This is a genomic window from Pseudonocardia sp. ICBG162 (assembly GCF_020496225.1).
GTDB classification, from domain to species: Bacteria; Actinomycetota; Actinomycetes; order Mycobacteriales; family Pseudonocardiaceae; genus Pseudonocardia; species Pseudonocardia alni.
Genome location: NZ_JAHLJD010000031.1, coordinates 1,530,018 through 1,743,544, shown reverse-complemented (window position 1 = coordinate 1,743,544; position 213,527 = coordinate 1,530,018). Strand labels below are relative to the sequence as shown.

The following is a 213,527-nucleotide window of genomic DNA, read 5'->3' as shown; positions in this document are numbered from 1 at the left end:
GGTCAGCGTGGCCTGCACGATCACCGGGCCGATCGCGTTGGGCAGCATGTGCCGCAGCACGACCGCCCGTCGCCTCACGCGAGCGCGGTGGCCGCGAGGACGTGGTCGGAGTCGCGCTGGGCGAGCATCGACCCGCGCAGCAGCCGCGCGAAGATCGGCACGTTCACCAGCGCGACGGCGATGATGACCGTCGTCTGGCTGGGCCGGGCGGCCAGCGCCGCGACCGAGATCGCGAGCAGCAGCGACGGGATCGACAGCAGCACGTCGGTGACGCGCATGAGGACGGTGTCGATCCAGCCGCCGAACGCGCCGGCGAGCACACCGATGACCAGGCCAGCCGCGAGCCCGAACACGGTCGCGAGCACGCCGACGAGCAGGGTCTGGCGCCGACGCCAGGATCATCCGGGAGAACTCGTCGCGGCCGTTCTGGTCGCTCCGAGCAGGAAGCCGGGCTGCGGCCCGGGGATCGAGCCGGGGCGCAGCTGGTCGAGCAGCTGCGGGAACGCCTGGGCCGGGTCGTGCGGGGCCAGCAGCGGCGCGAACACCGAGACCAGCACGAAACAGCCCGATGATCACCGCCCCGACGATCGCGGTGGGGCTGCGGCGCAGCCGGCGCAGCGCGTCCGCGGACAGGCTGCGGCCGGCGGTGTCGTCGATCCGGTCCTTCCGCCGCTGCGCCCAGGTGGTCGGTGCGCTCATCGCAGCCTCACCCTCGGGTCGATCACGGCGTAGGACAGGTCGACGAGCAGGTTGACCAGCACGTAGATCAGCGCGCCGAGCAGCACCACGGCCTGCAGCCGCGGGTAGTCGCGGCGCTCGATGCCCTCGGCGATCAGGGTGCCGATGCCGGGCCGGTTGAACACCTTCTCGGTCAGCACCGCGCCGGCGAGGAGCAGGCCGGTCTGCAGGCCGATCGTCGTGGAGACCGGCAGCAGCGCGTTGCGCAGGACGTGCCGGCCGCGGACGGTGCCCGGCGCGAGGCCCTTGGCGTTGGCGGTGCGGACGAAGTCGGACTCCAGCACGTCGAGCACCGACGCCCGGGTGATCCGCACGATGACGGCGAGCGGGATCGTCGCCAGCGTGACGGCCGGCAGCACGAGGTGCAGCAGCGAGTCCCAGCTGGCGTCGAACTCGCGGGTCAGCAGGCCGTCGAGGGTGGGGAAGCCGGTGACCGAGGTGGCGTCGATGCCGGTCGACTGCAGCCCGGACGGCGGGAACAGGCCGAGGTCGACGGCCAGGAACTGCTTGAGCACGTAGCCGAGGAAGAACACCGGTACGGCGACGCCGACCAGCGTCCCGACGATGGTCAGGTTGTCCCAGATCCCGCCGCGGTGGCGGGCGGCGAGGTAGCCGAGCGGGATCCCGAGGGCGACGGCGAGCAGCAGCGCCGACAGGGACAGCTCGATCGTCCCCGGCAGCGCCCGGCCGAGCTCGGTGATCACCGGGTCGCCGGTGACGAGGGAGGCGCCGAAGTCGCCGGTCAGCGCCCGGCCGAGGTAGTGCAGGTACTGGATCGGGATGGGCTGGTCCAGGCCCAGTGTCTTGTTCAGTGCCGCGATCGACTCCGGGGTCGCCTTGTCTCCGAGCAGCGCACCGGCCGGTCCGCCGGGCAGCGACCGCAGCCAGGCGAACAACAGGACGGACAGGATGAGCAGCGTCGGGACGACCTGGAGCAGGCGGCGCGCGACGAAGCGCAGCATGCGTGGATGTCCTCAGTGGTGGGAGGCGGGACACGCGACCGGGCGCCGCGGGATCTCCGCGGCGCCCGGGGCACGGTCAGTTCTTGCTGACGGAGACGAAGCGCTCGTCGGTCAGCGGCGACGGGATCACGCCCTGCACGTTCGGTCCGACGACGATCGCCGGGCCGGTGGTCAGGATCGGCACGGCCGGCAGGTACTTGGCCATGATGTCCTTGTTCGCCTGCTGGTACGCGGCGGCGTGACCGGCCGGGTCCGGGATGGCGTCGGCCTTGGCCAGCTCGGCGAACATCGCCGGGTCCTGCGCCCCGAACTCGGCCTTCTCCCGGCCGAAGAACGTGCCGACGAAGTTGCCGGCGTCGTTGTAGTCACCGGTCCAGCCGAGCATGTGCAGGTCGTGCTTGCCGGCCTTCTGGACGTCGTCCTTGTAGCCGCCGTTCCACGGCCGCGCGACCGGGTTGACCGTGATGCCGACGGCCTTCAGGTTCGCCGACATCGCCGAGAACAGGTCCGCCGGGTTCGGCATGTAGGGCCGGGTGATCTCGGTCGGGTAGTAGAAGTTCAGCGTCAGGTTCTGCGCGCCGGCCTCGGCGAGCAGCTGCTTGGCCTTCTCCGGGTCGTACGGGTACTGGGTGACGTCGTCGGCGTAGCCCGCGACGGTCGGCGGCACGAACTCCTTCGCGACGGCGGAGCCCTCCGGCATCTTGGTGCGGACCAGCGACTCGCGGTCGATCGCGTAGGCGAGCGCCTGGCGGACCCGCAGGTCCTTGAGCTTCGGGTTGTTCTTGGTGTTGATGCCCATGTAGAGCAGCGAGAACGGCTGGCGGATCAGCACCTGGTCGCCCTGGTCCTTCAGGGTCTGGTAGTCCGCCGGGGACGGGTAGTCGTAGCCGTCGATGGTGCCGGCGGCCAGCTCCTGCTTGCGGGCGTTCTCGTCCGGGATGATCTTGAAGATGAGCCGGTCGAGCTTGGCCTTCTCGCCCCAGTACTGGTCGTTGCGGACCAGGGTGATCGTGTTGTTCGCCTTGTCGAAGCTCTCGAACTTGAACGGCCCGGTGCCCGTCGGGTGCTCGTTCGCGTAGGCGGGGTAGGTGAAGGAGTCACCGCTCTGGGTGACGGCGTCGGCGTCGTACTGCTTGAGCGCCGCCGGGCTGGAGATCGAGAACGACGTGAGGCCGAAGGCGGCCGGGAACGCGCCCTTGAACTTGTTCAGCGCCAGGACGGCGGTGTTCGGGCTCTGCGCCGTGCAGGACTTGTAGAGCGGGGTACCCGAGGCGTCGCCCTCGTTCTTGGCGAAGCCCTCGAAGACGTCGCCGTAGTAGATCATCTGGCTCTGCGCCGCGGCGCCCTTCATGTTGAACCAGCGGTCGAAGTTCGCGCAGACCGCGGTCGCGTCGAGCGGCGTGCCGTCGTGGAACGTGACGCCCTCGCGGAGGGTGAACGTCCAGGTCTTGCCGTCCGGGGTGGACTTCCACTCGGTGGCCAGGCCGGGCTCGAGCTCGGTGGTCCCGGGCTTGTAGGTGATCAGCGTGTCGAACATCTGCCGGGCCGGGCGGAAGCTCTCGCCGTCGTCGTTGAAGATCGGGTCGAAGTTCTTCGGCGCACCCGCGGCGCCGAACACGAACGTCCCCCCGGCGGCGTCGCCACCCGCTCCGCGCTCCGAGCTCGCGCAGGCGGTCATGCCCACTGCGAGCACGCCCGCCATGACCGCCGTCATCCACCGTCTGCGCATTCCGGTCCCCTCGTCGGCAGAGGCGTCCACCCGATGTGTGCGTGAGGACACCTGATGACGGGGAAACCTATAGCGGTCCGTTACCAACCGGTAGACCCTTGCGTCACGATAGTGCTACGAACTGGTACGCACGTCCCGTTCGTCCGGGCCGTCGTCGACGGCCGACCGGTGCGCGTCCCGGTGGGCCGACACCGCGGCCCGCGAGGCGTCCTCGTCGAGCGCGGCGGCCCGGACCTCGTCGAAGACCTCGCGGTAGGTGCGCAGGTCGGCGGGCGACTCCAGGAACGACTCCCCCGCGTGCCCCTCGGTGTGGACGACGTCGGGGCCGAGCTCGTCGGGGACGGTCAGGATCGCGAAGCGGCCGGCGTGCGCCCGCTGCGGCCCGGCGCCGAACGGGAGCACGCGCAGCGTCACGTCGGGCAGGCCCGACAGCGTGAGCAGCCGGTCGAGCTGCTCGGCCATCACCGCGGGGCCGCCGGTCGCGCGGGTGAGTACGGCCTCGTCGACGACGGCGTCGAGCACCAGCGGCGGCGTCGCGGTGAGCGCCTCGTGGCGACGTCCGCGCAGCCGCACGAGCTGGTCGATCTCCCAGTCCGGGCGCCCCGGGAGCCGGGCACGCAGCGCGGCGTGCGCGTAGGCGGGCGTCTGGAGCAGCCCGTGCAGCACGGTCAGGTCGAACGCGGCGACGGCGGTCGCGTCGGACTCGGCGGCGGCGTAGCGCCCCGGCGACGGCAGGAAGTGCGGGTCGCTGCGCAGGCCCTCGGTGAACGGCTCCCACCAGCCGCGGGTGCGGCTCTCGGTGACCAGCCGCTCGAGCATCTCCGCCTCGACCCCGGCGACCCCGCCGTAGACCTCGACCAGCGCGGCGACGTCGGCCGGGCGCGGCACCCCCTTGCCGTTCTCCAGCCTGCTGATCTTCGACGTCGAGCAGCCCACGCCGCCCGCGGCGTCCTCCAGCTTCAGACCGGCGTTGACGCGCAGCCTGCGCAGCTCGGCACCCAGCCGTCGTCGCGCGCCGGTCGGCTCCTGCTCCACCTCGCGCCCCCTCCGTGGCCCCGCCGTGCAATCTACAGTTCTGTGCAATTCCCTGTGCCTGCAATTGCACGGAGGCGCATCGTCGTGCATCCTGGAGTCACCCGGACGTGACGGCAGACACACCGACCGTGGCGACCGGGGACCACGGACCGACCGCGACACACGAAGGGAGATTGACATGATCCGCAGGACGCAGGTGCCGCACACAGGCACGCACCACAGCGCCCGTACCGGGCGGTGGTCGCCGTGATCGCGCTGGTGGCGGTGGCCCTGGCGGGGCTGGCCACGCTGGTCGTCTCGGCGATCGTGATCGGGGTGACCGACCGGCGCCAGAGCGAGGCGTGGCGCAGGATCGCCGAGCAGCGACGCCGGGAGTGGGAGCGCAGGCAGCGCCAGCTCCACGGCCGGCCGCACCACGTGGACGCGTGGGGCGACGAGGATTCCGACTGACACCACTGTCGGGACCCACCAGGAAGGACGGCGCAGCGGCGGGGGGTTGCTGCGCCGGGTGGCCGGTCACGACCGGGGCGACGCGCCCGGGGCGGACCGGCCCGTTCTGTGTCCGGGGCCTAGATGTGATGCCCAGCCAGGTTGTTCAACCTGGTGATGGGTGTGGCCTTTCCGATTGCCGAGTGGGGCCTGTGGTGGTTGTAGTCGTGGACCCATGCTGGCAGAGCCGCGAGTCGGGCTGACTCGGAGTTGTAGAGCTTCTTGAAGGCCCAGCCCTCGGCCAGGGTCCTGTGGAAGCGCTCGATCTTCCCGTTCGTCTGCGGCCGGTAGGGCCGTGTCTTTTTCGGGGTGATGCCCAGCTCGGCACAGGTGTCGCGCCAGAGATGAGACTTGTAGCAGCCGCCGTTGTCGCTGAGCACGCGTTTGACCGTGACACCGCGGCAGGCGAACCAGGCGACCGCGTTACGCAGGACCGCGGCCGCGGTCTGCTTGGTCTCGTCCTCGTGTGCTTCGACATAGGCGACTCGAGAGTGATCGTCGATGACGGTGTGCAGGTAGCAGGTGCCCAGCAGAGGCTGGTGGTACCGACTCCTGGGCAGACCGGTTCGTGTCGAGGTCACCGCACGGTTCTTCTCGCCTTGTCGACGACCGACGTAGCGCCATCCGCCTCCGTCGGGGACCTTGCCGAGCTTCTTGACATCGACGTGGATCAAGTCGCCGGGCGCCTCGTGCTCGTAGCGGCGGATCGGCTCGCCAGTAGCCCGGTCGATGTGGGTGAGCCGGTTGATGCGACAGCGCACGAGCACGGCGTGCACGGTCGAGGACGCCATGTCGAGCCGGTCGCCGATCTCGACCGGTCCCAGGCGCTGCTTCCAGCGCAGGTGCACGATCTTGCGGACCACCGGCGCCGGCGTGCGGTTCGGCTGGTGACGGGGGGCCGAGGACCGGTCGTGCATCCCGGCCGGGCCTTCATCGCGGTAGCGCTGGGCCCACTTGTTCGCAGTCCGCCACGAGACGTCGTAGCGCTCGGCGGCGCGGGCCACAGACCAGCCTAGATCGACGACCAAGCGAGCGAGTCGGAGTCGGGCACGACAGGTGAGCGCGGCATTGGAGTGGGTAGCGTGGGACACGAAGGCCTCCTGGGTGCGGAGCGGTTCCTCGACAGCTCCACTCCACACCCGGGAGGCCTTCGCCCATCTACAGATCAGACCGTGTCGTCACACGATCTCGACCAACGTGCCTGGGCATCACACCTAGAGGGCCCGCCGGCCGGCGAGCGCGCGGCCGAGGGTCATCTCGTCGGCGAACTCCAGGTCGCCGCCCATCGGCAGGCCGGACGCGAGCCGCGTGACGCTCAGGCCCGGGAAGTCGCGCAGCAGCCGGACCAGGTAGGTCGCGGTCGCCTCGCCCTCGGTGTTGGGGTCGGTCGCGATGATGACCTCGGAGATCTCGGTCTCGTCGGTCGCCGGACCGGTGCCGCCGAGGCGGGCGAGCAGCTCGCGGATCCGCAGCGTGTCCGGGCCGATCCCGGCCAGCGGGTCGAGCGCGCCGCCGAGCACGTGGTAGCGCCCCTTGAACTCCCGGGTCCGCTCGACGGCCAGGACGTCCTTGGGCTCCTCGACCACGCACACCAGCGTCGGGTCGCGTCGCGCGTCGGAGCAGTAGCGGCAGCGGGTGTCCGACGCGACGTTGCCGCACACGTCGCAGAACGCGACGCCCTGCTTGAGCGTCTGCAGGACCTCCTGGAGCCGGTTGATGTCGGCCGGGTCCGCGGCGAGCAGGTGGAACGCGATGCGCTGGGCGCTCTTCGGACCGACCCCGGGCAGGCGTCCCAGCTCGTCGATCAGGTCCTGGACCGGTCCTTCGAACACCTCAGGCGCCCGGGAGGCCCAGGCCGCCCATGTCGAGACCGCCGGCGAGCGGACCCATCTTCTCCTGCTGCAGCTCCTGCGCACGGCGGACTGCGTCGGCGAGCGCGCCGGCGACGAGGTCCTGCAGGGTCTCGACGTCCTCCGGGTCCACGACCTTCGGGTCGATCCGCACCGAGCGCGGCTCCAGCCCCGCGGTGACGGTGACCTCGACCAGCCCGTTCCCGGCCTGGCCGGTGACCTCGGCGGTCGCGAGCTCGGCCTGGGCCTGCTGGAGCTGCTGCTGCATCTTCTGGGCCTGCTGCAGGATCATCTGCATGTCGGGCTGACCGGGTTGCACGCGTACCCCTCGCTGTCGGGTCCGGCTCGCGCGATCGGGGGCTTCCCCGGCGCGACCGGCGCGGACGTGTCCTTCTCCCAGGGTAGACGTGTCAGGCTGACCGACCGTGCGCGCCCTGATCCGTTCCGCCACAGCCGTCCCCCCGGCCGTCGTCGCGCTGCTGTGCGCCGGCTGCGGCGTAGCGGCACCGGCCCCGCCCTCGGTCGACGCGACCCCGGTGCCGGCCGCGACGACCCGCTCGCTGCCCACCACCCCGGCGCCGGTCCCCGCCCCCGTCGTGCTGCTCGACCCCGGGCACAACGGCGGCAACGCCGCGGACCCGGCCGCGGTGAACCGGCCGGTCCCCGACGGGCGCGGCGGGACCAAACCGTGCAACACGACCGGCACGTCCACGAACGCCGGCTACGCCGAGCACACCTTCACCTGGGACCTGGCCGGGCGGGTGCGGTCCCGGCTGGAGGCCGCCGGTGTGCGGGTGGTGCTCACCCGTCCCGACGACGACGGCGTCGGCCCCTGCGTCGACGCCCGCGGGGCGGCGGGCGGCCGGGCCGGTGCGGCGCTGGCCGTGTCGCTGCACGCGGACGGCGCGGCGGCCTCGGCCCGCGGGTTCCACGTCGCCTACGCCGAGCCCGCGGTGCACGGGACCGGACCGGCGTCACTGCGCCTGGCCACCGGGCTGCGGGACGCGCTGCGCTCGGCCGGGTTCGCCCCGGCCGGCTACATCGGCCGCGACGGGCTCGACGGCCGTGAGGACCTGGCCGGCCTGAACACCTCGACCGTGCCGACCGCGCTGGTGGAGGCGGGCAACATGCGCAACGCCGGCGACGCCGCCGTGCTCACCGACCCAGCCGGGCGGGACCGGATCGCGGCGGCGGTGGCCACGGCGGTGCTGGCGCAGCTGCGCCGCTGACCACCCGCGACCCGGCCACCCCGCCCGGGCCGGGAGTCAGCGCGGGTCGATCGCGCGTGCCCCCAGGTGCGAGGTGAGGATCTCCAGCGCGGCGGCCTCGGGGTCGCGACGGGCACCCGGTGACGCCGCCTCGGCCGCGGCCTCGGCGAGCATGTCCTCCTCCTCGGCGGCCTGGTTCCGTACCGGGGCGGGTCGTGCACCCGGACCGTCGCCCCCCTGCGGTCCGGCATCACGAGGGTCCGGCGGTGCGTCCTCCGGCGGCGGCTCCGGCGGCAGCGGGACGTCGGAGTCCCCCGCGGGACGGCGGGTGGGCCGCCCGCCCTGCTCGCGCTGCGGGGCGTCGCGCTGGGAGGGGCGCTGCGGCACCGCCCGCTGCGCGCGTTCCGGTGTGGCGGCGCGACGCGCGGTCGCGGCCTCCCCGGTGTCGCAGTGGACCCGCCACTGGACCCCGAGGACGGCGCGCAGCGCATCGGCGATCACGTCGGTGTTGCGCGCCTCGGACAGCCGGCGGGCCAGCGGCGGGGCGCCGATCGCGAGGACCAGGGTGTCGCCGTCGACCGCCCGGACGGTGGCGTTGACCAGCAGCGCCTCGGTGCTGCGGCTGCGCTGGCGGACGGCGGCGAGGATCTCCGGCCAGACCCGGCGGACCGCCGTCGCGTCCAGCGACGACGCCGACGACACCGGCTGCGCCGACTCCGGCGGTACGGCGTCGGCGGGGGCGCCGTCGCGGGGCGGGGCGGGGCGACGGGGTGCGGCCTCCTGCGCGGCGGGCTCCTCGGCCCCGCCCGCTCCCGGCCCGTCCGCCCGGCGACCGTCCGCCGGCCGGCCCTCTGCGGCCGGACCGTCCGCACCCGGGCCGTCTGCTCCCGGGCCGTGCGCCCGGGCCGGGCCGGCGGCCGCCTCGGAGGGCGCACCGGGGCCCGCGGTCGCCGGAGCGCGTTCCGCGGAACGCTCCGCGCCGGACTCCGCCTCCGTCGTCGCGCTCCCCTGTCCGCGTGGTCCGGTCGCCCCGTCGGCGTGGGGTGCCGGGGCGCCCGTCGGCCGGTTCCCGGCCTCCGCGGACGTGGGGCCACGCCCGGAGGCCTCACCGCCCCGGCCCTGGGCGTCGCCGCCCCGGTCCTGGGGGCCGCTGTGCCGGTCCGCGCCGGGAGCCGCGGGCGGGGCGGCTGCGGTGGCCGTGGCACGGCCGTCGTCGTCGCGTTCCGCGGAACGCGCCGCGCCCGCCTCCGGCCGGGTCCCCGCGGGCTTCGGGGCTGCGGGTGCCGGGGGTGCGGCGTCCGGTGCGGGCTCGGCGGGCCGCGACGGTGCCGGGGCGGGCACGGCCATCGGGGCCCCGGCCTCGCGTTCCGCGGAACGCGACGGTGCGCCGCCGGCCGGCTCCGAGCCGGCCGGGCGCTCGCTGGGCCGCACGAACCGCTTGGCGGCGCCGCCGTCGTCGGACGGGCCGGCGGGGTCGGGCGCGATCGCGTTGCGCCGCTCGATGCGCTCCAGACGTTCGAGCAGCCCGCCGTCGGAGGTCGTGGCCGCCGGGAGCAGCATCCGCGAGACCAGCAGCTCCAGCAGCAGCCGTGGGGCGGTCGCCCCGCGCATCTCGATCAGGCCCTGGTGCAGGATCTCGCCGTAGCGGGTGAGGGTGGCCGGTCCGAGCCGGGCGGCCTGGTCGGCCATCCGGGACAGCTCGTCCGCGGCGCCGTCGACCAGGCCCTGCTCCGCGGCGTCCGGCACGGCCTGCACGAGCATCAGGTCGCGGAAGCGCTGCAGCAGGTCCGAGGCGAAGCGGCGGGGGTCGTGCCCGGCCTCGACGAGCCGGTCCACCGCGCCGTAGACGGCCGCGCCGTCGGCCGCGGCGAGCGCGTCGACGGTGTCGTCGATCAGGCCGGAGTCGGTCACCCCGAGCAACGCGACCGCGCGCTCGTAGGTGACACCCTGCGGCCCGGCGCCGGCGAGCAGCTGGTCCAGCACCGACAGCGTGTCGCGGGCCGAGCCGCCCCCGGCCCGGATGACCAGCGGGAACACCGGCGGCGCGACGGTCACCTGCTCCTCGCCGCAGATCTTCTCCAGCAGCGCGCGCATCGTGCCGGGCGGGATCAGCCGGAACGGGTAGTGGTGGGTCCGCGACCGGATCGTCGGGAGCACCTTCTCCGGCTCCGTCGTCGCGAAGACGAAGACCAGGTGCTCCGGGGGCTCCTCGACGATCTTGAGCAGCGCGTTGAAGCCCTGGGTGGTGACCATGTGCGCCTCGTCGACGACGAACACGCGGTAGCGCGACTCGGCCGGCGCGTAGAACGCGCGGTCACGCAGCTCGCGCGCGTCCTCGACACCACCGTGGGACGCCGCGTCGAGCTCGACGACGTCGATGCTGCCCGACCCCTCGGGGGCGAGCGCGATGCACGAGTTGCAGACGCCGCACGGGTCCGGGGTCGGCCCCTGCTCGCAGTTCAGCGAGCGCGCCAGGATGCGGGCCGAGGACGTCTTGCCGCAGCCCCGCGGCCCCGAGAACAGGTACGCGTGGTTGATCCGCCCCGCGGTGAGGGCGGTGGCCAGGGGCTCGGTGACGTGCTCCTGCCCCACGACGTCGGCCAGCTTGGCCGGGCGGTACTTGCGGTACAGAGCCAGAGCCACGAGGGGAAGGCTACCCAGGGGGTCCGACACTTCGGGGACCCGCTCGGAGACAGAAGGGGACCCCGCGCACCCGCCAGAGCCTGTTGACCCTTGCTGCCTTCCGGCCCTGGGGGAGTTCACAGGATGGACGCTGCACGGGGTCCACGGACAGTGTGCCACGGACGGCGCCGTCGGGCGGCGAGGGGGCCGCGTCGGATCGCCGAGGGCGTCGCGTAACCTCTTTCGCGGAGGATTCGCCTAGTGGCCTAGGGCGCACGCTTGGAAAGCGTGTTGGGAGCAATCCCTCACGGGTTCAAATCCCGTATCCTCCGCCAGCAGGAAGGCGGAACGCCGGGCACACCCTCGCGGGTGGCCCGGCGTTCGGCGTTCAGTCTCATTTCCAGCCTCACCCGGCATCCGGCCGGCCCCGGATCAGGCCGCCCACACGCTGGGCGACGTCGCTGCGCACGACCCCGGTGATGTGCTGGTAGCGGGGGGCCATCGCGGTCGTCGACCAGCCCATCAGGCCCATGACCGCGCTCTCCGGGACGCCGAGGATCAGCAGCACCGTCGCGGCCATGTGGCGGGCGTCGCGCAGGCGATCGTCACGGCCCCCGGCGTCGCGCAGGAGCTCCTTCCCATGATGGTGGTCGGTGTTCGGGTTGAGCGGTTCGCCGCGTTCGTCGGTGAATACGTAGCCGGAGTCCTGCCAGAGCTGCGCGGCCGTGTCGCGCTCGCGGTCCTGCTCCTCGCAGTGGGACTCCAGGAGCGCGACCGGTTCGTCCGGGAGGCCGATGGCGCGGCGTCCGGCGCGCGACGTCGTCTCGTCGGTCTCCGGCCGGTCCGCGAGCCGCTTCGGGCGGTAGCCGGCGCACCGCGTCACCGCCGAGCAGGCCCGGGCTCCACAGGGTCGCCCCACACCTTGCTACCGATCTCATGATCCTGGACCCCGGTCGGACGCGAGCTGTGCAAGCCTGCTCACCGACGGGCTGTCCGATGATCACGACCCACCCTCGGCGACGACTCGACGTCGACGCTCCGCGCCTCGACCGTGGTGCACCACGCGGTCGGCATGCTGGCGAGTCACCAGCAGACCGGCTGCTGTCACGCGCTGGAACTCCTTCGCCGATACGCCCGGATCGTCCAGCGCAGCCTGGAGTACGCGGCGGACGACACCCATGACCGTCGGACCGCTCTGGACGCCATCACCGAGCGGGCAGGGCGAGGCAGGCAGAGTGGGGATCCCCGCTCGGCCGTGATCGTGCAGATGGTTCCCCGCGATGCGGCCTGACATGCTCCGGTCATGGGATTCCGCGATCAGCCCGCCTACATCATCAAGATGCGTGCCAAGCCGGGGAAGGGTGATCGGCTGTTCGAATTGGCGACAGCTGGGATGGAGAAGTCCGATTCGTCTGATCGATTCACCATTCTCCGCGAAGATGACGATCCGGACGTGCTGTGGAACGTCGAGGTGTTCCGTTCGGTCGAAGCCAAGGATGCCTACGAGCAGAGCCCCCTGGCCGACCAGCTACGCGATGAGATCATCGACCTGCTCGCCGAGCCGCCGATGCGCATTGCAGCGCACCCCTACTCGGCCCTCCCGAAACTTCCCGGCGACGCAGGCTGAACTGGCGCGGGAAGCCGCACCACAGACGACGCCGGGCGGTCACGCCGCTCTCCCCTGGGCTCGGTCGCAGTCTCATTCACGCTCGTTCACCGAGGTACGCGCAGGCTGGGTCGAGGGGGCCGGGCACCGGTACGAGAGGATGAAACTGCGACTGGACACGCCTCACCAGACTCGCAAAGCGTGTTGGGAGCAATCCCTCACGGGTTCGAATCCCGTATCCTCCGTCTGGAAGGCGGAACGCCGGGCACATCCTCGCGGGTGGCCCGGCGTTCGTCGTTCCCGGGCCTGCTCAGCGACCGGCCGCGCGCACCAGCCGCAGCTGTCCGACCTCCGCGACGTTCTTCGCCAGCTCGGTGTTCACCCAGGCCAGGGTGTGGCCGACCGTCATCTCCGGGTCCCCCTGCCACGGGAACGTGGCCTCCGCGGCGAGGTCGTCGTCGGACAGTCCGTCCAGGACGTCCGTCCATTCCTCACGCAGTGCGCGCATCCGGGCGACGGTCGACGTGGCGTCGCCCGGCCACACCACGTCGGTGCGGTCCCGCGGGGTCCGGCCACGGAGGTGGTCCAGCGTCACCGACCACCACCAGTCGATGTGCCAGGTGACCCACGCGATCGTCGGGACGGGGACCGGGTCGGGTTCGGAGTCCGCCCAGTCGGGCCGCCACGTCCCGTCACCGGACGGGTGCACCGTCCAGCAGACGTGCGCCGGTCGCCACAGGGTCTCGTCGTCGTCGAGCCGGTCGAGGTGGTACTCGAAAAGGGCCCACGTCAGGTCGAACTGCCACCGCAGGAGCGCGACACGGGATGCCGACATCGCCCGAGCCTGGCATCGCACGGTCCCGGCCGAAAGTACGACGCCCCGCAGGCGGAACCGGCCTCCGGGCCGATCCGCGGGCCCCGCACGGCCGCCACGCTGGACCGGTGCAGCGAACAGACGTGAGCGCTCCCACTGATCCGACGACCACCGCCCCCGACCGGGTCGACGCCCTCGACGCCCTCCGCGGGCTGGCCCTCTGCGGGATCCTGCTCGTCAACATGCCCGCGATCGCCCGGCTGCCGCCCGCCGCGGGTTCCTGGAGCGGCACCCTGCCGCAGTGGCTGGAGCTCACCGCGCACCAGCGCTTCTTCCCGCTGTTCTCGTTCCTGTTCGGGCTCGGCACCGCCCTGTTCCTGGACGGGGCCGCCCGCCGGACCACCCGGCCACGGCTCGTGCTGCTGCGCCGGCTGCTCGTGCTCGGTGTGCTCGGCGCCGCGCACCACCTCCTGCAGCCCGGTGAGGCGCTGCTCCCGTACGCGATCGTCGGCGTCGTCGTGCTCCTGCCGGCCTCCTGGCTGCCGCGGCCGGTGATCGCGCTCGGCGGAGCGGTCGCGACGGGGGTGGCGCTCGCGTTCACCAGCGGCGGGCTCCTCCTCGTACCCGGGCTGTTCCTGCTCGGCCTCGCCGCCGCCCGCTACGGCCTGCACCACCGGATGGCGGCGCCGAACCGGGCCGTGTGGGCGGCCGTGCTGGCCGGGTCCGTCGTCGTGGCGGTGCCGTTGCTCAGCATCCAGGTCGACACGATCGAGCACAGCGGGTTCGATCACGTGTCCTCGACCGCCGGGCTCGTCATGGCCGTCGGGTACGCGAGCGCGCTGGTCCTGCTGACGGCGTCCCGGGTCGGGCCGTGGGTGTCGTCCGTGCTCGCCCCGCTCGGGCGGCTCGCGCTGACGAACTACCTCACGGCGACGCTGCTGGTCGTGCTGCTGACCACGGCCCCGGCGTTCTCCGGCCCGGGCGGGTACCGCGCCCTGCTCCCGCTCGCCGCCGCGATCCTGGTGGTCCAGGTCGTCGTGAGCCGCTGGTGGCTGCGGCGCTTCCGGTACGGGCCGGTGGAGTGGCTGTGGCGCAGCATCTCCTGGTGGTCACCCGCACGGATGGTCTAGCCCGCCCCGCCGGCTACTGCGACGACCCCGTCACCGCCACCCCGACGCCGAGCCCGATCATCGCGAGCCCACCGGCACCGCCGACGGCGGCGATCCGCCGCGGCGACGACGCGAACCAGGCCCGGGCCGATCCGGCGGCGAGGGCCCACACGCTGTCGAGCACCAGACCGATGGCGACGAAGAACGCCCCCAGCAGCAGGATCTGCGTGACGACCGGCCCGCGGGCGTCGACGAACTGGGGCAGGAACGCGACGAAGAAGACGACGGACTTCGGGTTCAGCACGCCGACCACCAGCCCGTCGACGACTCTGCGGGCCGGACCCACCCGCCGGGCATCACCGGCCGAGCGCTGCATCGCGCGGACGACGTCGTGCCGGTGCCGGAACGCCGCGATCCCCAGGTACACCAGGTAGGCGGCACCCACCAGCTTCAGGACGGTGAACGCCGCGGCGGACTGTGCGACGAGGTGCCCGAGGCCCACCGCCACCGCGACCACCTGCAGGAAGACGCCGACGGCATTGCCGACGACCGTCGCCAGCGCGGCGGACCGGCCGGCCGCGAGCGCGCGGCCGACGGTGAACACGACGCTGGGTCCGGGGATGACGATGACGACGGCCGCGGCGGCGGCGAACGCGAGGAGTCGATGGTCCACGGCGGAAGCGTCCGCCGACCCGCCACCGGTGTCGAGCCCGTTCCCGATCAGCGTCGGGACGGTGCGGACCGCTCCCCACCGTCGACGACGCAGAACCGGTTGCCCTCGGGGTCCTGCATGATCACGTAGTCGGCGTCGGCCGGCCGGTTGCCCCAGGGGACCTCCTGCGCGCCGAGGGCGACCAGGCGCCGGACCTCGGCCTGCTGGTCGTCGGCGTAGAGGTCCAGGTGGATGCGCGGCGGCAGGACCCGCTCGGACGGGGCGACGTCGAGCGAGACGTTCGGGCCGGGGCGGCCGTCGCCCGGGCGGAGGAGCACGAAGTCGTCGTCCGCGGGGGTGCGCGCCTCGTAGCCGAGCGCCTCGGTCCAGAACCGGACCTGTCGTGCGAGGTCGGTGACGCGCAGGACGATCGAGCCGACGACCAGCATGCGACGACGGTAGCGGGATCGATGCGGCTCGAGCCTCAGCGCAGCCGGGAGATCAGCCGGAACACCAGCCACAGCAGCGCCGCTCCCCCGCAGACCAGGCCGATGCCGACCAGCACCGCTCCCAGGATCGGCCAGGTCAGGTCCGGACCGGGCGGGTCGGGGGCGCCGGGCGGGAGGTAGTACACGTACGGCTGGTCGTCCGGATCGGGCAGCACCCGGTCCAGCCAGGACGGCAGCAGCACCATCCCGCCGGTGAACAGGCACGACCCCGCGACGACGGCGAGCAGGCGCACCCGAGAAGGGTAGGCGGCGGTCCGACCGGTCACCATCACTCGACCCGGGCCCGGCGGTCCGCCATGCTGGTACCGGACCGCCCACCCGGCGGCTCCCCGGACGAGACGCGCCGTACCCGGAACGCCAAGACGACGCATCCCTTCCGGGAGGAGTTCGTCATGGCATGGATCTACCTCGTGGTCTCCGGTGTGCTGGAGACGGTGTGGGCCGCGGCGCTGTCGCAGAGCCGCGGGTTCAGCAGGCTCGGTCCGTCGCTGCTGTTCGCGGGCGCGCTCGCCCTGAGCATGAGCGGGCTGGCCCTGGCGTTGCGCGACCTGCCGGTCGGCACCGCGTACGCCGTGTGGGTCGGCATCGGCGCGGTCGGCACCGCGCTCTACGGCATGGCCGCCCTCGGCGAGCCGGCGACGACGGCGCGGCTGTTGTGCCTGCTCGCGATCGTCGCGGGTGTGGTGGGGCTGAAGGTCCTGCACTGAGTCCCGGTACGACGACGGGGCCGGCACCCCCGTGAGGAGCGCCGGCCCCGCCGTCTGGGAGCCCCTTACTCGAAGGGTCCGTCCTTCACCAGCCCGCCGGCCGGACCCTCGACGAAGCGCGGGTCAGGCTGCGGGATCTCGGTGTCGGTGCCGTTGACGCCGTCGGGCCGGTTGCTCGGCGAGAACGTGTCGGCGGCGTCGAGGAAGCTCGCCCCGAAGGTCCCGACGGTGGCTCCCACCGCGTCGAGGCCCTGGGTGGGGCTCTGTGTGCTGGGGTAGCCGTGACCCTCGTCGGTGTCGGCGGCGGCGATCCCGGCCAGCGGGAACGCCACGGCCGCGAGGGCGCCGACGGCGATCAGCGAGCGTCGCATCCGGTTCTTCATCGAATCCGTCCTTCGGTAGCGGGGAGCAGACCGTTCACACTAACGGCCCAGTGAGATGCGGCATACGGAGCACGCCGCACCCGGCTCACATGTTGTCGGCGCCGGCCTTGATGGCCTCGCGGATGCGGTTGTAGGTGCCGCACCGGCAGATGTTGCGGATCTCGTCCAGGGCCTCGTCGTCGATGGAGCGCCCCTCGGCCGCGCACCGCTTGACCAGGTCGATCGCCGCCATGATCTGGCCGGGCTGGCAGTAGCCGCACTGGGCGACGTCGTTGTCGATCCAGGCCTGCTGCATCGGGTGCAGCTCCTCGCCCTTCGCGATCCCCTCGATGGTGGTGATCTCGTCGGACTCGGAGATGGCGCCGACCGGCACCGAGCAGGGGTTGAACGCCTTGCCGTTGATGTGGCTGGTGCAGGCCTTGCAGACGTTGATCCCGCAGCCGTACTTCGGACCGGTCACCCCGAGCAGGTCGCGCAGGACCCAGAGCACCCGGACGTCGTCCTCGACGTCGACGGTGACCTTCTCGCCGTTGACCGTGAAGGTGTGGGAAGGCATGTCAGTCCTCTCAGCGGGCGACGTCGAGGCCGTTGGTCGGCGACGGCGGGATCGGCGGGACGGTCGGGTACGGCTCGAACGGCAGCGGCTCGTTGTGCAGGATCGGGAACTCGGTCGGGACCTTCCCGGTCGCGCGGGCGTAGGCGCAGGCGATCGCGCCGCAGGTCGCGGCCACGCCGAACTCGCCGGCTCCGCCGGGCTCGGGGGACTCGGAATCCTCGATGAGGACGATGTTCATCTCCGGCGGGGTGTTCCACTGCCGGGTGTAGAAGTAGTTGTCCCAGCTGGCCTCGATGAAGTGCCCGTCGTCGAGGTGCAGGCCCGACGTCAGCGTCATCGCGATGCCGTCGTTGATGCCGCCCATCATCTGGGCCTCGTAGCCACGCGGGTTGATGATCAAGCCGGCGTCGACGACGTAGGTCACCTTCGTGACGCGCGGACCGGTGCGCGCGGAACGGATCTTCCGGTCCACGGTCTCGGGGCGGCAGTCGAGCTCGACGACGGCGCAGGCGACGCCCTTGTACTCGACGTGCATCGCGATGCCCTGGGCGGTGCCCTTCGGCATCGACTTGCCCCAGTCCGCCTCCTGGGCGGCCCGGTCGACGACGTTCTTCCAGCGGGTCAGCTTGGTGTAGGCGGACCGGAACTCGTACGGGTCCTTGCCCATCTTCTCCGCGACCCGGTCCACCATCAGCTCCCGCGCAGTCGCCGTGTCGGGCGAGTAGATGTTGCGCATCGAGCTGGTGTTGAACCGCATGTCGACCTCGTTGAGCAGCGAGGTCGCGACGCCGACGTTGTACGGGTTGGTCTGGGTGAGCACGTAGAGGCTCTGCGAGACCGTGTAGTTGCCGCCCGGGGCCTTCTGCGCCGCCGCGGTGATCGCCTCGCCGAGACCGGGGTTGCCCTCGGTGGCCACGCTGGTGTGACGGATCTCGAAGCTCGTGACGGTGTCCCCGCTGACCTGGGCCCGCACCCGGCTGGTGGCCATCGGGTGCACCCGGCCCTGACGGGAGTCGTCGGCGCGGGTCCACATCAGCTTGACCGGCTTGCCCATCAGCTGGGAGACCTCGGCGGCCTCCTCCGCGGCGTCGAAGAAGAGCTTGCGGCCGAAGGAACCGCCGCCCTGGGTGACGTGGAAGGTGACGGCGTTCTGCGGGATGCCGAGCTTCTTCGCGATCTCGGCCTGGGCCGCGATCGGGTTCTTCGCCGGGCCCCAGATCTCGGCGGTGCCGCCGCGGACGTCGGCGATCGCGCAGTTGGTCTCCAGCGAGGAGTTGCTGCGGAAGTAGAACGTGAAGTCGCCCTCGATCGTCTCACCGGGGACCTGGGGGACGGCCAGCGGCAGCTCGCCCTGGCGCAGCTTCTCCAGGACCGAGCGGTCGTTCTCGCCCTCGACGGTGCCACCGTCCCAGGAGACGTCGAGCGCGTTCACGGCGTCGATCGCCTGGCCGAAGGTCTTCGCCCGCACCGCGACGCCGGTCGTCATCTCGACGACGTCGGTGACGCCCGGCATCCCACGGACCTCGTCGAGATTGTTGGCGCCCTGCGGGGCCGAGTTCAGGTTCGGGCCGCGGCAGATCACGGTCGGCAGGGCGTCGGGGATCTGCAGGTCGGTGGCGAACTGCTTCTTGCCGGTGACCATGGCGCGCGCATCGGACTTGGTCCGCGGCGTCCCGATGACGGTGAACTGCTCGCGGTCCTTCAGCACGACGTCGACGGCCTCGTTCGCCGCGCTCGACGCCAGCTCGGTGAGCTCGCCGAACGGCAGCTCCTCACCGTTGTTGCCGGTGATGAGGCCCTGGCGGCTGCGCAGCACGTTCACGTCCTGGCGCAGCTCGTTCGCCGCGGCGTCGAGCAGGCGCTTCTGCGCCAGCGCGGCGGCCACCCGGATCGGGGTGTAGGTGGAGAAGGTCGTGCTCGACCCGGCGGTGAGCTGGTTGAACACCAGCTCGGGGCGCGCGTCGGCCTGGGTGACGATGACCTGGTCGGGGTCCAGGTTCATCTCCTCGGCGATGATCATCTGCGTCGAGGTGATGATGCCCTGACCGTTGTCGGACCGGGGCAGGGCGAAGGAGACGGTGCCGTCGCGGTTGACCTCGATGCGGATGAGGTTCGCGGTCGGGCGCATGGAGTCGCGCAGCGCGTCGAGCAGGTCGTACAGCTCGGCGGGCAGTGGCGGCGACGGAACCGCGGCCGCGTTGGCCTGCGGGACTCCGGGGAACCAGGTCTGGCGCCCGATCTCGGCCGCGACGACCAGCGTGGGGGCGGCGACCAGGTAGCCGAGGAACCGCCGGCGGCTGACGTTCTTGCGGCCGTCGCCGGACGCCGGGCGCTCGGGGGCGGTGGCGCTGTGAGCGGGCATCGTTGTCCTCTCCGAATGTGCTGCGGTGCACGACCCGATGCGACGTCCGGTGCGGGGAGCGGGGGACGGCTGCGGGGCATTCGGGCGATCAACGACGTGCCTGATTCGACGGATACGCGTCGGTACGCGCGCTACGTGTCATGGGAAATCCGCTGCCGGACCGTCGGAGATACCTTGATTGGCAGGTCAACGAGTTGGCGCTCAGGGTCCCCTTACCCGCAGATGCGGATGACTCGCCGCCGCAAAGTCCGCAGGATGAGGTTGCTCTACTGGGAGGACACCACTCGTACGGGTGATCAGGTCGAGCCCGGCAGGCCCGGGACGGGTGCGCCACCGAGGGGAGTGCGCCCGCCGCCCGGACCCGTGCGGCGGGCGCTCGCCCTCACATCTTGTCGGCGCCGGCCTTGATCGCCTCGCGGATGCGGTTGTAGGTGCCGCACCGGCAGATGTTGCGGATCTCGTCCAGGGCCTCGTCGTCGATCGAGCGGCCCTCGGCCGAGCAGCGCTTCACCAGATCCACCGCGGCCATGATCTGGCCGGGCTGGCAGTACCCGCACTGGGCCACGTCGTTGTCGATCCAGGCCTGCTGCATCGGGTGCAGCTCCTCGCCCTTGGCCAGGCCCTCGATCGTCGTGATCTCGTCCGACTCCGACAGGGCACCCACCGGCACCGAGCACGGGTTGAACGCCTTGCCGTTGATGTGGCTCGTGCACGCCTTGCAGACGTTGATCCCGCAGCCGTACTTCGGACCGGTCACGCCCAGCAGGTCACGCAGGACCCAGAGCACCCGGACGTCGTCCTCGACGTCGACGGTGACCTTCTCGCCGTTGACCGTGAAGGTGTGGGAAGACATGTCGGGCTCCTCAGCGGGCGAAGTCGAGACCGTTGGTCGGCGACGGCGGGATCGGCGGGACGGTCGGGTACGGCTCGAACGGCAGCGGCTCGTGGTGCAGGATCGGGAAGTGGTCCGGCACCCGGCCGGTGGCCCGGGCGTAGGCGTTCGCGATGGCCCCGCAGGTCGGGGCGACGCCGAACTCACCGGCCCCGCCGGGCTCCGGCCGGCCGTTGTCGACCAGGTGGACCTGCAGGTCGAGCGGGGTGTTCCACTGCCGGGTGTAGAAGTAGTTGTCCCAGCTCGCCTCGACGAAGTGCCCGTCGACCAGGTGCAGGCCCGCGGTCAGCGTCATCGCGATCGCGTCGTTGATCCCGCCCATGATCTGGGCCTTGAAACCGAGCGGGTTGATGACCAGACCGCCGTCGACGGCGAAGACCGCCTTGGTCACGCGCGGACCGGTCCTCGCCTGGCGGACCTTCCGGTCCACGGTCTGCGGGCGGCAGTCGATCTCGACCAGGCAGGCGGCGAAGCCCTTGTACTCGACGTGGAACCCGATCCCCTGCGCGGTGCCGTCGGGCATCGACCGACCCCAGTCGCCCTCCTCCGCGACCCTGTCGAGCACGGCGCGCATGGCGTCGTTGCGGAGGAACTCGCGGCGGAACTCGTAGGAGTCCTTGCCCATCTTCTCGGCGATGCGGTCGACGATCAGGTCACGGGCGGTGCAGACGTCGGGCGAGTACACGTTGCGCATCGAGCCGGTGTTGAACCGCATGTCGACCTCGCTGAGCACCCGGGTCTGGGCACCGAAGTCGTACGGCGTGGCCTGGGTCAGCTCCCAGATCGACTCCGCGACCGAGAGCTGGCCGAGCGGGGCCTTCGCGGCGGCCGCGGTGACGGCGTCGCCGAAGCCGTGCCCGAAGTCGCAGGTGACGCCGGTGTGGCGCTGCTCGAAGCTGACGACGGACTCGCCGGAGACGACCGCCCGGATCCGGGAGGTGGCCATCGGGTGCACCCGGCCCTGGCGGGAGTCGTCGGCGCGCGACCAGATCAGCTTGACCGGCTTGCCGAGCTTCTGCGAGATCTCGGCGGCCTCCTTGGCCGCGTCGCCGAACAGCCGGCGGCCGAAGGAGCCGCCGCCCGGGACGATGTGGATGGTGACCGCGTTGACCGGCAGCCCGAGCTGCTCGGCGATGTCGTGCTGCACGGTGATCGGGATCTTCAGCGAGGTCCAGATCTCGCACCGGCCGTCCCGGACGTCGGCGATCGCGGTGTTGGTCTCCAGCGCCGAGCTGCTGCGGAAGTAGAAGGTGAAGTCGCCCTCGACGGTCTCCCCCGCCACCGACGGGACCGCCAGCGGCAGCTCGGCCGCCCGCACCTTCTGCAGCACCGACTCGTCGTTCTCGCCCTCGACGGTGCCGGCGTCCCACCGCACACGCAGCGCGTTCACGCCGTCGACGGCCTGGCCGTAGGTGTGCGCGCGCACGGCGACGCCGGTGGCGCACTCGACGACGTCGGTGACGCCCGGCATCGAGCGCACCTCGTCGGCGTTGGCGACCGACACCGGGGCGCAGTTCAGGTTCGGGCCGCGGCAGATCACCGTCGGCAGCGCGTCGGGGATCCTCAGGTCGGCGATGAACTGCTTGCGGCCGGTGACGATGTCGTGGGCCTGGGCGTTGCGCCGGTCGGTCCCGATGACCGTGAACTCCTCGCGCGGCTTGAGCACGACCTCGACCGAGCGGGTGGCGTCGACGGCCGCGGCCTCGGTGAGCTCGCCGAACGGGATGGCGCTGCCCCCGGCGCCGGTGATGAGCCCGGCGCGGCTGGTGAGGGTGTCCGCGTCCTGCTGGAGGAGGGCGGCGGCCGCGTCCAGCAGCCGGCCCTTGGCGATCGCCGCGGCGACCCGGATCGGGGTGTAGGTCGAGAACGTCGTGCTGGAGCCGCCGGTGAGCTGGTTGAACACCAGCTCCGGGCGCGAGTCGGCCAGGGTGACCGTCACCTGGTCCGGGTCGAGGTCCATCTCCTCGGCGATGATCATCGCGGTCGAGGTGATGATCCCCTGCCCGTTGTCCGACCGCGGCAGCTGGAACGACACCGTGCCGTCCCGGTTCACCTCCACCCGGATCAGGGCCGAGGTCGGCCGGGAGGTGTCCCGGATCGCGTCGAGCAGGTCGTAGGTGTCGGCGAGCTGGGGCGGCGACGGGATGGCCGCGGCCGAGGCCCCCGGCGGGGCGAACAGCTGCTGGCGGCCGACCTCGGCGGCGACGACGAGGGTGGGGGCCGCGACCAGGTAGCCGAGGAATCGGCGACGGCTGACGTCACGGCGTCCGGTGCGTGCACGAGTCGGGGCAGACATCGTTGTCCTCTCCTTCGCTCCGTGGCCCTGGGGAGCGGCCGACGGAGTCCGTTGGAGAGCGGAACGAGAGGGCGGCCGTCGTGATGCGCCCGCCGATGTGACGTACGGAACCCGGCGAGATCCGCACGACGTCGACGATCGGCAGGGACGTGTCCGCAGATGCGGGTCCGGTGTGTCTCACAGGTCCGAATCAGGAGGTTGCGTGCCGGATATTCCGTTCACCTGTTCGAGCGAGCATCACTACCAACTTCAGTGGGTGCGGCGGCCGGCGCGCAGCAGCTTCACGAAGGTCCAGGGCAGCACGACCAGCGCACCCAGGACACCGGCGATCCCGGCGACGATGATCGCCCAGTGCCCGGCGCCCGGCTCCGGGGTCGCCGCGAGGCCCGCGACCAGCACCAGCGCCGGGACGGCGACGATCCCCGGCCACACCAGCGTGCCGAGCCACTTCTCCCCGACCGTCCAGGAGCGCCCGGTCCACAGCATCACGACACCGGCGAGCCAGCCGACGACGGGCAGCACGAAGCCGCCGAGCATCAGCATCAGGACGGTGAGGACGGGGTACGCGTCCGGGTCGCCGGGGCGGGCGGGCTCCGGGGTGCCGTGGCCGTGCGGGGTGGTGGTCATCGTGGTCATCTCCAGCTCCTCGTATCGGGGTGTGCACCCACTGTCGCGCCGGAGGGGGGTCGGCCACATCGGAGCCGGGAATGATCCACGGCGTAGGACCACGGTCGGAGACGACCGGAGACCGCTCCGCCCGTCACCGGCCGCCCGGCCCACCCGGCGCGACGTCCCGCGGTGCGCCGTCGGCTACACGAGCCGGGCAGCGCCGGGGCCGGTGAGCGCCTCCCCGGGGACACGTCGTCCGCAGACCGCGGCGAGCAGGTACGCCGCCCGGCCGCGTACCTCGGCACCGTCGCCGCGTACCGGGCCGGTGTCGGTCGCGACCAGTCGCAACCCGTCGATCGTCGTCCCGAACGAGCGCAGGTGCTCCGGGCGCATCGAGGCCAGCACGGTCGTCGCACGTTCAGGGGAGACGTGCTCGAGGCCCCAGTGCGAGCGCGACGTCCAGGCCGTGGATCACGTCGTGTGAGAGCGCGCCGACCGGGCCACCACCGGGTGGTGACCACGGGTCCTCGACGTGCGCGTCGAGACAGGCCACCAGCTCGCCCGGGGTGAGTGCCGCCGCGTCGTCGCGCGCGGCGCGGTCGGCGAACCGGTCGAAGGACCCCCGCGCCCGCACCACACCGAGCAGCAACCGCGGGACCGACCAGCGGAACGGCATCGTCGTGTGGGCCAGGACGTCCCGCACCCGCCAGCCGGTGCAGAGCGACGGCACGTCCCACTCGTCGTCGGACAGGCCGGAGTAGAGGGTGACCTGGGCGCGGCGTTCGTCCGCCGCCATGGGGTGCACGGTTCGCATGCCGGTAGCGACCCGGCCCGGCCGCCGATCTCATCGGTGGGCCCCGGCGGCCCGGCTGCCACCGTCACCGCCACCGACGACAGAGGGCCGGACCCCCGACTCGGGGATCCGGCCCTCTGACCAGCGGTAGCGGTGGGATTTGAACCCACGGAGGCGTGAACCTCACGCGCTTTCGAGGCGCGCTCCTTCGGCCGCTCGGACACGCTACCGCCGACAAGGTTACAAGAGGCTCAGTCGCGGTCGGCGCACGGGGTCCGGCCGAAGAACTCGCGCAGCAGGGCGGCCGCCTCACCTGCGCGGACCCCGCCGACGACCTCGGGACGGTGCGCGAGCCGCCGGTCGCGCAGCACGTCCCACAGCGAGCCCGCGGCGCCGGTCTTGGGCTCCCACGCCCCGAACACGACGCGCTCGACCCGGGCCAGCCCGATCGCGCCGGCGCACATGGTGCACGGCTCGACGGTCACGGCGAGGGTCGTCCCGGTCAGCCGCCACTCCCCCACGACGGCCGCGGCGGCGCGCAGGGCGAGCACCTCGGCGTGCGCGGTCGGGTCACCGGTGGCCTCGCGGGCGTTGCAGGCCGCGGCGAGCTCGGTGCCGTCGGCGGCGAACACGACCGCACCGATCGGGATGTCCCCGGTCGCCGCGGCACCGCGCGCGACGTCGAGGGCACGGCCCAGCGCGAGCCGGTCGGCCGGGCGGAACAACTCAGGAGCCGACGAGCTCGTCCAGCTGGACGGCGAACCCGCAGCGGCGGGCGATGGTGTCCAGCTGCTCGTCGGGGTAGAGCTCGAGGTCGGAGACGAGGATCTCCAGCTCGTCGGCGGGCAGGCCGAGGTCGGCCAGGATGCCGAGGTCGCCCTCCGGCCAGGCGTCGTCGAGGGCGTCGTCGTCCGGGGGGAGCTCGACGCGGAGCAGGTCGAGCACGTCCGCGGCGATGTCGTAGTCCAGCGCGGCGACGGCGTCGGAGATCAGCAGCCGCACCCCGCCCGCGGACGGGCGGAGGAGGACGAAGAACTCGTCGTCGACGTCGAGGAGGCCGAGCACCGCACCGGTGGAGCGCTGCGCGCGCAACGCGGTGATCGCCGCGTCGAGGTCCACGAGCGCCTCGGAATCCAGCCGGACACAGCGCCAACGGCCCTCCTCCCGGATCGCGGCGACCGCGAATCCGGGCAGGGCGGCGCCACGGGTGTCCGGGGCTGCCTCGACGCTCTGTGTGGCCACGCGCCAACGGTACGTCGCTCCGGGCTTGTGAGTCACGCCACGACCAGGTACGCGTGGTCACACCGGGCCCGCGGGCGCCGGACGGGCTCCGGTCAGCGACGATCGGTCCATGCCCATCACGCCCGCCTCGGTCGCGGGGCTCCCCGGCGGCCTGCTCGAGGCCGCCCGCGTCCTGCAGCCGCGGACGGTCGCGCTGCGCCGGGAGCTGCACCGGGCACCGGAGCTCGGACTGCACCTGCCCCGCACCCGGGACGCGGTCCTGCGGGCCCTCGACGGGCTGCCGCTGCGGATCCGCACGGGCGGGTCCTGCACCTCGGTGACCGCCGTCCTCGACGGCGACCGTCCCGGGCCGACGGTGCTCCTGCGGGGCGACATGGACGCGCTGCCGCTGTCCGAGGACACCGGACTGGACTTCGCCTCGGGCACCGCCGGCGCCATGCACGCCTGCGGGCACGACACCCACACCGCCATGCTCGCCTCGGCCGCGCGGCTGCTCGCGGACCGGCGGGACCGGATCGCCGGCCGGGTGGTGTTCATGTTCCAGCCGGGCGAGGAGGGGTTCCACGGCGCCCGGCACATGATCGACGAGGGCGTGCTCGACGAGGACCCCGAGCTGGCCTACGCCCTGCACATCACCTCGACGGTGCCGACGGGGCAGCTCCACCACCGGCCGGGCCCGATCATGGCGGCCGCGGACGTGCTGCGGGTCCGGGTGACCGGCCGCGGCGGGCACGCCTCGGCCCCGCAGGACGCCTGCGACCCGGTCCCCGCCGCCGCGGCGATGGTCGGCGGCCTGCAGACCCTGCTGACCCGCCGGGTCGGGCCGCAGGAGTCCGCGGTCCTCACGGTGTCCCGCATCGAGGCGGGCACCACCGACAACGTCATCCCGGAGACCGCGGAGCTGACCGGGACCCTGCGGACGTTGTCACAGCCGGTGCGCACGCTGCTGCACCGGGCGGTCACCGAGCACTGCCGGCACACCGCGCTGGCCTACGGCTGCACGGCCGAGGCGGAGATCGTCCCGGGCTACCCCGTCACCCGCAACGACGACCGCGCGACCGCCGGGCTGGTGCGCGTCGCGGAGAAGGTGCTCGGCCGCGGCGCCTGCGTCGCCATGCCGGACCCGCTGATGGGCTCGGAGGACTTCTCCTACGTGCTGGACCGGGTGCCGGGCTCGCTGGCCTTCCTGGGGGCGCGGCCGCCGTCGGTCGACCCGGCCCTCGCCCCGCCGAACCACTCGAACCGGGTGGTGTTCGACGAGGCCGCGTTCCCGGCGGGGGTCGCCGTCCACGCGGGTCTGGCGCTGGCCGCGACCGGCTGAGCCCCGCCCGGTACGCGACGGCGCCGCACCCCGTTGCGGGATGCGGCGCCGGGAGCGCGGACGCTCAGACGGTCTCCTCGACCTGCACGGCCGGGGCCACGCGGCCGTAGCCCTTCCAGTTGCGCTGGGCGTAGGCGGCCAGCGCGGAGGTGACCGCCAGGCCCACCCCCGTGCTCGCGATGATCGACAGGAAAACGGCGCTCGACACAGCCATGACGGCTCCTCCTCACACGGGCACGCGCCGGGTCCGGTGACCGGGTCCGGATGACCCGGGCGGAGTCGCGACGCTTGCGAGTCCCACGGGCGCTACCTGCGCCCACCGACCACGGTCCCACGTCGGAAAAGCGCTGTCCCGCCTGCGGAAGTACCGAATCGGATGACTCCGCTCACAGACACGTCGGCGCCTCATCCGGCAATGGGAGCGACGTCTCGTTAACGTCGGAGAGAACTGTTCAACGAAACGGACAGAACGCCACGGATCGACAGTTTCCCGACGAAAGCTTCACCCGTGGCGTGCACTGTCGCCAGGGGGAACGCGTGGACGACACAGCAGAGGGGGCGGTCGACGGCGTCACCGTCACCGAGCCCGCGACCATGCGCCGCGCTGTTGCGGCGGCCGCGGTCGGCAACATCACCGAATGGTTCGACTTCGGTGTCTACGGTTATCTGGCCACGACCATCGAGGCCGAATTCTTCCCACCCGGGCCGCTGTCCCAGGTGGCGGTGTTCGCGACGTTCGCGATCGCCTTCTTCTTCCGTCCGCTGGGCGGCCTGTTCTTCGGCCCGCTGGGCGACCGCATCGGCCGGACCAAGGTCCTGTCGATCACGGTCATCCTGATGGCGCTGGGCACCTTCCTGATCGGGCTCATCCCGTCCTACGCCTCGATCGGGCTGGCCGCGCCGATCCTGCTCGTCGCCGCCCGCGTCCTGCAGGGCTTCTCCACCGGCGGTGAGTACGCCGGCGCCATGACCTTCATCGCCGAGTACGCCCCGGACCGTCGTCGCGGGTACCTCGGCAGCTTCCTGGAGCTCGGCACGTTCGTCGGCTACGCGCTCGGCGCCACCATCGCCTCGGTGCTGCCGCTGGTGCTCAGCCCGGAGAACATGTCGAGCTGGGGCTGGCGGATCCCGTTCTTCGTCGCGCTGCCGCTGGGCATCGTCGGGGTGTACCTGCGGGTCAAGCTGGAGGAGACCCCGGCCTTCCAGAACATGCTCTCGGAGTCCGAGGAGCGCGAGGGCACCCAGGTGAAGGACGGCCTCAAGCTGATCTTCACGAAGTACCTGCCGACCTTCATCATGGTCGGTGGCGTCGTCGTCGCCTAGAACGTCACGAACTACATGCTGACCAGCTACATGCCGACCTACCTGGAGACCACGGTCGACCAGCACGGCGGCACCGCGATCGACTCCAGCACGTCGTCGTGGCTGCAGATCGCCGTGCTGTGGCTGGCGGTGTTCGCCATCCCGCTGCTCGGACGGCTCTCCGACCGGATCGGGCGCAAGCCGATCATGTGGACCGGCGCGGCGGGCCTGATCGTGCTCGGCATCCCGATGATCCTGCTGATGCAGAACGGCTCGATCCCGTCGGTGTTCCTCGGGCTGCTGCTCATGGGCGTGCTGCTGATCTGCTTCTCCTCGACCGGCCCCTCGACGCTGCCCGCGCTGTTCCCGACCCAGATCCGCTACGGCGGGCTGTCGATCGCGTTCAACATCTTCGTCTCCGCGTTCGCCGGCACCGTGTCGCTGGTGATGTCGGCGCTCGTCCTCGCCACCGGGGACCTGCTGTGGCCGGGCTACTACCTAATCGCCGCCGGGGTGATCGGCGTCGTCACGCTGCTGTTCCTGCCCGAGACGGCGCGGCGTCCGCTGCGCGACGGGCAGCCGTCGGCGTCGTCGCCGGAGGAGGCCCGCGAGATCGCCAGGGAGATGGCCGCGCGCTGATCACCGGTTGTCGGAGTCGGGGAGCGACGGCACGCTGAGCGCGTGCTGCCGCTCCCCGATCTGCTGCGGGCCCTCGACTCCGGGGAGCTCTCGCCGTCCGAGCACGTCGACGACGTGCTGTCCCGGCTGGAGTCCGACACGACCAACTGCGTGGTCGCCCTCGACGCCGACCGGGCCCGCGAGCGGGCCGCCGAGCTGACCGCGCTGTCCGCGGCGGGACGACGGCTGGGGCCGCTGCACGGCGTCGCCGTCGGGATCAAGGACCTGGTCGACGTCACCGGGCTCCCGACCCGGTGCGGCTCGCGGCTGCTGGCCGACGCCGCTCCCGCGACCGCCGACGCACCGGTCGTGACGATGCTGCGGGCCGCGGGGGCCGTGGTCGTCGCGAAGCTCCACACCCACGAGTTCGCCTACGGCCCCACCGGCGACGTCGCCGCCACCGGCCCGGCCCGCAACCCGCACGACCCGGCCCGGATCACGGGCGGCTCGTCGTCCGGGTCCGCCGCGGCCGTCGCCGCCGGGCACCTCGCGCTGGCCGTCGGGACCGACACCGGGGCGAGCGTGCGGACCCCGGCCGCGCTGTGCGGCGTCGCCGGGCTGAAGCCGCGGCGCGGGGCCATCCCGGGTGAGCGGGTGTTCCCGCTGGCCGAGTCGTTCGACACGGTCGGGCTGCTGGCCGCCGACGCCGCCTCGCTCGCCGTCGCCCGGACCGCGCTCGGGGAGCCCGGCGCGTCGGCCGCGGCGGTGCTGCCCCGGATCGGCGTCGCCGACGACGACTGGTGGCGCCCGCACGACCCGGTGATCGCCGACGCCGTCCGGGCCGCGGCCGACGCGCTCACCGCGCTCGGCGCACCCGTCGCCGCCCAGGACACCCCCGGCGTCGCCGAGCTCGCCGCCACCTACCCGGTGATCACCGGCGCGGAGGCCTACGCGACCCACCGGCGCTGGTTCGCCGAGCGCCGCGACGAGTACCAGCCTGCGACGGCCGCCCGGCTCGCCCCGCACGCCGAGGCGCCGGCGCACCTCTACGTCGACGCCCGGCGCGAGCGCCGCCGGATCGGGCGCGCCCTGCTCGACCGGCTCGGGGCCTCCTGCGACGTGCTGCTCTGCCCCACCACCCGGCTGCGGGCCACCCCGATCGGCGCGACCGAGCACGACGGGGTGCCGGTGCTGCCGTCGATGCTGCAGCTGACCTCGCCGTTCAACCTGCTCGACCGGCCCGTCGTCGCGCTGCCGGTCCCGGTGCCGGGGCTGCCCGCGGGGGTGCAGCTGGTGGGGGTCACCGTCGGTGAGGACGTGCTGCTGGGGCTGGCGCGGGCGCTGGAGAGGGCGTTGCGGTGATCCTCCCGGTGGCGGTGGCGCGCGGGGTCGCCGCGGGCGAGGTCGACCGCGTGTACCGCCGCTGGGCGCGGTCCCGGGTGGCCGTGGGCTCGACGCTGCGCACCGCCGCCGGAGTGGTCGAGATCGTCACCGTCGACGAGGTGGACCCGGACCGCATCACCGACGACGACGCCCGCGCCGCGGGCGAGCCCTCCGCCGACCGGGTGCGCCGCGCGTTCCGCGGAACGCGGTCCGACCCGGTGTTCCGCATCGGGCTGCGCTTCGCCGGGGTCGACCCGCGGGAGTCGCTGCGGGACGCGACCGGGGACCTCGACGACGTCGTCGCGGCCCTGGACCGGATGGACCGCCGCTCGCGCCGGGGGCCCTGGACCCGGCCGACGCTGCGGCTGGTCGCCGAGCTGCCGGGGGTACGGGCCGCCGAGCTCGCGGAGCGGGCCGGGCGCGACACCCCGGCGTTCAAGCGCGACGTCCGCGCGCTCAAGGAGCTGGGCCTGACCGAGAGCCTGGAGGTCGGCTACCGGCTCTCCCCCCCCCCCCCCCGCGGGGCCGCGCTGCTCGCCGGACCGTGATCACCGGTTGTGGGGTCCGGGGTGCGCCGTCCGTGCCTCTGCGCTCCACAACCGGTGATCACTGGGTCGGGCGGTGCGACGAGCGGAGTCCGCGCGGGGCCGGGAACCGCGGTCTCTACCCTCGTGACGCATGCGAGCGGTGTGCGTGCTGGGGACCGGACTGATCGGCGGGTCGCTGCTGCGGGCCGCGGCCCGCGCCGGGCGTGAGGTGTGGGGCACCGCCGCGTCCGAGCCGACCGCGGCCGCCGCCGTCGCCGACGGGTTCGACGTCACCACCGACACCGACGCCGCGCTGGCCCGGGCCGCCGAGGCCGACGCGCTGGTCGTCGTGTGCGTCCCGCTGACCGCGCTGGAAGCGGTGCTGCGCCGCGTCGACGCGGTCGCCCCCACCTGCCGGCTCACCGACGCGGTCAGCGTGAAGGTGCCGGTCGCCGACGCGGTCGCCCAGTTCGCGCCCCGCACCCGGTTCGTCGGCGGGCACCCGATGGCCGGCACCGCCGAGTCCGGCTGGCCCGCCGGGTCCGCGGCCCTGTTCACCGACGCCGCCTGGGTGGTCGCCGCCGACGACGGTCTCGACGTCGAGGTGTGGCGCGACGTCGCCGAGCTGGCCTGGGACTGCGGGTCCCGGGTGGTGCCCGCGGCCGTCGACGAGCACGACGTCGCCGTCGCCCGGATCTCGCACCTGCCGCACCTGTTCGCCGCGGTGCTCGCCTCCGTCGGCGCCGGTGAGCAGGGCGACGACCTCGCCCTCGCCCTGTCGGCGAGCTCGTTCGCCGACGGCACCCGGGTCGCCGGGACCCGTCCCGAGCTGGTCCTGGCGATGTGCGAGGGCAACCGGGGCGCGCTGCTCGCCGCCGTCGACGACGCGCTGGGCAGGCTCGGCGCGATGCGCGGGGCGCTGGCCTCCACCGGTGGGCTGGCCGCGACCGTGCGCTCCGGGCACGAGGCGCGGATGCGGTGGGCCTCGACCCGCGAGCCGCTGGAGGTGCCGGTCGACCTCGGCGCGCCGGACGTGTTCGCCGAGCTGCGCGAGCTCGGCCGCCGCGGCGACGTCGTCGAGCCGGTGAAGCGCTAGAGCGTCACCCGGGACGCGATGCCCGGGTAGTCGAGGACGAAGCCGTCGTCGTCGACGGTCATGTCGGCGGCGAACGAGCCCGCGGCGAAGCCGACGACCGCGGGCGTGCCGGGCGACCCGGCCGTCACGGTGCGGTAGGTCTGCTCGGTGTTCTCGACGGTCAGCGTCGGGAGGTCGACGAACACCATCGGCAGCACGTGCTCGGCGGGCTCGCGGTGCAGGGCGAGGCGCCGGACCGGGAGCGCGTTGAACACCGGGCTGAAGGCGAGGTCCACGTCGCGGGCGCCGCCGAAGTGGCCGCGGCTGCCGCCGGAGCCGTCGTCGACCAGCCAGACGCCGTCGGTGCTGCGCGACAGCGTGAGCTGCTGCTCCCCCTCGGCGGTGGCGACGTCGACGGCGAGCCGCGACAGCGTCCCGTCGCCGGCGACGACGAGCCGGTAGGACGCGGTGAGCACCCCGCCCGCCCCGCCGCGGATGATCCGGCCGACGGCACGGAAGCCGCCGCCGTTGGTCGTGATGCGCGCCGACTCCATGCCCGCGGCGCCGTCGGTCTCGGGGTCGGACCGCCAGGTCAGCATGACCGCCACGCGCGTCACCTCCGGGTCGTCGATGTCGGGCACACCGAACCACATCGCCGCACGGACCACGCGAACGGGTGATGATCGGGCGTCCTCAGCGGGGCTCCCGGCGGACGTCGGCGGCGTCGACGTCGTCGCGGATCCCGCGGAAGACCGGCTGCCGCAGCCGGCCGGCCGCCGTCCACCCGAGGTGGGCGACCTCGGCGACGACCGTCGGGGAGCACCAGCGTGCGCCCGCGGCGTCGACCCGGGGCAGGACCTGCGCGAACGGCGACTCAGGTGCCCCGGTCAGCCGGGCGGTGAGCAGCTCCTGCACCGCCGCCCCGGCCAGCCCGGACCCGACCCGGCCGGCGAACTCCAGCCCGTCCGGCCCGGGGACACCGAGCAGCAGCGCCCCGATCCGCCCCGCACCACCGGACCTCTCGGGCTTCCAGCCGCCCACCACACACGACTGCGAGTGCCGGTGGGCGATCTTCACCCAGTCCGGGCTGCGCCGGCCCGGCCGGTACCGCGAGTCCTCCCGCTTGGCGACGACGCCCTCCAGCCCCCGCGACGCCGTCACCTCCAGCAGGGCGGCCCCGTCCGGGTAGAGCGGCGAGGTCTCGACGTGCGGGGTCGCGGACAGGTCGAGCCGTTCCAGGGTGGCCCGGCGCTCGGCCAGCGGGCGGTCGAGCAGCGGCACCCCGTAGAGGCGCAGCACGTCGAACACCATGAACGTGACCGGGCGGCCGCCCGCGGGGCCGTGGATCCGGTGGGCGAGCGCGGCGAAGCTGGGGACACCACCGTCGAGCAGCACCACCTCGCCGTCGAGGAGCACGTCGGGGGCCAGGTCCACCAGACCGGCGAGCTCGGGGAAGTTCGCGGTGACATCGCGGCCGGAACGGGTACGCAGGCGCAGTGCCGGGTCGCCACCGCCGTCGGTGACCTCGGCCAGCACGCGCATGCCGTCCCACTTGACCTCGAACGACCAGCCGGCCCCGGTCGGCAGGGGTCCGGGGGTGGCGAGCATGGGCTGCACACCGTCATGCTGTCACTCCGGACGGCACGCGAGGGGGGACCGCATGCGCGCGATCTGGAGCGGGGCCGTGTCCTTCGGGCTGGTCAGTGTGCCGATCAAGGTCTATTCGGCGACGTCCAACCACGACGTCCGGTTCCACCAGGTGCACGGTGAGGACGGCGGCCGCATCCGCTACAAGCGGACCTGCGAGGTGTGCGGCGAGGAGGTCACCTACGCCGACATCGTGAAGGGCTTTGAGACCCCTGACGGCGAGCTGATCACCCTCGACGACTCCGACCTCGCGTCGCTGCCCGTGAAGACGGGGCACGAGATCGACGTCATCGAGTTCGTGCCGAACGACCAGATCGACCCGATGCTGTTCGACAAGAGCTACTACCTGGAGCCGGAGACCAAGGCCGCCAAGCCCTACGCGCTGCTGCGCGAGGCGCTCGAGGAGACCGACCGCACCGCCGTGGTGAAGGTGGCGCTGCGCCAGCGCGAGACCCTCGCGCTGCTGCGGGTGCGCGGCAAGGCGATCGTGCTCCAGACCCTCATCTGGCAGGACGAGATCCGCGAGCCGGAGTTCGACATCCTCGACAACGAGGTCGACCTCAAGCCGCAGGAACTGAAGATGGCGTCGTCGCTGGTCGAGAGCATGGGCGCGGACTTCGACCCGTCGGAGTTCCACGACGAGTACCGCGACGCGATGGCCGACCTCATCGAGGAGAAGCGCTCCGACGGCGACGCCCGCCCGGCGCCCGCCGCGGAGGCCGCCGACGACGGCGGGGACTCGATGAGCGACCTGCTGTCGGCACTGCAGGCCAGTGTGGACGCGGCCCGGTCGACGAAGTCGGATGCCGGGTCGGGTTCCGGGTCGACGGAGAAGAAGGCCCCGGCCCGGCGGTCGTCCTCCCGGTCGAAGAAGACCGAGGAGCCGGAGAAGACCGGGGAGAAGGACACCGGGACCGACGACGCGAAGCCCGCGAAGCCGGCCACCACACGTCGGCGGTCGACGAAGAAGACCGCCTGACCGACGCCCCTCAGGGGCCGAAGCTGGACTCCGGCGGCGCCTGGTCGTTCTGCAGGGCGCCGAACAGCGCCTGGGCCCGGGTGCGGTCCCAACGCAGGTTCGACCCGCCCGCGCTGCCGCCGATCGGGACGGTCGTCTGCACGCCGTCGCCGCCGGAGACGCCCTTCATCCCCCAGGCCAGGCCGGCGAGGTTCCAGATGTGGTCGGAGTCGTCGACGGTGATGGTGCCGGTCACCGCGGACGCCAGCGGGACCATCCGGAACGGGTTGATCAGGGTGAGCGGGCTGGTGGCCTTGCCGAGCAGCGCGGAGAGGAACTCGCGCTGCCGCTTGACGCGGTCGAAGTCCGAGCCGGGCGTCGCGCGGGTGCGGACGTAGCCGAGCGCGGTCGTCCCGTCGAGCTCCTGGCAGCCGGCCTGGATGTCCAGCCCGGCCTTCGGGTCGTCGATGGCGCGGGGGACGCACATGTCCACCCCGCCGACGGCGTCGACGGCGCCGACGAACCCGCCGAAGCCGACCTCGACGTAGTGGTCGATGCGCAGGCCGGTGGCACCCTCGACGGTCTCGACGAGCAGCTCCGGGCCGCCGAACGCGAACGCCGCGTTGACCTTGTTGCTGCCCTTCCCGGGGATCGGGAGGTAGGAGTCACGGGGGATGGAGACGAGCACGCTGCCGGAGCTGCCGGTGTGCAGCAGCATGATCGTGTCGGTGCGCTGGCCCGCCGCGTCGCCGGTGGCGAGGCGTTCCTCGTCCTCGGCGGAGAGTCCCTCGCGGCTGTCCGAGCCCACGATCAGGTAGTTCGTCCCCGACGACGACGCCTGGGAGTCCGCGGGCAGCGCCTGCACCCGGGTCATGTTCTGGTCGAGGTAGACGCCGAACCCGACGAACGCGACCAGCAGTAGGATCAGCACGGCCTTCCAGCGCCCACGGGTGGCACGGCGGACGCGGCGCCAGTCCGGCATCGACGGGCCGCGGGTGACCCGGCCGTCGCGGGGGGCCTGCGACGCGGGATGCACCCCGGCGCCCGCTCCCCCGGCCCCGGCTCCGGCGGGACGCGGCATGACCGGGCCACGCGTCGGCGCGGCGGCCCGGGTCGGTGGCGGCGCCCCGGCGGCGCGGCCGGGCGGCGGCTTGCGCAGCGGTCCGCGGCCCCCGCGCGACGGCGGGGCCCCGGGCGGCTGCTGCGGCGGGGACGGCGGCGGGAGCGGACGGCCCCCGTGTCCGGGGAGCGGGTTGCGGGGCTGGTTCGTCCAGCCGGGACTGCCGGGCCGCGCGGGACGGCCGCCGCGCGGCGGCTCGCCCTGCGGCGGGCGCCCGCCCGCGGGGGGCGGGCCGCGGAAGTCTCCGGCCATGCCTGTGCCACCCTCCGATCGGCCCGGATCCTGGGCATTCGTGGCCGACGATACTGCGCGCCGTCGTCCCCGGGACGCCGGGCGAGAGGGTCACCCCGCCCACCTGCGGTGTTCCACCCGACCGGGTGCGCGGGGGATGATCGTCGACGATGGACCTCCCCCTGCACGAGGACGACCTGGACGCCGAGGGCGTGATCCGGGCGTCGGCGATCACCCCGCACCGCCCGGACATGCCGGCCGCGGCGGTGCTGTGCTGGTTCCCCGAGGTCGTCGAGGACGTCGGGACCCGCTCCGAGGCGGTGACCGTGCTGCGCAGCGAGCTCGGCCGCAGCCCGGTGTGGCGCACGACCGGGCCCGGCGGGACACCGGTCGCGGTACTGCACCCGGGCGTCGGCGCGCCGCTGGCGGCGATGTTCCTGGAGCACCTCGCGGCGCTGGGCGTCCGCACCGTCGTCGGGGTCGGCGGGGCCGGGGCGCTGCGACACGAGCTGACGCTGGGGCACGCCGTCGTCCTGGGCAGCGCGCTGCGCGACGAGGGCACCTCGTTCCACTACCAGCCGCCGTCGCGGACGATCGACGCCGACCCGGACGGCGTCGACGCGGTGGTCCGGGTGCTCGACGAGGCCGGGGTGCCGCATGTCGTCGGGCGGTGCTGGACCACCGACGCCGTGTTCCGGGAGACCCCGGCGCGGGTCGCGCGGCGCCGCGACGAGGGCTGCGCGGTGGTCGACATGGAGGCGTCCGCGCTGGTCGCGGCCGCGCGCCGGATCGGGGTCGGCTACGGCCAGGTGTTCCTCGCCGCGGACTCGCTCGCCGGGCCGGAGTGGGAGCACCGCGGCTGGACCAGCGCCCGCGAGGCCCGGGCGGGGCTGTTCGGCCTGGCGCTGGCCGCCGCCGAGACCTGGGACGCGGGTCGGGCGGGCACCGGGCCGGAGGCGCACCCGGCGGGCGGGACCGGCACGCCCTAGCGTCTGCGGGCATGCGCGTCCTCGTCACCGGCGGTGCCGGATTCATCGGGTCCCACGTCGCCGACCGCTTCGTCGCGGACGGCCACGAGGTCGTCCTGCTCGACGCGCTGCTGCCGCAGGCGCACGGCGGGGAGGCTCCGGAGCTGGACCACGAGCTGGTCCGCGGCGACGTGCGCGACGCCGACACCCTGTCCCGGCTCCTGCCGGGGGTGGACGCGGTCTGCCACCAGGCCGCGATGGTCGGGCACGGTGTCTCCCCCGCCGACGCCCCCGACTACGCCTCCCACAACGACCTGGGCACCGCGGTGCTGCTGGCGCAGATGCACGCCGCGAAGGTGGACCGGCTCGTGCTGGCCGGGTCGATGGTCGTCTACGGGGAGGGCCGCTACGACTGCGCCGACCACGGCGTCGTCCGGCCCGGGCCGCGTGCGCTCGACGACATCGAGGCCGGCCGCTACGAGCCCCGCTGCCCGGAGTGCGGCAAGGACCTGGAGTCCGGCCTCGTCCCGGAGTCCGCGCCGGTCGACCCGCGCAGCACCTACGCCGCCACCAAGCTCGCCCAGGAGCACCTCGCGAGCGCCTGGGCCCGCCAGACCGGCGGGACGGTGTGGTCGCTGCGCTACCACAACGTCTACGGCCCGCGGATGCCCCGCGACACCCCCTACGCGGGCGTCGCGTCGATCTTCCGGTCCTCGCTGGAGCGCGGTGAGGCGCCGCGGGTGATGGAGGACGGCCGGCAGCGCCGGGACTTCGTGCACGTCACCGACGTCGCCGCCGCCAACGCCGCCGCACTCGTCGCCGACCCGGAGCCGACCGGCTTCGGCGCCGCGAACGTCTGCTCCGGCGAGCCGCACACCATCGGCGACCTCGCCGCCGAGCTGGCCCGCGCGATGGACGGCCCCGAGCCCGTGATCGTCGGCGGTGCCCGGCCCGGCGACGTGCGCCACGTCGTCGCCGATCCGGCCTACGCCGCGGCCCGGCTGGGCTTCCGCGCCCGGACCACCTTCACCGACGGGGTGACGGCGTTCGCGACCGACCCACTCCGTTCACCGATCACCACGAACCGCTGAGGGGCGCCGTTCGAACCTCCTGCGGGACCCTCCCGCATTCGGCGGGCGGTGGCCCGGCGGAGAGGTGAAGATCGCGACGTGCACCCGGAGATCGTGCTGCCGTGCCTCGACGAGGCGGAGGCGCTGCCCTACGTCCTGAAGCGGATGCCCGACGACTGGCCGGTGATCGTCGTCGACAACGGGTCGACCGACGACACCGCGGCGGTCGCGCGCGGGCACGGGGCGCGGGTGGTCGTCGAACCGCGTCGCGGCTACGGCGCGGCCGTGCACGCCGGGCTGGAGGCGGCCACCGGTGAACTCGTGGCCTTCCTCGACGGCGACGGCTCCCTCGACGCCGACGTGCTGCCCGGCATGGCCGAGACCGTCGCGTCCGGCCGCGCCGACATCGCCGTCGGACGGCGCGTGCCGGACACGGTCGGGGTGTGGCCCTGGCACGCCCGTGCGGCGAACGCGGTGATCGCCGGGATGCTGCGGACCCGAGGGGTCCCGGTGCACGACATCGCCCCGATCCGGGTCGCACGCCGGCAGGCGCTGCTGGACCTGCGGGTCGAGGACCGGGCGTTCGGCTACCCGCTGGAGCTGCTGCTGCGGGCGGGCCGGGCGGGCTGGCGGTTCGACGAGATCCCGGTCGCCTACTCCCGGCGGGCCGGCGGGCGGTCCAAGGTCTCCGGCTCGGTCAAGGGCACCGTCCGGGCCGGGCGCGACATGATCCGGCTGCTGCGATGACCGGCCCCGTCACCACCGTCGTCCTCGCGAAGGCGCCCGAGCCGGGCCGGGTCAAGACGCGGCTGTGTCCGCCCGCGACGCCGGAGCTCGCCGCGGCGATCGCCTCGGCGGCGCTGCTCGACACCCTCGAGGCCGCCGCCGGGGTGGCCGGCGACACCGTCGTCGCGATGACCGGGGACCGGGCCGCCGCCGTCGGCGCGGCCGAGCTGGCCGCCGCGCTGGACGGGCTCGCCGTCGTCGCGCAGCGCGGGGAGGGACTGGCCGCGCGGATCGCCGCCGCGCACGCCGACGCCGCCGCGCTGCACCCGGGCCGCCCGACCCTGCAGGTCGGGATGGACACCCCGCAGGCCACGGCCGGGCTGCTGTCCCACTGTGCGGACCGGCTCGCCGAACCGGGTGTGGACGCCGTCCTCGGCCCCGCGACCGACGGCGGCTGGTGGGTGCTGGGCCTGCGCGACCCGCTCGCCGCCACCGCGCTGCACGGCGTGCCGATGTCGACCGCCGAGACCGGCGGCCGGACGCTGGACGCGCTGCGGGCCGCCGGCCTGCGGGTGGCCCTCGCCGAGCCGCTGACCGACGTCGACACGGCCGCGGAGGCCGTCGCCGTCGCCGCGCAGGTCCCGGGGAGCCGCTTCGCCCGCGCCGTCGCCGAGCTGAGGCTGCGATGTCCGGAGGTGTCGGCGTGACCGTGACCGCCGAGGGCTTCGACATGCCGCTGTCCGGCGCCCCCTCCCGCCTGCTCTGTGACGACGGCACCGAGATCGCGCTGGACGTCGACCGCTGGGCCGACGCCGCCGGTGGCTGCGACGACTGGCTGCTGCGCCACTGCACGGGCCCCACCCTCGATCTCGGCTGCGGACCCGGCCGGCTGCTCGTCGCGCTCGCCGCGCGCGGGATCGCCGCCCTCGGCGTCGACGGTTCCGCCGTCTCCCGGGTGCTGTGCCACCGCCGCAGCGTCGCGATGGTCCAGGCCGACCTGTTCGGCCCGCTGCCCGGCGAGGGCAGCTGGTCCCATGTGCTGCTCGCCGACGGCAACATCGGCATCGGCGGCGACCCGGTCGCCCTGCTCACCCGGGCCGTCCGGCTGCTCACCCACGGCGGGACGGTGCTGGTGGAGGCCGACCCGCGCCCCGAACACACGTGGCGCGGTACCGCCCGGGTGCTGTGCGGCAGCGGTGCGGGCGAGCCGATCCCGTGGGCCGCGCAGGGCGCGGTGCCGCTCGCCGTGACGGCCGGGCGGGCCGGTCTGCGGGTGACCGACGTGCACCTCGGCGCCCGGGTGTTCCTGGAGCTGACCGGGCCGTGAGGCGGGCGGTGCGGTGGCGCAGCCCGATCCGGGGCCCCTGGCTGACCTCGATGTTCGCGCTGCCGCTGCTCGTCGGGCTCCCCGTCGTGGCGTTCACCGGGCTGCTCGACCGGCTCGCCTACGGCCGGGGACAGGCCATCCCGGCCGCCGACGCCGTCGGCGGGCTGCAGCTGCCGTGGTGGGACTGGCCCGCGTCGCCGGCCTGGCTGTTCCGGCTCACCGAGGGTCTGCACGTCGGGCTCGGGATCGTGCTGGTGCCGCTGGTCCTGGCGAAGCTGTGGTCGGTCATCCCGAAGCTGTTCACCGCACCCGAACGCAACCCGGTGACGCTCCTGGAACGGCTGTCGCTGGTGCTGCTGGTCGGCTCGATCCTGTTCCTGATCGTCACCGGCCTGCTGAACGTCCAGTACGACTACGTCTTCGGCTTCTCGTTCTACGACGGCCACTACGCCGCGGCCTGGGTGTTCCTGGCCTCGTTCGCGCTGCACGTGGTCACGAAGCTCCCGACGATGGTCCGCTCGCTGCGGGGCCGCTCGCTGCGCACCGAGCTGGTCACGCCGCTCGCCGCCACCCGGCCCGAGCCGGCACACCCACTGGTCGCGCCGGACCCGGACCCCCCGACGATGTCGCGGCGCGGCGCGCTCGCCCTGGTCGGCGGCGGGATGCTGTTCGTCGCGGCGCTGACCGTCGGACAGTTCACCGACCGGCTCCGGTCGACGGCGCTGCTGCTGCCCCGGGGCCGGACGACGGCGCCCGACAGCACCGAGCGGGGCGGCCCGAACGACTTCCCGGTCAATCGCACGTTCGTCGCGTCCGGCATCGCCCCGGCCGCGGTCGGGAGCGCCTGGACGCTGACCCTGACCGGCGGCACGGCACCGGTGGTGCTCGACCGGGCGGCGCTGGCCGCGCTGCCGCAGCACACCGCGGAGCTGCCGATCGCCTGCGTCGAGGGCTGGTCGACCTCGCAGGTGTGGACGGGGGTGCGGCTGACCGACCTGGCCCGCGCCGCGGGCGTCACCGACCCGGAGACCGCGGAGGTGCGGTCGGTCGAGGTGGGGAGCCCGTTCGCCCGCGCGCTGCTCAACCGCGGCCAGACGCTGTCGCCGGACTCGCTGCTCGCGCTGCGGGTCAACGGCGCCGAGCTGTCACCCGACCACGGGTACCCGGCGCGGCTGATCGTCCCGGCGCTCCCCGGGGTGCACAACACCAAGTGGGTCGCGACGATCGGGTTCTCCCGTGCTGCTCCTCGGTAGCCGCCTGCTCGCCGCCCTCGGCTGCTTCGCGCTCGCCGGGTGGGCGGTGTACGCGATCGTCGGCGGGTCCCCGGACCTGGTCACGATGGCCTGGTGGTTCGCCGGCGCGGTCCTGCTGCACGACCTCGTGCTGTTCCCGCTCTACGCCGTCGGGGACCGGCTGCTGCTGCTCGCGCTGCCCCGCACCCGGGTTCCGCTGGTCAACCACGTGCGGATCCCGGTGCTCGGCTCCGGGCTCGCGCTGCTGATGTTCCTGCCCGGGATCATCCGGCAGGGCGCGCTGAGCACGCTGAACGCGACCGGGCTGGACCAGGAGCCGTACCGGATGCGGTGGGTGTGGCTGACCGTCGTGCTGTTCGCCGTCTCCGCGCTGGTCTGGACGGTGCGGACACTGCTCGCCCGCCGGGCAGTATCGGAGCCATGAGCGAACCCGTCTTCGACAAGCGCGACCAGCTCGACAAGGTCGCCGCCGGCCTGCTGGAGGGCGAGCGGATCATCGCCGTCTACGACGCGATCGGCGCCGGCACCGGCTTCCTCGGCCTCACCGACCTGCGGGCGGTCCTGCAGGACAACTCCTTCGTCGGCAAGCGCACCGCGATCACCTCGATCCCCTACGGCCGGATCTCCTCGGTCTCGTTCGTCGCCGACCGGAACCTGCTGGGCCGGTTCGCGAGCTCCAGCCAGATCGCGATCACCGTCGGGGCGGCCGTGCACGAGGTGGCCTTCCGCGGCGACGACAAGGCCCGCCACGCCCACGACGTGATCCTCTGGCACCTGACCCGGTCGTGACCGGCGCTCACGCGTCGCGCAGGGCCGCCAGGAACGCGAGCAGGTCGGCAGGGCCCTGAGAGGCGATGGCGTGGACCCGGCGCAGGTCGAGCTCGCCGTAGGCGTGGACCAGCAGGTTGCGGAACGCAGCGGCCCTGGCCAGCCGGTTTGCCAGTCCGGTCTCGACGACGCCGTGCCTCCCGAGCAGGCGGAACGCGTCACCGTAGGTGGGCGGGGAGCCCAGCCCCGATGTCACGCAGGCCGACACCGCCGTGTCGATGACGACCTGGATGGCCTGCCACAGGTGCAGGACGACGGCGTCGGTCGCGTCGGTCATCGGGGCCAGCCCGTCCGGGTCCGACGGCAGCCGGTCCCGCACACGATCGAGGTGCCGGCGGACTGTCGCCGCGCGCTCGGCGAGCAGTTCCGGCCGGATCGCCCCGCTCACCGCCCGAGCCCCGCGAGGACGTCCTGCTGCGCACGCCGGATCACGGGACCGGCGTCGCACCAGAAGCGGGTGGCCTCCAGCACGAAGTCGCGATACGCGTCGCCGGTCGTGTGCAGGGCGACGCCGTCACGGGCGGCCTCGTACCGGAGCAGCGCGGTGGCCCGGTCGAGGTCCACGAGGTCGACGGCGTCCGTACCCAGCGCCGACGCGACCGCGTCGAGCAGCGTGGCCGGGTCGGCGTCGCCGCGATAGCCCAGGTCCCAGTCCGACCCGGCATGCTCCTGACCGCGGCTGCGCGACCCGTGCAGGAGCAGGAGCGTCAGCCCCGGTACCCGGGCCGCCACCGCCCGGACGGCGTCGAGCCGGGCCGGGTCCTGTGTCTGCGGTCCGGTCACGGGTGCCACGGTAGCGGCCCCGGTCGTGACCGGGGGCACGCTCGGCGGCGGTCGCCCGGCCGGGTTGCGACACTGGGGTCATGAGCACCGGCCCCGTCCCGCCCGCCACCACTCCGGACTCCACCGACGTGCTCGTCGTCGGGGCGGGACCGGCCGGGTCGGCGGCGGCGGCGTGGGCGGCACGGCACGGGCTCGACGTCGTCCTCGCCGACTCCGCGACCTTCCCCCGGGACAAGGCCTGCGGTGACGGGCTGACCCCGCGCGCGATCGCCGAGCTGGGGCACCTGGGCCTCGGTGGCTGGGTCGACTCGCACGGCACCAACCAGGGACTGCGCGCGCACGGGTTCGGGCAGGTCCTGGAGCTGCCGTGGCCGGGCGGGTCGCTGCCGGCGCACGGCTCGGCGATCCCGCGCACCGAGCTCGACGCGGGCATCCGCCGTGTCGCCCTGGAGGCCGGCGCGACCCCGATGGAGGGCGCCAAGGCCGTCGACGTGACCTTCGCCGGGGGCCGGGTCGACGCCGTGCTGTTCGACGACGGCCGCTCCGTCCGGTGCCGCAGGCTCGTCGTCGCCGACGGGGCGCGCTCCACGCTCGGGCGGGTGCTGGGCCGGGAGTGGCACCAGGACACCGCCTACGGCGTCGCCGCCCGCGGCTACGTCACCTCCGGCCGGCACGACGACCCGTGGATCAGCTCGCACCTGGAGCTGCGCGGCGAGGCCGACGAGGTCCTGGCCGGGTACGGCTGGCTGTTCCCGCTGAACGACGGCCGGGTCAACATCGGCGTCGGCACCCTGGCCACCGACCGGCGCCCGGCCAACATCAAGCTGCGCGGCCTGATCGAGCACTACGCGAACGCCCGCCGCGCCGAGTGGGAGCTGGGCCCGAAGGTCGAGCTGGTGAGGTCCGCGCTGCTGCCGATGGGCGGCGCCGTCTCCGGGGTCGCGGGCCCGAACTGGGCGCTGATCGGCGACGCGGCGGGCTGCGTGAACCCGCTCAACGGCGAGGGCATCGACTACGGCCTGGAGACCGGCCGGCTGGTCGCGGAGCTGCTCGCGTCGGGCGCCGACCTGGACCGCGCCTGGCCCGCGACCCTGCGCTCGCACTACGGCCTGGCGTTCTCGATCGCCCGCAGGCTCGCCGGGCTGATCACGATCCCCCGGCTGCTGCCGCTGGCCGGGCCGGTCGGGATGCGGTCGCGGGCACTGATGACCGTCGCGCTGCGGGTGATGGGCAACCTCGTGACCGACGAGGACCGCGACCTCACCGCCCGTGCCTGGCGGGCCGCCGGGAAGCTGTCGGTCCGCCTCGACGACCGGCCCCCGTTCCCCGCCGCCGACCTGCGCACACCGGTCGCGGCGCGCTGAGGGCTCCGGGGCGGGAGGATCACCGGGTGGTGGCAGCGCGCCGTCCACCGGGGTGACCGGTTCCGGACGGTACGGTCGCCGCCAGGAGGTCCGCCACGACGGCGGACGGCCGGTGCGCGCGCCCGCGGCCCGGCTGCACCAGCAGACCGGGAGGGCCCGTGACCCGCGGCGACGATCCGGAGCGCACCCGCAGGGATGCGTCCGACCCGTGGCGGACGGGGAACCGCCGACAGCGGCCGCCGGGCGGTCCCGCGCCCGACCCGACCCGTCGCGTCGGCGGGGCCCGGCCCGCGCCGCGGCGCGCCGACGACGACCCGGCGACCCGCAGCAACGCGCCGGACGCCACCCGCCGGGTCGGCCCGCCCCCCGGCCCCGGCCGCCCGGGCCCCGGTGGGCCCGGTGCCCCCGCGGACGGCACCCGGCGCCTCGGGCCCGGCGAGGCCCCGACCCACCACCTCGGCGCCCCGCCGACCGCCGCCTACGGCGCGCCGCGCCCGTCGCGCCCGGACGCGACCCGGATGATGCCCGCACCCATCACCGAGCCCGAGCTGCTCGGCGGCCGGTACCGGCTGGAGGGGCTGCTCGGCCAGGGCGGGATGTCCGACGTGCACCGGGCCACCGACACCCGGCTCAACCGGCCGGTCGCCGTGAAGATCTTCGGTGCGGCCGACGACCCGAGCGCCGACCAGCGCTTCGAGCAGGAGGCGCAGGTCATGGCGAACCTGCGCCACCCGGGTCTGGTCGCGGTGCACGACTTCGCCGTCGAGGCCGACCGCGCCTACCTGGTCATGGAGCTCGTCGACGGGCCCACGCTCAAGGACGTCATCGCCCGCGAGGACCTGCCGCCCGAGGACATCCGACGGATCGGCACCGAGGTCGCCCAGACCCTGGCCTACGTCCACTCGCAGGGCGTCACGCACCGCGACGTCAAGCCGTCGAACATCCTCGTCGACTCCGACGGCCGGGCCCGGCTCGCCGACTTCGGCATCGCCGCCCTGCTCGGCGCCGACGGCCACACCGCGGCCGGCGAGATCATCGGGACGCCGGCGTACCTGTCGCCGGAGCAGGTCCAGGGCCGACCGGTCGGGCCGCCGACCGACGTGTACGCGCTCGGCCTCGTGCTGCTGGAGGCCTGGACCGGGCGGCAGGAGTACCAGGGCCAGGGGCTGCAGGGCCCCGCCGAGCGCGTGAACCGCGCCCCGGTGGTGCCCGCGGACGTGCCCGAGCCGGTGCGGACGGCGATCGCCCAGTCCACCGCGACCGACCCGCAGCGACGCCCGGACGCCCGCCGCGTCGCCGAGATCCTCTCCGAGCCGGCCGCCGTCGCTCCGCCGGTCGTCGCACCGGAGCCGGAGCCCGAGCCGCGTGACCTCGGCTCGTCGGGGATCGGGAAGTGGATCGCGATCGGCGCGCTCGTCGTCGCGCTGCTGGTGCTGCTGCTCGGGTTCCTGCTGTTCGGCAACGGCGACTCCGACACCCAGGCCCCGCCGACCACCGAGACCAGCGCACCGCCCACCACCGAGACGACGACCGAGGCCCCGACCAGCGAGAACGGCGGCGGCATCCAGCTGCCGAGCAACATCCCGGGTCTGCCGTCGGGTCTGCCCTCGCTCCCGTCGAACCTGCCGTCGCTGCCGAGCGAGCTGCCGTCGCTGCCGTCGAACCTGCCCGACCCCGGCCAGATCGGTCAGGACGCGCAGGGTTTCTGGGAGTCGATCCAGCGCTGGTGGTCCGGGATCACCGGCAACTGAGTGACCCGTCCGACCCGGTGCGGCGCGCGCCGGGCCGGACGGGGACCATCGGGGGTGACACGGGCGCGGTACGTGCCCGGTGACCACCTGCGGAGGGGTTCTCGGTGAGCGCGAGCACGGAGCAGGCGACGACCGACGCGGCCGGTGGTGCGCCGCCCGCACCGGCGGTGCCGGCGCGGCGCGACCGCCGTGGGCTCCTGACCGCGCTCACGGTCGCCCTGGTGCTGCTGTGCGCCGGCGTCGCGGTCGCCGTCTCGATCGGCGACGACGGCTTCTGGCGGCAGAGCGGGCTGCCGGTGCCCGAGCCGGGCCTGAAGGCCGCGACGGTCGTCGCGAAGGTCCTGGCCGTCGCCGCGACCGCGCTCGCCGCCGGGTCGCTGCTGGTCGGCGGCCTGGTCGCGGCGCCGCAGGGGTCCGGGACGGTCGACGTCCACGGCTACCGCGCGCTGCGCCGGGGCACCCTGACCGCCACCGTCGCCGGGGTGTCGGCGATCGCCGCGGGCTGGCTGTCGGTGGCCGACATGACCGGCAACTCCCCCGGCGTCCTGGCGTCGGTGGGCCCGTTCGGGTGGCTCGGCGCCGCCGCGACCATCGAGGAGCCGCTGGGCTGGGCGCTCGCCGGGGCGCTGCTGCTGCTCGTCGCCCTCGGGTCGGCGTTCTCGCTGAGCTGGAAGGCCGCCGCCGCGCTCGGGCTGGTCGCCGCGTGCGCGATGGCGGTGCCCGCAGCGGTCCACCCGGCCGCGACCGGGGCCGGGCACGACTGGAGCGGGGACGCGAACGTGCTGCGCGCCGTCGCCGGGACCGCCTGGCTCGGGCTGGTCGCCGCGCTGGTCGCGTTCCGCGCGCACGGCGGCGTGATCGAGGGACGGACGGCGGGCCGGGTCCGCGGGCTGCTCGCCGTCGGCGGGGTCGTGTACCTGACCGGTGAGATCATCTTCCAGCTGGTGGTGACCGACGCCGGGCCGCTCGGCGGGTCGGCCTACGTGCGGGTCGCCGTGGTCGTCGCGGTGCTGCTCGCAGCCCTGGTCCCGCTGACCGCGCTGCTGGTCCGCGGGCTCGTCGCCGCCCCGGCCGGGCCGGTGCCGGGCCGGCTGCTGCCGGTGGTCGCGGTGCTGGGGGCGGCGGTGGCGACGCTGGGCGTCGCGAGCATCCGGCTGGTGCCGCCGCGGTTCGTCGTCGCCGACGACTCGGCGCTGCAGACCCTGATCGGCTGGGACATCGTCCGGCCGTTCTCCGCGCTCGCGGTGCTGACCGACTGGCGCTGGAACCTGCTGTTCGGCACCGGTGCGCTGGTGCTGGCCGGGCTGTACCTGGTGGCCGTGCGCCGGCTCGCGGCCCGCGGGGTGGTGTGGCCGGTCGGGCGCACCGTCGCCTGGCTGCTGGGCTGCGCGACGCTGCTGCTGGCGACGTCGTCGGGGCTGGGCTTCTACTCCCCGTCCATGTTCAGCGTCCACATGATCAGCCACATGACGCTGAACATGCTCGCGCCGATCCTGCTGAGCCTCGGCGGCGCGGTCACGCTCGCGCTGCGGGTGCTACGCCCGGCGGGCCGCGGCAACCCGCCCGGCCCGCGCGAGTGGCTGCTCGCGGCGGTGCACTCGCGCGTCGCGAAGGTCATGACCCACCCGGCGTTCGCGGCGGTGCTGTTCGTCGGCTCGTTCTACGTCCTGTACTTCACCCCGCTGTTCGACGGGGCGCTGCGGTTCCACTGGACCCACCAGCTGATGAACCTGCACTTCGTGCTCGTCGGCTACCTGTTCTTCTGGCCGCTGATCGGCGTCGACGCCGCCCCGCACCGGCTGCCGCACCTGGGGCGGCTCGCGGTCATGCTCGCGACGATGCCGTTCCACGCGTTCTTCGGCGTCGCGGTGATGAGCTCCTCGACGGTGCTCGGGGAGAACTTCTACCGCCAGGTCGGGCTGCCGTGGCTGGACCTGCTCGACGACCAGCGCACCGGCGGCGGCATCGCCTGGGCGACGGGCGAGATCCCGATGCTGCTGGTGATGGTCACGCTGGTGGTGCAGTGGTCGCGCGACGACTCCCGGGAGGCGACCCGCAAGGACCGGCAGGCCGACCGGGACGACGACGCGGAGCTGAAGGCCTACAACGCGATGCTGGAGCAGATGCGGCGCGGCGGCTGAGCCTGCTCAGCCCGGCAGCGCGGTCCCGTCCGGCTCGGCGGCGTGCACCGTCACACCCTGCTCGCGCAGCCGCGCGGCCGCGCCTGCGGGCAGCCCGGCGTCGGTGACGACGGCGTCGAAGTCGGTGAGCCCGGCGACCCGGAAGGTGCTCACGGCGCCGTACTTGTCGGAGCCGGAGACCAGGTAGGAGCGCTCGGCCGACGCCATCGCGGCCCGCTTGACCGGCACCTTCGCCTCGACCGGTGTGGTGCTGCCGCGGGCGTCGTCCCAGGAGCTCGACGAGATCAGCGCGACGTCGATGTTCAGCTCGCGGACGGCCCGGGCGGTCAGCTCGCCGACGGTGGACCGGTTGCCGCGGTCGACCCGGCCCCCGACGTGGTACAGCTCCAGGCCGGGGTGGTCGCTGAGCAGCACGGCCGTCGTCAGGTCGTTGGTGACGACCGTCAGCCCGGTGTGCCCCCACAGCAGGGCCGCGACCTGCCCGATCGTCGTGCCCGCGTCGAGGTAGACGACCTGGTCGTCGCCGATCAGCCGGACCGCCTCGCGGGCGATGGCGCGCTTCTCCGCGGGCCGGACCGACACCTTGGCGCGGTAGGTCGGCTCGCTGTGCAGCTTCTCCACCGACCGGACGCCGCCGGGGACCGAGGAGACCCGGCCCTCGGCCTCCAGCGAGGCGATGTCCCGGCGCACCGTCATGTGCGAGACGCCCAGCAGCTCGACGAGCTCGCGGACGGACAGCACGCCCGCTCCGCGGAGCTCGGTGAGCAGCCGCTCGCGGCGCTGGTCGGGGATCACTGGACGGCCTCCGGACACCTGCGGTCGAACTCGCCGACGGACCTGCGGACGATAGCGCATGTGCCGCTGCGTGAAGAATATTGACTCTCGTGTGAGCTGCTGTGCTAGCGTCCGCCGCGCCGCCGGGCGGTCGTCGACAACGCCGTGCTGTCGCCACCGGCGTTCGAGGAGGTCGCATGCCCCCGTCCGGAGCACCACCGGTGCGCTACGCGCTGACCGGCGCACGGGGCGGCTTCGGCCGGACCCTGCTCGCCCAGACCCGGCACACCCCGCGGGTCGTCCCGGACGCGCTGTGCGACCTCGACGTCGACGGCACCGTCACGATGTGCCGCGAGCTCGGCTTCCGCGCCGACGAGCTGGCCGTGTGCCGCACCGCCGACGAGGTCGCCGCCCGCCCGGCGGGCACCGTCGCCGTCGTCCCGGACCTGGCGCTGCTGACCGGGGCCGGGCACGACGTCCTGGTCGAGGCCACCGGCAGCCCCGCCGCGGGGTACCGCGCCGCCGTCGACGCGCTGGAGCACGACCGGCACGTGGTGATGGTGTCCAAGGAGGTCGAGACGGTCGTCGGCACCGACCTCGCCCGGCGCGCCGCCGACCGCGGCCTCGGCTACGTGCCCGGCGCCGGGGACCAGCCGGCGAACCTCGTCGAGTGGTACGCCCGCACCCGCGAACTCGGCCTGGAGGTCGTCGCGGCCGGCAAGTCCGGCGAGTACGACCTGGTGCTCGACCCGTCGACCGGCCGGCTGCGCCACCTCGACCAGGAGATCGACGTCGCCGACCCGGAGCGGCTGCTCGCCCCGCCGGAGCCGGGCGGCGTCCGCGGCACGCTGGACGCGCGCGCCGACGCGGTCGCCACGATCCGGCGCAGCGCGGCCGCGGACCTGTGCGAGATGGCCGTCGTCGCCGACGCCACCGGGCTGGTCCCCGACGTCGAGACCCTGCACTACCCGGTGGCCCGCGTCGCCGAGCTCGCCGACGTCTACGCCCTCGCCGGGGACGGCGGCGTGACCGGGCGGCCGGGCGTGGTCGACGTGTTCACCGTGCTGCGCCGCCCGGACGAGGCGAGCTTCGCCGGCGGGGTGTTCGTCGTCGTGCGCACCCACGACCCGGTGACCTGGGAGACGCTGTCCGGCAAGGGCCACGTCGTGAGCCGCGACGGGCGCTACGCCTGCCTCTACCTGCCCTACCACCTCATGGGCGTCGAGACGCCGCTGTCGGTCCTCGCCGTCGCCGAGCGCGGCGCCGCCGCGGCACCCCCGGACCGCGGTCGCCACGTCGTGCTCGCCGGGCGCGCCCGGACCGGCCTCGCCGCCGGCCGCACCCTGGCCATGGGCGGGCACCACCACGACGTCGACGGCGTCGCCCCGGTGCTGTTCGCCGCGGCGGAGGCGCCCGACGACGTCGCACCCCTCTACCTGGCCGCGCACACCACGCTCGCCCGGGACGTACCGGCCGGTGCCCCGGTGCGGATCGGCGACCTCGCCGACCCCGACCCCCACCTGCTCGCGGCCTGGCGCACCGGCGCGACCGGCTGACCCCGCCCTCCCCTTCCCCGATCGGATACATCGTCGTGTCGGACATCTACGTCCTCAGCGCGTTCCTGCTCGCGCTCGTCGTCCTCGTCCTGTTCATCGCCCGCTTCAAGGTCCACCCCGTCGCGACGCTGTTCGTCGTGGTCGTCGCGCTCGGCCTCGCGCTGGGCATGGGCGGGACCGGGACGATCGACCTGGTCACCGAGGGCTTCGGCAACACCCTCGCCAGCGTCGGCCTGCTGGTCATCTTCGGCTGCGTGCTCGGGAAGATGCTCGAGCTCTCCGGCGCCGCCGAGGCCATCACCGAACGGTGCCTGCGGCTGTTCTCCGAGCGGAAGGTCCCCTGGGCCGTCGCGCTCGCGTCGTCGGTGGTGGGGATCCCGCTGATCGCGGACTCCGTCGTCGTCATGCTGATCCCGATCGTCTCGGCGCTCGCGGCCCGCACCGGGATCTCGATGATGAAGCTGGGCCCGATCCTCTACATCGGCGCCTACGTGATGACCTCGGTCGTGCCGCCCGGACCGGGCCCGCTGGCCTCCGCCGCGCTGCTCGGGGTCCCGACCGGCCAGGCGATCCTGCTCGGCCTCGCCGTCGGCGTGCCGGGCATCCTCGCCGCGACCCTCTACCTCACGACCATCCGCACCCACGTCGACCCGAAGCCCGAGTTCGTCGAGCACCTGGCCACCGGCGGGAGCGGACCCTCCGGCGACACCGCCGTGACCGAGCGGACCGCCGTCCGCGGGCCGTCGCTGCTCGCCTGCCTGACCCCGATCGTCGCGCCGATCGTGCTGATCAGCGGCGCCTCGCTGCTCGGGCCGCTGATGGCCGAGGACAACCCCGTGCGCGGGGCGCTGGAGTTCGTCGGCGAGCCCACGATGGCGCTGTTCCTGGCCTGCGTGCTGTCCCTGCCGCTGTTCCGCGGGCGCTGGCGGGACAAGGAGACCCTGACCGACCTGTTCGAGAGCGGCCTGCGGATCGCCGCGATGCCGCTCGCGCTGACCGGTGTCGGCGGGGCGCTGGCGGCCACGATCCGGGAGACCGGGGTGGCCGAGAGCGTGGCCGAGGGCGTCCAGCAGATCGGCATCTCGCCGATCATCATCCCGTTCCTCGTGGCGGCCGCGGTCTGCACCATCACCGGGTCGAACATCCTCGGTGTCATGACCGCCGCGGCGATCATGCAGCCGCTGGTGGACGTGCTCGGGCTCGCGCCGATCGCGATCTACCTGGCCTGCGCCACCGGCGCCCAGATCATGAAGCACGCCAACTCGTCGGGCTGGTGGGTCACCACCACGCTGTCCAACATGACCGTCGGCCAGGGGATCCGCTCGATCGGCGTCGCCTCGGTGATCTCCGGCGTGACCGGCTTCGCGGTGCTCAACGTCCTGATCGCCGTCGGTGTCGTGTGACGACCCCCGTACCGCCCCCCACCCCAGGAGGACGACCGTGACCACGATCGGCGCCATCGCCGACGACCTGACCGGCGCGACCGACCTCGCGATCGTGCTGACCGCCGCCGGGTTCCGCACCGCCGTCGTCCCCGGCGAGGCCGTGTCCGGTGGGCTGCCCCCCGCCGCCGACGGCACCGACGCGGTGGTCGTCGCCCTCAAGAGCCGGACCGCGCCGCCCGCCGAGGCCGTCGCGGGCTCGCTGGCCGCGCTGTCGGCGCTGCGCGCCCACGGCTGCGACCGGATCCTGTTCAAGTACTGCTCGACGTTCGACTCCACCCCCGGGGGCAACATCGGGCCGGTCGCCGACGCCCTGCTCGACGCGCTCGGCGCCCCGTGGACGGTGGTCGCGCCCGCGTTCCCCGCGAACGGGCGCACGGTCTACCGCGGCCACCTGTTCGTCGGTGACGACCCGCTCGACGAGTCGCCGATGCGCGACCACCCGCTGACCCCCATGCGTGACTCCAGCCTGCCCCGGCTGCTCGCCCCCCAGGTCCGCGGCGGCGCCGGGGCCGTGGGCCTGCTCCCGCTCCCCGCGGTGACGGCCGGGCCGGCCGCCCTGCGTGCAGCGCTGGACGGGCAGGCCGCCGCCGGGGCGCGGCACGTCGTCGTCGACGCCGTGTGCGACGCCGACCTGGTCACCCTGGTCGAGGCCACCGCCGACCTGCCGCTGCTCACCGGGGGCAGCGCCGTCGCCCAGGGGCTCGAAGGGCCGCACGCGGCCGCGGAGGCCGCGATCCCCGCCGCGGGCGACGGGCCCCGGGTGGTGCTGTCGGGCAGCGCCTCGCAGGCCACCCGGGCCCAGGTCCGGACCGGTGCCGCCGCGGGCCGCGGGATCCGGCTCGACCCCGCCGCGCTGCGCCGGGACCCGGCGGGCACCCACCGCGCCGTCGCCGAGGAGGCGCTGGCCTGCTCCCCCGCCGACGGCCCGGTCGTGGTCTACGCGACCGGCGACGACGGCGACCTGTCCGGTCCCGAGGCCGCGCCGTTGTTCGAGGAGGCGCTCGGCGCCGTCGCCCGGCTGCTGGTCGAGCGCGGGGTGCGGCGCCTGGTCGTGGCCGGGGGTGAGACCTCCGGGGCCGTCGTCGCGGCGCTCGGGGTCCGCGGGCTCGTGGTCGGGCCACGGCTCGACCCGGGCGTGGCCTGGGCCCGGGCCGAGCGCGGCCCCGGCGAGGAGCCGCTCGGGCTGGTCCTCAAGTCGGGCAACTTCGGCGGTGCGGACCTGTTCGTGCGGGCCTGGGACGCGGCGCCGGACGGGGCACGGTGACCGGGTCGCTTCCCGGGCACCTGCTCGCGGCCGCGGACCGCGTCTGCGCGGCCGGCCGGCAGGTCGTCGCGGCCGGGCTGAGCCCCGGCGCCTCGGGGAACCTGTCCGAGCGGGTCGGGGACCTGGTCGTCGTCACCCCGACCGGGCTCGGACTCGGGGAGCTGGAACCCGACCGGCTCGCCGTCGTCGACACCACCGGGGCGCCGGTGACCGGGGCGCGGCCGTCCAAGGAGGTCCCGCTGCACCTGGCGCTGTACCGCAGCGAGCCCGGGGTCGCGGCGGTGGTCCACCTGCACTCGCCGTACGCGGTCGCCGCGTCCTGCCTGCCCCCCTGGTCACCGGCCTCGGCGCTGCCGCCGGTCACCCCGTACTTCGTCATGCGGGTCGGCCGCACCCCGCTGGCGCCCTACGCCCCGCCGGGCTCCCAGGAGCTGGCCGCGAGCCTCGACGGGCTGCCCGGGCGGTTCACCGCCGCCCTGCTCGGCAACCACGGCTCGCTGACGGGTGGTGCCGACCTGGACCGCGCCGTCGACGCCGCCGTGGAGCTGGAGGAGGCCGCGCGGGTGACCGTGCTGCTGGGCGGGCGCGAGGCCCGGTGGCTCGACGACGGGCAGGCCCGCGAGCTGGCCGAGCGGTACGGCACGCACTGGGGCTGAGCGCCGCTCACCCCGTGCCGGCGGCCGTCGCCAGCCGGGCCAGGCCCTTCTGCAGGCCCCGCCGAGCAGCCGGTCCATCGGCACGATCCGGCCGACCAGCGCGGCCACCCCGGACTGCTCACCCGTCATCCGCCAGACGACCTCGGTCCCGGCACCGGCCGGGGCCAGCAGGAACGCGGAGGTGCTGGTCGAACGGAACGGCTTCTCGAAGCGCACGAGGACCTCGATGCGCTCCGGGGTGTCGGCGACGACCTCCATCGTGCCGCGGCCTGCCTTGCGGTTCCCCGACCAGGAGTAGCGGGCGCCGGTGCCACGCTCGGCGCCGTCGTAGCGGCGTTCCAGGGCCGGGTCGAGGTCCTCCCACGGCGACCAGGACCGCCAGGCGTGGAGGTCGGCGACCAGGTCGTGGATCCGGTCCGCGGGGGCGTCGACGACGGTCCGGCGCTCGACGACGTAGCTGCTCACACCCGCAAGGTAGTCCTGGACAGAACACGAGGGGAGCCCCGCCGGCGTCCCGGCGGGGCTCCCCCGTGCCCGGCGCGGTCGTGCGTGACCACCTCGGGCCGGGCACGGTCCGGGGGCGGTTCGGGGTCAGTTCATGGTGTTGCAGTCGACGTTCGCCGAGCTGTACTCGCTGTCGTCCAGGGAGGTCGAGGTCTTCGTGTCAACGACCTGACCGGTCGCCACGTCGGTGATGGTGCAGGTGATGGAGCCCGGACCGAAGCTGCTGGCGTTGACGTGGGCGAACCCGTACTCGCCACTCACCTCGACGGTCTTGCTCCACGGCAGCGTCTGGTAGTCCGACGACGAGCTGGTGGCGCTGTCCGTGCCGTAGCCGACCATCATCTTCTTCGCGTCACCGGTGATCTCGAGCCGGTAGCTCGCGGGCCCCACCGTGTACGGGGTGGACACGTCGGTCGGGGCGGCCTCCGTCCCGGAGGCCGTGACCGGCGCCGGCGGCGCCGAGAGCGCGCTCAGGTCCTCGGACAGCTGGTTCAGACCGGTGAACACGATCACCATGCCCCAGATCCCCAGGGCGAGCGCGATCGCCGAGAGCGCGGTGCCGACGATCGAGGTCTTCAGGTTGGTCGCGATGCTGCGACGCGCGCGGCCGAAGCCGACCAGACCGAGGATCACGCCGACCGAGCCGAGAGCGAACGCGATGAAGCCCGTGAACGGGACCAGGCCGAACAGCAGGCCGACGATGCCGAGGCAGAGCGCAGCGATGCCCAGGCCGTTCCGGGGCGCGGGGACGGGAACCGCGCCCCAGGAGTTCGACTGCGGGCCGGTGCCGGCCGAGGGGGTCCACTGCGGCAGGACGGCAGCCGGCGGAGCGCCGTACCACTGCTGCTGCGGCACGGGGCCGGACTGGTGCCACTGCGGGCCGGCGGGGTGGCCGGGCTGCGCGGACGGGGACGTGGGTGCGCCCTGCTGCGGGCGGTGCGAGGTGGTCACGACCAGCGTGTCGCTGGGCCGGACGGACTCATTTCGACTCGACCGTTCAGATACTCAATTCTGGCGAAAGGGTCAGCGCCGCGCGCTCCGGATCGAAGATCGTCTGCGTCGACCACGATCCGGATCCGGACGCTCGGTCTGCTCCGCCGGACGATCCGATGGGCCGACGACCGTTCCGTAGCGAAACCTGGGGGCATGACCGACACCCTCGTACCGACGACCCGCCCCGAACGCACCGCCTGGGGCGCGGTCGCCGTGATGGCGATGACGAGCTTCGTGCTCGTCCTCGCCGAGTTCCTCCCGCCCGGCCTGCTGACCCCGATGGCCGCCGCGCTCGGGATCACCGAGGGCCAGGCCGGGCAGGCCGTGTCGGCGACGGCGTTCGTCGGGCTCCTCGTCGCCCCCACGATCGGGGTGCTGCTGCCCCGGCTCGACCGCCGGGCCCTGCTGACCGCGCTCGCCGTGGCCGCCGCGGCGTCCAACCTGGCGGTCGCGGTGGCGCCGAACTTCGTCGTGCTGCTCCTGGCGCGGCTGCTCCTCGGGGCCGCGATCGGCGGGTTCTGGGCGATGTCGCTGGCCGTCGCGGCCCGGCTGAGCACGCCCGGGCGGCTCGGCCGCGCGGTGATGCTCGTGAACACCGGGACGACCGTCGCGACGGTGGCGGGGGTGCCGCTGGCCGTCCTGCTCGGGTCGGTGGCCGGGTGGCGGGCCGTGTTCGTCGGCGTCGCCGTGCTGTCCGCGGCCACCGCGGTCGCGATCCGGTCGGCGCTCCCGACCGTGGCCCCGGACGCCTCGGACGGTCTCCGTCCGCTGCTCGATACCCTGCGGGCGCCCGGCATCGGGCGCGGGCTCACCGGCCACGTGCTCACCGTCCTGGGGCACTTCGCCGCGTTCACCTACATCCGCCCGGCGCTCGGGACCGTCCCGGGTCTCGACGCCGGCGGGGTGGCCGTGCTGCTGGCGGTGTTCGGTGCGGGCGGCGTGGTGGGGAACGTCGTCGTCGGGCTGGTCGTCGACCGCCACCTGCGGGTCGTGCGCTTCGCGGTCCCGGCGACGCTCGCGGCCGGCGTCGCCGCGGTGGCCGCGTTCCCGGCGGTGCTGCCGGTGGTCGTCGCCGGCGTGGCCGTCTGGGGGCTGTCGTTCGGGGCGTGGCTGACGGTGGTCACGACCTGGATCGCCCGGGTCGCGCCGACCCGCATGGAGGCCGGGGGCGGCCTGCTCGTCGCCGGGTTCCAGCTCGCCATCACGATCGGGGCCGCCGCCGGCGGGCTCCTCGTGGACGGCCTCGGGGTGCGCGCGACCCTCGCCGGTGCGGCCGTCGCGGCCGCGGTCGGCGGTCTGACCTTCGGCTCCGCCCCGCAGGACCCGCCCTACGACGCGGGCGAGGACCGGACCGACGAGCGCCACCGGGACGGCGACATCCCGGACTCGCGGCGGAACGCCCGGGCGAACCCGAGCTCGGAGCGGTAGCCGACCCGGTGGGCGACCTCGGCGACCGTGGCGCTGCCGTCGGCCAGCAGCGCCCGGCCGGCGTCGACCCGGGTGGCGGCCAGGTAGTCCGCCGGGGTCCGGCCGACGACCTCGGCGAAGCGGGCCGCGAAGACCGCCCGCGACATGGTCGCCTCCCGGGCCATGTCGGCGACCGTCCAGGGGCGGGCCGGGTCGGTGTGGATGGCGTGCAGGGCACGGGCGATCCGGGGGTCGAGCGCCGAGGCGAGCCACCGGTCGGTACCGGCCGGCTGCTGCTCGACCCACATCCGCACCGCGGTCACGGCGATCGTGGTGGCGATCCGGCTGCAGATCACGGTGTCGCCGCTGCGGACCCGCCCGCCGACGGTGCTCCACCCGCACTCCATCCCGCGCACGAGCGTCGCCATGCCGGGCTCGGCGGGCCCGAACGCGCGGGCGACGAGTGCGGGCGGGAGCGTGCCGTCGTCGCGGGGGCGGGCCGGTGCCCCGGCGAACACGACGGCGGTGAGGTCCGCCCCGTCCTCGCCGCGGACCGTCAGGTCCCCCGGCCGCGGGACGAGGACGAGGTCCCCCGCCACGACGGTCGTCCAGCAGCCGGTCGTCGTGCGGACCGAGGCGCGGCCCTCGTGCAGGAAGACGAACCCGGCGGCGTCGCGGAGCACCGTGGCCGTCGCGCCGTCGGTCACCCGGGAGCGGCGGGACCGTTGCAGCTCCCACTCCATGCCGGCCAGCATCCGGTCGAGACGGGTGTCGATCGCATCGGGAAGGGGTGCGGTCACCCCTGGATCAGCCGCGGGACGGGCCGCCGTATTCCGGCGACCACGCCCGCCCGGTCAGGGGGTGTGGACCGCGGGCTCCACGTAGTCGGTCGACTCCTCGCCGACCGGGGTGCGCGTCCCGCCGAGGGTGCCGTCGGCCCAGCTCGCCGCCTTCCGCAGCCGCAGGCTGTTGGTGACCACCAGGAACGACGACAGCGCCATCGCGGCCCCGGCGAGCAGGGGGTTCAGCAGACCCGCCATCGCGATGGGGATCGCCGCGGTGTTGTAGCCGAACGCCCACCACAGGTTCCCGCGGATGGTGCCCATCGTGGCGCGGGCCAGCTCGACGGTCGCCGGGAGCACGCGCAGGTCGTCGCGTACGAGCACGACGTCGGCGGCCTCCAGGGCGACGTCGGTGCCCGAGCCGACGGCGATGCCCAGGTCGGCCGCGGCGAGGGCGGCGGCGTCGTTCACCCCGTCGCCGACCATGGCGACGGTGCGGCCCTGCGCCTGCAGCGCACGGACGTGGTCGACCTTGCCGTCGGGCAGCGCCCCGGCAACGACCTCGGTGATCCCGCAGGCCCGGGCGACGGCGTGCGCGGCGGCGGGCCGGTCACCGGTCAGCAGCACCGGGCGCAGCCCCATCGCGACGAGCTCGGCCACCGCGACCGGCGCGGACTCCTTCACCGGGTCGGCCAGCGCGACCAGCCCGGCGAGGGCGTCGTCGACGTGCACGGCGACGACGGTGTGCCCGGCTGCCTCCCACTCCGCGAGCCGCGGCGCGAGCGCGCCCGCGTCCTCCGGGGGGCGCCCGACGGAGACGGTGCGGCCGTCGACGGTGCCGCGGGCGCCGAGCCCGGGCAGCGCGACGAAGTCCTCCACCGCCGGGACGTCCGGTCCGGCGTGGGCACGGATCGCGGCGGCGATGGCGTGCTCGGACCCGCTCTCGACGGCGGCGGCGCGGGCCAGCACCTGCGCCGCGTCCGAACCCGGGAGGGCGGCGACCTCGACCACGGCCATCCGCCCGGTCGTCAGCGTGCCGGTCTTGTCGAGGACGACGGTGTCGGCGGCCCGGGTGGTCTCCAGCGCCCGGTGCCCCTTCACGAAGATGCCCAGCTCGGCGCCGCGGCCGGTCGCGACCATCAGCGCGGTCGGCGTCGCCAGCCCCAGCGCGCAGGGGCAGGCGATGATCACCACGGCGATCGCGGGCGCCAGCGCGCCGGCCCAGCCCGCGCCGGCCAGCAACCAGCCCCCGAGGGTGAGCAGCGCCAGCGCCAGCACCACCGGCACGAACACCGACGACACCCGGTCGACCAGCCGCTGCGTCGCGGACTTCTCGGTCTGCGCCCGCTCGACGGCCGCGATCATCCGCGCGAGCCGGGTGTCCGCGCCGACCTGCTCTGCGACGACGACCAGCCGCCCGCCCGAGGCGATCGTGCCGCCGGTGACGGCGTCGCCCGGCCCGACCTCGACCGGGACCGGTTCGCCGGTCATCGCACTCGTGTCGACGGCGGCCCGCCCGGTCTCGACGACGCCGTCGGCGGCGACCCGCTCGCCCGGCCGCACCAGGAAGCGGTCGCCGACCCGCAGCCGTCGCACGGGGACGCGGGACTCCGTCCCCCCGGACAGGACCGTGACCTCGTCGGTCTCCAGCGCGGCGAGCGAGCGCATGACACGCCCGGCGGTACGGCGGGCGCGGGCCTCGAAGTACCGCCCGGCCAGCACGAACGTCGTGACCCCGGCGGCGACCTCGAGGTAGAGCGGGCCGGACGGGTGCAGCACCGCGTCCCACCCGGTGAGGGTCTGCCGGGTGTCGAGGAACGCCATCTCGCCCAGCGACCAGGCCGACGCCGAGATCACGCCGAGCGAGACGAGGGTGTCCATCGACGTCGTCCCGTGGCGCAGGTTCAGCACGGCGGTGCGGTGGAACGGCCACGCCGCCCAGCCGACGACGGGCAGCGCCAGCGCGACGACCACCCACTGCCAGTACGGGAAGCGCAGCGACGGGACCAGCGACATCGCCAGCGACAGGTCGGCCAGCGGGATGAACAGGATGAGCGCGACGGCCATCCGGGTCCGCAGCCGCCGCAGCGCGGTGTCGTCGGAGGTGGCCTCGTCGCCGGTGTCGGTCGGGCGGATCTCGGTGGCGCCGTAGCCGGCCTTGCGGACCGTCTCGACCAGGGTCGCGACCGGGGTCGCCGACGGGTACCGGACCAGCGCGCGCTCGGTGGCGAGGTTGACGGTCGCGTCGACGCCGTCGAGCTTGCCGAGCTTGCGCTCGACCCGTCCGACGCAGGCCGCGCAGGTCATGCCGTCGATCTTGAGCTCGACCGTACGGACGTCCGTCTCCCCTACGGCCCGGTCCACGGCGCTGTCGGTACTCACGACCCCATGGTTCTACACGCGATCGAAGATCCGCCACCCGGGCCCCTGACCTGCGGCGGACCGGCGCCCCGCCGAACCGTTGCGGGGCGACAGGGCGTACAACTGGTCGTCGGGAGTGGGGGCACGCGGACGTCCGAGGAGGAACCCTGATGGCCACCGGGAAGCGGAAGGCGGCGGCGAAGAACCCGCTCACCGCGAGGAAGGGACCGTCGCAGTTCACGGTGATCGCGCTGATCGTCGTGGTGGCCTTCGCCGCGGTCGTCGGTGTCGGCGTCTACTGGAAGAACTCCGGCGGCGGGATCGCGGTACCGGCGAACGCGTCCGCGCAGGGCGTGACCGTCGGCAACGAGGCGGCCCCGAAGACGATCGACATCTACCTCGACTTCCAGTGCCCGATCTGCAAGCAGTTCGAGGCACAGTCCGGGCAGACGCTCGACCAGATCGTGTCCTCCGGCCAGGCGAAGATCGTCTACCACCCGATCGCCATCCTGGACCGGGCGTCGTCGACCCGGTACTCGACCCGTGCGGGCGCCGCGGCCGGATGCGCCGCCGCGGCCGGGGTGTTCCCACAGTTCGAGAAGGAGCTCTACGACAACCAGCCCGCCGAGGGCGGCGCCGGGCTCCCGAACGAGCAGCTGGTCGCGCTCGGGCAGAAGGCCGGCGCGGGCGGCGACTTCGCCCAGTGCGTCGACGACCAGCGCTACGCGCCGTGGGTCACCCAGATCACCCAGCAGTCGCTGCGCGACGGCGTGTCCGGCACCCCGACCGTGAAGGTCGACGGCACCCAGATCGACGCGACCCCGCAGGCCCTCCAGCAGGCGGTCGCCGCGGGCTGAGGCCCCGGTCCTCTGCGCCACCGGGGCGCCATACGGCTCAGTCCGTCGCGCCACCGGAGCGCCACGCGGCGACGGCCGCGGTCACCTCGTGGCCGCGGGCCCGGGTCAGGTCGCGGTCCCGGTACGGCGAGCGGACCCGGTACGCGACGGTCGCGGCGAGATCGTCCAGGTAGCCGCGTCCGCCCTCGTCGAGGGCGCGGCGCTCGTCGTCGTCGAGCTCCAGGAGCACCGAGCACCCGACCGGGCCGTGCGAGCAGTTCACGTCCAGGTAGGTCCCGGCGTCGTCGCGCAGCAGGAACCAGGCGTGCGGCTCGTGGTCGACGACCTGCATCACGGCACTCCCCTCGGGCCCGAGGCTGCTCCAGCGGCGCCCCAGCTCATCGGGCCGGGCCCGGACGGACCTGCCGGTCAGCCGGGACGTCGGAGCGGACAGTCCAGCCGGGGGCAGCTGCGGAGGACCAGTTGCCGTTCCTCCCAGTGGTCCCGGCGTTCGCGGGCGACCCGCTTCCACTGGCGCCGCTGGGTCTCGGTGTCCATCGACATGCCGATGAGCACGGAGAACCAGATGAGGGCGAGGACTCCGCCGACGAGGATCAGCGAGGTGGTCATGGTGTGCCACCTCCGCTCTGGTGCGGCGGGGTGGGGATCTCGGGACTGTGTGTGGTGCCGTCATGGTCGTGCATGGCGCACCCCCTTCAGCGGTGGTGACCGCTGTCCAGGATCTGGGAGCTGAGTATGCGGTGCGAACGCCCGCCTGCACCAGACTGAAAGCAATATCTACTCTGCAATTGCATCCGCGGTACGATCTCCTCGGCCGTCCGGACCAGCATGAGGAGATCGAGAATGACCGCGACGCACGGTCCGGTCGTCATTCGCCGACGTCTCGGCTGGGCTCTCAAGCAGCTGAGGGTGAGACGCCACAAGCAGCTGTCTGAGATCGCCAAGATCCTCGAGATCTCCCCGTCCAAGCTGTCTCGCATTGAGACCGGACAGGTCGAGCCCAAGTTTCGGGATGTTCGCGATCTGCTCGACATCTACGACGCCTCTGAGACAGACCGCAGGAGGCTGCTCGAATGGGCGGATGGCGCGAAGTCCCGAGGCTGGTGGCAGCCTCTGGGACCCGCCTCCTTCGGCGTCGACCTGGACATGCTCATCTCACTGGAGACCGAAGCACGAGCCAAGCGGATGTACTGCATCCCGGTCGCGGGCCTACTACAGACGGAGGACTACGCGCGGCAGCTGATCACCCAAGCGTACTCGGAGAAGGAACCTGCGGAGATCGACCGAATGGTCGAGATTCGCATGGGCCGCCAGCATGTGATCGATCTCCGCCGATCCGACGCTCCGCCGTTGGAGTTGCATGTCCTGATGGACGAGGTGGCGCTCTACCGCTGTTCCGATCCCGAGGTGATGCGCAATCAGGCAGCCGAGCTGATTCGGCGGGCCGATCAGGACAACGTCTGCCTTCAGGTGGTTCCGTTCAGCGCAGGATGGACCAACGCCACCAGCACCTTCTCGATCTTTGATCCTCGCGACCCCGACCTCGACTGGCCGGTCGTCAACGTCGAGGGGACCGGCAGTGACTCCTTTGTCGACGGACCACAATCCCTTGCGGGATACGAGAGCGTTTGGGAAGAACTGCTTGGCGTGGCACTGACACCCGACGCGAGCAGAGTGCTGATCGAAGCAGCACTGAACCGCTGAGTCGGGGCTGACCTCAGCCGCGAAGAGTCTCGAGGTCGAACTCACCGTTCTTGACGCCTGCGACGAAGGCTGTCCACTCGGCGTCGGTGAAGGTGACCGTCACATCCCGGTCGCCGGTCGCCCGGACGACAATGACGTCCGCAGGCGCCGCGACCTCCACACATTCGCCGCGTACACAGAAGGAACTGACCACGAAGTTGCTCTCGGACACCGTCGCCTCGTTCTGTCGGGGAGCGTCACCGGCGCCGGGGAACGCCGTGTTCAGCAAACGACAGGAGCGGGCGTCGGGAAACGGAAACGCACACTCACGGGTGAGCTGCCGACTGTCGCGGTGAGGAGACTAGCGGTCCGGCCAGGAGGAGTCCTCAGCCCTGGGTGGCGATCTCACTCGGCGTCGCCGCGACCCGGTTCTCCGCCCGCCGGATCAGCACGATCCCCCCGAGGATCAGCACCCCACCACCCACCTGGACCAGGGTCGGCACCTGCGCGATCAGCGCCCAGGCCGCCAGCACCCCGAACATCACCTCGGACAGTCCCACGAACGACGCGACGCGCGTGTCGAGCCGCCGGATGGCGATGATCCCCGTGAGGTACGGCAGCGCCGTCGCGAGCACGACGAGCATCCCCAGCAGCACCGGCCAGGGCACGTCGACGCCCGCCAGCCGGCCGCTGGACTCCCCCACCCGCCATGGCGTGATGCCGAGCAGACCGGTCACGGTGAGCGTGACCGCGCCGACGACCATCGCCCCGGAGATCATCAGCAACGGCGGGACGCCGCCCTCGTCGTCGCCGCCGGGCAGCAGGAAGTAGACGCAGACGCACACCGCCGCGCCGAGGCCCCACAGGATTCCCGTCAGGTCGACGCGCTGGGGCCCGAACGGGTCGACGACCAGCACGAGTCCGGCGAGCGAGACCAGGCAGCCGACGAGCGTCACCGCGGCCGGGGTGCGCCGGGTCCGCGCCCAGGTCCAGCCGACGAGCAGCACGGGCGCGAGGAACTCCAGCAGCAGCGCGACGCCCACCGACAGGTGCTGCAGCGCCTGGAAGAAGCACAGCTGGACACCGGCGACGGCGGCCAGGCCGTAGAGCAGGACCTTGCGGGCGTTCGGCGCGCTGAGCGGGTGCCGGCGCAGCATCACGACCGTGACCGGGAGCAGCAGGACGGCGGCGCCCGCGATGCGCAGCAGCGTCGTGAGCCCGGGCGACCAGCCCGCCTCCAGGAACGCCGCGCCGAGCGGTCCGGAGAAGCCGTACGCGGCGGCCGAGACCAGCGCCCACATCAGCCCGCGGACCATGTGATCCCGTGTCACGACCGAAGCACCCATAGACTCCTGACACTAGGAACCGACCATGTCAGGGGTCAACATGGAATTCGCCCATGACACCCAGGTGCTGCTCGCGGCGGCCGCGGCGCTGGTGAACACCCGTCGGGCCGAGCCGGACCCGCTCGACGACGTGCCGGGCTTCGCGGCGTGGCTGGCCGAGCAGCCGTACTCGGGGCGCCGCTCCGGCTCCGACGACGAGCGCCGGGCCGTCCGTGCGCTCCGCGAGCGGCTGGCCGGGCTGTGGCCCGCCCACGGCGACGACGACGGCCCCCACCGCGACGGCACCGTCACGCTGGTCAACGCGATCCTCGCCGAGACCGACGCGCGCCCGCACCTCGCGCGGCACGACGGCTGGGACTGGCACCTGCACGTCACGCCCCAGGACGCGCCGCTCGCGGACCGGATGGGCGCCGAGATCGCGATGTCGGTCGTCGACCTGGTGCGCGGCGACGACCTGTCCCGGCTGCGCCGCTGCGCCGCCGAGGACTGCGACGCCGTGCTGGTCGACCTGTCCCGCAACCGGTCCAAGCGGTTCTGCGACACCGGCAACTGCGCGAACCGCGCGCACGTCGCCGCCTACCGCGCCCGCCGCGCCACCCGGACGCCCTGACACCCCGTCCCCGCCGTGTCGATCAGTACCTGAGCGCGGTGCGCCCCGGTCGGGACCGCGCTCGGGTACTGATCGACGTCATCTGCCGGGCAGGTGCTCGGTGAGCAGGGCGTTGACCTCGTCGGGGCGCTCGTAGTTCAGCAGGTGCGCGGAGTCGGCGACCTCGGCGTAGCGGGCGCCGGGGATCGCGTCGGCGATCTCGCGCAGCGACGACGGCGGCGTCGCCGGGTCGTCCGCCCCCGCCACGACGAGCGCCGGCACCGACACCGCCCCCAGCTCGGCGCGGATGTCGAAGGCGCCGATGGCGGCGCAGCAGGCGGCGTAGCTCTCGTCGTCGGCGGCGCGCAGCATGTCCAGCAGCCGCTGCTCTCCGGCCGGGTCGCGCTGCGCCCAGGTCTCGACGTACCAGGTCCCGGGCCGGGAGCCGACCATCGCGGCCGTGCCGTCGGCCCGCACGGTCGCCGCGCGCTGCGGCCACGAGTCCGGGTTCGGGAAGCGCGCCGCCGTCGCCAGGACCGCGATGCTACGCACCCGCTCCCCGCCGTGCACGCCGAGCCACTGGCCGATCGCCCCGCCGATCGAGACGCCGACGTAGTGGAAGTCCCCGATTCCGGCGGCGTCGGCGGCGGCGAGCGCGCCGCGGCCGAGCTCGGAGATCGTGAGGTCACCGGTGACGGGGGCCGAGTCGCCGTGGCCGGGCAGGTCGAACCGGACGCAGCGGAAGCGGTCGGACAGGGCCGCCACCTGGGCGTCGAACAGGTGCAGGTCGGTCCCCAGCGACGGGCCGAACAGCACGGCCGGTGCGTCAGCCGGACCGTCCACGACGTGGTGCAGAGCGAGTGCCATGTGCCCATCCTGCACCGGCTGCGGATCGTGGCCCGGGTTCGTAGGGTCACCGGCGAGGACGTGCGCCACCGGAGCCGCTGGAGAGAGGACCGTCCATGGCCGAGCTCGAGACCTTCAGGATGCTGATCGGCGGGAAGCCGTCCGACGCGGCGTCCGGCCGCACCTTCGAGACGCAGAACCCGTTCACCGGAGCGCCGTGGGCGACCGTGCCGGACTGCGGCCCCGGCGACGTCGACACCGCCGTCGCCGCCGCCCGCACCGCGCTCGACGGCGAGTGGGGCGCGATGACCCCGTTCGCCCGCGCCGCCTGCCTGCGCCGGCTGGGCGACCTGATCACCGAGAACGCCGAGGCGCTGGCCCGGACCGAGGTCAACGACTCCGGGAAGCTGTACCGGGAGATGATCGGCCAGCTCAACGGGCTCGGCGGCTGGTACCACTACTACGCCGGGATCGCCCCGACGATCGAGGGCCGCCAGATCCCGGCGCCGAACCCGAACTACCTGGTCTACACGCGCAAGGAGCCGGTCGGCGTCGTCGCGGCGATCACGCCGTGGAACTCCCCGCTGCTGCTGATGACCTGGAAGGTCGCGCCCGCGCTGGCCGCGGGCTGCACGATCGTCGTGAAGCCGTCGGAGCACTCGCCCGCCTCGACGCTGAAGTGGGCCGAGCTGATCGAGAAGGCCGGGATCCCGGCCGGCGTGGTCAACGTCGTCACCACGAACGACCGGGACACCGCAGCACACCTGGCCGGGCACCCGGGCGTCGACAAGGTCGCGTTCACCGGCTCCACCGCGACCGGGCGGTCGATCGCGAAGGCCGCCGCGGAGAACCTGAACAAGGTCACCCTGGAGCTGGGCGGCAAGTCCCCGCAGGTCGTGTTCCCCGACGCCGACCTGGAGTCGGCCGCGAACGGGATCATCGCCGGCGTGTTCGCCGCGACCGGCCAGACCTGCATGGCGGGGTCGCGGCTGATCGTGCACGCCGACGTCCACGACGAGCTCGTCCGGCTCATCGCCGAGCGCGCGGCGACGATCACACTCGGCGACCCGAACGCCGAGGACACCGAGATGGGTCCGGTCGCGAACGGGCCGCAGTACGAGAAGGTCCTCGGCTACCTGGAGACGGCGAAGGCGGAGGGCAACACCGTCGCCTACGGCGGGGCCGCGGAGTCCGGGCTGGGCGGCTACTTCGTGCAGCCGACCGTGATCACCGGGGTGACGCCCGAGTCCACGGTCTACCGGGAGGAGGTGTTCGGCCCGGTGCTCGCGGCGCTCACCTTCACCGACGAGGACGAGGCCGTGAAGCTGGCCAACGACACCCCGTACGGCCTGGCCGGCGCGGTGTGGACGAAGGACGTGCACCGGGCGCACCGCGTCGCCGGACGGATCCGGGCCGGCACGGTGTGGATCAACGCCTACCGGGTGGTGGCGCCGAGCGTCCCGTTCGGCGGGTTCGGGCACTCCGGGCTCGGCCGGGAGAACGGCGTCGCGGCCGTCGAGGAGTACCTGGAGAACAAGTCGGTGTGGGTGGAGCTGTCCGGCGGCACCCGCGACCCGTTCACCCTCGGCTGACCCGGGACCCCCGGTCCGGGGACTCCTCCCAGCCCAGCCGCTCGGTCCAGCGCTCGCCGCGGTCGGCACGACGCGGGGCGGGCACGCGGGCGGCGGGGGTGTCGGTACGGGTCTCGGACGTGCTCATGGGGGCCTTCCGTCGGCGGTGTGCACCGCCGTGCCCGGGGTCGAGGTCCCGGGCACGGCGGTCCTCCGGCACCGCGGCCAGGACGCGCGGGTCCGGCGACGGGGAGCGTCGCCGGATCCGGCGGCACGTCGCGCGGCGCGGAAGTCGGGGAGCGACCACGGAACCGGTGCGGACCGCACGCTACGGACCGGTGGGGGCCGCTGTTCGCGAGCTGAGACCCCGACCGGTGGACGGACCCGCGAGCGCGACGGATGGGAATGCGTTCGGCCGTCCGGACCAGCCGAGCCCGTCGTTCGCGCGCAGGGTTCTCAGCGGTCGCCGAGCAGCCCGCTCTCGTGGGCGAAGGCGATCGCCCGGGCGCGGTCGCGCAGGCCGAGCTTGTCGAGCACCCGACCGAGGTGGGTCTTCACCGTCGTCTCGCCCAGGTGCAGGGCGGCGGCGACCTCGGCGTTCGACAGGCCCCGCCCGACCTCGCGCAGCACGTCGGTCTCCCGCGGGGTCAGCCGGGACAGCTCCTCGGCCCGGGCCGACGGGGCGGGGGCCTCGGCGTAGCGGGCGATCACCCGCGGCACGACGGCCGGGTCGAGCTGTCCCCCGCCGGCGGCGATCCGGCGTACCGCGTCGAGCAGCTGCTCCGGCGGGGAGGTCTTGAGCAGGAACCCGGCCACCCGCGCGCGCAGTGCCGCGTCGACGACGGCGTCGTCGTCGAAGGTGGTGAGCACCAGTACCCGGGCGGTCGAGCCGGCCGCGGCGAGCTCCGCGGCGGCGGCGAGCCCGCCCCCGCCGGGCATCCGGACGTCCATCAGCACGACGTCCGGGTCGAGGGCCCGCACCGCCCGGACCGCGGAGGCGGTGTCGTCGGCCTCCCCGACGACGTCGACGTCGGTCTCACCGTCGAGCAGCATCCGCAGGCCCGCGCGGACCAGCGCCTCGTCGTCGCAGAGCACGACCCGGATCACGGTGTCCCCCGTTCCAGCGGGAAGCGGGCGTGCACGGCGAACCCGCCGCCCGGGCGCGGCCCGGCCGCCAGCTCGCCGCCGAACAGCTCGACCCGCTCCCGCATCCCGACCAGCCCGTACCCGGCCCGGTCCGGTCCCGGGGCGCCGGTGCCGTCGTCGTGGACGGAGACGACGAGCGTGCCGTCGGAGTGGTCGACGACGACGTGCGCGGTCGCCGTCCCCGCGTGCCGGACGGTGTTGCTGAGTGCCTCCTGCACGATCCGGTACGCCGACCGGTCCAGGTCGTCGGGCAGGTCCCGCAGCCGCCCGCGGACGTCGACGACGACCGGGGTCCCGGCCGCCCGCACGTCGGCGGCGAGCTCCTCGAGCCGGGCCAGCGACGGCGCGGGCTCGGCCGCACCGGGCGTCTCCTCGCGCAGCAGCCCGACGACGCGGCGCAGCTCGTCGACCGACCGGCGGCCCAGCTGCTCCACCGACTCGAGCGCGGTGCGCTCGGCCGACCCGTCGGGCATCCGCCGGCGCACCACCCCGGCCTGCAGGGTCATCACCGACACGGTGTGGGCGACGGCGTCGTGCAGCTCCCGGGAGATCCGCACCCGTTCCTGGGCGACGGCGGCCTCGGCCAGCGCGTCGCGCTGCGCGGCGAGCTCGGCGGTCATCGCCCGCAGCTGCGCCGACCGCAGCTCCTCGCGCCGCAGCAGCACCCCCATCGCCGTGGCCGCGCCGAGGACGAACGGGTAGAACGCGATCTCCCAGGGCGAGCCGAGCCAGATGCCGACGTAGAGCCCGGCGGACCCGGCGGTGGCGGCGTAGACGCCCAGCGCGACCCGCCCGGTGCACCGGTAGCCGAGGTGGCCCAGCAGCAGCATCAGCGCGATCAGCTGTGCACCGCCCGCGCCGCCACCGAACAGCGGCGGCCACGCGAACGGCACCAGCATCAGCGGCGGCCCGGCGACCGGGACGCGGGCGGCCAGCAGGAACACCGCGGCGACGAACGCGGCCAGCCCCCACGTCGACGGCACCAGCCCCACGCCCTCGGGGTCGCCGCCGGCCTCGGCCAGCACGGCCGCCGCGCACAGCCCGGCCGCGGGCACGGCGAACGCCCACGGCATCGAGGGCTTCGGCAGGCGCACGCCCGCGACGCTAGCGGCGATCCGGGCCCTGCGGATCCTCTCCACGGAGGACCCCGGGGCCGCCCGGGTCCTCTCCGGGGCCCGCCGGGTCGGCCGACCGGGACGATCCGCCGGGGCGGGGTCCGGCGGCATCGTCGTCGCTGCTCAGGGCGCCGCGACCGGCGGGCCCGCCGAGGACGGGGAGTCCACCGATGTCCACCACCACGCCCGCCACCGCCGTTCCGGCCGACGCCGCCGCCGACCGGGCCGCGGCCTCCGTGTGGCCGTTCCGGATCGCGGGTGGCCTGCTCGTGCTCACCCCGCTGCTCGTGGCGGGCGGGTTCGCGACCTCACCGCCGCAGGCGAGCAACTCCGGGTCCGACTACGCCGCCTCGCTCGGCGCGGACCCGGTGGTCACCGGGATCTCCGCGGCCTTCCTGCACTACGGGTGGGTCGCCCTCGTGTTCGGGGCGTTCGCCGCGGTCGCGATGGTGCGGGGTCGCCGGGGCCGGGGCCTGACGACCGTCGGTGCGGCGGCGACGGCGTTCGGCGCGGTGCAGATGTCCGGGCTCCTGCTGAGCGACCACTACCTGGCGTCGATGTCGAACCGGGTCGGACCCGACGTCGCCGGTGCGGTGCTGGAGAGCCTCGACGCGGGCGTCCCGTGGGTGCAGGTCTGGCTGCTCACCGGGAAGGTGTTCGGCCTGCTGGGGCCGGCCGTGCTGATGGCCGGGCTGGCGCGGGCGGGCGTCATCGGCTGGTGGGCGGTGCCGGGCTGGCTCGCGATGTGGTTCCTCGCGCCGATGCTGGGCTCGATGGTCGGCGTCGTCGCGACGGCCGCGCTGACCGTGCTGTGCGGCGCGCCGCTGATGGTGCTCGGTGTGCGGATGATCCGCCGCGGGTCCCCGGACGTCGTCGCGGCGGGCCGGGTGGCCTGACCGCATCCGACGGCGGGCCCGCGCACCGGGGGGGTGTGCGGGCCCACCGTCACGTCGGCGGCGTCACGTCGGGACCGTCAGGCCAGGACCACCTGCCCGCCCTCGACCCGCACCGGTCGCGAGGTGAGCGGGGCCTTGGCGGGGCCGTCGAGCGGGGCCCCGTCGGAGACGGCGAACCGGCTGCCGTGGCAGGGGCAGGAGATGCCGGACCGGGAGACCTGGTCGACGAGGCAGCCCTGGTGCGGGCAGGTCGCGTCGAACGCCAGGACGGTGTTCGCGTCCGGGCGGGTCACGACGACCTTCTGCTCGGCGAAGACCCGGCCGCCGCCGACCGGGACGTCGTCGACGGCGGCGATGCCGGCGGGCGCCGCGGCGGCGCTGCTGCTCGGGGCGGCCGCCGCGGGGGCGGGGGTGGTCGGCGCGGGCGCGGCGGGTGCCGTGTCGCGCGGGGTTCCGTAGGTGGCGCAGCCCGCGGCGCAGCAGGCCACGGCGGCACCGGCGCCGGCGAGGAGCCGGCGGCGCGGGATCGGGGACACGGGGGACCTCCGGGGGACGGTGGGAGCGGTCGGGGGGGTCAGAACGACAGGCCGTGGCCGGCGAAGAACCACAGCGCCGAGGTCAGCCAGACCCCGGCGAGGACGGCGAGCAGCACCCCGCCCGCGACGGCGAGCAGCCACCCGGGCACGCCGGGGCGGCGCAGGAGCAGCATCTTGGTGACGAACGCGCCGTAGAACAGGCAGCCGAGCGCCGAGTGCAGCAGCGCCGACGTCGTCGCGCCGGACCAGCCGAACGCGTAGAGGCACTGCACGGCGACGGGCATGGTCACCAGCACCGCGGCGCGGCCCGACCAGCGGTGCGCGACCGCGGTGACCGGGTCGGCGTAGCCGCGCATCATCATCCGGCCGGTGACGCCCTGGACGATCGCGAGGACCAGGGCGGCCGAACCGAGCCACGCCTTGGCCGCGGCGCCGCTGGAGAACCCGGCGAGGTTGACCGCGACGCCGGTGCCGACGTGCTGGCGGGCCCAGACGCCGAGCGCGACCGCGACCAGCGACCCGATGACGACGGGGAGGGCGACGACCCGCCACGACAGGCCCTCCGCCGGGAGCGCGACGTCGTGGGCCGCCTCGGCGGCGGGGAGGCGACGGGCGCGTGCCGGGTCGGGTGCCGTCGCGCGGGACCATCGACGGCCGGGGCCGCGCCGACCGGGCCGGCGGCCGGGGCCGTCGTCGCCGTCGGCCCGGTCGCGGACGGCGGGGCGTGCGGGGCGTTCGCGGTACGCGGCGGCCGGGTCCTCGGCCGGGGCGCCGGCATCGGCCCCGTCGGCCGTCCAGTCGCCCGTCCGGTCGTAGCGGCCGGGTTCGGCGTAGCCGGCGAGCGGTTCGTAGGCGTCGGGGTGGTCGGCCGTGCCGGCCGGCCGGCCGCGGTGGTCGACGTCGTCGGACCAGTGCAGCCGGTCCGCGCCGGCGGGCCGGGAGCGGCCGGGGGTGCTCCCGGACCAGGCCGTGTCGTCGGCGCCCTCAGCCCATCCGGAGGGCGGGAGGTCACCGGCGGCCCGGCGCGGGCGGCCGGGACCCGCGGTCCCGGCGTCCCGCGCCGGGCGGCGCGGCGTGGTGACCCCGTGGGCGCCCGAACCGCCGCCCGGGGGCGGGGTGAGCGGGCCGGTCGGGGTGAACAGGTCCCCCGCGACGGCGTCGCGGCGACGGTCGGCGGTGCCCGCCCACCGGTCCGCGCCGCCGTCGGGGTCGTGGTCGGGCGCCCAGGACGGCTCCGGGACGGCGGCCCAGCCGCCGCTGTGCTCGGGGCCGCGGGGGGTCGGGATGTCCGCGGAGACCGGGGCGAACCCGACCGGGTCGGTGAGCTCGCGGTCCGCGTGCCGCGCGCGGGGGGACATCAGTACCCCCCGCCGTAGCCGCTGCCGCCGGTGGACGGAGCCGGCGCCTCGGCCGGGGCCGGGGCCTCGGCGGGTGCGGGGGCCGGCGTCGCAGCCGGGGCCGGGTCGGACGCGTCGGTCCGGGCCGCGGTGAAGTCCCAGGACCTCCCGTCGGCGCGGGCGGTGCCGGTGGCGACGCCGTCGGCGACGGTGTACTCGACCTCCGCGCCGTCCTTGCCGGTCAGGCGGGTGGTGCCGCCGGGGGTGGCGGTGCCCTTGGTCCAGGACTCGATGCCGCGGTTGTCGCAGACGTAGGCCTTCACGGCGCCGTCGGTGACCCAGATGTCGACGGTGACCTTCCCGTTCGTCGACCGGCCCTTGTAGACGACCTTGCCGGTCGCGGCCGGTGCCGGGGCGGCCGTCGGAGCGGGCGCCGCCGGGAGGGCGAGCGAGCCCGCGGCCTGTTCGACGGCGGCGGGGGCCGCCGCGGGCAGCGGTTCGGGTTCCGCGGTGAGCACGACGTTGGCCGTCGCGGCCCCGGCGGCGACCGCGCCGACGGCGACCATGGTCAGGAGGGGTCCGGAGAGTCGCATGTCAGCCCACCTCGATCCGGACCGAGTCGAACGCGGGCGTCTGGTTGGCCCGCTGCATCATCGGGGTGCGGTGCGACCCGTCCCCCGCCCACGACGAGCACTGCAGCTCGCCGGTCTGCTCGACCCCGGGCACGTCGATCGTGACGCTGTCCGGCCGTGCCCCTCCGCCGCCGTCCTCGGTGGCCTGGAAGAACAGCGGATCGGGCGACGAGTCCGGTGCCTCGCCCGGGTCGGGCAGGATCCGGCAGGCGGTGTGGAAGTGGCCGCGCTGGAGCCCCTGGCCGTTGAGCAGGGACGCCTCGGCGTAGTAGCCGCCCTGGGCCGCGGGGAGGAACCGGTCGCGGACGAGGTTCCGGGTGCTGACGGTCAGGCGGAACGCCTCCCCGAGCCGGACCTTCGTCGGGGCCTGGGTGATGAGCAGCGACGGGCTGCGGTCGGCGTCGGCGACCTCGCCGAACGCGGTGGACACGCAGCGGGGCGCCTTCTGGAAGCCGTCGTGGGCGGTGAGCCGGCTGCCGGAGCAGTCGACGGCGAGGATGTCGAGCGCCGACTGCGCGCCCTTCTTCTCCCCGTCCTTGCCCGCGTCGGGCTTGTCCCCCGCGCCGCCGGAACCCTGGTCGGCGGAGCCGCCGCCGGCCCCGGCCCCGGCGCCGTCACCGGACCCGTCACCGGAGCCCGATGAGCCGGAGCCCGACGAGCCGGAGCCCGTGTGCCCGGAGTGGTCGTGCCCCCCGCCCCCGGACGAACCGCCGCTCCCGGAGGACCCCGCGGACCCGGAGGCGCCGTCGGACGAGCCGGACGAGCCGGTCGAGTCGGACGGCCCGGAGGCGACGTTCGCCGGCCGGTCGCTCCGGTCGGCGGAGGCGGCCCCGGCGGCATAGGCGGCGGGCCCGGCGACGAGCAGGCCCAGGGCGAGCGCGGTGACCGCGATCGTCCTGCTGCGGCTGGTGGTGGATCTCATCGGTATCGGCTCCTCGGGGCGGTGCGGTGCGCTCCGGTGGTGCGGGAGGGCGGCGCTCCGGTGTCGGTGTCCAGGTCGAGGTCGTGGGGGGTGGCGTCGGTGAGGCCGGGCTCGGGATCGGGCTGCGGCCGGACGGGCGGCACGTGTGCCAGCTCGTCCCAGGGGTCGGGCGGGCCGACCGGCAGGGCCCGCCGGGCGCCGTCGCGGGGGTGGCGCGGGGCGGGGACGAGGGCGGCGGCCGGGCCGGGGGCCGGGCGGCCGCGCCGGTGCAGGGTCATGAGCAGCCCGCCCGCGGCGAGCAGCGCGACCCCGACCACCAGCGCCGGCACGACGACGTCGGACGCGGTGCGGGTCCCGGTCGGCACCGGGTCGGGCGGGGCGGGCAGCGCCGCGTAGTCGACCAGCCCGGTCGACTCCAGGTAGCCGATGTGCCGGGTGACGTACACCGACGCCTCGTTCGCGAACTGCCGCATGAGCTCGTTGCGGGTGCCGACCTTGACGTCGGTGATCACCGGCAGGACCGAGCCGTGCGCGGCGCGCAGGATCTGCACGAACTGGCGGTCGTAGTCGGTCCCGGTGCGGGCGGTCAGGTCGTTCATCCAGCCGATCTGCTGGTCGTTGGGCCTGCTGGGCAGCAGGACCCCGAGCTGTTCGGCGGTGGAGCGGACCAGCTCGTCGAGGTCGTGGTGCTCGACGCCGAGCTTGCGGGCGACCTCGCGGACGGCGGGCGAGGTGGCCTGCTGCTCGCCCTGCTGCCCGGTCGGGGCCTCCCAGAGACCGGCGAGGCGCACCTTCTGCAGCAGGTCGCGGTCGGCGGGGCCGAGCGGACCCCACCGGGTCTGCGTCCACCCCTGCTGCTGGTCGGTGGCGGCCGACGTCGCCACCCAGTACTGGGCGAGCACGACGGCGGCGACCGCGGCCAGTGCGGCGAGCACCGACCAGCGGAGCGGGCCGGGGATCCGGCGGGACATGGGTTCTCCTACCCTTCTCAGACCTGGGCGAACTGCTCGGTGTGCACCCGGTCGTCCGGGACACCGAGCGCGGTGAGGGTGGCGAGGACGTCGCCGACGAGCTGCGGTCGGCCGCAGACGAAGTAGTCGAGCCGGCGGGCCGGGTCGTCGAGGTCGGTCAGGACGGCGGCGAGCAGCGCGGTGTCGATCGGCCCGGTCGCCCCGGACCAGTCCGCCGACGGGCGTCGCAGCACCTCGGTGACCTGCAGGTCGATCAGCGTGCGCAGGTGCGCGAGCTCGGCCCGGAACAGCAGGTCGGCGCGGTCGCGGGCGTGCACGACCAGCCGGTACGGCCGCCGGTCGCCGCGGTCGGCGGCGGTGCGCAGCATGCTCATCATCGGGGTGATCCCGACGCCGCCCGCGATCAGCACGAGCCCGGTGGACGGCACCGAGTCCGGGGTGAACGAGCCGTACGGTCCGTCCACCCAGACCGGGTCGCCGCGGCGCAGCTCGCGCAGCCGCCCGGCGAAGTCGCCGGTGTGCCGCACGGTGAACTCGACCCGCCCGCGGTCGGACGCCGACGACGCGATGGTGAACGGGTGCTCCTCCACCGACATCCGCTCCAGCCGCAGCCAGGCGAACTGGCCGGGCCGGAACCACGGTCCGGCGTGCCGGCCGGGCCGGGCGAGGACGAGCGTCGACACGGTGGGGCTCTCCGGGCGCACGACGTGCACCCGGAACTCGCCGGTCGCCGCGCGGGCGCCCCAGCGGAGCACCAGCACCGCGACCAGCAGCAGGCCGAGCCCGCCCAGCACGGGCCCCATGACGGCGCCGCCGACCAGGTTGTTCAGCCACAGCACGTGCAGCGACGACGCGCCGACGACGACCGCGGCCAGGCTCAGGTGCAGCCAGCGCCACACCTCGTGCGAGCCGGACCGGACACCGCGCAGCGCGAGCACCAGCAGCACGACGACCGCGATCGTCGCGAGGGTGGCGGCCTGGCCGCGGGCCGGTGCGGCGAGCGGCACGAGCAGCCCGACACGTTCCGGGTGGTCGGCCACCACGCAGGCGAGGTGCAGCGCGACCAGCACCCCGGCGAGCACGCCGAGCCTGCGGTGCAGGCCGAGCAGGGTCTCCAGGCCGAGGGCGCCGGAGAGCCCGCGCACCCGGGACGGCAGCACCGCGACGATCACCATCGCCGACAGCGCGAGCAGCCCGGTCAGCACCGAGAGCTGGTGCAGCAGCGGCTGCGGTCCGGAACGGAGCATCCAGATCAACGACGGGCCGACGAGGACCGTGACCAGCACGGATCCCCACACCGTGCGGGCGCGGCGGTGCGCCAGCCAGGCGTCGGCGGGCGGCGGGGTGTCCCGCCGCAGGGGTGCGGTGACCGGATGCGGAACCGGGCGGGTCACCGGTCGCCGGGCGTGCGCCCGGCCGGTGAGGGTGCCCGCAGCGGGCGGGGGTGGTGGGTGCGCGAGCGGTGGACCGTCACGGACCGGCCTCGGGCCGGTCGCGGGTGCGACGCTACGGTCGGGCGGACGCCGGGGGCGCGTCCGCGCAGGGCGGGGCGGGTCATCGGATCACTCCGGTTCGTGGAACCGGCCGGGTGGGGAGCCCCGGCCACCGCCGCGGCATCCAGGGGGAGCGGGCCGCGGTGCGGTGACACGAACATAGGAACCCCGCCGGGACGGGGTTGCGTTCCTGAGAACGCGCACCGCCGTCCGGTCGCCGGCGTCCGGCGGGCGGGGACCGATCGCTCCGGTCGGAGTACGGACGTACGACCGACCGGCGCGATGACTCTCAGGAACATCACGTTCACCGCGCGCGACCACCGCTGGTCCCGCACAGTCGGCCTCCGGCGGCGCGGGCGGGCACGCCGGCACGGCCGGAGCCCGGACCCCCGGGCGCTCCGGAGACCGGTGGGGCCGCTCCGGACGACCGGGACGATCGGCGGGTGGACGGTCGGGAGCGGCGACCCGGCGGCTGCCGACGACCTCCGGACGCACGACGGCCGCGCCCGCCCACGGGGACGGACGCGGCCGGTGGAGGGGTCAGGCGGAGACGCGCTCCGCGGCGCGGACGCCCTCGGCGAGCTCGCGGGCGAGCGACTCGACCGCGGACGGCCCGCCGGACTCCAGCGCCTGCACGAACGCCGTCCCGACGATGACGCCGTCGGCGTAGGAGGCGACGTCGGCCGCCTGCTCGGCGGTCCGCACGCCCAGGCCGACGCACACCGGCAGGGTCGCGACCTCGCGCGCGCGGGCGACCAGGTCACGGGCCTCGACGCCGACCGAGCGGACGCCGGTGACACCCATCAGCGACGCGGCGTAGAGGAAGCCACGGCTGGACTCGACGGTCATCCGCATGCGCTCGGGGGTGGTGGTCTGCGCGACCAGGAAGATCCGGTCCAGGTCGTGCTTCTCCGACGCGGCCAGCCAGTCGTCGCAGTCGTCGGGCAGCAGGTCCGGGGTGATCAGGCCGGACCCGCCGGCCTCGGCCAGGTCCGCGGCGAACCGCTCGACGCCGTAGCGGTCGATCAGGTTCCAGTAGGTCATGACGACGGCCGGGGCGCCGGCGTCGACGACCCCGCGGACGGCGGTGAACGCGTCGCGGGAGCGGGCGCCGTTGTCCAGCGCCTGCTGGGTGGCGCGCTGGATGACCGGCCCGTCCATCAGCGGGTCGGAGTAGGGCAGCCCGACCTCGACGACGTCGACGCCGCCGGCGACCATGGCCCGCATCGCCTCGACCGAGCCCTCGACGGTCGGGTAGCCGACCGGCAGGTACCCGACCAGCGCGGCACGGCCCTCGGCCCGGACCGCCTCGATCCGCTGCTGCACGCTGCCCATCAGACCGCTCCGTCCGTCACGGCGTTGCCCTCGTCGTCGATCAGCTGGAAGTACTTCGCGGCGGTGTCGACGTCCTTGTCGCCGCGGCCGGACAGGTTGACCAGCACGACCTTGCCCTCGCCCAGGCGCTTCGCCTCGCGCAGCGCACCGGCCAGCGCGTGCGCGCTCTCGATGGCCGGGATGATGCCCTCGGTGCGGCAGAGCAGGCGGAAGGCCTCCATCGCCTCGGCGTCGGTGACCGACTCGTAGCGGGCGCGCTTCAGGTCGTGCAGCCAGGAGTGCTCCGGGCCGACGCCCGGGTAGTCCAGGCCCGCGGAGATGGAGTGCGAGTCGCGGGTCTGGCCGTCCTCGTCCTGGAGGATGAAGCTGCGCGAGCCGTGCAGGACGCCGACGTCGCCGCCGCCGATCGACGACGCGTGCCGCGGGGTGTCGACGCCGTCGCCGCCGGCCTCGAAGCCGACCAGCTCGACGGAGGTGTCGTCGAGGAACGCGTGGAAGATGCCCATCGCGTTCGAGCCCCCGCCGACGCAGGCGCAGACCAGGTCGGGCAGGGCGCCGGTGAGGTCCTGGACCTGCTGCCGGGCCTCGACGCCGATGATCCGCTGGAAGTCGCGCACCATCGCCGGGAACGGGTGCGGACCGGCGACCGAGCCGATCAGGTAGTGCGTGTCGGCCACGTTGGTGACCCAGTCGCGCATGGCCTCGTTCATCGCGTCCTTGAGGGTCCGCGTGCCCGAGGTGACCGGGCGGACCTCGGCGCCGAGCATGCGCATCCGGGCGACGTTGAGCGCCTGGCGCTCGGTGTCGACCTCGCCCATGTAGACGACGCACTCCAGCCCCATCAGGGCCGCGGCCGTGGCCGAGGCGACGCCGTGCTGCCCGGCTCCGGTCTCCGCGATGACCCGGGTCTTGCCCATGCGCTTGGTGAGCAGCGCCTGACCCAGCACATTGTTGATCTTGTGCGAGCCGGTGTGGTTCAGGTCCTCGCGCTTGAGCAGGATGCGCGCGCCGCCGGCGTGCGCGGCGAACCGCGGCGCCTCGGTGACCAGGCTCGGGCGGCCCGAGTAGGTGCGGTGCAGCTCGGCGAGCTCGGCCTGGAAGGCCTCGTCGGTCATCGCCGAGTGGTAGGCCTGCTCGAGCTCGTCCAGCGCGGCGACCAGCGCCTCCGGGACGTAGCGGCCGCCGAAGCGGCCGAAGTACGGGCCGGTCTGGTCGACCAGCCGCGCCGTGTCCCCGGCCGGGGGAAGGGCGGTGTCGGTCACGAGTACTCCCTGACGGATCGAGGACCCCGATCTCGGGCCGCCGCCGGGCGGGGATGCGCCGGGAGATCGGGCGGTCACGACGGTACACCGGGCCCACGGCACCGGACCCGGCACCGGGGGCTCTCATATATCAGCGCCCCGGTGCCGGGGGCGGGCCTCAGACGAAGCGCGGGCGCCCCGCGACCCAGCCCAGCACCATCTCGACGACGATCACCGCGCCGAGCAGCACCAGCGACGGCGTCCAGGACCCGGTGAGCCCGTGCAGGATCCCGAACAGGAACGGGCCGGTCGCGCCGATGAGGTAGCCGAAGCCCTGCGCCATCGCCGACAGGTCGGTGGTCTCGGCGGCCTCCCGGGTGCGCAGCGCGATCACGCCGAGCCCCAGCGGGAAGACCGCCATGCCGACGCCGAGCAGGACCGTCCACAGCCAGGGCGCGGCGGCCGGGGCGATCGCGAGCCCGGCGACGGCGGCCAGCGAGCAGCAGGCGAGCCCGACGATCCAGCCCGACTGCGACGCCCGGTTCAGCGCGATCGGCGGGATGACGAAGCTGAGCGGGATGCCGATCAGGTTGATCAGGGCGAGCATCAGCCCGGCGTCGGTGCGGGTGACCCCGACCGAGACGAACAGCTCCGAGAGCCACCCCATCGCGACGTAGGCGACGCAGGCCTGGAGCCCGAAGAACGCGGTGACCACCCAGGCCAGCGGGCGGCGCACCATCGGGCGCCGCTCCCCCGCGTCGGCGGCGCGCACGACCGGCTCCGGCTCACCGTGCCGGGCCCCGATCGTCCAGACGACCAGCGCGGCCAGCGACAGCAGCGCCCACGCCCCGACCGCGCCGCGCCAGCCGCCGAGCAGCGGCTCCAGCGGCGGCGTGAACGCGGCGCCGATCCCACCGCCCGCGGCCAGCGCGGCGGTGTAGATGCCGGTGACCCGGCCGACGGCGTGCGGGAAGGACTGCTTCACCACGACCGGGATCAGCACGTTGCCGATCGCGATGCCCGCCGCGGCGACGAAGGTGCCGCCGAGCACGACCCACGGGCCGTCGACGACGCGCAGCACGAGCCCGGCGGTCAGCACCGCCATCGCGAGGCCGATCGCGCGGGCCATGCCGAGCCGGCGGGAGAGCAGCGGCGCGGCGATCGCGGCGAGGCCGAAGCAGATGGTGGGCACCGCGGTGAGCACACTGGTCCAGACCGCGGAGGCGCCGAGGCCGTCACGGACCTCGCCGAGCACCGAGGACATCGAGGTCACGGCCGGGCGGAGGTTCGAGGCGGCGAGTGCCACCCCCACGACGAGCAGCGGGGTCCCGACGAGCGCACCGCGGCGCGACGGCCCGGTCTCCTCGGCCCGTCCGGTGGCGATGGTCTCCTCCGCGCGTGTCTCCTGCTCAGCAATGCTCACGAAACAGTATTGTCGCAGACGTAGGATGTTCGGATGGAAGGATGATCCGGTGCCTCTCGTCACAGCGCGCCGCGGTGGCCTGGTCGACCAGGTCATCGACCAGCTCCGTTCCGCCATCACCGGCGGTGAGTGGCCGGTCGGTGCCCGGATACCGCCCGAGTCGGAGCTGGCGTCGTCGTTGGAGGTCGGCCGCAACACCGTCCGCGAGGCCGTCCGCGCCCTCGCCCACGGCGGCCTGCTGGAGGTGCGCCAGGGCGACGGCACCTACGTGCGGGCCACCACCGAGCTGTCCGGGGCGCTGCGCACGCTGTGCGGCCCGGAGCTGCGCGAGGTGCTGGAGGTCCGCCGCACCCTGGAGGTCGAGGCGGCCCGGATGGCGGCCGCCCGGCGGACCGACGCCGACCTGACCGTCCTGCGGGCGGCGCTGGCCGAGCGCGACCGGGCCGTCGCGGCCGTCGCGGCCTACGGCCGTCGCGGGGAGGAGCCGGACACCGCGGACCTGGAGCGTGCGGCCCGTGCGGACACCGACTTCCACGTGGCCGTCGTCCGGTGTGCGGGCAACAGCCTGCTCGTCGAGCTCTACCGGGGCGTGGTGGAGGCGGTCGCGGACAGCGTGAAGACCACGATGCCCGGCACCGCGGGCACCGAGGACGACATCTCCCACACCGGGATCGTCGAGGCCATCGCCGACGGCGACGTGGACCGTGCCGCCCGCGAGGCCGGCGACTTCCTGGACCGGCTCATCGCCGCCCGCCCGGTCACCCCGCAGGGCCCCGCCGGGGCCGGCCCCACCGCCTGACCCGCGACCCCGCACCCGGGCCGCCCGTCGACCGGCGCGTCCCGTCCGCCGCGCCGGGCCGCACGGTGCGGGCGCAGGCCCGGCACGGAGGTCACGGTCCGGTTACCCTCCTTCGCCGGACCCACCCCCCGCCCCCGACCCGATCTCGAGGAGTGCTCCGGCGTGCTGAAGGGCTTCAAGGAATTCCTGCTGCGTGGCAACGTGATCGACCTGGCGGTCGCCGTCGTCATCGGTGCGGCGTTCACGGCCGTGGTCACCGCCTTCACGAAGGCGTTCCTGGAGCCGCTGCTCCGGCTGTTCTCCGGCGGGGAGAACGCCGTGCCCCCGGGCACGATCCCGCTGACCGACGAGGTGCAGCTCGACTACGCGAGCTTCCTCAACGCCGTCATCACCTTCCTGATCACCGCCGCGGTCATCTACTTCCTGGTCGTCTTCCCGATGAAGTGGCTCCAGGAGCGCCGCAAGCGCGACTCCGAGGACCCGGCCCTGGAGACCGACCTCGACCTGCTGAAGGAGATCCGCGACCTGCTCCGCGACCAGGCCGAGCGGGACCGCGAGCGGGCCCTCGCCCCGGCACCCCGCGCCGTCGGACAGCCGCCGGTGCCGGCGCCGCCGATGCCGCCCGGCCCGCCGCCGGGCCGTCCGGTGCCGCCGCCGCACGCGTCGCAGCCGCCGCAGCCCGGCCCGGTCGACGACGGCTTCCCCGAGCCCTACCCGGACACCCCGCGCCGGTCCCGGCACCGCGGCTGAGCCCCGCTCACTCCGGGTCGTTGCCCGACGGCCCGCCTACCCGGTACGGCGTGGTCACGCCCTCGTACATGAGGTGCGCCATCAGCCCCTCCGACGGGTGCGTCAGGTTGTGGCAGTGGTCCATCCACACCCCGGGGTTGTCGGCGACGAAGGCGATCTCGTAGCTGTCGCCGTCCGCGACGTCGAGCGAGTCGATCCACCAGGGACTGCCCGTCGCGGGCACCCCGTTGCGGGACAGCACGACGGCGTGGTGCCCGTGCAGGTGCATGGGGTGCACCTCGCCGCTGCCGTTGGCGATCCGCATCCGCACCACGTCGCCGCGGGCGACCATGAACATCGGCACGTCCGGCCACATGTGCCCGTTGACCGTCCACCACAGACCGGGCACGCCGTCGACGAAGCCGGGGCGGCGGCCGATGTCGTAGTCGAAGCGGCGGTCCGCGGCGGCCGGGTCGAACCCGAGCGGCGCGGGCATGCCGTAGACCAGCGGGTCGAGCACGCGGTCCGGGCGCGGTGCCGCCGCCGGGCCGGGGCCGTCGCCGAGGACGACCGCGGCGTTGCCGCCGATCTCCACCCGGGCCCCGCCGGGCGGCACGGTCACCTCCAGGTCCAGCCGCCCGCCCGCGGTGAGCAGCACCGACTCCCCCGTCACCGGGGGCGGGTCGTGCACCTCGGCCCCGTCGATCGCGACGAGGCGGTACGGCGCCCCGGTCACCCACGCCGAGGTCGGGCCGTTGTCGGTGTTGACCATCCGGACCCGGACCCGGGTGCCGGGCGCGGCGGGGACGGGCAGCACGGCGCGGCGGCCGTCGAGCAGGCGTGCGCCCTCGTAGACGTGGGCAGCGGCGACCACGTCCGGGCCGGTGGGGCCGTCGCGCGGCTCGACGACCAGCACCCCGTACAGGCCGCGCTGCACCTGGGTGTTCGCGACCTGGTGCGAGTGGTACCAGTAGGTCCCCGCGTCGCGGGCGACGAAGCGGTAGACGAACTCCCCACCCGGCCCGACGGCGTCCTGGGTGACGCCGGCGGTGCCGTCGTCGCCGTTCGGGACGTCGACGCCGTGCCAGTGCAGCGTGATGCCGTCCGGCACGTCGGCGTTGACCAGCCGGACCTGCAGCACGTCGCCCTGCCGGATCCGGATCAGCGGGCCGGGCGACATCCCGTTGAGGGTGTAGCCGTCGAGGGTGCGGCCCGAGGGCAGCGGGATCGCCTGCCTGCGGGCGGTGAGCGTCAGCGACACGGCGGGGGCGGCCGTCGAGGTCTCGCGCAGGGTGTCGACGCCCGCCCCGTGGTGGTCGTGCATCTCCGGGACCGGGGCGCCGCCGCCGGTGTCGACGTAGCCCATGTCGGTCACCGCGTACGGGGCCGGCAGCAGGCTCCCCCACCACAGCCAGCCGATCGGGGCCAGCAGGGCGAGCGTCGCGAGCACCGCCACCACCACCCGGCGACGCCCGGGCCGCGGCGGTGCGGGCGGGCCGTCCGGCGGTCCGGGCGGCAGCTCCACCAGCGGACCGAGCGGCGCTCCGGGCTCCGGCGGTGCCGTGGAGGCGGAGCCGGGCCCCGGCGGCGCCGTGCCGACGGGCTGCCGCGGAGCCGGTACACCCACGCCGGCCCCCGGACGCGTGTCCGGGGGCCGCGGTGCGGGGTCGGCGGTGATGGCGGAGCTCCCGGGCTCAGGCGACCCGCTCGCCGGCCGTCGCGGCGGCACCGGACCGCGCACCGGCCCGGTACCCCGCCACGACCGCGCCGGCGAACAGCGCGAGCGCGCAGAGCCCGTGCAGCGCCCCGAGCCCGGTCACCGAGTGCCCGAGGATGCCGAGCAGCACCTGCAGCGCGACCAGCCCGACGACGATCCCCGCCCATCGCACCCCACCCGGGACGCGCGCGAAGAACGCGACGACCAGCAGTGCCAGCGCCAGCACCGGGACGACGATCTGCCCGTTGATGCCGTGCAGCGCGAACCCGCCGACCCCGGTGAAGTCGGTCGTCTCGCTCTCCATCCCGGCCTTGTCGAGGACCCCGCCGCCCTCGATCCAGGTGGACAGACCGAACACGGCGTAGGCGATCGCGGCGGCCTGGATCAGGACCTCCAGCGCGACGAGATAGGCGATCACTCGGTAGGCGGTACGCACGGCGACCTCCGGCTCCTGCGACGAGCGGACGCCGGACAGTGAACGCCACGTGAGCGGGGTCACACATGCTCAATCCAGATGAAACACTCCACCCTTTCGACTCGACACGGCACGAACCCCCCACCAGGCTGTGCCGGTCGCGGGCGGCACAGGCCGCCGCGGAGGGGAGCGCACCACGATGGCGGACGTCACGACGTCGACGGCGGAGGACGGGCCCGCACTGAAGCGGGTCATGGGGCCCAAGCTCCTGCTGCTGTTCATCATCGGCGACATCCTGGGCACGGGCATCTACGCCCTGGTCGGCCAGGTCGCCGAGGAGGTCGGCGGGGCGGCGTGGGTGCCGTTCCTGGTCGCCTTCGCCATCGCCATGATCACCGCGTTCTCCTACCTGGAGCTCGTCACCAAGTACCCGCAGGCGGCGGGCGCGGCGCTCTACACGCACAAGGCGTTCGGCATCCACTTCCTGACGTTCATGGTCACCTTCGTGGTGATGAGCTCGGGGATCACCTCGGCGTCGACGGCGTCGCGGGCGTTCGCGGCGAACCTGAACGAGGGCTTCGGGCTGGACCTGGGCAACGGCGGGATCGTCCTGATCGCGCTCGGCTTCATGCTGCTGGTCGCGCTGGTGAACTTCCGCGGCGTCGGCGAGAGCGTGAAGCTCAACGTGGTGCTCACCCTGGTCGAGCTGTCCGGGCTGCTGCTGGTGATCCTGATCGGGATCTACGCCATCGCCGGCGGCGACGCCGACTGGTCGCGCGTCGTCGCCTTCGACACCCCCGAGGACAAGGGGGTGTTCCTCGCGGTCACCTCGGCGACCTCGCTGGCGTTCTTCGCGATGGTCGGCTTCGAGGACTCGGTGAACATGGCCGAGGAGTGCCACGAGCCGCGCCGCATCTTCCCCAAGATCATGATCACCGGCCTGACCGTCACCGGGGTCATCTACGTGCTCGTCGCCATCTGCTCGGTGGCGCTGGTCCCGGTCGGCCCGCTGGCCGGGAGCGAGACACCGCTGGTCGAGGTCGTCCGCGCCGGCGCCCCCGGGATCCCGGCCGACGTCGTGCTGCCGTTCATCTCGATGTTCGCCGTCGCCAACTCGGCGCTGATCAACATGCTGATGGCCTCGCGGCTGCTCTACGGCATGGCCAACCAGGCCGTGCTGCCCAAGCCGCTGGCCCGGGTGCACCCGTTCCGCCGCACCCCGTGGGTGGCGATCATCTTCACGACGCTGATCTCGTTCGCGCTGATCAGCTACGTGTCGCTGGACTCTGACTCCGACGTCGTCTCCGCGCTCGGCGGCACCACGTCGCTGCTGCTGCTCGCGGTCTTCACCATCGTCAACATCGCGGTGCTGGTGCTGCGCCGCGACCGGATCGCCGAGGACCACTTCCGGGCCCCGCCCGGGCTGCCGGTCGTCGGCGCCGTCGCCAGCCTGTACCTGGTCCTGCCGTTCTCCGGGCGGGACACGATCCAGTACGAGCTCGCCGGACTGCTGCTCCTGCTCGGCCTGGTGCTCTACGCGATCACCCTGCTGCTCAACCGCAGGCTCGGGGTGAAGCAGGCGGCCCTGGACCCGTCGAAGCTGGACGGCTGACGGGGGGTCCCGTTCGTCCCGGGGTGTCCGGCGGCGCGGTGTCCGTGCCCGGGAATCCGGAGGTCACCGGGGCCCGTCGGTGCCACCATCGACGGGCATGAGCAGCGACATCGTCCTCGTGAGCATGCCCGCCGCCGGGCACGTCCTGCCGACCCTGCCCCTGGTCGCCGAGCTCGTCCGGCGCGGCCACCGGGTCCGCTACGCGACCGGCGCGACGATGGTCGACGCGGTCCGCGCGGCCGGCGCGGAGCCGCTGGAGGTCCCGTTCGTGCTCCCCGGACCGCCGGGGCCGGACGGGAACCACCTCGGCTTCTTCGCGGGTTCGCTGGAGGCCGTGCACCCGGTCCTGACCGCCGCGATCGGGCGGGACCGGCCGGACGTCGTCTGCGGGGACGCGCTGATCCCGGTCGGCTCGCTCGCCGCGCAGGCCTGTGACCTGCCGTTCGTCTGTCTGCGGCCGTCGATGGCGAGCAACGCGCACTTCTCGATGCGCGACCTGGTGCCGCCCGACGACCCGGCGAACCGCGCCATGATGGCGGCCTTCGCCGCCAACCACGAGCGGATGGCCGCCTTCGCCCGCTCCCACGGGCTGGAGCCCGTCCCGTTCGGCTCGCCGGCGGAGCTGTCGCTGGTGTTCGTGCCCCGGGAGTTCCAGATCGCCGGGGACACCTTCGACGAGTCGTTCGTCTTCTGCGGTCCCTGTCTGGGCGAGCGCGCCCACCAGCGGTGGGACGGACCCGAGCTCGCCGACCCGCTGCTGCTGGTGTCGCTGGGCACCGCGTTCAACGACCGGGCCGAGTTCTTCCGGACCTGCGCCGAGGCCTTCGACGACGGCGCCTGGCAGGTCGTCATGGCCGTCGGCGAGCGGATCGACCCGGCCGCGCTGGGGCCGCTCCCGCGCTCGGTCGTCGTACGCCCGCACGTGCCGCAGATCGCGCTGCTCCGCCGGGCCCGGGCCTTCGTCACGCACAACGGCATGGGGTCGACGCTGGAGGCGCTGCTGTTCGGGGTCCCGCAGGTCGGGGTGCCGCAGATGGTCGAGCAGTGGGTCAACGCGGGCCGGGTGCAGGAGCTCGGCCTGGGCCGCCGCCTCGACGACCGCACCCCCGACGCCGCGACGCTGCGCCGCGCCGTCGACGAGGTGGCGGGCGACCCGGCCGTCCGGTCCGCCGCCGCGGCCCTCGGCGAGCGGATGCGCGAGGTCGACGGCCCCGCCCTCGGCGCCGACGCCCTGGAACGGTTCACCGGGCGCTGAGCCCGGATCAGGGCCGCAGGACGATCTTCCCGACCTGGGCGTTGGACTCCAGGTGCTCGTGCGCGGCGACGACCTGGTCGAGGCCGTCGAACACCCGGTCCACCTGCGGGGCGAAGTCCCCGCCGCGCATCCCCGCGGCGACGAACGCGGCCGCCCGGCGCAGGCGTTCGGCGTCGCGGGTCATCGCGAACAGGGTGAACGAGCGGACGACGAGGTCGGGCAGCGTCGCCGTCGGGAAGATCGTCGGTTCGCCCGAGAGCCTGCCGTGGATGACGATCGTGCCGTCCGGGCGGACCGCGTCGGCCATCGTCTCGACGGCGGGTCCGGCGACGGCGTCGAACACGACGTCCAGGCCCCGCCCGCCGGTGATCTCCCGGCAGCGCGCGACGAGGTCCTCCTCCCCGGTGGCGACGACGTGTGCGGCGCCGGCGTCGAGCAGCGCCTGCGCCTTGGCGCGGCTGCGGCTGGTGGCGATCGGGACGGCGCCGATCCGGTTCGCGGTCGCGATCGCCGCCAGCCCCACGCTCGACGACGCCGCCGTGACCAGCACGTGGTCGCCCGGCTGCAGGACGCGCGGTTCGAGCAACCCGGCGTAGGCGACGAGGAACGGCATCCAGGTCGCGGCCCCGGTCACCGCGTCCACCGGCCGCGGGACCAGGGCCCGGGCCGGGACGAGGGCGTGGTCGCCGTAGACGGTGTGGTCGTTCATCGAGAACGCCGGGACGATGCTCACCGGGTCCCCCGCCGACCAGCGGTCCACGCCCGCGCCGACGGCGGCGACGGTGCCCGCGGCCTCGTAGCCCAGACCGGCCGGGAGCCGGGTCGGCTCGATGTACTCACCGCGCCGGAACATCGACTCGGCCCGGTTCAGCCCGATCGCCTCGACGGCGACGACGGCCTCCCCCGGCCCCGGCTGCGGCACGGGCTCCTCGACGACCGTGAGCACCTCGGGCCCGCCGAGCTCGGTGAAGCGAACGACCCTGTTCATGACCCCACCCTGCCGGTCGCGACGGCCCGTGCACCCCGTCCGACCGGAGGGGCCGGACCGGCCGTGATCCACGATCGGGCACCGTTCGCGTCGCCCGGCGACCCGTCCGGTGCCCGATCCGTGATCACCGGCCGGGCAGGTCGTGCAGGCGCCCGGCGAGTTCCTTCTCGTAGAAGGTGAAGAACTCCTCGACGTCCGGTCCGGCGCTGATCAGCGCGAGCCGGTCGTAGCCCGCGTCGGCGAAGCCCTTCACCGTCGCGACGTGGGTCTCGACGTCCGGGCCCGCCCCGAACGCGTCGGCCATGTCCTCCCTGCGGACGAAGGCCGTCGCGGCCTCGAAGTTGCGCACGTTCGGCAGCTCGGCCTGGATCTTCCAGCCGGTCGGGCCGAACCGGAACAGCCGGTGCGCGGACTCCAGCGCCGCGTCGACGGTGCCGGCGTAGGCCAGCGGGACCTCGGCCCAGCGGGAGCCGGTGCCACCGGCCGCGGTGTAGGCGTCGATCAGGTCGGTGCGGGGCTCGGTGGCGAACAGGCCGTCGCCCAGCTCACCGGCGATCCGGGCCGCCTTCGGCCCACCCGCGGCGACGACGATGTCCGGCAGCGTCTCCGGCAGGTCGAACACCCGCGCGTCCTCGACGGACAGGTGGGTGCCGCGGTAGGTGCGGTAGCCGCCGCTCCACAGCAGACGGATGATCTCGAGTGCCTCGCGGAGCATGGCGTGCCGCACCCCGACGACCGGCCACGGGTGCCCGGTGACGTGCTCGGACAGCTGCTCGCCGGAGCCGACGCCGAGGGTGAACCGGCCGTCGGACAGCAGTGCGGTCGTCGCCGCGGCCTGGGCGATGATCGCCGGGTGGTAGCGGATCGTCGGGCAGGTCACCCCGGTGGCCAGGCCGATCCGCTCGGTCCGCATCGCGATCGCGGCGAGGATCGACCAGGCGAACCCGGAGTGCCCGTGGCTCTCCAGCCACGGGTGGTAGTGGTCGGAGATCTCGACGAAGTCGAAACCGGCCTCCTCCGCCCGGACGGCCTGGCGGACCATCTCCTGCGGCGTGTGGGCCTCGGCGAAGAGCTTGAAGCCGATCTGCACGACGGGTGTCCTCTCCTCGGGGGTGCCCCGGCGGGGTTCCCGGCAGGCGTCGGATCACTCGTGCGGCAGCAGGACGATCTTCCCCGCGGTGTGCCGCTTCTCCAGCTCGGTGTAGGCCTCGCGGACCCCGTCGAGCGGGTACCCGGCCGCGATCGGGACCTGCAGGGCCCCGTCGGCGACGAGCGCGCCGAGCGCGGCGAGGTCGTCGCGGCCCGCGGAGTCGGCGGTCCCCCGGGTGGCGGCGCCGTGGGCCTGCGCGCCCTCGAAGTCGATGATCGTGTTGATCCGCTCCGGGGGGACACCGAGCTCGCGGGCGAGCGCCACGTAGCCGCCGCCGACGAGGTCGACGACGGCGTGCACCCGGTCCGGCGTCGCGTCGCGCAGGTTCGCCAGCGTCGCCTCCGGCGAGGCCCCGTAGGCGACCGGGGTCACGGCCAGCTCGCGCAGCCGGTCGTGGTTGCGCTCGGAGGCGATCCCGACGACCTCCACGTCGCGCAGCGTCAGCAGCTGCACCGCGATCTGCCCCACCCCGCCCGCGGCACCGGCGACGACGACCGTCTCCCCCGGCTGCGGGTCCACCGACGCGACCGACGCGGCCGCGGCCGTCCCGGCGATGTAGAGCACCCCGGCCGTCGCGACGTCGAGACCGGCCGGGCGGCGCAGGACCTGCTCGGCGGGCACGTCGACGTGGGTGGCCTGGGAGGCGCGGTCGTCGGTCCAGCCGAAGACGTCGTCACCGGGCTCGACGTCGGTGACGCCCTCCCCGACCGCCGCGACGACCCCGGCCCAGTCGCTGCCCTGCCCGCTGGGGAACGTGCTGGGCCAGGATTCGGCGAACACGCCTTCGCGCAGCGCGGTCTCGCCCGGGTTGATCCCGGCCGCGTGCACCTCGACCAGGACACGGCCCGGACCGGGGTCGTCGAACCCGACACCGGCCACGTACAGCTCGTCGACGCCGCCGTAGCGGTCGTACCGCACGGCCCTGCCCTCACGTGTGCTCATGTCGGGCAGCGTTCCCGCTGCGCGACGGCCTGCACCGATGAGCCGGGTCACACCGGTGGGTGCAGCTCCACTGCCGCGCCGGTGACGGTCCGGCGACCGCCCTTCAGCACCCAGCGGACCGGTGCGACGGCGGCGACCGCCGTGCCCGGGTCGGGCGCGTCGAGGCAGACCAGGTCGGCCGGGGCCCCCACGACGACCCCGGTGGCGGCGGCCGGGGTGCCGAGCACCCGGGCGGCGCGCGGGCCGACCAGGTCCAGGCAGGCCGCCAGCTGCTCCGGCGACGCCTGGTGGGTCAGGTTGGCGTAGAGGTTCGCCATTCGGACCAGGGAGCCGTCGCCGTAGGGGGTGAAGGCGTTGCGGACGTTGTTCGTGGCCACCGCCGCCGGGGCGTCGCGCTCGACGAGCCGGTCCAGCACGACGACCCCGCGCGGCGCCCCGGCGCCGGTCTCCCGGCCGGTGAGGAACAGGTCCGTCGAGGGCAGGGAGACCACGCCGACCCCCGTCCCGGCGCACCGGTCCAGCACCGCGGCGCGCTGCTCGGGCTCCAGGAACGACCAGGCCGTGCCGTGGCCCGCGGTGACCCGGCCGCCGAGCCCCGCCCGTTCGGTCAGGTCGCACACCGTGCCGATCAGCGCGCCCTCGGCGGTGCCGTCGAACAGGTCCAGGTGCAGGTCGACGTCGGCGTCGTGGTCCGCGGCCAGCCCGAACACGCGGTCCAGCTGGCCGGCCGGGTCGTCGTCGGCGTAGGGGGCGCCGCCCACGACCGCGCGCCGGCCCGCCGCGCGGGCCGCGGCGAGCGCCTCGTCGAGCAGCCGGGCCGTCTCCGGCGAGCCGGTCAGACCGTCCTGGGCGAACACGCAGACCTCGACGTCGACGGCCCAGGCCCAGTCCGCCGCGGCCGCCAGCACACCCTCCAGCCCGCGCCGCCCGACGGTCGGGTCGAGCTCGACGTGGGTCCGCACCCGGGTGGTGCCGTGCGCGACGCAGGACGCCAGGACGGCCCCGGCGCGGGCGGCGACGTCGTCGACGGTGAAGTCCGCCTTCATCGCCGCGGTCTCGGCCATCGCGTCGTCGACGGTGCCGCCGGACCACGAGCAGCGGTCCGCGGTGAGCGCCTTGTCCAGGTGCAGGTGCGCGTCGACGAGGCCGCCGACGACGAGCCGGTCCCCCGCGTCGGTACCGGGTGCCCCGGCGGGGGCCGGGGCACCCACCGACCGGATCCTGCCGCCGGACATCACGATGTCGACGGCGCCGTCGTGGCCGGGGACGCGGGCGCGCCGCACGACGGTCACGGCGCCGTCGTCGGCCGGGTCCGGGGGGCGCGGTGATGCGGAGGTGGTCACCCGGTGAAGACTCTCTCCCCGGCCGGGATCCCGCAGGTCGACCGGTGGACAACGGCCCGGGGCCCGGTACGGTGAACCCATCGGAAACTCGGCCGTACGTCCCCGGACACGCGGCCCCGCACCATCCGGCAGGCGGGGTCGTGGGCGAGGCGTGCCCCGAGCCGGGCGGCCGTCGTGACGTCCGCCGAGCCCGGCCGCCGGCGGCTCGGCCACACGGGAAGCTGGCCGGAGCCGCACTCCCGGGTGAGCCTGCGCGAGCACACCCCGGAGCCCGGTGTGACCGTCCTCGAGGTGATCGGTGACGTCGACCTCGCCGAGGCCGAGGCGATCCGGGCCCGGATGTCGGAGATGCTCCACCAGACGCGACCGGCGCGGGCCCTGCTGGACCTGTCCGGCGTCGGGTTCCTCGGGTCGCACGGTCTGACCGCGGTGGTCCGGTCCTCCCGGGCGGCCGGTGAGGCCGGGGTCCGTCTCGACGGGGTCACCGGCCCGGGCAACCGTGCGGTGATCCGGCCGGTGCGGATGACCGGGCTGGACCAGGTCATCACCTGGTACCCGGACCTCGACACGGCCCTGGGGGCCTGAGCCTGCACCCCGACGATCTCGTCCGCCGCGCGCCGCGCCTGTTCCACACCACGCCCGCCGCGTCGTGGCCCGGGATCGCCACGCACGGACTGCTGCCGGTCGCGGGGCTGCTCGACCTGTTCGGGGTGACCGGCGACGAGCGGGAACGGCTGCTGACCACGCGTCGCCCGCGGGCGGTGCGGCTGCACCACCCCGAACACGGCACCGCCTGGCTGCGTGACCAGCGCCCGCTCAACCCCGCCGCCCTGGGACGGATGCTCGACCCGGGGTCCGGCTTCGGTGTGGCCGACTACCTGCGCCGGATCAACGGCTGCGCGTTCCTGTGGGCGGACCCCGCCCGCCTGCGCCGGCTGCACGCGCTGCCCCGCTACGCCGACACCGAGCACGTCGTCCTCACCGTCGACACCGCGTCGCTCCTGGCCGCGCACGGCGACCGGGTGCTCGTGACCCGGATCAACTCCGGCGCCGCGCTGTTCGCGCAGGGGCGGCGCGGGCCGGACACCTTCCTGCCGGTGGAGCGGGTGCCGTCGTCGTGGCGGCCGGTGGAGGTGGCCGTGCCCGGCGGCGTCCCGGACCTGCTCGCGCACCTGGTGGACGCCCCGGCCGTACCGGAGCGCTCCGGATGAGCCGGCCGGTCGCCGTCGTGTTCGCCGACGCCTGGACCCGGCCGTCGGCCGAGGACCACACCGACGACACCGAGGCCGTCGCCGACCTGCTGCGCCGCAGCGGTCACGGGTTCGACGTCCGGACCGCGGGCCCGGCGGGCGACCGTCCACTGCGCGAGGCGCTCTCCGACCCGGACACCATGCTGTTCGCCCACCCCGGTGCCTCCGGCGACGACGAGGCCGCGTTCCGGCGGCTGCGCGCGGACAAGGGCGCGATCCGCCGGTTCGTCCACCGGGGCGGGTGCTACCTGGGCGTCTGCATGGGCGCGTTCCTGGTGGAGCACGGCTTCCTCAACCTCGTCGGCCTCGCCGTCGACGAGTACTGGTCCCGCCCGGGGGCCGATCCGTCCACCCCGGACCCGGCCCTGGTCACGGTCCGGTGGCGTGGAGCCGAACGGCGGATGTACTTCCAGGACGGGGGCGTGATCCGGCCGACACGCCGGGCGCTCGCAGAGACCGAGATCCTCGCCACATACACCGACGGCACGGTGGCCGCCTGCGTCACCCGATGCGGTGACGGCGCGGTCGGAGTCGTCGGCCCGCACCCCGAGGCCCCGCCCTCGTGGTTCCACGACCACGGTGTCGACCTCCCGGCCGACCATGATCATGACCTGGGGATCGACCTCGTCGACACGCTGGTCAGGACGGTCCACGGGTCGTCGTCGCCGTCCTGACGACGGCGGACCCCTCGTCTGGCTACGCACTCCACCCGACCGGGGTTCACCGGTTTGCGAGTGATGATCGCCACGCCCGACCTGCACTTTTCGTCCCCTCGGGAAGGGGTAGGCCGGAGTCATGTCCGACGTGTCCAACCGGTCGGCCCTCACCGGTGGGGTCGACGGCGGCGACAGCCGCAACACACAGCCGGGACAGCCCCAGGTGATCCGCCGGGACCTCCCCTACCGCCCGTCGCCGACCAAACGACCGGTGCCGACCCCGCGTCCCCGGACACTCGACGACCGTGTGCTCGTCCCCGGGGCGACCCTGGAGGCCTCGCGGGCCCGGCCCGGCGAGCAGCTCGCCGAGGTGTTCGAGGAGGCCGTCGACCACCACCCGGACGCCGTCGCCGTCGACACCGGCGACGCCACGCTGACCTACCGCGACCTCGACGGGCGCACCAACCGTCTCGCCCGGCACCTGCGCGGGCGCGGCACCGGCCCCGGCGACGTCATCGGGCTGCTGCTCGACGACCCGGTGGAGAGCTACACCGCCATGCTCGCGGTGCTCAAGACCGGGGCCGCCTTCGTCCCGATGGACGCGGGCTTCCCCGCGGACCGCGTGGCGTTCATCCTGTCCGACTCCGCGGCCGGACTGCTGCTGGTCACCGACAGCGCGCTGGCGAAGGTCGGTGACCCGGTCGAGGGCGACGTCGAGATCCTCTCGGTCACCGGTGCGGCGGCCGCCGACATCGCCGCCTGCTCCGACGAGCGGCTCGGGCCGGACAGCCGTCGCACACCGGGCCGCGAGCACCCCGCCTACCTGATCTACACCTCCGGCTCCACCGGCCGGCCCAAGGGCGTCGTGATCGGACACCCGGCGATCTGCAACTTCGTGCGGGTCGCCGCCGACGAGTACGGCGTCCGCGCCGACGACCGCATGTACCAGGGCCTGACCCTGGCCTTCGACTTCTCCGTCGAGGAGATCTGGACCTCGTTCCTGACCGGCGCCACGCTCGTCCCCAAGCCGGCCGGGGTGTCGCTGGTCGGCGAGGACCTGCACGACTTCCTGGTCGAGCGCCGCGTCACCGCGATGTGCGTGGTGCCGACGCTGCTCGCCACCGTCGAGGCCGACCTCGACGACCTGCGCTTCCTGCTCGTGTCCGGCGAGGCCTGCCCGCAGGACCTCATCCGTCGCTGGTGGACCCCGCGGCGCCGCTTCCTCAACGTCTACGGCCCCACCGAGGCCACCGTCACCGCGACGATGGCGCAGGTCCACCCGGACCGTCCGGTGACGATCGGGCGGCCGCTGCCGACCTACGCCGCCCTCGTCCTGGACACCACCGACCCGACCCGGGTGCTGCCGTTCGGCGAGACCGGGGAGCTGGCCGTCGCGGGGGTGGGGCTGGCCGACGGCTACCTCAACCGCGACGAGAAGACCGCCGAGGTGTTCGTCCCGGCCCCGGTCGACCTGCCGAACAACCCGTCCGGGCTGATCTACCGCACCGGTGACCTCACCCGGATCAACGCCGACGGCGAGATCGAGTACCGGGGCCGCATCGACCTGCAGGTCAAGGTCCGCGGCTACCGCATCGAGCTCTCCGAGATCGAGGCCGTGCTGCAGGACCACCCGTCGGTCGCGATGGCCGTGGTGGACACGTTCGAGCCGACGCCCGGCACGAAGGAGCTCGTCGGCTACTACAGCTTGGTCCGGGGTGCCGAACCGCCGACCGACCTGCGGGCCCGCCTGCAGGACCGGCTGCCGTCCTACATGGTGCCCGCCTACCTCGAGCACCTCGAGCTCATCCCGATGACGACCAGCGACAAGGCGGACCGCAAGAACCTGCCCGCACCGACCGGCAGCCGCGTCGCCGCGACCGGCCCGGTCGTGGGCCCGGCGACCGACGTCGAGCGCGGCCTGGTCGCCGAGCTCGCCACCGCGCTGCGGGTCGGGCCCGACGAGATCTCGGTCGAGGCCGACTTCTTCGACGAGCTCGGCGCCACCTCGCTGCTGCTGGCCGGGTTCGCCGCCGCCGTGCGCCGTCGCGACGACCTGCCGTCGGTGTCCGCACGCGACGTCTACCGCCACCCCACCGTGCGCCGGCTCGCCGCCGCGCTCGGCGACGTCGTGCCCACCGTGGCCGCGGAGCCGGTCGAGCCGGTGCGCGCCCGCCCGGTGGCGCACGCGCTGACCGGGGTCGCGCAGCTGCTGTTCCTGCTCGCGTCCGGGTTCGCCGTCGCCGCGGTGCTGGTCCTCGGCTACCGCTGGGTCTCCGCCGCGCCCGACGCGGTGTCGCTCACCGGCCGGTCCGCGCTGTGGACCGCGGGGGTGCTCGTCGCCGTCGTGCTGCTGCCGGTGCTCGCGAAGTGGACGCTCGTCGGCCGCTTCCGCGAACGGACCGTGCCCCTGTGGGGCGCCGCCCACCTGCGGTTCTGGGTCGTCTCGACGCTGATCCGGACCAACCCGATGGCGCTGGCCGTCGGCACCCCGCTGTACACCGGCTGGCTGCGGCTGCTCGGCGCGCGGATCGGTCGCGGCAGCGCCCTGTTCGGGGCCGTCCCGGTCGCCACCGACCTCGTCCGGGTCGGTGCCCGCACGATCGTGCACCCGGAGGCGTCGTTGCAGGCCTACCGGGCCGTGCCCGGCGCGCTGGAGTTCGGCCCGGTCGACGTCGGCGACGACTGCGTGGTCGGCGAGGCCGCCGTGCTCGACGTCCGCACCCGGATGCAGGACGGGTCGCAGCTGGGCCACGCCTCGGCCCTGCGGCCGGGTGTCACCGTGCCCGCCGGGGAGGTCTGGCACGGCTCCCCCGCCGGTCCGTCCGACTCGGACTACCGCGGGCCCGACGCCGTCGGTGCGGGGCGGCTGCGCCGGGTCGTCTACTCGGCGGTGTTCGCCGGGCTGTCCTGGGCCGTCGCGACGGCGGTGTTCGCGCTGCTCGTCGGCCTGTTCGCCCGTTTCGCGCCGCAGGTGGCCGGGCTGATCGGCCTGACCGGTGCCGACATGGGCACGCACTGGTGGTTCTTCCTGATCGGCGCGATCGCGGTGGTGACGCTGGTCGTGCTCGCCCTGCTGGTGGGCGTGCTCGCCGTGCTGACGCTGCCGCGGCTGGCCGCGCTGTTCGTGCCGGTCGACCGCACCTTCCCGCTCTACGGCGTGCGCCACGTCGCGCAGCAGATCGTGACCGGTGTGTCGAACGCGCGGTTCCTGGTGCTGCTGCTCGGCGACAGCTCGTTCATCACCGGCTACCTGAAGGGCCTCGGCTACGACCTGGACGACCTGCGCCAGACGGGGTCGAACTTCGGCACCCAGCTCCGCCAGGAGTCGCCGCGGCACGCCCGCGTCGGCGCCGGGACGATGGTGTCCGACGGGCTGCGGATGATGAACACCGAGCTGTCGCACGACTCGTTCCGGATCCGCCCGGTGCGGCTGGGCCGGGACAACTTCGTCGGCAACGACGTGCACCTGCCGCCGGACGCCCGGATCGGCGACGACGTGCTGCTCGCGACCAAGGTCATGGTCCCGGTCGACGGGCCGGTGCGGACCGGGGTGGGCCTGCTCGGCTCGCCGCCGATGGAGATCCCGCGCATCGGCGCGGGGCCGCACCCGAACCACCCGGCCACCGACGAGGAGCTGGCCCGCCGGCTGCGCTCGAAGAACCGCTACAACGCCTCGACCGTGGTCGTCACGGTGCTGCTGCGGGCGCTCGGCGTCGCGGTCGCGCTGGTCCCGCTCGGGATCTCGGTGGCGCTCTGGCCGGCGTGGGGCCTGTGGGCCCTCGGCCCGGCCGTGTTCCTCGGCCCGCTGCTGCTCATGGTGTGGTCGGCGCTGCTGGAGCGCGCGACGCTCGGCTTCCGTGGCCTGCAGCCGCGCACCGCGTCCATCTACGACCGCTACTTCTGGTTCCACGAGCGGCTCTGGAAGCTCTACGTCCGGCCGGTGCTGGCCGGGACCCCGCTGCTCGTGTGGCGCAACCGCCTGGCCGGTCTGAGCGCCGGGAGGCGCGTCTTCGACGACGGTGCCGCCATGCCGGAGAAGAGCCTGGTCTCCCTCGGCGACGACGTGGTGCTCAACTCCGGGTCGGTCCTGCAGTGCCACTCGCTGGAGGACGGCCGGTTCGAGTCCGGCCGGATCCGGGTCGGCGACGGCGTGTCCGTCGGCGTGCGGGCGTTCGTGCACTACTCCACCGACATCGGCGACGGCGCGACGCTGGCCGCCGACTCGTTCCTGATGAAGGGCGAGCAGGTGGCCCCGGGTGAGCGCTGGGGCGGCAACCCGGCCGAGCCGGAGGCGGACGGCGCCCCGGTGCCCGACCACCGGGCGTCGGCGCCGGCGGAGCCCGCGGTCCCGGTGTCGGTCGTGCCCGTTCTGACGCAGCCGTTCACCGAGGAGGTGTTCCTGTCCCGGGTGCAGCAGTACCTGGAGCTGCACGACGTCGCCTGGGCCACCAACGCCTCGGTCGCGGTGCTCGACACCCTGGCCCGCAGCCTCGGCGCGGACGCCCGTGACGACCTGGCCCGACACCTGCCGTCCGGGCTGCGGGCCCAGGTCCCGTCGCTGACCGGCTACGGCCGGCGCCGCAGCCAGCACGCCGTCGACGACTGACCCGACGCTCCGAGATCGGTTGTGCACTATTGACGAGACCCCCTCCGCAAGGGACCGTGATCCGGTCCCGACAACGGAGTTGGAGCGACGTCATGCCCGAACAGCAGTCCCTGTACGACCGCCTCGGCGGCATCTACGCGATCGCCGGGGCGGTCGACGTCCTCGTCGACCGGCTCTTCGCGAACGCCTCGGTCAACGCGAACGAGGGGGTGCACGCCCACCACGGCGAGCCCGCCAACGCCCCCGGCTACAAGTTCCTGGTCACGGCCTGGTCGGTGCAGGCCGCGGGCGGCCCGCCCTGCTACCCCGGTCTGGACATGGTCGCGGCCCACGAGACCCTGGCGATCACCGACGAGCAGTTCGACGCGGTGGCCCTGGAGATCGCGTCCACGCTGAGCTTCTGCGGGGTGCCGACGGCCGAGCACACCGAGTTCATGGAGATCATCGAGCGCTACCGGCCCGAGGTGGTGCGACAGCAGCCCTCGGCCGCCTGACCGGCCGGTCCCGGGGCGTGGCCGCCGCACCCCCGGGACCGGTCAGCGGCGGGCCGCGAGACGCACCAGGACCAGCGCGGGACCGGACGGCGCGCGGCCCCGCCGCCACGCGGCGCGCAGGCGTCGCTGCAGGTCGGCGCCGCGCACCGGGACCGTCCGCAGCGTCCCGGCCGCCACCTCGGCCGCCACGGCCAGACCGCTGATCACCGCGGGGCCCGCGCCGCCCGCGACCGCGTTCTTGATCGCCGTCGTCGAGCCGAGCTCCAGCACCGGCGACGCGACGGTCCCGAGCGCGCGCTCCAGGAACTCCCGGGTGCCCGACCCGGGCTCGCGGGCCACCAGCGGCGTCGTCGCGAGCCGCGCCGCGTCGACCGCGCGGCGCCGGGCCCACGGGTGGTCCGGCGCGACGACGAGCACCAGCCGGTCCCGCCCGACGACCTGCCCGTCGAGGTCCGCGGGCAGGTCCGGGCCCTCGACGAACCCCAGATCGGCGTCGCCGGAGCGGACGTCGTCGACCACCTCGGCGGTGTTGTGCGAGGTCAGCGTGACCGCGGTGCCGGGCAGCTCGGCCCGCAGCGCCACCAGCCAGCGGGGCAGCAGGTACTCCGCGACGGTGAAGCTGGCGGCCACCCGCAGCCGGGCCGCCCGGTCGGTGCGCAGCGCGGCGACGCCCTCGTCCAGGGCGTGCGCGGCGTCCAGCACGGCCCGCGCCCGCTCGACGACGAGCGCCCCGTCCGGGGTGAGCCGGGTGCCCCGCGGCGACCGTTCCAGCAGGGTCAGCCCGAGTGCGGCCTCCAGAGTCCTGACCCGGGCGCTGACCGCCGCCTGGGAGATGCCGTGGGCCGCCGCGGCCCTGCCCATGCTCCCCAGGGTGGCGACCGAGACCAGCAGGTCGTAGGGCACGAGGTCGGCCACGCGCGGGGACAGGGTCACAACCTCCGATTATGACTCCGCAACCTCGCGACGGGTACCGCCGGGCCGCCGACCGGCCGACCGTGGAGGCATGACGACGCACCTCAGCCCCCCGGCCGCGGCCGCCCCGCCGGCGCCGCACGCGTTCGCCCGCCTCGGGCTGCTGCGCGAGCTCGGCACCCCGGGCGACGCGGTCCGGTCGTTCGGGCCGAACTGGTTCGCCGCGGTGATGGGCACCGGGATCGTCGGCGGGGCGGCCGCGACGCTGCCGTTCCGCTCCCCGTGGCTGACCGCGTGGGCGACCGGGGTGTGGGGCCTGGCCTCGGCGCTGCTGGTGGTGCTCGTGGCCGCGACGGTGGCGCACCGGGTGCGGTTCCCCGAGCGGGCCCGCGCGCACGCCGCGGACCCGGTGGCCGTGCAGTCCTACGGCGCCGTCGCGATGGCCCTCATGACGGTCGGCGCGGGCGCGGTCCAGTTCGGCCCGGCCGTGCTCGGCACCCCGGCCGCGCTCGCGACGAGCGGGGCGCTGTGGCTGACCGGGACGGCGTTCGGGCTGGTCACCGCCGTCGGCGTGCCGTACCTGATGATCACCCGGCACACGGTCGCACCGGACGCGGTGTCCCCCGCCTGGCTGCTGCCGGTGGTGCCGCCGATGGTGTCGGCCGCGGACGGGGCGCTGCTCGTCGTCCACCTCGCGCCGGGCACGGGCCGCACCACGCTGCTGCTCGCCTGCGTCGCACTGTTCGGGATGAGCCTGTTCGCGACGCTGGCCCTGCTCCCGCAGATCTGGAACCGGCTCGTCGTGCACGGGACCGGACCGGCGGCGGCCGTCCCCACCCTGTGGATCGTGCTCGGCCCGCTCGGCCAGTCGGTCACCGCGGCCGGGCTCCTGGCGAACGCCGCGCCGGGCAGCCTGCCCGAGCCGTACGCGGGCGCCGCGGCGGTGGTCGCGGTGGTCTACGGCGTCCCGGTCTGGGGGTTCGCGATGCTGTGGCTGGCGCTCGCGGCCGCGGTGACCCTGCGGACCGTCCGGCGGGGGCTGCCGTTCACGCTGACCTGGTGGAGCTTCACCTTCCCGGTGGGGACCTGCGTGACCGGCACGAACCTGCTGGTGGCGCGGCTGGGGACGCCGGCGCTCACCGTCGTCGCGACGGCGCTGTACGTGCTGCTGGTGGCGGCCTGGCTCGTCGTCGGGGCCCGGACCGTGCACGGTGCGCTCGTCCGCTCCGAACCTGCTCGACCCCGCGTGAGGCGCCCTCAGCGGCGCGGGTCGCTCCGGTCGGGGGACCCGAGCAGATCGAGCTGGTAGCCGTCGCGGGTGGAGAAGTCGGCCCGCAGCACGAAGCGGTCGCCGCGCACCAGCGTGCGGCGCCACTCGACGGGGCGGCCCTTCGCGCTGCCGAGCCGCGACACCGAGAACGCGGCGGTCGACGGGCTCCCGCCCAGCAGCCGGTGCTCGGCGGGGGTCGGCAGGATCGGCGCGATGGTCTCCTCGCCGCCGGTGAGCACCACGTCGCACAGCTCGGCGTAGCGCTGGTAGAGGGCGACCCCGGTGAAGTCGGCGTGCAGCAGCGGGGCGGCCAGGTCGTACGGCAGCCACACCCGGTCCAGCGCGAGCGGCTCACCACCGGCGAGCCGCAGCCGTTCCAGGTGCACCAGCGGCGTCGACTCCTCCAGCCCGAGCCGCGCCGCGACGACACCGTCGGCGCGCACGTCCAGGGCCCGCACGACGCTGCGCTGCTCCAGGCCCATGGCCCGCACGGACTCGTGGATGCTGTAGAGCGCACCCAGGCGCTGGGCGGTCTCGACCGGTGCCGCCTGCCGCGACGGCCGGCCCCGCGTCCCGACGACGCGGCCCTCGTCGCGCAGCACCTTCACCGCCTGACGGACGGTGTGCCTGCTGACGCCGTACTCCCGGCCCAGGGCGAGCTCGCCGGGGAAGCCGTGGGTGAACGCGTCGGAGTCCAGGCGGCGGCGCAGGTCCTCGAGCAGCTGCTCCCAGAGCAGCCGTCCCGGCTCGCGGCGGAGCACGGCGGGTCCGGGGACCGGTCCGGCCTCGGCGTCACGCACCCTGGTGAATGTACGGGCCGGACCGTCGCGGCCCCCCGGGCAGGCGACCCGGGCCGGTGGGTCAGCGGACCGACCAGGTGCAGGCTCCGGTGAAGACGACCGCCTCGCCGGCGAGGATCCGGGCGGCGGCCGGGCCGTGCAGGACCCCGCGGGACACCTCGGCGCCGTCCGGCCCGGTGCGCGTGTAGACGCACTCCCGGCCCGGGGCGGGCCCGTCGGTGCTCCAGGTGCCGGGCGCGAGGTCGAGACCGGCCCGGTACACGCCCTCGGCCGCCTCCCGCACCGGGACGGGCGCGGCCTGGTGGACGGCGGTCGCCTCGGCACGGTCGTCGCCGTGCACGAACACCCCGACCAGCACCACCGGCACGACCAGCGCCAGCAGCACCCACGGCCAGAGCACGGTGCGCTGACCTGCTGCGGCGCGCTCCGCGTAGTACCGCTCGTACGGTCCGGTGCCGTCCATCCACCCGCCTCACGTCCGACGTCACTCTGGTGATCGAAGCGGATACCCGTGAGTGTTACGTCCCGTCCCACGATGTGAGCGGACGTGCCGGACCGGCGGTCGTCAGATCGCGGGGTTCGCCAGCATCCCGGAGCCGAGCGCGATCGACAGCAACGCGAGCATCACGAACAGCACCCCCATGAGCAGCCACGCCTCGCCGAGCCCCTGCCGCCGGGCCCGCCGCGCGAGCGCCGCCTGCTCGGCAGCGGAGGCCACCGGCAGCGACGCCCGCACGCCGAACCGGGCGTCCAGGTCGGCGGCGGTGGTGATCCCGCCGAGCACCTCCTCGACCGGGCCGTCGGCGACGATGCGGCCGCCGAGCAGGAGCGCGACCCGGTCGCCCAGGTCGCGGGCCAGGTCCAGGTCGTGGGTGACGACGAGTGCCGTCGCGTCCGCGGCGCGCCGGCGCACGGCGCGCACGACCTGCTCGCGGTTGTGCAGGTCCATGGCCGGCCCGGGGTCGTCGAGCACCAGCAGCTGCGGCGCGCCGACCAGTGCCCTGGCGAGCGCGGCCCGCCGGCGCTGCCCCGCCGACACCGCCGACGGCAGCGCGGTGGCGTGCTCGGCCAGGTCGAACTCGTGCAGGATCCGCCAGGTCGCGGCGTCGGCGTCGGGTGCCCCGGCCGCCCGCAGCGGGTAGGCGACGTTGTCGAACAGCGTCAGCGACGCGAACAGCGACGCGTCGTAGACCGAGGACCCGCCGAGCAGGACCCCCATCCGGCGGCGCAGCCCGGCCAGCTCGGCGTCGCGCAGACCGGCGACGACGTGGCCGTCCACCAGGGTCTCGCCCGACTCGGGCGTGTACAGCCCGAGCAGGATCCGCACCAGCGTCGTCTTGCCGACGCCGGACGGACCGAGCAGGACGGTCGTGCGGCCGGGTGGTAGCTCCAGGTCGATCCCCTCGAGTACGGGCTCGGAGTCGAAGGACATCCGGACCGCGCGGAACGAGACCGCCGGTGCCGTCGGGACCAGTACGTCGTCGATCATCGTCACCCCCTCGGGTGACGAACCATAGGGTCGGGTGGAGCAGCGTGTACAGACATCCGCTGTGCGGCCGGGGGCTACCCTGCCCCGCATGGTCTCCCCCGCGGACGAACCGCGTCCGCCCCGACCCCGCCGCACGCAGGACGAACGCCGGGCCAGCAGCCGGGCGATCATCCTCGCCGCCGCCCTCGAGGAGCTGTTCGAGAACGGCTACGCGCACTCCACGACCGTGACCGTGCAGCGGCGGGCCGGGGTGTCGCGCGGGCGGCTGCTGCACCACTTCCCCAGCCGCGAGTCGCTGCTCATCGCCGCCGCGCAGTACCTGGTCGTCGAGCGGATCGCCGACATGGAGCAGTGGGTGCTGGGCTCGGAGTACGGGCGCACCACCGGCCCCGCGCGCTGCGACCGGGCCGTGGAGCTGCTGTGGGACACGTTCCTGCAGCCGTACTTCTGGGCGTCGATGGAGCTGTGGGCCGCCGCCCGTACCAATGCCGACATCCGGGCCGAGCTGCTCCCCGCGGAGCGCCGGCTGGGCATCGCGCTGACCCACGTGGTCGCGGCGATGTTCGGGCCGGTGCTGTCCAGCCACCCCGACTTCGACGAGTGCCGCGACCTGCTGTTCACCAGCATGCGGGGGGTCGCGATGACCTACGCGATCCACCCCCGCGACCCGGTGACCGAGCCGCACCTCCCGAGCTGGAAGCGCCTGGCCCGCCGGATGCTCGACGTTCCCGACGAGGACCCGGCGGGCGGCGCCGACGGCTAGGAGACGCCGGCGAACTCCAGCGCCTCGGCCCAGCTCGCGCGCTTCGAGATCAGCCGCTTGTACTTCATGATCTGGGTGGGCCGGTCGATCGTGATCGTCCCGACGAGCCGGTCGCCGCGCCGGTAGAGCGCGAGGAACCGGTCGTCGCCCAGCTCGGAGGACACGACCCGGATCTCGTCGGCGGCCGGGCGGCCGACGAACTGGATCCGGCTGGAGTACCAGTCCGACCAGAAGTACGGCACGGTCCCGAGCTCGGTGGCGTTCTCCGGGTCGAGCGCGTTCTTCGCGGCCAGCGCGCCCTGCTCCGCGGCCGTCGTCCAGTGCTCCAGGCGCATGACCTCGCCGTCGAACAGGTGGTTCGGGAAGTGCACGACGTCGCCCGCGGCATACACGCCGTCGGCGGCGCGCAGGGTGGCGTCGGCGACGACGCCCCGGTCCCGCTCGTGCAGCTCGACGCCGGAGCCCTCCAGCCAGTCCGTGCAGGGCGACACGCCGATGCCGACGACCACCAGGTCCGCCGGGACCACCTCGCCCGAGCCCAGCCGGACGCCGGTGACGGCGCCGTCGGCGGAGGACTCCAGCCCGTCGACCGTCTCGCCGCAGCGCAGGTCGGTGCCGTGCTCGCGGTGCAGGTCCGCGCAGGCCTTGCCCATGTCCTCGCCGACCGAGCGGACCAGCGGGACCGGCAGCGTCTCGACGATCGTGGCGGACAGGCCGCGCTTGCGCGCCGAGCTCGCCACCTCCGAGCCGATGAACCCGGCACCGATCACGACGGTGCGGGCGCCCGCGTCCAATGCGGACCGCACGGCGAGCGCGTCGTCCCAGGTCCGCAGGGCGTGCACACCGGACAGCTGCCCGGTGCCGGGCAGCATCCGGGCCGCTCCCCCGGTGGCGACGACGAGCGCGTCGTAGGACAGCTCGGAGCCGTCGCCGATCCCGATCAGCTTCCCGTCCGTGTCCAGCGACGAGGCCGGGCTCCCCAGGCGCAGCTCCACCCCCAGTTCCTCACGCAGGTGCTCCTCGGTCCGGTACCGCGGGTCGGCGGGCTCCTCGCCGGTGTCGTCCAGGAACGCCTTGGACAGCGGGGGCCGGTCGTAGGGCAGGTGGCGCTCGGCACCGACCAGCGTGATCCGGCCGGTGTGGCCGGCCCGGCGGGCGGACTCGACGGCACGGATCCCGGCGAGCGACGCCCCGACGACGACGAGGTGCTCCACGGTGGTCCTCCTCGGGAACGAGCAGACGCCGGGGGTGGCGGCCCCCGGCGTCTGCGGTGTGGTGTGACGGGGTGGGGTCAGCTCTCGACGAGGCGCAGGGCCTCGGTCGGGCAGGAGGCGATCGCCGCCTCGCAGGCCGCGCGGTGCTCGTCGGACGGGGTGGCGTCGAGGATGTCGAGCGACCCGTCGTCACGCACCTCGAACAGCTCCGGCGCCTCGGCCTCGCAGAGGCCGAGCCCGCTGCACTTGCTCTCGTCCAGCTCGATACGAAGACCCATCACTTCTCCAGGGAGAATCGGAACGGCATGCGCTTCACCCCGCGCATGAAGTTGGTGCCCAGCAGCTCGGGCTCACCGACCTCGAACTGCGGGATGCGGAACAGCAGCTCACGGAACAGCGCCTTCAGCATGGACTTGGCGAGCTGGTTGCCCAGGCAGAAGTGGACACCGCCGCCGCCGAACCCGGTGTGCGCCTTCGCGTTCTCGCGCGACAGGTCGAACTTCTCCGGGTTGTCGAAGACCTTCTCGTCCATGCAGCCCGACGGGTAGAACATGACGACCTTGTCGCCGGGGACGATCTTCTTGCCGCCCAGCTCGGTCTCGACGACCGCGGTGCGACGGAAGGTCATCACCGGGCAGGCGTACCGGACGAACTCCTCGATGGCGTTGTTGATCCGGCCGTCGTAGTCCTCCATGAGCCACTGCTTCTGCTCGGGGAAGTGGGTGAAGGCGCGGACGGTGAACGACGAGGTGTGCCGGGTGGTGTCGGTGCCGGCGACGGCCATGAGCACGAAGAACGAGCCGATCTCGAACTCGTCGAGCTTCTGCCCGTCGACCTCGGCGTTGATCAGCGAGGTGATCAGGTCGTCGGAGGGCTCGGCGGTCTTGAGCTCGATCAGCTCGGTGGCGATGTCGTGCAGGTTCGTCGCGGCCTGCACCTGCACCTCGTCGGCCTGGCGGCCGGCGAGCACCTCGTCGTCGGCCCAGGCGACGATGTCCGCCGCGTTCTTCTCGGTGGCCTCGCGCAGGTGCTCCGGGATGCCCATGATGTCGCAGAAGATCCGGGTGGGCAGGACCTTCGCGACGCTGGTGACGAAGTCGATCTCGCCCGAGGTCTCGGCGACGACGCCGTCGACGACCTCCTTCGCGGCGAGCGCGATCTTGTCGTCGATCAGCTTGATCTGCTTGGGCGTGAACGCCGAGGCGACCAGCTTGCGCAGCCGGTCGTGCTTCGGGTTGTCCATCGCCAGGAAGGACTGGGTCAGCTCGAGGAAGATCGGCGGGAGCAGGTCGAACAGCACGCCCTGGCCGGAGACGTAGGTGTCGTTGTCCCGGCTCACGGCGACGATGTCGGCGTGGCTGACCACGGCCCAGTAGCCCGGATCGTCGGGGTCGGGGGTGACGGCGTCGTCGACCGGACGCTGCCAGGAGACCGGCTGCTCGGCGCGGAGGACCTTGAAGGTCTCCTCACGCTGCTCGGAGGTCTGGTTCCAGAACGCCTTGGTGGAGATGTCGACCGGGTAGTGCTCGGGCTTGCCCTCGCTGGTGGCCGGGATCATGTTCACGGCGTCCGGGTCGTACATCTCCGACTCGAAGTCGGTGGCGTCGAAGGTGGCGGTCATCGGATCTCCTCCGAGCCCTGCGGTCTGCTCCGCGGGCGGAAAGCTGGCGACACACGGTCGGGGAACAGTGTGCGGAGACGGGTGGGGGGCGGGCGTCACCCCGGGAGGGCGACGTCGTACCCCCAACGGGAGAGGGAGGGGCCCTCCCCGGCACGGGCGGTTGCCGGGGAGGGCCCGAGAGGGTGCTCAGTCCTCGGCGTGGCTGAGCAGCACGTCGTACGGACGGGCGTCGCGGGTGCCGGACAGGTCGAGGTGGACGTTCTTCTCCTCGACGTAGGGGTCCAGCGCGCGCGGGCCGAGCTCGCGGCCCACACCGGACTGCTTGTACCCGCCGAAGGGCACCTCGCAGTTGATCTGGTGTGCGTCGTTGATCCAGACCGAGCCGGCCTTGATCTTCTCGGCGACGTCCAGGGCACGGGAGTTGTCGCGGCTCCACACCGACGACGCGAGCCCGTACTGGGTGTCGTTGGCCAGGGCGACGCCCTCGGCCTCGGAGCCGTAGCGGATGACCGACAGCACCGGGCCGAAGATCTCCTCGCGGGCGATCCGCATGTCGTTGCGGACGCCGGTGAAGATGGTCGGCTGGATCCAGTGGCCGCCCTCGTACCCCTCGACGTGGGCCTCTCCGCCGCCCAGGACGGCGGTGGCGCCCTCGTCCTTGCCGGACCGGATCAGCTCGAGGATGCGGTCCTTCTGCTTCGCCGAGACGACCGGGCCCATGTCGGTCTCCCAGTCCCGGGTGTCCCCGAGCTGGATGGTGGAGGCCCGGGCGACCATGCGCTCCACGAACTCGTCGTGCAGCGAGTCCGGCAGCAGCAGGCGGGTCATCGACTCGCAGACCTGGCCGGAGTAGAGCATGCAGCCGTACAGCACGCCGTCGACGGCGATGTCCAGGTCGGCGTCGTCGAGGACCAGCGCCGGCGACTTGCCGCCGAGCTCCAGGGTCACCGCCTTCACCGTGCCCGAGGCCAGGCGCATGATCTCGCGCCCGACGTCGGTGGACCCGGTGAAACCGATCTTGCCGACGCCCGGGTGCGACGCCAGGCGGGCACCCGCGTCCGGGCCGGGGCCCGGGACGACGTTGAACACGCCCGGCGGCAGCCCGCACTCCTCGGCGATCCGGGCGAACTCCAGCGCCGACAGCGGCGTCTTCTCGTCCGGCTTGAGGATCACCGAGTTGCCGACGGCCAGGGCCGGCGCGAACTTCCACAGCGACAGCAGCAGCGGGAAGTTCCACGGTGCGATCGCGCCGACCACGCCGATCGGCTCCTTGCGGAGCGTCGACTGGCCGAGCACCGGGAACGTCGCCCGCGGCATGGGCGTCTCGAACTCGTAGCGCTCCGCCAGGCCCGCGAAGTACTCCAGGTGCGGGGCGCAGTAGCCGACGTGGAAACCGGTGGCCTGCCGCACGGTGGCGCCGTTGGCCATGATCTCCAGCTCGACCATCTCGTCGAGCCGCTCGCCGAGCCGGTCCGCGATCGCCCGCATCACCGACGCGCGGTGTGCGGGGGTGGCGCGGGACCAGCCGCCGTCGTCGAAGGCCGCCTGGGCCGCGTCGACGGCGGAGTCGATGACCGCCGCCCCGCCCGACGCCGCGGTGGCGACGAGCTCGCCGTTCTGCGGGTCGCGGATCTCCAGGTGGTCGTTCGAGTCCACGTCCTTGCCACCGATCCGCATCGGGAAGTGGCGGACGGTCGTCCCGGCGGTCATGCGGTGGGGTCCAGGACGATCTTGGTGGCCTCGCGCTCCTCGAACATCCGGTACGCCTCCGTCGCCTGCGACATCGGCATCCGGTGCGAGATGAACCGGCTCGGGTCGAGCTTGCCGGCGGCGATCAGCGCGAGCGTCTCGTCCATGTAGTTGGTGATGTTGGCGACGCCCTGCGAGATGGTGACGCCCTTGAGGTAGAGGTCGCCGAAGGGCAGCTCGATCGAGTCCTCGGTGTAGACGCCGGGGATCGAGATGGCGCCGCCGGAGCGCACCAGGGAGCAGGCCGAGAGCAGCGCCGACGGGTGGCCGACGGCGTCGATCACGACGTCCGCGCCGCGCCAGTCGGTGAGGTCCTGCACGGCGTCGGCCGGGTCGGTCTCGTCGGCGTTGACCGGGATCGCGCCGATGGCCTCCGCCTCCTTGAGCCGGGAGGCGACCTTGTCCACGACGACGGTCTGGGACGCGCCGAGCACGTTCGCGGCCATCGCGGCGCAGAGCCCGACCGGGCCCGCGCCGACCACGGCGACGGTGTCACCGGGCTGGATGAACTTGCGGACGGCCTCGTAGCCGGTGGCCATGATGTCGCCGACGAAGAGCTTGTCCTCGTCGTTGCCCTTGCCCTCGTCGGTGAGCTTGCGCAGCGTGCGGTCGGCGTTCGGCACGATCACGTACTCGGCCTGGCCGCCGGACAGGCTGCCGAAGGTCACGCCGAGACCGAAGATCATCGTGCCGAAGCACTGGCCGGGACGGTTGCGGCGGCAGTTGTAGCAGCTCCCGCAGCTCACGACGCACGACGCGACGGCCCGGTCGCCCTCGGAGATCAGGTTGACCCCGGACCCGACCGCCTCGACGGTGCCGAGGAACTCGTGGCCCAGGACGACGTCGTCCTCGATCACGATCCGGCCCTCGTAGGGGTGCAGGTCGGTACCGCAGATCGCGGTGAGGTCGACGCGCATCAGCACGTCACCGGGGTCGGTGATCTCCGGCTTGGGGACCTCCATGACCTCGATCTTGTGCGGCTCGCGGAGCACGACCGCCTTCATGGTCGCCATCTCGTCGGCGTCCCTTCCTGTGTCGTCGGGTGGGTCAGGCGTTCGCGGAGGCGTCCTTCTCGGCGACCAGCTCGCGGTACATCGGGAACAGCGGCTTGGTCAGCGGGACCAGCTTCAGGATCTTGTTGACCGGGCCCTTGGCCTTGACCTCGCCCTTGGCCAGCCCGACGGCGAGGTTGTACTCACCGCGCCAGAACTTGTCGCCGGTGTCGGCGCGCATCATCAGGGTGATGTCGGCCTTGTCCTCGTCGGCGCCGGTGTGCACGTCCAGGGCCGGCTCGTGCATCTTGACCCACATCTCGGTGTCGGGGTCGGTGTAGAGCACCCGCAGGTTGATGTCCGCGGCGCGCATCTTCGGGCCCGACTCCGGGTGGTCGTTGGCCGCGCGGAAGACGCCGCCGATGTACTTGTCGACCTCGTTGCTGTCGGCGAAGAAGCCCATCTCGATCTCCTCGTTGAGTGCTGGTGCCGACACCCGGAAGTGGGCGCCGTCGGTGGTACGAATGCTGTCCGGGAGCGAGGGGGGTCACATCGCTCCCGGGGGGTGGTTCCGTGCTCCCTACGGATGCACGGTGCGTGACGGACGGTTCCGCGCGGTGACCGTCGCGGCGCGTCCGTCAGGCGGGGGCGACCTCGGTGTACTGCTTGCGCAGCTCGCCCTTGACGAGCTTCCCGGTGGCGCTGCGGGGCAGCTCCGCGGCGAAGTCGACGCTGCGCGGGGCCTTGTAGTGCGCGATCCGCTCGCGGACGAACTCCAGCAGCTCGGCCTCGAGCTCCGGGGAGCCCTCGACGCCCTCGGGGGTCTGCACGACCGCCTTGACCTGCTCGCCCATCTCCGGGTCGGGCACGCCGATCACGGCGACGTCGTAGACCTTCGGGTGCAGGGTGAGGACGTCCTCGACCTCCTGCGGGTAGATGTTCGCCCCGCCGGAGATGATCATGAAGGCCTTGCGGTCGGTGAGGAACAGGTAGCCGTCGTCGTCGACGTAGCCGACGTCGCCGGTGGTGGACCAGTTCTCGTGCTCGGGGTGGCGCGCGTCGCGGGTCCGCTCGGGGTCGTTGTGGTACTCGAACGGCGGGACGTCGCGTTCGAAGTAGACGGTGCCGACCTCGCCGGTCGGGAGCTCCTTGCCGTCGTCGTCGCACACCCGGATGACGCCGAGGCCCGCCTTGCCGACGCTGCCGGGCTTCTCCGCCCAGGCCGCCGAGTCGATGAAGGTGACGCCGTTGCCCTCGGTCGAGGAGTAGTACTCGTGCAGGACCGGGCCCCACCAGTCGATCATCTTCTGCTTGACGTCGACCGGGCACGGGGCGGCCGCGTGCACGGCCACCCGCAGCGACGAGACGTCGTAGGAGTTCCGGACCTCGTCGTCGAGCTTGAGCATGCGCACGAACATCGTCGGCACGAACTGTCCGTGCGTGACCCGGTAGCGCTGGAGGTGCTCCAGGGTGTCCTCGGCCCGGAACCTCTGCGCCATGACGACGGTGCCGCCGAGGGCGTGCACGATGCCGCCGAACCGCAGCGGCGCGGCGTGGTAGACCGGCGCCGGGGAGTAGTAGACGGTGTCCTCGCCGAACTTGTACATCGGGCCGAACACCGCGGTGTAGAGGTCACCGGGCTCGTCGACCTGGATGGTCGGCAGCGCGGGCTTGATGCCCTTCGGCCGGCCGGTGGTGCCCGAGGAGTAGAGCATGTCCGCACCGCGGGGCTGCTCGGGCAGCGGCTCGTCGGGGGCGAGCTCCATGGCCGCGCCGAGGGCCTCGTAGCCCTCGACCGCTCCCCCGAAGGCGAAGCGGCGCTCGACGCCGGGCGTCCGGTCCACGAGCGCCTCGGCCAGCTCGCGCTTGGCGGCCGAGGCGAACAGGACCCGCGCGCCGCAGTCGGTGACGATGTAGGCGGCCTCGTCCGGGGACAGGTGGTGGTTGATCCCGGTGACGTAGAGGCCCGAGCGCAGCGCGGCCCAGTAGATCTCGAAGACCTCGGGGGCGTTGTCGGAGACGAACGCGACGTGGTCGCCGCGGCGCAGTCCGGCGTCGCGCAGGACGTGGGCGATCCGGCGCGAACGGTCGTCGAGCTCGGCGTAGGTCGTGGTACGGCCGGTCTCGGGCTGGACGACCGCCGGGTGGTCGGGCCGGGTGCGCGCATGGGTCCCTGGGAACACGGGCTGCTCTCCCCTTCGAGAGTGGGTCGGAACGGCGCCGGGGCGAGGCACCGCCGTCGCAGCCCGCATCGTGTCGGCACACCGGGTGACCCGGCATCCCTCCCGAGGGGGTGGTTCCTCCCCCGCTCGGGCGCAGGGGTCAGCCGCGCAGGAACCGCGCGACCGCCTCGGCCCGGGTGGACGCGCCGAGCTTGCGCAGGATGTTGCGCGCGTGCACCTTCACGGTGTCGACCGAGACGACCAGGCGGCGGGCGATCTCGGCGCTGGTCATCCCCCGGGCCAGCAGCTCGAGGACCTCCCGCTCCCGTGCGGTCAGCCCGGACCGGTCCGGTGCCGCCGGCGCGGCGCCGGCGACGGGTGTCGCCGCCGCGGGCTCCGCGAGGCCGTCGACGGCGGTCAGCGCGAGCATCTGCCCGGCGCTCAGCCGCACCGCGGTACGGAGCCGGGTGAGCTCCTCGGCGAGCAGGGCGCGTTCCAGCATCACCCCGCTCACCTGCGCCAGCAGCCCGAGCACGCTCCGGTCCGGCACCGTCGGCTCCCGGCCGGAGTAGCAGGCGTCGGCGTGGATGGTGGCGACGACGCGGCCGAACGCGAGCACCGGGCTGGCCACGTAGCCCGGCGTATGGATGTGGTCGACGATGGGGCGCCAGACGCGGTCGTCGTCGCGGGTGTCGACGAGTGCGGGCGCCCGGCGCCGCAGCATCTCGACCTCCAGACCGCCCGGACGGAGCTCGACGGGGTACCGGCAGGCGTTCTCGTGCGCCTCCGCGGCCTCCTCGGGCCGGTCCCGGAACACGGTGCTGCGCACCGCGAGCCGGTCGTCCTCCAGCCCGAGCACCATCACCCGGTCGAACCCGAACCGGTCGACGGCCTCGCGCGCCACCCATCCGAGGACCGCGTCCAGCGAGTCGTGCCGGGGCGCGGCCGCGAGCACCTCGGGGACGGCCGCCAGTGCACCGAGGACACGACGGTGCTCCTCCGGCTCTCCGTCCGGCCCGTCGACGACGCCGGCGGTCGGGTCGGGCGCCGTCAGGCGCCTCCCCAGGGACTGGGGCATCGCGTCCTCCTCGGGTGAGCCGCACTGCTCCTGCGGGCCGATGGGACCCGCCCTACACCGGCGGGGGTAGGGATCTACCGCCGCGACGTGATGGAACGCCCTGACCTGCGGCGATAGCTTCCGATGATCCCGTCCGGTCCGTTCTCGACCGAGACCTGCGGACCTGCCTTCCCACCAGAGGATCCCATCGTGGCCTACGTCATCACAGCGCCGTGTGTCGCCGACTACTCGTGCCTGGAGATCTGTCCGGTCTCCTGCATCCACCCGCATCCGGACCATCCCGACTTCGACACGGTCGAACAGCTCTACATCGACCCGCAGGCGTGCATCGACTGCGGTGCCTGCGTCGACGCCTGCCCGGTCGACGCCATCCACCCCGAGCTCGAGGAGCTCGCCGAGGTGGCGGGTGTCGACCTCGTCGTCGACGAGCGCGACCTGGCCGGGGTCGACCCCGCCTCGATCCCGGCCGGCGCCGTCCGGCGCAAGCACGACACCCTCACCGGGTGGGCCGGCCGTCCGCTCACCGGCGCCCCGCGCCGGATCGTGCTCCGTTTCCTCACCTCCCCGGTCGAGATCCTCGGGACCGACCGGGTCGAGGCGGTCCGGACCGTCCGCAACCGGATCGCCCGCGACGCCGACGGGGTCGCCCGCGCCGTGCCGACCGACGTCGAGGAGACGATCCCCGCGGGGCTCGTGCTGCGGTCGGTGGGCTTCCGCGGCACCCCGCCCGCCGGTCTGCCGTTCGACAGCGACCGCGGCATCGTCCGGCACACCGACGGCCGGGTTGCCGACCGCCCGGGGACCTACGTGACCGGCTGGATCAAGCGCGGCCCCACCGGGATCATCGGCACCAACAAGAAGTGTGCCCGCGACACCGTGCGCGCCCTGTTCGACGACCTCGACGCCGGTCGGCTCCCGCGCTCCGGGACCCTCGACCGCCGCTCCGTCGACGCGCTGCTCCCCCGCCCGGTGGACCTGGCGGGGTGGCAGGGCATCGACCGCGCCGAGCGCGCCGCGGGCGCCACCGAGGGCCGGCCGCGCCGCAAGCTGACCACGGTCCCCGACCTCGTCGCCGCCGCGGCGGGCGGCGGGCACCCGGTGCGCCGCTACGACGCCGTGATCGTCGGGTCCGGGCTCGGCGGCATCACCAGCGCCGCCTGCCTGGCCGCCGCCGGGAAGTCGGTCCTGCTGCTGGAGCAGCACGAGATCCTCGGCGGCTGCTCCCAGGTGTTCCGCCGCCGCGGCAACTGGGAGTTCGACTGCGGCGTGCACTACGTCGGCGGCTGCGTACCCGGCTCGGACGGGCTGATCCCCACCGTGCTGCGCGGCCTCGGCGTCGAGGACCGGATCGCCTGGTCCCGGATGGACGACGACGGCATGGACACCGTCCAGTTCCCCGACCACGCGTTCCGGGTCCCGACCGACTGGGACCGGTTCGCCGACAACCTGGCGCAGACCTACCCGTCCGACGCCGACGGGCTCCGCTCCGCCATCGCCGAGCTGCGCTACGTCGGCGAGAGCGCCGACCGGATCAACGACGTGCCGCACTCGGTGAAGGCCATCCTGCCGCTGGGGAAGCGCCCGTGGGAGGTCGCGGCGATCGTCCGCAGCCTGGAGCAGCCGATCTCGGCGTTCTTCGACCGGCACAAGCTCGGGCGCGAGGCCCGCGCCGCGCTGCTCGCGCTGGTGCACCTGCACAACACCGCCCCGGTCCGGACGCCCGCGCTGCTGCTGGCCGTGCTGCTGCGCCACTACTTCAAGGCCGGGGCCTACTTCCCCGAGCAGGGCGGGCAGGTCCTGGCGGCCAACCTGGCCGAGGTGATCCAGGCACACGGCGGGGTCATCCGGACCCGCGCCCGGGTGCGCTCGATCGACGTCGAGTCCGGCCGCGTCACCGGGGTGACCCTGACCGACGGCGAGCGCATCCACGCCGACGTCGTCGTCAGCAACGCCGACGTGCACAGGACCTTCCAGGACCTGATCGAGCCGCAGCACCTGAAGCGGAGCACCCTCGACCGGATCCGCCGGTTCCGGCGCGGATACTCGATCTTCTCCACCTACGTCGCGGCCGACATCGAGCTGGCCAGGACCCGGCCCGCCACCAACTTCGTCCTGCACGGCCGCTACGACATGCAGACGACCTACGACATCATGGACCGCGGCGGCTGGGACCCCGAGGGCTGGCTGGCCATCAGCTCACCGACGCTGAAGACCTGGGGGCGCAAGCACTTCGGCCCGCCCGGGCACAGCAGCATCGAGGCGTTCTGCTCCGTCCCCGGCGAGTACGACTTCTGGGGCGGCGGCGACCCGATGAGCGGTCCGTCGTACAAGCACTCCCCGCTCTACGAGCAGCGCAAGGCCGAGATCGAGGGCGTCGTCATGGAGCGGATGCTCGAGGCGCTGCCCGAGCTCCGGGGGCACGTGCTGTGGCAGGAGTCGGCGACCCCGCTGACCCACGAGCGCTTCACGCTGTCCCGGATGCCCTACGGCCCGGAGAACGCCAGGGACCAGATCGGCCCGGGCCGGCGGATCGCCGCGACGACCGAGATCCGCGGGCTGTACCTGGCCGGTGCCTCGACGACCTACATGTACGGCATCGCGTTCACGATGCGCGGCGGGGTCGGGACGGCGTCGGAGATCCTCGGCACCGACCTGCTCCGGCGGTTCCACCGGGGTGAGGTCATCACCGACGTCGCGGCCCTGCCCGAGCACGGCCCGGACTGGGACCCGTACGAGGTCAGCCGCGGGTACAGCCTCAAGGGCGCCCGCCGCGAGGAGCACGCCGCGGCCGTCGCCACCGGGAGGTGAGACCCGGGGCCGCCGCCTACGCGGGGCGGCGGTCCCGGTTCCGGCCCGCGAGGTGCCCGGCGATCGCGCCCATGACCACCGCGGTGAGCAGGGTGAGGACCAGCTGCGTCGGGTCGAGGCCCCCGGTGCCGAGGACGACCAGCGGCAGCACGAGCAGGTACCCCGCGACGGCCGCGCCGGCGCCGTGCACCCGCGGGTCGACGGCGTCGCCGATCCGGTAGCCGGCCAGCACGAACGCGACGACCGCGGTGATGATCAGCCAGGCCGGGCCGACCACCGGGATCTGCGAGCCCAGCGGCGCGGCGAGGCCGCCGATCACCAGCACGCTGAACGCCAGCGAGGCGCCGCGGACCAGGCTGACCCAGTCCACGCGGTCGGAGAACCAGTCGAACCCCGGGACGGCCACGAGGTCTCCCTTCGGTCGGCTCAGCGCAGGTGTCGCAGCGCGGAGGGTGTCAGCAGCGGGACGGTCCCCACCACAAGCAGCACCATCGCCGGGACGGTCTCCCAGCGCCCCGCCGAGGCGAGGAGCACCACCGACACAACGGACAGGACGACCGCGGGGTAACGGGCCGCGCGGCGGCGCAGCGCCAGGCCGGCGCCCGCTGCGACGAGCAGCACCGCGAGCAGGAGCAGCAGCCACGCCGGGTACGGCGCGGTCGTCCCGACCTCGACGACGGGGGCGCCCTGCCCGGCCAGCGTGCTCGCGGTGTCCTCGTCGACCGTCGACTCGGGCCGCAACCCCGCCCACGCGACGGCCAGCAGCACCGCGGTCAGCATCCACGCGGCGGCCGACACCACCAGTGCCCACGGCATCGTGGACCGGCTCCGCACCTGCTCGCTCATGGCCGCAGGCTAGAGCGCCCGTCCGGCCGTACGGACCCCTCCACGCGCAGGGACACCCACTACGGGAGAGGGAGTCACCACCCCCGGGAGACGAGCGGCCCGCCGCGACGGCGTCCACTGGTGCGATGACGGGACCCGTGTCCGGCGAGTCCCCCCGCGGGCCCGCGATCGACTTCACCGACGTCACGACGATGATCGACGACACCCCGGTGCTGTTCCGGCTCGGCCTGCACCTGGCGCCCGGCACCGTCACCGTCCTGATGGGACCGTCCGGCTCGGGCAAGACCACCCTGGTCCGTCACCTCGCCGGGCTCGTCGCCCCGGGCCGGGGCACCGTCACGGTCGACGGCGTCGACGTGCACGCGGCGGGCGAGGCCCAGCTGCGACGGCTGCGGCGCGGCATGAGCGTGCTGTTCGGCGGGCCGTCGGTGTTCGAGTCGTCGCTGTTCGGGTCGCTGTCGGCCTACGACAACCTCACCTACGCCCTCGACGGCCGCGGCCTGTCCCCGGAGCGGGTCGAGCGGGTCGCGATGCACCGGCTGCGCGAGATGCGGCTGCACGACCGGGCCGACGCGCTGCCCGCCGAGCTGCCCGCGCACGGGCGCAAGCGGCTGGCGATCGCCCGCACGCTCGCCGTCGAGGCCCCGGTGCTCGTCCTGGACGAGCTGGAGACCGGGCTGGACGCCGCGCACGCGGGCACGCTCGTCGCGGCCGTCCGGGAGCAGCACGAGCGCACGGGGGCGACGGTGCTGGTCACCACGCACGACATCGCGCTGGCCCGGGAGCTGGCCGACACCGTCGCGATCCTGTGCCACGGCCGGATCGTGGCCTGCGGGCCGCCGTCGGAGCTGCTGCACGGCGTCACCGACTCCGACGACTTCGACCGCCGCTTCCGCATCTCGGACTTCCTCGGCCCGCCCGACCCGGACGCGACCCGCGCCGAGCTGGACGGACCACGCCGCGGCTCCCGCACGATCGAGCTGGACCCGCGGCTGCTGGTGCCGGCACTCGTGGTGCTGGCGCTGGTCACCTCGTACTGCCTTTTCCTGCTGCTCACCCGCTGAGCCCCAGCCCACCGACCCCCACCGTCCGGAGGAACCGTGCCCACCCCGTCCCGCCACCGTGCCGCCCTGCTCCTCGCCGCGGCCGCCCTCACCCTCGGCGCCTGTTCGTCCCCCGGGCCCGCGGCCCCCGAGGAGCGGTTCACCCTCGCCGGCGGCGACACGACCGTCGACGTCGTCACCTCGGCGGCCGGCGCGGTGCTCGCCGACGGGCAGGGCCGGGTGCTGTACGCCCGCGTCCCGGCCGGGGACTGCACCGGTGACTGCCTCGCGCAGTGGCCGGCCTACGTCGCCGAGGGCGTACCGCACCCCGCCGACGCGGCGCTGAACCCGCTGCGCACCGACGTGCTGGGCACCACCCCGACGGCCGGCGGCGAGCAGGTCGTGACCTACGCCGGGCACCTCCTGCACCGCTTCGCGGGCGACGCGGCCCCGGGTGCGGTGACCGGCCAGGGCGTCGAGGCCTTCGGCGGGACCTGGATGCCGCTGAACCCGAACGGCGACCCGGTCCCGGCGGCGACCGTCCGCTGACCCGCACGGGAGAGCCCCGGCCGGATCCCGGCCGGGGCTCTCCCGTAACGGCGGTGCCGTGACGGCCTCACAGCAGCGGCGCGAGCACCCCGATCACGACGAACGCGACGCCCACGACCAGGCAGGCCGTCGCGCCGCGGCGGATGACGGCGACCCGGTGCTGCTGCAGCTCGGCGGGCATCCCCGGGACGGCGCCGAGGCCCGCCGCGTGCCGGCGTCCCGCCCACCCCATCAGGGCGAGCAGGACGCCGAGACCCGCGAAGGTCAGGACGGTCCAGGCAGGACTCACCCGCCACCGCCCGGCGCGGGCGGGACCGTCTGCGGCGTGCCCGACGGCAGGCCCGGGCTCGCGCCGGTGGGGGCGGTGTCCGGGTCGGCGGGGCGGTAGTCGTCGGCATAGCGGACGTCGCCGTTCGCCAGCGAGTCGGTCATCCACTGTCCCCAGAGGCTGATCCGGCGGTCGAACAGCACCAGCTCGCGGAGCCGGTCCTTGACCTGGTCGAAGTTCGCCGGGACGCCCGGGGTCACCGCGCCGGACCGGCCGACGTTCCAGCCGAACTGGTTCTGCACCGGGCCGAACACCTGGCCGGCCGGGGCGCCGAAGGCGGCCTTCGCGTAGTCGGGCTGGAGCTGGTCGGCGCTGATCGGGCCCAGTGCACCACCGTTCGCGCGGGTGGCGTTGTCGATGGTGCTGGCCCGCGCGACGGTCGCGAAGTCGGCCCCGCCCCGCAGGTCGGCCGCGATCTTCTCGGCGGCCTCCTTGCTGGCGACGACGATGTTGGACAGGTCGCGCTTCTCCGGGGTCCCGAGCCGCTCGGCGTACTTCGGGAACTCGGCGCGCAGGTCGTCGTCGGTGACGGTCACGTCCTTGGTGACCCGGTCGAACAGCTCGCCGACCACCATCTGCTGGCGGACCTCGGTCATCACCTTGTCCTCAGTGGTGCCGACGTTGCCGAGGACCTTGATGAAGTCGTCGCGCGCGCCGGGGCCGTTGCCGAGCTGCTGGGTGATGTACTGGTCGAGGGTCTGGCGGACCTTCGCGTCGGCGATGCCGACGCCCATCTCGGTCGCCCGGTCCTCCAGCACCATGCTCAGCGCGACGGCCTTGGCGGCGTCCCGGCGGAAGCCGTCCATCTTCACCGGGTCCTCGACCGGGGGCTGGACGCCGTAGAGCGCCCGCAGGGTCTGCACCCGGTCGTCGAGGTCGGTGACGGTCACGACCCGGTCGCCGACGGCCAGCGCCGCGCCGTCGGGGACCTGCTGCATCTTCCACCAGACCCCGCCGCCGATCCCGGCGACGAGGGCGAGGACGAGGACGCCCGCCACGATCCGGCCGGTCCAGGTGGTCCGGATCCGGTCGAGGGCGGCGCCGGCGATCCACGCCAGTGTGGACTTCACTCGCATCACATCACTCCAACGAGCTTCTCCCGGGCGGGGGTACTCCGGGAGGGTCCGGCCGTGCCGTGCGCGGGCGGGAACGCCCGCACGACGAGCCGCGCGGCCAGGTAGGACAGCAGTACGGACAGCGCCAGCAGCAGCCCGAACTCGCGCATGAGGGCGAGGTCGGACAGCGCCAGCACGGCGAACCCGGTGCCCGAGGTGAGGGCGGCCAGGGTCACCGCGGTCCGCAGGCGCGGGTCGCGCGAGCGGACGGCGTCGCAGGTCATGACGGTGAACTCGCAGCCGACCGCGGCGGTCAGGGACCCGAGCGCGACGGTGAGCGGGTTCAGCGGGATGCCGAACGCCCAGAGGATGAACAGGTTGGCGCCCGTCGCGAGCACGGCGGCCAGTGCGGCGCGCAGCGCGTCGCGGCGGTGCCGCAGCCCGACGGCGAGCACCAGCGCCGCCGCGACCAGACCGGCGGTGCCGGCGAGGTAGCGGTCGGCCGAGACGAGCTCGTAGCCCTGCACCGCGACGGCGGGCAGCCCGGACACCTCGGCGACGAAGCCGGGCGGGGCCGGGGGGAGCTCGGCGGTGATGGCGTCGGTCAGCCGGCGGAGCCGGTCGAGGTCGTCGAGCCGGACACCGAACGACAGCACCGCGACCTCGCCGTCGGGCCGCAGCACGGCCCCGGTGAGGTACGGCGGCAGCAGCCGGACCCCGGCGCGGATCTGCTCCTGGTCCGGGGTGGGGCCGAGGAACGACAGCAGCGACGGCGCCGACAGCGCGGGCCGGGCCTCGTCGCCGTGCAGCCGCACGATCTGCTGCTGGGCCGTGGTCATCCACTCCCAGGCCTGCGGGGTGAGCACGTCGCCCGTCCCGTCGGTGGAGCGCAGGACGACGGCGAGCTCGCCGCCGGAGCCGAGGACCTGCTCGACCCGGGTGGCGTCGTCGACGGCGGGCAGGCCCGCCGAGAGCGCGTCGACGCTGGTCTGCAGGGGCAGGAAGGGCAGCGTGGCCCAGCCGCCGACCGCGACCAGCCCGGCCAGGACGACCGCGACCAGCCGCGACCGGCCCGGGCGGATGACCGGCCCAGGCCCGTCCGGCGCCGCCGCGTCGTCGCCGGCGGGTGCACCGGCGTCGGCCGGGTCGGCGTCGGGGGCGGCCGGGTCCGTGTCGGCCGTGTCGGCCGGGTCGGCGGCGGCATCGGGTGCGGGGTCGGTCGCGGGGTCGGCCTGCGCGTCGGACGCGGGCCGGTCCGGGCCGGCCCAGCCTCCGGGCCGGTAGACGAACCAGCCGAGGGCCACCGCGAACGCGACACCCAGGGCCAGGGTCGACCCGAGGTCGCGCACGAACGGCAGCGGCGAGAGGAGCAGCGCGCCGAACCCGGCCGCCGTGCCCGCCGCGACGACCACGACCGTCCGCGGCCGCGCCCCGCGGGCGAAGTAGGTCGGGTAGTAGCTGCCGAGCCCGACCAGCACCGGCAGGAACGCGACGACCCCGAGCGAGACCGGGCGCCCGGCCCAGCCGAGCACGGCCAGCGTCGCGGCCGTCGCGGCGAGGGTCACCGCCAGCGGGATCAGCCGCCGTCGCCGCCGGGTCCACGGGACCAGGAACAGACAGAGGCCGATCGCGACGACCGCGACGGCACCGAGGACCGGGGCTTCCCGGTCCACCGCGACACCGAGCGAGGCGGTGATCGCGGGAACGCCGGAGACGGTCGCCTCGGCGGGCAGCTGGGCCTGCGCGACGGTGTCGTTCACCGCGGCGACGAGCTGCTCGGTCCCGGCCTGGTCGAGGCCCTCACGGGGGCGGACCAGGATCGCCAGCGACCGGTCGTCGGGGACGACGTAGCGCCACTGCGGCCGCGGCTCACCGCCCGATCCCATGATCGAGTGGTCGATGAAGCGCTGGTTGCGCAGCGTCGGCAGCCCGACGGGCAGGCCCTGCACGATCAGCGGGCCGTAGCGGGCGTCGAAGGCGGCGACGGCCGCGTTGCCGGCCGCCACCGGGTCCTCGCCGCGCTGCTCGGCGGTGATCGCCGCGGCGCGCTGCAGCCCGTCGCGGCGGCCGGTGAGCTCGGCGAGCAGCTTCTGCGACTGCGACGCCAGCTGGTTCAGCGTGGTCGCCGGGCCGTAGACCGACGCGACGTCCGGCAGCTGCGACAGCCTGCCCTCGACGCCGAGCACCTGCGGCAGCACGTCCCGGTCGAGCAGGCCGGGGGCCTGCGGGGCCCGCAGCAGCACGACGATCGGGTCACCGCCGAAGGAGCGGGCGAGCTCGGCGTAGCGCTGCACCGACGGGTCCGACGAGGGCAGGAACGACTCGACGCCGGTCTCGACCTTCACCCGGGACACGCCCACCGCGGTCAGCGCCGCCAGGACCAGCACCATGATCAGGACGAGGCCGGAACGCCCCGAAGGGCGCAGCGCCGCGGATGCGGCGCTACGCCCTTCGAGGGTCGTGCGGAGGCGGCGGATCATCCGCCCAGCCCGAACAGTCCACCACCGGACGGCTCCGGCTCCGGTGCCGGCTGGCTGCCCCGGGCGGCGTCGCCCTCGGACTGCGGCCCGACCGTGGGAGCCGGTCCGGGTGGCGGCGACTGGTTCGCCGGTCCGGGGTCGGCCACCTGCGGCGGGGGCGCGTCGTCCTCCGGGCTGTTCTGGGTGCCCGGCCGCGGGTACGGGTTGTTGTCGTCCAGCGGCGGGATCTCGTTCAGCGGGACGGGGTTCCCCGCGAACGACTGCGCGTGGAACACCAGCATCACGCGCAGGAGCGTGCCGTTGGCGTCGCCGCGCGACACCGTCTCACCGAAGTTGGTGAAGAACTGGTAGATGTCGCCGCCGTAGGGCTTCAGGTACTCCAGCATCGGGTTGAGCTGGAGCAGGGCGCGGTCGGCCTCGGGCAGCAGGGCACGCAGGTCGTCGGAGAACTGCGGGACCTTGTCCAGGGTGACCGGGGCCTTGCCCAGGGTCGCGTCGAGCGAGGGCAGCAGCCCCCGCAGGTCGCGGGTGGTGGCCGGGAGCTCGTTGAGCGCGGCGTTGAGCGCCGGTGCCGCCCGGTCCAGGTTCGCCGCGACCGGGCCGAGCCCGCCGGCGAGCCGGGACAGGTCGTCGCTGGCGTCGTCGGCCGCCTTCAGCGTCGGCGGCAGCTCCCGGATGGTGTTCTCCAGGTCGGTGCGGCTGTTCGCGGTGACCTCGGTGACCAGGTTGGCGTCGGTCACCAGGTCGGCGATGCGGCCGCGCTGGATGTCCAGCGCGGCGAGCACCGCGGCGGTGTTCTGCGACAGCTGCTCCAGGTCCTTCGACTGCGCGGCGAGCGCGTCGAGGGCGGTGCCGCCCTCGCGGCCCAGCTGGCCGAGGCCGGCCAGGGCACCGTCGACGCCGGCCTGGGAGTCCTTCGTGGCCGCACCCAGCGACTGCAGGGTGGAGGCCAGCGCGACGCGGCGGTCCTCGGGCAGGGTCCGGATCAGGTCGTCGAGCAGCACCGCCGACTGGACGGCGCCGTCCGGGAGCCGGCTGCCGTCGGGCAGCTCGGCACCGCGGCCGTCGACGAGGGACACGTAGGTCTCCTCGACCAGGGTCTTCGAGTTGATCCGGCCGGTGACGCCCTCGTGCAGCGGGATGGCGTCGGCGTCGGTCATGTTGACGAGCACGTCGGCGCGCCCGTCCGGGGTCGCCTCGACGGTCAGGACCTTGCCGACCTTCACCCCGTTGAGGGTGACGTCGGACTGCGGGACCAGGTTGTTGACCTTGTCGACGTGGAACGCCGTCGTGTACTGCTTCTGGGTGTATCCGGGCACGTAGCCGCCGACCGAGGTCCAGAAGAACAGGAACACGAACGCCGACGCCGCGGTGAAGGCGAGCAGGATCGTCGTCCTGATCGCGGGGAGCGCGGAGTGGGGGATCTTCATCCGGGGGTCACCTCCTTACCGGGGCGTCTGGGTGAGCTCGTCGGCGCCGGGCGCCGGGATGGTGGTCGGGCCGAACTGGAGCAGACCGCGCAGGATGCCGCCGTTGGCGTCGCGCAGGCTGGTGACCGACGACGTCTGGTAGACGAAGGCGTTCAGGTCCGGCAGGTAATGCTGGAGACCCGCGGTGACCGGGTCGAGCCGGCCGGAGATCTCCTTCAGCGCGGGCAGCGTCCCGTTCAGGTCGTTCACGAACGGGCGCAGGTCCGCCGCGACCGGCTTCAGCTTCTGCGCGACCGGGCGGGCCTTGTCGACGGTGGTGTCGAGCGTGTCGACGGTGTCGGTCAGCCGGTCCAGGGCGTCCGGCAGCTGCTCCGAGGCGGCCCGGACGTTGTCCAGGGTCGGGTCGAGCTGGTCGGACAGCTGCTGGACGTTGCCGGTGGCCGCACCCAGGTTGTCGACGACGCCGGGCAGCTGGTTCAGCGAGTCGCGCAGGGCCTGGCTCTGCGCGGACACCGTCTTCAGCGTGGTCGACAGCGAGTTCGCCAGGGTGGTGAGGCGCTTCTCGTCGCCGCCGACGGCGGTGGACAGCTGACCGATCGAGGTGACCAGGCGGGCGAGGTTGTCGCGGCGCCGGTCGAGCTGGTCGACGACCGGCTTGAGCCGGTTGACCACCTCGGTGGTGGCGCGCACGCCCTGCGGGAGGTCCTGCGGCGCCGTCGCCAGCGCGACGTCCGAGGCCTCCAGCAGCGACTGCACCGCGGCCAGCGCGTTCTGGTCCAGGTGGGCCAGTGCCGCGTCGATCTGCACCGGCGGCTTGGCGTTGGCGACGGGCAGCACGCCGTAGTCGTCGAGGACCTTGCCGGCCGGGGTGCCGGGGTCCATCTCGATGTACATCTCGTTCAGCGGGCTCTTCGGCCGCAGGACCACGGTGGCGTTGTCGTAGACGGGGCCGTCGTAGTCGTTGCGGTCGATCGCCAGCAGCACCCGGGCGGTGCCCTCCGGCGTCAGCTCCGAGGAGCGGATGTCGCCGACCGGGACGCCGGACATCCGGACCTCCTGGCCGCGGCCCGGAGCGAGCGCCGGGGTCTCGGAGAAGGTCGCGTAGACCATCTTCTCGTTCGCCCACGGAGCGACGAACCGCTGCTGGGACAGGATGTAGCCCCCGCAGACGAGCCCGAGCACCATCACCACGCCGAGGGCGATGACGTTGCGGCCCAGCCCCGGCTCGTTCCGGACGCGGTCCAGACCGGACCGCACCCGGGCGCCGAGGCCCCGCGGGGCCTCCGGTGCAGGTGTGGGAGTTGCCGTCATCATCGACCACCCGTCCCGTGGAAGATCTGCTGGAACATGTTCTCCAGGCTCACCGAGCCCAGGCCGGGCACGGTGCCGAGCCCGGGACCGGGGTGGAAGGACACCGCGTGCCCGTTGGGGTCGACGTAGGCGCCGGTCTTGTTCAGGTTCGAGAACATGTGGCCGACCTCGTCCTTGAGCGGGACACCGCGGTTGTCGACCGCGGAGTAGGGGCCCTCCCCGACGAACGGGGTGTTCAGCGAGTCCAGGACCGGACCGTTGAGCCGCTCGAGCGGAGCGGGCAGGTCGTCGAAGACCCTGGTGGCGCCCTCGCTGGCCGGGATCAGGCCCTCGACCAGCGGCCGGGTGTCGACCAGCGCGCCGCGCAGGTCGGACACCAGCGGGCGGGCGTTGGCGAGCACCGGCTCGGCGCGCCCCAGGAACCCGTCGAGCTCCTGGACGGTCGGCCGGGCCGGGCCCGCGGTGTCGCGCAGCTTGTCCAGCGACACGTCGAGCCGCTTGAGGCCGGCGTCGGTGGTGTCGAGGACGCCGGGCAGCTTGTTGATCGCGTCCGCGACCGGCCCGGAGGTCTCGGCCATGACCTGCGTGGTGTCCTGCAGGTTCGCGACGATGCCGTCCAGCTGACCGGGCTCGCGGTTGAGCGTGCCGGTGGTCCGCTGCAGGCCCCGGACGACCTCGGTCAGGTCCTTCTCCGGCTGGGTGCCGCGCAGGGACTCGATGACCCCGGCGCCCGGGCCGAGGGTCCCCGGCGCCGCGGCGAGGAGCTCGTGCAGCGCCTCGTTGCCGCCGGCGTTGCCGAGGGTCTCGTCGAACTGGGTGACCGCGACCTTCGCGCCCTCCAGGGCGTCGGGCTGCAGGCGCTCGGCGACGTCGTCGACCTCGGTGGGCAGCCGGGTGCGGTCCACCGGGATCTGCTGGGTCCACTCCGCGGTGCGGTCACCGCCGGGGACGATGTCGATGTAGAACAGGCCGGACAGCAGGGTCGTGGGCCGCAGGCGCGCCGACGGCTGGTCGCCGACGGTGTTCACGACCTTCGGGTCGACCACGACGGTCACGATCGCGCCGCCGTCGGGAGCCGGGTCGACCGAGCTGACGACACCGGAGTCGACACCGGCGACCTTCGCCTTCGACGCGTCCTCGAACAGGAACTGGTTCGCGGCGAAGTGGATGGTGCGGGTCTCGGACCCGGTCAGCTTCATCAGCAGCGTCGTGACCTGCGGCTTGAACAGCCCGAGGACCAGCGACAGCAGCATCAGGCCGATGACGGCGAGCGCGGCCACCCAGAGCGGGAGGCGGCGCCGCAGCCGCGGCGTGGCGGTGGTGCCCTGTGCGGGGGCGCTCATCAGTTACCTCCGAGAAGGCCGCCGCCGGCGGCGCTGTCGCCCTGGCCGGGCTGCTCCTGGGGGGTCCGGTTGGACGGACCCGGGGCGGGCAGCAGGCCGAGCGAGGCGTCGTTCGGTGCCTGGCCGGGGGCCGGGTAGGGGTCGCCCGCCCGCGTCGGGTCGGGCAGACCCGCCGCACCGGCGAAGGACTCCGGCCGGACCATCAGAGTGAACCGCAGGTGGTGGCCGGCGGCGTCACCGTCGGACAGCGCGAAGCTGGCGTTGGTGAACCACTGCGCGATCTCCGGCGAGTAGGGCGCCAGCACCTGCAGCGGGGTGTTCGCGAAGCCGACTCCCTGGGTCACCTTCGGCGCGACGGGGCGCGCGTCGGCGACGGCGGGGGTCAGCGAGCCGAGCGCGGGCTCGGCCGAGTCGGAGACACCGGGCAGCTTGTCCAGCGGCTGCGGGGCCTCGACCAGCACGCCCCGCAGGTCCGGGGTGGCGTCGCCGAGCGAGCGGGCACCGGTCTGCAGCTGCGTCATCGCCGAGTTCGTCGACGCGAGCGGCTGCTGCAGGTCCTCCAGGGCCTTGCGGGCGGCCGGCAGCGCCTCGGGGGCGATGTCGAGGGTGTCCCCGAGCGCCTTGCCCTTGTCCGCGTTGATCGCCGCGAACGTGGTGTCGAGCTGGCCGACCAGCGAGGAGATCTCCTGTTCGCGGCCCTGGAAGCGGGACGACAGGCTCTCCAGGGACTGGAGCATGCCGGTCAGGTCGCGGCCGCCGTCGACCGACAGCGACCGGGCGGTCGTGCCGAGCGAGGGCAGGATCTGCGGACCGGCCTTCGCCACGTCCTGCAGGTCCTGGCCGTGTCCGGCGGCGCCGTTGCCGAGCTGCTGGAGGGCACCGCGGGTGGCGTCCTGGGTGGCCGGGTCGAAGACCTTGGCCAGGTCCAGCAGCTGCACCGCACCGCGGGAGCGCTGGACCGGCAGGACGTCGTCCTCGCCGAGGAGGCCGGCCTGCTCGTGCCCGATGTCGAGGTCCAGGTACTGCTGGCCGAGACCGGACCGGCCGGTCACCGCGGCCGAGCCGTCCTTGAAGACCTCGGTCGCGGCGTCGTCGAGCTGCATCCGGACCTGCGGGACGCCGTCGGCGACGGTGATGTCGTCGACGCGCCCGACGCGGACCTGGCCGACCCGGACGTCGTTGCCGACGGCGAGGTCACCGGTGTCCGACACCGCGGCGGTGCGGAACTCGTGCTGGGCGAAGGGCAGCCCCTTCTGGGCGTTCAGCGCGACGTAGAGGAAGAACCCGGCCGCGACGAACATCAGCAGGCCGATCAGGCCGGACCGGAAGCGCGCGCCGCGCTTGGGCTTGGCACTCGCCATCACTGGCCTCCCAGCAGTGTTCCGAGCGCGCCCTGCTCCTGCTCGGGGCTGAGCCCGGTGGCGCTGCTCTCGGGGGTGGGCTGGCTCTGCAGCAGGGTGTTGGAGTCCTGACCCGGCTGGGCCGCGGTCCCCGGTCCCGGCTGGGACGGGGCGGGCTCGTTCACCTGCTGGTTCGGGGTGGCGTCCGGGGCGGGCGCGGGCGCCATGTCCGGCAGCCCGCCCGGCACGAAGCCGGTGATCGGGTCGCCGTTGAGCACGTAGCTGGCCCGGAAGTAGTGGGACAGCCCGTCCTTCTCGTTGGTGGTCAGCGCCCAGTTCCGGATGAAGCCGAGGACGTTGCCGAGGTTGCCGTTGAGGTCACGGACGATCGGCTCGGCGCCGGTGACGGTGCGCTGCAGGTCCGGGCCCGCGGCCCGGAGCTCCGCGGCGACCGGCTGCGCCTGGTCGAGCAGCTCGCTCGCCCGGTCCAGGACCGGGTCGGCCGAGGCCAGCGCCGGGTCCGCCGAGTCGGCGAAGCGCTGCAGCTCGCGGCTGATGTCCACCAGGTTGTCGGTGGTCGGCCGCAGGTTGCCCAGGGTGACCGCGGTGGACTGCGCCGTGCCGGCGAGCTCGCCGAGGGTGGCGCGGGCCGCGGCCAGGGTGCCGGGGAGCTCCTGCAGGGTGCCGCGCAGCTGCGCGTCGCGGGCGGCGGTGGTGTCGAGCAGCGACGTGGTCGAGGCGACCAGGCCGTCGAGCCGCCTGCCCTGGTCGACGGCGAGTGCGCCAGTGACCGGCTCGACCTGGTCGATGACCCGGCCGAGCAGCTCGTTCTGGTCGGACAGGACGCCGACGAGCTGGTTGGTGTCCTTCATGGCCGGGGCGAGCGCGGCGAGGGTCTTCTGGATGTTCTCGCCGTTGTTCTGCGTGCCCTGGCCGAGCGTGGTGACCAGCGCGGCCAGCGCGCCGGCCGTCGGGTCGTCCAGGGTGTCGAGGATGTTCTGCAGGTCGGCCTCCTGGCCGGTCCGCTCGACACCGATCGGCGTGTTCATCGGCAGCTCGGGCGAGCCCGGGGTGCCGGTGTTCAGGTTGAGGAAGCGCTCACCGAGCAGCGAGACCGGGGCGACGGTCACCTTCGCGTCGGAGTGGATCGGCAGGGCACGCGCGTCGACGCGCAGCGGGACCTCGGCGACCTTGCGCTGCGGGTCGAACTGCAGCTGGCCCACCTCGCCGACCGTGACGCCGTTGATCTTGACCTGCTGGCCCGCGAGGATCGGGCTGACGTCGGTGAACTCCGCGATCACGATCCGGCCGGACTCGGCGTTCGAGATGCCGGCCGCGGCGCCGGTGCCCGCGAGGAGCGCGACGAGGCCGACGGCGAGGATCCGCCAGCGGGAGAAGCCCAGGGTCGAGCTCATCGCGGGCCCTCCCCGCTGGCGTCACCGAGCTGCGGCAGGAGCGGCGCGCCCGGGTTCTGCTTGCCGTTGCCGGAGGTCTCGTCGGCCGAGCCGGGGGCCGGGTTCAGGTTGGGGACGATCCCCGGCGGCGTGACGCCCGGCGGGTAGATGACCGGCGTGGCGGGGCCGGCCTGCGCGAAGATCCGCATGTAACGGCCGTTCGAGTCGAAGTTCTGGGCGGCGGAGCCCCACGTGGAGAGGAACCCGACGACCTCGGGGGTGTAGGGGCGCAGCGCCTCGAGCACCGGCGCGTAGCCGCCCGCGGTCTCGGCGAGACCCGGCAGCGCGCGATTCGAGGAGTCGAGCAGGCCGGGGGTGCGGTCGAGCAGCGCCGACGCCGCCTCGAGGGTGGGCTTGAGGTCGGCGACCAGCGGCCGCAGGTCCTGCAGCAGCGGGGCGAGCTGCTCGGACACGCCGGGCAGCTTCTCCGTCGCCGGACGCAGGTCCTCCAGCAGCGGCAGGGCCTCGTCGGTGACGCCGGGGACCTTGTTCAGGGTGCCCTGCGCGGTGCGCAGCGTCGGGGGCAGCTTGGCCAGCGCGGCGCGCAGCTGCTCGCGCTGGGCGGCCGTCGCGCGGGTGCTGGTGCCCAGCTCGTCGACGACGGCGCCGAGGTCCTGCTGGCGCTGGGCCAGGGTGTCGACGGTGCCGTTCAGGTCCGTGACCAGCTTGGAGATCGCGGGACCGTCGGTGCCGATGCCGCGCAGCACGTTGCCGACCGCGGCGAGCGCGGGTCCGGCGGTGTTCACGGTGGCGTTGAGGTCCTGCTCGTGCCCGGTGACGGTGTTCTGCAGGGTCCCGACCAGGCTGGTCAGGCGCGCCCGGGTGGGCTCGTCGAGGGCGGCGAGCACGTCGGCGACCTCGGTCGGCTTCGGGAAGTCGCCCTGCACCATGCCGCCGCTGGGGATCTCGGCGTAGTCCTTGGGTCCGTCCTGCACGAACAGCAGGCGCTCACCGACGACGGCCTTCCACTGGACGTGGACGAACGCGCCGGCGTGCAGCGGGGCGAGGCCGTCGTCGACGGTGAACTCGACGACCGCGTGGCCCTCCTCGGGACGGACCGAGGAGATCTTCCCGGCCTGGAAGCCGTCGATGTAGATCGGCGCACCGGGGATGAGGTTCGGGTTGCCTGCCGGCAGGACGGCGCTGACCGTGTAGGGCTGCGTGCCGCCGACGGCGACGAACACACCCCCGATCACGAGCAGCGCCACCACACCGGCGGCGAGCTTGCCCAGGATTCCGCTCATCGCTCAGTCCATCCCGAGGGGTCCGGCGGACTGCCCCGCGAGGAACTGCTTGACGAACGGGTCCTGGTGCTCGAACGCCTCGTGCGCCGGTCCGTAGTGGACGACCTCGCCCTTCCAGATCAGGCCGACGTAGTCGCTGACCTTGCGGGCGGTCTTGATGTCGTGCGTGACCAGCAGGTACGTACCGCCGTGCTGGTTGTGGACGTCCATGATGATGTCGCAGAGCAGCGAGGTGCGGACCGGGTCGAGACCGGAGTCCGGCTCGTCGAACAGCACGATGTCGGGGTTCATCACCAGCGCGCGGGCGAAGCCGGCGCGCTTCTTCATGCCGCCGGAGACCTCGTTCGGCGCCTTGTGCGCGGCCTTGGCCAGACCGACCTCGTCGAGCGCGGTCATGACCGTCTTCTCGACCTCCTTCTCCGACATCCGCGTGTGCTTGCGGAGCGGGAAGGCGACGTTGTCGTAGAGGTTCATCGAGCCGAACAGCGCGCCGTCCTGCCAGCAGACGCCGAACCGGGTCCGCATGTCGTAGCGCTCGTTCTCGCTCATCGACCAGATGTCGACGCCGCCCACGTAGACCGCGCCGCGGTCCGGGGCGAGCAGGCCGACCAGGTGCTTGATCAGCACCGACTTACCGGTACCGGACGGGCCCAGCACGGTGGTGATGGCGTCGTGCTGGAAGTTGAAGTTGATGTTCTTCAGGATCTGGGTGCTGCCGAACGACTTGGCGAGCCCCTCGACCTGCAGGATCGGGTCGGTCCCGTACCGGAACTCCCGGGTCTCGGTCGACCAGCCGGGGCCACGGGTGGCCGTGGCCTGGGTCCCCCCGTCGTGGACGGGTGGAATCTGCTGGGTGGGGTACTCGGAGCCCGATGGCGTGTGTCGCGGCTGGTTCGGCGAGGTCACTGATCCTCCTGGACGACCTGGCGCGTGCCGGCGCGGGGGAGCCGGCACGCGGATCACGTGCTGCGGGAGCGGTCCCCGGAGGCTTCCGGGGGACCGTGGACGCGGCGTCCGCGTCCTGCGGTGGTGCGGGGAACGAGCACTGCGCTCCGGGGAGCGGGCGCGGTGCGATGGACCGGGCGGCGGGGAGCGACGTCCGGTCCGTGGCCGGCTGGGGAGGGCCGGGCCGTGGCGGGGGGAGTCTTCGTCGGGGGCGGGGGATGTCGTCGGGGTGCGGGGCTCCGGGGCCCGGCCGCAGGGGATGTGGCGGCGCGGGCCCCGGAGGGACTCAGTTGGCGATCGGGGAGTTCGTCTCGAGCCCCCAGAAGGCCAGCGTGCCGATGGTCCCGATGACCGAGATCAGCACCAGGTTGATGATCATCGACTTCGCGGTGGCCCGGCCGACGCCGACCGGTCCCCCGCTGGCGTTGTAGCCGTAGTACAGACCCACGCCGACGATCACGATGGACTCGGTCATGATCTTGACCATCACCGCGAACATGTCGTACGGGCTCTGGTACAGCCAGAACAGGTAGAGGAACCCGCCGGGTGAGACACCGCCGAGGTTCACCACCGTGACCAGGTACATCGCCACGTAGAGGATGGCCAGGCCGACGAAGTACATGAACGGCACGGCGATCACGGTGGCCGCGATCCGGGTGCCGACCAGGAAGGACTTGGACTTGATGCCCATGACCTCCATGGCGTCGATCTCGTCGGAGATCCGCATCGAGCCGATCTCGGCGACGTAGCCGCACCCGACCTTGGCCGCGAGGATCCAGCCCCACATGTAGACCGAGAGCTCGCGCAGGCCGCAGTAGGCGTCGAACACCGCCGAGTAGAGCGGGGCGCCGATCTGCTTGAGCGTGTAGCTGGCCTCCAGGCCGCACTGCCCGCCCATGATGAACATCATGAACCAGATGATCAGAGCGGAGCTGAAGATCAGGATGCCCGCCTGGCGGAACACCTCGGGCACGTAGCGGCGGAACATGTCCGGGAAGTCCCGGACGACGTCGGCGGTGAAGCGGCCGATGTCGCCGGCCTCGGTGAGACCGGTCTTGAGCTTGCCGGTGATCGAGCCGAGGCTGACGTCCACGCCCTCCTTGGCAGGTGCCCGGAGTTCGGTGCGGTCGGGGTCGCCCTGGGGCCCCCGGTCGTCGAGCTGCGTCATGTCCGTGACACCTCCCTTACTTGTAGACGCTCATCTGCGGGTTCAGGCCGAGCATGGTCAGCGTGAACACGAAGTTGATGACCCAGATGCCGGCGAAGGAGATGACGACGGCCTGGTTGACCGCCTTCCCCACGCCGATCGGGCCGCCCTTGGCGTTGAGCCCGACGTAGCAGCAGACGACGCCGATGATCAGGCCGTAGATCGCGCACTTCACGACGCTGCCCCAGAGGTCGACCGTGTTGAGCAGGTCGAACAGGGAGCCGTAGTAGCCGGCGTAGCTGGCGTCGAAGATCGGGCCGGCCGCGACGTAGCCGCTGACCAGGCCGACGACCAGCGCCAGGATGTCCAGGACGGCGGTCATGATCGTGCAGGCCAGCACCCGCGGCAGCACCAGCGTCCGGATCGGGTCGACGCCGAGGACCTCCATGGCGTCGATCTCGTCGCGGATGCGGCGGGCGCCGAGGTCGGCGGTGATCGCCGTACCGACGACACCCGCGACGACCATCCCGTTGATGAACGGGGCGAACTCGCGGACCGACGCGAACTCGAAGAACGCGCCGAGCCGGTACGGGATGCCGAAGGTGTAGAAGATCGCCCCACCGGTCAGGCCGGGGGCACCGAACCCGAACCCGAACGCCGCGAGGGACATCGGGAGCCAGGTGAGCTTGAGGATGTCGAAGCACTGGTCTCGGGTGTCGGCCCAGAAGCCGACGGGCTTGCGGACGGCAAGGACGAACACCTTGACCATCAGCTGCCACATCTCGCCGGCCGTGACGAACGGGTCGGCGACCTTCCTGAGCACGCCCGACCCGCCGGAACCCGCCGTCCTGCGCGGTACCTCGACGGTCTCGTCGGGCGTCTGGGTGAGGGTCCCAGGCGTGGTCATAACTCTCCTTCGAGTGCGGGGCCGGAAACAGTCCGGGTCCACCGATCGGAAGTGTCGCTCCGCGGGAGAGGGGGTCACACCTCCCGTGGGGGGCGGATCACCCTCCCCCTGGGGGGGTATCGGTGGTACCGGCGACCGGCTCTGCGGCGTGCTCCGTACGGAGTGCCCTGCGCTGGGCCCGACGCTGGATCAACAGCACCGCACCGAGGACGAGCGCGGCCGACAGGGCTCCCGCCCCGAGGCCGCCGAGCAGTGCCCCGGCGACCGGGTGGATCCCGGTCAGCAGGGGCAGTGCGACGGCGCCGGCCACCACCAGGACGGTGGCGGTCAGCGCGTCGCGGACCGGCCAGGTCGGCGCACGCCAGACCCGGACCAGCCCGATCAGCCCGGTCACCCCCGCGGTCAGCAGGGAACAGCCGAGCAGGTGCACCACCACGGGGTCGCGGAGTACCGGGGAGGTACCCCCCGCGGGGGTGGGAACGAGGGCCTCGGGCGGGCCGAGGCGGTCGAGGGCGCGGACGAGCCGGTCCTCGGTCGGTGCGGGACCGGCGGTGCGTGCCACCTCGGTCCAGACGTGCGAGCGCAGGTCCTGGCGGGCGGTGAACGACAGGTGCCGGGCGGCGACGTCGAGCCGGTGCAGGTACTCCCGCAGGGGGGTGGGCAGCGCGCCCCGCGACACCCGGGCGCCGGCGGTCACCGGTACCCGGCCGGACCGGCGGCGGCCCGCCCGGAGCGGTCGTGCTCGGCCCGCAGCCAGTGCGAGACGGCCTCGGCCCGGTTGGCCGCGCCGAGCTTGCGCAGGATGTGCTTGACGTGCGACTTCACCGTGCCCTCGGAGATCACCAGGCGACTGGCGATGCGGGCGTTGGTGTCGCCGGTGGCCATCAGCCGCAGGACCTCGACCTCGCGGCGGGTGAGCGAGGGGTCGACCGGCGCGGAGCGCAGGAAGCCGTCGACGACGCTGCGCTGCGGGCCGGTGTGCGTGACCGGGGCGCCCTCGGTGATCCGGCCGTTCTCGCCGTGGCCCCACCAGCCGTCGCCGAGGTCGCCCTCACGGGCGTCGGTGACGCGGCGGGCGAGCCGGTCGACGTCGGCCCGGATCTGGTCCATCTCGTCGAGGACCATCGTGCGGGACAGGGCCTGGCCGAGCCCCTGGGCGTAGAGGGTGAGCAGCTGGCGGTCGAGCGGGTCGACGTTGCGCTGCTGGTAGTAGCAGTCGGCGTGGACGAACCCGGCGACGACGCCGTGCACCACGATCGGCGCGGCACAGTAGCTGCGCGACATCGAGGCGTCGGCGATGGGCCGGTTGACCCCGGGGCGCTCCTGCACCTCGTCGACCAGCAGGGAGGTGCGGCGCCGGACCATCTCGGTCTCGACGATCCGGCCGTCGAGGGTCTGCGGGTGGGTGCGGCCCATCGCGAGGATCTCCTCGGCCCAGGCCGGGTCGCGCTCCACGTGCACGCGCTCGGGGATCCAGAGCGAGTCCGCCACACGCGAGACGATCGAGCGGTCGAAGCCGAGGCCGCAGGCGGTCGAGGCGGCGGTGTCGAGCAGCGCGGTGCTGGTGCGGGCCTCGCCGAGCTGGGCGAGCGCGGCGCGGACGCGCTGCAGCGCGCGGTCCTGGTGCGCGAGCTGATCGAGCAGGAGCTGCTCGTCGATCTCCTTGACCTCGCCGAGCATGCTCACCAGCTCCGGCGACGGGGCCGAGCCGGAGCCGAGCGAGGACATGGCCTCGGCCCACACCGACCGCAGCACCGCGCGGGCCGACCCGAGGTCGACGACGTGCTCGGGGTGCGGGAGGCGACCGTCGTCGAGGATGCGGCGGGCGGCCAGCAGGAGGTCCACCACGCGCGAGGACTGGGCCCGCGGCATCCGGCGGCCCTGCCCGGGCCAGCGGTCGCCGGAGTCACAGCGCCGCATGTAGGCCACGCGGCTCGTGCTCTCGCCCATACCGTCCTCCTCCTCGTCGAGGTGGCATCGACCGGACGTCTCCGTCGGGTGCGTTGCTCACCCGTGCAACGAGGCGACAGCGGCCGGGTTGCGACCGTCCGACCCCGCTCATCGGACCAACTTTCAGTCACACATGACGGTTTCATGATGCGACGCGGGTCACGTGTATGGCAAATCGCTACGGGCGCTGCCACCCGAACACGCTGGTGGATACCCCTCTCGGCCGCATCATCCGGTCACGGCGGGTGGAGAAAGCAGACGCCCGGACTGTTTCTCGAAGCACGGTGCGCCACGCCGATGGCACACGACAGGTTCATCCGTTCGGGGTAGAGGAGGAAGGGGGCGAACAGCCCGTCCCGCCCGGAGCACGCCAGGGCATCCGCGGCCCCCGACCCGCCCGTGCTGGACTGGCCGGGTGAGCACCGGCCGGACCTACGCCGGCGCGTCCGCGTCGGACCGCGCCGAGGACCGTCGCCGCCGGCTGCTCGACGCGGGACTGCAGGTGCTCGGGACCGACGGCTACCGGGCGGCCACCGTGCGCCGGATCTGCCGGGAGGCACGCGTCGCCGACCGGTACTTCTACGAGTGCTTCGACGGCACCGAGGCGCTGCTGCTCGCCGTCTACGCCGAGTGCACCGCCCGCCTCCGCGACGCGGTGCCCCCCGCACTGGCCGCGGCGCCCGGCACCGACCCGCTCACGCTGGCCCGGGCCGGCCTCGACGCGTTCCTGCGCGTGGTGGAGGACGACCCGCGGCTCGCCCGGGTGGTCTGGTTCGAGGTGCTCGGCGTGAGCCCCGAGGTCGAGCAGACATCGCTGGAGACCATGTCCGGCTTCGGGCGGCTGCTCCTGGCGCTCACCGCGGACCACACCGCCCCCTCCCCCGCCGACGCGACCGCCACCCGGCTGCGCGCCGACGCCGTCATCGGCGGGATCAGCCACGTCGTCATGACCTGGACGGTGAGCGGGTTCGACCCGCCCCGCGACCGGGTCACGAACGCGCTCGCCCTCTTCCTCGTGGGCGGCACCGGCCTGGGATGACGCCGGTCACCCCGCCATGTGGAATCACGCGTCATCAGATTAGGGTCGCCCACCACACCCGCTCGTGAGGAGCCGACGATGAAGTCCTTCACCGGTCGAACCGCCGCGATCACCGGAGCCGGATCCGGCATCGGGCGCGCACTGGCCCTGCGCCTCGCGGGCGACGGCTGCCACCTCGCCCTGGCCGACCGGGACGCCGCGGGCCTCGCCGAGACCGCCGCGCTCGCCGGGCCGCAGGTACGGGTCACCACCGCCGAGCTCGACGTCGCCGACGAGAAGGCCGTCTACGGCTGGGCCGACGCCGTCGTCGCCGACCACGGCGCCGTCCACATGATCGTCAACAACGCCGGCGTCGCGCTGTCGGGCACCACCGGGGCACTGTCCCTGGAGGACTACCGCTGGATCATGGACATCAACTTCTGGGGCGTGGTCTACGGGACCAAGGCGTTCCTGCCGCACATGGAGACCGCGGGCGCCGGCCACGTGGTCAACCTGTCGAGCATCTTCGGCGTCGCCGCGCAGCCCCTGATGAGCGGCTACAACGCGAGCAAGTACGCGGTCCGCGGGTTCACCGAGTCGCTGCGCCAGGACCTCGAGCTCACCGGGTCCCCGGTGTCCGCGACCTGCGTGCACCCCGGCGGGATCCGCACCAACATCGCGAAGGCCGCCCGGGTCGACGACAGCGTCGCCGCAGCCACCGGCCGCCCGGCCGCCGACGCCACCGCCGAGTTCGAGCGGATGCTCACCACCACCCCGGACCGGGCCGCGAAGACCATCCTGGACGGCGTGCGGCGCAACCAGCGCCGTGTCCTCATCGGACCGGACGCCTGGGCCATCGACTCGATGGTGCGGCTGCTGCCGACCACCTACCAGCGGATCGTCACCGGCGTCGTGCGCTCGCGGCGCGGAAAGGGCTGATCCTCCGGCGGGGTCCTCGATAGGGTCGCGGAGCCGGGTGATCCCCGGCACACGACCCGAGGAGCCCACCCATGAGCCCCGAGCAGCCGCCCGTCACCGCGTTCGGCCCGGACTTCCCCTTTCCCTACGACGACTGGCTGACCCACCCGGCCGGACTCGGCCGGGTCCCACCGGACCGGCTGGGGACCGAGGTCGTGGTCGTCGGGGCCGGGATCGCCGGGCTCGTCGCCGCCTACGAGCTGATGCGCATCGGGCTGCGGCCGGTCGTGTACGAGTCCTCCCACCTGGGCGGACGGCTGCGCTCGCAGCCCTTCGAGGGTGCCGACGGGATCGTCGCCGAGCTGGGCGGGATGCGCTTCCCCCGCTCCTCGACGGCGTTCCACCACTACGTCGACCTGCTCGGGCTGCCCACCGCACCGTTCCCGAACCCGCTGACGGAGGCGGCCGGCAGCACGGTGATCGACCTGCACGGGCGGACGTACTACGGCCGGACCCTCGCCGACCTGCCCCCGTTCTTCACCGAGGTCGCCGACGCCTGGGCGAGCGCGCTGGAGGAGGGTGCGGGCTTCACCGACCTGCAGCAGGCGATCCGGGAGCGCGACGTCGGGCGCATCCGGGCGCTGTGGGCGGAGCTCGTCGAGGTCTGGGACGACCGCACCTTCTACGACTTCGTGTCCACCTCGAAGGCGTTCTCCGACCTGTCCTTCGCCCACCGCGAGGCGTTCGGGCAGGTCGGCTTCGGGACCGGCGGCTGGGACTCGGACTTCCCCAACTCGATGCTGGAGATCCTGCGGGTGGTGCTGACCGGCTGCGACGACGACCAGCTGCTCGTCGTCGGCGGGGTGGAGCAGGTGCCGCAGGGGCTGTGGACGCGCACCCCCGACGACCTGGTGCACTGGCCCGCCGGGACCAGCCTGTCGTCGCTGCACGGGGGCGGGACCCGGCCGGGCGTCGCGCGGCTGCACCGCCTCGACGCGGACACGATCCGTGTCACCGACGTCTACGGCGGCACCCGCGACGTGCCCGCGGTGCTCACCACCTGCCAGAGCTGGCTGTTGTCCACCCAGATCGACACCGACGAGTCGCTGTTCGGCCAGGAGGTGTGGATGGCCCTGGACCGCACCCGCTACATGCAGTCGACCAAGACGTTCGTGATGGTGGACCGACCGTTCTGGCGCGACGTCGACCCGGCGACCGGGCGCGAGGTCATGTCCACGACGCTGACCGACCGGCTCACCCGCAGCACGTACCTGTTCGACAACGGGCCGGACCGGCCCGGGGTGATCTGCCTGTCGTACTCGTGGATGAGCGACTCGCTGAAGATGCTGCCGTACCCGGTCGAGAAGCGGGTCGAGCTGGCACTGGGCGCGCTGCGCAAGATCTACCCGACCGTCGACGTCGGGGCGCACGTCATCGGCGACCCGATCACCGTGACCTGGGAGTCCGACCCGCACAGCCTCGGTGCGTTCAAGGGCGCCCTGCCCGGGCACTACCGCTACAACCGGCGGATGTACTGCCACTTCGTGCAGGACGACCTGCCCGCCGCCGAGCGCGGGATCTTCATGGCGGGCGACGACGTGTCGTGGACCCCGGCCTGGGCGGAGGGCGCAGTGCAGACCGCGCTGAACGCGGTCTGGGGGATCGTCGCGCACCTGGGCGGGTCCACCCCGCCGGACAACCCCGGCCCCGGGGACCGGTTCGCCGAGCTCGCGCCGCCCGCGCTGCCGGACTGATGCGCGTCGCGCTGCTGCAGACCGTCTCCCGGCCGTGCGACGTGGGCGGGAACCTCGCCCGGCTCGCCGAGGCGTGCGCCGCCGCGGACGCGGACCTGCTCGTCACCCCGGAGATGTTCCTGACCGGCTACGACATCGGCGCCGATGCGGTCGCCGCGCTCGCCGAGCCGGCCGACGGGCCGTCGGCGGACGCCGTCGCCGCGATCGCCAGGACGTCGGGGACGGCGGTGCTGTACGGCTACCCGGAGCGCCACGGCGGACGGGTCGCCAACGCCGTCGCACTGGTCGGGCCGGACGGGACCCGGCTCGCCGGGTACCGCAAGACGCACCTGTTCGGCGCGCTCGACCGGGCCTGCTTCACCGCCTCGGACACCCCTCCCGCCGTCGTGACCTGGAACGGCTGGGGCCTGGGCCTGCTGGTCTGCTACGACGTCGAGTTCCCCGAGACCGTCCGCGCGCTGGCGCTGGCCGGCGCCGACGCGGTGCTGGTCCCGACCGCGAACATGCTCCCCTACGACCACGTGCCCCGGGTGCTCGTCCCGGCCAGGGCGTGGGAGAACCAGGTGTACGTGGCCTACGCCAACTGGTGCGGCACCGAGGGGTCGCTGACCTACGGCGGGCTGTCCTGCGTCGCCGGGCCGGCCGGCGCCGTGGTGCGGGCCGGCCGCGACCCGGAGCTGCTGGTGGCCGAGCTGGACCGGTCCGCGCTGGCGGTGTCGCGGCGGGCGAACCCCTACCTCGCCGACCGCCGCCCCGACCTCTACGGCTGAGGGTCCGGCCGGGGGCCCGCCAGCAGGATCCACTCCAGGCACCCGCCGGGCCCGGGGGCGAGCACGTCGACCCGGTGGGCGTGCCCGCCCGCCACGTGCACGACCTCGTCCGCGGCGAGCTCCACCGACGGCCCGCCGGCCTCGACGCCCACCCGGGCCCGGCCGGCGAGGACGACGAGCAGCCGGTCGCTCGGCGCGGCCGGGGCGTGCCACACCCGGGCACCGGGGGCGAGCGCGAACCGTTCCAGGGCGAGGTCGCCGTAGCCGTCATCGCGGCCGACGAGCAGCTGGCGCGACACCGGGGCCGGTTCCGGCGCCGGATGGTGCGCGGCTGCCGGGGTCGTGCCGATCGTCGCGGTCATGGCCTGCCTCCACTCATCTGAGCGGTCTCAACACCGTCGAGTACACGGCCGTGGGCACGGAAGGTCAACATCACCGGCCGATGCGCACGCTACGGTGCTCAGATGAGCGGTGACGACGACGCACCCGCCTGGGGCCCGGCCCGCCGCGTGCTCGCGGCCGAGGTGGCCGAGCAGGTACTGCTGCACGGGCGGTCCCGCATTGCGGTCGGCACCGAACTGGGGCTCAGCCGGTTCCAGGTGGCCCGGCTGCTGGACGCGGCCCGCGAGCGGGGACTGGTCCGGGTCGACATCGACCCGGGCGCGGACGTCGACGCGCGGCGCTCGTCCGCCGTCCGCGCCGCCCACGGGCTGCGCCGCGCCCTGGTCGCCCGGGACGACGGCGGGGTGCCCGCGCTCGCCGCCGCGCTACTCGCCGAGACCGTCGGCACCGGCGACGTCCTGGGCCTGGCCTGGTCCCGGACGGTCAACGACGTCGTCGGGCTCCTCCCCCGGCTCGCACGCTGCACGGTCGTGCAGCTGTGCGGCGCCTACTCGCTGCCGTGGCGGCGCGACGGCTCGGCCACCGCGGTGTTCCGGGCCGCCGCGCTGTGCGGCGGCGACGCCTACCCGGTCTACGCGCCCCTGCTGCTGCCCGACGCCGACACCGCCCGCGCGGTGCGGGCCCAGCCGGGCGTCGCCGACGCGCTGGCCCGCTGCGCCGCACTGGACACCGCGGTCGTCGGGATCGGGGCGTGGCGGGCCGGGCACTCCACCGTGCACGACGTGCTGACCGCCCCCGAGCGACGCCGGCTGGCCGCGGGCGGCGCGGTCGGCGAGGTCGTCGGACTGCTGGTCGACCGCGCCGGCCGGGTCCTCGACAGCGGCCCGGCGCACCAGCTCGTCGCGGCCGGGGAGGCGGACCTGCGGGCCGCGGGCGACGTGATCGCCCTGGTCAGGGACCCGGAGCGGGCCGACGCCACCCGCGCCGTGCTGCGCTCGGGCCTGGTCCACACCCTGGTCTGCGACGCGGCGACGGCCGACACCCTGCTCGCAGCGGACGATGGGTGATACCTGCACAGCATCACATGATGCTGTAGTGGTGTTGGACCGGTATCGGTGCGGGTTCCTACCGTCTCCGGCAACCCCGCCGGAGGAGGACACCGATGTCTGAGAGCGACCTGGCCACGAGTGCCGAGAGGAGCCCGGCCCGCACGGCCGGACGGCGCGTCCCGACCCGTTTCCTCGTGCTCGGGCTCATCTTCATCATCACGGCGATCAACTACGCCGACCGCAGCAGCCTGTCGATCACCGGCAGCAGCATGCAGGACGAGCTCGGCTTCGACTCCGTGCAGCTCGGCTACATCTTCTCCGCATTCAGCTGGGCCTACGTGGTCGGCCAGCTGCCCGGCGGGATCCTGCTGGACCGCTACGGCGCCCGTCGCGTCTACGCCGTCAGCATCGCGCTCTGGACCCTGGTCACCTTCTCGATCGCGTTCGTCGGCCTGGTCAGCATGTCGGTGCTCGCCGTCGTCTCGGTGATCTTCGGGCTGCGGGTGCTGCTCGGCCTGTTCGAGTCCCCCGCGTTCCCCGCCAACGCCCGGGTGGCCACGACCTGGTTCCCGACCGCCGAACGCGGCCGTGCCTCGGCGGTGTTCAACTCCGCCCAGTACTTCGCCACCGCGCTGTTCGCCCCGCTCATGGGCTGGGTGACCTCGGAGTTCGGCTGGCGCTGGGTGTTCGTCGGCCTCGGGGTGCTCGGCTTCGTTCTGGCGCTGCTGTGGTTGCGCTGGATGTTCCCGCCCGCGTCGCACTCGCGGGTCACCCCCGACGAGCTGGACGTCATGCGCGACGGCGGCGCCCTGGTCGACCTCGACCGCGCGACCGGCGACACCTCGCCGCCCGCCCGCTCGGCTCTGAGCCCGGCCACCATCCGGGAGATCTTCTCCTCGCGGGCGCTGTGGGGCGTCTACGTCATGCAGTACGCGGTCAACGCGCTGACCTACTTCTTCATCACCTGGTTCCCGGTCTACCTGATCCAGGGCCGCGGGCTGTCGCTGCTGGAGGTCGGGTTCGTCGCCGCGCTGCCCGCGCTCTGCGGGCTGCTGGGCGGGCTCGCCGGCGGGTTCCTCTCCGACGGCATGCTCCGCCGCGGCTGGTCGCTGTCGGTGGCCCGGAAGCTGCCCTCGGCCGTCGGCATGGTGCTGGCCACCGCGATCGCGCTCTGCAGCCTCACCGACAGCACCGTGGTGATCGTCGCCCTGATGACGCTGGCGTTCTTCGGCAAGGGCCTGGGCGCGCTCGGCTGGGCGATCACCACCGACATCGCACCCCGGGAGGCGTCGAGTTTCGTGGGCTCGACGATGAACGCCTTCGGCAACATCGCCGGGATCGTGACCCCGATCGTCATCGGCTACACCGTCCACACCACCGGCTCGTTCGACATCGCACTGTGGTTCGTCGCCGCGCACGGCGTGATCGCGCTGGCCGGGCTGGCCCTCATGGGCACGATCCGGCGCATCCGGCTCACCACCGTCTGACCGCGTCCGCCCCGTCCGACCGCAGGCACCTCGGGCCCCGGCACCGTCCGGGGCCCGATTCCTGTTCCACGTACCGCGACGCGGCCGTTGATAGCTTCCGGGCATGGCCTTCACCCTGGAGCAGCTGCGCGGCTTCGTGACCGTCGCCGACGAGCTGCACTTCGGGCGGGCCGCGGCACGCCTGCAGATGACGCAGCCGCCGCTGAGCCGACAGATCCAGAAGCTGGAGCGGATCGTCGGCGCCCAGCTGCTCGCACGGGACAACCGCAGCGTCACCCTGACCCCGGCCGGGGCCGCGTTCCTCACCGAGGCCCGCAGGCTGCTCGCCCTCGCCGAGGCCGCACCGGGCCTGGCGCGACGGGTGTCGTCGGGATCGGCCGGGCTGCTGCGCATCTCCTTCACCGCCGCGTCGGCGTTCGGCGGGCTCGGTGCGCTGCTCAACGCGCTGTCCGGGCGCCTGCCGGACGTCGAGCTGGTCCTGTCCGAACGGGTCACCCGCGACCAGGTCGCGGCCCTGCAGAACGAGGAGATCGACCTCGGGATGGGCCGCCCGCCCGTCGACGCCGAGGTGTTCGACTCGCGGTTGCTGTCCCGCGAGGCGGTGCTCGTCGCGCTCCCGGCAGGGCACCGGCTGCTGGCGGCCGGACGGCCGCTGGCCGCCGCCGACCTCGCCGGGGAGCCGGTGATCATGCACTCGCCGCTGGAGGCCCGGTACTTCTACGACCTGGTCGTGCGGCTGGTGGACCTCGACCACCAGAACGTCGTGCACACCGTCAGCCAGATCCTCACGATGCTGTGGCTGGTCGAGGCCGGGCGCGGGCTGGCCTTCGTCCCGGCGTCGGCGCGGCGGCTCGGCATCGCCGGCATCGGGTTCGCCGAGCTGGCCGTCCCTGCCGACCTGCCCGCCGACCCGGTCGAGCTGCACCTCATCTGGCGGCGCGATGCCCGCAACCCGGCCCTGTGGTCGGCGCTCCGTGTGCTCGACGATGCCTCTGCAGCATCACATGATGCCTAAGTGATCCTGTACAGGCATCACCGCACGTTCCTAGCGTGGGTCCCGCCGTTCCGCGTCGCCGCCATCGCGACGCGGCCGCCGAGACACGAGGACGAACCACCGTGGCGACGATGCACCCCGACGAGCTGGCCGGCCGCCTGGCCGCCGGCCTGCTGTCCTTCCCCGTGACCCACTTCGACGACGACCTCGCCGTCGACGAGGAGCGCTACCGCGCCCACCTGGACTGGCAGGCCGGGTACGACGTGGCGGGTCTGTTCGCCGCGGGCGGCACCGGCGAGGGCTTCTCCCTCACCCCGGCCGAGATCGACCGTGTGGTGCGGATCGCCGTCGACGAGGTCGGCGGCCGGGTGCCGGTGCTGGCGCCCGCCACCGGGGGCACCGCCGCGGCCGTCGACCAGGCCCGGGCCGCCGAGGCAGCCGGGGCCGACGGGCTGCTGCTGCTGCCGCCGTACCTGACCGAGGCCTCGCAGGAGGGGCTGGCCGCGCACGTCGACGCCGTCTGCGCCGCCACCGGCCTGGGCGTGATCGCCTACAGCCGGGCCAACGCGGTACTGGAGGACGTCACCGTCGCCCGGATCGCCGACCACAACCCGAACCTGGTCGGACTCAAGGACGGCGTCGGCGACATCGAGCGGATGACCCGCACCTACGCCCGGCTCGGCGAGCGCCTGATCTACATCGGCGGGCTCCCCACCGCCGAGACCTTCGCGCTGCCGCTGCTGCAGCTCGGCGTGTCGACCTACTCCTCGGCGTTGTTCAACTTCCTGCCCGGGTTCGCCCTGCGCTTCTTCGCCGCGGTGCGCGCACAGGACCGGCCCGAGGTCTACCGCCTCCTCAACGAGTTCGTGCTGCCCTACACCGGGATCCGGGACCGCCGGAAGGGCTACGCGGTGTCGATCGTCAAGGCCGGGCTGAGCGCCGTCGGCCGTGACGGCGGGCGCGTGCGCCCCCCGCTGACCGACCTCACCCCGGCCGAGCGCGACGAGCTCGCCGCCCTGATCGAGAAGGTCGCGCCGGTCGCGGCCGCCGCCTGAGTACCACCCGCACAGTTCGCGAAGGAGCAACCGTGTCCGCAAGCCTCGCCCTGCCCGCCTCCGCCCCGGCCGTCCTCGACCGGATCTCCTCGGTGACCCTGTCCTCGGTCACGCTGCCGCTGCCCAACCCGATCTCCGACGCCAAGGTGTTCACCGGGCGGCAGCGCCCGATGACCGAGGTCGCGTTCCTGTTCGCCGAGATCCGTACCGAGGCCGGCCACCAGGGCATCGGATTCAGCTACTCCAAGCGCGCCGGCGGCCCGGCCCAGTTCGCCCACGCCCGCGAGATCGCCCCCGACCTGATCGGCGAGGACCCCAGCGACATCGGCCGGATCTGGACCCGGCTGGTGTGGTCCGGCGCGTCGGTCGGGCGCAGCGGCGCAGCGACCCAGGCGCTGGCCGCGATCGACGTCGCACTGTGGGACCTCAAGGCCAAGCGCGCCGGCCTGCCCCTGGCGAAGCTGCTCGGCGCGCACCGCGACTCGGTGCGCTGCTACAACACCTCCGGCGGCTTCCTGCACGAGACGGTCGAGCAGGTCAAGGACAACGCCACCCGGACCCTCGACGCGGGCATCGGCGGCATCAAGATCAAGGTCGGGCTGCCCGACACCGCGGAGGACCTGCGTCGTGTCGCCGCCGTCCGCGAGCACCTCGGAGACGGCGTCCCGCTCATGGTCGACGCCAACCAGCAGTGGGACCGCCCGACCGCGATGCGCGTCGGCCGGGCTCTCGAGGAGTTCGGCCTGGTCTGGATCGAGGAGCCGCTCGACGCCTACGACGCCGAGGGCCACGCCGCGCTGGCCGCGTCGCTCGACACCGCCATCGCCTCCGGCGAGATGCTGACCAGCGTCGACGAACACGTCCGGCTGATCGACACGCGCGCCGTGGACATCCTGCAGCCCGACGCCCCGCGGATCGGCGGCATCACCCAGTTCCTGCGGCTGGCGACGCTGGCCGAGCACCGCAACCTGCAGCTCGCCCCGCACTTCGCGATGGAGATCCACCTGCACCTCGCCGCGGCGTACCCGCACGAGCCGTGGGTGGAGCACTTCGACTGGCTGTACCCGCTGTTCGAGGAGCGCCTGGAGATCCGTGACGGCCGGATGTACGTCTCCGACCGGCCCGGTCTGGGCGTCACCCCGAGCCCGAAGCTGCGCGAGTGGACCGTCGACAGCGTGACCGTCGACGCCCCGCGCTGAACCACGCCCCGCTTCCCGTGGAGGAGGAACACCCCATGACCGACGTCGTGAGCGTCGACCCGCGGACCGGCGACCCGGTCGAGGTCGTCGCGCAGGAGACCACCCCCGCCGAGGTCGACGCCCTGTGCGCCGCGGCCGCCGCGGCCGCACCCGGGCTGGAGGCGCTCGGTCGCGACGGCCGGGCCGACCTGCTCGACACCCTCGCCGACGCGCTGGAGACGCGGCGGAGCGACGTCGTCGCCGTCGCGGACCGGGAGACGGGGCTGGGCCCGGCCCGGTTGAACGGCGAGCTGACCCGGACCTGCTTCCAGCTGCGGCTGTTCGGCGAGGTGCTGCGCGAGGGCTCCTACGTGGAGGCGACCGTCGACCACGCCGGGGACACCCCGATGGGGCCGCGACCGGACCTGCGCCGGATGCTCGTCCCGCTCGGCCCGGTCGCGGTGTTCGGGGCGAGCAACTTCCCCCTCGCCTTCTCGGTGCCCGGCGGGGACACCGCCGCGGCGCTCGCCGTGGGCTGCCCGGTCGTGGTCAAGGCGCACGGCTCGCACCCGGCGACGTCCGAGCTGGTCGCGGAGGTCCTGACCACCGCCGCGTCGAAGGCGGGCGCCCCGGACGGCACGATCGGTCTGGTCCACGGTCTCGCCGCCGGTGCCGCACTGGTCGCCGCGCCGCAGATCCGGGCGGTCGGGTTCACCGGCTCGCCCGCGGGCGCGACGGCGCTGATGGAGATCATCGACCGCCGGCCCGAGCCGATCCCGTTCTTCGGTGAGCTGGCCGGGTTGAACCCGGTCGTCGTCACCCCGGCCGCCGCGGCCGAGCGGGGCGCCGACCTGGGCGCCGGACTGGTCGGGTCGTTCACCCTGGGCGGTGGCCAGTTCTGCACCAAGCCCGGGCTGACCCTGCTCCCCGCCGGGCCGGACGGCGACACCGTGCTCGACGCGATGGCCGCGGCCGTGCGGGACGCGCCCACCCCGGTCCTGCTGAACGAGGGCATCGCCGGGAACTACCGCGGGATCTCGGCCCGCCTGCGCGCGCTGCCCGGGGTCTCGACGATCGCCGAGGGCGCGGACGACACCTCCGGCGGGTTCACCGCCGCGCCGCTGCTGCTCGCCGCGGACGGGCTGCACGACGGCCTGACCGACGAGTGCTTCGGGCCGCTCGGCGTCGTCGTCCGCTACGACGACGAGGCCGCGCTGTCCGCCCTGCTGGCGGAGCTGCCGTCGTCGCTGACCGCGACCGTGCTGTGCGGGGCGGGCGAGACGGACCTGCCCGGTGCCGTCGCGGCGGCGCTGCGGCCACGGGCCGGCCGGATCCTCTTCGACGCCTTCCCCACCGGGGTGGCGGTGTCCTGGGCGCAGACCCACGGCGGGCCGTGGCCCTCGACGAACACCCAGCACACCTCCGTCGGCCCGACGGCGGTCCGGCGCTTCCTGCGCCCGGTGACCTGGCAGGACGCACCGACCGAGCTGCTGCCGCCGGAGCTCGCCGACGGGCCCGCCGGGATCCCCCGCCGGGTCGACGGCGCGCTGGTGCTGCCGTGAGCACCGGACCGACGATCGCGTCCGTGCGGGCCGTCCCGGTCGCCGGGCACGACAGCATGCTGCTGAACCTGAGCGGCGCGCACGGTCCGTTCTTCACCCGCACCGTCGTGGTCGTCACCGACTCCGACGGCCGCACCGGCCTCGGCGAGGTCCCCGGCGGCGAGGCGATCCGGGCGACCGTCGAGGAGGCGGCCGCGCTGCTGGTCGGCGCGCCGGTCGCCCGGTACGGGTCGCTGCTGCACGCCGTCGCGGGCCGGTTCGCCGGCCGCGACGCCGGTGGACGCGGCCCGCAGACCTTCGACCAGCGGGTCACCGTGCACGCGGTGACCGCGCTGGAGTCCGCGCTTCTCGACCTGCACGGCCGGTACCTCGGCGTGCCGGTCTGCGAGCTGCTGGGCGAGGGCCGCCGCCGCGACGACGTCCCGGTCCTCGGCTACCTCTTCTACCTCGGCGACCGCACCCGCACCGATCTCCCCTACGACGACGGCGCCGCCCCCGCCGACCGGTGGGAGTCCCTGCGCCGGGAGGAGGCGCTCGACCCGGCCGCGGTCGTCGCGCTCGCCGAGGCCGCGCAGGAGCGCTACGGCTTCGCCGACTTCAAGCTGAAGGGCGGCGTGCTCGCGCCGGAGGAGGAGCTGGCCGCGGTCCGCGCGCTCGCCGACCGCTTCCCCGACGCCCGGATCACCCTGGACCCCAACGGCGGCTGGTCGCTCGACGCCGCGGTCCGGCTGCTCCGCGACGCGCACGGGGTGCTGGCCTACGCCGAGGACCCGTGCGGCGCCGAGGGCGGGTACTCCGGCCGGGAGGTGCTGGCCGAGTTCCGCAGGCGCACCGGGCTCCCGACGGCGACGAACATGGTCGCCACCGACCCGCGGCAGCTCGCGCACGCGGTGCGGGAGCACGCCGTCGACATCCCGCTGGCCGACCCGCACTTCTGGACGATGCGGGGCTCGGTCCGCGTCGCCGGGCTGTGCCAGGATTTCGGGCTGACCTGGGGTTCGCATTCCAACAGCCACTTCGACATCTCGCTGGCGATGTTCGCCCACGTCGGCGCGGCCGCCCCCGGGGAGATCACCGCGCTGGACACGCACTGGATCTGGCAGGACGGGCAGGCACTGACGACCGCGCCGTTGCGGATCGAGGGCGGCCGGATCGCCGTGCCGGACAGCCCGGGGCTCGGCGTCACCCTCGACGAGGACGCGCTGGCCGCTGGGCACCGGCGCTACCTCGACCACGGGCTCGGCGCCCGCGACGACGCCGCCGCGATGCAGTACCTCGTGCCGGGATGGACGTTCGACCCGAAGGCGCCCTGCCTGCTGCGGTGAGCCGCTCACCAGGCGTCGGGCTCGATCTCGGCGGTCATGTCCCGCCACGCCACCGGCTCGCCGCAGTGCGCGCAGGTGAGCCGCGGCTCGGCGGGGTGGCCGCAGCCGCGGTGCACCAGCCGGACCGGCGGGACGTCGACGGCGTAGCGGTCGCCCCAGTTCATCAGCGCCACCAGCACCGGGTAGAGGTCGGCACCCTTCGGCGTGAGCCGGTACTCGTGGCGGACCGGGCGCTCCTGGTAGGGCACGCGGTCGAGCACACCCTCCTCCACCAGCACCCGCAACCGGTCGTTGAGGACGTTGCTGCCGAGACCGAGCTTGTCGCGGAAGTGGTCGTAGCGGCGCTCGCCGCGGAAGCACTCGCGCAGGATCATCATCGTCCACCGCTCGCCGAGGACCGCCCAGGTACGGGCCACCGAGCAGTACGCGGCACCGAGCTCGTCGTGCTTCACAGCGCCCGATACTAGGACACTTTTCGAGTCCTTCGAGCTTGCAGGGCTACAGGTGCACCGCTACCGTCGAACTCGATTCGAGTCCCACCACGGAGGTCGACGATGCCCTACTACCGCTTCACCGTGCCCACAGGGAACGCGACGCTGGCCCACCGCGCCGAGGTCGCCGCGGCGGTGACGAGGGTCCACAGTGAGGTCACCGGTGTCCCCGCCCGCTACGTGCACTGCACCTTCACCGAGGTGCCGCCCGGCAGCGTCTTCGTGGCCGGGGAGCCGGTGGAGGGCCCGCGGATGGTCGGCCTCATCCGCGACGGCCGCACCGCGGAGGTCCGGGCACGGCTGCTGCACGGCATCGCCGACGCGTGGTGCGCGGTCACCGGGGACGCGAAGGCCGACGTGGCGATCTTCCTGCACGAGGTGCCGGGCGCGAACGTGCTGGAGGACGGCGAGATCCTGCCCGAGGCCGCCGACGACCCGGTCGCCGCACACGGCTGAGCACGGGGGGCCGGCCCCCGTGGCACGGGGACCGGCCCGGTGCCTCAGGAGCCGGTGGCGAGCCGGTTCTCGGCCGACCCCAGCGGGTCGTAGCTCGGCTCCATGAGCATCTCGTGCAGGTGCCTGCGGCGGACACCCATGTTGCCGCCGTCGTACACGGGGAAGCACAGGACGTCCTGCATGATCCCCGCGATCGGCGTCTCGGTCGTGTAGGCGTCCACCCCGACCAGGCGCATCGCGTCGTAGACGACGTCGACCGACCGCTCCGAGGCGTAGATCTTCGTGATGTTGGCGAGCTCGCGGTCCTTGCCGCCGGTGCGGTCGAAGTGGTCGGCCGCCTTCCACGCCAGGTACCGGGTCGCCTCGATGCGGATCTTGATGTCGGCGAGCATGTACCCGGCGTTCTGGTACTCGATGACCGGGTGCGGGCCGGAGCGGCTGTCGGTCTTCGCGAACTCGTAGGCGTAGTCGAAGGCCGCCCGCATCCGCCCGACGCAGGCCGCGCCGATCGGCGCGCAGGTCCAGGTGAACGCGCTCTTCACGATCTCCATGCCGTCGCCGGGGCCCCCGATCATGTTCGAGAGCGGGACGCGGACGTCGCGGAACTCGACGCGCGGCGAGTTCGCGGCGCGGTGCCCGATGGTGTCGAGCATGCCGGTGATCTCCACGCCGGGCGTGCCCCGCTCGACCATGACGATCGCGAGCGACTCCTGCGGCGGCAGTGCCGGGTCGGTGCGGCAGACGACCGCGATGAGGTCGGCGCCCTGGCCGTCGAAGCCCGAGGCGTTGGTGGTGTAGTGCTTGGAGCCGTTGAGGACGATCTCGTCGCCCTCGATCCGGGCGAAGGTCTGCACCCCGACCTTCGGGTCCGGCGAGTCGTAGTTCGCGCCGCCGGTGACCTCGGTGTAGGCGATGGCGGCGAGCTTCGGCTCGGTCCCGCAGAAGGCCGGCAGCCAGCGCTGCTTCTGCTCCTCGGTGCCGAAGTGGACGACCGGGTACAGCCCGAGACCGGTGCCGAGGATCGCCGTGGGGGTGTTGACGTCGACGCGGGCCAGCTCCTCGACGGCCAGCACGAACTGCAGCGAGGTGAACCGGCCGCCGCCGTACTCGGCCGGGATGAGCGCCTTCACGAACCCGGCCTCGACCATCTGCCGGTAGAACGGCTCGATGGCGTAGAACCGCTCGGCGGGCTGCGGGTGCGGGGCGATCGCCGGCTCGACGCCGGTCAGGACGGTGTCGGCGAACTGCCGGGCCTGCTCGCGCAGGGCCAGCTGCTCGGCGTCGAGGGAGAAGTCCAGTGTCATCGTCGAATACCTTCCGGTCGGGCCCCGACCCGACCGTGGGGTCAGGGACGCGACGCGATGGTGGCCGTCACACCCCGTCCCGGGATCGAACCGGTGCGCACGGCGGCCGGTACCGGCGTGCACGGTCCGTCCGGGCCGCGGTCGCCGTACTCCGACGGCAGGCAGCCGTGCCGGGCGCGGAAGACCCGGTTGAGGTGGGACAGGTCGGCGAAGCCCCAGCGGGCGGCGAGCTCGGTGAGGGTCCCGGTCCGCGCCGGGGCGGTGAGCTCGCGGGTGCACCCGTCGAGGCGCAGGGCCATGACGGTGCGGGAGAAGCTGCGGTCGGTGCCCTCGTAGAGCTGGTGCAGCTTGCGGACCGAGATGCCGAAGCGGGACGCGACCGCGCCGGCCGAGGTGTCCCCGGTCCGCAGGTGCGCCGCCAGGTAGCGGTTGACCGCGGCCCGCAGACCCGCGTCGAGGTCCGCGCGCCCGGTGTCGCGCAGCTCGTCGGAGCCGCCGGCCGCGGCGGCGAGCAGCGTGGTGAACGCCGTGTCGGCGGCGTCCGCGGCGGCCGGGTCGAGCGCGTCCAGGCCGTTCCAGGTGGACAGCATGGTGGAGGCGACGATGCGGGCCATGCCGGGCGCGGCGCCGTCGTAGGTCGTCGCGGTGGCCCCGTCGAGGTCGGCGACCAGCGGCAGCAGCCGGGCGCGCGGCACCCGGAACGAGACGCAGCGCCACTCCTCCGTCCGGTCGTCGGCGACGAACTCCAGCCCGTACTCGCGGGTCGTGTCGAACAGCGCGAAGCCGCCCGGCTGCACCACGCAGCGACGCCCGGCCTGGGTCCCCACGCAGTGGCCGCTGATCTGCAGGTTCACGAACACGTGGTCGGTGACGGTGCGCCGCACCTCGGCCGGGCCGTGGGTGATGAGCTGCGTCGCCGACGACACCTCGGCACAGTTGGTGGCGGTGAGCCTGCTGGAGCGCACCCAGCTGCGGATCTCGTGCGCATGGGCCCGCCCGGTCCGCCGCGCGCCGGGCAGCTCCGCGGCGAGCGGGGTGAACGCCTCGCAGATCACCTCGCGCCAGTAGCTGAACTGCTCACCGGCCGGGCGGTCCTCAGTGGTCCAGTAGCGCACTCGGGGCCTCCTCGACAGCTCGCATCGGCTCCGCCGGCGTCGGCGCCGTGAGCCAGGACACTATCCCGCAGGCGCCTCGGAACCCAGGTCCCGTCGGGGGCGCGCGGGGTGAGCGCGAAGCATGACCGCTCCGGGGCACATCGGTGTTTCCGCCGGTGAACTCCGGGTCACGACCCGGCTCGCGGGTCAGCAGGGCCGCGGACCCGCCGATCCGACCGGGCCGGTGACCGGGCGCAGGTAGGCGTCGCCGCCGGCCCGGGCCAGCGCCGCACAGGCGTCGCCGCGGTCGGCGAACGGTCCCAGGTAGGAGACATAGATCGGGTTGCCCGCGTCGGTCCGGGACCGAAAAGGGACGCAGCTGCCGTCGGCGAGCAGGTAGTTCGCACCGGGGTGGGTGCGCAGGTGCTCGGACACGTCCTCGCGGTAGCGCGCGGGGTCGACGGCCGCGCCGACGACGACCAGGTCCGCCGGCGCCGCGCAGGACACCGGTGCGAGCGGGCGGCCGAGGCCCAGGTCGGCGGCGGGCAGGGTGGTCGTGGCCTCGGCGGGCTGCACCGGTCCGGTCGTCGCCGTCGCACCCTGCCCGGCGGGCGGCGCGCCGGACGGAACGGTCAGCAGCGCCCAGGTCGTGCCGAGCGCGACCACCGCCCCCGCGACGCAGGCGCCGACCAGGACCGGCAACCGTCGCCCGCGGGGCGCGACACCGGTCCCGGGGAGGACGGGGGTGGTCGCCCGGAGGGTCGGGGCCGGCACGGGACGGTCCCCGGCGAGGGCGTCGACCGCGGCCGCGAGTGCGCCGGCGGTCGGGAACCGGTCGGCGGGGTCCTTCGCCATCCCGCGGGCGACGACGTCGTCCCAGCCGGGGGCGAGGCCGGCCCGGCGCCCGGTCACCCGGGGCGGCGGGGCCATCAGGTGCGCGGTGAGCACGGCGGCCGGGTCCGCCTCCGGGAACGGCGTGCGCCCCGTCAGCATCTCGACGAGCACGCAGGTCAGGGAGTAGACGTCGGCGCGTCCGTCGACCGGCGTGCGGCCCGCGAGCCGCTCCGGGGCGAGGTAGGCGAGCGTGCCGACGGTGGCGCCGGTCTCGGTGAGCGCGGTGTCCGGGTCCGGGCCGACCGCGCGGGCGATGCCGAAGTCGGTGAGCGCGGTGAAGTCGTCCCGGTCCTCGACGACGAGCAGGTTCGCCGGTTTCACGTCCCGGTGCACCAGGCCCGCGGCGTGCGCGGCGTCGAGGGCGTGCGCGGCCTGGCGGACGATCCGGGCGGCCCGGTGCGGCTCCAGTGGCGCGCGCCGGGCGAGGACACGGGCCAGGTCCTCGCCGTCGACCAGGCGCATCGAGAGGTAGAGACGGCCGTCGATCTCACCGAACCCGTGGACCGGCACGACGTGCGGGTCGCGCAGCTCGAACGCCGCGCGGGCCTCCCGCCGGAACCGCTCGACGACGACCGGGTCCCCGGCGAGACGGGCGGGCAGCACCTTCAGCGCGACCTCGCCGCCGTGTCGACGGTCGTGGGCCCGCAGCACGACCCCCATCCCCCCGGCCCCGAGCCGCCCCCGGATCTCGAAGTCCCCCAGCACCGCACCGACGGCCAGGTCCTCGTCCATGACCCCACCCCTCCCGCGTCGTGTGCCCGTTCTACCGGCCGGCGGGGTCCCGTCGATCCGCAGCGCTACGCAGATCCGGCCTCGGGGCGCACCGTGACCAGCAGCGCGGGGTGGTCGGTGGTGCCGCCGAGGTCGATCACCCGGGTGCGCGCCGCGGCCGCCGCGGGGATGACGACGACGTGCTGGACCCCGTCGTCGGCGGCCGGTGCCGACCCCGGGGGCAGACAGGACCGCAGGTCGGGGTCGTCGGCCGCCCCCAGGTTGAGGTCGGCCCCCACGACGACCGGTCCGGGGTCGGCGCGCGACCGCAGGCCCGCGACGACGGTGTCGAACAGGTACCCGCACTGGGCACGGGTGACGGCGCGGTCGGTGTAGGCCAGGTGCGAGGTGCAGACCCCGAGCGGGCCACCCGCGGTCGTCGTGTCCAGGCAGAGCCAGGCACGCTCCTCGGGGTCACGCGGGTCCTGCGTCGGGTGGATCCCGGCGCTCGCGACGCTCGACGGGGCACGCGAGACCACGCCGATGCCGTACTCGTCACCGTTCGCGCAGCGGTACGGCGCGCCGGTGTCGCGATCGCGGGCCGGCTGGAACGCCGAGGACGTCGACGACCCCGGCGCGGCCGCGGCGAGCGCCCGCTCGATCCGCTCGACGCCCGCGCGGCACACCTCGTTGAGGGTGACCGCGTCCGGCACCTCGGTCCGTACGAGCTCGGCCGCGGCCTCGACGGCTCGCCCGGTGTAGCAACCGGCGATCCCGCTGTCGCACAGGTTCATCTGGACGACCGTCACCTCCGGGGTGTCCGGCGGGCCGGACGGCGCGGGAGCCGCGGCCCCGGGCGCGCAGGCGACCAGGAGCGGGAGCGCACCGGTGACGCCCGCCATCCGCAGGCGACGGGACCACGCGGCGGGAGAACGGCGACCGGGCACTCCCGCATGATCCGCCCGAACCGGACGAACCGCATCCGGGCCCGCCGTTTCCCGCGCCCGTGACGTGGTACCCGGTCCCACGCCGTGCGCGACACCCCCGCGGTGGCGCAGGACAGCGGTGACGAACGAGCCGAGGAGGCACCCATGGGAGCGGACGACAAGGTCGACAACAAGACCGAGGAGCTCGCCGGCAAGGCCAAGGAGACCGTCGGCAAGGTCACCGACGACAAGGAGCTCGAGGCCCAGGGCCAGGGTGACCAGGCGAAGAGCAACCTGAAGCAGGCCGGGGAGAAGGTCAAGGACGCCTTCACGAAGGACTGACCCGGCTCCCGCCGGCACGACGCCTCGGCCCCGGTCACGACGTGACCGGGGCCGAGGGTCGTGCAGTGCGAGCCCGCCGATCCGGGCACGAGAACGGCCCCGACCAATGGTGCTGGTCGGGGCCGGATCCTGATATGTGCGCCCGAAGGGATTCGAACCCCTAACCTTCTGATCCGTAGTCAGATGCTCTATCCGTTGAGCTACGGGCGCGTTGCTGTCTCCAGCGTAGCAATCTTCAGTTGTCGACCGGCGACCGGTGTCCCCACCGCCGTGCCGGTGCGGAGGCTCCGGGATTTGAACCCGGGATGGGGGGTTACCCCAAACCGCATTAGCAGTGCGGCGCCATAGACCAGACTAGGCGAAGCCTCCCCGGTGCCTGACGGCCACCAGCGAGCGCAACACTACACGGGCGTTCCGGCCGCCCGGAACCGGGGTCCCCCTGGCCGGGGGACCCCGGTCCGGCGCAGGTCAGGAACCTGCGAGGGCCACGAACGGGGTCAGCGCGTCGGGGTTCTGGAGGGCGCCGGCCGACACCGCCTTCTCCGGCGCGGTGCCCGCGAGGATCTTCTTCACCGGCACCTCGCACTTCTTGCCGTTCAGGGTGCGCGGCACCGCGTCGACGACGACGAACCGGTCCGGCACGTGCCGCGGCGAGAGCTCCTTGCGCAGCAGCGAGCGCAGGGTCGGCTCGACGTCGTCGAGCGCGACACCGTCGTCGAGGACGAGGAAGCAGAGCAGGGCCCCCTCCTCGCGCTCGCCGAGCGCGGTCGTGTCGATCACCAGGGAGTCCGCGACCCCGTCGACGCTCTCGACGACGGCGTAGAAGTCCGCGGTGCCCATCCGGACTCCGCCACGGTTGAGCGTGGAGTCCGAGCGGCCGTAGATGACGTAGGAGCCGCGCGGGGTGCGGCGCACCCAGTCGCCGTGCCGCCAGTTGCCGGGGAAGTCCTCGTAGTAGGACTCGCGCAGACGGGTGCCGTCCGGGTCGTTCCAGAACATGACCGGCATCGACGGGGTCGGCGTGGTGATGATCAGCTCGCCGACGTCGTCGAGCAGGTCGGTGCCGTCCTCGGCCCAGGACCGGACGTCGGCGCCGAGCGCCGCACAGGACAGCTCACCCAGCCACACCGGCACCGTGGGGGCGCTGGTGAGGAAGGCCGCGCAGACGTCGGTGCCGCCGGAGACCGAGCAGATCTGGATGTGCGACCCGGCCGCCTCCCCGATCCAGCGGAACCCGTCGACCGACAGCGGCGCGCCGGTGGAGCCGAGGGCGCGCACCGAGGAGAGGTCGTGGTCGTCGCCGGGGCGCAGGCCGGCCTTCATGCAGGACTGCACGTACGGCGCGGAGACACCGAACAGCGACACCCGGTGCTTCGCCGCCAGCGCCCACAGCGCGCCGAGGTCGGGGTGGCCGGGGCTGCCGTCGAACATCACGATCGTCGCGCCCACGAGCAGGCCGCCGACCAGGAAGTTCCACATCATCCAGCCGGTGGTGGTGAACCAGAAGAACCGCTCCCCCGGCCCGAGCCCGTGCTGCAGGCGCATCGCCTTCAGGTGCTCCACGACGATGCCGCCGTGGCCGTGCACGATGCCCTTGGGCAGGCCGGTGGTGCCCGAGGAGTAGAGCACCCACAGGGGGTGGTCGAACGGGACCGCGGTGAACTCCAGCGGGCCGGCCTCGGCGGTGAACTCGGCCCAGGTCGTCGTGCCGTCGAGGGTCGCGTCGGGGTCGAGGTAGGGCACGAGGACGGTCGCGCGCAGCGTCGGCAGCTGTCCGCGCAGGTCGGCGACCTTGTCGCGGATGTCGAAGCCCTTGCCGTTGTAGCGGTAGCCGTCGACGGCGACGAGCACGGCGGGCTCGATCTGGGCGAAGCGGTCGTGCACGGCGCGGGCCCCGAAGTCCGGCGAGCAGGACGACCAGATCGCGCCGAGGCTCGCCGCGGCCAGGAACGCGACGAGGGTCTCGACGCTGTTCGGGGCGAGCGCGACGACGCGGTCCCCCTGCCCGACGCCGGCCCGGACCAGCCCGGCGCGGGCGCGGGCGACCTGGTCGCGCAGCTCGGCGTGGGTGACGGTGCGCTCGAGGCCGTCCTCGCGGACGAACTCGACCGCGACGTCGTCGTCGGCGCGGCCCGGGCCCGGGGTCAGGGCGTGCTCGGCGTAGTTGAGGGTCGCGCCGGGGAACCACTGCGCGCCGGGCATGTCGCGGGAGCCGAGCGTCGCCGTCGGCTCGTCGTGGAACAGCACGCCGGAGTACTCGGCGACGGCCGACCAGAAGCCCTCCAGGTCGGTCACCGACCAGGTGTGCAGCTCGGCGTAGTCGGTGACGTCGGACAGCGGGGCGCCCCGCTCGTCACGCGCCCAGGTCGCGAACCGGACGATCTCGGTGTCCGCCACCCGGTCCGGGTCCGGGCTCCACAGGAGCTCGGGGGTGTCCGGATCGGTGACGGTCTGCGGCGACGACACGGGCGGCATGCCCCGAGCATCCCCGACGGCCCCGGCCGCGCACCAGTGGCCGGACCCCACTCCGGCCCCCCGGGACAGGGTGCCCGTCACATGGGGACGGTCAGGCCGGGGCGCCGACGAGCGGCGGCGCGAGCCGGGCGAAGGCCTCCTGCCGCTCGTACGGGAAGTACGGGTACGGCGCAGGACGGTGCGAGACCGCGTCCAGACGGGCGACCTGGTCGTCGTCCAGACGCCAGCCGACCGCGCCGAGGTTGTCCTCCAGCTGACCGAGGTCACGTGCGCCGACGATCACCGAGCTGACGGTCGGGCGGGTCGTGAGCCAGTTGAGCGCGATCTGCGGCACCGTGCGGCCGGTCTCGGCGGCGATCGCGTCGAGCACGTCGACGACGTCGAACAGCAGGTCGTCGGGGACGGGCGGGCCCGCCTCGGCGGTGGTGTGCAGCCGGCTGCCCGCGGGCAGCGGGGCGCCCCGCCGGACCCGGCCGGTGAGCCGCCCCCAGCCCAGCGGGCTCCAGACCAGGGCGCCGACGCCCTCCTCGTGGCCCAGCGGCATGAGGTCCCACTCGTAGTCGCGGCCGACCAGCGAGTAGTACACCTGGTGCGCGACGGGCCGCGGCCAGCCGTGCCGGTCGGCCAGGTCCAGGGTCCGCACCAGCCGTCGCCCGGGGTGGTTGGAGACGCCGGTGTAGCGCACCTTGCCCGACCGGACGAGCACGTCCAGGGTCGCGAGCACCTCCTCGGGCGGGGTGCCCGCGTCGTAGGCGTGCAGCTGGAACAGGTCGATCCGGTCGGTCCCGAGCCGGCGCAGCGCGTCCTCGACGGCGCGGACCAGGCGGGAACGCCCGGTGCCCGCGTCGTTCGGGCCGGGGCCGGTCGGCAGGCCGGCCTTGGTCGAGATCAGGACCTCGTCGCGGCGGTGCCGCAGCGCCGCCCCGAGGACCTCCTCCGACCCGCCGTCGGAGTAGACGTCGGCGGTGTCGAACAGGGTCACCCCCACGTCGAGGCACCGGTCCACCATCCGGCGCGCGCCGGCGACGTCGACCGACCCCCACGCCCCGAACAGGTCGCCGCGCCCGGCGAACGTGCCGGCGCCGAAGCTCAGGACCGGAACCTGCAACCCGCTGCGGCCCAACCGTCGGTACTCCATGCCCACTCCTCACTAACGGAACGCTGGTTCCTTTTGAAGCTAGCCCACGGGCACGCCAAACGGAACCCCGGTCCCGTCAAGGGCTAGGGTGGGGGCCGTGGCACCGGAGATGAGCAGGCCGGGGGGCCGGACCGCGCGGGTCCGTTCCGCCGTGCTGTCCGCGGCGGGCGACGCCCTGATCGAGCTCGGGCTGCCGGGGCTGGACCTCGCGGAGCTGGCGCGCCGGGCCGGCGTCGGCAAGACGACGGTCTACCGGCGCTGGGGCAGCGTCCCCGCGGTGCTGGCCGACCTCGTGTCGGACATGGTCGAGACCTCCGCGCCGCGGGCGGACACCGGGACGCTGGACGGCGACCTCCTGGCCAACGCCGAGCTGGTCCGGTCCACCCTCGGCGACCCACGGCAGGGACGGCTGCTCACCGCGCTGATCTGCGCCGCCGTCGACGACGCCGGGACCGCACGGGCGCTGCGCGGCTTCTACGACGCCCGGACCGCGGTCTGGGAGCCGTGCGTCACCGACGCGGTGGCGCGCGGCGAGCTACCGGCGGGCACCGACGCGGCCGCCGTCGTCCGCGCGGTCTCCGCCCCGCTCTACCACCAGCTCCTCACCCGGGGGGCGCGGCCGGACACCGCGGACACCCACCGCGCGGCCGCCGTGGCCGCGGCCGCCGCGCGGGCCGGGGCGTTCGTCAGCGCAGGTGGGCGTCGAACCAGTTGAGGACCCGCTGCCACGCCTCGGCGGCCGACTCCGGGTCGTCGTCGAAGCGGTAGCCGGTGCTCGGGTAGATCACGACGTCGGTCGCCTTCCCCGAGGACGCCGCGGCGTCGCGCAGGCGGGCGACGGCGTCGGTGTCGGAGGCCTCCGAGTAGATGCCCAGCCAGGGGCAGGTCAGCTCGGGTGCGGTCTCGACCAGGGCGGGCAAGCTGGACCACGGCGACGACTCGATCCCGCCACCCGCGACCGTGATGGCCGCGCCGAGGGTGCGGTTGGCCGCGACGTGCAGCGCGACCGTGCCCCCGAGGTCGAACCCGAGCACGCCCATCCGGTCGGCCTCGATGCCCACGTCGCCCAGCCAGCCGAACGCGGTGTCGCAGTCGTCCATGACCTGGCGCGGCTCGAGGCTGCCCACGTGCTCGGCGACCTCGGCGTCGGAGCCGTCGGCGAGGTCGCCGCCCGCGCCGGCGTCGCGGTAGAGGTGCGGAGCGACGGCGAGCCAGCCGTCCGCGGCGAGGCCGGTGACGAGCAGCCGGATCGAGTCGGTGACCCCCCGTGCCTCCTGCAGGACGACGACACCGCCGCGGACCGGACCGTCGGGTTCGGCCACGGTCAGGCGCAGCTCGCCCCCGTCGGTCAGCGGCACGCCCTCGGTCCGGACAGCGGTCGTCGTCATGACGTCACTCAACCAGAGCACGGGCCCGGGTTCGACCCCCGGCGGATACCGTTGCCGTCATGACGCTGATCCGTCCCGATCTGGACACCCTGCCCGCCTACGTGCCGGGTCGCACCGTCCCCGGGGCGATCAAGCTCGCGAGCAACGAGGTCGCCGCGCCGCCCGCTCCCGCGGTGCTGGAGGCCATCGCCCGCGCCGCCGCTGGTGGCAACCGGTATCCGGACCTCGGCGTCGTCGAGCTGACCGGACGCATCGCGGACCTGTACGCCCTGGCCCCCGAGCGGGTCGCGGTCGGCTGCGGCTCGGTGACGCTGTGCCAGCAGCTCGTGCAGATCGGCTGCCTGGGCCCCGGCGACGAGGTGCTGTTCGCCTGGCGCTCGTTCGAGGCGTACCCGATCGTGACCCAGATCGGCGGGGCGGAGATCCGCACCGTGCCGCTGGACGCCGACTTCCGGCACGACCTCGTCGCGATGGCCGCCGCCGTCACCGAGCGGACCCGGGTGGTGTTCGTGTGCAGCCCGAACAACCCGACCGGCCCGGCCGTGCACCGCGACGAGTTCGTCCGCTTCCTGGGCGCCGTGCCGTCGGACGTGCTGGTGGTGCTCGACGAGGCCTACGCCGAGTTCGTCACCGACCCCGACGCCGTCAGCGGCCGGCCGCTGCTCGACGACCACCCGACCCTGGTCGTGCTGCGCACCTTCTCGAAGGCCTACCGGCTGGCGGGGCTGCGGGTCGGCTACGCCCTGACCTCCGAGGAGATCGCGACCGCGCTGCGCAAGGTGGCACCGCCGTTCGGGGTCAGCTCGGTCGCCCAGGCGGGTGCCGTCGCCGCGCTGGAGCACCGGGAGGAGATCCTCGCCGACTGCGCCGCCGTCGTCGCGGAGCGGGACCGGGTGGCCGCCGGGCTGCGCGGGTCCGGGTTCACCGTGCCGGAGACGCAGGCGAACTTCGTGTGGCTGCCGCTCGGGGACCGGACCGCGGCGTTCGCGACGCACTGCGGCGAGCGGAAGGTGATCGTGCGCCCGTTCGCCACCGACGGGGTGCGGGTCACCGTGTCCACGCCGGAGGAGAACGACCTGCTGCTCGACGTCGCGTCGTCCTTCGGATCCTGAGAGCCCCGACTCAGCCGTCCAGCTGGTAGCCCAGCCCCCGGATGGTCCTGATCCGCTCGGGACCGATCTTGCGCCGCAGGTAGGACACGTAGACCTGCACCAGGTTGGCCGACACCGGTTCGGTCCAGGCCCGGCGGCCCAGGTCGTCGAGCGCGACCGGCTCGCCCGCCTGCTCGGCCAGCGCGAGCAGCAGCGCGTACTCGGTCGGGGACAGCGCGACCCGGCGGCCGTCGACGAACACCTGGCCGGCGTCGACGTCGACGGACAGGCCGCCGTGCCCGAGCACCGTCGGTGCGGGCAGCCCCGCGGCGGCACGCAGCCGGAGCCGGATCCGGGACGCGAGCTCGTCCGGGACGAACGGCCGGATCAGGAAGTCGTCGCGGTCGCCGCGCAGCATGCCGATCACGCCGGCCCGCCGTTCGCGCGGCACGACGGTGATCACCGGGGTCGGCGGGGACTCGGACTGCACGGCTCCGAGCAGCACCGACGGCTCGGGGCCCGGCAGCTCCATGTCGAGCACGAGCAGGTCGGCGCCGCGGGAGCGCAGGGTGTCCAGCAGCTCGATGCCGTCGGCGACGACGACGAGGTCCACGCCCTCGGCGGCGAGGTCCTGGCGCAGCCCGCGGCCGAGCGAGGCGGTGCCCGCCGACGGCGGCAGGGCCAGCAGCACGCTGAGCGCGCGCATCTCGGCACGGGGCGCGGGGATCGGGAGGGACGGCGAGACGGGGGGAGCGTGATCGTTCACAGATCCTGCGGAGGTCGGGGAGCGGGGAGCTCGGGAGGTCGTGCGGGGAGCACCGGGGAGGCACGGCCACTGTTCCTCGACCGGCAGCCCGTCACAATCGGCTAACGGTGCGACGTACCGTGACCGCTTAGCCCGAACGAGTGATCCTGAGAGTCCCGTTGCTCTGTTCGGCCCAGCATTACTGCCGAAATGGCGGGATCTTGCTCTTCGGCGCTCTCCGTCGACCTGTCGGCGCGGAGACGCAACCACCCTTCTCAGCGAGGGTGTTCACACTCGGTCACCCTACCTAGAGTCCCTCCTCATGCGACGGAAGAGTTCCGCTGCGGCTGATCAGGTCGACCCCCGCGACCTGATCGCGCGACTCGCCGCCGAGCACAGCTCCCCCTCTGTGCCGTCTCCCCGGGGCAGGCATGCCGTGTCCTCCGCCCCGGCGGACGACGCGGCCCGATCCGCCGTGCCCGCGGCCACCCTGCTCGAGGACCGGGTGAGCGCCTCCGGGCGCCACCGCGTCCTCGACGCCGGGTACGACGACACCGACCCCGACACCCCCGACGACACCGGTGCCGCCGTCACGGCGGACTCCCCCACCGGTGCCACGACGGCGGACGCCGGGCGGATCACCTGGGCCGACACGGCCGACCCCGGCCCGTGGGCGCCGGGCGGCGGCGCGACCGGCAGCGGCTCCCACGCCGCCGCCGGGGACACCGCGGTGACCGGGACGGGCGCGCACGCCGTGCCCACCGCCCGGACCCCGGGCCGTCGGGCGCGGCGGTCCGCGCCGTCGTCGGCGGCCGGACTGTCCGGTGTGGAGCTGTTCGGCGGGTCGTCCCCGGCCGAGGAGCCCGCGGCCCCGCAGGCCGAGGTGCCCGCACCGCGCACCGAGGTCACCGGCGGGGCCATCGCCGGCCTGCACGAACCCGAGGTGTCGGGGACGGGCTCGGTCGTCGCGGTCGACCGGTCACGCCCCGCCCGCTCCCGTGTCCGCCGGTTCGCCCCGCTGGGCGTCGGCGCCGCCGCGGTGCTCGCCGCGACGATGGTGCTGACGCTGCTGCAGCCCGGCACCGAGGACCCGTCGCTGTCCGCGGCGATGGTGAACGACTCCTCGCGCCGGTCGGCGTCGGACACCGCGCTGTCCGCTGGCCCGGTGCTGGCCAACGGGGGCGGCTCCGCACTCGGCGACGCCGCGCAGGGTGCGTCCGGCCAGATCGGCCAGGCCCTCGCCGCGCAGGAGGCCGCCGAGCGTCGCGCCGAGGAGCGCCGCCGCGAGGCCGCCGAGCGGGCACGGGCCGCCGCGAGCTCCGGTGGTTCCGGGAGCTCCGGGAACTCGGGCGGGGCCCCCGCCGCCGGTCCGGTCGGTGGCGCCGTCCAGGTCGCCGGCGACGGCATCCAGGCCGCGCTCAAGATGGGCTGGCAGGCCATCGGTGGCGACGAGTTCCTCGGGTCCACCCTGGGGAGCAACTGGTCCCCGTACAACGGCGCCGGCCACGACGGCCAGGGCCGCCGCACCTCCGACGCGATCTCGGTGGAGAACGGCAACCTCGTCATCCGCGGCGACTCGCAGGGCAACACCGGCGGCATGGCCTGGGGCACCTCCCAGAAGTACGGCAAGTGGGAGATGCGCGCCCAGTTCCCCAAGGGCGACAAGCAGTACCACCCGGTGCTGCTGCTGTGGCCGAGCGAGGTGTCCTGGCCGGAGGGCGGCGAGATCGACTTCGCCGAGACCACCAGCGCCAGCGACGACGTGTCCTTCTTCCTGCACTACGGCAGCTCGAACTCGCAGAAGGACGCCAAGAAGCAGCTCGACATCACCCAGTGGCACAACTACGCCGTGGAGTGGACCCCGGACGCGATCGTCGGCTACGTCGACGGCGTCGAGTGGTTCCGCTCCGAGGACCCGAACACGTTCCCCCCGGGTCCGATGCACGCCACGATCCAGCTCGACTACTTCCCCGACGGCGGCTCGCCGGAGCCGTCGGAGATGCGGGTCGCCTGGATGCGCCAGTACAAGTAGCACTCCGCACCACGACGCCCGCCGCCCGGCGCTCCCCACCGGACGGCGGGCGGTCGTGTGTGCCGGGTCAGCCGGCCAGACCGCGCCGCGCCAGCAGTGGCGCGATCTCCGGGTCACGGCCGCGGAACGCGCGGTAGGCCTCCATCGCGTCCACGGCGCCGCCGCGGGACAGCACCTCGCGGCGGAACCGGTCCCGTTCTCCCGGCGCAGGCCGCCGTGCTCGCCGAACCAGGCGACGGTGTCGGCGTCGAGCACCTCGGCCCAGATGTAGGAGTAGTACGCCGCCGCGTACCCGCTGCCGCCGAACACGTGGTTGAAGTAGGTGCTGCGGTAGCGCGGCGGGACCAGCGGGTGCGCGGCCCCGGCCGCCTCCAGCGCCTGCTGCTCGAACGCGAGCACGTCGGTGATCCCGGCGGCCTCGGCCGGGGACAGCCGGTGCCACGCCTGGTCCAGCAGCGACGCGGCCAGGTACTCCGTCGTCGCGAAGCCCTCGCCGTACCCGCGGGCGGACTGCGACGCGGCCAGCAGCTCGTCGGGCAGCGGCTCGCCGGTCACGTGGTGGCGGGCGAACGAGGTGAGGACCTGCGGGTCCTCCAGCCACATCTCGTTGACCTGGCTGGGGAACTCGACGAAGTCGCGCGGCACCGACGTCCCGGAGAACGTCGGGTACTCCACCTCGGAGAACAGCCCGTGCAGGGCGTGCCCGAACTCGTGGAACAGGGTGCGGACCTCGTCGAGGGTGAGCAGCGCGGGCTCCCCGGCCGGGGGCTTGTTCAGGTTCAGCGTGTTCAGCACGACCGGGCGCGTCCCGAGCAGCGACGACTGGTCGACCAGCGCGTTCATCCATGCCCCGCCGCGCTTCGACGGCCGCGCCCACAGGTCGGCGCCGAACAGCCCGAGCGGCTCGCCGTCGCTGTCACGGACCTCCCACCAGCGCACGTCCGGGTGGTAGGCGGGCAGGTCGGTGCGCTCGGTGAAGGTGATCCCGTACAGCCCGGACGCGGCGCGGAACACGCCGTCGGTGATCACCCGGTCGAGCTCCAGGTACGGGCGCAGCGCGGCGTCGTCGACGGCGTAGCGCTCGCGGCGCACCCGCTCCGCCTCGAACGCCCAGTCCCACGGCTCCAGGTCGCCCTCGACACCGCCGGCCAGCTCCGCGGCCTCCCGGTCGGCGTTGGCGACGGCGGCGGGGACCAGCGACTCCAGCATCGCGACGGCGGCCTCCGCCGTCCCCGCGGTCGCGTCGTCGATCACGTACGACGCGTGGTCGGGGTACCCGAGCAGCGCGGCCCGCTCGGCGCGCAGCCGCACGATCGCGAGGACGGTGTCACGGGTGTCGTGCTCGCCGCCCTGCCCGCGCCCGGTGGACGCACGGAACAGCTCCTCGCGCAGCGACCGGTCGGTGAGCACCGCGAGTGCGGGCTGCGCGGTCGGTAGGACCAGGGTGATCAGCCAGCCGTCGTCGTGGCCGCGTTCGGCCGCGGCGGTCGCGGCGGCGGCGACCGCGTCGTCGGACAGGCCACCGAGCCGGTCGCGGTCGGTGACGTGCACGGCCGCGGCGTTCGCCCCGGCCAGCAGCGCCGCACCGAACCGGGTGGTGAGCCCGGACAGCTCCGCGTTCAGCTCCCGCAGCCGGGCCTGCTCGTCGGGGCCGAGCCGGGCCCCGGCACGCACCATGTCGCGGTGGTGGCGCTCGAGCAGCCGCAGCGACTCGGCGTCGAGATCGAGGTCGTGGCGACGGGCGTACAGCGCGTCGATCCGGGCGAACAGGCCCGGGTCCAGCGCGATCGCGTCGGCGTGGGCGGCGAGCATCGGCGCGACCTGCGCCTCGATCTCGCGCACCGCGGGCGAGGAGTCCGCCGAGACGCGCGTGTAGAACAGCCGCGCCACCCGGTCCAGCGTGGCACCGGAGCGCTCCAGGGCGACGACGGTGTCGTCGAAGGTCGGCCCGCCCTCCCCCGCGACGATCGCCGCCACCTCGGCGCGCTGCTCGGCCGTCCCGGCCTCGAACGCGGGCAGGTAGTGCTCGTCGGTGATCCGGGAGGTGTCGGGCAGCCCCCACGGCAGCGCGCTCGGGGCGAGGAACGGGTTGCTCATGGGCCCGACCCTACGGCCGGGGACCGTCAGGAACCGGCCAGTTCACGGCGCATCGCGAGCCGCGGCCACACGTCGAGACCGCGCGCGGCCTCGTGCTCCCGGATCGCGCGCAGCCCCGGGCCGGGCGCGATCAGCTCACGGAAGCCGAGCCGCACCCAGTGCGGGCCGTTCCACGGCACGTCCCGGTAGGTGGTGAGGGTCAGCGCGGGCAGCCCGCGGTCACGGGCCCAGCCGGCGAGGTGCTCGACCAGGCCCTCCCCGATCCGCCGTCCGCGCTGCGACGGCAGCACCGACACCTGCTCGACGTGCGCACAGCCGTCGACGAGGTCGGCGATCAGGTACCCGACGAGCCCGGCGCCTGCGCTCCTCTCGTCCACCCACGCCCGCCCCGCCACGACGTACGCGGCCAGCACCGCGGCCGGTGGCGGCTCCTCGTCGGCGACGACGTCGAGCCCGATCTCCCGGAACGGCTCGCCCGCGGCGCGCTCGATCTCACGCAGGGCGGGGACGTCGGCGACGCGGGCGGGACGGATCACACCGCGGGATCCTCCACCACCGCGCGGATGCGTTCCAGGGTCGTCCGCATCCCCTCGCGGTTGGTGCGCCCGCGGGCCCACCCCAGCAGTGCCCAGTAGAGCCGGGTGCCGGCCGAGGGCTCCAGCCGGAAGGACTCGGTGACGTCGGTGCCGTCGGTACCGTCCGGAGCGGCGGCCGGGGTGAAGCGGTAGTGCCAGTGGTTGATCGGCCGCCCGGCCACGAGCACGACGAAGCCGAACTCCGAGCCCGGCTCGCAGGCGGTGATCCGGCACTCCGACCAGTAGGTCGGGCCGCGTCCGTTGCGGACGACCTTGCCGCGGAACCGGACACCGACGGCCGGGCCGGTCGCGCCGCCCAGCCACTCGGCGTCGACGGTCTCGGGTGAGAACCGGCCGGTGTTGCGGATGTCGGAGACCAGCTCCCAGATCCGCTCGGCCGGCGCCGCCATGTGGACGGTGACCTCGTCATGCACGGTGTTCCCCCTCGATGCCGCACACCAGGTCGGCGGCGCGCTCCCCGATCATGATCGCGGTCGCGGCCGGTCCGCGCCGCGGCGCGCGGGGCAGGACCGAGGTGTCCGCCACCCGGAGCCCGGTCAGGCCGTGCACCCGCAGGCCGGCGTCGACGACGGCGTCCGGCCCGGTGCCCATCGCGGCGCTGCCGGACAGGTGCACCGAGGTCGTCAGGTGGTCGCGGATCCAGCCGTCGAGCCGGGTGTCGTTGCCGAGCTCCCAGCCGGCGGGGCCGCCGTCGTCGGGGCCCGCGCGGTCCCAGCCCGCGGCGCGCAGGATCTCCGCGGCGATCCGCACCGCGGCCCGCATCCGGTGCCGGTCGGAGGTGGTGCGGAGGTAGCGGAAGTCCAGCCGGGGCGGGTCGTCGTGGTCCGGGGAGGTGATGGCGAGCATCCCGAGGCTGTCCGGGCGCTGCACCGCGCACATCAGGTGCGCGGGCCCGCCGGGTGCGAACGGGTGCGCGAACAGCAGGATCTCCAGGTCACCGGCCGGGTCGGTCCCGGAGTCGAGGTTGAGCGCGGCCTGCGCGGCGACGGCGTCGGCGGGCGGGTCCGGCAGCCCGCTGCGCAACGGCAGGAACACCGCGGGGTGGTCCGACCAGCCACGCCCGACCCCGGGCAGCTCGTGCGCCACCGCGACGCCCGCGGCCCGCAGGGTGTCCTCCGGCCCGATCCCGGAGCGCTGCAGCAGCGCCGGGGTCCCGACCGCGCCCGCGGTCACGACGGTCTCGGCCGCGTGCAGGGTGCGCCCGCCGACACGCACGCCGATGACCCGGTCGCCGTCGAGCACCAGGGTCTCGACCGGGGTCCCGCCGAACACGGTCAGCGCGTCCTTCCACTCCGCGTTCCCCCACGGCGGCGGCAGGTAGGCGGTGGCGGCGCTGACCCGGCGCCCGTCGACGGCGTTGGTCGGGATCGGACCCGCACCGGGTGGGCCACCGGCGTTCTTGTCCGGCTCCTCGGGGTAGCCGAGCGCGAGGCAGGCGGCCAGGAACGGGTCGGTCGTCGCGGCCCGCAGCCGGCCCGAGGGCCGCGAGATGCGCAGCGGACCGGCGTCGCCGTGCCGGTCGGAGGTGCAGAAGTCGAGGTCGCGCTCCAGCCGCCGGTAGAACGGCAGGACGTCGTCGTAGGACCAGCCCGGGACGCCCCAGTCCGCGAAGTCGGCCGGGACGGCCCGCACGAAGTAGCCGCCGTTGATCGCGCCGGAACCGCCCAGTACGCGTCCACGCGGCACGGTGCACTCCCGGCCCTGGCACAGCGTCGCCCGGTAGGCCCAGTTCAGGACGTGGCCGGGGGCGGTCGCGGCGAGCGAGGCGATCGGCGTCGAGTCCGGTGGGACGACGACGTCACCCGCCTCGACCAGCGCCGTCCGCAGCCCGCGCCCGGCGAGCCTGCCCGCGAGCGTGCACCCGGCGGACCCGGCACCCACCACCACCACGTCGAAGCTCTCGGTCATTGCTGCCAGGATGCCCCACGTGACCGACGCTGCACGTGACCTCGCCTCGTTCCTCACCGCGAGCCCGTCGCCGTACCACGCGGTGGCCGAGGCCGTCCGCCGGTTGTCCGCGGCGGGCTTCACCGAGCAGCGCGAGGACGAGCCGTGGGCCGACGGTCCCGGCGGCCGCTACCTGGTCCGCGACGGCACGGTCCTGGCCTGGTGGCAGCCCGCGTCCGGTCCGGGCGCCCCGCTGCGGATCTTCGCCGCGCACACCGACTCGCCCGGGTTCAAGGTCAAGCCGAACCCCGACGGCGGCGTGGCCGGGTGGCGCCAGGTCGGGGTGGAGGTCTACGGCGGTGCGCTGTGGAACTCGTGGCTGGACCGCGACCTCGGCCTGGCCGGGCGCCTCGCGCTCTACGACGGCCGGGTCGTCCCGGTCCGGGTGGACCGGCCGCTGCTGCGCATCCCGCAGCTGGCGATCCACCTCGACCGCGGCGTGAACCAGGGCCTGACCCTGGACCCGCAGCGGCACCTGCTCCCCATCTGGGGCCTCGGCGACCCGGACGGCGGCGACCTGGTGGAGTTCCTCGCCGTGCGCGTCGGCGAGGACCCCGAGGACGTCGCGGCGCACGACCTGTTCACCTACGACCTGACCCCGCCGGCCACCCTCGGTCGCGACGACGAGCTGCTCGCCGCCCCGCGGCTGGACAACCTGGCCTCGGTGCACGCCGGGATCAGCGCGCTGCTCACCGCGGTCGAGCGCGACCCGGGCACCGTCCCGGTGTTCGTCGGGTTCGACCACGAGGAGATCGGCTCGGCCAGCGCGACCGGCGCCGCCGGGCCGCTGCTGGAGACGGTGCTGACCCGGCTGGCCGGCGGGTTCGACGAGCGGCACGCGGTGTTCTCCCGGTCGCGCTGCCTGTCGGTGGACGTCACGCACGCCGCGCACCCCAACCACCTGGACAAGCACGACCCGGACCACCTGTCGGTGCCGAACCGGGGGCCGTCGCTGAAGGTCAACGCGGTGCAGCGCTACGCCACCGACGCGCCGGGCGCGGCCGCCTGGAAGCGGGCCTGCCGCACCGCGGACGTGCCGAACCAGGTGTTCGTCTCGAAGAACACGGTGCCGTGCGGGTCCACCGTCGGGCCGATCATGGCGACCCGGCTGGGCATCCGGACGGTCGACGTCGGCATCCCGGTGCTGTCGATGCACTCGGCGCGCGAGCTGTGCGGGGTGCACGACCCGGGCCTGCTGGCCCGGGCGGGTGTGGAGTTCCTGACCGACGCCGGCTGAGGCCCGCGGTCAGCGCAGCACGGGCTGCCCCGGCATGTAGGTGTCGCTGTCCACGATCCGCGAGCCCAGCGGCAGCAGCGAGACCGGGATGAGCTTCAGGTTCGCCCAGGCCAGCGGCAGCCCGATGATCGTGACGGCGAGCGCGAGGGCGGTGGCGATGTGCCCGATCACCAGCCACCAGCCGAACAGCACGATCCACAGCACGTTGCCGATGGTCGACGCGGCCCCCGCGGTGGGGAGGCGCACGACGTCGCGGCCGAACGGCCACAGCGCGTAGAGCCCGATCCGGAACGAGGCGATGCCGAACGGGATGGTCACGACCAGCACGCAGGCGACGATCCCGGCGGCCGTGTAGGCGAGGAACAGCCAGAAGCCGGAGAGGACCAGCCAGACCACGTTCAGGATGAGGCGGAGCATGGTTCCAGCATGCCCGAGCCGGCCGGTTCCCCCTCCGGGATGTCCCGGAGGCCGACCCCGGGTCCGGTGATCGACGTGCGCTCCCGCTCCGCGCGGGGTGTCCTGGAGCACATGGTGGATCACGGTCTGTTCGGCCCCCGCTCGGTGACCTGGCGGGTGCACCTCGAACCCGTGATGTGGGTCGCCGGGATGCGCGCGCTGCTGCTGCAGTCGCTGGACCCGCGGGTGATGCGCGGGACGTACCAGAACTCGGCGCTGTTCGACCCGAAGAAGTCCTACGCACGGTTCCAGCGGACCGTCGAGTTCGTCGGAACCCGCACGTTCGGACCGCTGGCCGACGTCGACCGGGCCGGCGCCCGCGTCCGGCGACTGCACGCCAGGCTGCGCGGGCACGACCCCGACAGCGGGGAGAGCTACCGGATCGACGCCCCGGAGGGCCTGCTCTGGGTGCACGCCGCGGAGATCGAGTCCTACCTGGACGTCGCCCGCCGGTCGGGTCTGCTCGACGACGACTCGGCGGACGCCTACGTCGCCGAGAGCGTCCGGGCCGCCGAGGTGGTCGGCATCGACCCGGCGACCGTGCCGTCGTCGGTGGCCGAGATGGCCGAGTACATGGCCGCGGTGCGCCCCCGGCTGCGGATGACCGACGAGGCCCGCCGCGCGGCCGGGAACCTGTTCGCGCCGCAGGGCGCGGCGCCGCTGCAGGTGCGGCTCGGGATCGCGGGCCTGTCCACCCTCGCCCTGGCCACGCTGCCGCGCTGGGCCCGGCGCCTCTACGGGCTGCCCGGCCTGCCGACGACCGACTGGTCCACGACGCTCACGCTGCGCGGGCTCCGCACCGCCACCGGGGTGCTGCCGGCCGTGCCGGGGCCGCCGGAGATCGAGGAGGCGCGACGGCTGGTGCGGAGCAGCCGTGCGGCCGCGGAATCCGGGTGACCGACGGTCCCTCGTCCCGCCCGGCCGGGTGAGCAGGACGGCGTCGCGTTCCGCGGAACGCGGCCGACCCCGCAGGACGACGGCCCGTCCGGGGCCCACCGCAGCTCACGTTCGACCCGTGATCTCCTCGACGACGCTCTCCCCGGTGCCCGGCCGCGACTCCCAGGCCCAGGTCTCGTGGGAACGCAGCCGGCCGTCGTCGAGGACCTCGAGGCGGGCCTCGCAGCGACCCGAGCTGGAGGTTCCGTCGGTGGAGACGTGCACGTAGCGGAAGCGCAGGACGTCGCCGTCGCGGGTACCGGCCAGCCGGCCCAGCCGGACGGCGCCACCGGCGTACTCGGCCCAGACCAGGCCGTCGGCCTCGTGGTAGTCGAAGACGGTGGTCCGCCCGACCTCGCCGTCACCGGAGTTGCTCACGCCGGCGAACCGGCGGCCGTCCACGCTGGGTGCGCCGCTCACCCGGACACCCTGTCACGGAGGATGACGACCGTGGAGTTCCCCGAGACGCGTCGTACGCCGCTGGTCCGGACGTGCACCGACACCGGCGAGGGCCTGTGGAACGAGCTGCTCGGGATCCTGCTGGCGACCGGCACGTCGTTCGACGTCGTCATGGAGGACATGTTCACCGACTGGTCGGTGGAACGGGTGGTGACGTTCGCGCTGGAGGACGGGCTGCCCGTGCGGCACCCGTTGCTGCTCGTCGTCGACGAGCGGGCGCTGGCCGACCACGACTTCCCCGTCGTCGTCGCCGACCTGCGGGGTGAGCCGGGTCGGACGTTCCGGATCGCCGCCGCGGTGCTCTCCGGCTTCCCGTCGCCCCGCGCCGGGTTCGCCGACCACGCCGACCACGCGGAGCTGCAGCCCGACCGGACGTTCCGCGGGTTCTGCTGAGGGCGCGTTCCGCGGAACGCGGCCGGGCGGTCTCAGACGCCGGTGCTCCCGTCGATCCGCTCGCGGACCAGGTCGGCGTGGCCGACGTGGCGGGCGTACTCGGCGATGACGTGGGTGAGGATCCAGACCACCGACACCGCGTTCCCACCGAGGGAACCGGTGCCGTCCGGCCCGGCCGCCTCGACGACCTCGCGGGCCCGGCCGACCTCCTCCTCCCAGGCGGCGCGGGCCTCGACGATGCCCGCGCTCCCGAGCTCGAACCCGCCGTCGTGGCCGGTCCCGGGCTCGCGCGGGTGCAGCGGCGGCACGTCCTCGCCGCCCAGGACCTGCCGGAACCAGTTCCGTTCGACGGCGGCCAGGTGCTGCACCAGCCCCAGCAGCGTCAGCGACGACGGCGGCACCGACGCCGTCCGCAGCTGCTCGTCGGTCAGGTCGTCGCACTTCCCGACCAGGGTGGCGCGGTAGAAGTCGAGCCAGGCCGTGAGCGTGGTGAGGGCGTCGGCCTGCATCGGGGGGTGGGCGCGGTCGGTCATGCCCGTGATCGTGTCAGCGGGGTCCGACATCTTCCGCTCCCGGCCGGGCGGTGGTCCACTGCGGTCGTGACCGACACTCCGCCGACCGTGGTGCGCAGCAGCCGGGAGATCGACGCCGCACCCGGGACGATCTTCGAACTGATCGCCGACCCCGCCCGCCAGCCCGAGTGGGACGGCAACGACAACCTCGCCGAGGCCGCCCCCGGCCAGCGGGTCCGCGCCGTCGGCGACGTCTTCTCGATGCTGCTGACGCAGGGCACCGTGCGGGAGAACCGGGTCGTCGAGTTCATCGAGGGACGCCTGGTCGCCTGGCTGCCGTCGGTGCCGGACAGCCCGCCGCCGGGGCACCTGTGGCGGTGGGAGCTGGAGCCGCTCGACGCCGGCCGGACCCGTGTGACCTGCACCTACGACTGGAGCAAGCTCGACCCGGAGGACGCGTTCCGGCAGAAGCGGGCCCGCGACACCACCACCGACCGGCTGCGCGCGTCGCTCGACCGGCTCGCCGTCGTCGCCGAGAAGATGTGATCCGCGACACCTTCGACGGACGAACGATCATGGAAAGGTGCTGACCTGGCGGCATGGATGCCGAGCAGGTGATCACCGTTCTGGCCGGGTTCCCCGGCACGCGGATCGTCGAGGGCAACGGGGACGCGTTCGCGATCCACGACCCGGACCACGACTACGAGCAGCGCCCCCGGCAGGGCTGGGCGACCGTGGTGCGGTCCGACGTGAACGACACCGCGTCCGACCTCGACCGCCCGGGAGCGTTCCGGCTCAACATCGGGCTGCCCGCCACGCGCTACCGGGAGCTGTTCCCGACCGATCCGGGCATCGACCCGACGACCCGTGACGTGCTGTTCCCGCACCCCGTCTACGCCGCCCACCACTGGGTGGCGGTGGTGCAGCCGGAGACGACCTGGCCGCGGGTGCGGGAGCTGCTCGACGACGCGTACGACTTCGCCGTCCGCAAGCACGGGAACGCGGTCCGGCGGCGGGGGTGATCAGCGGCGGCTGTGGCGGAAGCGGGGGGATTCGAACCCCCGGTCCTTTCGGACGCCCGCTTTCAAGGCGGGTGCATTCGGCCGCTCTGCCACGCTTCCGCACGGGAGGGTAACGGGACCGCTCAGCGCTCCGCGCGGTAGTAGGTGACCGGCCCCATCCTGGTCGTCCCGTGCCCGACCACCGTCGCGCCGGTGAACCCCGCGGCCGTGAGCAGCTCCGGCACCGGCTGCGCCCCGTGCCCGTGCCCGTGTCCGTGCCCGTGGCCGTGACCGCCGTGACCGTGGTCGCCGTGACCGCCGTGCCGGGAGCGGCGGTGGGCCGGGTCGAGGCGGGCCAGCAGCGACAGCGCCTTGTTCACGGTGCGCATCCGTCCGCCGGTGCGCGGGTCGTGGTCGAGGTCGACCAGGTGCAGGCTCCCGCCCGGCGCCAGGACGCGGTGCGCCTCCCGCAGCGCCGCGACCTGGGCGTCGGCGGCGATGTGGTGCAGCATCAGCGAGGAGAGGACCCGGTCGACGCTGCCGTCGTCGAGGGGCAGGTCCTCGGCCACACCGACCTGCAGCTCCAGCTCGACGCCGGCCTCGGCGGCCTTGCGGCGGGCCATGGCGACCGCCTCCGGGTCGGGGTCGACACCGCGCACGGTGGCCGTCGGCACGGCCTCCTTGGCACGCAGCAGGACGTTCCCGGTCCCGCAGCCGATCTCCAGCACCCGGTCCCGCGGGCCGATGCCGGCCTGGGCCAGCAGCCGCCAGTACATCGGGACGGCGCCACTGAGCCGGGCCACGGTGTCGTAGCCGGGCAGCAGCCGCGAGCTGACGAGCGCGGGCGTGTGGGCGTGCGTGGTCATCGGATCCCCTCGGACGAACTTCGTGTTCTCCATCGACTCTCCCTGGCCTCCGAGCAGGTAACAAGGCACTATCCGTGGCCGTGATGGGACGAAGTTCGGACATCCCGCTGATCGGCTTCGCACACACGCCGGTACCGATCGCGGCGTACCGCGTCGACGGGCCGGTGCAGCTCCCGCGGGTGCAGGGGCCGCACGCGCACGACTTCCTCACCCTCGTGCACGTCGTGCGCGGCACCTGCACCTACCAGGTCGACGGGCAGGTCTGGCGGCTCGCCGAGGGCGATGCGTTCGTCATCGCACCCGGAGCCGTGGTCGACCACGCCGCGGAGACCTCGGCGCCGCCCGGCGAGCTGTGGTCGGTCGTCTTCCCCGCGGAGGCGGTCGCGCCCGCGTCCTGGCAGGACCATCCGCTGCTCGCACCGTTCGTCGGGCGCCACCGTGGTGGCGGGCAGCGGATCGGCGTCCCACCGGCGGACCGGGCGACCTGGCGGGCCCGCCTCGTCGACCTCGACGACGAGCTGACCCGCCGCCGCGACGGTCACGCCGAGGCCGCCCGCGCCCACCTCACCCTGCTGCTGGTGGCGCTCGGCCGGCTCGTCGACGACGTACCCGCCGAGTCGGGCGACCCGCTGCTCGCGGCGGTGTTCGCCGTCGTCGAGGAGCGGTTCGCCGGGCAGCTGTCGCTGCGCGACGTCGCCGCGGCCGTCGGTCTCACCCCCGGGCACCTGACGACCGTCGTCCGGCGCGGGACCGGGCGGACCGTCCAGCAGTGGATCTCCGAGCGCCGGATGCGGGAGGCACGGCGGCTGCTCGCCTCCACCGACCTCCCGGTCGCCGAGGTGGGTGCCCGGGTCGGCTACCCCGACCCCGGCTACTTCGCCCGCCGCTTCCGGGCCGCGCACGGCGTCACCGCCGCGATCTGGCGGGCCGGCTCCGGGACCCCCTGACGGGTGGCGGGGGCCGTCCGCGCCGGTGCGGTCCGGCGCGGTGTGGTGGGATTCCCCCGGTCTCATCTCGGGAGGACGACGTGCGGTTCGACGAGAACGCCCGGCTCGACACGTCCGGCGTGGACGACCTGCGCGGATCCGGCGGTGGCCGGGGCGGCGGGGTCGGCGGCCGAGTGGCAGGCGCGGGCGGCGGCCTGGGCCTCGTCGGCGTCATCCTGTACCTGCTGCTGTCGAACTTCGCGGGCGTCGACATGTCCGGCATAGGCGCGGGCGGCGGCTACCCGGGGCTCGACCAGGTCGGCTCCGGCCAGACCGCGGACAACTCGTCGCTGCAGCAGAACTGCGCCACCGGCGCCTCGGCGAACACCTCGACGGACTGCCGCGTCGTCGCCGTCGTCAACTCCCTCGACGACTTCTGGGCCACCCAGTTCTCCTCCGGCTTCACGAAACCCCGGACGAACTTCTTCTCCGGTGGGGTGAGCACCGACGGCTGCGGCTCGGCGTCGTCGGACAGCGGGCCGTTCTACTGCCCGGCCGACTCCGAGATCTACATCGACCTCACCTTCTTCCAGGAGCTGCAGACCCGCTTCGGCGCGCAGGGCGGACCGTTCTCGCAGGCCTACGTGATGGCCCACGAGTACGGCCACCACATCCAGAACCTGCTCGGCACCAACCGTAAGGCCGGCAACGACACCGGCCCCACCTCCGGCTCGGTGCGCCTGGAGCTGCAGGCCGACTGCTACGCGGGCGTCTGGACGAACCACGCGACGACGACGCCCGGCCCGTCGGGGCGGCCGCTGATCAGCGAGCTGAACCAGTCCGACATCGACGCCGCCCTCGACACCGCGTCCCGGATCGGCGACGACTACATCCAGTCCAACCTGGGTGGCGGCCGGGTCGACGAGTCGCAGTTCTCCCACGGCAGCTCCGCGCAGCGCGAGAAGTGGTTCACCACCGGCCTGCAGAGCGGCAACCCCGACTCCTGCGACACCTTCGCCGCGCGCAGCCTCGGCTAGGGCCGCAGCCGCCCGAGCTGGTGGTCCAGCACGGCGAGCGCACCGGCACCGTCGGCGTCGCCGAGCAGGACGGACTCCGCGAGGCCACCGGCCAGCGCGAGCAGCACGGTCGCCTCCCGGGCCGGGTCGAGCCCGGTGAGCTCACCGGCGTCGCGGGCCGCGGTGAGCCGCTCGGCGACGGCCGTGTGGACCAGGCGGTTGCCCGTCCGGTAGGTCTCACGCAGCCGGTCGTCGCCGAGCGCCCGGATGAGGAAGGCGGAGCCGACGCGGGCATCGGTGCGGGCGTCGTCGTCGAGCGGGAGCAGCGCGGTAAGCAGGGCGCGGACCTCCCCCAGCGGCGACGACGGCGCGGCCGCCGCCATCCGGGCGCGCACCCGTCCGTCCACCCGCAGCTGCAGCTGCTGCGCGGCGAAGTCCAGCAGCTCGTCGCGCGAGGCGAAGTAGTGCTGGACCCGGCCCTTCGAGACCCCCGCCTCCTCCGCGACCCGGGCCAGGCTGACCGCCTCCAGCCCCTCGGCCGCGGCGACCCGCCACAGCGCCTCCGCGATCTCCCCACGGCGCTGCCCGTGGTCGACCACCCTCGGCATCTCTACCTCGTTCCGGTCCGATCGGCTTGCAAAGAGCTCCGTCCGCTTTTACAGTCCGATCGTATCGCGAAACGGGGGGACGATGCGCACCGGACACTTCACCGACACCGCGGCCCGGGACCGCTTCCGCGCGCTCCACGACGACGCGGTCGCCGCCCTGGGGCCGACGAGCAGCCGTGACATCACCACCACGCACGGCGTCGTCCGCGTCCTGACCTGCGACGGGCCACCCGGGACACCGTTCGTCCTGCTGCCCGGGGCGGGCTCGCCGGGGGTGGGCTGGGCGCCGAACGTGCCCGCGCTGCGCCGCCGGGCGACCGTGCACCTCGTCGACCCGCTCGGCGGCCCCGGGGCGAGCACCCAGGACGTGCCGCTCCGGTCGGTCGGCGACCAGGTCCGCTGGCTGCGCGGGGTGCTCGACGCGCTCGGCCCGTGCCACCTCGTCGGGACCTCGATGGGTGGGCGTCTGGCGTTCGAGGTCGCCCGCCGCTCCCCGGCCGGGATCCGCACGCTCACCCTGCTCGACCCGGCCCTGACCTTCACCCGCATCCCGGCCGGCACGGTGGCCGCCTCGCTCGGTGCGCTGCCGGGTGCCCCGTCGTGGCTGCGCCGCCGGTTCGTCGCCCGGCTGGGTGGCGGCGCCGACGTCGCCGACGACCCGGTCGCCCGGCTGATCGAGGCGGGCCTGTCCGGCTACGCCTCCGCGGTCCCGCTGCCACCGCTGCCCAGCGCCCGGGACGTGGCAGCGGTCGGGGTCCGCAGCCTGGTGCTGCTCGGCGGGCGCAGCACGATGCTCGACGCCGGCCGGGCCCGTGCGCAGGCCGCGCTGTTGCCGCGCGGCACCGTCGAGGTGTGGCCGGACGCCACGCACGCGCTGCCCGGCGAGTTCCCGGAGCGCGTCGCCGAGCGGCTGTCGTCGCTGGTGGCGGCGTCGTGAGGCGCCGGGAGCTCGTGACCACCGTCGTCGGCGACGTCGTGGCGCCGCTGGTGCTGTTCTACGGCCTGCGGGCGGTCGGCGTCGCGGCCGGGCCGGCGCTGCTCGCCGGGGCCGCGGTCCCGGCGGCACGGGCGCTGTGGGGGCTCGTGCGGCACCGGCGCGTCGAGTGGTTCGCGGTGCTCGTGCTCGTCCTGTGCGTGGCGAGCGCGACGACCGCGCTGCTCGGCGGCGGCGACCGCGTCCTGCTCGCCCGCGAGGCCCTGGTGACCGCGGCCCTGGGCGTGGTGATGCTCGCGAGCGTGCCCTCGGCCCGGCCGGTGCTGTTCACGATCGGCAGGCTCACGCTCACCGAGGCCGGCCACAGCCCCGACGACTGGGACCGCCGCTGGGCCTCCTCCGCGCGGTTCCGCGGGATCTGGCGGTGGCTGACGGCCGGCTGGGCCACGGGCCTGTTCCTCGACGCCGCGCTGCGGGTGCTGATCGCGTACACGTTGCCGGTCGACGTGGTGCACGCCGTGCAGTGGTTCGCCGTGCTGGCGGTGCTGCTCGTCGGCGGGCAGGTGTGGCTGCGACTGCCCCGCCACCGCGAGCTGATCTTCAGCTGACCGGCGGGTCGGCAGCGAGGAACCCCGCCAGGTCGGCGGTGTACCCGTCGACGCCGAGCCGCCACCCGGGCCGCATGAACGCCTCCCGCGTGAGCAGTACCCGGTACTCGGTGACCCGGGCGTCGCCGTGGTCGATCGTGGCGGTGCCGTCGTCGCGGTACCCGAGCCGGGCCGACACGGCCGCGGACCTCGGGTTGCCCTCGACGTACTCCGAGCGCGCCGCCAGCGCGCCGAGATGGTCGAAGGCGAAGGCCAGCACCGCGGCCCGCATCTCGGTGCCGTAGCCGCGCCCCTGCGCCCGTCGCACCAGGTACGAGCCGGTCGCGACCTCGCGACGCACACCGAACCGGTCCCCCACGACGTCCTGCAGGCCGACCACCCGGCCCTCGGCGCGCACGACGAACTGCAGCGTCCACCAGTCCGGTGACGCCTTCGCACGGTTCGACCAGACGTACTGCGCGATGCCGCGCCCCAGGTGCCGCGGGTCGGCGCGGGTCCACGGGACGCGGAACGGCATCTCCGACGACGGGTGGATCCCGCTCTCGTGCACGGCCGCGACCAGCTCCCGGACCGACGCGTCGTCCTCGACGCGCAGCTCCAGGCGCGGGGTCCGCAGGGTCAGCCCGGACATCGGCCACGGGTCGGGCACCGGGTCGATCGGCGCGGGGAGCACGTCCATCGGTCGACCGTGCCGGATCGCCGACGGGCGCGCCACGGAATACCGTCGGCTCCCATGTGGGCGATCACCCTGACCGAGTACGGCGGACCCGAGCAGATGACGTGGGCGGAGGTGCCCGACCCCGAGCCCGGCCCGGGCGAGGTCGTGCTCGACGTCGTCTCCTCGGCCGTCAACCGGGCCGACCTCCTGCAGGTCCAGGGGAACTACCCGGTCCCGCCCGGCGCGTCGGAGATCCTCGGCCTGGAGTGCGCGGGCCGGATCGCCGCGCTCGGTGACGGCGTGACCGGCTGGTCGGTCGGCGACGAGGTGTGCGCCCTGCTCGCCGGCGGCGGCTACGCGACGAAGGTCGCCGTCCCGGCCCCGCAGCTGCTCCCGGTCCCCGAGGGCGTCTCCCTGACCGACGCCGGCGGGCTGCCCGAGGTCGCCTGCACCGTCTGGTCGAACGTGTTCCTGGAGGGCCGGCTCGCCGAGGGCGAGACGTTCCTGGTCCAGGGCGGCTCGTCGGGCATCGGAACGCACGCGATCCAGGTCGCGAAGGCGTTCGGCGCGCGCGTCGCCGCCACCGCGGGCCACGCCGACCGGATGCGGTTCTGCCGCGACCTGGGCGCCGACATCGTCATCGACTACCACGACGACATCGCCGAGGAGCTGAAGAAGGCCACCGACGGCCACGGCGCCGACGTCATCCTCGACAACATGGGCGCCAAGGGCCTGGCGAACAACCTGTCCGCGCTGGCCCGCGACGGCCGACTGATGATCATCGGGATGCAGGGCGGGGTGAAGGCCGAGCTCAACATCGGCGCACTGCTGGCCAAGCGCGGCCACGTCTCGGCGATGGGCCTGCGCGGCCGCCCGGTCGACGGTCCGCACTCGAAGGCCGAGATCGTCGACGGCGTCCGGGAGAACGTCTGGCCGCTGTTCGCCGACGGCCGGGTGAAGCCGGTGATCTTCGAGCGCTTCGCGATGTCCGACGCCGCCGACGCGCACCGCAGGCTGGACACCGGTGGTGTGACCGGCAAGCTCCTCCTCGTGAACTCCTGAGCGGGCGGGTCCAGAATGGCGGGCATGAGCGACGAGCAGGAGACCCCCGAGGACCGGGTCGTGGTGGTCGGCGCCGACGGGCGCCCGGTGGGCATGGCCTCGGTTCCGCAGGACGACGAGGGGCAGAGCCCCGCGTCGATGGTGGAGCAGCCCGCGAAGGTCATGCGGATCGGCACCATGATCAAGCAGCTGCTCGAGGAGGTGAAGGCCGCGCCGCTGGACGAGGCGTCCCGCGAGCGGCTCAAGGAGATCCACGAGAACTCCGTCAAGGAGCTCGAGGAGGGCCTCGCGCCGGAGCTGCGCGAGGAGCTGCAGCGGCTCAGCCTGCCGTTCACGGCGGACAAGATCCCGTCGGAGGGTGAGCTGCGGATCGCCCAGGCCCAGCTGGTCGGCTGGCTGGAGGGCCTGTTCCACGGCATCCAGACCGCGTTGTTCGCCCAGCAGATGGCCGCCCGTGCCCAGCTGGAGCATATGCGTCGCGGGCTGCCCCCGGGCGTCGGCGGTGGGCCGGAGCAGGGCGGCGTCCCCGAGGGCATGGGCCGGGGAACCGGACAGTACCTCTGACGCACGTCGACGACCTGCGGTTTCGCGGTGTCCCGGCCGGGGCCTCCCCTGCCGGGCCCGCGGACGGCGTCTGAGTACCCTCACCGGGTGGCCGTGACCGTGACCGACGAGCCGGGTGACGTCGTCGACCCGTCCGAGGTGTCGAGCCCCCGCAGCTGGCGGCGGGCCTTCGCGGACCTCGCCCAGGGCTGGCGGCAACGGCCGCTGTGGGGCTATCTCGGCTGGCAGGACATCAAGCAGCGCTACCGCCGCTCCGTCCTGGGACCGCTGTGGATCTCCATCAGCATGGGCGTCATCGCCCTCGGCCTGGGGATCCTCTACTCGGCGCTGTTCCAGATCTCGCTGGCGACGTTCCTGCCGCACGTCGCCGTCGGGCTGCTGATCTGGAACTTCGTGTCCGGCTGCATCCTCGAGGGCAGCGAGGTCTTCATCGCCAACGAGGGCCTGATCAAGTTCCTGCCCGCCCCGCTGAGCCTGCACATCTACCGGCTCGTGTGGCGGCAGACGCTGTTCTTCCTGCACAACCTGGTCGTCTGGGTCGTGCTGATGATCGTGTTCCCGCATCCGCTGGGGCTGTCGACGCTCCTGGCGATCCCGGCGTTCGTGCTGCTGGCGATCAACGGCGCCTGGGTCGCGATCCTCGCCGGGATCCTCGCGACCCGGTTCCGGGACATCCCCCCGATCATCGCCAGCGTCACCCAGCTGGTCTTCTACCTGACCCCGATCGTCTGGTCGGTCGACATCCTCAGCGACAACCCGGCCGCGCGCGAGCGCGCCCAGCTGGTCGAGCTGAACCCGGTCTTCCACTTCGTCGAGATCGTGCGCCAGCCGCTGCTCGGCCAGGAGATCGTCGGCCGGTACTGGCTGGTCACGGGCGTGATCACGATCGTCGGCTGGGCCGCGGCCCTGATCTGCCTGCGCAACTACCGCTCCCGCGTCGCGTACTGGGTGTGAACCTCTGTGACTGAACCCCGCATCCGGATCGACCGCGCCGCCGTCGACTTCCCGATCTTCGACGCCAAGACGCGGTCGCTGAAGAAGGCCGTCCTCGGCAAGGCGGGCGGCCGGATCGGCACCGACGCCAAGGTGCCGATCATCGAGGCGCTGCGCGACATCACCGTCAGCCTGGACAAGGGCGCCCGCGTCGCGCTCGTCGGGCACAACGGCGCCGGCAAGTCCACGCTGCTGCGGCTGATGGCCGGCATCTACGAGCCCACCCGCGGCCGCTCGCTGGTCCGCGGGAAGGTCGCGCCCGTCTTCGACCTCGCCGTCGGGATGGACCCGGAGATCTCCGGCTACGAGAACATCCTGATCCGCGGCCTGTTCCTGGGCATGACGCGCAAGCAGATGGAGGCGCGGATCGACGACATCGCCGCCTTCACCGAGCTGGGCGACTACCTGGAGATGCCGCTGCGGGCGTACTCGACGGGTATGCGGGTGCGGCTCGCGCTCGGCGTCGTCACCTCGATCGACCCCGAGATCCTGCTGCTCGACGAGGGCATCGGCGCCGTCGACGCGGAGTTCCTGAACAAGGCCCGCGACCGGCTCCACGAGCTCGTCGACCGCTCCGGGATCCTGGTCTTCGCCTCGCACTCCGACGAGTTCCTCGCCGACCTGTGCGACACCGCGCTGTGGATGGAGCACGGGACGATCAAGGAGTACGGCCCACTGCACGACGTCCTCGACCACTACAAGGGGCGGACCCCGTCGTGACCGGACCGCTCCCGCCCGGCTCGGTCGTCGGCGTCATCGTCACGCGGCACCGGGCCGAGCTGCTCGTCGACTCGCTCGCGGCGATGGCGAAGCAGACCCACCCGCTGGCGCACCTGATCGTCGTCGACAACGGGCCGGACCTGCCCGCGCGCGACGCCGTCGAGGCCTGCCCGCTGCCGACGACCTGGCTCCCCTCGTGGTCCAACCTCGGCGGTGCCGGCGGCTTCGCCCTGGGGATGCTGCACGCACTCGCCATGGGCGCGGACTGGATCTTCCTGGCCGACGACGACGGCCACGCCGCCGACGAGTCCACCCTCGCCACGCTGCTCGACGTCGCGTCGCGGCACGGGCTCGCCGCGGTGTCCCCGGTGGTCGCCGACAAGGCCGACCCGGACCGCCTCGCCTTCCCCCTGCGCCGCGGCGTCACCTGGCACCGGTCCCGCTCGGCGCTGGGCCCCGACGACCTGCTCCCCGGGATCGCCTCGTTCTTCAACGGCGCCCTCTTCCGGGCCTCCACGCTGGAGGTCATCGGGGTGCCGGACCTGCGCCTGTTCGTCCGCGGCGACGAGGTGGAGATGCACCGCCGGATGGTCCGGTCCGGGCTGCCCTTCGGCACCGCGCTGCAGGCCACCTACCTGCACCCCTACGGCTCCGACGAGTTCAAGCCGATGCTCGGGGGGCGGCTGCACGCCCAGGACCCGGGCGACGAGGTCAAGCGCTACTACACCTACCGCAACCGGGGCTACCTGATGTCCCAGCCCGGGATGCGCAGGATCGGCCTCCTGGAGCTGCCGCGGTTCGCCTGGTACTTCCTGGTCACGAAACGCGACCCCCGAGGGTTCCGCGACTGGCTGACCCTCCTGAAACAGGGCCGCCGGGAACAGTTCCACCGCGCCCCCTGACCGTCGCCCCCACAGCCCACGATCTGGCGTGGCGACCGGTGACGTCGTGCGGCGACCACCGCGGCGGGTGCCGCGGGATGTGACGGGTCGCCACGAACCTGTCCACAACCGGCAGGTTCATCCACAGGGCGGTGGGGATGTCGGTGGCCGGTGTCGGGCGGCGGCAGTGTCGGGGGCATGGATCGCCTCGACCACCTGCCTCCGGATCCGGCCGGGCTCCTGCACCGGTCGGCGTTGCTGGGCGCGGGCCTCGCCGTCGACGAGATCGACCGCCTCGTCCGCGCCCGCGTGCTCGTCCCGGTCCGGCGGGGCTCCTACCGGCTCGGTGACGACCAACCGCGCTCGCCGGTGCAGGCCCACCTGCTCCGAGCCCGGGCCACCGCGCCGCACCTCGCTCCCGGCTCGGTCCTCGGCCATGTCACCGCGGCCCTCGTCCTCGGGCTCCCGGTCTGGAACCTGCCTCTCGACCGGGTGCACGCCGTACGGGAACGCAGCACCGGTGGCGGCCGGAACCGCCATGGCACCTCCGTGCACCGGGCTCCGCTACCGGCCGACGACGTCCGCGAGCTCGACGGCCTGCTGGTCACCTCGCCGGCCCGGACACTCGTCGACCTGGCTCGGACGGTGCCCGCCGAGCAGACGCTGGTGACGGTCGATGCGGCCCTGCACCAGCACGTCCGGCCGCGACCACGGTCCGAGCCCCCGCCGGCCGGCGCGACCACGGTCGACGAGCTGTCCGAGGTGCTCTCCCGGTTCGGCGGACGCGTCGGTACACCCGCGGCACGGCGTGTCGTCGCGCTGGCAGACGCCCGCTCCGAGAGCCCCGGTGAATCGCGTAGCCGGTTCCGGATGCACCTCGCGAGCCTCCCGGCCCCGGCGACCCAGTGGGAGGTCCCCGGTCTGCCGTTCCGCACCGACTTCGCCTGGCCGGAGCACGGAGTGGTCGGGGAGTTCGACGGCCGGGTCAAGTACGGCCGCTCGCTGCGGTCCGGTCAGGATCTCGGTGAGGTGCTCTGGGAGGAGAAGCGGCGGGAGGACCTCATCCGTTCCGCGGGCCTGACCGTCGTGCGATGGGTCTGGTCCGACCTCGCCGACGGCAGCATGGTCGCCCGCCTCGCCCACGGTCTCGGGACCACACGGCACCCCGTCACGTCGCGTGGCACCCCACGCGGCGGTCGCCGCGCGACGTGACCGGTCGCCACGCTCGATGCGGGGTCAGTTCTTGAAGATGACCCAGCGCAGCATGACGAAGTTGATCGCGGTGGCCGTACCCTGCGCGACCAGCCAGGCGAGGCTGGTGTCGTAGGTCAGCGGCGGCAGCAGGTGCAGGACCAGGGAGTTCACGCCGACGTTCACGGCGAAGGTCGTGCCGTAGAGGGCCACGAAGCCGGCGAACCTCGCGCGGCCGCCGGTGTTCGCGCCGGTGAAGGTGAAGCGCTTGTTGAGCAGGTACGCCGTCGTCGTACCGAGGATGAAGCTGATGCCCTTGGCGAACGGCACCCACAGGCCCGCGTTCAGGAGCAGGTGGTAGACGCCGAAGTCGACGATCGCGGAGAGCACACCGATCGCGACGAAGCTGCCCAGCTGGCGGACGAGGCCGAGGCGCGGGGCCGGGGCGTCGGCCGGACCGGTGGCCGGGGGCTCGGCCCGGGTGGGCTCGGTGGCGGTCACCCATCGAGGGTAGCGGCGCGCGCCGCAACGACGGCGTCGACCCACCGGAGCGCAGGTCGTACCCCTCCGACCTGCCGATCCGTACGCGGCCGTGGACAACACAGTGCACTTTGCCGTACAAAGTTGATGACAGAGCAAACCAGTTGGCAGTGGGGGAAGCATGCAGGACCGGACGGACACCGACGTCGACGACCAGCCGCCGCGCTCACCGGCCGACGCGCTCGCGATCATCGAACGCGAACAGGCCCGGCAGATCCCGCCGTACTGGATCTTCTATCTGATCTGGGGCGCGGCCTGGGCGGTCATCGGGCTCGCCTGGTTCGCTAACGGGACCGGCGCGGTCACCGCGACCACCGCGGGCGTCCTCACGGGGCTGGCGATCGCCGGGGGGTCGATCGGCAGCGGTCTGGTCGGCGCCCGGATGGGACGCGGCGTCACCGGGCCGAGCCAGCTCCACGGCGCCCTCTACGGCTGGGTGTGGCCGGTGGCGATGATCGGCGTCGTCGCACTGACGGTCGGCCTGGGCCGGCTCGGGGCGCCGGTCGGGTTCGCCATGCCCGCGCTGTTCGTGTTCGTCACCGGCGGTCTGTTCGCGGTCGGGGCCGCGGTCTGGCGCAACATCCCCGACTACGCGCTCGGGCTCTGCCTGCTGGTGCTCGGCGCGGCGCTGCCGTTCGTCCCGGCGCCGTGGCACGCGCTGGCACTGGCCGTCGTCGGCGGGGGCGCACTGGTCGCCACCGGGCTGTGGACGCGGGCGCGGGCGGTCCGGTGACCGAGCTCGACCCCGTCATCCACGCCCAGGCCCGGCTGCGGGTCACCGCCACCCTCGCCGCCCTCGACGACGGCGACCGCATGACCTTCCCGCGCCTGCAGGAGCTGCTCGGCATGACCGCGGGCAACCTGTCCACCCACCTGCGCAAGCTGGAGGACGCGGGCTACGTCGCGATCACCAAGACCCACCAGCGGCGCACCCCGGTGACCTTCGTCGAGCTGACGAGAACGGGCAGGCGGGCCTTCGAGGACTACACGGCCGCGCTGCGGACGCTGCTCGACCCGGCCGCCGACCCGTCGGAGGTGCCGTCGTGACCGCACCGGTGGAGCTGCACGGGGTGACCCGCCGCTACGGCGACACCGTCGCCCTCGACGACGTCGACCTCGTCCTGGAGCCCGGCAGTCTGACCGGCCTGCTCGGACCGAACGGGGCGGGCAAGTCGACGCTGGTCAACCTCGTGTCCGGGCTGCGCCGACCGGACACCGGCACGGTGCGGCTGTTCGGCGGGGACCCGCGCGACGCGGCGAACCGGGTCGCGCTGGGCACCACCCCGCAGCAGACCGGGCTGCCGGACACACTGCGCGTCGGGGAGATCGTCCGGTTCGTCGGCGCCCACTTCCCCGACCCGGTCGGGGCCGGTGAGCTGCTGGAGCGCTTCGGCCTCGACGGGCTGGAACGACGCCAGGCGGGCGGGCTGTCCGGCGGCCAGAAGCGCCGCCTCGCACTCGCGCTCGCGTTCATCGGCCGCCCCCGGCTGGTGCTGCTCGACGAGCCGACGACCGGCCTGGACGTCGAGGGCCGCCGTGCCCTGTGGGACACCGTGCGCGCGTTCCACGCCGGCGGCGGGACGGTCCTGTTGACCACCCACTACCTGGACGAGATCGAGTCGCTGGCCGAGCGCGTCGTCGTCCTGGCGGGTGGCCGGATCCGCGCCGACGGCGACGTCGACGCCGTCCGCGGGGCCGTCCGGGTCGGGCGGGTGTCCTTCCGTGCGGCGGCCCTCCCCGACCTGCCCGGCGTCGAGCGGACCGAGCGCGACGGCGACCACGTCACCCTGCACACCGCCGACGCCGACGAGCTGGTCCGCACCCTCGTCCGGCACGACGTGCCCTTCACCGGCCTGTCGGTGTCCCGGGCGTCGCTGGAGGACGCGTTCCTGACCCTGACCGGAGGCCCGTCGTGAGCATCGCCGCAGCGCACGCCCGCTACCTGATCCTGGAGCAGCTGCGGATCCCGGTCGCGGTGCTGTCCACCGCGCTGTTCCCGGCCCTGACCCTGTGCTTCTTCGTGCTGCCGTTCGACTGGGGCGACGACCCGGCCGCGGCGACCCGCGCGGTCGCCCAGCTCGCGTTGTTCGGCGTGCTCAGCGGGTTCCTGTTCACCTTCGGCGTGGGCGTGGCCGACGACCGGGAGAAGCCGTGGGACCCGTACCTGCGGACGCTGCCGGCGCCGCCGTCGGCCCGGGTCCTGGGGCGGCTCGCGGTCGGGGCGCTGTTCGCGCTGCTCGGGATGCTGCCGGTGGTCGTGCTGGGGGCGCTGCTCACGCCGGCGTACGTGGAACCGGTGCGGCTGCCGCTCGCGTTCGTGACGCTGCTGGTGGCCGGGCTGCCGTTCCTGTTCGGCGGGCTCGCGATCGGCTACTCGCTGCCGACCAAGGCCGCGCTGCCGGTGACCCAGCTGGCGTTCTTCCCGATGGCCTTCGGTGGCGGGCTGCTGCTGCCGCCGGAGCTGTTCCCCGGCTGGCTGGCCCGCGCGACCGAGGTGCTGCCCACCCGCGGGGCCCGTGACCTGCTGCTCTGGTCGCTCGGCGGACCGGTCCCGAGCGGTCTGGCGCTGGGCGCGTTCGCGGTGTGGACGGTCGGGCTGGCGCTGCTGGTGGGCTGGGCGTACCGCCGCGACGAGGGGCGCCGCTTCCGATGAGCCCGGCGCTCAGAAGTGGCGGCCGGCGAAGGTGTAGCGGGGCCGCACCGTGACCGAGCCGGCGGCCGTCCGGCCGTAGACGCGGAAGTGCGGGCGGCCGTGGACGGCGCGGCTGGGCATCTTCGAGCGGACCGAGCCGTACTGGGAGACGAGGCCGTCGACGTCGGCGGTGGCGTTCTCCGGGACCAGCAGCCGGGCCGACCCGGCGCCGAGCTCCAGCTCCACCTCGACGACGGGCATGGGCAGCTGCGCGTCGCAGAAGTCCAGCAGGACCGCGCCGAGCGAGGTCTGCACCCGCAGCCGGGCCGGGACCGCCCAGTCGCCGCGGCGCTTGACCCCGCCGACGCCGCCGCGCAGCACGGTCGGTGGGCCGACGGGGGTGGCGAGAACGTCCGCCGAGAGGTTCAACGGGTCGCCGGGCAGGTCGGACAGCACCGGCACGAGATCGGAGCCGAACCGGGCTCCGTAGACGACCGACAGCCGCTCCTGCAGCTCGTCGACCGAGATGCGGCCCTCGGCCATCGCGCGGTTGAGCCGCTCGGCGACGCGTTCGCGGTCGGCGTCGGAGATCCTGATCTCGTGGCTCCCCGGACCGGTCACCCGTCCAGCCTAGATCGGTCAGCCGACCGGGGCCGTGCCGGGCAACCGGAACAGCCACACCCCGCCGTCGAACCGGCCGGGGTCGCCGGTGACCCGCCGGGTCCAGTCCAGCGCACGGGCCTCGTCGCCGCCGGCGTACCCGGGGACGAACACGACGGCGGTGATCCCCAGGTCGCGCAGCTCGCGGTGGGCGGCGGCGGTGTAGTCGTCGCTGGGGTCGTTCTTGCCGTCGGCGACCCACTGCGCGCCGATCTGGTAGCGGTTCCAGCGGGACTGGATCGCGACGTCGTCCTGCGGGTCGGAGGCGATGAAGTAGCCGCCGCGGATGCGGAACGCGGGGCCGGAGGCGGCCTGCCAGCGCAGGCCCTGCGCGCCGTCGTCCCAGGCCGCGGTGATCCGCGGGTAGATCTCGACGACGTCGGCCGGGCCCAGCGGCGCCGCCCCGGCCGCGAAGAAGGCGGGCACCGGCGCGGGCCGGACCTCCTGGGCGTCGGCGGGCAGCCAGGACACCACCGCCAGCGCGGTCAGGGCGACGGCACCGACAGCCGTCGCCGGGGTGTCGAGCGGCATCCGGTCCACCCACAGCGCGACGACGACGGCCACGCACAGCGCCGTCACCACCTGGATGCGGACCGGCTCGACCTCCGACAGCAGCGGCACCTCGGCGAACCCGAGCCAGGGCAGCGGGATCCCCGTGTAGTCGCCCAGCAGCACCACGCTCGTGCCGAGCGAGGCGACCCAGGACAGGAACCCCACCGCGGCGACGACCCGCAGCGTCGTCGACCGGACGACCAGCACCGCGACGACGACCAGCGCCAGCACGGCGAGACCGACGTAGCCGCCCTGCTCGCCGATGTGGCCGCCGAGCTCGGTGTCGACGCCGTCGCGCGTCGTCCGCACGGCGGTCAGCCGGGTCGGGACGAGCAGGTTCGCCAGGTCCGCGCCGGTGGCGTGCACGTTGCGGATCGCGCCGCGCGGGCGGTTCGGCCCGGCCAGCACCAGATACAGCGGGTACGCGCCGAGCACCACGAACACCCCGACGCAGGCCAGCCCGGCCCGGACCAGCCCCGGCAGCTGCGCGCGGACCCGGCGCGGGAACCGCAGCGCGAGCACCACCGCGGTGACGACCAGGAAGATCACGCCGATGGCGAGGGTCTGGGTGTAGAGGACGAGCTGCCCGACCAGGGCGAGCCCGGCCAGCGCGCCGACCCGCCACGGCCGGCGCAGCGGCCCGCGCGCGAACAGGTGGTGGGCGAGCAGCAGGAGCAGCGGCGGCAGCACCGACCACGTGAGGTTGAGGTGCCCGGCGATCGCGTGCGCGAGGTGGAACGGGGAGAAGGCGTACAGCGCACCGGCGATCCCGCGGGCGGCCCAGCCGCGGCCGGTCCGGCCCACGTACGGGCCGAGCGCGGCGACCAGGACCAGGCCGGAGACGACCGGACCGAGGACCAGGCCGACGTTGAACGCGGTCACCGAGCCCGCGACCAGGGTCACCGGGGCGAGCGCCAGCGCCAGCAGCGGCACCGCGGTGTTCCACAGCGCGTTCAGCCCGTACGGCCAGTGCATCCAGTCGGTGACCAGTGGGTTCTGTCCGTGCGTCACGGCGAACGGGAACCAGTGGATCCACCAGGCGAACATGTCGGCGTCGGCGGTGACGTGCCCGATCAGCAGGCCGCCCGGGTCGGCGAGCACGCGGCGCTGCAGCCACAGCGAGACCAGCAGGTACCCGAGCCCGAGCAGCACGTACAGCCCCGCGGTCGCGCCCCGGCGCCGCGCCGGTGGCAGCGGGAGGCGGACCTGCCGCTCGTCGAGCACCCGCCCAGGGTCGCACCCGTCGTCGTCGGTGCGCCTCGCTACCCTGGCGACGATGACGGACACGACCGTTCCCAGCAGCACCAGGACCGACGCCCCCGCGCGACGGACCGCCTCCCTGCACGGCTGGGGACGGACCGCACCGACGATCGCCCAGCTCGTCACCCCGCGCGACGCCGAGGACGTGGCCGAGGCCGTCCGCACGGCGGGCGAGCGCGGCGTGATCGCCCGCGGGCTCGGCCGTTCCTACGGCGACCCGGCGCAGAACGCGGGCGGTGTCGTCCTCGACATGCCGGGCCTGAGCCGGATCCACGCCATCGACCCGGACACCGGCGTCGCGGACGTGGACGCGGGCGTCAGCCTGGACCAGCTCATGCGGGCCGCGCTGCCGCTCGGGCTGTGGGTCCCGGTGCTGCCGGGCACCCGCCAGGTCACGATCGGCGGGGCGATCGGCGCCGACGTGCACGGCAAGAACCACCACACCAAGGGCAGCTTCGGCAACCACGTCGAGTGGCTGCAGCTGGTGACCGCGGACGGCTCGGTCCGCGAGCTGACCCCGTCCGGGCCGGACTCGGAGCTGTTCTGGGCGACCGTCGGCGGGATGGGCCTGACCGGCGTCATCGTGCGGGCGAAGGTGCGGCTGCACCGGACCGAGTCGGCGTACTTCGTGGTCGACACCGACCGCACCGACGACCTCGACGGCCTGCTGGAGCTGCTCACCGACGGCTCCGACGACACCTACGGCTACTCGGCCGCCTGGTTCGACACCACCGCGACCGGCGCCCGGATGGGCCGGTCGGTGCTGACCCGCGGCTCGCTCGCGACCGTCGACCAGCTCCCCGCGAAGCTGCGCTCCGAGCCGCTGAAGTTCGACGCGCCGCAGCTGCTGACCTTCCCGGACGTCTTCCCGAACGGGCTGGCCAACAAGCTGTCGCTGACCGCGTTCTCCGAGCTGTGGTTCCGCAAGGCCCCGAAGCGCCAGCGCGGCTCGGTGCAGAACATCACGGCCTTCTACCAGGTGCTCGACGTGTTCGGGGACTGGAACCGGGTCTACGGCTCGAAGGGCTTCCTGCAGTACCAGTTCGTCGTCCCGATGGGGGCGGAGACCGAGCTGCGCCGGATCCTGGAGAAGATCGCGGCGTCGCCGCACAAGTCCGGGCTGAACGTGTTCAAGCGCTTCGGCGCGGGCAACGACGCACCGCTGTCGTTCCCGACGAAGGGCTGGACGATCACCGTCGACTTCCCGATCGCGAACGGGCTGTCCCGGTTCTGCACGGAGCTCGACGAGATGGTGCTGGCCGCCGGCGGGCGGCTGTACCTGGCGAAGGAGTCGCGCACGTCGCCGGAGGCCTTCGCCGCCGGCTACCCGCGGTTCGCCGAGTGGAAGGCGATCCGCGACGGCGTCGACCCGGCCGGCGTCTTCGCCTCCGACATGTCCCGCCGCCTCGCACTGACCCTCTGACGTCCGGAGCCAGCACCATCATGATCGACGCAGTCGGCAACCCGCAGAGCATCCTGCTCCTCGGCGGCACCTCCGAGATCGGCCTGGCCACCGTGCGCGCGTTCGCCGCGGACCGCCCGTTGCGGGTCGTGCTCGCCGCCCGCCCCGGCCCCCGGCTCGACGCCGCCCGCGCCGAGCTCGAGGCGCTCGGGTGCGGCGTGGAGACCGTCGAGTTCGACGCCAAGCGCATCGAGACCCACCCCGAGGTCGTGAAGAAGGCCTTCGCGGGCGGGGACATCGACGTCGCCGTCGTCGCGTTCGGGCTGCTCGGCGACAACGAGAAGGCCTGGACCGACGTCGACCACGCCGTCGAGCTGGCGCAGGTCAACTACACCGCGACCGTCTCCACCGGGGTCGCGCTGGCCGAGCGGTTCCGCGAGCAGGGCCACGGCTCGCTCGTCGCGATCTCCTCGGTCGCCGGGGAGCGGGCCCGCCGCTCGAACTTCGTCTACGGCTCCACCAAGGCCGGGATGGACGCGTTCTACACCGGGCTGACCGAGGCGCTGCGCGAGTTCGGCGTGACCGTGACGATCGTCCGGCCCGGCTTCGTGCACTCGAAGATGACCGAGGGCCTCGACGCCGCACCGCTCGCGACGACCCCGCAGGCCGTCGCCGACGTCATCGTCGACGCGGTGCGGACGGGCAAGGAGCTGGTCTGGGCACCGGCGCCGATGCGCTTCGTGATGAGCGCCCTGCGCCACGTGCCCCGGCCGATCTTCCGCAAGCTCCCGATCTGATCCGCGGGGCGGCCTACCAGCCGTCGACGTGCAGGACGGTGTCGAACGGCTGGCGCTTCGCGGGCTTGAACGTGTCACCGGTGTAGTACGCGACCGGCAGCAGGACGCCCTGCCGCACGTTCTCCGGGATGCCCAGCAGCTCGGCGATCTCCTTCTCGTACTGCAGGTGCAGCGTCGTCCAGGCGCTGCCCAGGCCGCGGGCGCGCAGCGCGAGCTGCAGGCTCCACGCGGCCGGCAGGAGCGACCCCCACATCCCGGCCTGGTTCGACGCCGGCAGCTCGGCCTTCGCGTTCATCGCGCCGATGACCAGCACCGGGACCTCCCCCATCCGGTCCGCGAGGTACTGCGCGCTGTCCGCGACGCGGAGCTGGGTGGCGTCGCGGTCGGCGTCGCCGTGGGAGCGGGTCGTCGGGTACTGCGAGGAGTTCCGGTAGGCGGTGAACGCCTTCCGGTAGTACTCGCCGACGGCCCTGCGCTTCTCGGCGTCGGTGAGCACCAGCCAGTGCCAGCCCTGCTGGTTGGAGCCGCTCGGGGCCTGCAGCGCGACCTCGAGGCTCTCCCGGACCACCTCCAGCGGGACCGGACGCTCCAGGTCCAGGCGCTTGCGGACCGATCGGGTGGTGGTGAGCAGCTCGTCGGGCCCGAGGGGCAGCACATCGCTCATGCCCTGCACGCTACGGCGCCGCCGGTCTCCTCGCGATGATCACCGCGCGCTCCCCCGCGCCCGCCTCGCACGTGAGGCGCCCCGCGGACCGCTGCGCACGGGTCGCGGCCAGACGCGGGTCGGCCCAGGTGGGGACACCGCCGTAGGGGCCGCGGGTCAGCCCGTCGGAGCCCTCCCGGACGATCTCGAACCCGGCGTCGACGAGGATCTCCCGGATCCGCAGGTGCCCGCGCGGGACGCGGGGCGGCACCCAGCGGGCACCGGCCAGCTCACGGCCGCGGCCCTCGGCGTCGGCGACGACGACGAGTGCGTGCCCGCCCGGTTCGAGCGCCCGGAACCAGCCGCCCGGCCCGAGGTCACCGGCGAGCGCGGGGTCCGGGAGCCGGTCGAGCACCTCCACCGCGGTCAGCGACGCGACCGGACCCGGCAGGGCGTCGAGGCCCAGGTGCACGGGGCAGCCCGGCGCACCCGCGCGCATCTCCTGGGCCTCGGCCTCCGAGCCGGCCAGCCCCGAGACCGGGCCGAGCCGGGCCAGCCCGGCGAGCAGGGCCCCACCGGCGCCCGCGACGTCGAGGTAGGGGCCACGGCCCAGGTGGTGGCGGGCCAGGCGCAGGTACCAGTGCAGCGCGGCCCGCTCCGGCGGTGCGGCGCCGGCGGGCTCGGGCAGGTCGGCGAGGGGCGGGGTCGTGGGGATCATCGGTCCATCGCGTCGGTGGGAGGGGCCCGTCCTGGTCGCGACGGGCGGGCCCGTCCATTGTCACCGACGCGGCGCACCGCCGTGCCCGGGTACCGGCATCCACCGCGGTCGCCGGGACCGCGTGCCCGGTCCGCCGCAGCCGGCGGACCCGGACGGAGGTGTGCACGGCGGACACGACCGTGCCCCCGGACCACGACGGTGGTCCGGGGGCACGCCCGGTGTTCCCCGCTCCCCAGCGGCGTCTCAGGCCCCGTGTGCCGGCTTCTTCCGGCGGCGACGGGCCGCGGCCGCACCCGAGGCAGCAACGATCGGTGTCGCGGCGCTGGCGTGGGCGTCGTCGCGACGACGACCGGCCCGCCCGCAGTTCTCGGCACCGGTCCGCGTGCCGGGCAGCGCCGACGCGGAGCGGATCGCCCGCGGCGCCGGGACGACACCGCGGTCGTCGGCGAGCCCGCGGGCCGCGATGTGCAGCGACCGCAGCCGCTCCATCCGGTCGACGCCGGTGGTGGTGCCGGTGCCCTCGACGACCGGGGTGAACAGGTCTCCGCCGGTGCCGGCGCCGCCGCTGCGCATCCGGGCGACGGCGACCAGGTCGGCGGACAGGTCGCTGTGCCCGGCGCCGTCGAAGTCGGCGGCACGGGCCGCGGCCAGGCGCTCCAGCACCCAGCGGGCCGAACCGGCCGGGGCCGGGACGTCGATCCCGGCCGCGGCGGGCACGTCGGCGGGGTCGGCCTCGGGGCGTCGCGGTGCCCGGGTGGGCAGCGCGGGCGCCGGGACGACGATCGGGTCGGCCGGGGCCGGCTCGGACGCCGGGGCGGTGGGCTCGGGCTCGGCGACCGGCGCGGCCGGGGCCGCGACGGGCCGGACGACCGGCATGGCGGCGGTCAGCGCGTCGTCGGCGGGGGCCTGCTCCGGCGCCGTGGTGGGGGTCCAGCCCGAGGTCGTGGCGACGGCGGGGCCCGCCGGGCGGCGGCGGACCACCGGCAGCGCCTCGGTCACCGAGGGCACGTCGCCCTCCTGCATCGGCGCGAACGGCTGCGACGGCTGCGACGGCTGCGACGGCACGGACCGCGGCGCCACCCGCCGGGCGGGCACGGCCGGAGCCGCTGCGGCGGGATCGGCGGCCGGGGCAGCGGACACGACCGGCAGCACCGAGGTCACCGGCTCGTCGGTGATCATCGGCAGCACGGAGGTCTCCGGGTCACGGCGCGCCTCGTCGTTGTCGACGACGCGGCGGGCGGCCGGGACCGGGTCGGGGGCGACGACCGCCTCGACGGCCTCGGGGGCGGGCCGGGTCCGGCCCCGCATCCACCGGCGCGCGGGACGTTCGACGAGCGAGTACAGCAGGTGTGCCACGGGCAGAGTCCCCACGAAGACGGTGAGCGCGATCAGGTGCCCCGTCTCCCCGCCGCGGGGGAGGACACCGGAGTCGCTCAGGAACCAGAAGATCTCGAACATCGGGATGTGGACCAGGTAGAGGGCGTAGGAGATCCGCCCTCCGTGCACCATCGGGCCACGGGTCAGCAGGTGGTGCACCGGTCCGCGGTCGGCGAGCGCGAGGGCTCCGACCAGGATCGGGAAGGCGACGACGGCCAGGCCGTGCAGCCCGCCGCCGACGACGGACCCCGCCAGCAGGACGAACGGCACCGTGGCGACGGTGAACGTCGCCGTCGCCGAGGCCGCGGAGCGGACCCGCTCGGTGGCGCGCAGCCGCCGCACGGCCAGCATCGCCAGGACACCGGCGGAGAACCCGCCGAGGATCCGGACCAGCCAGCTGTACGGGTAGTACGGCGACCCGACCACGAGGAACGCGGCCGCCATCGGCGCGGTGCACAGCAGCGACCCCGCCGCCAGCACCGCGAACGGCAGGTTCCGCAGCCGGAAGAACCCGAGCGCCAGCAGCGGGAACAGCAGGTAGGCCAGCCACTCGGCACTGATCGACCACGTCGGGCCGACCCAGGACGCGCCGTCGAGGTACTGCTCGTCCCACATCTGCACGAGGAACAGCTGCTCGAGCCACGCGCCGACGCCGAACGACGGCTGCACCGCCTGGTAGGCGACGTCGGTCGTCGACCCGAACACCAGCCGCGCCACCAGCCACACGCCGAAGAGGTGGAACACCACCGCGTAGGCGGGCCACATCCGCGCCGCGCGGGCCCACACGAACCCGCCCGCGTCCCGCAGCCGCAGCCGCGGGCCGAGCTGGTCGAGGTAGGTCCAGGCGATGACGAAGCCGCTCAGGACGAAGAACAGGTCGACGCCGAGCGCACCCTGTGTGATCAGCGGTCCGAGCCAGCCGTTCACCGTCTCCACACCCGCCATCGGGGTGAAGTGGAAGTGGAACGCGACGACCCAGAGCGCGGCGACGATCCGCAGACCGGTCAGCGCGAACACCTCACCGCCACCGTTGCCTCCACATCGGACGGACGAACCCCCCTGTTCCGGGGTGGTGCCGCCGGCGGCGGACGCGGCGGTGGCCGGGTCGTCGGCCGTCGCTCGCGAATCGGTGCAGATGCTCACACCGGGGCCAACGAGGCGAGATCACCACCGTCACCGGTGACACCCGAACAGTGCCCGAATGTCGCAGCTGGTCACACACGGTGATTGAAACCCGGAGTGACCGACCTTGAGACCTCGGGTGGGTGGACTACGCCGGACGGGTGGACGGTCGGGGGTCACGGGGGGATCACAGTTGATCACCGGGTGGCGTCTAGCCTCGGTCGTGTGCTGACCGCCGACACGGAGGCGGATCCCCGTCCGGGATCCGGCCCCACCGACCGCCGGTCGCGTCCGACCGACCGCCTGCTCGCCGCCGCGCTGGGCCTGCTCTCGGCGGTGCTGGCGCTGGCGATCCCGTTCCTGCCGGTCGTGCAGAACACGGCGACCGTCAGCTGGCCGAACGCCACGACCGGCACCGCGCCGCTGAACGCCCCCCTGGTCGCGTACCGGCCGGAGAGCCTGACCGCGACGATCGGCTGCGACGCGATCCGCAGCCTCGACGACCGCGAACCCGGCCGCGCGACCGTGCTGTCCACGACGCCCACCGGCGCCCCGGACGGCGACACGGTCGGGCTGCGCATCGCCGTCGCCGACGGGGTGGTCACCCTCGACAACCGCGGTCAGCGCATCGCCACCGCGCCGCTGCCCCCGCCGGGCGCGCCCTGCGCGCTCACGTTCACCTCGGACTTCGACGCGACGACGGCGACCCTGGGCGGGGCCACGCTCTACGAGTTCGCCGGCGACGGCCGTCCGCAGCTCACCGGGATCTACTCCGACCTCGACGCGGCCCGCGACCCGATGGGCGGCACGAGCGTCCGGTTCGACACCGACAACCGCTACGACACCGACGCCTCGACACTCAAGCTCGTCGCGGGCGGTGTCGCGATCGTCGCGCTGTTCGGCTCGCTGTTCTTCCTGCGCCGGATCGACGACGCCGACGCCCGCCGCGTCGTGCACGGCCGCCGGCTGGCGCGCCGGCTGCGCGGGCAGGACGACCTGCGCGACGCCGTCGTCGTCGGCGTGCTGGTCGTGTGGGCCCTCATCGGGTCGATGACCAGCGACGACGGCTACATCCTCGACATCTCCCGGGGCAACGACACCGCCGGCTACATCGGCAACTACCACCGCTGGTTCGACGTCCCCGAGGCGCCGTTCGGCTGGTTCTACCAGCTGTACTCGCTGTGGAGCGGGGTCTCGGAGTCCGTGCTGTGGCTGCGCATCCCGGCGCTGGCGATGGGCGTCGCGTCCTGGTTCCTGATCAGCCGGGCGCTGCTGCCGCGCCTCGGCACCCGGGTCCGGCGCAGCCGCTCCGCGAGCTGGGCCGCGGCCGGGGTGTTCCTGTGCTTCTGGCTGCCGTTCAACAACGGGCTCCGCCCGGAGACCGTCGTCGTGATCGCGGCGCTGGTGTCGTTCGTGATGCTGGAGCGCGCCCTGGCCACCCGGCGGCTGCTGCCGGTCGCGGGGGCACTCGTCGCGGGGGCGTTCGCCGTCGCGGCGACGCCGACCGGTCTCATCGCGCTGGCCCCGTTCCTGGCCGCGGCCCGGCCGCTGCTGCGGCTGTTCACCGAGCGGATCCGCACCACCGGGTGGACGGCCACCCTCGGGCCACTGCTCGCGGCCGGGCTGATCGTGCTCACCGCCGTCTTCGGCGACCAGACCCTCGCCACCGTCGCCGAGGCCACCCGGGTCCGCCAGGACATCGGCCCGAACCTGCCCTGGTACCAGGAGCTCGCCCGCTACGACCTGCTGTTCAGCGACAGCCGCGACGGCTCGCTGCAGCGCCGCTTCCCGGTCCTGCTGCTGTGGCTGTGCATGATCGTCTCGACGATCGTGCTGCTGCGCCGCGGCCGCATCCCGGGCGCCGCGCTCGGGTTCTCCCGGCGGCTGCTCACGAGCACCGCGCTGTCGTTCGCGGTGCTGGCACTGACCCCCACGAAGTGGACGCACCACTTCGGCGCGTTCGCCGCGCTCGCCTCGGGCGTCGCGGCGCTGGCCGCGCTGGCGACGAGCACCGGTGTGCTGCGCTCGCGGCGCAACCAGGCGCTGTTCCTCGGCGCGGTGCTCGCGGTGACCGGTCTGGCGTTCCGCGGCCCGAACACCTGGTGGTACGTCTCGAACTGGGGCGTGCCGTGGTTCGACAAGCCGGTGTCGGTGAGCGGGATCCAGGCGACGACGGTGCTGCTGGTCCTGGCGTTCCTGTCGCTCGTCGTCGCCGGGGTGGAGCACCTGCGCTCGACCTCCGGGGTGCCGCGCCCGGTCCGGCGGACCCTCGGGCGTCGGCGCGGCCGGATCGGCACCGCCCAGGCCGTCCGGCTCGGGTCGGCGCCGATCGCGGTGATCTGCGCGTTCATGGTGCTGTTCCAGGTCGCCTCGATGGCCAAGGGCATGGAGAAGCAGGAGGGCTCCTACTCCCTGGGCGCCGACATCCTCACCGACCCGACCGGGTCGCGCTGCGGGCTCGCCGGGCGCATCCAGGTCGAGACCGACCCGGCCGCGAACGTGCTGCCCGTCGCGCCGGAACCGGCCGGCGTCCCCGATCCCGGTCCGCTGGCCGAGGGCTTCACGCCGGACGGCCTGCCCCCGACCGGGCCGGGGTCGCTGCGCGACAACTCCGGCGACGGCGACGACCGGCCCGGCGTCACCGGCACCGGCCCGCTGGGTGGGCCGGTCATGGGCAGCTGGTCGCCGAACCCGGAGAACGTCGGCGACTACCGCTCGGTGTGGCACGCGCTGCCCGCCGCGGCCCGCGACGGCTCCGCGCCGCTGGTGCTCGGCGTCGCCGGGACGATCGGCGGCGGCAACACGGTCACGCTGCAGTTCGCCCGCGACGGCGCCGTCGTCGACGAGTTCGAGCCCGGCGGGGCCGTCACCAGCACCTCGGACTACTCCGGCGGAGCCTCGGGCGGCCAAGGGTGGCGGGACCTGCGCGTCGACCTGGCGGGCCGTCCGGCCGCCGACGCCGACCGGGTGCGGGTGGTCGTGTCCGACCGCGGCATCGGGGCCGGGTCGTGGGTCGCCGTCGCCCAGCCCCGGGTCCCGCGGCTGACCCCGCTGACCACGATCGCCGCCCGCGGCACCGCGTACCTGGACTGGGCGACGTCGTTCGTGCACCCCTGTGTGAAGCGCTTCGGCGTGCACCGGGGCATCGCCGACGTACCGGTGTTCCGGATGCTCGCCGACCCGCAGCAGCGCACCGTCGCCGACGAGTGGGGCCGCAGCCGGTTCGGCGGCCCCCAGGGCTGGCTGCTCCGGACCGCCGCCCAGCGCTACGTCCCGACCTACCTTCCCGGGGCCTGGGACTTCGACTGGGGCCAGATCCGGCTCGTCGAGTCCTACGACCCGCGGGCGGTCCCGGCCCCGGTGCAGGAGGGCGACCGGACCCTGTGGGGCTGGCAGCAGGTCGGGCAGGCCGGGGCCCCGTCGCCGGACCCGACGCCGCTGCCGGGCTGAGGCCCCGGCAGACTCCGTGATGTCCGATCCGAGAAGTGAGGCGAGAGCGAGAGCCATGCTGGACACCGCCCGGCCCCTCCGCGGGGGCGAGCCCGCCCCGGCCGACGACCCCGCCGGCGGGACCCGCCCCGGACGGCTGGTCGTGCAGCGTGGCCCCTTCACCGGGCCGACGCACCTGGTGCCCGAGGACCTCTACGCCGAGGTCCTGCGCGGCGCCGCCCGCCGCGAGCGGGACCTGATCGAGCTGGTCCCGGCCACCCACGTCACCACCAACACCTACTGGGGGCGGCTGCACGCCACCTACTGGCAGCGCTGGACCGCGGTGCCCGAGGTCCGGGTGACGCTGCGCGCCGCGGGCCGCGGCCGGGTGTGGCTGATGGCCTCGGACACCAACAAGGTCGCCCGTGCCGTCGCCACCACCGGGGTCGACGCCACCGGGAGCACCACCGTCGAGCTGACCGGGGCGATCGACCGCTTCGTCGACGGCGGTGGGCTCTGGCTGGAGTTCGCGACCGACACCGGCACGCTGACCGTGTCCGACGTCGAGTGGACCGTCGCGGTGCCCCGCCCGCCGCGGCCCACCTCGATCACGATCTGCACCTACAACCGCGTCGAGGACTGCCTGGACACGCTGCAGGCGCTGCTCGACGACCCGGCCGCACTGGCCCGCGTCGCGATCGTCCGCGTGGTCGACCAGGGCAGCGACCCGCTGGAGTCGCGCGACCGGTTCGCGCCGCTGGCGGCCGCGTTCGGCGACCGGCTCGCCTACCAGCGCCAGCCCAACCTGGGCGGCGCGGGCGGCTTCACCCGCGGCCTGTACGAGGCGACCGCGGGCGACCCGGCCGACGACCACGACGTCCTGCTCATGGACGACGACGTGCTCCTCGACCCGGAGATCGTCGTCCGGCTGACCGGGTTCGCCGCCTGCACCACCGCGCCGACGATCGTCGGCGGGCAGATGCTGAACCTGCTGCACCCGGGCCACGTCCACATCACCGCCGAGTACGCCGAGCCCGAGAAGCTCCGCGTCGGCAAGCCCGTCCCCGGTGCCCTGGAGGAGGGCTTCCTCCTCGGCCGCGACGAGCGGCTGCTGCCGATCGTGCAGGAGCAGCGGGTCGACACCGAGTACAACGGCTGGTGGTCCTGCCTGATCCCCGCGCCGATCGTGCGGGCCGTCGGCTACCCGCTGCCGCTGTTCTTCCAGTGGGACGACGTCGAGTTCGGCTACCGCGCCCGCGAGCGCGGCTTCGCCACGGTGTCGCTGCCCGGGGCCGGCGTGTGGCACGCCGACTTCGGCTGGAAGGACTGGGACGAGTGGCACCGCTACTTCAACCAGCGCAACGGCCTGATCACCGCCGCCCTGCGGACCGGCTTCGACCGGCGCACGGTGTCCGCGACGGTCGTCGAGCTGCTGGCCCAGTACCTGGTCGCGATGCAGTACGGGCTGGCCGCGACGCTGCTGACGGCGGTGGAGGACTTCCTGCGCGGCCCGTCGGTGCTCGACGACGGCTCCGCCTCCGCGGCGGCGGAGATCCGCCGGATCCGCGCCGCCTACCCCGAGACGACGGCCGTGCCGCTGGCGGAGGCCGGGCTCGACGTGCGCGAGTCCGTGGTGCACCTCGCCGGGGGCAAGCCGTCGAAGATCGTGCGGACCTGGGTGAAGCGCGCCCTGCTGCAGGCAACCGGGCGGGTGCCGTTCCGTTCCGGGATGGTCCCGGCCGGTGAGGCGCACTGGTGGCACGTGTCGCTGTTCGAGCGCGCGATCGTCACCGACATGGCCGAGAACGGCGTCCGCATCCGGACCCGCGACCAGGAGCGGCTGCGCGAGCTCACCACCCGCGGGGTGCACACGGTGCGCCGGCTATGGAACGAGGGGCCGCAGGTCGCCCGGGAGTGGAAGGCCGCGGAGCCGCGGCTCACCTCGCGGGAGACCTGGGCGCGGCTCTACGACGCGGGCTGACCGGCCCGGGGCGGCGGCTCACGGCGTGATCCCGACGGCCTCGGCCGTACGCCGGTGGACGAGCTCGGCGAGTGCCGCGTCCCGCGCCGTCCGCGACGGCGTCGCGGGACGCGAGGATGCGAAGTACCCGTCGCCGGCCGCCGGTGCCGGCCGGGAGGTGGCCAGTATGAGGGGGGTCGCGACGCCCTCCTCCACAGTGCGCGCGAACAGCCGCGTCAGCGGTGCGACCAGCGCCATCGCCCCGCCGGCCGTGCCGGTGAACCCGGTCCGGACCATGCCGGGGTCGGCGTTGTAGACCCGCAGGCCCGGTGCCGACCGGGAGAACCCGTTCATGGCCAGCAGGGCGAGCAGCTTGCTCGTCGCGTAGACCCGGTTCTGGGACCACCGACGCCCGGCCCACGACGTGCCCCGCACATCCGGATCGGTCGGGGCGACCCGCCCCTGCTTCTCCATGAAGCTCGACATCGTGATCACCCGTGCCTCCGGGACCAGCACACCGTTCGCGGCGAGGGCGTGGCTGAGCAGGACGGGTGCGTGCAGGTTGAGGGCGTGGGTCCGTTCGACCCCGTCCGGGGTGAGGGCGTAGCGGTCGAAGGCGGCCCCTGCGTTGTTGACCAGCACGTCGACGCGGTGGCCGTCGGCCGCCAGGGCGACGGCGAGCCCACGGACCTCGGCGTGCCGGGACAGGTCCGCCTCGTAGCGGCCCACCACGCGATGCCCGCCCAGCTCGTCGGCGGTGCGGCGGACGCGGCGCGCGTCGCGTCCGACGACGATCACGTCTGCTCCGCGCCCGACCAGGTCCCGTGCCATCGCACGTCCCATCCCCGACGTCGCCCCGGTGACGACCACCGTGACGCCGTCCATCCCACCGGTCACCGCCGGTCACCGCCGCCTGCGGCTCGCCCGGTCCCGTCCGGATCCAGAACCCGGTTCAGCAGATCCGCCAGCGTCCTCCGATCGGCGGGCGGGAGGGCCGCGACCGACGACGCGTCACGGCACCAGGCGTCCGCCCGATCACGCAGCTCGCACCCCGTCGGGGTGAGCTGCACGAGCTTCGCACGGCGGTCCCGGGGATGCGGCGAGCGAACGACGACCCCGTGGCGTTCCAGGCGGTCCACCAACGAGGTCACGGTGGAGGCATCGCAACCGAGCCGATCGGCCAGGGCCCGGCTGGTGAGTCCGTCCGGCTCGCGGGCGAGGCGCCACAGGAGACCGATCTGGGCATCGGTGAGGTCGAGGCCGTCGCACACCGTCCGCAGGTCGTCGCGGATCCGGTCACCCGCGGCGAGTATCCGGTCGATCAGCTCACGCGCTCCGTCGTCGTCCACGGCTCGAATATACATGGATCATCCAGTAGTCGGAGTGTCCAAGTAATCGGTCGGTGACCGGTCTCAGCCCAGGAAGTCCCGTCCGGTGTAGTCCTTGTCGGCCAGGGTCGGCAGCCGCTCCCAGCCCCACCGTCGCTGCGTGCCGACGGTGAGGTCCCAGCCGTCGGTCGGGTGCTCGTAGCGCACCCGCTCGACGTGCGCGGGCGCGAACATCGCGCGCCCGCCGGGCGGATCGAGCCGCGAGGGCAGCTCGTCGAAGGTCGCGGTACGGCCGATCCCGGCGAGCGTCCCGCCGTTCGCCGGGAAGAACGCGGTGGTCTCGGTCGCGCCCTCCAGGTCGTCGCCGGTGCGCAGCCGCCACTGGGGGGCCTGCGCGATGCCGTGGCGCACCGCGATCTGGTCCTGGCAGGGCCACAGCACCGCCGAGGCCTGGTCGGCGAACACCGGGGCGTCGCCGAGCACCGTGCGGGCGGGCAGGTCGCGGGCGGGCCGCGGGGCGCCGACGGCGAGCCAGGTGTCGGGCCCGTCGGTCCGGTCGTCCACGACGATCCGGACCCGGTCGGCGGGCGCGGGCAGGGTGACCGCCACGTCCCGCCAGTCGCCGGCCTTCTCCCCCGGCAGGTCGACCGTGACGGCGCCCGCGCCGGTGTCGACCCGGACGGCCTGGTCGCTCCGCAGATCTCCGGTCAGTGGCAGGAGCAGCCGGCTGGTCCCGGCCGGCACGGGGAACCAGCCGGCGTCGAGGGTGCCGGTGCCGGCGTCCTCGGTGTGCCAGACGGGGCCCGGGATCGACGGGCGGTCGGGCGGCGGGCCGTCCCGCATCACTCCGGTGAGGCGGGGCGGGTCGCTGGGGAGCGCGGGCGTCGCGTCACCGGGGACGGTGACGGTCAGCGCGTCGGCCAGCCCGCAGCCGTCGCCGGTCAGCATGGCGAGGTTCATCGAGGCCACCGACGCGCCGGGGGCCTGGTGTACCGGGGCGACGAGGAACACCGCGAGCATCAGCGCGACGCCGCCCGCCGTGGCGACGCGCAGCACCGCCCGGTCCGGCCGGGGCGTGCTCCCCCGCCGCCGGGCCCACCACAGCGCGGCGGCGACCACGAGCAGCCACAGCAGCGGGCTGCGCAGGTACAGCGGTCCGAGGTGCGGTGCGAGGACCTGCTGGTGGATCGGGGCGTCGACGACCGAGTGGTTCCCGAACGGCTGTCCCCAGTCGGAGAACGGGCGCCACAGGTTCGGGCCGGCGTAGATCACCGCGGCGACGACGCCGAGCACGGCCGTCCCCACCGCGACGAGCCGGGCCGGGGCGCGCCGCGGCAGCGGACCGCGGGCGAGCGCGACGGCGAGCAGCAGCGTCGCGGGGGCGGCGACGGCGCCGAAGTGGTTGACCCACTTCGTCGGGCTGACGGCGACGGCGACGAGGCCGAGCGCGGTCGCGGCGAGCGCGAACCCGAGCGCCGAGCCGAGTGGGCCGCCGGTGCCGCGGCGCGTCGCGAGCCGCACCGCGCCCAGCGCGACGACGGCGACGGTCAGCAGGACCGGCAGGCGTCGTCCCCAGGTGCCCTGGTCGTCGGGGCCCAGCAGGTTCGCGTAGTGGACGAACTCCGCATACCACTGGTACTGGAAGTAGTACCAGCGGTGCACGGCGAACGACTCGCGGACGTCGGCGAGGGTCTGGTCGGCCAGCCCGAGCGGCACGACCGCGCTCGCGGCGGCGAACGCGACGGCGGCCGTCGCGAGCCGGGTGGCCCACGGCGCGTGCGCGAGGTGCCACCACACCAGTGGCAGCGCGAGCAGCAGCGGCATCGCGGCGACCAGCGCGGTCGGCGCGGTCGTCACCGCCACCACCGCGACGACGACGGCCGGCGCGAGCAACCCGACCGCCCCGGTGCGGCGGGCGGCGGCGACGAGCAGCAGCACCCCGGCGGCGGCCGCGGTCCCGGCGGGCTCCGGGCGCAGCGCGATGCCGTAGGGGAGGAACCAGGCCAGGTGCGCGACGGCGAGCGCGGCGACCATCCCGGGCCGGACGCCGGCCCGGCCCGCGAGCGCGGCGAGGGTGTAGCGCAGCAGCACCCAGGTCAGCAGACCCAGCACGACCGGCACCACACGCAGCGGCCCGAGGCCCCAGCCGACGAGACTCCCCCACCACTGCAGCAGGTACTGGCTGGTCGCGAACGGCGCCTCGGTGACGTCGAGCTGGTAGATCGCGTTGCCGATCGTCCCCGTCCGCGCGCCCTGGCGGGCCATCAGCGCGTACCAGGAGTCGTCGATGTTGAGCGGCCCGAGCACCGCCCAGGCACAGCTCACGACCAGCACCACGAGGTCGGCCGGACCGGGGCGGACGGGCGCGTCGAACACCCGGCGGGTGCCGGTCCAGGCCCGCACGGCGACGGCGAGGGTGGCGGCCAGCGCGAGCAGGTGCGCGACGAGCAGCGCGACCTTCAGCGGCGACGGCGACGACGCGTAGCGCGCGTCGGTGTGCAGCGTGACCGCGAGCCCGGCCGCGGCGGGCCCGGTGACGTCGGTGGCGAGCTCGGCGACCTGCGGCGGTGCGATGTCGAGGCGCTCGGCGAGGATCGCGCCGTCGCGGGCGACGACGGTGCCCCCGTCCGCGGAGGTCACCTCGAACACGCAGCCCGACCCGGCGGGCGCGGTGGCGAGCACCCGGTCGCCGGTGCGCAGCGTGAGCGTCCCGCCGGCCACGCTCGCGACGAAGCCCGGCGCGGTCACCGGGTTCTCCTCGGCGGCGAGCATCGTCCGCAGCACGTCGCCCTCGCCCAGGGCGGCCGCCGCGGCGCACGGGACGGTCGCGGAGAACTCCAGCGGCCGGTACGGCGAGAGCGGCAGCACCGTGCTCGCCGGTGCCTGTCCCGCCCGGGGCCAGGTCACGACCGGGTCCTCGACGTCGACGGGGGCGAGCGCGGCGGCCAGGCCGAGCAGGCAGGTGACGACGCCGAGCAGGAGCAGCAGCGGCCCCCGGCGGGCGGGACTCACTCGAAGATCTGCTTCCAACCGTCCTTGCCGGTCAGCACGGGCGCCGCCGCCCGGTAGCGGGCACGCAGGCCGTCCCAGTCCGCCGCGACGGCGCGGTGCAGCCGGAACGACTCCGCGACCATCTCCTTGAACATCGCCGGGTCACGACGACGGAAGGTCACCCCGCGGCCGTCCGGGGTGGACACCGTCGCGGAGTCCAGGCCGGCCAGGACGAACCACTGGGCGTTCTTCCACGGCACGTTGCGCTGCGGCCGCTCGCGCAGCGCCGGGTCCGGGGTGCGCAGGTTGCGCAGCACCCCGCGGGCGAGCCCGACCGCGGCCTTCGCCCGGCCCACCGGGGGCTTCGGGAACAGCTGGGCGCCCAGCGCGTCGAGGTCGGCGAGCGGCACCTCGGTCGCCGAGTCCAGCGGGCGGCCGTCGTCGTACTGCGCCCGCAGGGCCCGGATCTCGTCGAGCACCACGGGCAGCTTCGGGAACAACGCCTCGGGGCCCGCCAGGAAGTCGGTGAAGCCCTTGATCTGCAGCGCGACCGCCGAGTACTCCATGAGCATCAGGTGGCGCAGGGTGCGCTTGAAGGTCTCCTTCAGCATCGCGCGCGGGTCGTCGGGGCCGTGCAGGGCCGCGGCGACGAGCCGGTTGCGGTAGTGGAAGTAGGCCTGCCAGTCCGAGGAGTCGTCCTTCTCGATGAAGGACATGTGCCAGATCGCGACGCCCGGGACGGTCGCCGTGCGGAACCCGGCGGCGCGGGCACGCAGGCCGTACTCGGCGTCGTCCCACTTGATGAACAGCGGCAGCGGCAGCCCGAGCTGCTCCGCGGCCCGGCGCGGGATCAGGCACATCCACCAGGCGTTGTAGTCGACGTCGACGCGGCGGTGCAGCCAGCGGGTCTGGCGCAGGGTGCGGGCGGCGAGGTCGTGATGGGCCTCGGTGTCCGGGGCGGGGCGCCACAGGAACTGGTTGCGGTCGACGACCTCGCCCATGGTGGACAGCTGCGAGCGCGCCTGCAGCGACAGCATCTGCCCGCCGACGAGCATCGGCTCGCGGGAGAACCGGCTGAACGCGATCGCGCGGAGCACCGACTCGGGCTCGAGCAGGATGTCGTCGTCCATGTAGAGGACCTGCTCGCAGTCGATCCCGCCCGCGTGCGGACCGGTGCCGTGCAGGACCTCGTACATGATCCGGGCGTAGCCGCCGGAGCCGCCCAGGTTGGGCTGGTCGATGATCCGCAGCCGGTCCCCGAGCGCGGCCGCGGCCTGCTCGTAGCCGGCCTCGTCGCGGACCTTGCGCGTGCCCTGGTCGGGGAGGATCACCGCGGTGATCGCCTCGAGCACCTGCGGGTCGGAGCCGAGCGCGGTGAGGGTGGCGACGCAGTCGGCGGGCCGGTTGAACGTCGGCATCCCGACGACGACGGCCGCGCGGCCCGGCGCGTCGTGCGGGGCGTGCCAGCCGCCGCCGTGCAGGGTCAGGTCGGCGTCGTCGGTGGACAGGTCGAACCAGTACCAGCCGCCGTCCTCGAAGGGGCGCAGGTCCAGTTCCAGGGTGACCCGGCGGCGGCCCTCGACCACCTCACCGGCGACGACGATCTGCGACCCGTCGGCCTTGGTGCGGTAGACGTCGACGCGGCCCGAGCCCTCCAGGTCCAGGCGCAGCTCGATGCTGGTGAGCGTCGACCAGGCCCGCCAGTAGCCGGCGGCGAAGGCGTTGAAGTAGGCGCCGAAGGAGACCTCGGTGGCCGCGGGGACGGTCGCGCTCGTGCGGTCCAGGATCCGGGTGCGGCGGCCGCCGATGGTCGACACGGTCAGCGAGAGCGGGCGCGCGTCCTCGTCGGCGAGCGGCTCGACCGGGGCGAGCGTGGTGCCGGGGCGCTCGTCGAGGTAGAGCGCGCGGACGGCGGTCGGGTCGGCGGGCCGGGGCAGGACCACCCGCTGCAGCAGCGTCTCGCCGCTGGTCGTGGCCGGGGTGGTGGGGGACACCTGACCTCGCTGGTCCGTCGTGGTCATCGCAGGAGCTGCCTCTGTCGTCGCGGGGGCGCGGGGGTCCCGGGCGGCGGCGCTGCCGGTCCGCCCGGGTCCGGGTGGAGTCGTGCGCGAGCGTAGCCGCGCGCGGTGCGGGAGCCGGGAGGCGGGCGGGCGCGGCGGGGAAGCGGTGTGGATCGTCCGGTTCCCCGCCGCGCCGCGTGCCAGACTGACGACATGGACGAACCGGCCCGGCGGGCGGAGGTCGCAGCGGTGCTGCGCGGCGCCGGGGCGCGGTTCGCGTTCGTCCACGGCAGCCGGGCGGCCGGTGGCCGCCCACGGGCGGCCTCCGACCTCGACGTGGCGGCCTGGTGGCGGGACTCCGCCCCGGCGTCGTTCGAGGTCGACCTCCCCGACGACGTGGACCTGCTCGTCCTGAACTCCGCGCCCCTGGAGCTCGCCGGCCGGGTGGCGATGGACGGCGAGCTGCTCCTCGACGACGACCCGCCCGCACGGGTGCGCTGGGTCGCGACCACCCGCAAGATCTACGCCGACGAGCTGCCCCGGATCACCCGCGCGCACCGGGAGTTCCTCGACGCCGTGCGGGGCGGGCATGGTCGATGAGGCGCGGGTGGCCCGGCTGCTCCGGTCGGTCACCGACGACCTGGCCGTCCTGCGGGCGGAGTCGGCCGCGGACCGCGACCGGCGGGCCGACCGGCTGTGGCTCAGCGGGGTCAAGTACCTGTTCGTGACGGCGATCGAGGGCTGCGTCGACGTCGCCCAGCACGTGTGCTCGTCCGAGGGGTGGGGCCCACCCGCGACGAACGCCGACGCGGTGCGGCTGCTCGGCCGGCACGGTTTCGTCGACGACGACGTCGCACAGCAGGTCGCCCGGGCGGTCGGCTTCCGCAACGTGCTCGTGCACGACTACGTGGACGTCGACGACGACATCGTCGTCGCCCGGCTCGCGGACCTGTCGGACCTCGACGCGTTCGTCGCCGCGGTCGCCGCCCGGCTCTGAGCCGTTACCAGGCGGCGTCGAGGATCTCCCGCACGTCGTCCTCGGTGGGAGTGCGCGGCGCGTTGGCCGTCACCGGGTCGACGACGGCCGCGGCCGCCAGCACCGGCAGCAGCTCCCGGTCCACGCCGAGCTCGTGCAGCGGGCGCCGGACGCGGATGCCCTCGACGAGCGCGGCGATCCCGGCGACGGCGTCGGCGGTCCCCAGCGCGGCCCCGGCGCGGGCGTACGCCTCCGCCGCCGCGTCGGCGCTCCAGCGCATGACCTGCTCGTTCACCGAGGCGAGCGCGACCCCGTGCGGGGTGCCCGTGTGCGCGGTGACCGCGTGCGCGATGCCGTGGACCAGGCCGAGCCCGGACACGGTCAGCGCCTGGCCCGCCAGGTGCGCGCCGAGCAGCAGCTGTGCGCGGGCCTCGAGGTCGGTGCCGTCGTCGACGGCGACCGGCAGCCACCGGCCCACCAGCGCGACGGCCTGGGCCGCGGCGGCCTCGGAGATCGGGTTCGCGCCGCGGGAGGCGAGCGACTCGACGCCGTGGACGAGCGCGTCGAAGCCGGTCGCGGCCGTCGCCGCGGGCGGCAGGCCGACGGTGAGCTCGGGGTCGAGGACGGCGACGCGCGGCCGGACCGAGGCGTGGCCCAGGTAGACCTTGCGCTTGGCGCAGGTGTCCTCGACGACGCCGAACCCGTTGGTCTCCGCGCCCGTCCCGGCGGTGGTGGGGACCGCGATCAGCGGCAGCCCCGCGACGGGTGAGGACCACAGGTCGTCGGTCGCGCGGGCGCCGTGGTGGGTGGCGAGCAGCGCGATGCCCTTGGCCGCGTCGAGGACCGAGCCGCCGCCGATCGCGACGACGACGCAGGAGCCGAACGCGCGCAGCGCCGTCGCGCCGTGCTCGACGGCCGTCGTCGACGGGTTGGGGCCGATGCCGTCGAACACCTCGGTCCACAGCCCGGCCGCGGTGAGGTCGCCGACGACCCGGTCGACGATGCCGGTGGCGCGCAGCCCGGCGTCGGTGACGACGAACGCCGCCGCCCCGCCGAGGCCGTCGACCAGCGCGGGGACCCGGGCGACCGCGCCGGGACCGAACTCCAGGGCGCAGGTCGCCTCGACCGTGAACCCGTTCACCGGACCCGCCACCGTGCGATCGCCTCCTCGTCGAGGGTGAACCCGAGGCCGGGGGCGCTCGGGACCGCCAGCATGCCGTCGTCGCCGACGGTCAGGGGTTCGGCCAGCGGGAAGTCGCGACGCGCCGGGGTCCAGTCCGGCGGGTCGTAGGGGAACTCGAAGTACGGTCCGCCGCCGACGCCGGCACAGACGTGCAGGTTCGCGAGCACGCCGATGCCGTTGGTCCAGCTGTGCGGGGTGAAGGCGCGGTGGCGCAGCAGCGCGAGCTCGGCGAGCGTGCGGACCCGGCTCATCCCGGCGGCCAGGACGACGTCGGGCTGGTGGACGTCGAGCGCGTCGCCGTCGAGCAGGCGCAGCAGCTCGCCGAACGAGCGCTGCATCTCCCCCGCCGCGATCCGCAGGCCCGGGTTGTCGGCACGCAGGGTGCGCATGCCGTCGGCGTCGGCGTAGGGCAGGGGCTCCTCGACCCAGAACACGTCCAGGTCGGCGAGCCGCCGGACGAGGCGCCGGGTCGCGGCGAGGTCGGTGGCGGGGGCGACGTCGCCGGCCATCCGCCACGCCTGGTTGAGGTCCACCATGATCGCGAAGTCCGTGCCGAGGGCCTCCCGCACCGCGGCGACGGCGGCGACGCCCTCGTCGGCCCGGTCCCGGTCGACCCGGATCTTGACCGCGCGGAAGCCCTCCTCCGCGACCCGGTGCGCCACCTCGGCGCGCTCGGCGGGCGGGCGCAGCACGCAGAACGACGCATAGGCGGGCACGGCGTCGTAGGTGCCGCCGAACAGGGTCGCGACGGGCAGGCCTGCGACCTTGCCCGCGAGGTCCCACAGCGCGGCCTCCAGCGGCCAGTAGTGGCCGCCGTGCAGCGCGCAGGTCTCGATCGCGCGGACGTGCCGGGCGATCGCGAGCGGGTCGGTGCCGACGAACAGGTGCCGGTAGGCGTCGAAGCCGTCCATGGTGTCGCCGGAGCCGATGCCGACGACGCCGTCGTCGGTGTGGACGCGGACGACCGTCGCGTCGAACACGGTGCGGGGGTCGGGGTCCCAGGCGGCGCGCAGCGGCGGGTCCAGCGGGAGCCGCACCCGGTCCAGCGTGATGTCGGTGATCTTCATCGGTCCGGGATCGTGTCGGGAGCTGGTTCCGGCTCGGGGCGCGATCGGGGGCGGTGCGCCCCGAGCCGGTTGAGCGCAGAATCTAAGGAAGTCCGCGCGGCCACGGCCAGGTCCGGACGGGAATCGAGATCATGGTTGCGCTCAGGGCAACCGAGACTAGCGTGGCCGGGGTGCGCAACGGCTACGATCTCGGCCGCGACGTCGGGCTGCTGGAGGCGCTCGCGTCGGACGAGGCCGTGCGCACCGACGGGCTGGGCGTCACCGCCGTCGCCCGGCTGACCGGGCGGGAGAAGAGCCAGGTCTCGCGCGCGCTGCGGGCCCTCGCCGACACCGGTCTGGTCGAGCGGGACGAGGACACGCTCGTCTACCGGCTCGGGTGGCGGCTGTTCTCGCTGGCCGCGCGGGGCACCGACAGCCGGCTGACGGCCGTCGCCGAGCCGGAGCTGCACCGGCTGGCCGCCGAGACCGAGGAGACCGTGCACCTGTGCGTGCTCCGCGACGACGCGCTGCTGACCGCGCGGACGGTGTCCGGGCACTCGTTCCGCACGACCGGCTGGGAGGGCAGGCGCGCGCCGCTGCCGTGCACGTCGGCGGGCCGGGTGCTGCTCTCCGACGCGACGCCCGACGAACTGTTCGTGCGCTTCGGCGCCGTCGAGGACCTCGTCCCGGACTACCCGGACTCGTCGGTGCGGACGGTGCCGCAGCTGTGGCGGGCGATCCACGAGGCCGCCGAACGCGGCTGGGCCGAGTCGCGCGACGAGTTCGAGCCCGGGGTGTCGGGGGTGTCGTCGGCGGTGCGCGACTTCCGCGGCCGGGTCGTCGCGGCGCTCAACGTCTCGGGGCCGACCGCCCGGCTGGACGGCCGGTTCGACGAGACGGGCCGGGCGACGGCGGCCGCCGCGGCCGCGGTGTCGGCGGAGCTGGGGTGGACGCCGGGGCGTTCCGCCCCATGATCACCGGTTGTGGAGCGGGCGGCCCGCCTCGCGGACGCTGCGCTCCACAACCGGTGATCATGGACGGGGCGTGATCAGTCCTCGGCCTCGGTGCCCGACAGCGGGCGCCCCTCGGTGAAGTGCGGGACGAGCCGGTTCTCGTACATCGTCAGCGCCGACCCGATGGCCATGTGCATGTCGAGGTACTTGTAGGTCCCCAGCCGCCCGCCGAACAGCACGCCCCGGTTCGCGGTCTCCTTGCGGGCCAGCTCGCGGTAGCGGTCCAGCTTCGCCCGGTCGTCGGGGGTGTTGATCGGGTAGTACGGCTCGTCCCCGGACTCGGCGAAGCGCGAGTACTCCCGCACGATCACCGTCCGGTCCTTCGGGTAGTCCCGCTCGGGGTGCATGTGGCGGAACTCGAGGATCCGGGTGAAGGGGACCTCGGCGTCGTTGTAGTTGATCACCGAGGTGCCCTGGAAGTCGCCGGTCGGCTCGACCGACATCTCGAAGTCCAGGGTGCGCCAGCCCAGCTCGCCCTCGGCGTGGTCGAAGTAGCGGTCCAGCGGGCCGGTGTAGACGACCGGCACGTCGGCGGGCAGCTGCTCGCGCACCGCGAAGTAGTCGGTGTCGAGGACGACGTCGATGTCGTCGTGGTCCGCCATCCGCTCCAGCCACGCGGTGTAGCCGTCGGTCGGCAGGCCCTCGTGGGTGTCGTTGAAGTAGCGGTTGTCGTAGGTGTAGCGGACCGGGAGCCGGGTGATGATCGAGGCGTCCAGCTCGGTGGGGTCGGTCTGCCACTGCTTGGCGGTGTAACCCTTGACGAAGGCCTCGTAGAGCGGGCGCCCGACCAGCGAGATCGCCTTCTCCTCGAGGTTCGCGGCCTGCCCGGTCTCGACCTCCGCGGACTGCTCGGCGATCAGCGAGCGCGCCTCGTCGGGGGTGTGGGCCTTCCCGAAGAACTGGTTGATGAGCGCGAGGTTCATCGGGAACGCGTAGACCTGCTCGCCGACCCGGGCGAACACGCGGTGCTGGTAGTTCGTGAAGCTCGTGAACCGGTTGACGTAGGCCCACACGCGCTCGTTCGAGGTGTGGAACAGGTGCGCGCCGTACCGGTGGATCTCGATCCCGGTCTCCGGCTCGGCCTCGGAGTAGGCGTTGCCGCCGATGTGGTTCCGGCGCTCCAGGACCAGGACGCGCTTCCCGAGGCCGTCGGCGACGCGCTCGGCCACGGTGAGTCCGAAGAACCCGGACCCGACGACGATCAGGTCGTAGCTGCTCAGGTCGTAACCGTTCAGGTCGGCACTGTCGACGCTCACGGCCATCGAGGGTAGGGCAGGCGTGATCCGGGGCACCCGGCGGCTTCGGTACCCTCGCAGACAGGTCGGAGAAGCGGACGTATCCGGCACCGTCGTGGCCCGAGGAGAAGATGGCGTGAGCTGGCTGTCCGCCGTCCCTCTCGTGGTGCTGGCCGCTGCCTGGGTCACGCTCCCGGGACTGGTCGTCGGCCTCGCCGCCGGCCTGCGCGGGATCGCCGTCTGGGGCGCCGCCCCGATGCTGTCGGTCGGCGTGATCGCCGGGTCCGCCGTCGGCGCGAGCATGCTCGGTGTGCCCTGGAGCGGGGCCGCACCGGCCACCGCGGCGGCCGCGTTCGCGCTGCTCGTGGTGGGTGTGCGACGGCTGGTGCTGCGCCGCCCGCTGCTGCCGCGGCCCACCGTGGTGCGGGCCGCCGTCGGGGAGATGGTCCGGACGCTGCTCCGCGGCGGACCCGACCGGCGCTGGACCGGGCTCGCCGCGCTCGGCGGGCTGACGATCGCCGCGGTGCTGGGCCTGCGGGCCGTGCTGCGCGGGATGGACCGGCCCGACGCGCTGTCCCAGACCTTCGACGCGAACTTCCACTACAACGCCGTCGCCCGGATCCTCGGGACGCACGACGCGTCGTCGCTCACCGTCGGCGGCCTGGTCAACTCCCCCGGCTTCTACCCCGCGGCCTGGCACGACGTCGTCTCGCTGGTGGCGCCGCTGGCCACCGGGCCGGGCGGGATCGTCGTCGCGTCGAACGTGGTCGCGCTGGTCACCACGCTGCTGGTGTGGCCGCTGTCGGTGCTCTTCCTGGTCCGCACCCTGGTCGGGCGCTCGGCCGGTGCCGCGCTGGCCGCGCCGGTGCTCGCGCTCGGGTTCGTCGCGTTCCCGTGGACGCTCGTCACCTACGGCGCGCTGTGGCCGAACCTGCTGGGCGTCTCGCTGGTGCCGGCCGCGCTGGCCAGCGTGGCGGCGGCAGCCCGGCCCGGCAGCGGCACCGTCGCGCTCGCCGCGCGGCCGGGTCTCGGCCCGGACCCGGTGTCGCCCGCCCGGCCGGGCCCGTACCCCCCGGGACGGGTGGCGCGCTGGTTCCCGGCGGGGGCCGCCGTCGTCGCGCTGGGGTTCGCGCACCCGAACGCGCTGTTCGGCGCCGTGGTCGTCGCGGTGCCGCCGATCCTGTGGGGCCTCGCGGGCGCGGTGCGCCGCGGGCTGCGCGGCGGCGTGTGGCCCACCGTGCGCGCGGTCGTCGCGGTACCGGTCGTGCTCGCCGCGCTCGGCGGCGTCGGCTGGTTCATGTTCGTCTCCCCCGCCCTCGACGGGATCCGCGGCTACTACTGGGAGCCGGAGGTCTCGGTCACCGACGCCGTGTGGAACGCGGTGCTGCACAACCCCGAGGACAACGCCCCGGCCTGGTCGATCGCGGTGCTCACGGTGGCCGGCGCGGTGTGGGCGCTGCGCCGGGCCCGGACGGCCTGGCTGGTCCCGGCGCACCTGCTGGTCTGCACGCTCTACGTCGTCGGCGCCACCACGTGGTCCTCGGTGTGGACCGGTGTCTGGTACAACGACTCGCCCCGGATCGCCGCGCTCGTCCCGGTGACCGCGGCCCCGCTGGCCGCGCTCGGCCTGGTGGCGCTGTGCTCGCTGGCCCGCACCCTCGCCTGCCTGGTCCGCGACCGTCTCACCCGGGCCGCGCCCGCCGTCGCCGGGCTGCCCCGGCCCCGGGCCGCGGTGCTCGTCGCGATCGGGGTGATCGCCGTCGTCGTCACCTCGGGCGGGCTCTACCAGCGCTCGCACATCGACTCGCTCGCCGCGATCTACCAGACGCCGGAGGAGGTGCTGGTCGGCCCGGAGCAGGCCCGGTTCCTGCGCGAGGCGGGTGACCTGCTGCCCTCGGACGCGGTGGTGGCCCAGAACCCGTGGGCCGGCACCGCGATGCTGTGGCCGCTCACCGACCGACAGGTGCTGTTCCCGCACCTCACCGGGGTGTGGTCGCCGGACCAGCGGATCATCGCCGAGCGGCTGCGCGACGCGTCGAA

The 213,527-nt window shown here is 74.2% G+C and carries 205 protein-coding genes, 6 tRNA genes, 1 other RNA gene, 4 pseudogenes and 1 riboswitch (1 of these 217 only partly in view); of the genes and pseudogenes, 92 read left to right on the top strand and 124 right to left on the bottom strand.

What is annotated here, in order from left to right:
* The 4 genes and pseudogenes from KPL60_RS33250 to KPL60_RS33235 form a co-directional block, all read right to left on the bottom strand.
* Positions 1–699: pseudogene (locus KPL60_RS33250) on the bottom strand (ABC transporter permease); the annotation flags it as partial.
* Positions 696–1,700 carry an ABC transporter permease gene (locus KPL60_RS33245; protein WP_062399555.1) on the bottom strand — a complete coding sequence of 335 codons (1,005 nt, stop codon included), beginning with the start codon at positions 1,698–1,700 and terminating at the stop codon, positions 696–698. The pseudogene KPL60_RS33250 and the gene KPL60_RS33245, both read right to left, overlap by 4 nt.
* 76 nt (positions 1,701–1,776) lie before the next feature.
* The gene (locus KPL60_RS33240; RefSeq protein WP_374228585.1) at positions 1,777–3,429 is read right to left on the bottom strand and encodes an ABC transporter substrate-binding protein; all 1,653 of its coding nucleotides are present in this window, start codon (positions 3,427–3,429) and stop codon (positions 1,777–1,779) included.
* Positions 3,430–3,543: 114 nt separating this feature from the next.
* Positions 3,544–4,464 (bottom strand): helix-turn-helix transcriptional regulator, encoded by a 921-nt coding sequence (locus KPL60_RS33235; protein WP_226354750.1) that lies wholly within the window; start codon positions 4,462–4,464, stop codon positions 3,544–3,546.
* A 246-nt stretch (positions 4,465–4,710) separates the two neighbouring features.
* On the opposite strand from KPL60_RS33235, the gene KPL60_RS33230 reads away from it, so the two are divergent.
* On the top strand, positions 4,711–4,914 hold the full coding sequence (locus KPL60_RS33230; RefSeq protein ID WP_226354749.1) for a hypothetical protein: 204 nt from the start codon (positions 4,711–4,713) through the stop codon (positions 4,912–4,914).
* A gap of 119 nt (positions 4,915–5,033) precedes the next feature.
* Here KPL60_RS33230 and KPL60_RS33225 read toward each other — a convergent pair whose 3' ends face one another.
* The 3 genes from KPL60_RS33225 to KPL60_RS33215 form a co-directional block, all read right to left on the bottom strand.
* The gene (locus KPL60_RS33225) at positions 5,034–6,044 is read right to left on the bottom strand and encodes an IS481 family transposase (RefSeq protein WP_226364751.1); all 1,011 of its coding nucleotides are present in this window, start codon (positions 6,042–6,044) and stop codon (positions 5,034–5,036) included.
* Between the two features lie 123 nt (positions 6,045–6,167).
* Positions 6,168–6,785 (bottom strand): recombination mediator RecR, encoded by a 618-nt coding sequence (recR, locus tag KPL60_RS33220; RefSeq protein WP_226364752.1) that lies wholly within the window; start codon positions 6,783–6,785, stop codon positions 6,168–6,170.
* Between the two features lies 1 nt (position 6,786).
* Positions 6,787–7,101 carry a YbaB/EbfC family nucleoid-associated protein gene (locus tag KPL60_RS33215; RefSeq protein ID WP_060713646.1) on the bottom strand — a complete coding sequence of 105 codons (315 nt, stop codon included), beginning with the start codon at positions 7,099–7,101 and terminating at the stop codon, positions 6,787–6,789.
* A gap of 127 nt (positions 7,102–7,228) precedes the next feature.
* On the opposite strand from KPL60_RS33215, the gene KPL60_RS33210 reads away from it, so the two are divergent.
* Positions 7,229–8,032, top strand: coding sequence for an N-acetylmuramoyl-L-alanine amidase (locus tag KPL60_RS33210; protein ID WP_226364753.1), 804 nt, complete (start codon positions 7,229–7,231; stop codon positions 8,030–8,032).
* Between the two features lie 36 nt (positions 8,033–8,068).
* Here the strand turns inward: KPL60_RS33210 and KPL60_RS33205 are convergent, their stop codons facing one another.
* Together KPL60_RS33205 and ffs are read right to left on the bottom strand one after the other, a co-directional pair.
* Positions 8,069–10,654, bottom strand: a complete 2,586-nt coding sequence (locus KPL60_RS33205; protein WP_308016624.1) for a DNA polymerase III subunit gamma and tau — start codon at positions 10,652–10,654, stop codon at positions 8,069–8,071.
* Between the two features lie 51 nt (positions 10,655–10,705).
* Positions 10,706–10,800: signal recognition particle sRNA small type (gene ffs, locus KPL60_RS33200), an RNA gene on the bottom strand.
* 80 nt (positions 10,801–10,880) lie between these two features.
* Between ffs and KPL60_RS33195 the strand changes: the two genes are divergently transcribed.
* Positions 10,881–10,968: transfer RNA gene (locus KPL60_RS33195), tRNA-Ser, on the top strand.
* A 71-nt stretch (positions 10,969–11,039) separates the two neighbouring features.
* Here KPL60_RS33195 and KPL60_RS33190 read toward each other — a convergent pair.
* The gene (locus KPL60_RS33190; RefSeq protein ID WP_226364754.1) at positions 11,040–11,516 is read right to left on the bottom strand and encodes a tyrosine-type recombinase/integrase; all 477 of its coding nucleotides are present in this window, start codon (positions 11,514–11,516) and stop codon (positions 11,040–11,042) included.
* A gap of 420 nt (positions 11,517–11,936) precedes the next feature.
* Between KPL60_RS33190 and KPL60_RS33185 the strand changes: the two genes are divergently transcribed.
* Both KPL60_RS33185 and KPL60_RS33180 read left to right on the top strand, forming a co-directional pair.
* Complete coding sequence (locus KPL60_RS33185) at positions 11,937–12,260, top strand: putative quinol monooxygenase (RefSeq protein WP_226364755.1); 324 nt, start codon at positions 11,937–11,939, stop codon at positions 12,258–12,260.
* Positions 12,261–12,395: 135 nt separating this feature from the next.
* A tRNA-OTHER gene (locus KPL60_RS33180) sits at positions 12,396–12,484 on the top strand.
* Between the two features lie 65 nt (positions 12,485–12,549).
* On the opposite strand, the gene KPL60_RS33175 is transcribed toward KPL60_RS33180, so the two are convergent.
* Positions 12,550–13,074 (bottom strand): DinB family protein, encoded by a 525-nt coding sequence (locus KPL60_RS33175; protein WP_226368230.1) that lies wholly within the window; start codon positions 13,072–13,074, stop codon positions 12,550–12,552.
* Between the two features lie 122 nt (positions 13,075–13,196).
* Between KPL60_RS33175 and KPL60_RS33170 the strand changes: the two genes are divergently transcribed.
* The gene (locus KPL60_RS33170; protein WP_226368229.1) at positions 13,197–14,183 is read left to right on the top strand and encodes a DUF418 domain-containing protein; all 987 of its coding nucleotides are present in this window, start codon (positions 13,197–13,199) and stop codon (positions 14,181–14,183) included.
* A gap of 13 nt (positions 14,184–14,196) precedes the next feature.
* Here KPL60_RS33170 and KPL60_RS33165 read toward each other — a convergent pair whose 3' ends face one another.
* The 3 genes from KPL60_RS33165 to KPL60_RS33155 are packed head-to-tail and all read right to left on the bottom strand — an operon-like array spanning position 14,197 to position 15,556.
* Positions 14,197–14,835, bottom strand: coding sequence for a LysE family translocator (locus tag KPL60_RS33165; RefSeq protein WP_226368228.1), 639 nt, complete (start codon positions 14,833–14,835; stop codon positions 14,197–14,199).
* A 47-nt stretch (positions 14,836–14,882) separates the two neighbouring features.
* Entirely contained in the window at positions 14,883–15,263 is a 381-nt protein-coding gene (locus KPL60_RS33160; protein WP_226368227.1) for a VOC family protein, read from the bottom strand.
* A gap of 35 nt (positions 15,264–15,298) precedes the next feature.
* Positions 15,299–15,556: a hypothetical protein gene (locus KPL60_RS33155; RefSeq protein ID WP_226354740.1), complete on the bottom strand. Its 258-nt coding sequence runs from the start codon at positions 15,554–15,556 to the stop codon at positions 15,299–15,301.
* A 72-nt stretch (positions 15,557–15,628) separates the two neighbouring features.
* Positions 15,629–15,695: riboswitch (guanidine-III (ykkC-III) riboswitch) on the top strand.
* A gap of 20 nt (positions 15,696–15,715) precedes the next feature.
* Between KPL60_RS33155 and KPL60_RS33150 the strand changes: the two genes are divergently transcribed.
* Positions 15,716–16,030, top strand: coding sequence for a multidrug efflux SMR transporter (locus tag KPL60_RS33150; protein ID WP_226368226.1), 315 nt, complete (start codon positions 15,716–15,718; stop codon positions 16,028–16,030).
* 65 nt (positions 16,031–16,095) lie between these two features.
* On the opposite strand, the gene KPL60_RS33145 is transcribed toward KPL60_RS33150, so the two are convergent.
* The 11 genes from KPL60_RS33145 to KPL60_RS33095 form a co-directional block, all read right to left on the bottom strand.
* Positions 16,096–16,413: a hypothetical protein gene (locus KPL60_RS33145; protein WP_226354738.1), complete on the bottom strand. Its 318-nt coding sequence runs from the start codon at positions 16,411–16,413 to the stop codon at positions 16,096–16,098.
* An 85-nt stretch (positions 16,414–16,498) separates the two neighbouring features.
* Complete coding sequence (locus tag KPL60_RS33140) at positions 16,499–16,969, bottom strand: (2Fe-2S)-binding protein (RefSeq protein WP_226368225.1); 471 nt, start codon at positions 16,967–16,969, stop codon at positions 16,499–16,501.
* A gap of 10 nt (positions 16,970–16,979) precedes the next feature.
* On the bottom strand, positions 16,980–19,331 hold the full coding sequence (locus tag KPL60_RS33135; protein ID WP_226368224.1) for a molybdopterin cofactor-binding domain-containing protein: 2,352 nt from the start codon (positions 19,329–19,331) through the stop codon (positions 16,980–16,982).
* 382 nt (positions 19,332–19,713) lie between these two features.
* Positions 19,714–20,184 (bottom strand): (2Fe-2S)-binding protein, encoded by a 471-nt coding sequence (locus tag KPL60_RS33130; protein ID WP_226354735.1) that lies wholly within the window; start codon positions 20,182–20,184, stop codon positions 19,714–19,716.
* Between the two features lie 10 nt (positions 20,185–20,194).
* Positions 20,195–22,519 carry a molybdopterin cofactor-binding domain-containing protein gene (locus KPL60_RS33125; RefSeq protein WP_226368223.1) on the bottom strand — a complete coding sequence of 775 codons (2,325 nt, stop codon included), beginning with the start codon at positions 22,517–22,519 and terminating at the stop codon, positions 20,195–20,197.
* A 249-nt stretch (positions 22,520–22,768) separates the two neighbouring features.
* Positions 22,769–23,155, bottom strand: coding sequence for a hypothetical protein (locus KPL60_RS33120; RefSeq protein ID WP_226368222.1), 387 nt, complete (start codon positions 23,153–23,155; stop codon positions 22,769–22,771).
* Positions 23,156–23,329: 174 nt separating this feature from the next.
* A complete protein-coding gene (locus KPL60_RS33115; protein WP_226368221.1) occupies positions 23,330–23,533 on the bottom strand; it encodes a hypothetical protein in 204 nt (67 codons plus the stop codon).
* 13 nt (positions 23,534–23,546) lie between these two features.
* A complete protein-coding gene (locus KPL60_RS33110; protein WP_226368220.1) occupies positions 23,547–23,924 on the bottom strand; it encodes a maleylpyruvate isomerase family mycothiol-dependent enzyme in 378 nt (125 codons plus the stop codon).
* Positions 23,925–24,066: 142 nt separating this feature from the next.
* A tRNA-Ser gene (locus KPL60_RS33105) sits at positions 24,067–24,151 on the bottom strand.
* A gap of 21 nt (positions 24,152–24,172) precedes the next feature.
* Complete coding sequence (locus tag KPL60_RS33100) at positions 24,173–24,646, bottom strand: nucleoside deaminase (protein WP_226368219.1); 474 nt, start codon at positions 24,644–24,646, stop codon at positions 24,173–24,175.
* A gap of 1 nt (position 24,647) precedes the next feature.
* The gene (locus KPL60_RS33095; protein WP_226354730.1) at positions 24,648–25,163 is read right to left on the bottom strand and encodes a tRNA adenosine deaminase-associated protein; all 516 of its coding nucleotides are present in this window, start codon (positions 25,161–25,163) and stop codon (positions 24,648–24,650) included.
* A gap of 109 nt (positions 25,164–25,272) precedes the next feature.
* Here KPL60_RS33095 and KPL60_RS33090 point away from each other — a divergent pair, with 109 nt between their 5' ends.
* A complete protein-coding gene (locus tag KPL60_RS33090; protein WP_226368218.1) occupies positions 25,273–26,484 on the top strand; it encodes a M20 family metallopeptidase in 1,212 nt (403 codons plus the stop codon).
* Positions 26,485–26,548: 64 nt separating this feature from the next.
* On the opposite strand, the gene KPL60_RS33085 is transcribed toward KPL60_RS33090, so the two are convergent.
* Positions 26,549–26,698, bottom strand: a complete 150-nt coding sequence (locus KPL60_RS33085; RefSeq protein WP_226354728.1) for a hypothetical protein — start codon at positions 26,696–26,698, stop codon at positions 26,549–26,551.
* A gap of 323 nt (positions 26,699–27,021) precedes the next feature.
* On the opposite strand from KPL60_RS33085, the gene KPL60_RS35025 reads away from it, so the two are divergent.
* From KPL60_RS35025 to KPL60_RS33065, 5 genes are all read left to right on the top strand, one after another.
* Positions 27,022–27,807 carry an MFS transporter gene (locus KPL60_RS35025; protein ID WP_308016885.1) on the top strand — a complete coding sequence of 262 codons (786 nt, stop codon included), beginning with the start codon at positions 27,022–27,024 and terminating at the stop codon, positions 27,805–27,807.
* Positions 27,808–27,822: 15 nt separating this feature from the next.
* Positions 27,823–28,425, top strand: coding sequence for an MFS transporter (locus tag KPL60_RS35020; RefSeq protein WP_308016884.1), 603 nt, complete (start codon positions 27,823–27,825; stop codon positions 28,423–28,425).
* Positions 28,426–28,467: 42 nt separating this feature from the next.
* On the top strand, positions 28,468–29,766 hold the full coding sequence (locus tag KPL60_RS33075; protein WP_226368217.1) for an amidase: 1,299 nt from the start codon (positions 28,468–28,470) through the stop codon (positions 29,764–29,766).
* The gene (locus KPL60_RS33070) at positions 29,763–30,335 is read left to right on the top strand and encodes a hypothetical protein (RefSeq protein ID WP_226368216.1); all 573 of its coding nucleotides are present in this window, start codon (positions 29,763–29,765) and stop codon (positions 30,333–30,335) included. The genes KPL60_RS33075 and KPL60_RS33070 overlap by 4 nt, the downstream gene beginning before the upstream one ends.
* 130 nt (positions 30,336–30,465) lie before the next feature.
* On the top strand, positions 30,466–31,410 hold the full coding sequence (locus tag KPL60_RS33065) for a prephenate dehydrogenase (protein WP_226354726.1): 945 nt from the start codon (positions 30,466–30,468) through the stop codon (positions 31,408–31,410).
* Here KPL60_RS33065 and KPL60_RS33060 read toward each other — a convergent pair.
* Together KPL60_RS33060 and ligD are read right to left on the bottom strand one after the other, a co-directional pair.
* Positions 31,407–32,030: a putative glycolipid-binding domain-containing protein gene (locus KPL60_RS33060; protein ID WP_226354725.1), complete on the bottom strand. Its 624-nt coding sequence runs from the start codon at positions 32,028–32,030 to the stop codon at positions 31,407–31,409. The genes KPL60_RS33065 and KPL60_RS33060 overlap by 4 nt on opposite strands.
* 52 nt (positions 32,031–32,082) lie before the next feature.
* Positions 32,083–32,997 carry a non-homologous end-joining DNA ligase gene (gene ligD, locus KPL60_RS33055; protein ID WP_226368289.1) on the bottom strand — a complete coding sequence of 305 codons (915 nt, stop codon included), beginning with the start codon at positions 32,995–32,997 and terminating at the stop codon, positions 32,083–32,085.
* Positions 32,998–33,049: 52 nt separating this feature from the next.
* Here ligD and KPL60_RS33050 point away from each other — a divergent pair, with 52 nt between their 5' ends.
* Positions 33,050–34,015, top strand: a complete 966-nt coding sequence (locus KPL60_RS33050; RefSeq protein WP_226368215.1) for a Ku protein — start codon at positions 33,050–33,052, stop codon at positions 34,013–34,015.
* Positions 34,016–34,025: 10 nt separating this feature from the next.
* On the opposite strand, the gene KPL60_RS33045 is transcribed toward KPL60_RS33050, so the two are convergent.
* Positions 34,026–35,366, bottom strand: a complete 1,341-nt coding sequence (locus KPL60_RS33045) for an LCP family protein (protein ID WP_226354722.1) — start codon at positions 35,364–35,366, stop codon at positions 34,026–34,028.
* Between the two features lie 149 nt (positions 35,367–35,515).
* Between KPL60_RS33045 and KPL60_RS33040 the strand changes: the two genes are divergently transcribed.
* The 8 genes from KPL60_RS33040 to KPL60_RS33005 all read left to right on the top strand — a co-directional run bounded on the left by KPL60_RS33040 (position 35,516) and on the right by KPL60_RS33005 (position 41,478).
* Positions 35,516–36,334 carry a nucleoside phosphorylase gene (locus KPL60_RS33040; protein WP_226368214.1) on the top strand — a complete coding sequence of 273 codons (819 nt, stop codon included), beginning with the start codon at positions 35,516–35,518 and terminating at the stop codon, positions 36,332–36,334.
* Positions 36,335–36,345: 11 nt separating this feature from the next.
* Entirely contained in the window at positions 36,346–37,404 is a 1,059-nt protein-coding gene (locus KPL60_RS33035; RefSeq protein ID WP_226368213.1) for an NAD(P)-dependent oxidoreductase, read from the top strand.
* Between the two features lie 78 nt (positions 37,405–37,482).
* Positions 37,483–38,130 carry a glycosyltransferase family 2 protein gene (locus KPL60_RS33030; protein WP_062399497.1) on the top strand — a complete coding sequence of 216 codons (648 nt, stop codon included), beginning with the start codon at positions 37,483–37,485 and terminating at the stop codon, positions 38,128–38,130.
* Positions 38,127–38,816 carry a DUF2064 domain-containing protein gene (locus tag KPL60_RS33025; protein WP_062399495.1) on the top strand — a complete coding sequence of 230 codons (690 nt, stop codon included), beginning with the start codon at positions 38,127–38,129 and terminating at the stop codon, positions 38,814–38,816. The genes KPL60_RS33030 and KPL60_RS33025 overlap by 4 nt, the downstream gene beginning before the upstream one ends.
* Positions 38,813–39,436 carry a class I SAM-dependent methyltransferase gene (locus KPL60_RS33020; RefSeq protein WP_226368212.1) on the top strand — a complete coding sequence of 208 codons (624 nt, stop codon included), beginning with the start codon at positions 38,813–38,815 and terminating at the stop codon, positions 39,434–39,436. The genes KPL60_RS33025 and KPL60_RS33020 overlap by 4 nt, the downstream gene beginning before the upstream one ends.
* Positions 39,433–40,689 carry a molybdopterin-dependent oxidoreductase gene (locus tag KPL60_RS33015; protein WP_226368211.1) on the top strand — a complete coding sequence of 419 codons (1,257 nt, stop codon included), beginning with the start codon at positions 39,433–39,435 and terminating at the stop codon, positions 40,687–40,689. Before KPL60_RS33020 ends, KPL60_RS33015 begins: the two co-directional genes overlap by 4 nt.
* Complete coding sequence (locus KPL60_RS33010; protein ID WP_226368210.1) at positions 40,673–41,113, top strand: hypothetical protein; 441 nt, start codon at positions 40,673–40,675, stop codon at positions 41,111–41,113. Before KPL60_RS33015 ends, KPL60_RS33010 begins: the two co-directional genes overlap by 17 nt.
* Positions 41,110–41,478, top strand: a complete 369-nt coding sequence (locus tag KPL60_RS33005) for a hypothetical protein (RefSeq protein WP_062399487.1) — start codon at positions 41,110–41,112, stop codon at positions 41,476–41,478. Before KPL60_RS33010 ends, KPL60_RS33005 begins: the two co-directional genes overlap by 4 nt.
* A gap of 7 nt (positions 41,479–41,485) precedes the next feature.
* Here the strand turns inward: KPL60_RS33005 and KPL60_RS33000 are convergent, their stop codons facing one another.
* Positions 41,486–41,905: a HepT-like ribonuclease domain-containing protein gene (locus KPL60_RS33000; protein WP_226354714.1), complete on the bottom strand. Its 420-nt coding sequence runs from the start codon at positions 41,903–41,905 to the stop codon at positions 41,486–41,488.
* Entirely contained in the window at positions 41,902–42,300 is a 399-nt protein-coding gene (locus tag KPL60_RS32995; protein WP_226354713.1) for a nucleotidyltransferase family protein, read from the bottom strand. Before KPL60_RS32995 ends, KPL60_RS33000 begins: the two co-directional genes overlap by 4 nt.
* Positions 42,301–42,380: 80 nt before the next feature.
* Here KPL60_RS32995 and KPL60_RS32990 point away from each other — a divergent pair, with 80 nt between their 5' ends.
* The 3 genes from KPL60_RS32990 to KPL60_RS32980 all read left to right on the top strand — a co-directional run bounded on the left by KPL60_RS32990 (position 42,381) and on the right by KPL60_RS32980 (position 47,556).
* Positions 42,381–43,664 carry a geranylgeranyl reductase family protein gene (locus tag KPL60_RS32990; protein ID WP_226354712.1) on the top strand — a complete coding sequence of 428 codons (1,284 nt, stop codon included), beginning with the start codon at positions 42,381–42,383 and terminating at the stop codon, positions 43,662–43,664.
* Between the two features lie 158 nt (positions 43,665–43,822).
* On the top strand, positions 43,823–45,415 hold the full coding sequence (locus KPL60_RS32985) for a serine/threonine-protein kinase (protein WP_226368209.1): 1,593 nt from the start codon (positions 43,823–43,825) through the stop codon (positions 45,413–45,415).
* Positions 45,416–45,519: 104 nt separating this feature from the next.
* Positions 45,520–47,556 carry a cytochrome c oxidase assembly protein gene (locus tag KPL60_RS32980; protein ID WP_226368208.1) on the top strand — a complete coding sequence of 679 codons (2,037 nt, stop codon included), beginning with the start codon at positions 45,520–45,522 and terminating at the stop codon, positions 47,554–47,556.
* Positions 47,557–47,562: 6 nt separating this feature from the next.
* Here the strand turns inward: KPL60_RS32980 and KPL60_RS32975 are convergent, their stop codons facing one another.
* Complete coding sequence (locus tag KPL60_RS32975) at positions 47,563–48,351, bottom strand: DeoR/GlpR family DNA-binding transcription regulator (RefSeq protein WP_226354709.1); 789 nt, start codon at positions 48,349–48,351, stop codon at positions 47,563–47,565.
* A 176-nt stretch (positions 48,352–48,527) separates the two neighbouring features.
* On the opposite strand from KPL60_RS32975, the gene KPL60_RS32970 reads away from it, so the two are divergent.
* The 4 genes from KPL60_RS32970 to KPL60_RS32955 are packed head-to-tail and all read left to right on the top strand — an operon-like array spanning position 48,528 to position 53,251.
* Complete coding sequence (locus tag KPL60_RS32970) at positions 48,528–49,886, top strand: homoserine dehydrogenase (protein WP_226368207.1); 1,359 nt, start codon at positions 48,528–48,530, stop codon at positions 49,884–49,886.
* Between the two features lie 35 nt (positions 49,887–49,921).
* The gene (locus KPL60_RS32965) at positions 49,922–51,289 is read left to right on the top strand and encodes a GntP family permease (RefSeq protein ID WP_226368206.1); all 1,368 of its coding nucleotides are present in this window, start codon (positions 49,922–49,924) and stop codon (positions 51,287–51,289) included.
* A gap of 37 nt (positions 51,290–51,326) precedes the next feature.
* A complete protein-coding gene (gene otnK / locus KPL60_RS35015) occupies positions 51,327–52,595 on the top strand; it encodes a 3-oxo-tetronate kinase (RefSeq protein ID WP_226368205.1) in 1,269 nt (422 codons plus the stop codon).
* Positions 52,592–53,251 carry a class II aldolase/adducin family protein gene (locus tag KPL60_RS32955; protein ID WP_226368204.1) on the top strand — a complete coding sequence of 220 codons (660 nt, stop codon included), beginning with the start codon at positions 52,592–52,594 and terminating at the stop codon, positions 53,249–53,251. Before otnK ends, KPL60_RS32955 begins: the two co-directional genes overlap by 4 nt.
* Positions 53,252–53,359: 108 nt before the next feature.
* Here the strand turns inward: KPL60_RS32955 and KPL60_RS35300 are convergent.
* Positions 53,360–53,716: pseudogene (locus tag KPL60_RS35300) on the bottom strand (SRPBCC family protein); the annotation flags it as partial.
* A gap of 126 nt (positions 53,717–53,842) precedes the next feature.
* Positions 53,843–54,706 (bottom strand): DUF4190 domain-containing protein, encoded by an 864-nt coding sequence (locus KPL60_RS32945; protein ID WP_226368203.1) that lies wholly within the window; start codon positions 54,704–54,706, stop codon positions 53,843–53,845.
* A gap of 195 nt (positions 54,707–54,901) precedes the next feature.
* Here KPL60_RS32945 and KPL60_RS32940 point away from each other — a divergent pair, with 195 nt between their 5' ends.
* On the top strand, positions 54,902–56,176 hold the full coding sequence (locus KPL60_RS32940) for an MFS transporter (RefSeq protein WP_226368202.1): 1,275 nt from the start codon (positions 54,902–54,904) through the stop codon (positions 56,174–56,176).
* Here the strand turns inward: KPL60_RS32940 and KPL60_RS35010 are convergent.
* Positions 56,077–56,955 carry a helix-turn-helix transcriptional regulator gene (locus KPL60_RS35010; RefSeq protein WP_226368201.1) on the bottom strand — a complete coding sequence of 293 codons (879 nt, stop codon included), beginning with the start codon at positions 56,953–56,955 and terminating at the stop codon, positions 56,077–56,079. The two genes, KPL60_RS32940 and KPL60_RS35010, sit on opposite strands and share 100 nt — an antisense overlap.
* 54 nt (positions 56,956–57,009) lie before the next feature.
* A complete protein-coding gene (locus KPL60_RS32930; RefSeq protein ID WP_226368200.1) occupies positions 57,010–59,319 on the bottom strand; it encodes a cation-translocating P-type ATPase in 2,310 nt (769 codons plus the stop codon).
* Positions 59,320–59,468: 149 nt separating this feature from the next.
* On the opposite strand from KPL60_RS32930, the gene KPL60_RS32925 reads away from it, so the two are divergent.
* A complete protein-coding gene (locus KPL60_RS32925; RefSeq protein ID WP_226354700.1) occupies positions 59,469–60,155 on the top strand; it encodes a thioredoxin domain-containing protein in 687 nt (228 codons plus the stop codon).
* Positions 60,156–60,192: 37 nt separating this feature from the next.
* On the opposite strand, the gene KPL60_RS32920 is transcribed toward KPL60_RS32925, so the two are convergent.
* Both KPL60_RS32920 and KPL60_RS32915 read right to left on the bottom strand, forming a co-directional pair.
* Positions 60,193–60,486 (bottom strand): hypothetical protein, encoded by a 294-nt coding sequence (locus tag KPL60_RS32920; protein WP_226368199.1) that lies wholly within the window; start codon positions 60,484–60,486, stop codon positions 60,193–60,195.
* Positions 60,487–60,563: 77 nt separating this feature from the next.
* The gene (locus tag KPL60_RS32915; RefSeq protein ID WP_226368198.1) at positions 60,564–60,764 is read right to left on the bottom strand and encodes a hypothetical protein; all 201 of its coding nucleotides are present in this window, start codon (positions 60,762–60,764) and stop codon (positions 60,564–60,566) included.
* Positions 60,765–60,998: 234 nt separating this feature from the next.
* Here KPL60_RS32915 and KPL60_RS32910 point away from each other — a divergent pair, with 234 nt between their 5' ends.
* A complete protein-coding gene (locus KPL60_RS32910; protein ID WP_226368197.1) occupies positions 60,999–61,859 on the top strand; it encodes a helix-turn-helix transcriptional regulator in 861 nt (286 codons plus the stop codon).
* 13 nt (positions 61,860–61,872) lie between these two features.
* On the opposite strand, the gene KPL60_RS32905 is transcribed toward KPL60_RS32910, so the two are convergent.
* Both KPL60_RS32905 and KPL60_RS32900 read right to left on the bottom strand, forming a co-directional pair.
* Positions 61,873–62,070 carry a DUF397 domain-containing protein gene (locus KPL60_RS32905; protein ID WP_226368196.1) on the bottom strand — a complete coding sequence of 66 codons (198 nt, stop codon included), beginning with the start codon at positions 62,068–62,070 and terminating at the stop codon, positions 61,873–61,875.
* A gap of 154 nt (positions 62,071–62,224) precedes the next feature.
* The gene (locus KPL60_RS32900; RefSeq protein ID WP_226368195.1) at positions 62,225–63,169 is read right to left on the bottom strand and encodes a DMT family transporter; all 945 of its coding nucleotides are present in this window, start codon (positions 63,167–63,169) and stop codon (positions 62,225–62,227) included.
* 55 nt (positions 63,170–63,224) lie between these two features.
* Between KPL60_RS32900 and KPL60_RS32895 the strand changes: the two genes are divergently transcribed.
* The gene (locus tag KPL60_RS32895) at positions 63,225–63,794 is read left to right on the top strand and encodes a CGNR zinc finger domain-containing protein (protein WP_226354694.1); all 570 of its coding nucleotides are present in this window, start codon (positions 63,225–63,227) and stop codon (positions 63,792–63,794) included.
* Positions 63,795–63,872: 78 nt separating this feature from the next.
* On the opposite strand, the gene pcaD is transcribed toward KPL60_RS32895, so the two are convergent.
* Entirely contained in the window at positions 63,873–64,640 is a 768-nt protein-coding gene (gene pcaD, locus KPL60_RS32890) for a 3-oxoadipate enol-lactonase (RefSeq protein ID WP_226368194.1), read from the bottom strand.
* A 95-nt stretch (positions 64,641–64,735) separates the two neighbouring features.
* Here pcaD and KPL60_RS32885 point away from each other — a divergent pair, with 95 nt between their 5' ends.
* Positions 64,736–66,211, top strand: coding sequence for an aldehyde dehydrogenase (locus tag KPL60_RS32885; RefSeq protein ID WP_226368193.1), 1,476 nt, complete (start codon positions 64,736–64,738; stop codon positions 66,209–66,211).
* Here KPL60_RS32885 and KPL60_RS32880 read toward each other — a convergent pair.
* From KPL60_RS32880 to KPL60_RS32870, 3 genes are all read right to left on the bottom strand, one after another.
* Positions 66,198–66,338, bottom strand: a complete 141-nt coding sequence (locus KPL60_RS32880; protein ID WP_208826422.1) for a hypothetical protein — start codon at positions 66,336–66,338, stop codon at positions 66,198–66,200. The two genes, KPL60_RS32885 and KPL60_RS32880, sit on opposite strands and share 14 nt — an antisense overlap.
* A 308-nt stretch (positions 66,339–66,646) precedes the next feature.
* On the bottom strand, positions 66,647–67,297 hold the full coding sequence (locus KPL60_RS32875; RefSeq protein WP_226368192.1) for a response regulator transcription factor: 651 nt from the start codon (positions 67,295–67,297) through the stop codon (positions 66,647–66,649).
* A complete protein-coding gene (locus tag KPL60_RS32870) occupies positions 67,294–68,430 on the bottom strand; it encodes a sensor histidine kinase (protein WP_226368191.1) in 1,137 nt (378 codons plus the stop codon). Before KPL60_RS32870 ends, KPL60_RS32875 begins: the two co-directional genes overlap by 4 nt.
* Positions 68,431–68,621: 191 nt before the next feature.
* Between KPL60_RS32870 and KPL60_RS32865 the strand changes: the two genes are divergently transcribed.
* Positions 68,622–69,347 (top strand): hypothetical protein, encoded by a 726-nt coding sequence (locus tag KPL60_RS32865; RefSeq protein ID WP_226368190.1) that lies wholly within the window; start codon positions 68,622–68,624, stop codon positions 69,345–69,347.
* A 77-nt stretch (positions 69,348–69,424) separates the two neighbouring features.
* Here the strand turns inward: KPL60_RS32865 and KPL60_RS32860 are convergent, their stop codons facing one another.
* The 9 genes from KPL60_RS32860 to KPL60_RS32820 form a co-directional block, all read right to left on the bottom strand.
* Positions 69,425–69,883 carry a Rieske (2Fe-2S) protein gene (locus tag KPL60_RS32860; RefSeq protein WP_226368189.1) on the bottom strand — a complete coding sequence of 153 codons (459 nt, stop codon included), beginning with the start codon at positions 69,881–69,883 and terminating at the stop codon, positions 69,425–69,427.
* Between the two features lie 38 nt (positions 69,884–69,921).
* Entirely contained in the window at positions 69,922–71,241 is a 1,320-nt protein-coding gene (locus tag KPL60_RS32855) for a DUF6529 family protein (protein ID WP_226368188.1), read from the bottom strand.
* On the bottom strand, positions 71,241–71,813 hold the full coding sequence (locus KPL60_RS32850; RefSeq protein ID WP_226354686.1) for a hypothetical protein: 573 nt from the start codon (positions 71,811–71,813) through the stop codon (positions 71,241–71,243). Before KPL60_RS32850 ends, KPL60_RS32855 begins: the two co-directional genes overlap by 1 nt.
* A gap of 1 nt (position 71,814) precedes the next feature.
* Positions 71,815–72,774, bottom strand: a complete 960-nt coding sequence (locus tag KPL60_RS32845) for a hypothetical protein (RefSeq protein WP_226354685.1) — start codon at positions 72,772–72,774, stop codon at positions 71,815–71,817.
* On the bottom strand, positions 72,771–73,745 hold the full coding sequence (locus KPL60_RS32840) for a DUF4142 domain-containing protein (RefSeq protein WP_226368187.1): 975 nt from the start codon (positions 73,743–73,745) through the stop codon (positions 72,771–72,773). Before KPL60_RS32840 ends, KPL60_RS32845 begins: the two co-directional genes overlap by 4 nt.
* A 17-nt stretch (positions 73,746–73,762) precedes the next feature.
* Positions 73,763–75,139, bottom strand: a complete 1,377-nt coding sequence (locus KPL60_RS32835) for a ferric reductase-like transmembrane domain-containing protein (RefSeq protein WP_226368186.1) — start codon at positions 75,137–75,139, stop codon at positions 73,763–73,765.
* A gap of 639 nt (positions 75,140–75,778) precedes the next feature.
* Complete coding sequence (trpA, locus tag KPL60_RS32830) at positions 75,779–76,573, bottom strand: tryptophan synthase subunit alpha (protein WP_226354683.1); 795 nt, start codon at positions 76,571–76,573, stop codon at positions 75,779–75,781.
* Positions 76,573–77,835 carry a tryptophan synthase subunit beta gene (gene trpB, locus KPL60_RS32825; protein WP_226368185.1) on the bottom strand — a complete coding sequence of 421 codons (1,263 nt, stop codon included), beginning with the start codon at positions 77,833–77,835 and terminating at the stop codon, positions 76,573–76,575. Before trpB ends, trpA begins: the two co-directional genes overlap by 1 nt.
* A 157-nt stretch (positions 77,836–77,992) precedes the next feature.
* Positions 77,993–79,237, bottom strand: coding sequence for an MFS transporter (locus tag KPL60_RS32820; RefSeq protein ID WP_226368184.1), 1,245 nt, complete (start codon positions 79,235–79,237; stop codon positions 77,993–77,995).
* Between the two features lie 49 nt (positions 79,238–79,286).
* On the opposite strand from KPL60_RS32820, the gene KPL60_RS32815 reads away from it, so the two are divergent.
* Together KPL60_RS32815 and mscL are read left to right on the top strand one after the other, a co-directional pair.
* On the top strand, positions 79,287–80,036 hold the full coding sequence (locus KPL60_RS32815) for a FadR/GntR family transcriptional regulator (RefSeq protein ID WP_226368183.1): 750 nt from the start codon (positions 79,287–79,289) through the stop codon (positions 80,034–80,036).
* A gap of 162 nt (positions 80,037–80,198) precedes the next feature.
* Positions 80,199–80,576, top strand: a pseudogene (gene mscL / locus KPL60_RS35295) (large conductance mechanosensitive channel protein MscL); the annotation flags it as partial.
* A 217-nt stretch (positions 80,577–80,793) separates the two neighbouring features.
* On the opposite strand, the gene KPL60_RS32805 reads toward mscL, so the two are convergent.
* Positions 80,794–82,392 (bottom strand): multicopper oxidase family protein, encoded by a 1,599-nt coding sequence (locus tag KPL60_RS32805; protein ID WP_308016881.1) that lies wholly within the window; start codon positions 82,390–82,392, stop codon positions 80,794–80,796.
* Between the two features lie 67 nt (positions 82,393–82,459).
* Complete coding sequence (locus KPL60_RS32795; RefSeq protein WP_226354679.1) at positions 82,460–82,981, bottom strand: DUF6220 domain-containing protein; 522 nt, start codon at positions 82,979–82,981, stop codon at positions 82,460–82,462.
* 115 nt (positions 82,982–83,096) lie between these two features.
* Between KPL60_RS32795 and KPL60_RS32790 the strand changes: the two genes are divergently transcribed.
* Both KPL60_RS32790 and KPL60_RS32785 read left to right on the top strand, forming a co-directional pair.
* Positions 83,097–84,509 carry an APC family permease gene (locus KPL60_RS32790; RefSeq protein ID WP_226368182.1) on the top strand — a complete coding sequence of 471 codons (1,413 nt, stop codon included), beginning with the start codon at positions 83,097–83,099 and terminating at the stop codon, positions 84,507–84,509.
* Between the two features lie 97 nt (positions 84,510–84,606).
* Positions 84,607–85,764: a macrolide family glycosyltransferase gene (locus tag KPL60_RS32785; protein WP_226368181.1), complete on the top strand. Its 1,158-nt coding sequence runs from the start codon at positions 84,607–84,609 to the stop codon at positions 85,762–85,764.
* Positions 85,765–85,771: 7 nt separating this feature from the next.
* Here KPL60_RS32785 and KPL60_RS32780 read toward each other — a convergent pair whose 3' ends face one another.
* From KPL60_RS32780 to KPL60_RS32765, 4 genes are all read right to left on the bottom strand, one after another.
* A complete protein-coding gene (locus KPL60_RS32780; RefSeq protein ID WP_073575685.1) occupies positions 85,772–86,752 on the bottom strand; it encodes a zinc-dependent alcohol dehydrogenase family protein in 981 nt (326 codons plus the stop codon).
* A gap of 124 nt (positions 86,753–86,876) precedes the next feature.
* Complete coding sequence (locus KPL60_RS32775) at positions 86,877–87,842, bottom strand: TIGR03557 family F420-dependent LLM class oxidoreductase (RefSeq protein ID WP_226368180.1); 966 nt, start codon at positions 87,840–87,842, stop codon at positions 86,877–86,879.
* A 54-nt stretch (positions 87,843–87,896) separates the two neighbouring features.
* Complete coding sequence (locus KPL60_RS32770; protein WP_226368179.1) at positions 87,897–88,844, bottom strand: NADP-dependent oxidoreductase; 948 nt, start codon at positions 88,842–88,844, stop codon at positions 87,897–87,899.
* A gap of 47 nt (positions 88,845–88,891) precedes the next feature.
* Complete coding sequence (locus KPL60_RS32765; RefSeq protein ID WP_226368178.1) at positions 88,892–90,187, bottom strand: amidohydrolase family protein; 1,296 nt, start codon at positions 90,185–90,187, stop codon at positions 88,892–88,894.
* A gap of 174 nt (positions 90,188–90,361) precedes the next feature.
* On the opposite strand from KPL60_RS32765, the gene KPL60_RS32760 reads away from it, so the two are divergent.
* The 5 genes from KPL60_RS32760 to KPL60_RS32740 all read left to right on the top strand — a co-directional run bounded on the left by KPL60_RS32760 (position 90,362) and on the right by KPL60_RS32740 (position 97,193).
* A complete protein-coding gene (locus KPL60_RS32760; protein ID WP_226368177.1) occupies positions 90,362–90,772 on the top strand; it encodes an STAS domain-containing protein in 411 nt (136 codons plus the stop codon).
* Positions 90,736–91,398, top strand: coding sequence for a DUF7002 family protein (locus KPL60_RS32755; RefSeq protein ID WP_374203861.1), 663 nt, complete (start codon positions 90,736–90,738; stop codon positions 91,396–91,398). Before KPL60_RS32760 ends, KPL60_RS32755 begins: the two co-directional genes overlap by 37 nt.
* Positions 91,395–92,111, top strand: a complete 717-nt coding sequence (locus KPL60_RS32750; RefSeq protein ID WP_226354672.1) for a hypothetical protein — start codon at positions 91,395–91,397, stop codon at positions 92,109–92,111. The genes KPL60_RS32755 and KPL60_RS32750 overlap by 4 nt, the downstream gene beginning before the upstream one ends.
* 121 nt (positions 92,112–92,232) lie before the next feature.
* The gene (locus KPL60_RS32745; protein WP_226368176.1) at positions 92,233–96,699 is read left to right on the top strand and encodes a Pls/PosA family non-ribosomal peptide synthetase; all 4,467 of its coding nucleotides are present in this window, start codon (positions 92,233–92,235) and stop codon (positions 96,697–96,699) included.
* Between the two features lie 92 nt (positions 96,700–96,791).
* Positions 96,792–97,193: a group 1 truncated hemoglobin gene (locus KPL60_RS32740; protein ID WP_226354670.1), complete on the top strand. Its 402-nt coding sequence runs from the start codon at positions 96,792–96,794 to the stop codon at positions 97,191–97,193.
* A gap of 42 nt (positions 97,194–97,235) precedes the next feature.
* Here the strand turns inward: KPL60_RS32740 and KPL60_RS32735 are convergent, their stop codons facing one another.
* Positions 97,236–98,126, bottom strand: a complete 891-nt coding sequence (locus tag KPL60_RS32735) for a LysR family transcriptional regulator (protein WP_374203824.1) — start codon at positions 98,124–98,126, stop codon at positions 97,236–97,238.
* A gap of 70 nt (positions 98,127–98,196) precedes the next feature.
* Here KPL60_RS32735 and KPL60_RS32730 point away from each other — a divergent pair, with 70 nt between their 5' ends.
* Positions 98,197–99,414: a TDT family transporter gene (locus tag KPL60_RS32730; RefSeq protein WP_226368175.1), complete on the top strand. Its 1,218-nt coding sequence runs from the start codon at positions 98,197–98,199 to the stop codon at positions 99,412–99,414.
* Here the strand turns inward: KPL60_RS32730 and KPL60_RS32725 are convergent.
* The 3 genes from KPL60_RS32725 to KPL60_RS32715 form a co-directional block, all read right to left on the bottom strand.
* The gene (locus KPL60_RS32725) at positions 99,363–100,175 is read right to left on the bottom strand and encodes a GntR family transcriptional regulator (RefSeq protein WP_226354668.1); all 813 of its coding nucleotides are present in this window, start codon (positions 100,173–100,175) and stop codon (positions 99,363–99,365) included. The genes KPL60_RS32730 and KPL60_RS32725 overlap by 52 nt on opposite strands.
* A gap of 61 nt (positions 100,176–100,236) precedes the next feature.
* Entirely contained in the window at positions 100,237–100,638 is a 402-nt protein-coding gene (locus tag KPL60_RS32720; protein ID WP_226368174.1) for a hypothetical protein, read from the bottom strand.
* Between the two features lie 102 nt (positions 100,639–100,740).
* Positions 100,741–101,664 carry an ATP-binding cassette domain-containing protein gene (locus KPL60_RS32715; protein WP_226368173.1) on the bottom strand — a complete coding sequence of 308 codons (924 nt, stop codon included), beginning with the start codon at positions 101,662–101,664 and terminating at the stop codon, positions 100,741–100,743.
* A gap of 88 nt (positions 101,665–101,752) precedes the next feature.
* Between KPL60_RS32715 and KPL60_RS32710 the strand changes: the two genes are divergently transcribed.
* Entirely contained in the window at positions 101,753–102,427 is a 675-nt protein-coding gene (locus tag KPL60_RS32710) for a TetR/AcrR family transcriptional regulator (RefSeq protein WP_226368172.1), read from the top strand.
* On the opposite strand, the gene KPL60_RS32705 is transcribed toward KPL60_RS32710, so the two are convergent.
* The 8 genes from KPL60_RS32705 to KPL60_RS34355 all read right to left on the bottom strand — a co-directional run bounded on the left by KPL60_RS32705 (position 102,424) and on the right by KPL60_RS34355 (position 111,243).
* The gene (locus KPL60_RS32705; protein ID WP_226354664.1) at positions 102,424–103,641 is read right to left on the bottom strand and encodes an NAD(P)/FAD-dependent oxidoreductase; all 1,218 of its coding nucleotides are present in this window, start codon (positions 103,639–103,641) and stop codon (positions 102,424–102,426) included. The genes KPL60_RS32710 and KPL60_RS32705 overlap by 4 nt on opposite strands.
* A 77-nt stretch (positions 103,642–103,718) precedes the next feature.
* Positions 103,719–103,919 carry a ferredoxin gene (locus KPL60_RS32700; protein WP_062399393.1) on the bottom strand — a complete coding sequence of 67 codons (201 nt, stop codon included), beginning with the start codon at positions 103,917–103,919 and terminating at the stop codon, positions 103,719–103,721.
* The gene (locus KPL60_RS32695) at positions 103,919–105,262 is read right to left on the bottom strand and encodes a cytochrome P450 (protein ID WP_226354663.1); all 1,344 of its coding nucleotides are present in this window, start codon (positions 105,260–105,262) and stop codon (positions 103,919–103,921) included. Before KPL60_RS32695 ends, KPL60_RS32700 begins: the two co-directional genes overlap by 1 nt.
* 186 nt (positions 105,263–105,448) lie before the next feature.
* Positions 105,449–106,972 (bottom strand): aldehyde dehydrogenase, encoded by a 1,524-nt coding sequence (locus KPL60_RS32690; protein ID WP_178376694.1) that lies wholly within the window; start codon positions 106,970–106,972, stop codon positions 105,449–105,451.
* Positions 106,969–108,024 (bottom strand): alcohol dehydrogenase catalytic domain-containing protein, encoded by a 1,056-nt coding sequence (locus tag KPL60_RS32685; RefSeq protein ID WP_226354662.1) that lies wholly within the window; start codon positions 108,022–108,024, stop codon positions 106,969–106,971. Before KPL60_RS32685 ends, KPL60_RS32690 begins: the two co-directional genes overlap by 4 nt.
* 34 nt (positions 108,025–108,058) lie before the next feature.
* Positions 108,059–108,499, bottom strand: a complete 441-nt coding sequence (locus tag KPL60_RS32680) for an SCP2 sterol-binding domain-containing protein (protein ID WP_226354661.1) — start codon at positions 108,497–108,499, stop codon at positions 108,059–108,061.
* 142 nt (positions 108,500–108,641) lie between these two features.
* Positions 108,642–110,186, bottom strand: coding sequence for an acyl-CoA synthetase (locus KPL60_RS32675; protein ID WP_226368171.1), 1,545 nt, complete (start codon positions 110,184–110,186; stop codon positions 108,642–108,644).
* 139 nt (positions 110,187–110,325) lie between these two features.
* Positions 110,326–111,243, bottom strand: a complete 918-nt coding sequence (locus KPL60_RS34355; protein ID WP_305080731.1) for a LuxR C-terminal-related transcriptional regulator — start codon at positions 111,241–111,243, stop codon at positions 110,326–110,328.
* Between the two features lie 189 nt (positions 111,244–111,432).
* Here KPL60_RS34355 and KPL60_RS32665 point away from each other — a divergent pair, with 189 nt between their 5' ends.
* Positions 111,433–114,051, top strand: a complete 2,619-nt coding sequence (locus KPL60_RS32665) for an FAD-dependent oxidoreductase (protein ID WP_226368170.1) — start codon at positions 111,433–111,435, stop codon at positions 114,049–114,051.
* 16 nt (positions 114,052–114,067) lie between these two features.
* Here the strand turns inward: KPL60_RS32665 and KPL60_RS32660 are convergent, their stop codons facing one another.
* Both KPL60_RS32660 and KPL60_RS32655 read right to left on the bottom strand, forming a co-directional pair.
* Positions 114,068–114,457: a hypothetical protein gene (locus tag KPL60_RS32660; protein WP_226354659.1), complete on the bottom strand. Its 390-nt coding sequence runs from the start codon at positions 114,455–114,457 to the stop codon at positions 114,068–114,070.
* A 20-nt stretch (positions 114,458–114,477) separates the two neighbouring features.
* Positions 114,478–114,897 carry a hypothetical protein gene (locus KPL60_RS32655; RefSeq protein WP_226354658.1) on the bottom strand — a complete coding sequence of 140 codons (420 nt, stop codon included), beginning with the start codon at positions 114,895–114,897 and terminating at the stop codon, positions 114,478–114,480.
* A gap of 125 nt (positions 114,898–115,022) precedes the next feature.
* Between KPL60_RS32655 and KPL60_RS32650 the strand changes: the two genes are divergently transcribed.
* Entirely contained in the window at positions 115,023–115,961 is a 939-nt protein-coding gene (locus KPL60_RS32650) for an ABC transporter ATP-binding protein (RefSeq protein WP_226354657.1), read from the top strand.
* Between the two features lie 36 nt (positions 115,962–115,997).
* On the top strand, positions 115,998–116,489 hold the full coding sequence (locus KPL60_RS35005) for a hypothetical protein (protein WP_226354656.1): 492 nt from the start codon (positions 115,998–116,000) through the stop codon (positions 116,487–116,489).
* 67 nt (positions 116,490–116,556) lie between these two features.
* On the opposite strand, the gene KPL60_RS32640 is transcribed toward KPL60_RS35005, so the two are convergent.
* The 14 genes from KPL60_RS32640 to KPL60_RS32575 form a co-directional block, all read right to left on the bottom strand.
* Complete coding sequence (locus tag KPL60_RS32640; RefSeq protein WP_226354655.1) at positions 116,557–116,778, bottom strand: hypothetical protein; 222 nt, start codon at positions 116,776–116,778, stop codon at positions 116,557–116,559.
* Entirely contained in the window at positions 116,775–117,887 is a 1,113-nt protein-coding gene (locus KPL60_RS32635; RefSeq protein WP_226354654.1) for a peptidyl-prolyl cis-trans isomerase, read from the bottom strand. The genes KPL60_RS32640 and KPL60_RS32635 overlap by 4 nt, the downstream gene beginning before the upstream one ends.
* Before the next feature lie 5 nt (positions 117,888–117,892).
* Positions 117,893–120,262, bottom strand: a complete 2,370-nt coding sequence (locus KPL60_RS32630) for an RND transporter (RefSeq protein ID WP_226368169.1) — start codon at positions 120,260–120,262, stop codon at positions 117,893–117,895.
* A gap of 86 nt (positions 120,263–120,348) precedes the next feature.
* A complete protein-coding gene (locus tag KPL60_RS32625; protein ID WP_226368168.1) occupies positions 120,349–121,782 on the bottom strand; it encodes an MlaD family protein in 1,434 nt (477 codons plus the stop codon).
* A gap of 15 nt (positions 121,783–121,797) precedes the next feature.
* The gene (locus KPL60_RS32620) at positions 121,798–123,093 is read right to left on the bottom strand and encodes an MlaD family protein (RefSeq protein WP_226368167.1); all 1,296 of its coding nucleotides are present in this window, start codon (positions 123,091–123,093) and stop codon (positions 121,798–121,800) included.
* A complete protein-coding gene (locus tag KPL60_RS32615) occupies positions 123,093–124,436 on the bottom strand; it encodes an MlaD family protein (RefSeq protein ID WP_226354650.1) in 1,344 nt (447 codons plus the stop codon). The genes KPL60_RS32620 and KPL60_RS32615 overlap by 1 nt, the downstream gene beginning before the upstream one ends.
* The gene (locus KPL60_RS32610) at positions 124,436–125,797 is read right to left on the bottom strand and encodes an MlaD family protein (protein WP_226354649.1); all 1,362 of its coding nucleotides are present in this window, start codon (positions 125,795–125,797) and stop codon (positions 124,436–124,438) included. Before KPL60_RS32610 ends, KPL60_RS32615 begins: the two co-directional genes overlap by 1 nt.
* Complete coding sequence (locus tag KPL60_RS32605; protein ID WP_226368166.1) at positions 125,797–127,191, bottom strand: MlaD family protein; 1,395 nt, start codon at positions 127,189–127,191, stop codon at positions 125,797–125,799. Before KPL60_RS32605 ends, KPL60_RS32610 begins: the two co-directional genes overlap by 1 nt.
* Entirely contained in the window at positions 127,188–128,474 is a 1,287-nt protein-coding gene (locus KPL60_RS32600) for an MlaD family protein (protein WP_178376682.1), read from the bottom strand. Before KPL60_RS32600 ends, KPL60_RS32605 begins: the two co-directional genes overlap by 4 nt.
* Positions 128,475–128,477: 3 nt before the next feature.
* Positions 128,478–129,224, bottom strand: a complete 747-nt coding sequence (locus tag KPL60_RS32595) for an ABC transporter ATP-binding protein (RefSeq protein ID WP_051050105.1) — start codon at positions 129,222–129,224, stop codon at positions 128,478–128,480.
* A gap of 481 nt (positions 129,225–129,705) precedes the next feature.
* Positions 129,706–130,587, bottom strand: coding sequence for an ABC transporter permease (locus KPL60_RS32590; RefSeq protein ID WP_178376681.1), 882 nt, complete (start codon positions 130,585–130,587; stop codon positions 129,706–129,708).
* Positions 130,588–130,603: 16 nt separating this feature from the next.
* Positions 130,604–131,473, bottom strand: a complete 870-nt coding sequence (locus tag KPL60_RS32585; protein WP_226354647.1) for an ABC transporter permease — start codon at positions 131,471–131,473, stop codon at positions 130,604–130,606.
* A gap of 97 nt (positions 131,474–131,570) precedes the next feature.
* Positions 131,571–132,170: a hypothetical protein gene (locus KPL60_RS32580; protein ID WP_226354646.1), complete on the bottom strand. Its 600-nt coding sequence runs from the start codon at positions 132,168–132,170 to the stop codon at positions 131,571–131,573.
* A complete protein-coding gene (locus KPL60_RS32575) occupies positions 132,167–133,423 on the bottom strand; it encodes a LuxR C-terminal-related transcriptional regulator (RefSeq protein ID WP_226368165.1) in 1,257 nt (418 codons plus the stop codon). Before KPL60_RS32575 ends, KPL60_RS32580 begins: the two co-directional genes overlap by 4 nt.
* Before the next feature lie 415 nt (positions 133,424–133,838).
* Here KPL60_RS32575 and KPL60_RS32570 point away from each other — a divergent pair, with 415 nt between their 5' ends.
* The 4 genes from KPL60_RS32570 (at position 133,839) to KPL60_RS32555 (ending at position 137,883) form a co-directional block, all read left to right on the top strand.
* A complete protein-coding gene (locus tag KPL60_RS32570) occupies positions 133,839–134,462 on the top strand; it encodes a TetR/AcrR family transcriptional regulator (protein WP_062399354.1) in 624 nt (207 codons plus the stop codon).
* Between the two features lie 78 nt (positions 134,463–134,540).
* The gene (locus tag KPL60_RS32565; protein ID WP_062399352.1) at positions 134,541–135,380 is read left to right on the top strand and encodes an SDR family oxidoreductase; all 840 of its coding nucleotides are present in this window, start codon (positions 134,541–134,543) and stop codon (positions 135,378–135,380) included.
* Positions 135,381–135,451: 71 nt separating this feature from the next.
* Positions 135,452–137,113: an NAD(P)/FAD-dependent oxidoreductase gene (locus KPL60_RS32560; protein ID WP_062399350.1), complete on the top strand. Its 1,662-nt coding sequence runs from the start codon at positions 135,452–135,454 to the stop codon at positions 137,111–137,113.
* The gene (locus tag KPL60_RS32555) at positions 137,113–137,883 is read left to right on the top strand and encodes a carbon-nitrogen hydrolase family protein (RefSeq protein ID WP_178376675.1); all 771 of its coding nucleotides are present in this window, start codon (positions 137,113–137,115) and stop codon (positions 137,881–137,883) included. Before KPL60_RS32560 ends, KPL60_RS32555 begins: the two co-directional genes overlap by 1 nt.
* On the opposite strand, the gene KPL60_RS32550 is transcribed toward KPL60_RS32555, so the two are convergent.
* Positions 137,874–138,245, bottom strand: coding sequence for a hypothetical protein (locus KPL60_RS32550; protein ID WP_226368164.1), 372 nt, complete (start codon positions 138,243–138,245; stop codon positions 137,874–137,876). The genes KPL60_RS32555 and KPL60_RS32550 overlap by 10 nt on opposite strands.
* Before the next feature lie 102 nt (positions 138,246–138,347).
* On the opposite strand from KPL60_RS32550, the gene KPL60_RS32545 reads away from it, so the two are divergent.
* The 7 genes from KPL60_RS32545 to KPL60_RS32515 all read left to right on the top strand — a co-directional run bounded on the left by KPL60_RS32545 (position 138,348) and on the right by KPL60_RS32515 (position 146,875).
* A complete protein-coding gene (locus tag KPL60_RS32545) occupies positions 138,348–139,292 on the top strand; it encodes a sugar-binding transcriptional regulator (RefSeq protein WP_226368163.1) in 945 nt (314 codons plus the stop codon).
* A 95-nt stretch (positions 139,293–139,387) separates the two neighbouring features.
* Positions 139,388–140,761 carry an MFS transporter gene (locus tag KPL60_RS32540; protein WP_208818631.1) on the top strand — a complete coding sequence of 458 codons (1,374 nt, stop codon included), beginning with the start codon at positions 139,388–139,390 and terminating at the stop codon, positions 140,759–140,761.
* Between the two features lie 103 nt (positions 140,762–140,864).
* Positions 140,865–141,776: a LysR family transcriptional regulator gene (locus KPL60_RS32535; RefSeq protein WP_178376671.1), complete on the top strand. Its 912-nt coding sequence runs from the start codon at positions 140,865–140,867 to the stop codon at positions 141,774–141,776.
* A 101-nt stretch (positions 141,777–141,877) separates the two neighbouring features.
* Positions 141,878–142,810, top strand: a complete 933-nt coding sequence (gene kdgD, locus KPL60_RS32530) for a 5-dehydro-4-deoxyglucarate dehydratase (RefSeq protein WP_178376670.1) — start codon at positions 141,878–141,880, stop codon at positions 142,808–142,810.
* Between the two features lie 32 nt (positions 142,811–142,842).
* Complete coding sequence (locus KPL60_RS32525) at positions 142,843–144,009, top strand: mandelate racemase/muconate lactonizing enzyme family protein (protein WP_226368162.1); 1,167 nt, start codon at positions 142,843–142,845, stop codon at positions 144,007–144,009.
* Positions 144,010–144,044: 35 nt separating this feature from the next.
* Complete coding sequence (locus KPL60_RS32520) at positions 144,045–145,550, top strand: aldehyde dehydrogenase (NADP(+)) (protein ID WP_226368161.1); 1,506 nt, start codon at positions 144,045–144,047, stop codon at positions 145,548–145,550.
* Positions 145,547–146,875 carry an enolase C-terminal domain-like protein gene (locus tag KPL60_RS32515; protein ID WP_178376667.1) on the top strand — a complete coding sequence of 443 codons (1,329 nt, stop codon included), beginning with the start codon at positions 145,547–145,549 and terminating at the stop codon, positions 146,873–146,875. Before KPL60_RS32520 ends, KPL60_RS32515 begins: the two co-directional genes overlap by 4 nt.
* Before the next feature lie 5 nt (positions 146,876–146,880).
* Here the strand turns inward: KPL60_RS32515 and KPL60_RS32510 are convergent, their stop codons facing one another.
* Positions 146,881–147,327 (bottom strand): helix-turn-helix domain-containing protein, encoded by a 447-nt coding sequence (locus tag KPL60_RS32510; RefSeq protein ID WP_178376666.1) that lies wholly within the window; start codon positions 147,325–147,327, stop codon positions 146,881–146,883.
* Positions 147,328–147,429: 102 nt separating this feature from the next.
* Here KPL60_RS32510 and KPL60_RS32505 point away from each other — a divergent pair, with 102 nt between their 5' ends.
* Positions 147,430–147,822 carry a tautomerase family protein gene (locus KPL60_RS32505; RefSeq protein ID WP_226368160.1) on the top strand — a complete coding sequence of 131 codons (393 nt, stop codon included), beginning with the start codon at positions 147,430–147,432 and terminating at the stop codon, positions 147,820–147,822.
* Positions 147,823–147,866: 44 nt separating this feature from the next.
* Here the strand turns inward: KPL60_RS32505 and KPL60_RS32500 are convergent, their stop codons facing one another.
* From KPL60_RS32500 to KPL60_RS32485, 4 genes are all read right to left on the bottom strand, one after another.
* A complete protein-coding gene (locus KPL60_RS32500) occupies positions 147,867–149,126 on the bottom strand; it encodes an acyl-CoA dehydrogenase family protein (RefSeq protein ID WP_226368159.1) in 1,260 nt (419 codons plus the stop codon).
* Positions 149,127–149,167: 41 nt separating this feature from the next.
* Positions 149,168–150,241, bottom strand: coding sequence for a helix-turn-helix domain-containing protein (locus tag KPL60_RS32495; protein ID WP_226368158.1), 1,074 nt, complete (start codon positions 150,239–150,241; stop codon positions 149,168–149,170).
* 186 nt (positions 150,242–150,427) lie between these two features.
* Positions 150,428–151,846: a serine/threonine-protein kinase gene (locus KPL60_RS32490; RefSeq protein ID WP_226368157.1), complete on the bottom strand. Its 1,419-nt coding sequence runs from the start codon at positions 151,844–151,846 to the stop codon at positions 150,428–150,430.
* A gap of 65 nt (positions 151,847–151,911) precedes the next feature.
* On the bottom strand, positions 151,912–152,772 hold the full coding sequence (locus KPL60_RS32485; protein ID WP_178376662.1) for an endonuclease/exonuclease/phosphatase family protein: 861 nt from the start codon (positions 152,770–152,772) through the stop codon (positions 151,912–151,914).
* 144 nt (positions 152,773–152,916) lie between these two features.
* On the opposite strand from KPL60_RS32485, the gene KPL60_RS32480 reads away from it, so the two are divergent.
* Positions 152,917–153,093, top strand: a complete 177-nt coding sequence (locus KPL60_RS32480) for a CsbD family protein (RefSeq protein ID WP_062404020.1) — start codon at positions 152,917–152,919, stop codon at positions 153,091–153,093.
* Positions 153,094–153,230: 137 nt separating this feature from the next.
* On the opposite strand, the gene KPL60_RS32475 is transcribed toward KPL60_RS32480, so the two are convergent.
* The 4 genes from KPL60_RS32475 to KPL60_RS32460 all read right to left on the bottom strand — a co-directional run bounded on the left by KPL60_RS32475 (position 153,231) and on the right by KPL60_RS32460 (position 156,706).
* Positions 153,231–153,303, bottom strand: a tRNA-Arg gene (locus KPL60_RS32475).
* Positions 153,304–153,372: 69 nt separating this feature from the next.
* Positions 153,373–153,462 (bottom strand) — tRNA-Ser (locus tag KPL60_RS32470).
* Between the two features lie 99 nt (positions 153,463–153,561).
* On the bottom strand, positions 153,562–155,568 hold the full coding sequence (locus KPL60_RS32465) for an acetoacetate--CoA ligase (protein WP_226368156.1): 2,007 nt from the start codon (positions 155,566–155,568) through the stop codon (positions 153,562–153,564).
* A 91-nt stretch (positions 155,569–155,659) separates the two neighbouring features.
* Positions 155,660–156,706, bottom strand: a complete 1,047-nt coding sequence (locus KPL60_RS32460) for an aldo/keto reductase (protein WP_226368155.1) — start codon at positions 156,704–156,706, stop codon at positions 155,660–155,662.
* A gap of 97 nt (positions 156,707–156,803) precedes the next feature.
* Here KPL60_RS32460 and KPL60_RS32455 point away from each other — a divergent pair, with 97 nt between their 5' ends.
* Positions 156,804–157,421 (top strand): TetR/AcrR family transcriptional regulator, encoded by a 618-nt coding sequence (locus KPL60_RS32455; RefSeq protein WP_226368154.1) that lies wholly within the window; start codon positions 156,804–156,806, stop codon positions 157,419–157,421.
* On the opposite strand, the gene KPL60_RS32450 is transcribed toward KPL60_RS32455, so the two are convergent.
* A complete protein-coding gene (locus KPL60_RS32450) occupies positions 157,393–158,094 on the bottom strand; it encodes a dienelactone hydrolase family protein (RefSeq protein ID WP_226354625.1) in 702 nt (233 codons plus the stop codon). The genes KPL60_RS32455 and KPL60_RS32450 overlap by 29 nt on opposite strands.
* Positions 158,095–158,153: 59 nt before the next feature.
* On the opposite strand from KPL60_RS32450, the gene hisC reads away from it, so the two are divergent.
* Entirely contained in the window at positions 158,154–159,206 is a 1,053-nt protein-coding gene (gene hisC / locus KPL60_RS32445; protein ID WP_226368153.1) for a histidinol-phosphate transaminase, read from the top strand.
* 10 nt (positions 159,207–159,216) lie between these two features.
* Here the strand turns inward: hisC and KPL60_RS32440 are convergent, their stop codons facing one another.
* Together KPL60_RS32440 and KPL60_RS35290 are read right to left on the bottom strand one after the other, a co-directional pair.
* Complete coding sequence (locus KPL60_RS32440) at positions 159,217–159,891, bottom strand: response regulator transcription factor (protein WP_218899298.1); 675 nt, start codon at positions 159,889–159,891, stop codon at positions 159,217–159,219.
* Positions 159,892–160,281: 390 nt separating this feature from the next.
* Positions 160,282–160,851: a hypothetical protein gene (locus KPL60_RS35290; RefSeq protein WP_226368293.1), complete on the bottom strand. Its 570-nt coding sequence runs from the start codon at positions 160,849–160,851 to the stop codon at positions 160,282–160,284.
* 133 nt (positions 160,852–160,984) lie between these two features.
* Here KPL60_RS35290 and KPL60_RS35285 point away from each other — a divergent pair, with 133 nt between their 5' ends.
* Positions 160,985–161,962, top strand: coding sequence for a glycoside hydrolase family 16 protein (locus KPL60_RS35285; RefSeq protein WP_374228801.1), 978 nt, complete (start codon positions 160,985–160,987; stop codon positions 161,960–161,962).
* A 67-nt stretch (positions 161,963–162,029) separates the two neighbouring features.
* Here KPL60_RS35285 and KPL60_RS32425 read toward each other — a convergent pair.
* The 4 genes and pseudogenes from KPL60_RS32425 to KPL60_RS32410 all read right to left on the bottom strand — a co-directional run bounded on the left by KPL60_RS32425 (position 162,030) and on the right by KPL60_RS32410 (position 166,563).
* Positions 162,030–164,059: pseudogene (locus tag KPL60_RS32425) on the bottom strand (M3 family metallopeptidase).
* Between the two features lie 26 nt (positions 164,060–164,085).
* Positions 164,086–164,595 carry a GNAT family N-acetyltransferase gene (locus KPL60_RS32420; protein WP_226354621.1) on the bottom strand — a complete coding sequence of 170 codons (510 nt, stop codon included), beginning with the start codon at positions 164,593–164,595 and terminating at the stop codon, positions 164,086–164,088.
* Positions 164,592–165,068 (bottom strand): SRPBCC family protein, encoded by a 477-nt coding sequence (locus KPL60_RS32415; protein ID WP_226354620.1) that lies wholly within the window; start codon positions 165,066–165,068, stop codon positions 164,592–164,594. The genes KPL60_RS32420 and KPL60_RS32415 overlap by 4 nt, the downstream gene beginning before the upstream one ends.
* Complete coding sequence (locus KPL60_RS32410) at positions 165,061–166,563, bottom strand: GMC family oxidoreductase (protein WP_226368152.1); 1,503 nt, start codon at positions 166,561–166,563, stop codon at positions 165,061–165,063. Before KPL60_RS32410 ends, KPL60_RS32415 begins: the two co-directional genes overlap by 8 nt.
* 19 nt (positions 166,564–166,582) lie before the next feature.
* Here KPL60_RS32410 and KPL60_RS32405 point away from each other — a divergent pair, with 19 nt between their 5' ends.
* Positions 166,583–167,839, top strand: a complete 1,257-nt coding sequence (locus tag KPL60_RS32405) for a M18 family aminopeptidase (protein ID WP_226354618.1) — start codon at positions 166,583–166,585, stop codon at positions 167,837–167,839.
* Between the two features lie 9 nt (positions 167,840–167,848).
* Here KPL60_RS32405 and KPL60_RS32400 read toward each other — a convergent pair whose 3' ends face one another.
* Positions 167,849–168,256, bottom strand: coding sequence for a YccF domain-containing protein (locus tag KPL60_RS32400; protein WP_226354617.1), 408 nt, complete (start codon positions 168,254–168,256; stop codon positions 167,849–167,851).
* A gap of 111 nt (positions 168,257–168,367) precedes the next feature.
* Here KPL60_RS32400 and KPL60_RS32395 point away from each other — a divergent pair, with 111 nt between their 5' ends.
* Positions 168,368–169,192, top strand: a complete 825-nt coding sequence (locus KPL60_RS32395) for an oxygenase MpaB family protein (RefSeq protein WP_226368151.1) — start codon at positions 168,368–168,370, stop codon at positions 169,190–169,192.
* 105 nt (positions 169,193–169,297) lie between these two features.
* On the opposite strand, the gene KPL60_RS32390 is transcribed toward KPL60_RS32395, so the two are convergent.
* Complete coding sequence (locus tag KPL60_RS32390) at positions 169,298–169,651, bottom strand: hypothetical protein (RefSeq protein WP_226368150.1); 354 nt, start codon at positions 169,649–169,651, stop codon at positions 169,298–169,300.
* A gap of 30 nt (positions 169,652–169,681) precedes the next feature.
* Between KPL60_RS32390 and KPL60_RS32385 the strand changes: the two genes are divergently transcribed.
* On the top strand, positions 169,682–170,083 hold the full coding sequence (locus KPL60_RS32385) for a hypothetical protein (protein ID WP_226368149.1): 402 nt from the start codon (positions 169,682–169,684) through the stop codon (positions 170,081–170,083).
* Between the two features lie 32 nt (positions 170,084–170,115).
* On the opposite strand, the gene KPL60_RS32380 is transcribed toward KPL60_RS32385, so the two are convergent.
* A complete protein-coding gene (locus tag KPL60_RS32380) occupies positions 170,116–170,616 on the bottom strand; it encodes a DinB family protein (RefSeq protein ID WP_226354613.1) in 501 nt (166 codons plus the stop codon).
* A gap of 66 nt (positions 170,617–170,682) precedes the next feature.
* Between KPL60_RS32380 and KPL60_RS32375 the strand changes: the two genes are divergently transcribed.
* Positions 170,683–171,141, top strand: a complete 459-nt coding sequence (locus tag KPL60_RS32375) for an SRPBCC family protein (RefSeq protein ID WP_226368148.1) — start codon at positions 170,683–170,685, stop codon at positions 171,139–171,141.
* Between the two features lie 53 nt (positions 171,142–171,194).
* Positions 171,195–171,617 carry a DUF6194 family protein gene (locus tag KPL60_RS32370; RefSeq protein WP_226368147.1) on the top strand — a complete coding sequence of 141 codons (423 nt, stop codon included), beginning with the start codon at positions 171,195–171,197 and terminating at the stop codon, positions 171,615–171,617.
* Positions 171,618–171,630: 13 nt separating this feature from the next.
* Here KPL60_RS32370 and KPL60_RS32365 read toward each other — a convergent pair.
* Both KPL60_RS32365 and KPL60_RS32360 read right to left on the bottom strand, forming a co-directional pair.
* A tRNA-Ser gene (locus tag KPL60_RS32365) sits at positions 171,631–171,716 on the bottom strand.
* A gap of 23 nt (positions 171,717–171,739) precedes the next feature.
* Entirely contained in the window at positions 171,740–172,462 is a 723-nt protein-coding gene (locus KPL60_RS32360) for a class I SAM-dependent methyltransferase (protein WP_226368146.1), read from the bottom strand.
* 83 nt (positions 172,463–172,545) lie between these two features.
* Between KPL60_RS32360 and KPL60_RS32355 the strand changes: the two genes are divergently transcribed.
* Both KPL60_RS32355 and KPL60_RS32350 read left to right on the top strand, forming a co-directional pair.
* Positions 172,546–173,409, top strand: coding sequence for an AraC family transcriptional regulator (locus KPL60_RS32355; RefSeq protein ID WP_226368145.1), 864 nt, complete (start codon positions 172,546–172,548; stop codon positions 173,407–173,409).
* 80 nt (positions 173,410–173,489) lie between these two features.
* Positions 173,490–174,425: a neutral zinc metallopeptidase gene (locus KPL60_RS32350; protein ID WP_226368144.1), complete on the top strand. Its 936-nt coding sequence runs from the start codon at positions 173,490–173,492 to the stop codon at positions 174,423–174,425.
* On the opposite strand, the gene KPL60_RS32345 is transcribed toward KPL60_RS32350, so the two are convergent.
* Positions 174,422–175,012, bottom strand: a complete 591-nt coding sequence (locus KPL60_RS32345) for a TetR/AcrR family transcriptional regulator (RefSeq protein ID WP_226354604.1) — start codon at positions 175,010–175,012, stop codon at positions 174,422–174,424. The genes KPL60_RS32350 and KPL60_RS32345 overlap by 4 nt on opposite strands.
* Positions 175,013–175,094: 82 nt before the next feature.
* Here KPL60_RS32345 and KPL60_RS32340 point away from each other — a divergent pair, with 82 nt between their 5' ends.
* Positions 175,095–175,949 carry an alpha/beta fold hydrolase gene (locus KPL60_RS32340; protein ID WP_226368143.1) on the top strand — a complete coding sequence of 285 codons (855 nt, stop codon included), beginning with the start codon at positions 175,095–175,097 and terminating at the stop codon, positions 175,947–175,949.
* Positions 175,946–176,554: a VC0807 family protein gene (locus KPL60_RS32335; RefSeq protein ID WP_226368142.1), complete on the top strand. Its 609-nt coding sequence runs from the start codon at positions 175,946–175,948 to the stop codon at positions 176,552–176,554. Before KPL60_RS32340 ends, KPL60_RS32335 begins: the two co-directional genes overlap by 4 nt.
* On the opposite strand, the gene KPL60_RS32330 is transcribed toward KPL60_RS32335, so the two are convergent.
* Complete coding sequence (locus tag KPL60_RS32330; protein WP_226368141.1) at positions 176,547–177,233, bottom strand: GNAT family N-acetyltransferase; 687 nt, start codon at positions 177,231–177,233, stop codon at positions 176,547–176,549. The genes KPL60_RS32335 and KPL60_RS32330 overlap by 8 nt on opposite strands.
* A 54-nt stretch (positions 177,234–177,287) precedes the next feature.
* On the opposite strand from KPL60_RS32330, the gene KPL60_RS32325 reads away from it, so the two are divergent.
* The 6 genes from KPL60_RS32325 (at position 177,288) to KPL60_RS32300 (ending at position 182,644) form a co-directional block, all read left to right on the top strand.
* Complete coding sequence (locus KPL60_RS32325) at positions 177,288–178,274, top strand: NAD(P)H-quinone oxidoreductase (RefSeq protein WP_226368140.1); 987 nt, start codon at positions 177,288–177,290, stop codon at positions 178,272–178,274.
* Positions 178,275–178,289: 15 nt separating this feature from the next.
* The gene (locus KPL60_RS32320) at positions 178,290–178,838 is read left to right on the top strand and encodes a bacterial proteasome activator family protein (RefSeq protein ID WP_226368139.1); all 549 of its coding nucleotides are present in this window, start codon (positions 178,290–178,292) and stop codon (positions 178,836–178,838) included.
* Positions 178,839–178,925: 87 nt separating this feature from the next.
* Positions 178,926–179,792, top strand: a complete 867-nt coding sequence (locus KPL60_RS32315) for an ABC transporter permease (RefSeq protein ID WP_179761407.1) — start codon at positions 178,926–178,928, stop codon at positions 179,790–179,792.
* 6 nt (positions 179,793–179,798) lie between these two features.
* Positions 179,799–180,551, top strand: a complete 753-nt coding sequence (locus tag KPL60_RS32310; RefSeq protein ID WP_226354598.1) for an ABC transporter ATP-binding protein — start codon at positions 179,799–179,801, stop codon at positions 180,549–180,551.
* The gene (locus KPL60_RS32305) at positions 180,548–181,453 is read left to right on the top strand and encodes a glycosyltransferase family 2 protein (RefSeq protein WP_226368138.1); all 906 of its coding nucleotides are present in this window, start codon (positions 180,548–180,550) and stop codon (positions 181,451–181,453) included. Before KPL60_RS32310 ends, KPL60_RS32305 begins: the two co-directional genes overlap by 4 nt.
* Before the next feature lie 177 nt (positions 181,454–181,630).
* Positions 181,631–182,644 carry a hypothetical protein gene (locus KPL60_RS32300; protein WP_226368137.1) on the top strand — a complete coding sequence of 338 codons (1,014 nt, stop codon included), beginning with the start codon at positions 181,631–181,633 and terminating at the stop codon, positions 182,642–182,644.
* Between the two features lie 24 nt (positions 182,645–182,668).
* Here the strand turns inward: KPL60_RS32300 and KPL60_RS32295 are convergent, their stop codons facing one another.
* On the bottom strand, positions 182,669–183,124 hold the full coding sequence (locus KPL60_RS32295) for a GtrA family protein (protein ID WP_308016874.1): 456 nt from the start codon (positions 183,122–183,124) through the stop codon (positions 182,669–182,671).
* A gap of 160 nt (positions 183,125–183,284) precedes the next feature.
* On the opposite strand from KPL60_RS32295, the gene KPL60_RS32290 reads away from it, so the two are divergent.
* The 4 genes from KPL60_RS32290 to KPL60_RS32275 are packed head-to-tail and all read left to right on the top strand — an operon-like array spanning position 183,285 to position 185,816.
* Positions 183,285–183,896 (top strand): hypothetical protein, encoded by a 612-nt coding sequence (locus KPL60_RS32290; RefSeq protein WP_226368136.1) that lies wholly within the window; start codon positions 183,285–183,287, stop codon positions 183,894–183,896.
* The gene (locus tag KPL60_RS32285) at positions 183,893–184,210 is read left to right on the top strand and encodes a transcriptional regulator (protein WP_226354594.1); all 318 of its coding nucleotides are present in this window, start codon (positions 183,893–183,895) and stop codon (positions 184,208–184,210) included. Before KPL60_RS32290 ends, KPL60_RS32285 begins: the two co-directional genes overlap by 4 nt.
* Entirely contained in the window at positions 184,207–185,079 is an 873-nt protein-coding gene (locus KPL60_RS32280; RefSeq protein WP_226354593.1) for an ABC transporter ATP-binding protein, read from the top strand. The genes KPL60_RS32285 and KPL60_RS32280 overlap by 4 nt, the downstream gene beginning before the upstream one ends.
* Entirely contained in the window at positions 185,076–185,816 is a 741-nt protein-coding gene (locus tag KPL60_RS32275; RefSeq protein WP_226354592.1) for an ABC transporter permease, read from the top strand. Before KPL60_RS32280 ends, KPL60_RS32275 begins: the two co-directional genes overlap by 4 nt.
* A gap of 9 nt (positions 185,817–185,825) precedes the next feature.
* Here KPL60_RS32275 and KPL60_RS32270 read toward each other — a convergent pair whose 3' ends face one another.
* Positions 185,826–186,416, bottom strand: coding sequence for a DUF1707 domain-containing protein (locus tag KPL60_RS32270; RefSeq protein WP_226354591.1), 591 nt, complete (start codon positions 186,414–186,416; stop codon positions 185,826–185,828).
* A gap of 18 nt (positions 186,417–186,434) precedes the next feature.
* On the bottom strand, positions 186,435–188,231 hold the full coding sequence (locus tag KPL60_RS32265; RefSeq protein ID WP_226368135.1) for a hypothetical protein: 1,797 nt from the start codon (positions 188,229–188,231) through the stop codon (positions 186,435–186,437).
* A 52-nt stretch (positions 188,232–188,283) separates the two neighbouring features.
* Between KPL60_RS32265 and KPL60_RS32260 the strand changes: the two genes are divergently transcribed.
* Both KPL60_RS32260 and KPL60_RS32255 read left to right on the top strand, forming a co-directional pair.
* Complete coding sequence (locus tag KPL60_RS32260; RefSeq protein WP_226354589.1) at positions 188,284–189,690, top strand: FAD-binding oxidoreductase; 1,407 nt, start codon at positions 188,284–188,286, stop codon at positions 189,688–189,690.
* 20 nt (positions 189,691–189,710) lie between these two features.
* On the top strand, positions 189,711–190,466 hold the full coding sequence (locus KPL60_RS32255) for a decaprenylphospho-beta-D-erythro-pentofuranosid-2-ulose 2-reductase (RefSeq protein WP_226354588.1): 756 nt from the start codon (positions 189,711–189,713) through the stop codon (positions 190,464–190,466).
* Between the two features lie 13 nt (positions 190,467–190,479).
* On the opposite strand, the gene KPL60_RS32250 is transcribed toward KPL60_RS32255, so the two are convergent.
* From KPL60_RS32250 to KPL60_RS32240, 3 genes are all read right to left on the bottom strand, one after another.
* Complete coding sequence (locus tag KPL60_RS32250; protein WP_226368134.1) at positions 190,480–191,130, bottom strand: nitroreductase family protein; 651 nt, start codon at positions 191,128–191,130, stop codon at positions 190,480–190,482.
* A 10-nt stretch (positions 191,131–191,140) separates the two neighbouring features.
* A complete protein-coding gene (locus KPL60_RS32245) occupies positions 191,141–191,827 on the bottom strand; it encodes a hypothetical protein (RefSeq protein ID WP_226368133.1) in 687 nt (228 codons plus the stop codon).
* A gap of 243 nt (positions 191,828–192,070) precedes the next feature.
* The gene (locus KPL60_RS32240) at positions 192,071–194,221 is read right to left on the bottom strand and encodes an acyltransferase (RefSeq protein WP_226368132.1); all 2,151 of its coding nucleotides are present in this window, start codon (positions 194,219–194,221) and stop codon (positions 192,071–192,073) included.
* A 330-nt stretch (positions 194,222–194,551) separates the two neighbouring features.
* On the opposite strand from KPL60_RS32240, the gene KPL60_RS32235 reads away from it, so the two are divergent.
* Together KPL60_RS32235 and KPL60_RS32230 are read left to right on the top strand one after the other, a co-directional pair.
* The gene (locus KPL60_RS32235) at positions 194,552–197,776 is read left to right on the top strand and encodes an arabinosyltransferase domain-containing protein (RefSeq protein WP_226368131.1); all 3,225 of its coding nucleotides are present in this window, start codon (positions 194,552–194,554) and stop codon (positions 197,774–197,776) included.
* 55 nt (positions 197,777–197,831) lie between these two features.
* Positions 197,832–199,736: a glycosyltransferase gene (locus KPL60_RS32230; RefSeq protein WP_226368130.1), complete on the top strand. Its 1,905-nt coding sequence runs from the start codon at positions 197,832–197,834 to the stop codon at positions 199,734–199,736.
* Positions 199,737–199,754: 18 nt separating this feature from the next.
* On the opposite strand, the gene KPL60_RS32225 is transcribed toward KPL60_RS32230, so the two are convergent.
* The 4 genes from KPL60_RS32225 to KPL60_RS32210 all read right to left on the bottom strand — a co-directional run bounded on the left by KPL60_RS32225 (position 199,755) and on the right by KPL60_RS32210 (position 206,055).
* Complete coding sequence (locus tag KPL60_RS32225) at positions 199,755–200,612, bottom strand: SDR family NAD(P)-dependent oxidoreductase (protein ID WP_226368129.1); 858 nt, start codon at positions 200,610–200,612, stop codon at positions 199,755–199,757.
* A complete protein-coding gene (locus KPL60_RS32220; RefSeq protein WP_226368128.1) occupies positions 200,609–201,064 on the bottom strand; it encodes a MarR family winged helix-turn-helix transcriptional regulator in 456 nt (151 codons plus the stop codon). The genes KPL60_RS32225 and KPL60_RS32220 overlap by 4 nt, the downstream gene beginning before the upstream one ends.
* Before the next feature lie 63 nt (positions 201,065–201,127).
* On the bottom strand, positions 201,128–204,055 hold the full coding sequence (locus tag KPL60_RS32215; RefSeq protein ID WP_226368127.1) for an arabinosyltransferase domain-containing protein: 2,928 nt from the start codon (positions 204,053–204,055) through the stop codon (positions 201,128–201,130).
* Entirely contained in the window at positions 204,052–206,055 is a 2,004-nt protein-coding gene (locus KPL60_RS32210) for a glycosyltransferase (RefSeq protein WP_062399243.1), read from the bottom strand. Before KPL60_RS32210 ends, KPL60_RS32215 begins: the two co-directional genes overlap by 4 nt.
* Positions 206,056–206,247: 192 nt before the next feature.
* Here KPL60_RS32210 and KPL60_RS32205 point away from each other — a divergent pair, with 192 nt between their 5' ends.
* On the top strand, positions 206,248–206,634 hold the full coding sequence (locus KPL60_RS32205) for a nucleotidyltransferase domain-containing protein (RefSeq protein ID WP_226354579.1): 387 nt from the start codon (positions 206,248–206,250) through the stop codon (positions 206,632–206,634).
* A complete protein-coding gene (locus tag KPL60_RS32200) occupies positions 206,624–207,031 on the top strand; it encodes a DUF86 domain-containing protein (protein WP_226368126.1) in 408 nt (135 codons plus the stop codon). The genes KPL60_RS32205 and KPL60_RS32200 overlap by 11 nt, the downstream gene beginning before the upstream one ends.
* 4 nt (positions 207,032–207,035) lie before the next feature.
* On the opposite strand, the gene KPL60_RS32195 is transcribed toward KPL60_RS32200, so the two are convergent.
* Both KPL60_RS32195 and KPL60_RS32190 read right to left on the bottom strand, forming a co-directional pair.
* Positions 207,036–208,163, bottom strand: a complete 1,128-nt coding sequence (locus tag KPL60_RS32195; RefSeq protein WP_226368125.1) for an iron-containing alcohol dehydrogenase family protein — start codon at positions 208,161–208,163, stop codon at positions 207,036–207,038.
* Positions 208,148–209,260: a mandelate racemase/muconate lactonizing enzyme family protein gene (locus KPL60_RS32190; RefSeq protein WP_226368124.1), complete on the bottom strand. Its 1,113-nt coding sequence runs from the start codon at positions 209,258–209,260 to the stop codon at positions 208,148–208,150. The genes KPL60_RS32195 and KPL60_RS32190 overlap by 16 nt, the downstream gene beginning before the upstream one ends.
* A gap of 170 nt (positions 209,261–209,430) precedes the next feature.
* Here KPL60_RS32190 and KPL60_RS32185 point away from each other — a divergent pair, with 170 nt between their 5' ends.
* Positions 209,431–210,213 carry an IclR family transcriptional regulator gene (locus tag KPL60_RS32185; RefSeq protein ID WP_308016872.1) on the top strand — a complete coding sequence of 261 codons (783 nt, stop codon included), beginning with the start codon at positions 209,431–209,433 and terminating at the stop codon, positions 210,211–210,213.
* 74 nt (positions 210,214–210,287) lie between these two features.
* Here the strand turns inward: KPL60_RS32185 and glf are convergent, their stop codons facing one another.
* Positions 210,288–211,514 (bottom strand): UDP-galactopyranose mutase, encoded by a 1,227-nt coding sequence (glf, locus tag KPL60_RS32180; protein WP_226368122.1) that lies wholly within the window; start codon positions 211,512–211,514, stop codon positions 210,288–210,290.
* Positions 211,515–211,623: 109 nt separating this feature from the next.
* Here glf and KPL60_RS32175 point away from each other — a divergent pair, with 109 nt between their 5' ends.
* Positions 211,624–213,527: the 5' portion of a DUF6541 family protein gene (locus KPL60_RS32175; RefSeq protein ID WP_226368121.1), read on the top strand. Its footprint extends 214 nt past the window's final position; only the first 1,904 of its 2,118 coding nucleotides appear in the window; its start codon is at positions 211,624–211,626; its stop codon lies beyond the right edge, outside the window.

Coding starts and splice junctions, on each gene's coding strand:
- KPL60_RS32885 (WP_226368193.1), top strand. CDS start 64,736: ATGGCCGAGCTCGAGACCTTCAGGATGCTGATCGGCGGGAAGCCGTCC.
- KPL60_RS32770 (WP_226368179.1), bottom strand. CDS start 88,844: ATGAGCACACGTGAGGGCAGGGCCGTGCGGTACGACCGCTACGGCGGC.
- KPL60_RS33045 (WP_226354722.1), bottom strand. CDS start 35,366: ATGGCCGGAGACTTCCGCGGCCCGCCCCCCGCGGGCGGGCGCCCGCCG.
- KPL60_RS32790 (WP_226368182.1), top strand. CDS start 83,097: ATGGCGGACGTCACGACGTCGACGGCGGAGGACGGGCCCGCACTGAAG.
- KPL60_RS32505 (WP_226368160.1), top strand. CDS start 147,430: ATGCCCTACTACCGCTTCACCGTGCCCACAGGGAACGCGACGCTGGCC.
- KPL60_RS33040 (WP_226368214.1), top strand. CDS start 35,516: ATGGACCTCCCCCTGCACGAGGACGACCTGGACGCCGAGGGCGTGATC.
- KPL60_RS32450 (WP_226354625.1), bottom strand. CDS start 158,094: ATGACGACGACCGCTGTCCGGACCGAGGGCGTGCCGCTGACCGACGGG.
- KPL60_RS33065 (WP_226354726.1), top strand. CDS start 30,466: ATGCGAGCGGTGTGCGTGCTGGGGACCGGACTGATCGGCGGGTCGCTG.
- KPL60_RS32585 (WP_226354647.1), bottom strand. CDS start 131,473: ATGACCACGCCTGGGACCCTCACCCAGACGCCCGACGAGACCGTCGAG.
- KPL60_RS32325 (WP_226368140.1), top strand. CDS start 177,288: ATGTGGGCGATCACCCTGACCGAGTACGGCGGACCCGAGCAGATGACG.
- KPL60_RS32300 (WP_226368137.1), top strand. CDS start 181,631: ATGGATCGCCTCGACCACCTGCCTCCGGATCCGGCCGGGCTCCTGCAC.
- KPL60_RS32710 (WP_226368172.1), top strand. CDS start 101,753: ATGGTCTCCCCCGCGGACGAACCGCGTCCGCCCCGACCCCGCCGCACG.
- KPL60_RS32250 (WP_226368134.1), bottom strand. CDS start 191,130: ATGAGCGATGTGCTGCCCCTCGGGCCCGACGAGCTGCTCACCACCACC.
- KPL60_RS33160 (WP_226368227.1), bottom strand. CDS start 15,263: ATGCTGGTCGTCGGCTCGATCGTCCTGCGCGTCACCGACCTCGCACGA.
- KPL60_RS32625 (WP_226368168.1), bottom strand. CDS start 121,782: ATGAAGATCCCCCACTCCGCGCTCCCCGCGATCAGGACGACGATCCTG.
- KPL60_RS32540 (WP_208818631.1), top strand. CDS start 139,388: ATGTCTGAGAGCGACCTGGCCACGAGTGCCGAGAGGAGCCCGGCCCGC.
- KPL60_RS32605 (WP_226368166.1), bottom strand. CDS start 127,191: ATGAGCTCGACCCTGGGCTTCTCCCGCTGGCGGATCCTCGCCGTCGGC.
- KPL60_RS32400 (WP_226354617.1), bottom strand. CDS start 168,256: ATGCTCCGCCTCATCCTGAACGTGGTCTGGCTGGTCCTCTCCGGCTTC.
- KPL60_RS32245 (WP_226368133.1), bottom strand. CDS start 191,827: ATGATCCCCACGACCCCGCCCCTCGCCGACCTGCCCGAGCCCGCCGGC.
- KPL60_RS32880 (WP_208826422.1), bottom strand. CDS start 66,338: ATGAGCACGTCCGAGACCCGTACCGACACCCCCGCCGCCCGCGTGCCC.
- KPL60_RS33005 (WP_062399487.1), top strand. CDS start 41,110: ATGAGCGAACCCGTCTTCGACAAGCGCGACCAGCTCGACAAGGTCGCC.
- KPL60_RS33240 (WP_374228585.1), bottom strand. CDS start 3,429: ATGCGCAGACGGTGGATGACGGCGGTCATGGCGGGCGTGCTCGCAGTG.
- KPL60_RS32290 (WP_226368136.1), top strand. CDS start 183,285: ATGCAGGACCGGACGGACACCGACGTCGACGACCAGCCGCCGCGCTCA.
- KPL60_RS33125 (WP_226368223.1), bottom strand. CDS start 22,519: ATGTCTGCCCCGACTCGTGCACGCACCGGACGCCGTGACGTCAGCCGT.
- KPL60_RS32380 (WP_226354613.1), bottom strand. CDS start 170,616: ATGACCGACCGCGCCCACCCCCCGATGCAGGCCGACGCCCTCACCACG.
- KPL60_RS32465 (WP_226368156.1), bottom strand. CDS start 155,568: ATGCCGCCCGTGTCGTCGCCGCAGACCGTCACCGATCCGGACACCCCC.
- KPL60_RS32970 (WP_226368207.1), top strand. CDS start 48,528: ATGCCCCCGTCCGGAGCACCACCGGTGCGCTACGCGCTGACCGGCGCA.
- KPL60_RS32535 (WP_178376671.1), top strand. CDS start 140,865: ATGGCCTTCACCCTGGAGCAGCTGCGCGGCTTCGTGACCGTCGCCGAC.
- KPL60_RS32370 (WP_226368147.1), top strand. CDS start 171,195: ATGGATGCCGAGCAGGTGATCACCGTTCTGGCCGGGTTCCCCGGCACG.
- KPL60_RS33090 (WP_226368218.1), top strand. CDS start 25,273: ATGCCCATCACGCCCGCCTCGGTCGCGGGGCTCCCCGGCGGCCTGCTC.
- KPL60_RS32565 (WP_062399352.1), top strand. CDS start 134,541: ATGAAGTCCTTCACCGGTCGAACCGCCGCGATCACCGGAGCCGGATCC.
- KPL60_RS32330 (WP_226368141.1), bottom strand. CDS start 177,233: ATGGACGTGCTCCCCGCGCCGATCGACCCGGTGCCCGACCCGTGGCCG.
- KPL60_RS32190 (WP_226368124.1), bottom strand. CDS start 209,260: ATGAAGATCACCGACATCACGCTGGACCGGGTGCGGCTCCCGCTGGAC.
- KPL60_RS32910 (WP_226368197.1), top strand. CDS start 60,999: ATGACCGCGACGCACGGTCCGGTCGTCATTCGCCGACGTCTCGGCTGG.
- KPL60_RS32490 (WP_226368157.1), bottom strand. CDS start 151,846: ATGGACGAGGACCTGGCCGTCGGTGCGGTGCTGGGGGACTTCGAGATC.
- KPL60_RS32210 (WP_062399243.1), bottom strand. CDS start 206,055: ATGACCACGACGGACCAGCGAGGTCAGGTGTCCCCCACCACCCCGGCC.
- KPL60_RS32715 (WP_226368173.1), bottom strand. CDS start 101,664: ATGATCGACGACGTACTGGTCCCGACGGCACCGGCGGTCTCGTTCCGC.
- KPL60_RS32720 (WP_226368174.1), bottom strand. CDS start 100,638: ATGGACGGCACCGGACCGTACGAGCGGTACTACGCGGAGCGCGCCGCA.
- KPL60_RS32850 (WP_226354686.1), bottom strand. CDS start 71,813: ATGCGACTCTCCGGACCCCTCCTGACCATGGTCGCCGTCGGCGCGGTC.
- KPL60_RS33145 (WP_226354738.1), bottom strand. CDS start 16,413: ATGAAGAACCGGATGCGACGCTCGCTGATCGCCGTCGGCGCCCTCGCG.
- KPL60_RS33050 (WP_226368215.1), top strand. CDS start 33,050: ATGCGCGCGATCTGGAGCGGGGCCGTGTCCTTCGGGCTGGTCAGTGTG.
- KPL60_RS32545 (WP_226368163.1), top strand. CDS start 138,348: ATGAGCGGTGACGACGACGCACCCGCCTGGGGCCCGGCCCGCCGCGTG.
- KPL60_RS32575 (WP_226368165.1), bottom strand. CDS start 133,423: ATGGGCGAGAGCACGAGCCGCGTGGCCTACATGCGGCGCTGTGACTCC.
- KPL60_RS32440 (WP_218899298.1), bottom strand. CDS start 159,891: ATGCGCGCGCTCAGCGTGCTGCTGGCCCTGCCGCCGTCGGCGGGCACC.
- KPL60_RS32840 (WP_226368187.1), bottom strand. CDS start 73,745: ATGTCCCGCCGGATCCCCGGCCCGCTCCGCTGGTCGGTGCTCGCCGCA.
- KPL60_RS33120 (WP_226368222.1), bottom strand. CDS start 23,155: ATGACCACGATGACCACCACCCCGCACGGCCACGGCACCCCGGAGCCC.
- KPL60_RS34355 (WP_305080731.1), bottom strand. CDS start 111,243: ATGCCCCAGTCCCTGGGGAGGCGCCTGACGGCGCCCGACCCGACCGCC.
- KPL60_RS33185 (WP_226364755.1), top strand. CDS start 11,937: ATGGGATTCCGCGATCAGCCCGCCTACATCATCAAGATGCGTGCCAAG.
- KPL60_RS33025 (WP_062399495.1), top strand. CDS start 38,127: ATGACCGGCCCCGTCACCACCGTCGTCCTCGCGAAGGCGCCCGAGCCG.
- KPL60_RS35020 (WP_308016884.1), top strand. CDS start 27,823: ATGCTGACCAGCTACATGCCGACCTACCTGGAGACCACGGTCGACCAG.
- KPL60_RS33130 (WP_226354735.1), bottom strand. CDS start 20,184: ATGTCTTCCCACACCTTCACGGTCAACGGCGAGAAGGTCACCGTCGAC.
- KPL60_RS32610 (WP_226354649.1), bottom strand. CDS start 125,797: ATGGCGAGTGCCAAGCCCAAGCGCGGCGCGCGCTTCCGGTCCGGCCTG.
- glf (WP_226368122.1), bottom strand. CDS start 211,514: ATGGCCGTGAGCGTCGACAGTGCCGACCTGAACGGTTACGACCTGAGC.
- ligD (WP_226368289.1), bottom strand. CDS start 32,997: ATGCTCGCCACCCCCGGACCCCTGCCGACCGGGGCCGGCTGGTCGTTC.
- KPL60_RS35290 (WP_226368293.1), bottom strand. CDS start 160,851: ATGGCCCCGCCGGTGACCTCGGTGCGCGGTGCGGGCACCTCGGCCTGC.
- KPL60_RS32780 (WP_073575685.1), bottom strand. CDS start 86,752: ATGAACAGGGTCGTTCGCTTCACCGAGCTCGGCGGGCCCGAGGTGCTC.
- KPL60_RS32990 (WP_226354712.1), top strand. CDS start 42,381: ATGAGCACCGGCCCCGTCCCGCCCGCCACCACTCCGGACTCCACCGAC.
- KPL60_RS32340 (WP_226368143.1), top strand. CDS start 175,095: ATGCGCACCGGACACTTCACCGACACCGCGGCCCGGGACCGCTTCCGC.
- KPL60_RS32855 (WP_226368188.1), bottom strand. CDS start 71,241: ATGTCCCCCCGCGCGCGGCACGCGGACCGCGAGCTCACCGACCCGGTC.
- KPL60_RS32355 (WP_226368145.1), top strand. CDS start 172,546: ATGGGACGAAGTTCGGACATCCCGCTGATCGGCTTCGCACACACGCCG.
- KPL60_RS33135 (WP_226368224.1), bottom strand. CDS start 19,331: ATGCCCGCTCACAGCGCCACCGCCCCCGAGCGCCCGGCGTCCGGCGAC.
- KPL60_RS33085 (WP_226354728.1), bottom strand. CDS start 26,698: ATGGCTGTGTCGAGCGCCGTTTTCCTGTCGATCATCGCGAGCACGGGG.
- KPL60_RS32845 (WP_226354685.1), bottom strand. CDS start 72,774: ATGAGATCCACCACCAGCCGCAGCAGGACGATCGCGGTCACCGCGCTC.
- KPL60_RS32745 (WP_226368176.1), top strand. CDS start 92,233: ATGTCCGACGTGTCCAACCGGTCGGCCCTCACCGGTGGGGTCGACGGC.
- KPL60_RS33245 (WP_062399555.1), bottom strand. CDS start 1,700: ATGCTGCGCTTCGTCGCGCGCCGCCTGCTCCAGGTCGTCCCGACGCTG.
- KPL60_RS32230 (WP_226368130.1), top strand. CDS start 197,832: ATGCTGGACACCGCCCGGCCCCTCCGCGGGGGCGAGCCCGCCCCGGCC.
- KPL60_RS32555 (WP_178376675.1), top strand. CDS start 137,113: ATGCGCGTCGCGCTGCTGCAGACCGTCTCCCGGCCGTGCGACGTGGGC.
- KPL60_RS32345 (WP_226354604.1), bottom strand. CDS start 175,012: ATGCCGAGGGTGGTCGACCACGGGCAGCGCCGTGGGGAGATCGCGGAG.
- KPL60_RS32260 (WP_226354589.1), top strand. CDS start 188,284: ATGACGGACACGACCGTTCCCAGCAGCACCAGGACCGACGCCCCCGCG.
- KPL60_RS32395 (WP_226368151.1), top strand. CDS start 168,368: ATGGTGGATCACGGTCTGTTCGGCCCCCGCTCGGTGACCTGGCGGGTG.
- KPL60_RS32925 (WP_226354700.1), top strand. CDS start 59,469: ATGGCCACCGGGAAGCGGAAGGCGGCGGCGAAGAACCCGCTCACCGCG.
- KPL60_RS32895 (WP_226354694.1), top strand. CDS start 63,225: ATGGAATTCGCCCATGACACCCAGGTGCTGCTCGCGGCGGCCGCGGCG.
- hisC (WP_226368153.1), top strand. CDS start 158,154: ATGACGCTGATCCGTCCCGATCTGGACACCCTGCCCGCCTACGTGCCG.
- KPL60_RS32630 (WP_226368169.1), bottom strand. CDS start 120,262: ATGGTGCTGGTCCTGGCGGCGCTGACCGCGGTGGGCGTGTCCCGGGTG.
- KPL60_RS32360 (WP_226368146.1), bottom strand. CDS start 172,462: ATGACCACGCACGCCCACACGCCCGCGCTCGTCAGCTCGCGGCTGCTG.
- KPL60_RS32200 (WP_226368126.1), top strand. CDS start 206,624: ATGGTCGATGAGGCGCGGGTGGCCCGGCTGCTCCGGTCGGTCACCGAC.
- KPL60_RS32695 (WP_226354663.1), bottom strand. CDS start 105,262: ATGACCGCCACCTTCGACGCCACCGACTTCGAGTCGGAGATGTACGAC.
- KPL60_RS32650 (WP_226354657.1), top strand. CDS start 115,023: ATGACGGGACCCGTGTCCGGCGAGTCCCCCCGCGGGCCCGCGATCGAC.
- KPL60_RS33110 (WP_226368220.1), bottom strand. CDS start 23,924: ATGGCGGCGGACGAACGCCGCGCCCAGGTCACCCTCTACTCCGGCCTG.
- KPL60_RS33140 (WP_226368225.1), bottom strand. CDS start 16,969: ATGCCTTCCCACACCTTCACGGTCAACGGCGAGAAGGTCACCGTCGAC.
- KPL60_RS32255 (WP_226354588.1), top strand. CDS start 189,711: ATGATCGACGCAGTCGGCAACCCGCAGAGCATCCTGCTCCTCGGCGGC.
- KPL60_RS32750 (WP_226354672.1), top strand. CDS start 91,395: ATGAGCCGGCCGGTCGCCGTCGTGTTCGCCGACGCCTGGACCCGGCCG.
- KPL60_RS32620 (WP_226368167.1), bottom strand. CDS start 123,093: ATGACGGCAACTCCCACACCTGCACCGGAGGCCCCGCGGGGCCTCGGC.
- pcaD (WP_226368194.1), bottom strand. CDS start 64,640: ATGGCACTCGCTCTGCACCACGTCGTGGACGGTCCGGCTGACGCACCG.
- KPL60_RS32500 (WP_226368159.1), bottom strand. CDS start 149,126: ATGACACTGGACTTCTCCCTCGACGCCGAGCAGCTGGCCCTGCGCGAG.
- KPL60_RS33035 (WP_226368213.1), top strand. CDS start 36,346: ATGCGCGTCCTCGTCACCGGCGGTGCCGGATTCATCGGGTCCCACGTC.
- KPL60_RS32320 (WP_226368139.1), top strand. CDS start 178,290: ATGGCGGGCATGAGCGACGAGCAGGAGACCCCCGAGGACCGGGTCGTG.
- KPL60_RS32865 (WP_226368190.1), top strand. CDS start 68,622: ATGTCCACCACCACGCCCGCCACCGCCGTTCCGGCCGACGCCGCCGCC.
- KPL60_RS32655 (WP_226354658.1), bottom strand. CDS start 114,897: ATGAGCGAGCAGGTGCGGAGCCGGTCCACGATGCCGTGGGCACTGGTG.
- KPL60_RS32600 (WP_178376682.1), bottom strand. CDS start 128,474: ATGAGCGGAATCCTGGGCAAGCTCGCCGCCGGTGTGGTGGCGCTGCTC.
- KPL60_RS32685 (WP_226354662.1), bottom strand. CDS start 108,024: ATGGCGACCATGAAGGCGGTCGTGCTCCGCGAGCCGCACAAGATCGAG.
- KPL60_RS32730 (WP_226368175.1), top strand. CDS start 98,197: ATGACGACGCACCTCAGCCCCCCGGCCGCGGCCGCCCCGCCGGCGCCG.
- KPL60_RS33175 (WP_226368230.1), bottom strand. CDS start 13,074: ATGTCGGCATCCCGTGTCGCGCTCCTGCGGTGGCAGTTCGACCTGACG.
- KPL60_RS32590 (WP_178376681.1), bottom strand. CDS start 130,587: ATGACGCAGCTCGACGACCGGGGGCCCCAGGGCGACCCCGACCGCACC.
- KPL60_RS32690 (WP_178376694.1), bottom strand. CDS start 106,972: ATGACCGCCGGGACGACCGTCCGCCACTTCCCGATGCGGATCGGTGGC.
- KPL60_RS32410 (WP_226368152.1), bottom strand. CDS start 166,563: ATGACCGAGAGCTTCGACGTGGTGGTGGTGGGTGCCGGGTCCGCCGGG.
- KPL60_RS33150 (WP_226368226.1), top strand. CDS start 15,716: ATGGCATGGATCTACCTCGTGGTCTCCGGTGTGCTGGAGACGGTGTGG.
- KPL60_RS32520 (WP_226368161.1), top strand. CDS start 144,045: ATGACCGACGTCGTGAGCGTCGACCCGCGGACCGGCGACCCGGTCGAG.
- KPL60_RS32920 (WP_226368199.1), bottom strand. CDS start 60,486: ATGCAGGTCGTCGACCACGAGCCGCACGCCTGGTTCCTGCTGCGCGAC.
- trpA (WP_226354683.1), bottom strand. CDS start 76,573: ATGGGCAGCGTGCAGCAGCGGATCGAGGCGGTCCGGGCCGAGGGCCGT.
- KPL60_RS32700 (WP_062399393.1), bottom strand. CDS start 103,919: ATGGGTCTTCGTATCGAGCTGGACGAGAGCAAGTGCAGCGGGCTCGGC.
- KPL60_RS35285 (WP_374228801.1), top strand. CDS start 160,985: ATGGTGCTGACGCTGCTGCAGCCCGGCACCGAGGACCCGTCGCTGTCC.
- KPL60_RS32460 (WP_226368155.1), bottom strand. CDS start 156,706: ATGGAGTACCGACGGTTGGGCCGCAGCGGGTTGCAGGTTCCGGTCCTG.
- KPL60_RS32480 (WP_062404020.1), top strand. CDS start 152,917: ATGGGAGCGGACGACAAGGTCGACAACAAGACCGAGGAGCTCGCCGGC.
- KPL60_RS33215 (WP_060713646.1), bottom strand. CDS start 7,101: ATGCAGATGATCCTGCAGCAGGCCCAGAAGATGCAGCAGCAGCTCCAG.
- KPL60_RS32205 (WP_226354579.1), top strand. CDS start 206,248: ATGGACGAACCGGCCCGGCGGGCGGAGGTCGCAGCGGTGCTGCGCGGC.
- KPL60_RS32740 (WP_226354670.1), top strand. CDS start 96,792: ATGCCCGAACAGCAGTCCCTGTACGACCGCCTCGGCGGCATCTACGCG.
- KPL60_RS32615 (WP_226354650.1), bottom strand. CDS start 124,436: ATGAGCGCCCCCGCACAGGGCACCACCGCCACGCCGCGGCTGCGGCGC.
- KPL60_RS32550 (WP_226368164.1), bottom strand. CDS start 138,245: ATGACCGCGACGATCGGCACGACCCCGGCAGCCGCGCACCATCCGGCG.
- KPL60_RS32560 (WP_062399350.1), top strand. CDS start 135,452: ATGAGCCCCGAGCAGCCGCCCGTCACCGCGTTCGGCCCGGACTTCCCC.
- KPL60_RS32785 (WP_226368181.1), top strand. CDS start 84,607: ATGAGCAGCGACATCGTCCTCGTGAGCATGCCCGCCGCCGGGCACGTC.
- KPL60_RS32915 (WP_226368198.1), bottom strand. CDS start 60,764: ATGACCACCTCGCTGATCCTCGTCGGCGGAGTCCTCGCCCTCATCTGG.
- KPL60_RS32940 (WP_226368202.1), top strand. CDS start 54,902: ATGACCGACACCCTCGTACCGACGACCCGCCCCGAACGCACCGCCTGG.